The organism is Peptoniphilus lacydonensis (assembly GCF_900106515.1).
In the GTDB taxonomy this organism is placed as follows: Bacteria; Bacillota; Clostridia; order Tissierellales; family Peptoniphilaceae; genus Peptoniphilus_A; species Peptoniphilus_A lacydonensis.
Genome location: NZ_FNWF01000003.1, coordinates 1,207,875 through 1,438,560, shown reverse-complemented (window position 1 = coordinate 1,438,560; position 230,686 = coordinate 1,207,875). Strand labels below are relative to the sequence as shown.

Sequence of the window (230,686 nt, the reverse complement as noted above, 5' to 3'; positions counted from 1 at the left end):
AAAGATGCCCGCAAATTCATCATAATTTTAAAATAACCTAAATGACTTCGCCATTAGGTGAGAAGCGGACTTCTTCTTTAATAACAAACGATATGATAACACAAAGTTTATTAATTGTCAAACATTTTACACTAAAGATTTTATTTTTTGATATAAAAGATCTATTGCAACTTCATTGTCCCCACCTTCAGGAATAATAACATCTGCATACCTCTTTGAAGGTTCAACAAATTGAAGATGAGAAGGTCTAACAGTCTTCATATATTGATCAATAACTGAATCAAGTGACCTTTCTCTCTCTTTCATATCTCTTTTTATCCTTCTGATAATTCTAACATCAGAGTCTGTATCTACAAAAACTTTTATATCCATAATGTCAATTAAATTCACTTCACTAAAAATTAAAATGCCTTCTAAAATAATTATTGGCTTTGGAAAGACTATTTCTCTTTCTCTTTTTCTGTTATGAAGTGCAAAATCATAAATAGGTTTTTCAATTTCTCTTCCAGATTTTAAAAGTTTTAAATGATTATACAAAAGATCGTTGTCAAAGGCAAGTGGATGATCATAATTTGTATTTACTCTCTGTTCAAATTTCAAATTAGATTGATCTTTATAATAAGAATCTTGCTCAATTACAGAAACATTATCTCTCCCAATAAGTTCTATTAATTTTTTAGTAACAGTGCTCTTACCGCTGCCACTTCCTCCGCAAATCCCAATAATACAAGCTTTACTCGTCATTCTCTCTCCTCAAAATAAATCCCTTTTTGACAGGTTTATCTATTTTTATTTTAAAAATTTGCTTAGCTTTATTTGCAACTTCTATTTCTCTATCTTTATCATCATACATCTCTTGTATATTATAATTAAAATGTTTTATACCAGGGCCAAAAATTTCTATATCTTCTCCCTTAAAAATCCTATTTCTCTGTTCTATGGTTGCAACCTTTGTATCATTATTATAATCTAAAACAATCCCAACAAAATCATAACCTCTTATATAAGAATTATCTTCATAAACTTGAGAATTCTCATTAGCTTTTCCATAAAAGAAACCAGTTGTAAAATCTCTGTGACTTACTTTTTTAATTTCTTCTAAAAGATATGGATCATATTTATAATTTTCTGGGTCTTCATAATATGCATCAATTGCCATTCTATAAGATCTTATAACTGTTGCAAGATAGTACTCACTTTTAACTCTGCCTTCAATTTTTAAACTAGAAATTCCAGCACGAATCATATCGTCAATGTGTTCAATCATACACAAATCTTTAGAATTCATTATAAAAGTACCTTCATCATGCTCTTCTATTGGAAAATATTCTCCAGGTCTTTTCTCCTCAACAAGATGATATTTATATCTGCAAGGCTGTGCACAATCGCCCATGTTAGCATCTCTTCCAGTCATATAATTCGAAAGAAGACATCTTCCAGAATAAGACATACACATAGCACCATGAGCAAAAGTTTCAATTTCAATTTCATCTCCAACATTTTTTATAATATCAGAAACTTCCTCTAAACTTAGTTCTCTAGCCATTACAACTCTTTCTGCTCCAAGGTCTTTCCAAAACTTTACCGTTTCTACATTTGTAACAGAACCTTGTGTAGAAATGTGAATAGGAAAATTAGGTGCAACCTTTTTAACTTTCATAAACATACCAGGATCTGCAACAATTAATGCATCAACACCAATATCATTTAATTTTTCAATATATTCTTCAACTCCAACTATATCCTTGTCGTGAGGAATAATATTTAAAGTTACATGGATCTTTTTTCCTCTTTCGTGCAAATAATTTGTAGCCCACTTTATATCTTCCACGGAAAAATTCTTTGAAGCCTTTCTAAGCCCAAAGCTTTCTCCACCAAGATAAACAGCATCAGCTCCATACTCTACTGCAGTTTTTAATTTATTCATATCACCAGCTGGTGCTAAAAGTTCAATTTTCTTCATCTTTTCTCCTAACTAAAAGTATCCCATCTCCTATGGGGACAACAGAAGATATAAAATTATCATCTTCTGAAATATCACTTAAAAAATTCCTAAGTCTTTTAACAATAGTCTTCTTTCTCCTCACAATGAGCTTATCTTCTGCGACCATTCCTTTAAATAAAACATTGTCACAAATTATAATACCATCTCTATTTAAATTTTTTAAAGCAGAATCAAAATATTTTTTGTACTGCCCCTTTGCAGCATCTATAAAAATTAAATCGTATTTTTCTTCTAAATTTTCCAAAAAATCATAAGCGTCACTTTCATGGACACTTATAATTTCATCTAAACCTTCACTAGAAATATTTTTCCTAGAAATTTTTACCATTTCAGAATTTAACTCAACAGTATCAAATTTTTTTATACATTTATTTCTCTTCACAAAAGAAATTGATGAATAACCTATTGCAGTCCCAAGTTCTAAAATTTTTTTTGGTTCCTTCATTGAAATTAAAAAATTTATAAACTCTTCACTTTCCCTCTCTACAATTGGAACATGATTTTCTTCTGCATACTCAATCATTTCCAAAAGTTTTTCATCGTGAACTTCTTTTAAATTTCTTAAATAATTTTCTATATAATCATAATTTATATTTGGCATAATTCCTCTAAAAAAGGGAACCTTATAGATTCCCTAAATATCCTAAACCTCCATAATAATTGGCAAAATCATAGGATTTCTCTTTGTATTTTTCAAAATATATGATCTAAGATTATCTCTAATGTCAGACTTTAATCCATTCCAATCCTTTAAATTTTCATTAGATTCCTCTTTTAATATCTTTCTGACAACATTTTTTGCATCCTCAATCAAATCTTCAGACTCTCTAACATATACAAATCCTCTTGAAATAATATCTGGTCCAGAAACAACTTTGCCTTCTTTTGTTATAGTTATAACTACAATTATAAGTCCGTCTTCTGAAAGATGTTTTCTATCTCTAAGTACGATATTTCCAACATCTCCAACTCCAAGACCATCAACTAAAATATTGCCAGAAGGAACATCTCCTACAAGTTTTGCATCTTTTTGCGAAATTTCAAGACAATTTCCATTTTCCATTATAAAAATATTGTCTTCAGGTATTCCCATTTGTGCTGCAATTTTTGCATGTTTCATTAGATGTCTAACTTCTCCATGAGCTGGAATAAAATATTTTGGTTTAATTAAGCTCAAAATAAGTTTTAATTCTTCTTGACAAGCATGACCAGACACGTGAATTTCTGATAGAGTTTCATATATTACTTTTGCTCCTCTTTCGAGTAGTCTATTTATAACTTTCGTAACTGCATTTTCATTACCTGGTATTGGTGTTGCAGAAAGAATTATAGCATCATTTGGAGTAAGTTCTATTTTTCTGTGCTCACCATAAGCAATTCTAGTTAAAGCTGACATAGGTTCGCCCTGTGAACCTGTGGTTATTAAAACAATCTCACTGTCATCATATTTATACATGTCTTTTATATCTACAAATGTATCTTTCTTAACTCTAAACTGTCCAAGTTTTTTCGCAGTTTCTGTGACATTTATCATAGACCTACCTGATAGTACAACTTTTCTACCATATTTTTCTGCAGAATTTATTATTTGTTGAACTCTATGAACATTTGATGCAAAAGTTGCAATAATAATTCTGTTTTCTGAAAGATTTTGAAAAAGTCTATTAAATGTTTCCCCTACTTTTGACTCACTCATCGTGTAGCCTGGTCTAAGTACATTCGTACTTTCTCCAATCATTGCAAGTACACCTTTTTCACCAATTTCTGCAATTCTTGTAAGATCGATTGGCTTTCCACTAATCGGTGTAAAATCTACTTTAAAATCTCCAGAGTGATAAACATATCCAAGAGGAGTTTTTATTGCAAGTGCACAAGCATCTGGTATAGAATGATTTACATTTATCCATTCAACTTCCATTTTGCCAAGTTTTACTACGTTTCCTGCACTTACAACATGAAGTTTATCTCTTGAAAGTCTATGTTCTTTTAATTTATTTTCTAAAAGACCAATTGTAAGAGCAGTACCATAAATATCTAAATCTAATTTTCTAAGAACATAAGGAATTGCACCAATATGATCTTCATGACCATGTGTTAGCACAAGTCCTCTTATTTTATCCTTATTATTTTCCAAATAAGTTACATCTGGTATTACTACATCAATACCAAGCATTTCATCTTCTGGGAATGTCATACCACAATCGACAATAATAATATCATCTCTATATTCTATGACCGTTAGATTCTTTCCAATCTCGTGAAGTCCTCCCAGTGGAATAATCTTCACTTTATTTGTATTTCTCATTAATTTGCCTTCTCCTCAAATTTGTGGCGGCAGTCTTCGCAATAACCCATAAATTTTAGAGTGTGGTCAATAATCTTAAAATTCTTTTCTCTTTCTATTTCTTCTTCCAATTCATTTAAATCGTCGGCATCAAATTCTTCTACTTTGCCACAATTTAAGCACACAAGATGATGATGTCTATGTCCTTCTTGCTTTAATCTAAGTTCATATCTAAGAATATTATCATCAAAAGCAATTTGATCCAAAATTCCTAATTTGTGAAACAATTGAACAGTTCTATAAATAGTTGCAATTCCCATTTCAGGATCTTTCTCAGCCACTAAATTATAGACTTCTTCTGTGGTAAGATGTTTATCTTGATTTTTCAAAAAAACTTCATAGACCCTAGCTCTTTGTTTTGTATATTTATATCCTGCGTCCTTTAGAATCTTCTTTACAGGATCAGTATTTAAATCCATACAGTCAATCACCCATCTATTTCATCTAAAAGTTCTTCATAAACTTTTTTTGCTTCATTTAACTCATAATCATCTATACCGGCAAGAAGTTCATTTCCAAACTCATCTTCTACCACTTTTAATATATAGATTTCTGGCTCTTCTTCATCTGTATAGAGTGCTACATAATCTGTATCGTCAATTGAAAATTTTGCATCTACAAAAAATTCAACTTTCTCATTATTTTCATCATACAATTTTATCTTTTCCACTATTATCACCTATAAATTAATTCTATCCAGATAGCTTTGCAAAATGTATGTTGCTGCAATTTTATCTATATATTTTTTTCTATTTTCTCTTCGAACAGAACCTTCTATTAGAACTTTCTCTGCCATTAAAGTAGTCATTCTCTCATCTACATACTCAATATCAACTTTGTATTTATTTTTTAATTTTTCTGCAAATTTAATGACTTTTTCACTTTGAGGTCCAATAGTATTGTTCATATTCTTGGGAAGACCTACCACTACTTTTTCTACATTATTTTCTTTTATTATGTCATGAATTTTATCATAGGCTATTTTATTTGATTCCCTTTTTATAGTAGTAAGAGGTTGTGCAGTAATCATAAGAGGGTCGCTTATTGCAACTCCAATCCACACATCTCCTACATCTAAGCCTAAAACTTTATTCATTTAACCACAACCTTTACAGGTACATATATAATATGTAAAAGAGATGGTCTAGCCATCTCAAAATTTTTCCAAATAAACTTTTAGCATCTCTTGTAAAAGCTCGTCACGCTCTATTTCTTGTATCATGGATCTTGCATTATCATGACTTGTTATATAAGTTGGATCGCCTGATAATATATATCCAATAATTTGGTCAGAAGGATTGTATCCTTTTTCCTCTAGAGCATTGTAAACAACTTTTAAAATACTCTTAATTCTTTCTTGTTCCAAAATGTTTTTTTCAAAAATTTGTGTATTATTGTTTTGATCCATAATTGCCTCCAAATAGATTATATCATAAAATATCTATTTTGATAATATTATAATAATTCACTTATTTTATTTAGAGCTTCATCAATCTTGTTTAAATCTTTGGCACCGGCGGTTGCCATATCAGGTCTTCCACCTCCACCACCACCGGCTACTTTTGCAATTTCTTTTATGAGTTTACCTGCTACAATTTTCTTTTCAACAAGATCCTTTGAAACTGCACATACAAAATTTAATTTATCATCATTTACAGTTGCAAATAAAACTACAACTGATCCAAGTTTATTTCTCACTTCATCAGCTAAATCACGAAGAGTATTCACATCAACTCCTTCGAATTTCTTTGTTACGTATTTTATACCATTTTTTTCTCTAACTGAATCTAAAATTCCAGAAATCTGATCTTTTGCCATTTCATGTTCAAGCCTGTCTATTTCTTTAGCCATTTCTTTTAAACTTTTATTATTTGACTTTATCTTTGAAATAATTTCATCTTTATTAGATTTTAATTCCCTTGCTATTTCATCTTGTTCGCTTTTTAAGGAATTTAAATAATTATATACTGCAGGCCCAGTAATAGCTTCTATTCTTCTTATTCCATTGCTGACTCCATTTTCAGATAATATTTTAAACATCAAAATTTCAGAAGTGTTTTTTACATGAGTACCACCACAAAGTTCTCGTGAGTAATCTCCCATGGAAATAACTCTAACTTCATCATGATATTTGTCTTCAAAAAGACCTATTGCACCCATTTTTTTAGCGCATTCAAGATTTGTAACTTTGGTTTCAACTGGAAGTGATTCGAATATTTTTTCATTTACAATATTTTCTACTTTTTCAATTTCTTCTCTAGTCATTGCTTCAAAATGGGAAAAATCAAATCTCATTCTATCATCCATAACAAGAGAACCAGCTTGATTTACATGATTTCCAAGTACATCTTTTAAAGCTCTGTGAAGAAGATGTGTTACTGAGTGATTTCTTCTAATATTATTTCTTCTCTTTGAGTCAATTATAACTTCTGCACGATTTTTCTCTAATTTTCCTTCTACAACTTCAACAAAGTGAAGATGCAGTCCATCTTTAGTTTTCTTAGTATCTGTGACCTTCAATTTAAATTTATCAGAAATAATTTCTCCAGTATCTCCAACTTGACCACCACTTTCTCCATAAAAAGTAGTTTTATCTAAAATTACAATTCCCTTTTCACCTTTATCTAGAGAATCTACTATTCTATCATTTGAAATTATTCTTATAATATTTCCACTGCACTTATCTTTTTCATAGCCTAAAAATTCATTGTGAAGACCCTCAAAGAGATGTTTGTTATCTTGGTTTGACCAACCAACATTGGAGTCATCTCTTGCATCCCTAGCTCTTTTCTTTTGAAGATCCATTTCATTTTGAAAGCCTTCCATATCTACATCAAAGCCTTCCTCTTTTAAAATTTCTTCTGTCAAGTCCACTGGGAATCCATAAGTGTCATAAAGTTTAAATGCTTTTTCTCCATCTAAAAATTTTGAATTTGATTTTTTCATTTCTTCTATGTTTGCATTTAATCTTACAAGTCCACCATCAATTGTTTCTAAGAATTTTTCTTCTTCTCTCCTAATTATTTCTTTAATAGACTCTCTATTCTCTTTTAATTCTTCGTACTGATCTCCCCAAGAGTCAATCACCATATCTGCAATTTCAAATAGAAAAGCTTTTTTAATACCAAGCTTTCTACCATGTCTTGCAGCTCGTCTTATAAGTCTTCTAAGTACATAACCTCTTCCTTCATTAGAAGGCACAACAGTATCAGAAATCATAAAAGTCATGGCCCTTATGTGATCAGTTATAACTCTAAAAGAAATATCTAAATCTTTATCTTCTCCATATTTTTTCCCAGAAACTTTTGCAATTTCTTCTATAATATCTTTTATTGCATCAATTTCAAAAATATTTTCAGTTTTTTGCAAAACTGTCGCAATTCTCTCAAGCCCCATTCCAGTGTCAATATTTGGATGTGAAAGTGAATTGTAATTACCAGATTCATCTTTATCGAATTGTGTAAAAACTAAATTCCAAACTTCAATAAATCTATCACCTTCATCACCTGGTTTTTCCTCTTCAGATCCATATTCTAAACCTCTGTCCACATAAATTTCTGAACAAGGACCTGATGGGCCAACTTCAAGTTCCCAAAAATTATCTTCTTTTCCCAATCTAATTATTTTTTCTTCAGGAATTCCTATTACATCTCTCCAAATATTGTAAGCTTCATCGTCCTCAAAATAAACAGTAACCCACAAATCTTCTTTTGGAATTTCTAAATTCACTGTCAAGAATTCCCATGCCCAAGGGATTATTTCCTTTTTAAAATAATCTCCAAAGGAAAAATTTCCAAGCATTTCAAAAAATGTAGCATGTCTATCTGTAAGCCCTACATTATCTATGTCACCAGTTCTAATACATTTTTGACAAGTTGTAACTCTTTTTGCAGGTGGAACTTCTTCTCCAGTAAAAAATTTTTTCATTGGTGCCATTCCTGCTCCTATTAAAAGTAGTGATTTGTCATCTTTTGGAATTAGTGAAAAACTTGGAAGTATAAAATGATTTTTTGATTCAAAAAATTTTAAAAATTCTGTCCTTATATCGTGTAACCCTAAATATTTCATATACAACTCCTATTAAAAATCCTCCCAGTCCATGGGAGGATGTGCTATAAATATTATAATTATAAAGCTTATTATTGTCAATCAACGCTATATCTGTCATTGTATTTTATTTTAACAAAATCAACTAGTATAAATATTATTGAAGTTATAGGAACAGAAATAACCATTCCCCAAACTCCAAATAATCCTCCACCAATTATTATTGAAATTAAAACTATAAGTGGACTAAGGCCTGTGCTATTTCCAATTAATTTCGGTGCTAAGATATTATTTTCAACCCATTGAATTAAAACAAATAAAATAAGTACCCAAAGTGCTTTTATAGGAGAATCCATAAATGCGAATAAAACTGCAGGTGCACAACCTAAGAATGGACCAATGTATGGAATTATGTCTGCAACACAAGTTATAAGTCCAATTATAATTGCAAAATCCACTCTAAGAATTAGTAAATAAATCATCGTTAGAACTCCAACAAAAATTGCCATCAAAAGTCTTCCTCTAATAAATTGTTGAAGTGCTGTGTCAATTCTTGTCACTAGATATGTTACGTCTTTTCTGTGCTTATTTGGTATTGCTTTTTTTAATTTTAAAGTAAATTTTTCTTTGTCCACTGAAAAGTAAAAAGAAAAAATCAATACTAATAAAAGTCTAAAGGCACCAGTTACTAGGCCATATAATTTTGAAAGTAAATTTGATGCAGATTTCATAAGAGATTCTTGCATGTTTCCTACTAGTTTATTTACAGCTTTAGTTATGGAATCTAAAATACTTGATACAATTTCAGGCGTTTCTACATTACCTTCCACTTTTGGATTTGATTTTTTATATACATCTATAAAATTATCTGGAAGTTCAACGTTGAATTTGGCAAAAAATTCTGACATAGAGCCGTTAACATTCTTAGTAAGAGTGTCAACCATGTCTGGCAAACTTGTAAGTAAATTTGAAATTTCATTAATAGTTTTTGGTATCACTGAAATTATAAGTACTGCGAAAATTAAAATAACTGTTATATAAACTATTATTACGCCAAATTGCCTTTTAATCCCTTTTCTCTCGAGATAATTTACAAGTGGGTCTATAATATATGCAAAAATCACTGCTATAATCACGCAGGAAAGTGTGTATCCAAGTATTGAAAATTTTTTAAAAATAACAATTATGGAATAAAAAATTAAAATTCCAAAAAATATTTTTATTATTATGGGCAGATCTAAATTTATTCTCTTTTTACTTTCTATATGTTTATTTCCTATATTTATTAAATAATAAATAGCCAAAAAAACTAGGATAATAGAAAGTATTGCAATTGCATAAATCATAAATCTAGAAGCATTGCCAGAAATCTGTTCCAACATATTATCACCTGCTCTTGAACTTTTTCATTCCTTCCAAAATTTTTTCCACTACAAAATCACATTCTTTTTTTGTATTATCTCGATTAAGTGACAATCTAAGCATGGAAAGAGATTCTTCTTCACTTCTTCCAATTGCTCTTAGAACATAAGATGGATTTATACTTCCTGCTGCACAAGCAGATCCCGAAGAAACACATATATCATACATATCTAAAAACTGAACCATTGTTTGTGGTTTTACATTTTTTAGAGTTATATTAATATTGCCTGGAAGTCTATTTTCTCTGGAACCGTTTAAAATAATCCCATCTATGTTGAGAAGCTTTTCAATAGTATAATCTCTCAATTCTCTTGTATATTTTATATCCTCGTCAATATTTTCATAAGCATCTTCAATTGCTTTTCCTATTCCAACAATTGATGCCACATTTTCCGTAGACGCCCTCATTGATCTTTCTTGCTCCCCACCATTTATAAAAGGATTTATTTTTACATTATCTTTTTTATATAAAATTCCAATACCCTTTGGTGCACCAATCTTATGCCCTGATATAGAAAGCATATCAACGTCTAGATCTTTTAAATTAAAATTAATATTTCCCATTGCTTGCACTGCATCTGTGTGAAACAAAATATTTTTATCTCTTGCGATTTTTGAAATTTCAGCAATTGGTTCGATTGTTCCTATTTCATTATTTGCAAACATAATAGATATTAATTTTGTGTTCTCTCTTATACTTTCACTTAATTCATCTAATTTTACAAAGCCATCTTTATCAACTGAAATAAGAGAATACTCTGTTCCCTTTTTTTTAACTGATTTTAAAGAATTTAAGATAGCTGGATGTTCTATCTTTGATGATATTATATGATTTTTTTCTTTTTGATTCAATGTTTCTTTTATAACCCAATTGTCAGATTCAGATCCTGACGCCGTAAAATAAATTTCAGTTGGTTTTACTTTTAATATTTCTGCAATTTTTATTCTCGAATTTTCTATTGCTGCTTTTGATTTTTGTCCCAGAGAATAAATAGAAGATGCATTCCCATAATTTTCTCTGAGATATGGGAGCATCTCGTTAAAAACATTCTCTGTTATTTTTGTAGTAGCAGCATTGTCCATATAAATCATAAATACCTCACATATCTGCCAATGTCATTGATTCCATTACACCTTCAATTTTCCCTTGAAGCTTTGATAAAATATCTCTTGTTGCACAATCAGAAAGTTTTCCACAATTTTCATTTTTACCAAGATCGCAACAAGAAAGAGATATATCTCCTTCAAGTGCATTTATAATTTCTCCTATTGGAATATCTTTAGGATCTTTAGCAAGTACATATCCTCCTCCTGCTCCCCTTGTTGATTTTACAAGACCTGCTTTTTTTAAAAGGGAAAAAAGTTGTTCTAAATAAGATTCAGATAAATTTTCATCCTTTGCTATATCTTTTAATGATCTTGGCCCTTTGCCAATATTTTCTTTTAAATTATACATTGCCATAAGACCATAACGACCTTTTGTAGAAAGTTTCATCTAATCACCTCTTATGAAGGAATAAAAGATCCTTTTTCTTTATTATTTTCTAACATATCCTTTAGAGTATACCAAGATAGAACTGCACATTTTACTCTTGCAGGAAGACTTTTAATGGATTCAAAGGCAATTGCATCATCAAGTTCTTCAAGTTCATCTGGATCTGTAACTTCGCCCTTTACCATTCCAATAAATTTTTTCGCCCTGTCAATTGCTTCTTCAACAGAAACACCTTTGACATTGTCGCACATAATGGAAGTAGATGCTTGAGAAATCGCACAGCCATGACCTGTATAAGAAATATCTTCTATTATTCCATCTTTAACTTTAAGTTCAAGAGTAATTTCATCACCGCAGCTTGGATTATGTCCAAGTTCTTTGTGTGTATAATTTTCCAATTCTCTCCTATTATGTTTGTTTCTAGAGTGTTCCAAAATTAATTCTGTATAAATACTATCAAGATTCAATTCCTAAAATCCTCCTTACATCATCAAGATGTTCTACAAAATAGTCAATTTCTTCTGTGGTATTGTAAATTGCAAAACTTGCCCTACAAGAAAAATTTGATCCTAAAAATCTGTGAAGTGGTTGTGCACAGTGATGGCCTGACCTTATTGCAATTCCAAAAGTATCTAAAATTGATGCAACATCGTGTGGATGAGCTTCTTTAAAATTAAAAGAAATAACCGGAGCTCTATTTTTATCACTTGTAGTATAAACTTCAAGATAATCTAATTTTTTTAGTTTTTCATAAGCGTAATCAGTTAAATATCTTTCATACTCATCAATTTTTTTCATTCCATATTTATTTATAAAATCAATTGCTGCTGAAAGGTTTACTGCTCCTTCAACATTTGCAGTTCCTGCTTCAAATCTTTGTGGTGCATCTAAAAAAGTTGTGTGGTCTTCATAAACATATTCAATCATATCTCCACCAGATAAGAAAGGTTCCATTTCATTTAATAAACTTTCTTTTCCATAAAGCACACCAATTCCAAGTGCAGAATACATCTTATGACCAGAAAAGGCTAAAAAGTCAACATCAAGTTCACTGACATTTACTTTTCTATGAGGAACAAGTTGTGCCCCGTCTAAAATAATTTTTGCATCTGAATGTTTTCTTGTATAATCAACAATTTTTTTAATGTCTGGATTTGTACCAACAACATTTGATGCACCTGTTATTGATAAAATTTTTGTCTTTTCTGTAATTTTTTCTTCTATTTCTGAAAATGGAATTTGCTTATCTTCATCTATATAAAGATATTTTAATTTTGCACCAGTCTTCTTTGCAACTTGTTGCCATGGAACTAAATTAGAATGATGTTCCATAATTGAAATTAAAATTTCGTCGCCATCTTTTAAATTATTAAGCCCATAAGAATATGCCAATAAATTTATAGCTTCTGTTGCATTTCTCAAAAATACAATTTCACTAGCTTTTTTTGCACCAATAAACTCACGAACTTTTTCTCTAGAATTTTCATAAACTTCTGTTGACTTCATTGCTAGATAATGTGCACCTCTGTGAGGATTTCCATTTTCTTTTTCATAAAAGTTTTTTATGTTTTCCATAATTTCACGAGGTTTTTGAGTTGTTGCTCCATTGTCAAAATAGACAATATTTTTCCCATTTGGTTTTAATTCTAAAAAGGGAAACTCTTTTCTTATCTCTTCAATTTCTGTCTTTGTAAACATTTCAATTCCCTCTCTTTATAATTTTTCTAACAGAGTTCCAAACTTCTTCTATCAATTCTTCATTATTTAATGAATCAATTGCACGAGAAAATTTTGATTCAACTATTAGAGATTCCGCTTCTTCTAAACTAATTCCTCTACTCATTAGATAAAAAATTTGGTCCATATCAAGTTTTCCAGCACTAGACGCGTGGTTTCCTACTACATCATCTTCATGTGCAAGCATTAGCGGTACTGATACTGAACGAACTGTGTCATCAAGTAAAATAGAATATTCTTCTTCTGCACCAACTGCGCCCTTTGCTCCTTCAATAAATTGTAAATTGGATTTAAAATTCTTTGAAGAATTATCTTTAAGTGCTCCATTTACTAAAATATCAGATTCAGTTTTTTCTCCTCTGTGAATCATATCGTAGTTCATATTTAAATATTCGTCTTCTTTTCCAAAGTAAATTGAATCTACAATTGAAGAGGAGTTTTCTCCAATAAGTTCACATTTATAATTTGTGTATAGTTTTGATGCTCCAAGTTCATATTGGTGTACAGCTACCTTTGCACCGTCTTCTGTGTAAACCCCAATTGATTCAAGCACAAGCGATCTATTGTCATCCCTTGCTATTATAAAAAGCTCTACCTCTGAATTTTCCTTTGCAAGGACTCTAATTACAGAATTCCTAAATTTGTTATTTTCGCCATAAGAAGTGTAATCAATTATTACTTTTATTTTAGAATCTTTTTCTGCAATTATATCGTGAAGATCAAAAAGTTCATTGTAATTGTCGTCTAATTCTAAAAGCTTAAAATCTTCTTTCTCTTCCTCTAAAGAAGTTTTATATAAATTATAATAATTTAAATATTTTCTATTTAACTCTAGCACTTCATTTGAAATTCCATATTTTATATTTTCAAATTCAGAAATTTCATTTGGATTTTTTTCTCCAGCTTCTTTATATGATTTTCCCTTTATTTCTGGAATTTTTATTTCAGTTTCATTTACTTTTAAATAACTAAAAGTTTTAAAAGCAATTTCATTTCCAATAATATTTGTCATGTTTCACCTACCCAATTGATCCTACAAGTTCAAGATTAATTAAATTATTCATCTCAACTGCATATTCCATAGGAAGTTCCTTTGCAATTGGCTCTGCAAATCCTCTAACTACCATTTCTTTTGCCTCTTGTTCAGAAATTCCCCTTGACATCAAATAAAAAATTACAGAATCACTAATTCTTCCAATTTTTGCTTCGTGCCCAATATCTATGTCGTTGTTTTCAATCTTTATTGTAGGAATAGTATCTGACCTAGATATATTGTCAAGCATTAGGGACTCACAAGATGTTGAATTTTTTGCTCCCACTGCATTTTCTTTTATATCAACAAGTCCTCTATAAATTGCAATTCCTCCACTTTTTGAAATTGATTTTGTGTTTATAGTTGATTTTGTATTTGGAGCAGCGTGAATAACTTGTGCACCTGTGTCAAGATTTTGTCCTTCTCCTGCAAAGGAAATCCCTGTGAACTCACTGCTTGCATTTTCTCCAACAAGAATTGAACCAGGATAGAGCATTGAAACTTTTGATCCAAAAGATCCAGAAACCCATTCAATCTTTCCATCTTTTTCTACAATTGCTCTTTTAGTATTTAAGTTATACATATTTCTTGACCAGTTTTCTATTGTCGAATATCTTAGAGTTGCACCTTCTCCCACAAAAAGTTCAACAGCTCCTGCGTGTAAATTAATTACATTGTATTTTGGAGCAGAACAACCTTCTATAAAATGACAATATGCTCCATCTTCCACAATAATAAGAGTGTGTTCAAATTGACCTGCTCCTGGAGCATTTAATCTAAAATAAGATTGAAGAGGTATATCAACATTTACTCCTTTAGGAACATATACAAAAGATCCTCCACTCCAAACAGCATAATGAAGTGCTGCATATTTGTGAAGAGATGGCTTAATACATTTGCTAAAATATTTTTTTACAATTTCAGGATATTTTTTTAAACCAGTTTCAAAATCTGTATAAATTACTCCTTGATCTGAAAGATATTTTTGAACATTGTGATATACAATTTCTGAATCATATTGTGCACCAACACCAGATAGCATCGCTTCTTTTTCAGCTTCAGGTATTCCAAGTTTATCAAAAGTATCTCTTATATCATCAGGGACATTTTTCCAATCGTCTGACATTTCAGCATCAGGCCTAATATAAGTTGTAATTTCATTCATATCAACTTCAGAAATATCTGGACCCCATTTTGGATTTTCTTTTTCATTAAAAATTTTAAGAGCTTTTAACCTGCTCTCCAACATCCACGCTGGATCTTCTTTTTCCTTTGAAATTTGTCTTACAATATCTTCTGTAAGTCCCTTTTCAGTTTTTGATTTATAAGTGAATTTATTTTTGATGTCATAGACACCACGATCCATTTCTTCTAAATAAGTTTTTTCTTTTTTAGTCAATTATTTCACCTCTTCTCTTATCCAATTAAATCCTTCTTCTTCGATTTTATCTATTAGAGAAGCGTCCCCTTCTTTTACAATTTGTCCATCTAAAATTACATGAACAAAATCAGGTTTTATATTATCTATAAGCTCTTTGTGGTGAGTAATAATTAAAACTGCATTATCTTTATCTAAAAATCTTTCAATTCCATTTGATACTATTCTTGTAGCATCAACATCAAGTCCTGAATCAGTTTCATCTAAAATTGCAAGTTTTGGATCTAGCATGAGCATTTGAAGAATCTCATTCTTCTTCTTTTCTCCACCAGAAAATCCAACATTTAAATATCTCTCTGCGTAAGAAGAATCCATTTTTAATTCTTCCATCTCTTCTTTAATTTGCTTTTTAAATTTTAAAATTGAAATATTTTTATCTTCTTTTAAGGATTTAGCCGTTCTTATAAAATTTTCAACTGAAATCCCTGGCACTTCCTCTGGAGTTTGAAAAGACATAAAAAGTCCTTTATTAGCTCTCTTGTCCGTTGAAAGATCTGTTATATCTTCACCATCTAAAAATATTTTTCCACTTGTCACATTGTAAACGGGATTATCCATTATTACATTGGCAAGTGTGGATTTCCCAGACCCATTTGGACCCATAATTACATGAACTTCTCCATAATTAATTTTTAAATTTATATTTTTTAAAATCTCTTTATCTTCAACGCCTGCACTTAAATTCTCTACTCTTAATAACTCTGTCATACTTCCTCCATTTATAAAAAATAATTCATACAAAATTACTATGTTTTTTCTATTAACTATAATAACACAAGTTTTTTAATTTTCAAATAAATTTCCAAAAATAAAAAAACTAGGCTTAACCTAGTTTAAGAAAGTATAAATGCAGATTCTATGTGATTTATTTCTTTTTCATTAAAATAAATTTCTATAATGTCAAATCGAACCATTATATCGAAGAGAGATTTTTCCATAATATATGCAGTAGCAGTCTGTATTATATTTTTCATTTTAAATTCAGTCACTGCTTCATAAGCATCCCCATATTTTCTAGAATTTCTTGATTTAACTTCAACAAATACTATTTCATCTTTATCTCTTGCAATAATATCTATTTCAGTTCCAAGTGCTCTATAATTTCTCTCTAATATTATGTAACCTTTTTTCTCCAAAAATTTTGTGGCAATATCCTCTCCACGATTACCAAAATATAAATTGTGTCCTACCATAATTTTATATTTTTTAAAAAAGTTTTTCTGTGCATATCGCTTGGCCCATAAGTTTTTAAAGCTTCCCTGTGATATTTTGTAGCATAGCCTTTGTGTTTTTCAATTCCATAATTGGGATATTTTTCTGCCCATCTTTTACAAAGATTATCTCTATAAACTTTTGCAATAATAGATGCACAAGCAATGGAATAACAACTTTCATCTCCTTTAATAATTGCTTTTTGAAAAATACCAGTCTTAATAGTTTCTGCATCTATTAAAACACAATCAGCTTCCACTTTTTTCCCTTCACTATCTTTTAAATTTTCAAGAGCATTGATCATTGAAATATGTGTTGCCATTTTTATATTTACTTTGTCAATTATGTCTGCATCCGCCCTTCCAATTCCAACAGCAACACAACTTTCTAAAATTTTTGTATAGAGCTCTTCTCTCTTTTTTGGAGTCAACTTTTTAGAATCATTAACTCCTTCAATGTAATCACCCTTTGGCATAATTATTGCACAAGATACTACATCTCCAAAAAGGCACCCTCTTCCAACCTCATCTATTCCACAAATATTTTTATATCCCTTTTTATAATAATCATCTTCAAATTTTTCAAAATTCATTTGGCCCCTCCAATGTGACCTTTCCCATTAGACCCTTTCTAAACTCATCTAAAATAATTCCAGAAACTTTTTCGTAATCAATAAATCCACCTCGCATAAGAGCTCCTCTTCTCTTACCAATTTCGTCCATTATTTCTATTGAAGAAAGTTCTTTTATATTTTTTAAATTATATCTATTTTCTATTAAAGTTGAATCAATTTTTACAAGTTTCTCTATTAATTTAAGTGCAAGAGTTTCTCTATCCATAATTTCATCTTTAATTGCACCAGTAAAAGCAAGATTTAGGCCAACATTTTCTTCGAACTTTGGCCACAAAACTCCTGGAGTATCTAAAAGATGAAGTTTTGGATGAATTTTTATCCACTGATTAGTTTTTGTAACTCCTGGTCTATTTCCAGTTTTTGCAGATTTTGTGCCTGATATAGAATTAATAAAAGTAGATTTACCAGAATTTGGTATTCCCACAATCATAGCACGAAGTGGCCCCTTTTTTAGCCCTTTTTCTTCATATTTTTTTATTTCCTCGCTCATTAAATCTTCTGCCTTTTTTACAACAATATTTACATTGGGTTTTGTTGCATTATAAGAAATTGCAAAATTATTTTCATCAGTTAATTTTTTCATCCACTCTTCATTTAATTTAGGATCGGACAAATCTGATTTATTAAAAATTAAAAGTCTTTTTTTATTTTTTAAGAGTTCATCAAAGAGAGGATTTCTACTTGAATAAGGAATTCTCGAATCAATTATCTCAATAACAAAATCAACAAGTTTTAATTTCTTTTCTATGTCCTCTATGGTCTTTTTCATATGACCAGGGTACCAATTAATATTCATTTAACCACCAAATATAACCTTGTTCAAAATTTTTATTGCTCCATCATTATTGTTGTCAAAGTCAGAAATTACATCTGCTACATCTTTAAGAGAATCTACACTATTTTTCATAGCAATACCAAGACCAACATTTTTAATAAGCATAATGTCGTTAGAATCATCTCCAATTGCAGCCACTTTATCTAAATTAATATTTCTATTTTCCGCATATTTTTTTATCCCATAAAACTTGTCGCCATTTTTTTGAAGAACTTCGAGCATCCACTTTGGCTCTCTTCTTATTCTCATAATATGAAAATTGAATCTATCAGAAATTTCTTTTTTCATTCTATTTCTAAGTTCAACTAAATCATCGTGACTGCCTGCAAATACAATTGATAGAGGCTTTCCTTCTAATTTATTAAAATCGTCTAGAGCTAAATTTCTATTTCTAAAAGCGTCAATATAAGTTCCTTCAAAATTTTCAAAATTTTTTCTCTTATAAACTAAATCAATTTCGTTGTCAGTTGCAATGTGAAGAGATGTATAAATATTTTTATTGTCATCAAAAGCCATAACGCTTTTTAAATCTTCCTTATTAATTGGATTCACATATTCAACTTTTCCAGTTAAATTGTCTTTTATGACATTTCCATTGTTACAAATAAGATCAATATCTACATCTCCTACAAATTTATGAGCAGAATAATATTCTCTTCCCGTTGCAACCACAGGAATTATATTATTTGATTTTAATTTGTCGACAAAATTATAAAAACTTTTTGTCATAACTTTGTCTGAATTTAGAAGAGTTTCGTCTAAATCCATAGAAACTATTTTTATCACGAAATCACCTATACATTAAACTTAAAGACAATTACATCACCATCTTCAACAATATAATCTTTGCCTTCACTTCTTATAAGTCCTTTTTCCCTTGCCGCAGCCACTGAGCCAGAATCAACAAGATCTTTGTAACTTACAGTATCTGCTTTAATAAATCCTCTCTCCATATCTGTGTGAATTTTTCCAGCAGCAGTTGGAGCTTTAGATCCTCTTTTAATTGTCCAAGCTCTCGTTTCCATTTCGCCAGTTGTAAGAAAAGAAATAAGACCTAAAAGTTTGTAACTTGACTTAATCAATTTATCAAGACCAGATGAATCAAGACCAAGCTCCTCTAAGAAAAGTTCTTTCTCATCTTCATCTAAAGATGCAATTTCAGCTTCAATTTCTGCAGAAATTACGACAACTTCGTCGCCAGCATTTTCTGCATATTCCCTAACTTTTTTCACATATTCATTATCATCATTAGAAAGTTCTTCTTCAGCTACATTGCAGACATATATGACAGGCTTTGCACTTAAAAGAGCATAATTTTTTATGATTTTTTCTTCTTCCTCATCAATTTCAACTTCTCTTGCAGATTTTCCTTCTTCAAGAGCCGTTTTTATTTTCTCAAGTAAATCTCTTTCCTTAGCAAGAGATTTTTCTGCCCTAGATTTTTTTACAACTTTTCCATATCTATTTTCAATTTGCTCAAGGTCTGAAAAAATAAGCTCTAAATTTATATTTTCAATATCACGTATTGGATCAATAGAACCATCGACATGAATAATATTTTCGTCATCAAAACATCTAACAACATGAACTATTGCATCAACTTCACGGATATTAGAAAGAAATTGATTTCCAAGCCCTTCGCCCTTACTTGCTCCTTTAACAAGTCCTGCTATATCATAAAACTCTATATTAGTGTGAACAACTTTTTCTGAATTACTAAGTTTTGCCAAAACATCTAAACGCTCATCAGGCACATTTACAACGCCAACATTTGGCTCAATAGTTGCAAAAGGATAATTTGCAGCTTCTGCACCAGCACTTGTAAGAGCATTAAATAAAGTAGATTTCCCAACATTGGGAAGTCCAACAATTCCAAGTTTCATTAGAAAACCTCCATTTCAAAATAAAATTATATCACAAGAACTTCTAATAAGTCATTTATTTTCTGCCTTTAAAGTTTTTATAATTAATTTTATTTCGCCGAAAATTTTATTTTTATAAACGTGAAAAATAAACTATACACTTTTATAATTATTTAATTCTTAAATTTTGTCAAAAGAATAGGGAAAACTTCCAATTAAATATTTTTTATTGTATAATGAATTTACTAATTATATAAAGAGGTGAATGGGATGAGTGCCATCGTCATAAATGACCTGACAAAAGGCAAGGGAAAAGAAAAAGTTTTATCAAATTTAAATTTAGAAATTTTAGACGGAGAATTTTTCTCTCTACTTGGGACGGAAGATTCTGGGAAGACAACTCTTGCAAGAATTATTATGGGATACTTAAAACCTAGTAGTGGTACTATTAAGGTTTATGATATGGATTCATTTAAAGAATCAAAAGAAATAAAAGAAAGCGTGTCTTTTGTACCAGAAGAAATGATTTTTGACTCAAAAATAAAATCATATAATCTTCTCAAAAAAACGCTAAAAGTGCATAATCTAACAAACACAGAGGATATCGACGTACTAAGTGACTATTTTGAATTTAACAGTAATATTAGAGTTTGCGATTTAAGAGATAGAGAAAGAAAAATTTTAGCTATTTTAAATGCACTAATAACTAAGCCAAGACTTTTAGTTTTAGATAATCCTTCAAAATTCTTAGAAGAAAAGGATATAGACAGACTTTTTTCACATCTAAAAAAATTAAATGAAACTGAAAATTTAACTGTTCTTTTACTTTCAAACTCTCTTAGACAAGCTAAAAAATATTCCGCAAGAATTGCTTACCTATCTGATGGAAAAATTCAAGAGATTGAATATAATAATGTAAAAGTGGCCGGCGACAAAGTTTTAAAAATTGATTCCTTTAGAGGAAATTTAAATTATTTTACATCAATCGGTGCAAGAATTATTAAAGATGAAGAAGATGAAACTATTCTATACTTTGATGGGCCTCTCCCTGAACTTTCAAAAGTTATATACGAGGAAGCCTTGGAAAATTATGTACTTGAAGACGCACAACTAGATGATAAAGTCAATGCTTATTATAAAGGTGAAAATGCAAATATCCCTAGAAGGGAAAAAACTGTAGAAGAAGAAAATTTAATAAAAGAAAACAAAACAGAAATAATAAATCACTCTTCTAAAGATACAGTTGAAACTTCTACAATTAATGGTATGGATGAAAATACAATAAAAGCTTCAAAATCAGAAAATAATTTTAATGAAGTTGATGGTATAATACCATCCACATCTGAAAAAGACGAAATTCACAACACAAAGACCAATCTTTTTGTGGATGATGAACATAAAATAAAAGATAAAGATGTAGAAGAAAATAAAAATGAGGAAACTATTATTTTTAAAACTTCTGATAGTGGTGTCTTTAACGAAACAGAGGATACAGAGCTAAAGGAGGATGAAAATGATATTTAATATGGAATTTAAATCAAATTTTGGGAAGATGATTGCTTGGGCAATAGTCCTTATAATTTTACTTGGGCTAATGCTTGCCTTTTATCCTTTCCTTGCAGAATCACAAATGAACTCACTTTTTAATTCTGTGGTAGGATCTTTTAATGAACCCACAAGAAATATTTTAGGTTTTTATGACGGAATGGATATTGTAAATGTTGGCGACTACATCGCTCTTGTTTATCACTATCTTGCAGTGTTGATTTTTATTCTTGCAATGCAACTTGGTGCAAACTCTCTTGCAAAGGAACAAAATAGTGGAAACATTGAATATATTTACTCAAATCCAATTTCAAAGTCAGAAATTGTAACAGGAAAATTTGCAGCAAATATTGTAATTTATCTTTTATTCTTAATTATAATGGCTCTTGCAACAACTGGTCTTGTAATGGGTATTAATTCAATTGGCATTGGAAGCGGTGATGCTTTAAACATTACAAGCTTTGATATTTTCGAATCAGTTGTAAAAATTTTTGTTGGACTTCTTGGAAGTGGACTAGTATTTATGTCAATAGGATATTTCTTCTCTTCCATGTCCAAAAACTCCATACATCAAGATGCAGTATCTGTGCTTTTTGTATTGCTAATAATTTTAATAACAATAGTCGGAAAAGTAGTGGGCAATATGTTTGGCTATGTTGTCAACTTCTTCACTAACGAAGCCTTTAAACCTTTTAGCTTTATAAGCGGAAATATTAATTTAATTGCGATAGGAGTAAATATTTTTATCTTTGTTCTAATGATTGTGTTAACTTATTCAATTTATAACAACAAAGAACTTAAATACTAATTTTAAAAAGACCTAGCTCACAATATGAACTGACCTCCGTAAGTTGGTTTTTTAGTCCAACTCACGGAGGTCAGTTCAATTTAGTAGGCTTATTTTTTATTTTTATACTAAGCACTATTCCTAATATTAATTTATAGTTTCTTTCTAAATATTATACTTATAAGAAAACATATAAATATAAGAGATCCTAAAATTAAATTTAAATTTTGTTGCATTTCTAGTACTGCAATATATTTACTCATATTTCCAATTAATTTAAATCTGAAGGATATTAAATTATAAATAAACATTATAATATAAATCCCTATCATTTCACCACGTGCATATTTAAATATTTTGTACGACAAATTCTTTTCTGTGTAGGGATGCTTTATTTCTTTATATATTTCATCAAACATACTAAAAAACTACCTTTCGTGAACAGTTCCACTCTTATTTAATAAAGTACTTCCATCTTCCCCTATATAAACTATTTTATAATTAAACCATTTATTGACTACATGAGACTCACCTGTGATTTTTGAAGTTGCTATTTGTCTTTTTTCTCCAGTCCAAATTTTTAAAGTTCCAGGATTTCTATGTGAACCATCGAATGCATTATAAATTCCAATCATAGCTCCTATAGGCATTGTGTATCCATTACATACCAATCCTACGGTAAATGCATCAATCCATTTATCTCTATCATGTGCTTGAGCTTGATTAAAATGTTCTGAATGTGTCAATCTCATATCGTCATATTCATAAGAATAAGTAAATGGATTATTAAAAAGTCTTTCTCCATCAAAAGGTAATTTATTACCTTCACTAAAAAAATCACCTGCAAAAACACTTGTTATAAGTATTGATGATACTAATAAACTTAATATTACTTTAGAAACTTTTTCTTTAAACATAAATAGACCTACTTAATCGAAAAACATTTTCCCTACAATTTGATTATATCCCCTTTCATATAATATATCAAATTTTATCCCTTTATATTTTTTCATTGTAAATTCTATTTAATTCTTCTTCTGTGACTTCACTTGGTTTTATATCCAAAGCTACTTCGCCTTTATTTAGCATTATAATTCTGTCAGAATATTCTATGGCATTTTTTAAATTATGAGTGATCATAAGTGTTGTAATCTTTTCTTTTTTTATAAGGTCTTTTGTCTTATCCATTATAATATTTGACGTTTTTGGATCAAGTGCAGCTGTGTGCTCATCAAGCAACAAAATTTTTGGTTTTTTTACTGTAGCCATTAAAAGTGAAAGTGATTGTCTTTGTCCACCTGATAAAAACTTTACTTGTGTCTTTAATTTATTCTCAAGTCCAAGATCTATACTCTTTAATTTTTTTATTATATCTTCATTATTTTTCTTGTCAATTAATCTTCTGAAAGTAAATTCACTTCCCTTTTTTAAAGCCATTGACATATTTTCCAAGATGTTTAAACTTTGACAAACTCCCTTTGATGGATCTTGATTTACTTTTCCAATGTCAATAGCTCTTTCATCTTCAGATAATTTTGCAATATCCACATTGTCCAAGATAATTTCTCCTGAGTCTGGATTTAGTGAACCACTTATCATATTAAATAGTGTAGACTTGCCACAACCATTTGGTCCTAAAATTGCCACACATTTATTTTCTTCAATTTCAAGGGAAAAATTATCAAATACTTTATTTTCTTCTTCCATTCCCTTGTAAAATGTCTTTGATAAATTTTTAATTTTTAACATTTTCTTCTCTCTTTTCTTTTAATGTAGATAATCTTTTTAATGAAACATTGTTATAAACTATGAATGCTACAACTATAACTGCTGTTACTCCCTTTAAATCGCTTGGAGCAAGTCCCATGTAAAGGGCAATTCCATAAATTATTCTATAAATAATCGCTCCAATAATTGCCCTTGTCGTTCTGTTTAAAAATTTTGCATTTTTTAAAAAAGCATCTCCAATAATTATTGATGCAAGTGCAGAAACAATTATTGATTGTCCCATAGTTATATCTGCATATCCATTTGATTGTGCCATAAGTGCTCCTGCAAGTGCAGAAAGTCCATTTGAAATCACAAGACCAATTGCAATGTACTTGTCTGGATTCTTGCCAAGAGATTTTACAAGAGTTTCATTATCCCCTGTCGCAAGAAGCAAATATCCCTTTTCAGTTTTTAAAAACCAATCAAGTACAAATTTTATTATTAAAACAATTACAATTAAAATTAATATTTTTGGAACACTTTCAAAAAGTTGAAATACAGTTTTATAATCAAAAAATGTAATATTAGGCGTACCTGTAATCCTAAGATTAACTGAATATAAAAAAGTCATTGTTAAAATTCCCGCAAGAATCGACTCAATTTTAACTTTTCTAAACAAAATATAAGTTATATATCCACCTACACCACCTGCCAAAAATGAAAATACCATTGCAATTATAGGATTCATTTCAAGTGTAATCATCTTTGCAAAGGCAAAAGCACCAAGGGGAAATGTCCCCTCAACAGACATATCTGGAAAATCTAAAATTTTAAATGTTATTACTACTCCTATTGTCAAAACAGAAAATATAAGTCCCATTACAATAGATTCAATTATTACTGAATTCAACTTTCTTCCTCCTAAAACTAAAATTATCTACTCGACAACTTTTGCATCATCCATTAAATTATTGTCATCATCAAGTCCAAGAGCCTCAGCAGTTTTCTTGTTAACAACTTTTCTTGTATCTGTTGAAAATAAAACTGGAACTTCAGAAACTTTTTTCCCATCTATAACTTCACTTGCCATTTCTGCTGCCTTTTTTCCAAGATCTAAATAATCAACTCCAGCACTCATTAAAATTCCATTTTCTACTGGGCCTTCTTCTGATGCAAAGGATGGAATTTTTGCAGTTTTTAAACTTTCAGCGATAATTGTCGATGCAGATGAAACTGTGTTATCTGTAATCGCCATAAAAATATCCATTTTTGGTTCAAGTGCCTTTATTGCAGTCGAAACATCATTAATGTTATTTACTCCAACTTCAGCGACATCTAAATCAAATTCAATTGCAGCTTTTTTAAGTTCTTCAACTTGAAATTTTGAATTTGCCTCGTTAGTAGAAAACATAACTCCAACAGTTTTTATATCTGGAAAAATACTTATTATCTCTTCAAGTTGTGCCTTTATTGAAAAATAATCACTTACACCAGTTACATTTTCTTCTGGTTCTTCCAAATTTTTAACAAGATCTGCACTTTCTGGGTCAGTCACTGCGTTAAAAATAATTGGAATATCTTTTACACCATTTTTTGCACCTTGTGCAGCTGGCGTTGCAATTGCATAAATTAAATCAACATCTTTGTCTTTAAAAGATTTTATAATTGATGGAACAACAGAAAGATCTCCATTTGCATTTTTCGAAATAATTTCTACATCTGGACTTTTCTTTTTTATTTCATCTTCAAAACCTTTCCTTGCCCTTTCAAGTGCAATGTGGTCTGCAATTTGAATGACACCGATTTTTTTTGCCCTTTGAACTTTTTCTTCACTTCCATTTTCTTTCTTGACATCACTTCCACAAGATATTAAAAAAATTGACAATAAAACTAAAATAAAAGCTTTCCTAAATTTCATAAAAACCTCCATAAAATAAAAAAAGTCTTTCATCCACATTGGGACGAAAGACTGACTTCGCGGTACCACCCGATTTTATAATCAAAAAGATTACCTCACTTTAAGGTCCAACAACCTCTAGCCTTAGTTAACGGTGGCTTCCGTACTTGCCTACTAATTTCAACAAATAAGCTTTAGAGTGTATATTAAATTTTTGTGTATTGCCTCGCACCAAACGACAACTCTCTTAAATCATCAAAAATTCTTTTTTCTCTATCAACGCTTTTATTAAATTAAGATGATTATATTCTAGTATCAAAATAAAGTCAATACTTTTTTTAATTTCCCAAAAAATTTTTTAGGGAGGTTAATTGTAAAATGAAATTGAATTAAGAAAAATTTTATAATATTTCAAATTACTTGATGTCCTTGGACTATTAATTATTTTTACAATTGATTTCATCAACATTTATAATTCTAGAAAAATATTTATACAAACTACTATCATGTGTTACCATTATAATTGTTTTACCATGTCTATTTAGTTCTTTCAAATAATCCATTACAATATTTATATTCTTATCGTCCAAACCTGTAGTAGGTTCATCAGCTATAACTATATCGCTATTTTTTAAAAACAACTTAATAATAGATATCCTCTCCTGTTCTCCTCCAGATAGCTCAAATATCATTTTATTTAAAGACTCTTTCATGTTAAAACTTTCCAGATATCTTTCTATCTTCTCTTCTTTCTCCCTTCTAGAAAGTTTGCTATACTCTAAGGATAACATTAAGTTCCATTTAACATTTTCATCCTCTACTAAACCATAGTTTTGAAGTAAATATCCTATTTTGTATCTTCTTAATAGCATTGCATCTTTTGAATTTATTTTTACGCTTTTCTTATTTGCAATATTAACTTGACCACTAGTAGGCTTGCTAATTAGACCTATAATATTTAAAAGCGTAGTCTTGCCACTTCCACTGCGCCCTATAAGTCCAATAAATTCACCTTCTTCAATCTCTAAAGATAGATTTTTAAAAAGATAATTATCATTAAACTTTTTATTCATATTTACAATCTCAATTAATGCCATATTAAACTCCTTTTATAACGTCAACAATATTTTTAAAAACTACTTTTTTGTAAAATGATATATAAGTCAATAAATCAATCAAAAGATATGCGACTATTATAGGTAAGGAAATTTGTAATACAAAATATAAAGTTATAAGAATAATAAAACTAATCAACATTAAAAAAATTTCTTTTCTTAAGATTTTTATATGCGAAAAACCAAGAGTATACATAATTGCATATTTAATTTTATTTACTTCATTATCTACATAATTGCTAACAATTATAATAAATATCAAACTTATATTAAAAATAACAATAAACAATATCTCACTTTTAACTATCAACTGAAGATTATCTATATCATCTCTAAATAGATTTAGTGCATTTTGTGCAACTAATAAATTCTCTAATTTATATTTTGATAGCATCTGAATAAAATCTTCTAAATTATTTTCCTCAAAATAAATTCCTCGTCTTGAAAATAAATTAATATAATAACTTCCTGACAATTTCCCATCATCTATATAGATTATTGGAAGACTCGCATTCTTAATACCTGAAGAATTCAAAAATAATTTAATATTTCCATTTGGGATTTCTAAAGTTTCAATATTTCCAATTTTTTTATACTCATTTTTCAATTTCAAATCTAAAGCTTTATAATTTTTATTTGTTTCTATACTGTCGATTAAATTAGAAATCACCTGTTCTTTGTTTTCATAATTATTAGATTGAGGAATTAAAATTTTATTTTCTAAAGTTTTTTTATCATAATCTATTTCTCTATCTAACTTTACAAACTTTTTAAAATAATCATAATTGCACACCAGAAAACTAAATCTATTGTCCTTAGATTCTAAATAATTTTCATAATTAGAAGTGTCAATTAAATAATTCTTATTATTTTTTAATAATCTTTTAATGTTTTTATCGTATCCATCGTATATTTCTATGTTTCCCAATCTGTAATCATCAGCTTCTATATCAAGACCATAGGATGTGTAATAATCCCCTAATTCCTGATTTCTTAATAAATCTTTATTGCTTTCTTTTATCTCAGAAATACTATTTTTTAAATTATTTGTAAAAATCAAAACTAAAGACATGACTAATACTTTTAAAAACTTTAAAAATATACTGTATTTGCGTGTATATAGCTTGTTTTTTATCATATTTTCAATGTCTATAAATTTTATTATAAATGTACTATTATAAATTAAAATGGAATTAATCAATATTAATATTAATAAATATGTACTTAAAAACGCAAAATATTTAAAACTAAATTTAGAATTTATAGTTAAATACATTCCATATACAAAAAAAATCAGAAAGATATTAACTATAAATATTTTAATTACTTCTTCCCAAAACTCCTTGATTATTTTTCCTTTGGAAAAACCCATCATCATTTTTAATCCATTTCTTTTTAATGTATTAGAAAAATAAATTAAATAAACCAATTGAACATTTACCAATAATAATATAATATTAAACGCAAAATATTTAATAACAATTCTATAATCGATTAAATCCTTATCTACTTCTTTTATTTCAATCCCTTTCCCTTTCAAAATGGAATTGAGTTCATTTATACTTGAATTTGAATAAAAAGTATTAGTAGAATCCTGCCATCTATTGTAATTCAAAACTCCATAGCTATAAACTACACTTTGTGACAAAGGTTTCTTTTTATAGTTAATTTCCTTTAATGAAAATATTTTATATCTACTTTTATTGTCATATTCATAATTACTTTTTAGGGTGATTAAATTATAATTACTAGATCTTATAGTATTAAATAAAATTTTTCTATTTTCAACACTATTGTCAGCAATCTCATATTTATTATAATCATTAGGCAAAATATTATTTTTATCATACATATCCAAGAATGATATATTGAACAAATATATAGCCAAACAAATTTGTAAAAAAATAAATACTCTTATGAATTTTTTCATTTTATACCTTCTTACGAGAAAAAGAGTCATCAAAGATGACCCTTTTTCTAAAATAATCTTTCATAATCATAGGATGCAGTTTCATTTGCCCAAAAAGATCTCTCTTTAGTTATTCTTGCAAAATTCTTTTTCCAACCACTAGAATATCTATTTCTACCAACATGAACAATTGCCATTACATTATAATCATGCCCTAATTTTTTCCCTTGATATGTTTGTCCAATTTCTGAATAAACTATATCTTCAGTTTGACCTCCATCAAAATATAAATCACCATGTTCAATCGTAGAACTTCTTAATTCATTCTTTCTTTCTAAATCTTTAATTGAATTTTCTTCATTTTCAATTACGTATTCTTGTTGGGATGTTTTATTATCAAGCTACTCTTCTTCAGCAAAAATAAGCATTGGAAAACTAGAAAATAGAATAGTAATAACTGTTGTTAAAACCAAAATATTTTTTCTCTTCATAGCGTTTTCCTACTAAACTTTTAACTCTTTTACATTAAACCTTTTGTGTAATAATTATTACAATATACTAAGTTAACTTTATTTAAGTATATCATTTTCACGCTAAAAAACAATAATATTTTACTATTTATTATAACTTATACTTTAATTAATCTTTTTGAACAATTTTAAAGTCTATATCTATATCTCCACCTTGAGGACAACTAGCTGTAAACTTATAATCTTTACTAAATCTTCCAACTGAAGTTGATGTATAGCCTTGTCCTCCTGTTTTTACAGTAACAGCATTTCCTCCATTAATTTTTATAACAACAGGGTACCTGCCATTGTTTCTTATCCAAAAGTTTACTTTACTTCCATTCCCTTTCGTCAATTGACAATACTTTTCATACTCAATTCCTCTGTAAGAGCCTGTAGTAATAACCATACTATAAGGAGTGATTTCTTTATCTTCCTTATTAGTACATTCTATGATTTGTTCTCTATATTGATTATTAACTGTATCAGAATTTTTTGCAAATGCAGGAACTGTAAGTAAAACACAACCCAATACAATTGTTGGAACTATAAACTTTTTCATTTTATCCTCCTAAAACTATACCTGCTTTCAAATAAATTATATTAACAAATTCCTTAGCATCAATAAAAATATTATGATTCTTTTTAATCAAATTAATAAGTGTGACATTATTTTTAGAATTATCTACCTTTTAAATTTATATAAAAATAGTGAAAATATAACATATACTAACAGCATAAAAATATCCTGTTTCATTAGGCTTATATTCAAAAAACTATTTTTATAAAAATAATAAATATTAGATATTAGCATCAATAAAACTAAAAAGCTAAAGTTTTTAAATATTTTTCTCATTAACAATCACAATAATTTTTTACTCCTATTAATTCGTTTCTATTTGAATCTGAATAAAAATATTTTATACTTATATTTACCACCCGAAATCCAACTTGGATAGATAGGACTGCATGTATCTCTAAAATTAAATGTCCATAATTTTTGAGTCCAAGAAACTCTCGGCCAATATTCCATAACTATTCTTTCTGCATATCATTCTTATCAATTAATCAATATAATATTTAAGCAAAATCGCATTAAAATAGTAGTAATTTTTTTGTAAATTTTTTTATTTAAGCTCAAACCTTGGAGCCAATTTTCTCTTATGTTCTGAGTTTTTGTGCATCCTATCTATCTTTTCTTTTATTTCAGGCTCTGGAATTTTTTCTCCCCTGATGTAGGCATCAAGAATTTCATAAGTAAATCCCATTTCGTCTTCATCTGTTTGTCCAAGCCAAAGTCCTGCTGATGGTTTTTTATTTATTATAAATTCTGGGAGTCCAAGTTCTTTTGCTATTTTAAAAATGTCGGTCTTTAAAATATTTGCAATTGGCATTAAGTCTGCACCAGAATCTCCATATTTTGTAGAATAACCAAGATACATTTCGCTTCCATTTGATGGTCCAAGGACTAAGTAACCAAGGTCTTGTGCATAATAATAAAGTGTTGTCATTCTAAGTCTTGGTTTTATATTTGATTTTGCCATTCTATTTCCTGAAATAAAAGATGCTTTCATAAGTTCATCAAAAGTACTTGTTAAATCAATTGTCTTTGTTTCTAGGTTTATTTCTTTAGCAACTTTTAACGCATCCTCTCTATCTTCATTTATACTATCGCAAGGCATAATAAGTCCAAGAGAATTTTCTGGGAAAATCCTTTTTGAGATTGCAGCAATTACTGCTGAATCAATTCCACCAGAAAGTCCAAAGATAAATCCTTTTGCACCAATTTTTTTTGCATAATCTCCTACCCATTTTACTAAATCTTCTGTAACTTTTTTATAATCCATAATATCTCCTAAATATTTTAATAAATAATTTTTCCGTCAATTGTAGGAAGTTCAATTTCCTCTAAGTCTTCACTTTCAAAATTTGCACTTGTTAAATCTTTAATTTTATTTAAAATACTTTTGTCTTCGCCAATATCAATTGTAATTTCAACTTTATCTGTGTAATTTTCTTCGATAATTTTAAAATTTTCATTGGCAAGTAAATTTATAATCGCTCCATGAAAGGTGTAATCGTAAATAATTTTTGTTCTAGTGAAATTTTTCCTCACTACTCTTTTTGCATCGTCAATTGCCTTTACAACTGCATCTGTGTAAGCACGAACAAGCCCGCCTGCACCAAGTTTTGTTCCACCAAAGTAACGAGTTACAATCACAATGACATTTCTCATATCTTCCTTTTTTAAGACTTCAAGCATGGGAACTCCAGCTGTGCCACTTGGCTCACCGTCATCGGAATATCTCTGAGTTAGTCCATCTTCTCCAATAATATAGGCATGACAATTGTGCGTGGCAGAGTTCTCTTCTTCCTTTACATTTTTTAAAATTTCAAGAGTTTCTTCTTCACTTTTCACAAAAAAAGCTCGTCCAATGAAAATAGATTTTTTTATTTCTATTTCAGATTTCCCACTTTTTAAAATTGAATTATACATTTACTTCATAATCCTTTACTTTTTCATATTCCTTCTCGTGAAGTTTTAAATTTAAATAAATGCCATCATCTTCATAAATTGGAGCTTGTTCAAATTTATCAACTAGCTTGTAGAGAATCTCCGTGTCGTCATAAGGAAATTTTAATTTTACATCAAAATATCTTTCCTCTAAATTGTCTTCAATAATTTTAAGAAGACTGTCCATATTTTCATCGTTTTTCGCAGATATATAAACTTTTTTATCTGGCAAAACTTTTAGAGGAAGATTTATATCTTCAATATTTACCTTGTCCACTTTATTAAAAACTGTAATAATATTTTTGTCCAATACATCAATTTCTTTTAAAATTGACATAGTTGTCTTGTATTGAATTTCCAAATCTTCACTTGATGCATCAATTACGTGCAAAATTAAATCAGAATATTTTATCTCCTCAAGAGTTGACTTAAAAGCCTCCACAATTTTTGTAGGAAGTTTTGAAACAAAACCAACTGTATCAGAAATTATAAATTCACGACCAGACAAAAGCCTTGCCTTTCTAGAACTTGGATCAAGAGTTTCAAATAGCATATTTTTTACAGAAACTTCTCCAGACTCTTCTTCTTTTAATCTATTTAAAATCGTGGACTTACCTGCATTTGTGTATCCTACAAGGGATACAATTGGAATATTATTTTCAAGTCTTCTAGTTCTAGTTGTGTCCCTAGTTTTTTTTGCTTTTTCAAGTTTCTCTTTTATTTTGTCTATTTCTCTTTTAAGTCTTCTTCTATCAGTTTCAATTATTTGTTCACCAGGCCCTCTAGTCCCAATTCCACCACCAGTTCTAGACCAACCATCAATGCCAAGAAGTCTAGGCATTTGATATTCAAGCCTTGCAAGCTCAACTTGAAGTTTTGCTTCATAAGTAGTTGCACGAAGTCCAAAAATATCTAAGATTAAGTTTGTCCTATCAATTACTTTTTTCTTTATTCTCTTCTCTAAATTTCTAACTTGAATTCCTGAGAGTTCATCGTTAAAAACAATGGCATCAACTTCCAAAAGTTTTGCCATTTCTTTTATTTCATCAACTTTACCTGCTCCAATTAAATATTTTGGATTAAATTTTAAAATGTTTTGCGTGACTTCTCCCACAACCTCTGCTCCATCAGCATATACAAGATCAGATAACTCCTTCATAGAAGTTTCAAGGCTGTGATGGTAAGCACCAATATTTGTGCCAACAATTATAACCTTTTCTAACTTTTTATTTGAATTTAAATTCTCTAAATAAACATTATCCATAATTACATTATACTACATAAAAAATTTTTACTCTTTTATTTTTTATTCGTGTCCCATTTAATTTTACAACTTATCATTTAAAATTTTACAAAATTATTATTCTCAACTTTTAAAATAAATAGACTTTCTAATATAAGTTCCAATAATAGTAATTAGCGTATTAAAATGATATAATTAAAAAAAGGAGTCCTTATGAAAACTAATGCAAATAAAAAAATTAAAATAAATAAAACTAAAAAATTTAATTTTAAAAATTTAGATAAAAATCAAAAAATTAAAATTATCCTTTTAATTATACTTTCAGTTTTTGTTCTAATTGTTTCACTTTTTTCTGCAATAGTTGTTTCAATAATTTCAAAAACTCCTGCCACAGATTTAAATAATTTAAGTTCTTCCTTTAATCAAAGTTCTTATATTTATTCTAAAGATGGCAATTTAATTGAAAAAGTTGAATCACTTGAATACAGAACTTTAATAAATATTTATGACATACCTGATAATGTAAAAAATTCTTTTATTGCAATTGAAGACCACAGATTTTACAAGCACAAGGGACTAGACCCAATTGGCATAGCATCTTCTGTTGCTGCAAATATAAAATCACACTCTCTAATTCGTGGTGGATCTACTATAACTCAACAGCTTGTTCGATCAGTATATCTCACAAATCAAAAGACTTTTGGCAGAAAAATTCAAGAAGCCTATTTATCTCTTCGTGTAGAAGATGTTTTAAACAAAGATGAAATTTTGGAAGCTTATTTAAATAGAATTAATTTGGGACAAGGTGCTTATGGCATTGAGGCAGCAGCACAAACTTATTTTTCCAAAGATGCAGTTGATTTAAATATTGCAGAATCTGCACTCCTTGCAGGAATACCAAAATCTCCAGCAAATTATTCGCCCTTTAAATCTGTGCCTTGTGAGTATTTAAAAGATGATTTTAAAATAATTGGAACAAGAGAAATTGATGGAAAAGATTATTATATGGTCTTAAATAAAGACGCCTTTGATAGACAAAAAATAGTTTTGATGAGAATGCACGAGCTTGGTTATATTGACGACAAAGAATATGAACGTGCAAAAAATTATGACATTGTAAGTGCAATCAATCCTCGCAATTTTAAAAATCACACTATGAGTACCTACTCTACTGACTACATAAAAAAGGAAGCGTCAAAGTACTTAGCCGACTTTTATAAAACAACTCTCGAAGAAGGGGAACACAAATTATTTACAGGTGGATACAAAGTTTACTCCACAATTGACAAAGAAATCCAAAAAAATTTAGAAGATAAATATGAAAACTTTAAAAATTTTTTGATTACGAAATCTTCTGCTGGCGGAAGTAAAATGTTGAATTTAACTTTTGACGAAAGTGGCAATATTATATATAAAGACGAAATTTTATATTTTGCAAGAAATAATATTTTTGATGAAAACTTTAATCTAGTTATTCCAAAATCTTCTTACAATATATCTTCCCATGGAGATTTGAAAATAAAAAATAGTTTTTTTAAAGAAATAGGTCAAAAAATAGACATCATTGATGCTTTCACAATTGATGAGGATAAAATCTTAAATACCTACGAAATTGGCCCTTTAAAAATTGAAAAGGGTTCAGCAGAACTAAAAAATAATTATTTAATTATTGACGGTGCTTATTTAAAAAATGTCCCCGATTTCTATAAAATCGAAAATGAAAATTTAATTATTTCAAATAAATATTTCGACTTTAATCCAAATCCAGTGATGCAACCTCAATCTGCAATGATTGCTGTAAACAATGAAAGTGGATTTGTCGAAGGTATAATAGGTGGACTTGATGTTCGTACAAAAAATGCAAAGATTTTAAATCGTGCAACAGATTCTTATAGACAACCTGGCAGTGCAATCACTCCTTTTACAGTTTATCTTCCTGCACTTGAAAACGGAAAAACTCTCGGCGATGTCTACGATGACGTGCCAACCACCTACGATGGAATGTTTTGGCCACATAATTATTACGATTCCTTCAAGGGACTTATGACAATGAGGCTTGCAATGGAAAACTCTTCCAACGTAATTGCTGCAGAAGTCTTAAATGAGTTGGGAAAAAATAAAGCAATTGAAGTTTTAAAAACTTTTGGAATAATAGATAGCAATGATGAAAATAAAGATTATTTTATAAGAAGAAGTGAAAATAAAAAAAAGCATGATGAAAATTTAGAATCCTTAGCCCTTGGAAATATGCAAGTTGGTGTAACTCTATCCGATTTATCAAAGATGTATCAGACAATTGCAAATGATGGAGTCTATAAAGAGGAAACTGCAATCTTAAAAATTGAAGATCCAAGTGGAAATATTATAATTGACAACTCAAATAAAAACAAAAAACTTTTTGACGAAAAAAATTCTCATCTTTTAAAAGATGTATTTATTTCCAATGCCAATAGAGGAAATGCCAAGGGAATTAAAATTTCTTCTTCTGAAACTGGAGGGTATCTTGGAGAAAATAAAAATAATTCAGATTATTTTATAAATGCTTTTACAAAGAACCACAGCATCTCTATGTGGATTGGTGCAGATTCTCCAAAAATTTCTCTATCGTCTGACAAGTCATCTGCCATTGAACTTTTTAACAAAATGACAAAGGACACTTATGAAAATGAAAAATTTGACGTAGATCCATCTTATATAGTTGAAAGAAGTATATCTTCAAAAAGTGGAAAACTTGCGACAAAAATGAGCGACTATGCCAATGCAAGTTACAAAGAAAAATACATCTCTGGAACTGAACCAAAGGATCATGACGATTTATTTAAAAAATATTTAATTTGTTCAGAATCAAATAAAATTGCAACACAATTTTGTCCAAGTGAAACAGTCTTATACACTGTTCTTTTTGAAAGGCCAGAGGGATATGACCCCAAATCCCACTATGGAATTTATCCTGAAGATTACATGACCATACCTAAGTCTTATTGCGACGTGCACACAAGAGAATGGTACAAAGAAAATATGGATAACGAAGACAATAATTCAAAAGATAAAAATAGCAATACAAAAAATTCAACTAAAATAAAAGGTAGTAAATATAAAAAATAATAGGAGGAACAATATGAAAAACTTATCAAAATTCATTAAATTAATTGCATTTTTTAAACTTGTGAAACCAAAAAGAAAGATGAAAAGGCACATGACACGCAGAAAAAGAAGGCTTAGAATGTTAAATCTTTTAAATCCAAAACACAGTGGCAAAATCGCATATCATATAGGGAAAATTAAATTTAGAAATGATTTAAAAAAATTAGTTTAAACATTATTCAAAAAAGGGCCTGCATAGGTCCTTTTAAAATTTCATTTACTTTTCAATCCACTCTTTGTTTTTCTCTTTTAAAATTTTTAAAACTTCGTCATTAAGAACAGCAATAGTTACATCCAAATCATTTTTTTCTAAAAAATCATTTATCGTAAAAACTGCCACTTCTGCCGCTTCATCTAGTGGATACCCATAAATTCCAGATGACAAAAGTGGGAAGGCAATGCTCTTTATATTATTTTCTAATGCAATATCAAGTGCTGATTTATATGCCGCTTCAAGAGTTTTTCTTTCATTTTTATTTCCATCAAAATAAATTGGTCCCACGGTGTGAATTATGTACTTTGCTTTTAAATTATATCCCTTTGTAATAACAGATTTGCCAGGATTTATTGGTGCAAGACTCCTGCATTCTTCTTCCAAAGCTTTATCATTTGCCTCTTTAAAAATTTGACCGCAGACTCCACCTCCTCTTTCTAAGTTTACATTTGCTGCGTTTACAATAGCGTCCACTTCGCAGTTCAAAATACTTTCCTTTTCAATAAATAAACTCATATTACACCCCTTTACTTACTTTATTTAAAATATATACCACAAAAAACAAATTTTAAAGGGGTAAAATAAAAATTTTAAAAATAAAAAAGACTTAACAAAACTATTTTAAACTTCGTTAAGTCTTTTACTCTCTACCTTATTTAACTTCGTCCAATTTATAAATTGAAAATTGTCCCTTTATTTGCCCAGAATCTGTTATAAAATCAAGAGATTTTTTGTTTTTATTGCCTTCAGAAATAAAAATATACTTAGTTTCACCTCTTGGAATAAAAAACACAGATGAAGAAATTTTATTTTGAAGTGCTACTTTTAATTCTTCAGAACCTTCATTTTTAATTTCAATAAGTAAATCTTTATTGTCTGAAAAACTGTAACCACTTTCGTCAATTTTCTTATCTTTAACTATTTCTTTGTCCACTTTATACTTTTTATTACTGAACAAGATACTGTCTTCAACTTTTTCAACACTTGCATCTAAGTAATAACTTTCACTCTTTTTCGGTGCAAATAAAATAATTAATAAAATAACTATTACTGCACCTAAAATATAATTCTTCTTTTTCATACCTTCCTCCTTTACCAGTGATATATATATATATATCACAAAAAGTAAAATTTAACCACCAAAAAATATTTAAAACAAAAAGACTAACTTTTAAGTTCGCACTGTTAGTTAGTCTTTATTAGATTTAAATTTTTTCTACTTTTAAATATTTCTTAGATGTAGTTCTTTTTAAGAAAAAAGTTATTGTTGCAAGTATTATCAATCCTATTAAAAGTGTTAATTCTGGTCTTCCTATAACTCCTGAAATTAAAAATGCAAGTGCTGATGAAATCCCAACGCTAAGTGCATAAGGCAATTGACTTGATACATGGGCTATGTGATCGCAACCTGCTCCTGCTGATGCCAAAATTGTCGTATCAGATATTGGTGAGCAGTGATCTCCAAATACTGATCCAGAGAAAATTGCTGCTAATACAATTTCAAGATAGTGCATGTGATTTGTGTGTATTAATATTGGAACCATTATTGGAATTAAAATTCCAAAAGTTCCCCAAGCTGTCCCTGTTGAGAAAGATAAAAATGCTCCAACTACAAAAATTATTGCAGGCAAAAGCCACATTGGCATAGTTGAATTTGAAATAAGTGATGCAATATAAGAACCAGTATTTAAAAATTCATCGCTAGTTATTCCACCAATAGTCCAAGCAAGAGATAATATTACAATTGCAGAGATCATTGTCTTCATTCCTTCAACTATTCCCTTCATAAAGTCTTCAAATTTTAAAAGCTTTCTAGGAATATACATTATAAACGAAACAACTATTGCAAAAAATGCTCCTATTACGAGCGATAAATTTACATTTGCATCTCCAAATGCTGCACCTGCTTTTATATCTTCTGAGAAAAATCCTCCAGTTTTAAGCATCATCAAAATTGTTACAAAAATTAAAACCAATATTGGAACAATTAAATCAAAAACTTTACCATCTTTTGAATATTCATATCCCACATCTTCATTTTCAACAAGTCTAGATGTATCATTTAGTTCATATTTTTCCATTACACCAATTTCTACATCTGAAAAACTAAAATAAAGAATCATAATTAAAGTCAATATTGGATACACATTCATTGGTATTGTATTTAAAAATACGCTCATTGGATTTTTTACACCTGTGTCTCCAATTACCGCAACTACACTTGCTGCCCATGATGAAACTGGTGCCAATATACAGACTGGCGCAGCACATGAATCTATAATATGTGCAAGCTTTGCTCTCGATACTTTATTTTCATCTATTATTGGCTTCATAACTGCCCCAACTGTAAGACAGTTAAAATAATCGTCAATAAAAATTAAAATTCCTAAAAAAGCTGTGGCAAACTTTGCCATTTTCTTGCTCTTTATCTTTTGACTTGCCCACTTCCCATAGGCAAAAGATCCTCCTGCCATATTCATAATCATCACAAGAGATCCAAGCATTGTCAAGAATACTAACATAAGTGCATTGTCGCCAAGCTTCGTTCCCATAAGTTCAAAAACTGTTTCTAAAGCAGCTATGATATTTCCACCTGTAAAAATTAATCCCCCTGCCAAAATTCCAATTAAAAGAGAAGTTATTACTTCCTTTGTAATTAACGCCAAAGCAATGGCAACTATTGGAGGAACTATTGATAAAATTCCAAATTCCATTTTTTTCTCCCTTTCTTATTATTTTTATTCCGACTTCTTTTCCATATTAAGTCTATATTTTTCCATTACTTCTGAAAAAATTTCTGAACTTGACTTAGGTGTATAAGTTATTGCATTTGCACCTGCATCAATTGTTTCTAATATATGTTCGTCAGTGTGTCCACCTGTTGCAATTATTGGAAATTCCTCTCCAACAATTTTTCGTGTATATTTTACAAGTGAAGCTGTTTCTTTCCCACCAGCAATATTTAAAACCCTTGCACCTGCATCAACTTTTCCTTTAATGTCATCATACTTTGTAATTACTGATGCAATTACAGCCACATCAAGTGCCTTTGCCAAAAGTTCTATATTGTCATTTTCCATTGGTGCATTTACTACAACACCACTTGCTCCCAAAAGTTCTGCTTGAAGCCCAATATTTACTGCACGAAGTCCTGATGTTGTTCCGCCTCCTACTCCCACAAAAACTGGAACGGATGCAGCTTCAATTATTGAATTGATAATTTTTAATTGTGGCGTAAAGGGATAAACTGACATAATTGCCTGTGCATTGTTATTTACTATTACAGGAATATCATTTGTGAATATAAAAGATTTTATTCTTTTGCCCATAAAATTTATTCCACTTGCTCTATATGAAACTTCAGGAACAGAAACTTGCCTTCTTCTAAGTTCTGTTTCAATTGTGGGAACAAACTTCTTTTTTTTATCTATATTTTCTGTGTTTTCCATTATCTCTTCCTCCTCAATACAAAAAACCATGAGCAAAAGACTCATGGTTTAAAACTATCTCTTGCCCTCAGAATTTAGAGCACACAACAAAAAAATTGGGCATTTTTATGTGACAGTTATACAGATCTTTTCTGTATCCCCAGGTAATTACCTTCGGCGACTTTTCCTTTCGAAATCTACTCTTAAAAGTCGCAGCCTCTCTAAAAACTGGTTTCCTATTTAATTTAGACCACTATACCATATAAAAAATTAAATTGCAAGCATAAAAAAATTTATTTGTAACTTTTTAATTGTAAAATGAAATTGAACTAATTTAATTCTATGATATACTTTATTTGAAATATTTTTTAAAGGAGAATTATCGTGCTACCTGATCTAAAAAAATTTGGATTTGAATTTGAAGATTGCAAAAATAAAAAATTCTATTCTATATATCACAAAGAAAAGCCAATAGCATTAAATGCCGAGATGACAAAAACTCTGGAATATCTTTTGTGGTATGTTCCAAATATAAATTCAATTCAATCACCTCAAAATGAACTCACGTCTTCACTTGATTTTGAAGATTTTGTTTTTGGAATTATAAAGAATTATATGAATCTAAAAAATAAAGATATTGCCTTTTTAGACTATATTGACGATGAAATAGTAAAATTTTATGAGGACTCAATATGTACTGATAAACAAAAAATTCTTTTGACAAAACAAGACGAAGAATCCAAAACAGATTGTCTTCTTCGTCACATTAGAAATGCAATTGCACATGGTCACTTTAATATTGTTGATGGAATGTTAATTGGATTTGACACAAAAAATATGGAAAAAGATAAATCTATTTGTACAGGCATATTTAAGATTTTTCCTCAAAACCTATTAAGAGGACTATACAGTTTAAATGAAGAAGCTACTGCGGAAAAATTGGCTCAAATAGCACTACAAAGAACAGGATATGAAGTGGAGCGTTTCAAAAATAAAAAAGACGAAATTTATTTTGACTACTATGTCAAGAAAAATAACAAGAGATATGCTCTTGAAATAAAAAAATACAATGACACTCATATACTTTCCCAAGAAGAGGTAGACGCTCTTGTAAATAAATTTTCAGGCATTTATGAAGATATAACTCCTGTACTTTTTATAAACACATCCTTTTTAAAAGAAGAAACAAAACAAAAATTAAAAGATGAAAATGTAATAATTTTGGATATAAAAAATATTTTAAAGATGCTAGAGAAAAGGGATATACTAGCAGAAATAGACGAGTAAAAAGGGCGCAACACTGCGTCCTTAGTTTTTACATATTAAATAAATCGTTACAAATATTCCAACAATATTTGCAATATAAAATTTCTTTTTTTTAGTCTTGTGATGAAAAATTTTCATTCCCAATAGACCGCCAAATCCTGCAAAAATAGAAAAAGTCAAAAGAACTCTTTCACTTATTCTCCACGCGTTAAATTTTGCCTTAAACTTATCCAATCCATATAAAATAAAAGTAATTATATTTAACAAGACAACAAAATAAATCTGCACTGTATACACAACCTAATAAAGATATTTTATGATAATTATATTATTCTTCTAGTTTGAATTTTACATCTCCACTTTCAACTTTAAAATCTTTTAATTTCTTTTCTAGCTTTTTAAATTCTTTTTCATCGTTTTTATGATCTGCTATGCTTTTACTGTAAACTTTTGTCAGAATTTCATCTACAATTGCTCTATCAATAGAAAAATATTCTCCATTTTTATCAAAATAATTTATTTCATTTGCATCTGTAAGAATTAAAAGATAAATTCCATTTACAACTTGAGGCTTCAAATCCATTTCATAAAAATCTTTGGACTCACCTTTTGCATATATTTTATATTTTTATCCTCTACACTTACTTTCTTTATTTTTTCTTTTTCCCAATTGAGATTATTTACAATTTTTTCTACACCTTTTAAATCAGAAACATCCGTCTTCATGGAATATAAATTTCTATTGCCACAAGCTGTAAGTAATGAAAAAGCTATTAACAATAAAATAATTTTAGAACCTTTTATTTTTTCACAATATACACTTTCTTTCTATGCTTTATTAATTTACTTAATTATAACACAAAAATTGATTTATCATTTGGCTTTAATAAAAAAGAGATTTCTAATTATATTAATATTAATAACATTTTTTTAATCTTCATCTTCTACTACAAAAGATTTAAATTTATTCCCACTTATGTCTATAATTCGTCCGCCTCTTTTTAAATTTCCATAGGTATTATAACCGCCACATCTCCCATAATTTAAAATAATATTTCCGTATTTTGCCGTAAAATCATTTTCATGGTCATGTCCACAGTAAACTGCTCTAGTTTTTGTATTAAAATTAAGTCTTGCAAAGGCTCCTGTATTTATTTTCCCCGCACATACTTCTTCATCTTGATTACCTACTGCAAGATCTTTATTTTTTGCATCAAAATATTCTCTAAAGGGAATATGACAAAATACATATGAATCTTTATCTTTTGTAACATTCTCAAGATAATCTATTGAAGAAAAATCTAAAAACTCATAAAGTCCAAAACCATATTTGTCATAGCTTCCTGTATCTAAAAAAACTAATCTAATATTTTTTCTATCTACATAATAGTGAAATTTATCACAACTCCAAAATTCATTTTCTATCTTCACATGATTTTTTGATTTTTTTATTATGTTAAATAGTTCTTTTCTCCCATATTGTTTTAAATTTTTATAATTTTCTTTGTATTTTGTCAATTCCTTTGAATTTTTAAATTCATTTTTAACTTTTTCATCTTGTTCTTCAAAATTTTCAATTAAGTAATTTAAATTTTCTCTTTCTGAATCGTGATTGCCAAGAGTTATGGCAAACTCTACTTCCAAAGTGTCAAGGAATTTTATAAGTTCTTCAAAAATTTCAAGTGCATTTAAACTTGATGCCCATATTAAATCCCCAGTTATCGCTATAAAGTCTACTTTGTATTTCTTTACTAATTTTTCTATTAATTTTATAGTTTTTAGATCTGTGTCATCAAAGGGATAACTCCCAAAATGAAGATCTGTCAATTGTAATATTCTCAATTTATCACCTAATTTACCTCTATAATACTGTCATAAGGTATAAACAAATTTATTTCTTCATTTATTCCTCTAAAATTTGCTGACCTATTTAATCTGTCAACTGATATTCTACAACCATTATTAAGTTCAATATCAAATCTTAAAAGAGAACCTAACATGGAAATATTTATAATTTTTCCTTTTACATTTACAGAATCTTCTATTGGAACCAAACTTATGGTTTCTGGTCTTATAGCTACAAACTTAGATTTTATTTCTAAATTATTGTCTATTTCTTCAAACTTCTCTTTTTCATACACATTATACGAACCTATAAATCTTGCGACAAATTCATTTTGTGGATTTCTATATATGTCAGAAGGAGTTCCCTCTTGAATTATATCTCCATTATTCATTATATAAATATAATCACTCATTGTCATAGCTTCCTCTTGATCATGAGTCACAAAAATTATAGTTATTCCTAGTTCTCTTTGTAAATTTTTTATAAGTAATCTAAGCGTATTCCTTATTTGTGCATCAAGAGCTGATAAAGGTTCATCTAAAAGCAAAACTGAAGGCTCTGTAACAAGTGATCTTGCAAGTGCAACTCTTTGTTGTTGACCACCAGAAAGTGTTTTTGGAAATTCTTTTTCCTTTCCTGAAAGTCCAACTAAATCAATCATCTTTCTAGCTTTTTCGTCTTGCAATTTTTTGTCCATCTTTTTCATCTCAAGACCAAATTTAATATTTTCTTCAACTGTCATATTGGGGAAAAGTGCATAATTTTGAAACACCATTCCTATGTTTCTTTCTGATGGAATCTTGTCATCAACTCTAACTTTATTTATATAAATTTCTCCACTATCTATATCATTTAAACCTGCTATTGCCCTTAGAAGTGTAGATTTTCCACATCCAGAAGAACCTAATAAAGTGTTCAAACTTCCCTTTTTCATATCTAAATTCAAACCTTTTAAAACAAGATTTGAACCAAAACTTTTTTTGACGTCTTTTATCTCTATAAAACTCATTTTTTAAACCCTTTCTCTCTCTTGACAAGATTTAATGCAAAAATTGTAATTAACATAATTATTACAAAGTAAAATATTACAATCGCTGAGGATAAGTGTCCATTTACAACCATATTCTTTCTTAAAAAAATTTGTATAGTTTCAAATCTCGCCCCAAGCAAAAGATTTACTATTACAAATTCACCAAAAAGTGTTGAAAAGCTAAAAAGAGAAGAAGATAATACTCCTCTTGTAATATTTGGAAGAATAACTTTCTTAAATCCCTCAAATCTTGATGCTCCAAGAATTTCTGCCGATTCCATTAAAGATTTCGAATCAATTGCCATAAGACTATTTAATGTCCCTTGAGATATTAATGGAAAACTTGAAATTATATACGCTCCCAGTACAACTATTAACATTGGCACACCTAAATTTGCATACGCCGAAACAAGTGCTACTGAAAGTATCACTCCTGGCACTGTATAACAGGCAACAGTTATAATTCCTATTGATTTTTTTAACTTTGGATAATATAAATTTATTGCAAATATAGATGGTACAAGAAGTATTACTGATATAAATATTGAAATTCCTGCTAAAAAGAAAGATCTGCCAATAGACAATAAAAATCTAGGATCTGTTAACAATTTTATATACCACTTAAAGGTTATTCCCTTTGGCAAAATTGAATAAGACCAATCAGAGCAAATTGAAAATAAAAAAGTTGCTATTAATGGAATAAATAAATACAACAAAAGCAACACTATGGACAAAACTTTAAGAGCCTTTTTCATTATAAATCCCTCCTAAACTTTTTTGTCATCCACGATGAAATCAACATATTTACAAGTAAAATAATCGACAATACTAAAGACAGTGCCGCACCAATTTCAGGTCTTGCAAAAATATCTCCTGATACTGTATTTCCAATTCTTATCGCAAGTAAATTCACTGAAGATCCTGTAAGTGCTTCTGCAGAAGCATATGCCCCCAGTGCATTTGCAAACATAATTGAAAAAATTCCAATTAAACTAGGTGCAAGCACAGGAAGTCCAATCTTCTTCCAGTAGTAAAAACTATTTGCTCCCAAAAGTTCTGCGGCTTCTCTCCATTTCTTATCAAGCGCATCAAAAATTGGAACCATTAAAGTTATCCCCAGTGGAAGTTGAAAATAAATAAAAATTAGTAAAAGACCACTTACAGAATATAAATTAAAATCTTTTAATAAATTTATTCCAGTGAGTTTATCAAATAAAACTATTACTCCAGAATTGCCAAGAAGTATAATAAATGCAAAAGCTAAAGGAATTCCTGCAAAATTTGATGTCAAATTAGAAATAACTAAAAATTTTTCACGAGCCTTCGGGAAAAGACTAATTATGCTATATGTTGCAAGCCAAGTGAATATAACTCCAACAAGTGCTGAAAAAAATGATAAAATTATAGAATTTTTAAAAGAATCTACGTACATCTTTGCAGAAAATATTTCTTTGTAATTTTCTAAAGTAAAATCTCCGCTACTTGTCATAAAACTTGAAATTATCATTTTAACCAAGGGATACAATAAAATAGAAATAACAATGACACTAAAAAGTATCATCGTTATTTTAAAAGGTTTAAGTTGTTTTTTCATAAAGTCACCTTACTTTAGAAAAGAAATTACTTTTTCTTGCCACATTCCAGGCAATTTCTCTAAAACATTATCCCAAGCTTCTTCATCTTTCACTGGAACTACAGATTTGTAAAGTTCGTCTGGCAAAAGTTTTGCCTTCGCATCCTCATCAAGTTTTACATTTCTAATTGGTCTAGCATATCCACGAGCTAAATTATTTTGTCCTGCATCTGATAATATATATTCACGAGCAAGTGCAGCAGCGTAAGGATTCTTCGCATTTTTATTTATAATAGTTGTGTAACCTGTCATAACTGATCCATCACTTGGAATAGTTACATCAAATCTATCTTTATCTATTTGATCTCTATAATTAAGTGCATTAAAATCAAAGAGAAGAGCAACTTGATGTTCTCCAGATGATAAAGTTGCAATGTCTGCTTCTGTAACTTTTAATCTTCCTTCTTCTGCAAGTTCTTTATAAAAGTCCATTGCTGGTTCAAGATTATTTTCATCGCCGCCAAAAGCTATGGCTGCTGCAAGTACTGCAAATTGTGCTTGATTTGCTGTTTCAACATTTCCTATGGTTACTGTATAATCTCCATCTCTAAGTTCCTTCCAAGATTTCGGTGGATTTTTTACTGAATTTTTGTCACTTAAAAATGCCATTGAACCAGTATAAGCTATTACCCAATTTCCTACTCCTTCTTTGTCTTTTGCCCAGTCAGGTACTTCATCATAATAAGAAGTCTTGTATGGAAGAACAAGATTTTTTGAAACAGCTAAAGGACCAAAAGCTATACCTACATCTCCAATATCACCAGTTGCATCTTTTTTCTCTGCTTCAAATTTTGCCAATTCTTCTCCAGAAGACATATCTGTATCTAAGTGATCGATTCCATATACAGATTTTAAATCATTCCATGTTCCTACCCAGTTCGCCCAAGCATCTGGCATACCGAGAGAATTAACTCTTCCTTCTTCTTTTGCCTTTGCAGTTATTTCTTCAAGTGTCAAACTATTTAAATCTAAATCTGCATTAGGACTTTCTTTTGACCCACATGCTGTAAATAATGTTGCACATGCCAAAATAACAAACAATTTTTTTACAATTTTCAAAATTTTCCTCCCTCAAAAAATATTACTTCCAAATTTTATATAACTTATGTAAAAATAAACAATTTTTTTTGCAAAATTTTTGCAAAGTTTAATTTGATAATTTAAAAATTTATAAATATCTTTTTAATTAAGTTTTCACTAAAAAACCTCTTCACTTTTTCTCAGTAAAGAGGTCAAACATTTTTATTTCAAACTAATTATTTCTAGAATGCTGGTATTACTGCACCCTCAAATTTTTCTTCAATGAATTTTTTAGATTCTTCTGAATTTAAAACTTTAATAAATTTTTTAAACTTTTCTTTTTCTACATCTTCTTTTCTAACTGCGACTAAATTTGCATAAGGTGAATCCTTTGATTCTATTTTGATTGAATCTTTTACTGGGTCAAGGCCTTGTGCTATTGCAAAATTTGAATTGATTACAGCTGCACCTGAATCTTTGTAAACTTGTGCAATTGAAGGTGCATCCATTGCTGTGAATTTTAAATTTTTTGGATTTTCTTTTATATCTTTTTCTGTTGAGTTTAGATTCTTCTTATCTTCTAATTTTATAAGTCCTGCATCTTCAAGAAGTATTAATGCTCTTGCACCATTACTTGGATCATTGGGTATTATAATCTCTGACCCATCTTCTATTTCATCAACTGATTTATATTTTTCAGAATATAATGCCATTGGTTCTATGTGAACATATCCTAAAACTTCTAAATTTTCGATATTTCTTTCTTCTGTAAAACTATCAAGATATGGTTTGTGTTGAAAATAATTTGCGTCAAGATCTCCTGATTCTAATTGTAAATTTGGTTGAATATAATCATCGAAATTTACAACCTCTACATCAAGCCCCTCTTTTTCAAATTCATCTTTTAGCCCTTCTACAATTTCACCATGAGGCGTTGGTGAAACACCTACAACAATTTTGTTGTCATCATTTTTACTTTCTTCTGTCACTTTTTCATTTTTTTCTGCATTTACATTTCCATTTTTCGCTTCTCCACAAGCTGTAAGAGTTAACGCTAAAAATAGTGACAATGCTAAAATTATTTTTTTCATTTTTCCCTCCTATAATTTTATTAAAATATTCTATATAAATTCTAAAAAGAATAAATACCTATCTTTTATCAATTTTATCTGCTATTTTATTTCCTACAAATTGTACTATTTGTACAAATATTATTATTACTACTACTGCGGACCAAAGTATTAATGGTTCATTTCTTTGATATCCATATCTATTGGCAACATCTCCAAGTCCGCCACCTCCCATTACTCCAGCCATTGCAGAATAACCTATTACATTTATAATTGTCATTGTAATTGCTCCCACAATCATGGGCATTGCTTCTGGTATTAAAACTTTAAATATTATTTCTTTTTTTGTCGAACCCATGGACTCTGCTGCTTCAATTATTCCATGATCAACTTGCATAAAATATCCTTCCATTAATCTCGCAACAAAGGGTGCTGCCGAAATTGAAAGGGGAATTATCATGGCTGCAGTTCCGTAGGATTTCCCAACTATTAGTCTTGAAAGTGGAAATACAACTATCATCAAAATTACAAAGGGAAAGGAACGAAGTATATTTATAAGTCCATCTAAAAAAGAGTAAAATGAATTTGATTCACTAAGTCCTCCTGGCCTTGTAATTGTCAAAATTACTCCCAGTGGCATTCCTATTAAAAGAGCAATTGCTGTAGATGCAAACACCATTACTAGAGTTTGTGGTATTGCTGGCAAAATTATATCTAAAATTCTTTCCACTTATAACACCTCCACGTTTACATTGTTTTCTTGTAAAAATTTTATTGCTTTATTTCTATCCTTTTCTTCTCCCAGTATCTCCACTGTTAGATAACCCACACTTGAAATGTTTAATTTATTTATATTGCCTGATAGTATTGAAAAATCTATGCCACATCTTTTTACACATTCTGAAAGTATTGGCTTGTCATAATTTTCATCTGCATAAGAAAGCCTTAAAATATCTCCCTTATAATCATCAGAATTTAAATATCCCTCTTCAGTTTCATCTTGCAAATTTTTTATAAAAGATCTTGTAACAGAAGTTTTTGGATTTTTAAAAAGTTCCTTGGTTTCATTTTCTTCAATAATTTTTCCACTTTGCATCACAGCAATCCTGTCACAAATTTCTTTTGCAACTTCCATTTGATGAGTGATCATAATTATAGTAGTATTGTATTCTTCTACAACTTTTCTAAGAAGTTTTAAAACTGACTGTGTATTTGCTGGGTCAAGTGCTGATGTCCCTTCATCTGAAAGTAAAATGGATGGATTTGTTGCAATAGATCTTGCTATTGCAACTCTTTGCTTTTGTCCTCCAGAAAGTTCTTTTGGATATGAATTTTTCTTTTCCCTTAAATCTATAAAATCTAAAAGTTCATCAACTCTATCTTCTGTTTCTTTTTTTGATACACCAGAAATTTCAAGAGGATAAGCAATATTTTCTGCAACAGTCTTTTGCATAAATAAATTAAAGGACTGAAAAATCATACCAATGTCCTTCCTCTCATCTCTAAGTTCTTTTTCATTTAAATCTAAAATAGATTTTCCATGAATTAATATCTCTCCACTAGTTGGTTCTTCAAGTCTATTAATGCATCTTACAAGAGTGGATTTACCAGCTCCAGATAAACCTATGACGCCATAAATTTCTCCTCTATTCACTTTGAAAGAAACATCATCTAAAGCTTTAAAACTTTTTTCATCTGTCTTAAACTCTTTAACTAAGTTCTTTACTTCAATCATTTTTCCTCCACCAATAAAAAAAGAGCTCTCATCCAATAAGGACGAAAGCTCGTGTTACCACCTTAATTTGTCACTTCCTCACAAAAGCAACCTCTTCAAGTACTATCATACTCTACTTCTGTAACGGGAAGTCCCGTAAATATCTAATATCGATATTTCCTAGAAAAGGCCATGTTCCCCAAAAATCGATCCACTTCTTTCACCAAAACGAAGCTCTCTTAAGTCACAATTTAAAGGTACTCTTCTTCTCAAAAAGTTTATTTATAAATTGTTATTATTATACGTGGTTAATTTTTAAATGTCAACACTTTTTTTATTTTGTTATAAGATTTTTAATATCTTCATCAACATTCGTAATTCCAGAAATCCCAAAATTATCAACTAATACATTTACAACATTTGGAGATAAAAATGCAGGAAGAGTTGGTCCAAGGTGAATATTTTTTACACCAAGTGATAAAAGTGAAAGTAATACTATTACTGCTTTTTGTTCATACCATGCAATATTGTAAACTATTGGAAGATCATTTACACTTTCAACTCCAAAAGCATCGACTAATGCAAGTGCAATTTGAACTAAAGAATAAGAATCGTTACATTGCCCTGCGTCTAATACTCTTGGTATTCCATTTATATCGCCAAGATTTAGTTTATTGTATCTATATTTTGCACAACCCGCTGTCAAAATTACAGTTGAATCAGGAAGTTCTTCTGCAAATTCTTTATAATAATTTCTATCATTCATTCTTCCATCGCACCCTGCCATTACAACAAATTTTGTTATATCGCCATTTTTTACAGCTTCAATAACTTTATCAGATAGAGCCATAACTTGAGAATGAGCAAATCCACCGACAATTTCTCCCTTTTCAATTTCTTCTGGAGAATCACATTTCTTTGCAAGTTCAATTATCTTAGAAAAATCTTTGTGTCCCTTTTCGTCTTCTTTTATATAAGTGCAACCAGGGTAACCCGCTGCTCCTGTTGTAAACAATTTATCTTTATAAGAATCTTTTGGAGGAACGATACAATTTGTAGTCATAAGTATTGGACCATTAAATGACTCAAATTCATCTCTTTGTTTCCACCAGGCATTTCCATAATTACCAACAAAATTTTTATATTTTTTAAACTTAGGATAATAATTTGCAGGAAGCATTTCGCTGTGAGTATAAATATCTACTCCAGAACCTTTGGCTTGTTCTAGTAACATTTCAAAATCTTTTAAATCATGACCTGAAACTAAAATTCCTGGATTTTTTCCAACTCCAATATTTACATTAGAAACTTCAGGATTTCCGTAAGTTGTTGTGTTTGCTTTATCTAAAGTTGCCATTGCTTTATATCCCATTTCGCCAGTTTTAAGCGTAAGTGCAACTAATTCATCAACCGTTTTTTCTGTCAAAAGTTCTGCCATAGTTTTTAAAATAAAATTATTTACTTCTTCATTTTCATAGCCCAAAACTTTTGCATGTCTAGTATAAGCTGCCATGCCCTTTAGACCGTAAGTTATAAGTTCCTTTAAACTTCTAATGTCTTCATTATCTTCAGCTAAAATAGAAACTTCGCCAGAATTTATTTTATTCTCAATTTCAGAAAATTTTTCTGTACTCCAATTTGCAGCATCGCTATAATTTTTTTCTTCTCTCAAAGAATTCATAAGCTTAATTGTTTCTTCTATTCTATTTTTTATTGCAATATCGTCAAAATTTGCATTTGTAATAGTAGTAAACAAATTTAAGATGACTTTATCTGTTGCTTCTTTATTGTCTTTTCCACTTTTTATTACAATTTCAGAAAGGCCCTTTGATATCCAAATCAAAAAATCTTGTAAATTTGCAACTTTTGCACTTTTTCCACATACACCCTTTTTCACACAACCTGTGTTCTTAAATGTTTCTTGACATTGAAAACAAAACATATCCATATTTTCTCCTCCTATTATTTTTCACTCATTACATTTAATTTCTAAAAATATTTTAATAAAAATTTTTATACTTTTCTGTTGCATATGCAACAATTATTGTCTTGTCTATGTAAATTTTTGCAAAGAAAAAACTCATGGCAAAGCACGAGTTTTTTATAATATGAGGATTTATTAAATTTACTTTCTTAAAAATTATTTGTTTTCATTTTCTATTATTTCATCAATTTTCTTGTAAAGTTCATCAACTTTTTCTTGAGAACCAAGACTTATATTGTCAATTACTTTTCCATCTCTATCAATTAAAAGAGTTGTAGGAAAAGCTGTCAAATTTTTAAGATAAGCATCACTTTCTTCAGAAGGCTTTACAGCAATATTTGTGTAAGTAACTCCCTTAGTCTTCAAAATCTTTTGTGCATCTTCTTTAATATTTTTATTTTCATAAGTATCTAGACATATTGACATAACTTTTACATTTTTGTCTTTTAATTCTTCACTTATTTTTTGAAGAGTTTCCATTTCATCTATACAACCCTTGCAGCCAGTAAACCAAATACTCATAATTGTCACTGGACTATCCTTAAAAACTTCATTATTTATAGGATTTCCTTTAAAATCAACTCCTTCAAACTTTGGGAATGAATCTCCCGTAGAAAGTTGTGTGCCTTCTGGTGCCTTACTTGTGCAAGCTACAAGAGTAAAAACTAAAAATAAAATAATTGACAACTTACTTATCTTCGAATAAATATTTTTCATTTATATCTCCTTTATTAAAATTTTTATTTTTAAATGAGGTTGAAATTGCTGATGTAGGGCAAGCTTTTATACAATCACCACATCTAATACATTCCAAAGCTCTTTGATTTTTCGACATATCCACATCCATCTTGCAAACTTTTTTACACTTCCCACAAGAAATACAACTGTCATTAACATGGTATTGATAAAAAGAAAATTTATTAGTTAGTGCATAAAATGCCCCTAAGGGACAAAGGTATTTGCAAAAAGGTCTGTAAAAAAATATGGAAAGTACAATTATAAGAATAAGAATAACTGATTTCAACAAAAATAAATTACCAAGAGAAGCTCTAATACTTTTATTTGCAATAGATAGTGGTACTCCACCTTCCAATATTCCCTGTGGACATATATACTTGCAAAAATAAGGTGAAGCTATCCCCAGTTCATCTGTAAAAATCACACCAAAAATCCACACCACAAAAATTAAAATGAAATACTTAATATACTTTAAAAAAGAAAATTTTCTTGTGCTAAACTTTTTTGTTGGAATTTTATAAAGTAAATCTTGAAAAAATCCAAAAGGACATAAAAATCCACAAATCAATCGCCCGAACAAAGTTCCAAATAAAAGCATAAGTCCCGTCACATAATAAGAAAACTTAAATTTTGATGAGCCAACCACTGCTTGAAAGGAACCTATGGGACAAGACAAAGCCGCACCTGGACATGAATAGCAGTTGAGCCCTGGTACACAAGCACTTTTTAATTTGCCAGTATAAATTGTACCCTTAAAAAAATTTGTGATATGTAAGTTAGTAAAAATCGTAAAAAATCCTTGTACGAAATTTCTTTTATTTCTTAAATTATCCAATTCCAACGCACTCCAAGCAAATTTTTATAGCCTTTGAAAGCACAGTATCCACTTCAGATCTATAAGATCCATAAAAAATAAACGCAATAGATAAAATTAATATTGCATAAGAAAATTTTCTATCAACAAAATCTTTCATTTTTTCACCTCACAAATAGTATAACATTCGGAGTATAAAGATTGCGTTAAGATAAAATAAAAAATTTTTATAATTTAAAAATCTTAAATAAATAATAAAAAACTCCTACATATATTACAAATATAAGAGTTTCATAAATTTCTCCAAAAATTACATGATTTTTAATTTCATATACAAATAACTTTCATCATAAACATAGGTTATGATATTATTTATATAAGTTGTATAATATAATTACAATGCTGTAAAAAAGTTGATTTCTTATAATTTATAGCAAAGGATATATTTATTTTTAATAATTATATTTTCTAAAAAGGAGAAATTATGAAAAAATTATATTTTAAAGAAAAATTTTTTAAAATTACAGATCATTACCCTATACTAGATGAAAACGAAAATGAAGTTTACTACTTAGATCAAGATTTTACTTTCATCGGTTATAAATCCTCTGTCAAAGATTTTAATGGCAAAAATATATTTAATATAAACAGGGAAATTATATCTTTTTTCCCAAGATACAATGTTACATTTAACGACAATACAAATATGATTGTACAACAAAAATTCGAGTTTCTTAAACACAAAGTCGAAGTTTATTTAGACGATGAAACTTTAAATCTCTCAGGCAACTATTGGCATCTTGACTTTGATATAAAAAATGAAAATAAAAAAATGATAGGAAAAGTTACTAGGGAACTTTTTGCCCTTACAGACACCTATGAACTTACTATTTTAGATGAAAATTACACAGAAAAATTAATCGCACTTGTTATTTGTTTAAATAATATGATAGATTTAGAAAAATCTTCACGCTAGGAGGAGGAAAAATGGAAAAACAAATTTTAGAATATATTGAAAACTTATGCAATACACCATCACCAACAGGTTACACAAAAAGAGCCGAAAAATATCTAATAGATGAATTTACTTCCATGGGCTACAAACCTTACCAAAGCATAAAAGGCAATGTAATAGTTCCAATCAACAAATGTGAAGGTGAAGGGCTACTTTTGTCATCTCACATAGATACTTTGGGACTTATGGTAAGAAGTATAAAATCAAATGGAAGACTTCGCGTCACAACTCTCGGTGGATTTCCTCTTTCCTATGTGGAACAAGAAAATGTAACTATTATTACAAGAAATGGAAAAGAATTTACTGGCGTAATGAGAATAAATAACCCATCAGTCCATGGTTCAAGTGATCCAAAGGAAATTTCTCGTGACGATAAAAATATGGAAGTTGTCATAGATGAAATTACAAACTCCGCAGAAGAAACTGAAAAACTAGGAATTTCCTCTGGGGATTTTATTGCTCTTGATCCAAGATTTACCCTTTCAAATGGCTTTGTAAAATCTAGACACTTAGATGACAAGGCCAGTGCTGGAGTTCTAATGGCACTTGCAAAAGAAATAAAAGAAAAAAATATAAAAATAAATCGTCCACTTTATATGATGTTTACAATTTATGAAGAAGTTGGACATGGTGCTGCAAGTGGAAATCCATCTAATGTAACAGACATGATTGCAGTTGACATGGGAGTAGTTTATGATGATTTAAAAACAGATGAAACAAAAGTATCTATTTGTGCCAAAGATTCCTCTGGTCCCTACAATTATGATTTAACAAATGAATTAATAAATTTAGCTAAAGATAATAAAATAGATTATGCAATAGATATTTATCCATTCTACGGATCAGATGCCTCTGCTGCAATGTCTAGTTCAAATGACTTCCGCCACGCTTTAGTTGGGAGTGGCGTTGCTGCAAGCCATGGCTATGAAAGAACACACATTAGTGGTTTAAATGGTTTATATAAATTATTAAAAGCTTATATAACAAAATAAATTAAATAATTAAAATGATAAAAATTAAAATTAAATATTTCAATAACTATTTATGCCCTTATTTTTTAAAAGACGACAGATTTTCCCTTTCTGTCGCCTTTTAATTTATTATTTAATTTTAATAAAATACTTATATATTAATTAGATAAAATAAGTTAAGTAATAGCAAAGTAGATATTAGATACAAAGTAAAATATGTAATGTGAAGAGGAATATTAAATCTAACATATTCTTTAACTTCATTCATTTCTACTTTTTGTCCACTATTTACTAAATTCTCTACTTTTCCAAAACCTGTTAATACATGAAACATCAACATTATAATTGGAACAATTATATTAAAACATAATGGCATAAGTCCACTATTGCAATTAAGAATCAAAGATATAATTGATACTATGACTTGTCCAACTAGTATAACAAAATAATTTCTTTTGACTTTAGTATTTGAACGGAAGAAAGAATAATCTTGAAATCCACTTAATAAATTAATTTTTAAAATATAATTAAAATAACTTCCTAAAGTAATTATATACATCAGCATCATTCCTGACATAATAGCTGTGTATATAATTTGTATTTTCAAAATAACTAAATTCAAAAAATCACTTCTATCTTGTCTATCACATATCGTTGTAACAATAATGCTCTAATAAAATAAAAAGAAATAGTAGAGCCTAGTGCTCCTATAGAACTTATTTTTTCATCTCCCAATAGATATTTATAAACCCCAAATTTATCTCTCGCTTAAATTTCCTCCCTGAATATTATATTATTTTCGGGAGAATTTTATTTACTTATTAATTTCTTTTTCTAGTTCTTGAAGGACATTTATAATCTCTTCAAAGTTTGGATATTCTCCATATATCATTTCTGACATAGCCTTATAATCTTTTTCTATTTCAGAAAATCGGTACTCTCTTGGGACTAATCTTAATCTTCCATTTAATGCTTCTTCATACCTTGCCCACTTTCTAGGGTAGAATTTCATTTTAAATTCAGTCACTTTTTTTAATAAATCCTTATCCTCTAAGGCTCTGTTTTTATAATCTGAATTTACTATTTTATATAGGTCATAAAAGTGTCTTGCATACCTATGTGGCATAGGAGAAGATTCTGGTCTATTTGCTTCGTGGTGTAAAATTGTTGCTTTTTCCAAAAAGGTTCTCTCTGCTGATACTGTTCTTATATTAGTTTTTTCTTTAAATACATTCGGATAGGCTTCACTAATTATTGGCAAGATTTTAACATCAATTGCAGGTGTCCATGCTGCAAGACTTCCTATTTCAAGTCTTATATTTTGTGTCAAATAATTAGATTCAAAAATTTTAGGATATTTACACAGAATCGTTTGTGGATCAAGAGTATCAATCATAAATTCAAAGTCCATGTCCTTTAAATCTTCTTCTAAAGCTTTTATAAATTCATCTCTTAAAAATACTTCTGTGTTTTCATTAACTTCTTTGTTGAATTTATCTTGCTTGGTATTTGATCTTTCTAACCAAGGTTCTTTTTCTTCATAGCCTAATACTCGCCAATCTAAGATTAGATCTATATCTTCAGAAAATCTTTCAATGAGTCCAAAACACTTTGAAAGTGATGTGCCACCCTTAAAAGTAAAATATTCTTTCCATTTGTTTTCATTAAATAAATAATCTAAGATAAAAGTAACCCAATAGTCTTTTTCAATAACTGCCTCAGATATATTCTCCTTTCTGGCTGTATTTACTATTAAAATCCTTAACTCTTCTTTGTTTTCTATATAGAACTTATTCATTTTTGCCCTCACAAATTTCCCTTATTACTTCATATATCCATGATGGAACTGATTTTGACTCATTCATTAAGTCTTTTCTTTCTTTTTCACTTAAATTTTTTCTTATCTTTTGTATAACTTCGTTAGTTATATTTTCTTTTCCCAAAGACTTGATTGCCTGAATTACAGTCGCTGTCTTTAAGGACATATTAGCAATCTCTCCTGGATTTACTTTTTTAAATTCTAAAATGGTATCCCCTATTTTATATTTTTTGTATCTTCCACTAGATATATATTTATAGTGAGTTGGAACTTGTGTTGAAAGTCCTAATAAGTTTAAGGCTGTGCTATTATATGGTGCAATATTCCAATTGTATTTTCTTGCTATAGCAAGTGCTAACTCGTGAATTGATACTGCTTCGTACTCTCCAATTAATTCACTATATCTTGGATTGTAATAAAAGCCATCGATGACACGCTTAATTTTTCTTTCATTTACCATTCTATTCAATGCCTTTCTAGCAGTTTCATAAGAAGCAATATCTAAAAAGTCATTAGCAAAAAATACTTTATGTGAGTCAAAATCATTTATTTTATCTGATATTTTTTCTGTATATGAACTCATTACAATCCTCCTTCGTCCCAAATATCATATCATATCTGGGACAAAAGTTCAATTGCACTTAAATTTTATTCCTCTATAATAGTTCATCATCCTCATATAGTATCTCTTTTTCATCTTCATTATTTCCCACTTCATCTTCTGATTCAATCATATAGAGTAGGTCTTGTTCTTCTACTTCTTTTAAGAGCTTACATTATTTTAAATTTATAAGTAATCTGCTCTTAGTTTTAAATGTTAAAAATTGTCTTGTATCTACTGGATTTACTTTATCTTTTTTTAAATCTCCACTTGATATAATATATTTTCCATTCCTATCTAAATTTTCAATTACTAAACCACTTTTTTTATTTTCTTGTATTGCAAGATTATTTTTCGCCTTTATTTCACCACCTTTAATTAAAAAACGATAGAATTTTAATTTTCTATCGTCTTTATAATTTATTATTTAATTTTAGCGCATTCTTTTAATATAGTTTTGCTCCAGCTAGTATATTTTCATTTACCATTACTAAATTCAAAAGTTCTTCTCCATCATATTCGCATACTGCTGATAAAAGCATTCCACAGGATTCTTCTCCCATCATTTTTCTTGGTGGAAGGTTTGTTATCGCCACTAACTTTTTGCCCACAAGTTCCTCTGCACTGTAGAAATTTTTAATTCCTGACAGTATTATTCTTTCTTTTTCAGAACCATCATCTAATGTAAATTTCAATAGTTTTTTTGACTTTGGAACTTCTTCGCAGTTCTTAACTTTTACAACTCTAAAATCAGATTTTGAGAATGTATCAAAATCAACCATATCTTCAAATAGTGGTTCAACTTTTACTTTTGAAAAGTCGATTTTTTCTGTCGTAAGTTTGTCGTAAGTTTCGTAAGTTTCATTTGACGAATCTTTATTTTCTGCCTTTTCTAAGCCTATTGGCTTCATTGTTGGGAATAATAATACATCTCTAATGCTTGGTTGGTCAGTTAATAACACAATCATCCTGTCAACACCAATTCCAAGTCCTCCTGTTGGTGGAAGTCCAACTTCTATTGCATTAATAAAATCTGAATCCATTGGATGAGCTTCGTCATCCCCTGCTTCTTTTTCTCTAACTTGTGCTTCAAATCTTTCTCTTTGATCTATTGGGTCGTTAAGTTCTGAAAAAGCATTTGCAAACTCCCAAGTGTTGATAAAAGCTTCAAATCTTTGTGTAAGTCTTTTGTCTTCTGGATTCCTTTTTGCAAGTGGTGAAACTTCTACTGGATGACCAATTACAAAAGTTGGTTCAACAAGGTGTTCTTCACAGAACTCTTCAAACATTTCTGATAAAACTTTTCCCCATGTATCATGTTCAGATATTTCAAGTCCCTTTTCTCTTGCAACTTCTCTTGCATCTTCATCTGTGTCAATTTCGTTAAAATCAACATCAGCATATTTTTTAACAGCGTCAATCATTGTAATTCTCTTCCAAGGAGCTTTTAAACAAATTTCTGTGCCTTGATAATTTATTGTATCTGTTCCCAAAACTTCTTTTGCAACATATTCAAATAGATTTTCAGTTATTCTCATCATCTCTTCATAATCTGCATAAGCTTGATAAAGTTCAATATTTGTAAATTCAGGATTGTGTTTTGGATCCATTCCTTCATTTCTAAACATTTTTCCCATTTCATAAACTTTGTCAAATCCACCTACAATTAATCTCTTTAAGAAAAGTTCGTTGGCAATTCTAAGTTGCATATCAATATCAAGAGTGTTGTGATGAGTGTAAAAAGGTCTTGCATTTGCTCCACCTGCTACTGTTCCAAGTATTGGTGTTTCAACTTCTAAGAAGCCTTTATTATCTAAAAACTCTCTAATTTTTTTGATAATTTTATTTCTCTTTATAAATACATCTTTTACTTCTGGATTTACGATTAAATCTACATATCTTTGTCTATATCTAAGGTCTGGATCTTTAAGTCCATGAAATTTTTCTGGAAGAATTTGAAGTGATTTAGAAAGTAAAGTTAAATCAGTTGCACGAACTGTAATTTCACCTGCTTCTGTTTTAAATACAATTCCCTTAACACCAATAATATCTCCAATGTCAAGTCCCTTGACGTCTTCATATTTATCTTCTAAGACATCTTTTCTAGCAAAAACTTGGATAGTTCCAACTGAATCTCTCACATCTAAGAAACAAATCTTTCCATGACGTCTTTTGCTCATTACACGACCAGCAATGGAAACTTCTCTCTCTTCATCTTCATTAAATTCTTCTTTAATGTCCTTTGAGTGAGCAGTCACATCGTAAGTTTCATTTACAAAAGGATCTTTCCCTTCATTTTTTAACTCATCTAGCTTTCTTCTTTTTAACAAAAGCATTTCATTTAGTTTTGCATCTTCTGTCTTTTTCACAAACTGCCTCCTAAATAGTTATTCCACAAATTTCGTACTTTATAATTCCATCTGGAACTTCAACTTCAACTACATCGCCAACACGACTGCCAATTAATTTAGACCCAACAGGCGATTCATTGGAAATTTTACCTTCAAGGGGATCTGCTTCTGCAGAACCAACAATTGTGTATTCATCTTCTTCGTGAGATTCAACTTCTCTAACTTTTACATTTGAACCAATATTAACTACATCTGTATTTAAATCTTTTTCATCTATAATCTTAGCATTGCGAACCATCATTTCAAGTTTTGCAATTCTTTCTTCAACTTGCGCTTGTTCGTTTTTTGCTTCATCGTATTCAGAGTTTTCAGAAAGGTCGCCATAACCTAGGGCAACTTTAATTCTTTCAGAAACTTCCTTTCTTCTAACAGTTTTTAAATATTCAATTTCATTTTCAATTTTTTCTAAACCTTCTGGTGTAAAAAATATATCCTTTGCCAAAATTCTCTCTCCTCATATATAAAAAATAAGGCGTTATCCGCCCTTTAACAAACCTTTTAATCTAGGCTATTATAGTTTATAGTTCTCTAAATGTCAAGAATTTAAAGTATTTGAAAAAATTTTTCTATAAATAAAAACTCTGCAACTTTCATCACAGAGTTTTAAAATTATTTTAATTTATTTAACTTTATTTTCTTTTTCCATATTCTTTTTTTGATAAACATAAATTAAATTGTCTATGGTACAGGAAATTGCTATACAATTAAATAAATCATTACGATCTAGTCCATTATGAAAAATTTTATAAACAATAAGGTAAGTAATTCCTACTGTTATAATGATAATTGGTAGTAAAACTTTTAATCTCTTAAAAGAATTTCTTTTATGATTTATAAAATACACAATTAACCACATTATCGTTAAAGAAAAAGGCATACTTATCATCTCCAAAACCTATAATCAGCATCTACTAAATACCATTTTCCAAAACCTTCATATTCATCATATTGGTATCTTTCTGTAATATATAAATCAACTCCTGTATGAGATTTAGCTAGTGATGAAAAAATAGTTTCAGCAACCTTAACCATTATAAAAGCCCATCCTAATCCTGAGCTAGCTATTAAAGCCTTGGTAAATTGATCCTTTGTAACTTGATTAATAATAAATAATGCTGAAGATCCATTTCCTGCCCATCCACAATATCTTGCAATTTTATCAAAATTTATTGATATAGTTCTATGTCTAACGTCTCCATTATTAGCGTATAACATCATAGTCTTGGGACTTGTATTTTGTGAAACAACTTTACTAATATTTGTCTTATTTTGTAGTATTTCCGGAAGTTTAAAGTCTATTCCTGAATTATCAGCTTCTCTTTGATAAAGTTCGATTATTTCTTCATCACTAAAACCTACATCAACAAGAGTATTATATAATTCATTACTTTTATAGCTATTTTCATTTAAAAACCTATTTTCATCTCTAGTATCCATTGCATAAGATACAGTCACTATATTTGTTAAAAAAGCCAATCCCAACATAAAACATAAAAATCTTTTTTTCATAATATTCCTTCATAAATAATTCTAAATTGTATAACGTTTTTATCTTAAAATTATTTATACATTGGAATCACCTCAAAAAAATATTGCTATCGCTTTCAACACAATTATATCAAATTATGATTTAGTTGTCTAGTATGATAAATAAAGTGTATAATTTTTATAAATTGTATATTTAAATTAGCCACCTAAGAACATAAAAAAGCATCCCTCGGGTACAATGTAATAAAACAAAAAATACAAAGGAGTACCCATCAAGATGCAAGATAATAATAACACAAAAGGAAAGCATTTAACATACACTGAACGATTATTAATTGAACGTTGGAAAAATAAAGATAAAAAATCAAATAGAGAAATTGCTAAGCTACTTGGTAAGGCTCCTCAAACGATTAATAATGAAATAAATAGGGGTCTAGTTGATTTGTCTTTTAATGGTGGATTTGTAGAATATTCTGCCGATATGGCTCAAAACCATTATGATTGGAATCGAATGGCCGTTGGTAAGACTAGTGTTTGGTCTCCTGAAAAAGATGAAATTATAAGAGCAGGTATCTTGAATAAGTTATCTCCTGAAGTTATTTCTCAAAAGAAAGGTATGCATTGTTTTTCGACTATTTATTCCTGGATAGAAAAGGGATGGATTAAAGGTATTTGTAAAAAGGATTTAATCTATCCTAGGAAAAGGAAAAAGACTTTTCATAAAAAAACAAAGGATATTCGAAAAAGGGGTGGGCTCTCTATTGATTTGCGTCCAAAAGTTATTGAAAATCGTGAAGAAGTTGGTCATTTTGAAATTGACTTAGTGATTTTTAACAAAACCAAGGGAGAACAATTACTCACGTTAACAGACCGTAAGACTAGGTATGAAATTGTCCGTTTAATTAAAGATAAGAGAGCTGAAAGTGTTCATGAAGTATTAAAGAAATTATCAAAACAGTATAACTTTAAATCCATTACAGCAGATAATGGATCTGAATTTATGCATTTAGAAGAAGTTATGGATTGTCCTATTTATTATGCCCATCCTTATTCCTCTTATGAACGAGGAACAAATGAAAATGCAAATAGGATGATTCGTAGGTGGCTACCTAAAGGGACGCAATCAGCCACAGCTAAAGCTGTGGCTGATATAGAATCATGGATGAATCATTACCCTAGAAAGATGTTTAATTATAAATGTCCTTTAGATCTTCCTGAAGTGGCTAACTTATTCTTGTAATTTATATTTGAAAAAATTTTTCTATAAATAAAAACTCTGCAACTTTCATCACAGAGTTTTAAAATCTATTTAACTTTATTTTCTTTTTCCTTATTCTTATTTTGATAGAAAAAAATTAAATTGTCTATTGCACAGCCTATTACTAAATAGGAACAAAAATCGTAAAAAGTCATTTTGCTATAAATATTAAATTTTTTAAAAAAAATTGTAAATATTATATAAGATGCTACAGTTAATCCAATTAAGACTGGCAATCTCCTAATTGAATTTTTCTTGTGATTTAACAAGTATACAATGATTCCCAAAACCGCTAATGAATAAAACATATAGAGTCCTCCCTTTAAAACCTAAAACTAAATTTGAATTTTAAAAAATTATAAATCTAAATTAGATATATAATCTCTTATAACTTCTATTATCTCATCTTTGTCCTTTAGGGTGTTTAATTTATTTCTAACTTCCTTTGAGTCCTTCATTCCTTTAAAATAATCGGAATAAACTTTTCTCATCTCAAGAACACCAAGTTTTTCTCCTCTGTACTTTATCTTTCTCTCAAGCTCATCAATCATGAGTAGAAGTTTTTCTCTATCACTTGTTTTTTTGTAATCTCCAGTTTTTAATAATTCTTCAATTTGATTAAAGATGTATGGGTTACCCACAGCACCGCGACCTATTGCCACTCCGTCGACCTTTGAATAATTTATTTTTTCAATTGCATCTTCTGGTGTTTCAATGTCGCCATTTCCAATTACAGGAATTTTTACATTTTCTTTAACTTCTTTTATATAGTCCCAATCTGCTTTTCCTGTGTAATATTCTTCTCTCGTTCTACCATGGACTGTTACAAAACTTGCACCCGCTGCTTCAATATTTTTTATGGCTTTTATAGAAGACATTCCGCCAATTCCCTTTCTCACTTTTACAGATACTGGCTTTTTTGAATTTTCCACAACAGATTTTACAATGTCATATACAAGTGAAGGATCACTTAATAGATATGATCCAGACTTATTTTTTACAATTTTTGGAGCAGGACAGCCCATGTTTATATCAACATAAGAAAAATTGTAATCATTTAAAATAGAAGCTGCCTCACCCATAATTTTTGGATCACTTCCAAAAATTTGAACAGAAACTTTTTTCTCTCTTGGAGAAATATCTAATAAATCAATTGTCTTTTTATTTTGGTAAACAAGTGCCATTGCAGACACCATTTCAGTTACAGTTATATCTGCACCTTTTTCTGTTGCAACTTCTCTAAAAGCTATGTCAGTGTATCCTGCCATTGGTGCTAAAATTTTTAACAAAAAATCACTCTCAATCTATCTTTCTATTTTTCTCGTATATAATTTTAAGCCCCTCAAGTGTCAAGAACTTATTGATTATAAAATTATATTTAGAATCTTCTGTCAACATTGTGGAGAAACCACCAGTTGAAATAATTTTAGTTTCCTCTTCTTTCCAATTTAGTTCTTTTAAAAGTTTCGCAACTATTCCATCAATCATCTCAGTATACCCGTAGTAAAGTCCAGATTGCATTGCTCCAACTGTATTTGATTGAATAACTCTATCTGGTGCAATTATTTCAATTTTTGGAAGCTTTGAAGTCATCATAAAAAGAGCTTCAGCAGAAATCCCAATACCTGGCATAATCAAACCTCCAAGATAATTTTTTTCTTCATCAATTACACAAAAAGTCATAGCAGTTCCGATGTCAACTATAATTGATTTCTCTCCATAAAGTTCTAGTGCTCCAACTGCATTCACAATTCTATCTGCACCAACTTCTTTTGGATTGTCATATTTTATATTAAGTCCCAAGTTCAAATCTGCACTTACTATCATTGGATTTTTATTAAAATATTTTCTAATCATTGAAGGAAGTGTGTGCATAAGGTTTGGAACAACTGATGAAATAATTACATCTTCAATATCTTGTGGATCAATATTTGCATGAGTTAGAGTTTCTATAAAAATAAGTCCATATTCATCTGATGTCCTAGTCTTTACAGTGGAAGTTCTAAAATCATTTACAAGTTCATCACCCTTATAAACACCCCAAGTTATGGAAGTATTCCCAACATCTATTACTAATAACATTTTACACCTCATTTAACAAATTGTTTTCATTATATATTGTATAAAGCTCACTTTCAACTAAATTATTGTTAAAAATCTTTTCTGTTTACATTATTCTTCCTTTTATTATATTATGTGTAATTTTAAATTTGTTTAATCAAAATGTAGCCTTAAAATTATAAAATAGTTTATTAAATAAAATTTAGTTAACCTCATTGACTTTGTGGTAAACATTGTGTAATATAGACCCTGGAGGTTAAAATGAAAATAAAAACAAAAGACATAACAAAAATTGCACTTTTAGTTGCACTATTAGCAGTGGGAGCCTTTATAACTATACCAATTGGACCAGTTCCTTTCACTTTGCAAAACTTCTTTGTGTTTATGACAGGACTAATACTTACTCCCTCCTATGCTTTTTTAACAGTAATTATATATATACTATTAGGTTTAATTGGTCTTCCAATTTTCGCAGGATTTCACGGAGGTATTCAATCAATTTTTTCTCCAAGCTTTGGATTTTTAATTGCTTTTGCAATTGGAGCAGCATTTATTTCTAAATTTGCTCATGGAGAAAAAAACTTTAAAAAGATTATGCTTATCCTTATTCTTGCAGAAGTTATCTTTTATGCAATTGGTCTTCCTTATATGTATCACATTTTAAATAATGTAATGGGAAATCCTATGGATATATCAAAGGTCTTTACTATTGGTATGATTCCTTTTATAATTCCAGACCTAGCTAAGGCAGTTGTGGCAGCAATTATTACTCCAAGAATTTTAAAAGAGTTGAAATAATTTTATTAAAAACTGTTTTATAAAAAAATTTTTAAATATTTTTTAATTTTTATAATAATAGAATAATTTTTGAAAAATCTCATCCTTGTGATGGGATTTTTCTATATATATTTATTATAGTTATATGATTAAAATTCTGTTATAATAACTAAATAGGAGGTTATTATGAAAAATTCCAAAAAGAATAAACCTCGTGGAATGATAAAACTATCAGGCGTAATAAAAATAATATTACTTGTAATTTTAGCTACAATAATTATTTTAGGTTCTATGGTAACTGCTGTTGTGCTTGGTATTATTAAAAAAGCTCCTGTAATAGATCCTACTGAATACAGATCTCAACTTTCTGAAACTTCAAGGATTTATTCAAATGACGGAAAACTAATTGAATCATTAGTATCTGACGAGTTTAGTGAATTTGTTCCCTACGAGGAAATGCCAAAAGATTTAATAAATGCCATTGTAGCAATTGAAGACGAAAGATTCTTTGAACACAATGGAGTAGATTATAAAAGAGTTGCCGGTGCACTTGTTCACGACATAAAAACTAAATCCTTTGACCAAGGTGCTTCTACAATTACTATGCAACTTGCAAAGAATTTATACACATCTTTCTCCAAGAGCATCGTTAGAAAAATAACTGACATTTACTATTCATATCAGATTGAACAAAAACTTACTAAAGAACAAATTCTAGAAGCTTACTTAAATTCTGCAGGCTTTTCCAAAGGAACTGTTGGTGTACAAGCTGCAGCAAAAACTTTCTTTAACAAAGATGTTTCTGAACTCGACCTTGCAGAGTGTGCTCTTATAGCAGGGGTTACAAACTTACCTGAAAAATACACACCCTACAATACTCAAAACATCGAGGATTCAGATGATCTTGGAAATATAGAAGTCGTCCTTCTTCCCAAAAATGAAAACTCAAAGCCAAATTCTGATCGAATTATTGAAATTTCAAAAACTTTAAATGAACTTGGACAAATTGATAATTTTGAACTAATTCAAATAAAAAATGATATGCTAATGCCTGTTAAAGCTGTCTTCAACGAAACTTCTAGTGAAAGACAAAAGTTAGTCTTAAAGAAAATGGCTGAGAGAAACTTAATAACAAATGAAGACTATGAAAACGCCTTAAATGAAAAAATTGAAATTAAAATTGGCTCTCGTAGAGAAAGTGGTATTTCTTCCTTCTATACAGATGTAGTTCAAAAAAACACCATCAAAATCTTGATGAATTCTGGATATTCTAAAGAGGAAGCCACAAACAAATTATTTAAAGGCGGACTTAAAATTTATACTCCAATGGATATAAAGATGCAACGAACTCTTGAAGAAGTTGTGTCAAATCCAAAATACTATTATGGAGAATTTAGAGAAAAAAATGGAATAATTCAGCCACAAGTTGCATCAGTAATAATAGATCAACACACTCATGAAGTTAAAGCCCTTGTTGGGGGGAGAAATGTAAGTGGAGGAAGACTTTTAAATAGAGCTGTAGTCCCAAGGCAACCTGGATCATCTATTAAACCAATTTCTGTTTATTTAACTGCATTTAATAATGGAGCAACTGCTGGAGATATTTATCTTGACGCAAAGATGCCACAAAATTTATTTGGCAATCACTCTCCAAGAAATGCCGGAAATTATTACCAAGGTTGGACTACAATAAGAAACCTTTTACGCCAATCTTCAAATGTAGGTGCTTTCCAAGTTGCAAGAGATATATCTGCAGATAAAGACGCAAAGATTAATCAAAACTCAACTTACACAAAATCCTACGACGATGACGAATCAATTGCAAAAATGGTTGAAACATTAAAATCCATTGGTGTTACTTCAATTGTGGAAAAAGAAGATAATCCAACCTACAACGATTTGGCATACTCTCCATTAACTCTTGGTGGTATGACTTCTGGCATAAGTCCACTTGAAATGGCAGGAGCTTTTACAACATTATCTAATGAAGGAAAGTACGCAGATCCTTATGTAGTTTCAAAAATTGTTTCAAACACTGGAGAAACTATTTACGAAGTTAATCCTGAAGAAAAAGAAATTACTTCTCCAGAAAATGCGTATATCTTGACAGATATGTTAAAAGATGTAGTAAGTAGAGGTACTGGTAGAAATGCTTCCTTTGCTGGTCAAGAAATAGCAGGTAAAACTGGTACAACTAATGATAAAAAAGATGTTTGGTTTGTTGGCTACACTCCATACTACACTTGCTCAGTTTGGATTGGCAATGACAAACATCAAAAACTTTCTTTTGGTTCCACTCAATCTGCATATCTTTGGAAACAAATTATGAAAACTATGCACGAAGATTTAGACAAAAAAGAATTTGAAAAACCTGATGGAATTTACACTAAATATGTAAATGGTAGACGAGAAATTTTTGTAGATGGAACTAAACCACATTATACAAATAAACTGGGTTGGTACAGATCATCTAGTTCAACGAAAAAAGAATCCAACGATGATGACAATAACAATAACAACAAAAAATCATCAAAGTCAATACTTTCTTCTGAAAACAATGATAACAACAATAATAATTAAATAAAATTAAAACTGCTGAAGCTTTGAAAGTTTATCAGCAGTTTTTTTGTACAATATAAATGAATCTTTAAAAATCTCCTTTCATATATTTAGAACCTGTCTAACTTGAGTTTTATAATTATAAAATTCATTTAGATAAATTTCTAAATAAATTTAAATCACATTTGAATTTATTTTATACAAAACAAAAAGGCCTCTTTTCGCAGAGACCAATTTTAAATCCTTTATATTTTATTCTACTTATTTTCTTCAATATTTTCTTTCTTTTTTTCCTCATCTTTCTTATCCATTATATTGCGAGCTTCATCAGAAAGATCTGTTATTTTTATTGAATCGTCAATATCAATGGATTCTTCATCTAACTTTTCTCCATTAAAAATCTTTTCAAAATCTTTTGAATAAATAGTTTCTTTTTCTAAAAGTGCATCAGAAAGAGCAATTAGTTTATCTAAATTCTCACTTAAGAGTTCTTTACACTCTGAATAAGCTTCATTTACTATTCTTGAAACTTCTTCATCGATTTCAGCTGCTGTCCTTTCAGAATAATCCTTTGAACGTCCAAGATCACGTCCTATAAAGACTTCATTTTCTGAAGAATCATAATTTATCGTTCCAAGTCTTTCGCTCATACCATATTGTGTCACCATTGCTCTAGCAATTTTTGTTGCTCTCTCAATATCATTTGAAGCTCCTGTTGAAATATCATCTAGGACAAGGGATTCTGCAACCCTTCCACCCAAAAGAGAAATTATAGATGCCTCCATTTTCTTCTTAGTCATAAAGGATACATCATCTTCAGGAAGATATGCTGTAAACCCTCCAGCCATCCCCCTTGGAATTATTGTAATCATATGAACTGGATCTTCCTCTGGAAGAAGTCTTGAAACAATAGCATGTCCTGATTCGTGTACTGCTGTCAACTTTCTTTCTTTTTCAGAAACTACACGAGATTTTTTTGCAGGACCTGCTTGGACTTTTATTGAAGCTTCGTCTACATCTTCCATAGAAATTTCGCTATTGCCTTGTCTTGCAGCCAAAAGTGCTGATTCATTCATAAGATTCTCAAGATCAGCTGGAGTAAATCCAGGAGTTCTTTTTGCTATAACTTCTAAATCTACATCTTTTGAAAGCTTTTTGCCCCTTGAATGTATTTCTAAAATTGCTTTTCTTGCACGCACATCTGGCTTTCCTACATAAACTGTTCTATCAAATCTCCCTGGTCTAAGAATTGCCGGATCAAGTATGTCTGCTCTATTTGTCGCAGCCATTACTATTACTCCTTCATTAGTTCCAAATCCATCCATCTCTACTAAGAGTTGATTTAGAGTTTGTTCTCTTTCATCATGACCTCCGCCAAGACCTGCTCCTCTTCTTCTTCCCACTGCATCAATTTCATCTATAAAAATTATACAAGGTGCATTCTTTTTTGCATTTTCAAATAAATCTCTAACTCTTGAAGCTCCCACTCCAACAAACATTTCCACAAAGTCAGAACCACTCATTATAAAGAAGGGAACTCCTGCTTCTCCTGCCACAGATTTTGAAAGATAAGTTTTTCCAGTTCCTGGAGGCCCTACTAAAAGAACTCCTTTTGGAATTCTTGCTCCCATATTTATAAATTTCTTTGGATTTTTTAAGAAATCTACAATTTCTGAAAGTTCCTCTTTCTCTTCTTCAAGACCAGCAACGTCCTTAAACTTAACCAAATTTTTAGAATTTTCTTTATTTATAAGTTTGGCTTTACTCTTTCCAAAGGAATTCATCTTTCCGCCGCCAGCTCCAGCTTGTTGCATCATTCTATACCAAAAGAAAATCAAAACTCCAAACATGAGAAGTGTTGGAATCCATTCTGCAAAGACAGAAGTCTGTTTAGTAGGTGTAGATAAGACATCAATCTCTCCAGCATCATTTTTATCTTTTAAATAATCAGCATAAAAAGTATCTGATGCTTCCTGAGGTATTACAGTTTTAAATGAATCACCTTTTTTTAACTGTACACTTGCAATAGAATCTACTCCATTTTGAAGTTTTACACTTTTAACATTTCCCTTGTCAAGCTCACTTACAAATTCTGTAAAACTTTTTTCTTCAATAGTCGTTGCGGGGGGGCTAAAAAATTTAATTGTTGTCAAAAGTACAAGTATTAAGACAATATAAAACCCAGCTCCTCCAAATTTTTTATTCAAAAATATCACTCCTCATCATTTAAATACACAGACTCATCAAGTATTCCAATAAAAGGAAGAGCTCTGTATTTTTCATCATAATCCATTCCATATCCAATTACAAAATTATCTTCTATTTCATATCCATTATATTTTACAGGAAGTTCAACTTTTCTTCTACTAGGTTTTGAAAGCATAGTTACAATTTCAATAGAATTTGCCCCTCTTGATTTTAAAACCTTAGTCAGATAAGATAGTGTAATTCCAGTATCAATAATATCTTCAACAATTAATATGTCCTTTCCAACTATTGAAGTAGAAATATCCTTTAAAATTCTAACTTCTCCAAGGGATCGAGTTCCCTTATAACTAGACACATCCATAAAATCATATTCAAGATCCAAATCTATTCTTCTCATAATATCTGCCATAAAGGGAACTGCACCCTTTAATATTCCCAAAAGAAAAAGATTTTTTCCCTCATAATCCTCTGTAATTTTTTCTCCAAGTTCCTTAACTTTATTTTGAATTTCTTCTTCAGAATAAAGAACTTCTTTAATATCACAAGACATTTTTAACCTCCAAATTGAGTTTATTAAAAGTTTTTTTATCCACTTTGACATCTTCAGAAATATCCATGCCAATTACGCAGACTATTTTTTCATCATCACAAATAAGACCTATCTCATCTCTTGAAAGTCTATCTACTTTTCTATCAATGAAATAGTCCTTTAATTTCTTATTATTTTTCATTCCAAGGGGCTTAAATTTATCTCCCCTCTTTCTAGTTCTAACATAAAGCTTACCTTTAATTTTATCACAATCTATTACTTTTATAAAGTTATCACTACCAGTATATAACAGATCTTTTGAAATAAAAATATCCCCAAAATCTGTGCGATTTTCACCATATTCTAAATAGAATTTTTCCTTTTTAACCTTAGACTTCTTTTCTTCAATAATAACTTTGCCATAAGATTTTCTAGCCACCATATTTTTCCCAAGATCTATTTCTTTTCCACTCTCGCTATTAAATAAATCATAAATATTTAAAATATTATTTCTATTTAAAATATTTTTATCATAAAAATTTTCTTCCAAATATTTCTTTATAATTTCACAAGCTAAAAATTTGTGAATATTTAAAATTTCATCTGCGACAAAATAATTATCAATAACTATTTTTTCATAATTTTCCTTTACAACATCTTCAATAAAATCATTTGCATCACTTGCATTCTCAGAAAGTCTTATAACTGAATCTAAAATATTTGGATTCAACTCTTTTAACCTAGGAATTAAATTAAGTCTTATTTTATTTCTAGTATAAATATCTTCAAAATTAGTTTCATCATCAAAATACTTTAAATTATTCTTATGCAAATAATATTCTATGTCTTCCCTTTTAATATCTATTAACGGTCTAAAAATATTGCCTTTCTCCTTAGAAAAACCAACTAAACCCTTTAGCCCTGTTCCTCTAATAATATTAAATAAAACTGTTTCTACGAGATCATTGGCATTATGAGCAGTTAAAATTTTTCTATCCTTAGAATTTTCTCTAAAAAAAGAATATCTCAAAATTCTTCCCGCTTCTTCAGAAGATATTTTATTAGCTTTTGCAAAATCGTTCATATTCACTGTCTTTGCAACACATTTTACATTGTATTTTTCACAAATACTTTTGACAAAATCTTCATCCCTTTTGGCTGTACTTCTAACCCCATGATTTAAATGACACACAATTATATCGAGATCAAGTTCATCTTTTAAATCCATAAGATTATAAAAAAGATACATTGAATCAGCCCCACCTGAAACAGCAAGAGTGAGTTTATCCCCTTTATTAACAATCTTTAACTTTTTTAAATTTTCATAAAATAAAATATCCATAATAAAAAATAGTGGTATAACTATCAAAAGATAGCCAACCACTCACTAATTTCTAGAATTCCTTTTCTTTGTCTTTTGATTATACCTTGCTCTAGCTTCATCAAGCTTAGTATTACTTTCCTTCATAAACTTGCTTAACAAATCTTCAAATTTGGCATCTACTTTTTCTTCTTTAGGTTCTTCTTTTTTTTCTATGGCATCCTTAATAGAAAGAGCAATCTTTCCCTTCTCATCAATACTAAGAACTTTTACCTTTACTTCGTCACCCTCAGAAATATGATCTGATATATTCTTTACAAAAGTATCTGCAATTTCTGAAATATGTACTAAACCACTTTTACCTTCTCCTAAATCAACAAAAGCACCAAATTTAGTGACTTTAGTAACAACACCATCTACAATATCGCCTGGCGATAAATCCATAATTTCCTCCTAAATTTTATTTTAACCCTTCAGTTTTTGAAGTTTTATCCTTATTTTTATCAACATAAACTACTTCTCTTGGCTTCACCATTCCAAGTTCTTCTCTGGCAACTTTCTCAATAAAATCAGTTGAAGAAGAATTCTCAAGCTCAGAATTTAAATTATCTATTTCAAGTTTTAAATTAGAGATTTCTCTATTATTTTCTGAAATTATTTCAAGTTTCTGTTTTTTTAAAGAAATAGACTTTCCAATTTTTACAGAACCATATAAAGCAGAGATTAAAATAATAATAGCAAGTGCCAATGGAAATTTTTTTCTTTTAACATTCATAAAACCCGCTCCAATTTAAATCAAAAAATCCTTTAACTAATCCTATCATAAAGAGTCTGTGCATCACGCTTGCTATTAACATCAGAAATATCTTTGACTCTTACTTTTATTTCCTTATCACCAAGTTTTAGAGAAATAATATCATCAATATTTACATCTTCAGAAGGTTTTGCTACCTTTTCATTTATCTTAACAAGACCCTTTTCACAAGCTTCTTTTGCCACAGTCCTTCTCTTTATAAGTCTTGAGTTTTTCAAAAATTTATCTAATCTCATAATCCACTCCACTTATGAATATATCAAAAAAACAAGAAAATTTCAATACAAAGAAAAAAATTGCATAAAAAAAGAAGGCATTGCCTTCTTTTTTATTACTTATTAACAGCTTCTTTAAGAGCCTTACCTGATCTAAAAACTGGAGCTTTAGATGCAGGAATTTTAATAACTTCTTCTGGATTTCTAGGGTTTCTTCCTTCTCTAGCTTTTCTTTGTCTAACTTCGAAAGTACCAAATCCAACTAATTGAACTTTTTCTCCATCAGCAAGAGCTTCTTGAACTGAAGTTAAAAATCCATTTAAAGCTTGTTCAGCATCTTTTTTTGTAAGACCTGATTTTTCAGCAATGCTTGCTACTAATTCTGATTTGTTCATTTTATATCCTCCTTGAAGAATTTTTTTAATCTTTTCTTAGAATTGCAATATCAAAAAAATTACGCACTCGCAAGTGGGTACGCAAACCTAAGACTGTTACAATTATAACTCATGTTGACTTTATTTTCTACACTTATTTGAAAAAAATCGCTATTTTATCCAATTTTTTATCCATTTCTTCTAAAATATCTCGCAAATCAATTATACCTTCATTATATTTTAACAAAATCAAAATTAATGAGTAAATTAGAATATCTTCCTCATTTTCAAAATCCATAGAAAGGTTCTTTGATTTTTTTATAACTTCTGATTTCATTTTCTCAAAAATTTCTTCATCTAAAAAAATATCTTCATCACGCAACAAATTATTTATTTTAGAAAACAAAACATTAAAACTACTTCCACTAGTTCTAGGTATGTATACACAGGATTGATGATTATAATCTTCAATTCTTGGAAGCTTATAGATCTCTATTTCCCTTACAATTTCATCCTCAAGTCCAGCATTAGTAATTACATAAGCTAAATCATTTTCTCTATAAACTTCTTGCAATGAAAGAGAAACATCAGATGCAATCCTTTTGTTATAAATTTGAGTAATTAATGTGTCCCTTCTTAAATCAAAATCAAATCTATTTGCATAAGAATCTAAAAACAAAAGACCATCAACAGCGTCACGACCTACTGCTGCAAGTACAGGCTCAATAAAAGAAATACCACTAGTAATATTTATGTCAACATCACTATTTAATAAAAGTTTCACTGTTTTTTCTGCCACAAAGGGATTTCCCGGAACAAAATAATTTATATCACCTTTTTTTGATTTTTCAATTAAAAAATCTACAATTTTATTGTAAACATCCTCAAAACTTTCTGATTCTTCATATAGATAATCAAAAGACTCATAAGAAATTTTATTTTCTTTAAAAAATTTTACAGAATCATGATTATCTGTCCTTAAATAATTATTATTTCCATTCTTCATAATTTCTACTGCCTCAAGTGTCAAATCTTTTGAAGAAGTAGAACCAAGTCCAACAACATTTATCATATTATCACCAAATATATTATATTAAAACAATTAAAAAAAGGAAACCCCATTGGATTTCCTTATACTAATTCTATAATTGAAATTTCTGCACCGTCTCCACGTCTTGGACCAACTTTCAATACTCTAGTGTATCCACCATTTCTATCAGCATATTTTTCTGCATATTCATCAAATACTTTTGTTACAACATCTTCTGAATAAATATATGCTAAAGCTTGTCTTCTTGCATGAAGATCGCCTCTTTTTCCAAGCGTAATCATTCGATCTGCAATTCTTTGAACTTCCTTTGCTCTAGTGTGAGTAGTTTGAATTCTACCTTCACGTAAAAGAGAAGTAACAAGGTTTCTAAGCATTGCACGTCTATGACTTGAATTACGGCCAAGTTTTCTATTTTTTGCCATAATACCCTCCTTATTCTTCTTCAGATTTGAGACTAAGTCCTAATTCTTCAAGCTTCTCAGTAACTTCTTGCAAAGATTTCCTTCCAAGATTTCTTACTTTCATCATTTCGCTCTCAGTCTTATTAGTTAGTTCCTCAACGCTATTTATTCCAGCTCTTTTTAAACAGTTAAACGATCTAACAGATAAATCTAATTCTTCAACTGTCATTTCAAGAACCTTTTCTTTTTGATCTTCTTCTTTTTCAACCATCAAATTTATTTCACTGACATGTTCTTTAAGACCAATGAAAAGTTCAAGATGCTCTGTCAAGATTTTTGCCGCAAGAGATGTAGCTTCATCTGCTTTCATTGAACCATCTGTTGTGACTTCAAGGATCAATCTATCATAATCAGTTCTTTGGCCAACTCTTGTATTTTCGACTTTCCAGTTTACTTTTTCAACAGGCGTAAAGTTAGAATCCATTGGAATAACACCAATTTCAGTTATTTCATCTTTTTTAAGCTCAGAAGGTTCATAACCTCTTCCTTTTTCAACCATCATCTCAAGATAAAAATCAGCATCGTCATTTAAAGTAGCTATATGTTGATCTGGATTAATAACCGTTACATGAGGTGCAAGCTCAATATCTGAAGCTTTAATTTCTCCCTTGCCTTTTTTTTCTATTGTTAGTTTTACTGGCTCATCTTCAGTCATCTTTAAAACTATAGATTTAATATTTAAAACTATTTCAGGTACATCTTCCAATACACCAGGAATTGTATCAAATTCATGTTCAACGCCACGTATATTTATAAAAGATACCGCTGCGCCAGGTAAAGAGGAAAGTAACACTCTTCTTAAGGAATTTCCAATAGTGATACCAAATCCTGCTTCTAGTGGTTCGACAACAAACTTGCCATATAAACCTGACTCATCTAATTCTTCAATACTAATTCTAGGTTTTTCAATTTCTATCATGGGTACCCTCCTTTTCGACAAATAGTTTAGACTCTTCTACGTTTTGGTGGTCTACATCCATTGTGAGGAATTGGAGTAACATCTTTAATCATAGTTACTTCAAGACCTGATGCTTGGAGAGATCTAATTGCAGCTTCTCTTCCTGAACCAGGACCCTTAACATATACGTCAACACTCTTAAGTCCATGTTCCTTAGCTTTTTCAGCCGCTTCTTGTGCTGCTTCTTGTGCTGCAAAAGGAGTTGACTTTCTTGAACCTCTAAATCCAAGTTGTCCAGCACTTGCCCAAGAAATAACATTTCCATTAACATCAGTAAGAGTAACCATAGTGTTATTAAATGTTGAAGCTATATGAGCTTCTCCTTTTTCAATATTTTTACGTACACGTCTTCTTGAACGTGTAGTTTTTTGTTTTTTAGCCATCAAAGTCCTCCCTTACTTACCTTTACTAACAAGTTTCTTAGGACCTTTTCTTGTCCTAGCATTTGTCTTAGTCTTTTGTCCTCTAACAGGAAGACCTGCTTTATGTCTTCTTCCACGGTAGCAGTTGATTTCACGAAGTCTTTTAATATTCATTGCAACGTCACGACGCAAATCTCCTTCTACGTGATATTTATCTATTTCTTCTCTGATTTTAGCAAGTTCAGCTTCTGTCAAATCTTTAACACGAGTGTCGAAATCAACACCTGCAGCAGTTAAAATTGCTTGAGCTCTAGGTTTTCCTATACCGTAAATATAAGTGAGTCCAATTTCAACTCTCTTTTCTCTCGGTAAATCTACACCGGAAATTCTAGCCATAATTACCTCCCTTATCCCTGTCTTTGTTTATGTTTCGGATTTTCGCAAATTACCATTACTTTTCCGTTTCTCTTAATTATTTTGCACTTTTCGCACATCTTTTTTACAGATGGTCTTACCTTCATTTAAATGCCTCCTAACTTTAGGACTATTTTTTTCTCCAAGTTATTCTACCCCTTGTAAGATCATAAGGTGAAAGCTCAACTGTCACCTTATCACCAGGGAGAATTCTAATATAATTCATTCTCAATTTACCTGAAATATGAGCAAGTATGATATGTCCGTTTTCAAGTTCTACTTTGAACTGAGTATTGGGAAGAGCGTCCACAACAACGCCTTCGACTTCTATTACATCTTCTTTAGCCATATTATTAAGGATCCTCCTTTAGCTATAAGGTAATAGTTTCTTTCTAATATAACTGTCATTTAAATCTTTTATATCAAGATCAACAAAACTGTTATAAATATAAAGATGTTTTACCTTTTTTTTCTTTGGTCGATCTAGCTTTCTAAGTTTCCCATCAACTAGATAGAGAAAATTCTCATCTATAATCTCTGTGATTACAAATACTTTTCCCTCGTCTCTCCCTTTTTTGGATCTTACAACTTGTCCTCTCAAAAGACTAAATGTATTATCCATTATCTATTCTAAACCAGTCACTATATCTTCAAATACTTTGTCAATATCTTTTGCACCATCAATATCAATAAGAAGATTTTGTGCTCTGTAATAGTCAATAAGAGGTGCAGTTTGATCAAAGTAAACTGAAATTCTTGTCTTTACAGTTTCTTCAGTATCGTCATCTCTTTGAATAAGCTTAGTACCATCTTTATCACAAATTCCATCTTCTTTTGGAGGATTGAATTTTACATGATAAGTCATACCACAAGTTTTACATACACGTCTTCCAACAGCTCTTTCAATTAAAATCTCAGGATCAACTGAAATATTAATTACTTTAGTAAGCCTTTCATTATTCTTATCCAAAATTGAATCAAGACTTACTGCCTGAGCTACAGTCCTTGGAAAACCATCTAGCAAAAATCCATCTTTTGCATCATCCTTGTTAAGTCTATCTTCAACAAGTGCAATTACTAGTTCGTCTGGAACTAAAAGACCTTTGTCCATATATGACTTTGCTTTTTTTCCAAGTTCTGTATTATTTTTAATATTTTCTCTAAAGATATCTCCAGTTGAAATATGTGGAATATTGTATTTATCTACAATATATTCAGCTTGTGTGCCTTTGCCTGCTCCTGGAGGTCCCAATATAACTAATTTCATATAATGCCCCCTATTTATTCTTTAAGAAACCACGATAATTTCTCATAATCAATTGTTGTTCTAATATCCTATGAATTTCAAGCACAACACCAACTACGATAATGATTGAAGTTCCACCATAGTTAAATGGAAGTTTTGAAACCATTGTTAAAATTGTTGGAAGAATTGCAAGTATAGAAAGTGCAATTGCACCCGGCATAACTAATCTATTTAAAGTTCTTCCAAGATAATCACTTGTTGGTTTTCCTGCTCTAATGCCACTAATAAATCCGCCATTAGCTTGTAAATTTTTAGAATACTCAACAGTATTAAATTGAATTGTCGTATAGAAGAAAGTAAAGAATACAATCAAAATTACTGTGAAAATTATATAAATCACAGCTCCAGGTCCTCCTGCAGGAGTTAACCATTTTTGAATCCAATTTCTTGTTGATTCACTTGTAAACATTGCAATAGTAGCTGGAATTGCAAGAAGTGAATTGGCAAAGATAATTGGCATTACACCAGTCATCAAAACTTTAATAGGAATATGAGTAGATTGTCCACCATACATTTTTCTTCCTACAACTCTTTTTGCATATTGAACAGGAATTCTTCTTTCACCTTCAGTAAGTGTAACAACAAATACAACAATTGCAATTGAAATTATTACGAATAGCACTAAGAAAACAGGACTTGCTTGACCAGCTTTAACAAGTGCTATGGACTTAGCAATATCAATTGGAAATCTTGAAACAATACCTGCAAAAATTAATATTGAAATACCATTTCCAATTCCATGTTCAGTAATTTGTTCTCCTATCCAAACTAAAATTGCTGTACCTGCAACTATTGAGATAATAACAGTTATATATTCAATAGTAGTTGTAGCATTAATGGCAGTTCTAAAAAATCCAAAAGTATATCCAATAGCTTGTACAAGAGCTATTGCGATTGATAAATATCTAGTATATTTTGCAATTGCTTTTCTTCCAGTTTCTCCTTCTTTAGCCAAAGATTCAAGAGATGGAATTGCAATTGTCAAAAGTTGAAGAATAATTGATGCTGTTACATAGGGATATATGTTTGCAGCAAAAATTGTAAATCGTCTAAAGTTTCCTCCTGCCATTAAGTCAAGGAAGGAAAAGATTGATCCATCAGCCCCGCTCATAAGTTGTGAAATAACTTGTGAATTCATATATGGAACTGGAATATGAGATCCAAGTCTATAAATTAGAAGCATAAATAAAGTGAAAAGCATCTTCTTTCGAAGTGACTCTACTTTCCATGCTTCCTTAAAAGTGGATAACATTAGATCACCTCGGCCTTTCCTCCGCAAGCCTCAATTTTTTCTTTAGCAGATTTTGAGAAATGCTGAGCTCTAACAGTTAATTTAACATTTAATTCACCATCTCCCAAAATTCTAATTCCGTCTTTAGCTTTTGCAGCTTTTACATAATTATTTTCTATTAAGAATTCAGGAGTGATTTCAGTTCCTTCTTCAAATACATTAAGATCTGCTACATTTAATACTGCATATTCTTTCTTAAAGTTATTTGTAAATCCTCTTTTTGGAAGACGTCTAAATAGTGGCATTTGTCCACCTTCAAAACCAGGTCTAACTCCTCCGCCACTTCTTGCATTTTGTCCTTTGTGACCTCTGCCAGAAGTTTTGCCAGTACCGGAACCAATTCCACGACCTACTCTTTTTCTAGCTTTAACTCCGCCGCCTTCATTTGGTCTTAAGTCATGTAACTTCATTAGGTACACCTCCTTATTCTTCTACTTCGATCATATAATCGACTTGTTTTAACATACCTCTAATTTGAGGTGTATCATTTTTTTCAACAACTTGGTTAATCTTTTTAAGGCCAAGAGCCTTTATTGTCTTTCTGTGTTTAGGTATTTTGCCGATAGGACTTTTTACAAGTTTAATTTTTATTGTACTCATCTAATTTCCTCCTATCCTAAAATTTCATCCACTGATTTATTTCTAAGTTTTGCAACTGATTCAACTGTTTTTAATTGTTTTAAACCTTCCATAGTTGCATTAACAATATTTCTCGGATTGTTAGTTCCAATATTTTTTGTACGAATATCAGTTATACCTGCAAGCTCACAAACAGCACGAACTGCTCCACCTGCAATAACCCCTGTACCTTCTCTTGCTGGTTTTAAGAAAACTCTACCTGCACCATAAATTCCAGTTACTTGATGAGGAATAGAAGTGTTTAATAGGTTTACTTTTATAATATGCTTTCTAGCATCTTGTGTTGCTTTTCTTATTGCTTCAGGAACTTCTAGAGCTTTACCTGTACCTACACCAACATGTCCATTTCTGTCGCCAACAACAACTAGAGCAGAGAATCTAAAATTTCTACCACCCTTAACTACTTTAGCAACTCTATTTATAGATACAACTCTTTCTTCAAGATCAAGTTCTGCCGCATTTATTAATGAACGCTCCATTACTTCCTCCTTCTTAGAATTTTAGACCGGCTTCTCTAGCTGCTTCTGCAAGTGCTTTGACTTTTCCATGGTACACATAACCACTTCTGTCAAAAACAACTTCTTTGATGCCTTTTTCTTTTGCTTTATTAGCAATAGACTCTCCAACAGCTTTTGCCGCATCAATATTTCCAGTATTTTCTAAATTTAATGACTTATCAAGAGTTGACGCACTTGTTAAAGTATTGCCTGCTTCATCATCAATAATTTGAGCATAGATATGTTGTGATGATCTGTAAACTGAAAGTCTAGGTTTTATAGAATTACCGGAGATATTATTTCTATGTCTAGCGTGTCTTTTTTTTCTGTTTTCATTTTTATTAATCTTTTTTAACACTTAAATTCTCCTCTCTTACTTACCTGTCTTACCAACTTTACGTCTTACATATTCGTCAGTATATCTAATTCCTTTACCTTTATAAGGTTCAGGTTCTCTAAAGCTTCTGATGTAAGCTGCATAAGCTCCAACCTTTTGCTTATCATTTCCCTTTACAATAATGGAATTAGCTGAAGGAACTTCAACTTCAATTCCTTCTGGATCTTCAAGTTCAAGAGGATGTGAAAATCCTAAATTAAGAGAAAGAACCTTTCCCTTTTTAGCTGCTCTATATCCAGTACCGATTATTTCAAGTGATTTTGAATAACCTTCTGTAACGCCAATTATCATATTATAAATTAGAGTTCTAGTTAAACCGTGAAGTGCCTTTATTCTTTTTATTTCATTTGGTCTTTCTACAGTGAGAACTCCGTCATTTAATTCTATTTTTAAATCTTTATCAAAAGATTGTGTTAGTTCACCCTTTGGTCCCTTAACAGTAACTGTTTGACCATCAACTTTAATGTCAACGCCCTTTGGGATTTCAATAGGTTTTTTACCAATTCTTGACATTTTTCACCTCCAAATTACCAAACGTAGCAGATTACCTCTCCGCCAACTTTTTCTTTTCTTGCCATTTTATCTGTAATTATTCCCTTAGATGTAGAGATAATTGCTATTCCAAGTCCTCCAAGAACTTTTGGAACATCTTCGCACTTAACATAAACTCTAAGTCCCGGTTTAGATATTCTCTTAAGTCCAGAGATAACTTTCTCTCCGTCTTCTGAATATTTAAGATCAACTTTGATAATACCTTGTTTATCATCTTCAACAACATCAAATCCATTAATGTAACCTTCATCTAATAAAATTTGAGCTATTTCTTTCTTGATGTTTGAGCAAGGAATATCAACAGATTTATGTCTTGCATTATTTGCATTTCTAATTCTTGATAGCATATCTGCAATTGGGTCTGTCATCATATCAGTTTGCCTCCTTTCATCTAAGGCTTTTACCAGCTAGCTTTTCTTACACCAGGAATTTCTCCCTTGTAAGCAAGTTCTCTAAAGCATATTCTACATATTCCATATTTTTGTAAAACACCATGTGGTCTTCCACATATTTTACATCTTGTATATTCACGAGAAGAATACTTTTGTTTTCTCTTTTGTTTTGCAATCATTGATTTTTTAGCCACAATGTACCTCCTTAAGCCTTTGCAAAAGGCATTCCCATCTTTTCGAGGAATACTTTAGCTTCTTCATCAGTTTTGGCAGTAGTTACTATATTGATGTCCATTCCTCTAATAGCATCGACTTTATCGTATTCTATTTCAGGGAAAATAAGTTGTTCTTTGATACCAAGTGCATAATTTCCTCTACCATCAAATGCAGTAGGTTTAACACCTCTAAAGTCTCTTACTCTTGGAAGAGCAACATTCATTAATTTATCTAAGAATTCATACATTCTTTGTCCTCTTAAAGTAACCTTTACACCAACATTTTGACCTTCACGAAGTTTGAAATTTGCAATTGATTTTCTAGCTTTAGTTACAACTGCTTTTTGTCCAGCAATAGTTGTAAGTTCTTCAACTGCTGATTCAAGTGCCTTATGATTATCTTTAGCTTCGCCAAGACCAATGTTAATAGTAATCTTTTCAAGCTTTGGTACTTCCATAACATTATTATAATTGAAATGTTCCATTAGGTGGCCCACAACTTCTGTTTTATATTTCTCTTGTAATCTTGAAGTCATTACCTTACCCCCTACTTAATTGTCTTATTGCTAGATTTTACAAATCTAACTTTTTTTCCGTCTTCAAATCTATATCCAATTCTTGAAGCTTTTCCAGCTGAACTATCAAAATACATTACATTTGATACATGAATTGGTGCTTCCATTTTTTCTATTCCACCTGGATTTTGTGGTCCTCTTGGTTTTACATGTTTAGTAACAACATTTACCTTTTCAACAACAACTAAATCTTTCTTAGGAATTGTTCTTAGGACTTTACCAGTTTTGCCTTTATCTTTTCCGGCTATAACTTTTACGATGTCATCTTTTTTAATTTTCATATTACACCTCCAAATTATAGTACTTCCGGAGCTAGAGAAATAATTTTCATAAAGTTTCCAGCTCTAAGTTCTCTAGTTACAGGTCCAAAAATACGAGTGCCAACAGGGCTTCTATCATCTTTAATTACAACAGCAGCATTGTCGTCAAATCTTATATAAGATCCATCTTTTCTGCTGATACCCTTGTTTGTTCTAACTATAACTGCCTTTACAACAGCGCCTTTTTTGACAACGCCACCGGGTGTTGCATGTTTTACGGAACACACTACAATATCCCCGATATTAGCTGTTTTTCTATTAGTTCCACCAAGGACTTTAACTACAGATAGTTCTCTTGCACCTGAATTGTCAGCAACACGCAATCTTGTTTCTTGTTGAATCATGTTTTTCTCCTTTCAAGTTAAAATTATTGAGCTTTTTCAATAATTTCTACAAGTCTCCATCTTTTATCTTTGCTTAGTGGTCTAGTTTCCATAAGTCTTACGCGATCACCTATACCACATTCGTTGTTTTCATCATGAGCCTTGAATTTAGTAGTCTTCTTAAATCTCTTTTTATAAACTGGATGAGTTTTTAAAGTCTCAGTTTGAACAACAATAGTTTTATCCATTTTATCGCTTACTACAATACCAGTTAAAGTCTTTCTTGAATTTCTTTCCATGAGATTAAGCCTCCTTTCCAACTTCAAGTTCACGTTCTCTAATGATCGTTTTTACTCTCGCTATATCTCTTTTAACATTTTTAATGCTTGATGGATTGTCAAGTTGGCCAGTTGCCAATCTGAATCTCAAATTAAAAAGTTCATTTTTAAGTTCATTAACTTTATTATTTAAATCTTCGCTAGACATTTTGCGAATTTCATTAGCCTTCATTTGAGTCACCATCCTTATCTTTCATTACGAATTTTGTTCTAACAGGAAGTTTCATAGACGCAAGTCTCATAGCCTCTCTTGCCACTTCTTCTGAAACACCGCCCATTTCAAATAAAACTCTTCCTGGTTTTACAACTGCAACCCAATATTCTGGAGCACCTTTACCTGAACCCATACGAGTTTCAGCAGGTTTTTCAGTAACAGGTTTGTCAGGGAAAATCTTAATCCAGATATTTCCACCTCTACGAATATATCTTGTCATTGCACGACGTGCTGCTTCTATTTGATTTGAAGTTATCCAACAAGGTTCTAAAGCTTTTATGCCATATTCTCCATATGCAAGCTCATTACCACGCATAGCCTTGCCCTTCATTCTGCCTCTGTGAACTTTACGATACTTTACTCTCTTAGGCATCAACATGACTATTCCTCCCTTCTTTAAGACTCTTTATTCTTATTGTCTTTTCTATTATTTCTATTGAAATTATTATTTCTGTTATCGCGTCTTTTACGGTTTCTATTATCTCTAGGTTTTCTTCTAAAATCTTCTTTTAATTCCGGAAGAACTTCACCTTTATAAAGCCATACTTTTACACCTATTTTACCATAAGTAGTATCAGCTTCTGCAAAACCATAATCTATATCAGCTCTTAATGTTTGAAGAGGAATAGTTCCTTCAGAGTAGCCTTCTGTTCTAGCCATATCAGCCCCACCAAGACGTCCTGACACAGAAGTCTTAATACCAAGAGCTCCTTGACGCATTGTTCTTTGAATAGCTTGTTTCATTGCACGTCTAAAAGCAACTCTTCTTTCAAGAGCTTCTGCTATACCTTCAGCAACAATTTGTGCATCTAAGTCTTGATTTTTAATTTCTTCAACATTTATAACAACAGATTTTCCTGTAAGTTTTTCAATTTCATTTCTAAGTTCTTCAACGCCAGCACCGCCACGTCCAATTACCATACCTGGTTTAGCTGTGTATAGTGAAATCTTAACTCTATTAGCAGCTCTTTCAATTTCAATTTTAGAAATTCCTGCAGCATAAAGTTTCTTCTTAACATATTTTCTAATATTGTTGTCTTCAACTAAAAGATCGGAAAAGTTCTTTTTATCTGCATACCATTTTGAATCCCAATCTTTGATTACTCCAACACGAAGTCCATGTGGGTTTACTTTTTGACCCATTCTCTACCTCCTCACTCTCTTTCTGCTACTACAACGCCAATGTGACTTGATCTTTTAAGGATTGGATAAGCCATACCTTTAGCCTTAGGATGAAATCTTTTCATTGTAGGTCCATCATTAGCGTATGCCTTTTTCACATAAAGATCATCTCTGTCCAAATTAAGGTTGTTTTCAGCATTTGCTACTGCTGAGTTTAATACCTTATAGAGTTCATGAGCTCCTCTCTTGTTAGTAAACTTTAAAATAGAGAGGGCCTCATCAACGCTTTTACCGCGTATTTCTGCGCAAATATAATTCACCTTAAGAGGTGAAATTCTTACATATTTTGCAATTGCTTGTGCTTGCATTATAACCCTCCTTATTTAAGTGTTGTGCTCTTTTCGCTCTTAGCACCGTGGCCTCTATATGTTCTTGTTGGAACAAATTCACCTAATTTATGTCCTACCATGTCTTCAGTTATATATACTGGCACATGTTTTCTGCCGTCATGAACAGCAATTGTATGTGAAACAAATTCAGGGAAAATAGTTGAGCGACGAGACCAAGTTTTTATTACTTTCTTTTCGTTCTTTTCGTTTAACTCGTCAACCTTCTTTAGAAGGTGTTCATCAGCAAATGGTCCTTTTTTTATTGATCTACTCATTATACCCTCCGATTACTTAGTTCTTCTTCTTACTATATACATATCAGATTTTTTAGATTTCTTTCTAGTCTTAAGTCCTAGAGCTTTCTTGCCCCAAGGAGTCATTGGTGAAGGTCTACCTACTGGAGTTCTACCTTCCCCACCACCATGAGGGTGATCAACAGGGTTCATTGCAGATCCTCTAACATGAGGTCTATTTCCAAGATATCTGCTCTTACCTGCCTTACCTAAAGTGATAAGTTCGTGAGAAATATTTCCAACTTGTCCAATAGTTGCTTTGCATCTTTGATTGATTAATCTAAATTCACCTGAAGGAAGTCTAAGTTGAGCATACTTTCCTTCTTTAGCCATAAGCTGTGCTGATGATCCAGCAGATCTTGCAATTTGTCCTCCACGTCCTGGAGTCATTTCAACATTGTGAACAGTAGTACCTACAGGAATGTCTGCAAGCATTAAAGCATTTCCAACTTTTATATCTGCATCAGAACCAGATTCAACTACATCTCCTACTTTTAACCCATTTGGTTGAATAATGTATCTTTTTTCACCATCTGCATAGGATAAAAGTGCAATGTAAGCAGTTCTAAATGGATCATACTCAATAGCTGTAACTTTTGCTGGAATATTGTCTTTATCTCTCTTTAAATCTATAATTCTATATTTTCTTTTAACTCCGCCGCCTCTATGTCTACTAGTAATTCTACCTTGTGAGTTTCTACCGGCAGTTTTGCTCATGCTAACTAAAAGAGATTTTTCAGGTGATTTTTTAGTAATCTCTTCGAAAGTAGCAACAGTCATCTTTCTACGGGCAGGAGTTGTAGGTTTAAATCCTTTTATCGCCATTTTAATACCTCCTACTATCAGATAGAATCAAAAAATTCTATCGGTTCTGAGTCATCAGTAAGCTTTACTATTGCCTTTTTCCATGAAGGGCGTCTTCCTTGATGAACTCCTTGTCTTTTTAATTTACCACGCATATTCATAGTATATACTTTTTCAACCTTAACGCCGAAGACTTCTTCAACAGCTTTTCTGATTTCAGGTTTTGTGGCATCTTTTTCAACTACAAAAGAGTATTTATTGTCTGCCATCATATCCATACTTTGTTCAGTAATTAAAGGTCTTTTGATAATGTCATATCTATTCATCAGTTAAAAACCTCCTCAACTACATCAAGTGCAGATTTGCTGATAACTAGATTATCATATTTTAATAAATCATATACATTTATATCAGTAGCTCTTGATGTCTTTACGCCAGCGATGTTTCTCGCTGCCCTTTGCACATCCCTTTCATCATCATTTAAAACTACAAGAGTCTTTCCTTGTGCATTAATATCTTTTAAAATATTTGCAAAAATCTTTGTCTTAGCTTCTTTCATTTCAAATTTGTCAACAAGAATCATTTCACCATCTTGGAATTTGCTTGTAAGAACTGACTTAAGAGCAACTCTTCTAGTTTTCTTTGGAGTTGTATAAGAATAATCTCTTGGTTTTTTAGCAAAAACAACTCCACCACCTCTCCATTGAGGTGATCTAATAGAACCTTGTCTTGCACGACCAGTTCCCTTTTGTCTCCAAGGTTTTCTTCCGCCTCCACGAACTTCAGCACGTGTCTTCGCAGAGTGAGTGCCTTGTCTTTGGTTTGCCAAAATATTTTTAACAACTAAATAAACAGCATGAGTGCTTACAGGAGCATCAAATAGCCCTTCACTTAGTTCGACTTCTTCAACAGGATTTCCCTTAATGTCAATCATTTGAATTTTAGGCATTTCTTTACCTCCCTATCTTATTTAGTTAGTTTTACAGTGCTTTTAATTCTAACAGTTCCCTTCTTAGGTCCTGGAATTGCACCCTTTACTAAAATTAAATTTTTATCTGTATCTATTCTAACAATTTCAAGGTTTTGAACTGTAACTCTTTCATTACCCATTTTCCCAGCCATTCTATGGTTTTTGAATACTTTTCCTGGATAAGAAGCAGCACCCATACCACCTGGCATTCTGTGGAATTTAGAACCGTGAGTTTCTCTACCACGTCCAAAATTATGACGTTTAATAACCCCAGCAGTTCCTTTACCCTTTGAAGTTCCTACAACATCAACATGTTCTGCAACTTCAAAGATATCTACCTTTATTTCATCTCCAAGATTATAAGAATCAACATCATTAGTTCTAAATTCTGAAAGATGTTTTTTATAACCTACTCCTGCTTTATCAAGATGTCCCTTTTGTGGTTTGTTAAGTTTCTTTTCTTTAACTTCTTGTGTTGCAACTTGGATGGCATTATATCCATCACTTTCAATAGTTTTCTTTTGCACAACAACATTTGGTTCTACTTCAATAACTGAGACAGGAGTGACAGTACCCTCTTCATCAAAAATTTGGGTCATGCCAATTTTTTTACCTACTAAATATTTCATGTTGCACCTCCTAATATTTACAGCGGACTTTTAAATAAAAGTCATATAAAGCAAAGTTTTAAAGTTTAATTTCTATATCCACACCAGCTGGTAGATTTAATTTCATAAGTGAATCTACAGTTTTTTGTGTAGGATTTAAAATATCAATTAGTCTTTTGTGAGTTCTTTGCTCAAATTGTTCTCTTGAATCCTTGTATTTGTGTACAGCTCTTATAATTGTAATAATTTCCTTTTCTGTTGGAAGAGGAATTGGACCAGAAACTTCTGCACCGCTCTTCTTAGCAGCTTCTACAATTCTTAGTGCTGAATTATCAAGTAATTCATGATCGTAAGCTTTAAGTTTAATTCTAATTTTTTGTTTGCCTTTGTTAGACATATTTACCTCCTATTCGCTAAAGCCTTACTTGCGAATGGGGCTATCGATAAACGGAGCCTAGTGTATCAAAAGACCCGTCTGAAAAAAATAACCCTCGCCCAAGTCCAGCTTGAACTTCTCTATCATAATTACCTTGAAACCTCTTTTTTTCAACAAAATTTCAAGCAACTTATGACTTCATCGCAACATTCTTTTTTAAACGCTTAAGCATTATACAATAAAAAACATCAATTGTAAAGACAATCTAGCCAATTTTTTTATGATTTTTTACTTTTCAATAAAATTTTTGCTTAATTAATTTTTTGTTTAATTTTTTCTCATCTTATTTAAAAATAAAATTTCTAATTTTCTTAGATACTTTTATTAATACATATTATTACAGTTTGTTAAATTATATATGTAACAACTTAGAAAAATATCTCTTACAAACAAATTAAAAGGTTTAAAATTAATTTTTTGATTTCCTTTTAACTTTTTTAAATACTTTATTTTTTTTAGGGTATGATAAATATATAAGTATAATTAATTTTTTAAGGAGGAAGTATGAAAATTTTAGTTTGCATTAAAACTATTCCAGATACTAGCAATGCAAAAATAGATCCAAAAACTAACAACCTTATTCGTGAAGGTATTAAAACAATTATAAATCCGTCTGATTTATGTGGTCTTAAATTTGCGTTAAATATCAAAAAACAAGTTGAAGAAGACGTTGAAATTTCTGTTTTAACTATGGGACCACCTAGTGCAGAAACTTTTTTACGTGATTGTATCCAAATGGGTGCTGATGAAGCATATCTTTTAGAAGGTATTGAATTTAAAGGTTCTGATACTTTGGCAACATCCTATGCTCTTGCTGAGGCTGCAAAAAGCATAGCTGACTTTGATATTGTTTTTACAGGTGATCAAACAATGGATGGCGACACTGGACAAGTTGGCCCACAAATTGCTGAAAATTTAAAAATGAATCAAGTTACTTATGTTTCCGATATTAAATATGCAGATGGCGAATATGAAGTTAAAAGAAATTACGGCGCTGGAGTTGAAACTGTTAGATTAAATACTCCATTTTTAGTTACTTCTTTAAAGGATTCTGTAAATAAGCCTTCTAAGTTTGCTCTTGGACGCGAAGAAATTGCTAAAGAAAAGGAAATCCACGACTTGACTTGTAAAAGTCTTGGCCTAGATTTGGATAAGGTTGGACAAAAAGGTTCTAAAACAATTGTTAAAAATGTTGAGGCTCCTCATTCAATGGAAAAGGGTATAGAGATTAATGAAGGCTCTGCTGAAAAAAATGTTGAAAAGATAATTGAAATTCTTAAAGAAAATAAAGCATTAGTGTAGGTGATATTATGAAAAATGGAAATATATGGATATTAAATGAAGCTTTAGACAATACACTTTCACCTATTTCAACAGAAATTATGTCTAAAGGAAGAGAATTGGCTGATGCTCTAGAAAAAGAGCTTGTAGTTATAGAACTTGGTTATGAAAATGATGAAATTGTTAAAGAAATAGGTTATTATGGGGCAGATAAAGTAATTCAAGTTAATGACAAACTTTTAAAGCATTATAATACTCTTGGCTATGTAAAAGTTTTTGATAATCTTATGGACAAGTACGATCCTTCTATTATTATGATACCTGCAACATATAATAGACGTGATTTAGCAGGTAGAATCTGTGCAAAAAGAGGAATTGGTCTAGTTGCTGACTGCTCAAAGGTAGAACTTACAGATGATAAAAAAGATATAAAATGGATAAGACCCACTTTCGATGGAAAATTGTTCTGCGATGTTAGAATAACTTCAGAAACTATGATTGCTACAATTGGCAAGGGATCTTTTGTTGCTGCAAATAGAAATGAAGACAATAAATTTGAAATTATAAAAGAGGATTCTCAATTGACAGAAGAGGATATTAAAACAAAATTTGTTGATTTTAAAAAATCTGACATAAACCCTCTAATAGAAAAATTATTAAATTCAAAAGTTGTTGTAGCTGGTGGTAAAGGTCTTGGTGACCCAGAAAATTGGCACTTAGTAGAAGAGCTCGCAAATGAACTTGGAGGAGCTGTGGGTGCAACAAAAGTTGTATGTGACCTTGGCTGGTGCGACAAGAATCTTCAAGTAGGTGTTACAGGGATAAATGTAAAACCTGATGTTTACATCGCTCTTGGTATTTCTGGTGCAATTCAACACACAAAGGGCATGGAAAATTCTAAGGTCATAATTGCAATAAATAATGATCCTAATGCTGAAATCTTTAAAATTTCTAATTATAAAATAGTTGGAGATCTTTTTGATATTGTTCCTCTTTTAATAGAAGAAATTAAAAAAAGAAAATGATTTATAAATTTGCATTATAGTTTAAAATTTAATCTATGATCAAATTATTTAAGAGGCTTTATATAAAGTCTCTTTTTAATTTTAAATTTTTATTTTAATTCATTTTTAAGAGCCAAATAAAATGGATGCCACCTAATTTTATAGGTTAACATCCATAAAGAAAATTTAAATATTTACATCACTAGTTTTATTTACACATTACATTAAACTTCTAACTTCTTTATTATTTTTCAATCATCTCAATTGCTTTTTTTAGTTGAGTATCTGTGTCCTTATAGTCCACGCCAATACCTTTTATATCTTCCGGCAATTCTACTTCAACATCAGGTTTTACACCTTTTTTATTTATAGATTTTCCACTTGGTGTAAAATATTCTGATATAGTGAGTTTAAGTCCATCTCCATCAGGAAGCCCTATTACATTTTGGACTACTCCCTTTCCATAAGTTGTCTTTCCCACAATTTTTGCACGATGAAGATCACTTATTGCTCCTGCTAAAATTTCTGATGCAGATGCTGATCCTTCGTTGACAAGTACAACCATTTTTATATTATTATAATTTTCATCTAATTTATACTCGTCGATTATTTCGTTTTTATTGTTTTTCAAAGTTACAAAAGTTCCTTTTGGAAGAATTGCATCTCCAATTTCAACTGCTGAGTCCACAACTCCGCCAGGATTACCCCTCATATCTAAAATAATTCCCTTGACATTTTCTTTTGTAAGCTCGTCTAAAACTTTTACAAAGTCCTTGCCAGTATCCTCATCAAACATTGTTATTCCAATGTATCCTATATCTCCAATTTTATTTTTGATTACAGAATCAATTTTTATTTCATCTCTTTTTATTGAAACTTCTTCTGTCTTAAGACTCTTCTTTTTTAAAACAAGAAGATCAACTGTGCTTCCGGCTTCTCCTCGCATTTCCTTTGATGCTTCTTCAATTTTTTCTGCATTAAAATCTTTTCCATTTATTTTCAAGATCTTATCACCAGACTCAAGCCCAGCTCCATCTGCTGGAGAACCTTTTATTGGAGAAATTACTGTTACAGTGCCATCTTCTGCTGGAGAAATTATAACTCCAATCCCTTGGAATTTACCAGTAGTCTGTTCTTGCAATTTTTTCATTTCATCTTTAGTTAAATATTGGGAATAAGGATCTTCCAAACCTGCAACAAGTCCTTTTAAAATTCCTGTTTCTAAATTTTCTTCTTTTATCTCCTTATTATATAGATAATTTTCTTTTAAATAATCCTCCATGAGTATTACTTTTCCAAAATCTCTATTATTTCCCAAAATTTCTTTTACAGTATACATTCTTGTAATAAAAGCAGTTGTAACAATTAAAAGTACAACTGCTGCTATTTTTAAAATTTTATTTTTTTTCATCAAATATAACCTAATGGATTTACAGTAGAACCATTTACTCTCACTTCAAAATGTAGGTGAGGTCCTGTTGAAAGTCCTGTCGTTCCTACAAAAGATATGACATCTCCTTCTTTTACACTTTCTCCTACTGAAACATTTACTGCAGAACAATGAGCGTAAACTGTAACAGTATCACCATGATCTATCATAACAACATTTCCATATCCACTCATTAGTTTTGACATAATAACTGTTCCAGATTTAGCTGCAACTATTGGAGTTCCACTTGGTGCAGGTATGTCTACACCTGAATGGAATTTTGCATAACCAAGTATTGGATGAATTCTATAACCATAAGGTGAGGAAATAGAATAGTGTCCTGGCACAGGCCAACTATATTTTTGACCATTTCTAGGCCCAGAAGAAACTGACATGTCTACATTTACTCTAGTTGCATTTCTTTGTTGAGCAAGCCTTGCTGCCTCTTGTTCTTTTTTCTTTTGTTCAGTTATTTCTTTTTGAAGTCTTGAAATTTCAGAATCTAAGCTATTCCAATTTGACTCAGCTTTTTCATATTCTTGTCTGTACAAATCTAAATTTGACTCCAAAACTCTCATGTATTCATTTTTCGCATCTACAGCATACTGATAAGTTTCTCTTTCATTTTCAACAGCTGCTTTATTTGCTGTTACCTTTGCCCTATCTATTTCAAGCCTTTGTTCTGCTTCTTCTATCGTGTCAATTTGTTCTTTTATATATTCAATTAAATCTCTATCAGCTTCGGCAATAGATGAAATAATTTCATTATTTCTAAGTAATTCTTCAATGTCTTTTGAATTTAATATAACTTCAATATAATTGACATTGCCTCTTTTGTACATTTCTCTAAGTCTTTTTCTAAGTATGTCTGTGTTTTTAGAAAGATTTGCCTGTGCTTCTTCCAACTTCCTTTGATTTTCTTCAATATCCTTATTTAAACTTGATATCTCATTTTCAAGAGAAGAAATTCTTGAAGATGCAACTTCTATTTTTGCATCTAAATCTTCAATCTCACTAGAAACCGATTTTTTCTCTGTTTCAGTATTTGAAATATTATTTTTTTGTTCATTTATCTTTTTATTTATTTGTCTTTGTTCTTGTTGTTTTTTATTCTTTTCAATAGTCAGATTCTTAGAGCTCTTTGCAATAGCTCCAGTTGGAATAGCCATAAGAGCTACTAGACAAAGTGAAAGAATCTTTTTTTTACTATCCATTTTTTCACCTACACATCCAAAAATTTCTTAGTTGAAAATAAACTTCCAAAAAAGCCTATTCCAACGCCGATACACAAAAATATTATATACAATTCCCTTTGAATAGACAAGCATGATATTAAATCCAAATTAGTTATATCATAAAGTTGAGGGTTTAACTTGTCATATAAAAGTTCATAAAGCTTCATACTTAAAAACCCCGCAAGCATTGCACCCAAAACTCCAAAAATGATTCCATTTATAAGAAAAGGCCCTCTTATATAAGTATCTGTCGCACCCACATATTTCATAATATTTATTTCTTTTCTTCTATTTGAAACAGCTATTTTAATAGTATTATGAATAATTAAAACAGAAACTAAAACTAAAACTAATACAATACCTGTTCCAACATATTTCACTCCATTTTGCACCTTCATCATTTGAGTTACAAAATCATAATAATAATTGTGGTCTTCAACTATATCAATATCTTTATATTTCTCTTCAATTTCTTTTCCATATGAAAGTTCTTCCATTTCAACAGTAATAGATGCAGGAAGTGGATTCCCTCCAGGAATATTTTCTAATATAGTTGAGTTTTCTCCAAATCCTTTTTTGAATTCTTCAAGTGCTTCTTCTCTTGAAACATAGGAAACTTTTTTTACTTTGTCATTTTTATTTAATTCAGAAATAAAAGCATTTACCTCCTTGGAATCTGCCTCATCTTTCAAAAAAAATACAACCTTGTCAAGTTTCTCACCTGTCTGATAAACTATGCCATTTAAATTTAAAATCATAAGCATAACTATTCCAAAAAGAGTTAACATTGCCGCTATAGAAATCACTGAAGTAAAAGACATTGTTTTATTTCTCCAAAAGCTTGCAAAGGACTCTTTCAAAACATTAAAGAATTGTCTTATTATTTTCATAATATCCCCCTTCCCTAACGTCTGATATGATTTTCCCTTTATTTAAAGTGACTACTCTTTTATTAAATTTATTTACAATATTTACTGCGTGCGTTGCCATAATGACAGTCTTTCCATCATCATTTATATTTTTTAAAGCTTTCATTATATCCCATGCAGTGTTTTCATCTAAGTTTCCAGTGGGCTCATCGCACACAAGATAAGGTGCCCTATTGACAATCGCCCTAGCAATGGAAACTCTTTGTGACTCTCCCCCAGAAAGTTCTGAAGGATAGTCTTTTTTCTTTTCACTTAAATTTACAAGCTCAAGAGCATAATCAACATTTTTATTTATCTCTTTTTTTGAAGCTCCCAAAATTTCAAGTGCAAAAGCAACATTTTCAAAAACTGTCTTTTTCTCCAATAATCTGTAGTCTTGGAATACAACTGAAATATTTCTTCTAAGTTTGGGTATCATATATTTTGAGATTTTAGTTATTTCATCGCCGCCAATAAAAATTTTGCCACGATTTACTTTTTCCTCTCTAATTAAGAGTTTTATCATAGTAGATTTGCCTGCGCCCGATGGCCCAACTAAAAAAACAAAATCACCGCGAGGTATTTCAATATTAATATTTGAAAGTGCAGCAACACCATTGTTGTATTCCTTAAATACATTTTCAAATTTTATCATAGATACTACCTTTCTTTATTCTCTATAAGATTATATTACAAAGTGGTTACAAATGTATAGTCTATTTACTAAATTTCTCATAAATATATAATAATTCTTAATATATTTAAATTTGCCATTAATATTTTTAAATCTGGGGAAATTTTTTAAATTTCTTTAAAAAAAAATTTTACATTTTTAATAACATCGTGTATAATTTTGAAGTAAAAACGTAATTTATGTAAATGTAGGAGGAATTATGCAAAGATACATTGGAACAGTTGTACGTGGAATCCGTACTCCGATTGTAAAAAGTGGAGACAATCTAGTTGATATTGTCGTAGATTCCCTAGATAAGGCTATTGAATCAGAAAATATTTCTATGCACGATAAGGATGTTGTCGCTGTAACAGAATCATTAGTTGCTAGAGCTCAAAATAATTATGTAACTACTTCTGATATAGCAGAAGATATAAATAAAAAATATGATGGAGAAATTGGGATAGTATTTCCTATCTTGAGTAGAAATAGATTTTCAACAATCTTAAGAGGAATTGCAAAATCAGGAAAAAAAGTTCATTTCCTATTTTCTTATCCTTCTGACGAAGTTGGAAATTCACTAATGGATCCAAACCTTCTATATGAAACTAAAATAAATCCTTTCATGGATGTTCTAGAAGAAAAAGATTACAGAAAAATTTTTGGTGAAGTTGTAAAACATGAATTTACTGGAATTGATTATGTTACTCTTTATAAAGAAATTTGTAATGGCAACTGTGAAATACACTTTTCAAATGACCCAAAGACAATTTTAAATTATACTGACGAAATTTTAATTGGATCTACTCATACAAGATTTGATATAAAAAGAATTTTAAAAGATCAAGGTGCAAAAACTGTTCTAGGTCTTGACGATCTACTAAATGAATCAATTAATGACAGTGGTTACAATAAAGAATTTGGTCTACTTGGATCAAACTTCGCATCTGAAACAAAATTAAAACTTTTCCCACGAGATGGAGAAACTTTTGTAAATGAAGTTCAAAAAAAATTAAACGAAAAATACAACAAAGAAATTGAAGTTATGATTTATGGCGACGGAGCTTTTAAAGATCCCGTTGGTAAAATATGGGAACTTGCAGATCCCGTAGTGTCCCCTGCTCACACTAAAGGCCTTAGCGGAACTCCAAGTGAACTTAAAATAAAATACATTGCAGATACTGATTTAAAAGATATGGACACAGAAACTGCAACTGCTGCAATGAAAGAAAAAATTTCCCACAAAAATAAAGATTTAGTTGGTAAAGACGAAACCCTAGGCACAACTCCTAGAAGAATAACTGATTTACTAGGAAGTTTGTGTGACCTCACAAGTGGATCTGGCGACAAGGGAACTCCTGTAGTTTTAATACAAGGTTACTTCGACAACTTCGCCACAGAATAGTATTTTAAAATTAAATAATTTTTATTAAAGCGTTGTTTTTTCAACGCTTTTTTTGTTCTATTTTAAGTTTAGGACTAAATGCGTATAAGTGCAAATTTTTTATATAAAAATATCTGTTAGAGATTTACTCCCCAACAGATATCATAGAACCTTATAGAAATAAGAGCAGGTACTCCAAGGAGTTACTTGCTCTTTCTATTTTTCTTATTTTTTACTTTTTTAAGTCTAAAGAAATCTTCTCTTTCTTTTTCTGCCAAAATTTCTTCTATCTCTCTAATTATATCTTTATATTTTGGAATTTGAATTTTATCTAGAGCATTTGCCCTTTTTGCAGTCTTTTTTATTTCATTTGCAAGCCTAAAAACCGAAGTTTCTATCTCTGCAAGTTCATAAATAACAGGAAGAATTTCCTCAATATTTATCTTTGCCCTGTCAAAGGCAGCATTTGATTTGTGAAGCGAATACTCAGCTTTCACATCTCTTTTTTCATATTTTACTTTTGGAAGTTCAAGACCCATTACTGATCGAGATAGAATATTATATTCATCCTCAAGAGGTGCAAACTCTCCCATTTCTTTTAAAGAAAGAGCACCCATTGAAATTGTTGCTTCAACTAATTCAGAATAAGAATTTCCAAATTTTTCTTCTATTTCATCTTGAAGCTTTTTTGCATTTTTATTTAAATCCATCATTTCTTTTATGAGGACTGTTCTTTTTTTGTCGAGAAGATCATATCCCTTTTCTGCCAACATAAGAGCATTTTTTGACGCTATTAAATTTGCTTTTGTCGGTGTGACCTTAATTGCCATTATCATCACCTAAATATTTTTCTTTTAACTTAGGATCAATTCTATCAATCATTTCAGGTGGAAGTATTTTTAAAAGTTCCCATCCTAAATTTAATGTTTCTTCTATATCTCTATTTTCATTTTGGTCTTGAGTCAAAAATCTTTTTTCAAATTCATTCCCAAATTTTAAAACTAATTTTTCATCATCAGATATGTCATCTTCACCAATAATTTGAGCTAGAGCCCTTGTTTCTTGTACCTTTGAATAAGATGCAAATAATTGTGAAGATAAATCTGGATGATCTTCTCTAGTGTATCCTTCTCCAATTCCATCTTTCATAAGTCTTGATAGTGAAGGCAGTACATCTATTGGAGGATAAACTCCCTTTGAAAATAAATCACGACTTACAACGATTTGTCCTTCAGTAATATAACCTGTAAGGTCTGGTATTGGGTGTGTGATATCATCATTTGGCATTGTTAATATTGGAATTAATGTGACTGAACCATTGCTATCTTTTGTCATCCCAGCTCTTTCGTAAAGTGATGCAAGATCTGAATACAAGTGTCCAGGGTAGCCCTTTCTTGAAGGAACTTCTTCCCTTGAAGATGAAACTTCTCTTAAAGCTTCTGCATAAGAAGTTATATCAGTCATTATAACTAAAACTTGCATATTTTTTTCAAAAGCCAAATATTCTGCCGCTGTAAGAGCACATTTAGGCGCAATCAATCTTTCCATAATTGGATCATCAGCATAATTTATATACATTACTACCTTGTCAATTACTCCAGAATTTTTAAAACTTTCTCTAAAGAAATCTGCTTCATCATGTTTTACACCAATTGCAGCAAAGACTATAGCAAAATTATTTTCTCCATCTTCATCTGCAATTTTTGCTTGTCTTACAATTTGTGCGGCAATTTCATTGTGTGGAAGTCCTGATCCAGAAAATATTGGAAGTTTTTGTCCTCTAATAAGAGTCATAAGTCCATCAATTGAAGATATCCCTGTTTGAATAAAATTTCTTGGGTATTCTCTTGCAGATGGATTTATTGGACGACCATTGATATTATAAACATCACTTGAATAAATCGCACCGCCCTTGTCTATCGGCTCTGCTGTCCCATTAAAGACTCTTCCCAAAATTTCTGATGAAAGAGGTACTTCAAAGGGATGTGCTGAAAATTCTACTTTAGTATTATTTGTAGAAACACCTAAGTTGTTTCCAAAAACTTGCACAACAGCTTTGTCTTCGTCAACTTTTATTACTTGACCAATTTCTGATCTCTTTCCATCCTTTGATTTAATTCTTACAACTTCACCATAGCTAACTCTGTGAAGATTTGAAAGTTCTAATAAGGATCCTTCAATTCTATCAAGTGTTAAATATTCTTTTTTCATTCTTCATCACCATAAGTTGTACTAAGATTTAAATAAAAATCATTTATTTCATTATTTAAGCTTACAAATTTTCTCAAATCTTCATTTTCTATATCATACTTCATATTTATAACTTTCCCATAAAGTGCATCATTTTTTATAACTGAAATTGGGATTTTATATTTAAGTGCTTGCTTTCCCTTTTCGTAAAGATTATCTATTGTTTTTAACATTTCAAATTGTTTTTCAAGGGGAACAAAAGTGTCAATTGGATTGAACGCATTTTGTTGCAAAAATCCAACTTTTACCACACGACAGATTTCAAGAACAAGTCTTTCTTCATCTGGCAAAACATCTTCTCCAACTAACATTACAATTTCATTTAACTTTGCTTCTTTGTGCAAAAGATCTAAATATTTTATCCTCAAATCAGGAAGATCACCATCAAGCCTCATATCGTAATAATTTTTAAGAAGGGGAATGTAACCTGAATATGAGTTCATCCAATTTATTGCAGGATAGTGCCTTGAGTAAGCAAGTTCTTTATCAAGTGCCAAAAATACATTTACAAATCTCTTTGTATTTTCAGTAACTGGTTCAGAAAAATCTCCACCGGCTGGTGAAACTGCACCGATAAGAGTAACTGATCCTTCAGTTTCAGAAAGAGTTTTTACATATCCAGCTCTTTCATAAAAACCTGCAATTCTTGAAGGAAGATAAGCAGGATAACCTTCTTCTGCTGGCATCTCTTCAAGACGACCAGAAATTTCACGAAGTGCTTCTGCCCAACGAGATGTGGAATCGCCCATTAATGCAACGTGATAACCCATATCTCTAAAATATTCTGCCATAGTTACACCAGTATAAATAGAAGCTTCACGAGCTGCTACTGGCATATTTGATGTGTTTGCAATAAGAATTGTACGATCCATAAGTGCCTTACCTGTATTTGGATCTATTAGTTTTGGAAAATCTTCCAAAACTTCTGTCATTTCATTTCCACGTTCTCCACATCCAATATATATAATAATATCTGCATCGCAATATTTTGCAATTTGATGTTGAGTCATTGTCTTTCCAGTACCAAATCCTCCAGGTATTGCAGTAGTTCCTCCCTTTGCAATTGGGAAAAATACATCAAAAACTCTTTGACCTGTTACAAGAAGTTTGTCAATGGGAAGTCTTTCTTTAACTGGTCTAGGAATTCTTACTGGCCAATTTTGGTACATTTTAACTTCATTTATTTTTCCAAATTCATCTTTTACTTTTAGGAGAACTGTTTCAATATTGTACTTTCCATCTTCCAAAATTTCTACAATCTCTCCATCCACTTCTGGTGGAATCATAACCTTGTGAGTTATAATATCAGTTTCAGGCACTTCAGCAAAAATTTGACCTCCATAAACTTTATCATGCAACTTAACTTTAAATTTTACATCCCAAAGTTTTTCTTCATCTAAAGAAATAAGACCAATACCTTCAGGCATAAAAGATCCATGTTTTTCTTTAATAGTTTCAAGAGGTCTTTCAATCCCATCAAAAATCCCTCTTATCATTCCTGGCCCAAGTTTTACAGAAAGTGGTGCACCAGTGGATATAATATCTTCATCACGTTTTAGCCCTTCAGTTTCTTCATAAACTTGAACTGTTCCTAGGTCTCCATCAATTGAAATAACTTCGCCAATTAATTTTTTCTCGCCCACAAGAACCATTTCTCTAATTTTGTAATCGGCCATATTCTTGCCAATTACAACTGGTCCGTCAACTGATTTAATTAATGCCTTTTCCAATGACTTCACCTCTTTCTTTTAATTTTTCATGTAGCATAGAGCCTATTTCATATCTCATATCGTCTAACTTATTTTTAAGAGATAAATTTATATTATAAGTTTTATCCACATCAGATATTATAAAACCACCAATATGATAATCAAAAAGCTCATCAATTTCTAATTCCATGCCCTTTTCTTTTGCTATCTCTTTGAATTTTTCAACGAGCTCTTTATTTTCATCATTTTTTATATATAGATAAATTTTTTTCTCATCAATTTCATCTAATATTTCTCTAAAATTTTTTATTTCTAGATTTACATATTCTTCTGTCTTTGTAAAAGCCAAAAGTTTTTGTGAAAGAGTTTCGAGAAGTTCTCTTAATAATTTTTCATCTTCTTCTAGGAAAAGAACTCTTTTTTGTTCTTCAACTGATGCAATAAGTTCATAACCCCTTCTCTTTGCAAGAGCTACTCTCCTATCCACATAGGATTTTTCATCCTCTTTTAATTTTTCTACTTTGTCAGCTAAAACTTTTTCTGCTTTTTCCTTTTCTTCTCTTATTTTATTTTCGCACTCTTCTTTTTGCTTTAAATAGACAATCTTATTGAATATGGCAATTTTGTTTTCAAGTAAAATCATTTAATCACCTACAGCTTTCACACCGACAGATTCTCTTACATATTTTAAAATAAAATCATCTTCCATCTTTCCATCTAAATCGGGAATAGTTACAACTAAAGGAAGCTTTCCAGTTAATTTAAATTCCAATACTTCATCTTTTATTTCATTAAAAGATGAATAAGTTAAAATTATTATCCCAATTTCTTCATCATTTTTATAAGCTTTAAAATTTTTTAAAAGTTCAGATCTGTCTTTACATTTAACAGACCTTACACCTGCAAGGCGAAGGCCGTTAATTATATCGTCATTTGATGTTAAAAGAATTGATCTCATTATATTCTTCCAAGAATCATAATTGAAATAATAAGACCATAAATTGCAATACCTTCTGCAAGTCCTAAATAAATCATTGATTTACCAAGAATCTTAGGATCTTCTGATACAGCTCCAATTGCTGCAGAACCTACATTTGATACAGCAACTCCGGCACCTAGTGATGCAAGACCTGTTGAAAGACCTGCTGCCAAAAATCCAAGGCCATTACCTGATGCTGGTGCTGCTGTTGCTGCAGATGCCATTTGTGGTACAAATGTAATTAGACCAAATACAAAAACTGGTGCGAAAACAAATAAATTTAATTTTAAAAGTGCACGAGCAAATTTTTTATTTGAATTCGTTCCCTTTTGAATAAAATAAAAACCTGTAACTACCATTGAAAATACTGTCAAAACTGCTAAAATAATAATCTTTTCCATCTTTAAACTCCTCTTTAATAAATTCTGTCGGGTTCAAAAAGAACTCCGTCACCACTATAATACTTGCTAAACATTTCATAATATTCAAGTCTAAGTGATTGAATAAATACAATTAAACCTTCAAGACCCAATATCAAAATATTGCCAAAAATTAAAACTGCAATATTTCCTCCACTTGAGCCAACCATTTCTCCAAGAGTTTTAAATGCTAAGAATAAACCCACGTGGTTTATCGCAAAGGCACCCACTCTTATAAATGAGATAATTGAACTCATTGTTGAAAGAAGTGCTTCCAATAGTCCAAAAGAGGACTCAATATAATAATCAGATGCACTGCCCTCAGGTTTTTTCTTAAATAAAACTTTAAGTATTGGTCTTTTAAATAACATTAAAAGTAGACTTACTACTAAAATTCCAACAGATATTTTCTTTGGAAGAGGTGCATTTCCACCCATTACAGCTATTCCAATATTTATCATAGCTATAAAAATTAAAACTCCAAGCACACCTTCTTTTGAAAAGAAGGCTTCATCTGCTTTGTTATTTTTTAATCTATTGTAAATACCAATACCATAGGAGATGGCAAGTAAAATAATGCCAAAATAAATCGCAATTATAAGCGTATCATCTATATTATCAAAAGGTCTAAACCAAATTGCAGGAATAATTTCTTCACTGCCAAATACTGACCCATACATCACTCCGAAAAACATTGAAGATGCTCCCATTCTTATTAAGAGTCCTCCAAAGTCTTTGTTCTTTTTTGTCAATAAAAGTCCGGCAATTACAAACACAGCCCCTTGACCCAAATCGCCAAACATCGCACCAAACAAAATCATGTATGTTATCCCAAAAATGACAGTGGGATCAAACTCTTCATAATTTGGAGTTCCATACATATTTATCAGTAGCTCAAAGGGCTTGAAAAAATTTGCATTTTTAAGCTTTGTAGGTGTCTTCATTTCCTCATCTTTAGGATCTACATATTCTATATCTATATTTTTATATTTAGAAAGTTTATCTTCCAACTTCTTCTTGTCTGAATCTCCAATCCAACCAGATAAATAAAAATATTTATTTGACTTAAGCATATGCTTTTTTGCCTTTTCAATTTCTTCATAACTAAGCATATGGGCAAGAGTAGTCTTTAGTTCCTCACTTCTATTTTCCAATAAATTCTTATTGTACTCTTCAATTTCAAACATTTTTCTCTTTACTTTTTCTTCTTCTTCTTCAAGATTTTTGTAAATAAGATTTGCTGTCCCCTCTACATTTTCTCCAAGAAGTTCAACTTCTGTAAAGTTTAAACTATTTAAAACTCTATTTATATCTTTCTCAGTTTCCTTAGGATAAATTACAAGAAAAAGTTCCCTATTATCCACAGTCCCTGTGTGATAAATCATAGCGAGAATATTCCCATAGTTCTTTTTAAGTCTATATCTTGCATCTTGATCTAAAAAACCAAATCTAGTGTTAAAATACTTTAAATCAGCAATATCCTTTAAATCAATATCTACATTCTTAAAAAGTTCATAATTCTCTTTCAAAGTATCTAAAATTTTTAGATTTTCCTTAGTCTTTTCATATTCATCAATTTTTTCACTTATATTTGCCACAAAGGAATCTACATCCTCATCTACATTTACCTTTTCAAAATAAGACTCATCAATTTCTTCAATTCCCAAGAATTTCATTATCTCTTCTGCCTTTTTAGCAGAAGTCTTGTGAGATTCATCTTCTTCAACAGGAGAAATATAATTTAATTCTAGATTTCTCTCCAAGTTTTCTTCATTGTCAAGACTAAACATAAATTTGTTATCAGCAACATTAGCTTCAGCCGACATAAATTGCATACAATTTAAATTTAAAATGTCCAGCACAACTGAATCCATATCATCAATCTTTCCAATGATATTAGCGACCTTCATTTTTTCAACGGCCAATTTTTTCACTTCCCTCTCTATCTACAATCATATATTTTAATTTTTCGTCTTTATCAAGACCAAATCTAGTACCCTCTAAAATTCTTTCAATATTTGCAATCTCAAAATCTAAAAGCACCAAAAAGCTCATAAACTTTCCAATTCCATCAGTCTTTCTAAAGTTTTTTCTTGCAATTCCATACATGGTCTTCTTTGCAGTTCTTCCAGTCCTAATAACTCTTCCTCCAGAAAACAAAACAGAGTATCTAGAATTTTTGATTTCTTCCTCAAATTCTTCTTCATCTAAATATGAAAGATGTAGCAATTTTTCAGAAGTATAATTCCCACCAAAAATTGTAAAATTAAAAATTTCTTCAGGTGAAATATTGTAATATTTTTTTGCCCTATAAATCCAAATAATATTTAAAAGATCAATATTCACACCAAAAATCTTTTTGAATTCTTCTCTGTCCTCTTTAGATAGAGATTTCACCGCCTCAGTTAGATTCATATAATAAAACTTATCTAAATTCATCTCAATGGAAAAAAGTGCATCTTCATCCTTAGAAGACTTATAATTTTTTATGGAGTCATAATAATGAGTTCCCTTTAAATTATCTATAAAAGACTCAAAGGTTTCATCTATAAAATTTATCTTTTTTCCACCTATTATAAGTTCATCCACTTTTGGACTTTTTCCCATTTTAAGAGCTCTTAAAATTTTAGAAATTTTTTCTACATTGCTTCTTTCCAAATAAGCCTTCAAAAAATCTCTATATCTTAAAGGAAGAAATCCACGAAGCTTTAAAACTTGTCTTCTCCTATAATCTTCTAAAAATTCTTCAACTTCATAAATATCCGAAAAAGAATCTATGTCAGGAAATTTCTTCTCTTTTAAATAAGAAAGCACCTCTCTTGCGGAATCTTTTTCAGCCATTATTACAAAATCATCATAATCCAAAAAATCTGAATACATTTTTGAAATCTTTGCATTTAATGCCTTTAGACCATCAAACATCTCTTTTACTTCCAATCACCATATTAAAAGCACTTTCAATAAGACTATCAGAGTTCTCATTGTAAAATTTTTCAATCTCTTTTAAATTTCTTGCATTGTCATTTCGCAAATTTTGAGCTTTTTCTTCAAACTCAGATAAAATTTCATCACTTTTTTCTTTGCCAAGTAATTTAGACTTTTCAATAGATTCATTCTCAAGGTCTGTAAGTTTTTCTCTCAGATCTTTTTTTATCTTTTCAATCTCTTCATCAGTATCTTGAACAAGTTCTCTGGTTTTTTTATCTATTGTTAAAATACTATCTATGCTTTCTTTCAAAAATATCACCACTCTTTTTATTTCTTCACACGTTCTTCATTATAGACCTTTTAACTTCGATTTCAAGAGCTTTTTATAAATTTGCATAATTTCATTTAATTTTCACATTTCACATAGTGAATATTTTTTTGCAAAATGAAGACAAATATTTATTAGCTTTTTCTAATGTTTATATAAAATATTTTTTACCAAAAAAACTATTTATTTTGCAGTTTTTTTACTTTTAATTCTGTAAAACTGTTTTTATCGAATTCAAAATAGCTATTTTAAATCCTTTAGCAATTTTTTTCTATGTAATTTACTTATTGAAATATTCTCTCATGCCTGAACAAAAAAAGAACTTAAACCAAAGTGATCTAAGTTCTAAAGTACGATTTTTATATTTATATTTTAAATTTTATTTTAATATAATACAGTTATTAGTTTCATAGCTATTGGCATTAAAACTACAGTAACAAGTCCTGCTACTGCAATTGAAAGACCGCTCATAGCCCCTTGGATTTCGCCAAGTTTTCTTGCTTCAGATGTACCAACTGCGTGAGATGATGTTCCTATACCAACACCTTGTGCCGTTGGATCTGTTATGTTAAATATTTTCATTATTATTGGTGCAATCACAGCTCCAGTAACTCCTCTGAGAACTACAAGTACTGCTGTTATTGCAGAATTTCCACCATACTCCGCTGATAAAGATATTGCTATTGCCGTTGTAATAGATTGTGGAGTTGATGAAACTACTAAATTTTCATCTAATCCAACAAACTTTGATGCAATTATTACAAAAGCGAGAGATATAATAGAACCTAAAATTGTACCTGTTAAAATAGGCATTAAATTCTTTTTCAATTCCTCTAAGTTTTCATAGAGATCTACTACCATGGCAACTGTAGCAGGTGCGATAAAGAACATAATAAAATCTCCGCCTTGCTTATAGGACTCATAAGGAATGCCAGTAAGTTTTAAAAACAATATACATATAGCAATTGAAATTAAAAGTGGATTGGCAATTGGAGATTTTAATTTATTGTTAATCATCTTTCCTATTTCGAAAGTTGCAAAAGTTAAAATAATCCCAAAATATTTATTATCTAGCATTTTTCCTCCTTTGCAATATTTCTATTACCTTACCAGTTAATCCCATAGTAATACCTGTCCCTACTATTACTATAAGAGCAAGTGTTAAAGTCTTACCTTTTATCTCGTCATAACTATTCATTATTCCAACACCTGCTGGTACAAATAATATTGCCAAATTTTGAAGAATACCATTTGATGTCTTTTTAACATCGTCAGGTTCTAAAATTTTAAGGGCAAAAGCTATGAATAGATAAATCATCCCATATACTGCTTCTGGAATAGGAAAATTAATAAGATGTCTTGTAATTATTCCTAAAAATAAACATACACATAGGATTACAAACTCCTTTAAATAATTCATAGTTAACTCCTATTTTAATTAATTTTCTTTTATTTTTTTAATTTCTTCAGTGAATAGGGGAAGAATAACCTTACAATCACCAACAATACCAATGTCAGCTATATTAAATATTGGAGCATCTTCATCTTTATTAATAGCTACTATAAAATCTGAATTCTCAATTCCAGATATATGTTGCACTGCTCCACTAACTCCGCATCCAATGTAAAGTTTTGGAGAAACAATTTTGCCAGATTGACCTATTTGTGAAGCCTTTGGCAAAACTCCATCGTCAATTACTGGTCTAGTTCCAGAAATAGGTGCATCAAGAACATCAGCTAATTCTTTAACAAGGGGATAAATTTCTTCTGAACTTGCGCCTCTTCCACAAGTTACAATAATTTGTGCATCTTCAAGATTTATTACTTCTTCTGTTGAAGTAACAACATCTCTTATAACTGCTTTCAAATCTTTTAATTCATCAACTTCTTCTTTTATGATTTCTCCTTTTCCAGCTAAATCATCTCTCTTATCAAAAGATCCACTTCTTATAGCAATAATTCTAGTCCCTTTTTTTACCTTTGATACAGTTAAAACTGTTGCACCATAAGATGGAGTAACATAGTGAACTTCGTCCCCTTCAAATTTAATATCCATTACATTAGTAACAGAAACTGTATCAAGAATAGCTGCAACATTAGCTGCTAAATCTTTTCCATCAAGACTTCCAGGGATAAATATATCTTCTGCATCATATTTTTCAGCAACTTTAACAATAGTATTGGAAAAATCTTCCATATTGTAAGCATCTCTTTTAACAATTATAATTTTATCAGCACCTGCTGCTTTTAGCTTTTCTACTTCTTCATCAACAATATCATCAAAAATTAGAGCAATAGATTCAGTTGATTTTTCCTTTGCAATTTCACTTGCCTTAGATAATGACTCCAAGCTTAGCTTTATAGGAGCCCTATCTTTTATTTCTATATAAGTTAATATATTTTTCATCTTGACCTCCTATATAACCTTTTTTTCTTTCATTAATTCAATTGCTTTTTGAACACTTACTTCGGCATCTTCTTCGTTGATCTTAACTCCTGCTTGTCTTTTTTCAGGTTCAAAGTCTTTTAATTCTTCAAGAATCAATTCTGAGATGCTCTCAACTTCTATATCGTCAATTTTTTGTCTTCTTGCAGCCATTTTACTCTTTATAGTAGGATATCTAGGTTCATAATTTGGCTTAGCAATTGTTAGCACAGATGGCATCTTTGTTTCAACTTCTCTATATCCACCATCAATTTCTTGTTTAGAAATTAGAGAATCCCCATCCTTTGTAATTTCAATTACAGATGTAACAACACCTTGACCTACTTTATTTGCAAAATAAACTCCAACTTGTGAAGCTTCTTTATCAGTAGTTTCTTTACCAAAACAAACTAAATCAAAAACGCCACATTCTTCTTCTAATTTTTTCTTTGCATCTATTAAAATATTTGTAATTGAATTTGTGTCTAAATTTTTATAATCATCGCACTTAATTAAATATGCTTTGTCAGCACCAACTGCTAAACAGTTTTTAAGTGAATTTTTGACACCTTCATCTCCAATAGAAACTACTACAACTTGCCCCTCTTCTTTTTCCTTTAATCTTACTGCCATTTCCAAGGAGTAAGTATCAAAAGCATTTACAATTGGCGTGATGTCTTCAGTAACAGCTCTGTCATTACTGACAGAAACTGATACTGAATCATCAGGCACTTCTTTAATACACACTAAAATATTCATCTATTAACCTCTCAATAAATTATTTGCAACAACAATTCTCAAAATCTCATTAGTACCTTCAAAAATTTGGAAAATTTTCGCATCTCTTAAAAGTTTTTCAACAGGATATTCTCTACTGTAACCATATCCACCAAAAAGTTGAATAGAATTTTCAGCGACTCTCATAGCAATATCTGATGCAAAGCATTTTGCAATTGCAGACTCTCTGTTGTAAGTTAATCCCATATCCATTCTTGTAAGAGCATTGCCAACCATTTGTCTTGCTACTTCTGTTTGAATATCCATATCTGCAAGTTTAAATTGTATTGCTTGATTTTCGTTTATTGATTTTCCAAATTGAACTCTCTCACTTGTATATTTTTTAGCTTCATCTATGCCCCTTTGAGCAATACCAACTGCAATACAACCCATCCAAGCCCTAGCTTGGTCAAGAGTTTTCATAGCAATTGAAAATCCCTTACCTTCTTCACCAATAAGGTTTTTAGCAGGAATCCTACAATCTTCAAGAACAACATCAGTAGTATTAGAAGTTCTAATACCCATCTTGTCTTCTTCTTTTCCTGCACTTAAACCCTTAGTTCCAGCTGGCACTAAGAACATAGACATTCCTTTAACGCCCTTTGATTTGTCAGTAAGAGCAGTTATGCAATAATATGATGCAACAGCTCCATTAGTAATAAAACACTTTCTTCCGTTTAATACATATTCGTCGCCATCTTTTACAGCAGTAGTTGTTCCTGAACTTGCGTCAGAACCTGCACCTGGCTCAGTAAGGCAAAATGCTCCAAGTCCACCTTCCATAGTAATGTCAGCAATGTATTCCTTTTGTTCTTCAGTTCCTGCAATAAGAACAGGTTTCATTCCTAGTCCTGACGCTGAAATAGTAGTTGCAAAACCAGCATCAGCCTTTGCCATTTCTTCAAATAAAGCAGCAATGTCAATTCTAGAAAGACCAGGTCCTCCCAATTCTTCAGGAACTTCTAGAGCAAAATATCCTTGCTCTTTTGCTTTTTCATAAAGCTCTTCTGGCCATTCACCAGTACGATCAGCTTCCTTTGCAACTTCTACTACTTCTTTTTCACAAAAATTCTTAACATCTAATAATAAATCTTGTGCCTCTTCTGAAATTAAATATGACATTTATATCCCCTTTTATTAAATAACTTTGTTTGGATTTAATATTAAGTTTGGATCAAATACTTTTTTAATACCTCTCATTAAATCAGTATTTACATCCCCTTCAAAAATCTTCAAAAATTCTTTTTTACCAAAACCAATACCATGTTCACCAGAAATTTGTCCACCAAATTCATAAGCTTTTCCATAAATATCTTTCATGAATTCTTCAACTTGTTTCATGAATTCATCTTTTTCCATATCATTTGAACAAGTGTAAATGTGTAAATTTCCATCACCTGCGTGACCAAAGCTCTTAACTTCAAATGAATAATTCTTTGCTTTTTCATTAACATATTGAACGTATTTAGCAATCATATTAATTGGAACAACAACGTCACATTCGTCAAGAAGCTTAGTTTGAGATTCAATTGCTTCAAGAAAAGATGATCTAGCAGCCCACGCTTCTTTAATCTTTTTTGGAGTATCAGCTACAAGAATGTCAATTGCTCCAGCTTCCATTAATACTTCAGCGGCTTCTTCAATAATATCATTAAGTTCATCTTCGTCATTACCATCAAAAGTTATTAATAAGTAAGCACCAATTTCAATTCCATCTAATTCTTTAGGAAAAGTAGATTTTCCAATGTAGATTTCAGACATATCAACAATTTCTTTTTCCATAAATTCGATAGCTTGTGGATTTAAGTGAGCTTTAAATAATTGTGGAACAGTTGAAATACAAGTGTCTAAATCTTCATATGGAACAATTAATGAAATAGTTTCTTTTGGAGCAGGAATAATTTTAAGCGTTAGTTCAGTAATAATTCCAAGAGTACCTTCAGACCCGATAATAAGATCCTTTAATGAATAACCTGTTGAAGTCTTAGAAACTGTTGCACCAAAATTAGTTATTTCTCCAGTAGGAAGAACAACTTCCATTGAACGCACATAATTTCTTGTAGTACCATATTTAACAGCTCTCATACCACCTGCATTAGTAGCAACATTTCCGCCAAGAGTAGCAAATTTTTCACCTGGATCTGGTGGATACATATATCCTTTTGCTAGACAGTCTTCAGCCAAATCATTAAGTAATACGCCTGGTTCTACCTTAACTACCATGTTTTCTTCATCATATTCTAGAATATTATTCATTGATTGCATATTAATCATAACGCCACCAAATCTAGAAACTCCAGCACCAGTAAGTCCTGTTCCTGCACCTCTTGGCACTACAGGAATCTTATTTTCATTACAAATTTTAACAATTTTGGAAATTTCTTTTGCATTTACTGCATCAACAACAAGTTCAGGTTGACCTTCGCCATATATAGGCATTTCATCGTGGAAAAAATCAATATTAATTTCTTCTCCAACATATACATTGCCACTGACAGAACTTTTGATTTCTTCAATAACTTTATCAGTTACAGTATTATAGTTTACCATTTTCTCCTCCAAATAATTTTTTATATATTAAAAATATACTCATATTTATTTTATTATATAATGGCATAGGCTTAATTTAATATTTTACTTCTTGAAACATGTTGCACTTTTAAGACATTATTTGACTTTTAGTCAATAAAACAATATAATGTACTTCATACTATATAAGAGGTGCTTCATATGTGGTCTTACAGACAAGTTTTTAAAACACTAACAGATATGACAAATACAAAACTCTCTACTATTGCCTATATTTTAGATTACGACATATCCTATATAAGCAAGTGGAATAGTGGCAAAAAACTTCCCTCTTATAAAAATATTTATATAATTAACGGAAAATTGGCCACTCTCTTCTCTAAAGCTTTAATAGAAGAAAATAAAATAAATGAATTCTTGCTTTTCTTTAACTTAAAGAGCTCTGAAATATTGAAAACAAACGAAGAAAGGGGTCTTGAGTTTTTAATTTATAAACTATTAAATGATTCTTACAATTACACAAATTCCGATGTTCCAGCAAAATATAGATCCAATACAAACTTTATTTTTAGGAATCATAACGCTGATGATGATATAAAGAAAATTTTCAAAAAAATAATATTTGAAAATAATGAATTAGACATTTGGGCAACCTTTGACATATATAGTCAATATGCAAATTTACTATTTAATATTACAAAAAAGACAAAAAACAAAAAAATAAAATTGCATCTTCTCTGTGATAAAAAAAATTTACAAGATAAGAATATATTGAAAAGTATAACAGATAACTCCAATGTTGATATAGAGCTATATGAGAATAGTAATGTAAATTACAATTATTTATTAGTAAAAGATAAAATGTATATAGTATTTAACAACGATGCCCAAAACTTAAATACAATAACTTACGGCAACGAATTAGACACCCTACTTGAATTTTCATCTTATATCGACAATCTATTTAATGAGTTAAATAAAATTATAACAATATCATCACCAGAAGAAATTGCAAAGACAAATTACAGAAAATATTTTTATTCAGATAATGAATTTCTATTTCTGTCAAATTATGGCTTCGAATTTTTACTGCCAAATTATATAATAGATAAAATCCTTAATTCTATCAGTGATAAATTTGAATACAAAAAATCTGAAATATTAAACATAAAGCTTATTTGGGATGAGTTATTTGCAGACTCAAATATAAACTTTCTGACAACAAAGACAAGCCTATTAAATTATTTCGAAACGGGTGATATGCTTTACTGTTCCACAAAAGCAAAGTTAAGTTACAAAGACCGAGAAGCACACTTTAAAAATATAATTAATGTAATGAAAAATAATAAAAAAATAAATTTTTACATTATAAATGACAATAGGTTTATTTCTTCTCTTGGTCTAGATCAATTTAATTTTTTTATAAGTGAAAATAATATGTTTTTCAAAAAAATATTATCAGAAGACTCAAACACCCCTACATCCATAGTATCAGATACAAAAATACACAACAATATGTGCCAAGCATTAGAAGAAATAATGAGAAGTCCATATAGTAAAAAATATAGTGTAGAAGAATTGGAAAAGACTTTCTCAAAATATGCGGAAGTTTTTAAAAAAATATCAAATAATTCAAATTAACAGATGGTGATTATTTTTAGTTGTCATCTGTTTTTTATGGTTTTATTTCCATCACTTGCATAACTTCTTATTTAATCTAAATTAAAATAAAAAAGGAATACCTTAAAAAAAGCATTCCTAAAAATTTAATTTATTTTTCTATATTATGTGCAGCACATGAGCTATGACATGACTCACAACCACAACCGCAACTACCTTTTTTCTTTACTACTTTTCTTGTTGCAAAGAAAATTACAGTAATTATCACAAGAGCAACCACTATATTAATTGGACTCATATTTTATCACCTCATCTTTTTTGTTGTGATCAAAATCTTTATTTTTAAGTTTTGATCTATCTTTTCTAAATAAAAAGTATCCATAGATGAATAAAACTACTATTGCAATGGCTGTGCCTACATTAAATGCTCCACCTTCTATAACTCTTCCAAATTGATAAATCATAAATGCAATTGTATAAGAGAATAGAATTTGATATCCAATGGCAAATAAATACCACTTTCTTGATCCCATTTCTTCTTTTATCGCTCCTGTTGCTGCAAAACAAGGAACTGTAAGTTGATTAAAGAATACAAAGGCAAAAGCTGATGCCACTGTAAATTGTGAAGAAACTAATGCAACCATTGGTGCGTCTTCTGCTCCAACTTCTCCTATACCTGCAAGAACTCCATAAGTTCCTACTACAACTTCTTTTGCAACAAGTCCAAGTATCGTTGATACACTTGCAATCCAATTTCCAAATCCAAGAGGTTTAAAGATTGGAGCAATCACTTTTCCTGCTGCAGCAAGAACAGAATCAGATGGATCTCTATCAAAGTCCATAAATTCTCCTGTCACTGAAATATTTTTCAAGAACCAAATTGCAACAGTTGCGAGTAAAATTATCGTTCCCGCTTTTACAACGAAGGCTTTACATCTATGCCATGTTGCTTTTAAAACATTGTGTGCACTTGGCATGTGATATTCTGGAAGTTCCATTACAAATGGAGCAGGATCTCCTGAAAAATATTTTGTCTTTTTCAAAATAATTCCAGAAATTATTACTGCCATTATTCCACCAAAATACCAAATAGGAGCATACCACCAGCTTCCTCCCAAAAATGCCGCAAACATTGCAATTATATCAAGTTTTGCACCGCATGGCATAAAAGACGTAGTCATAATAGTCATTCTTCTGTCGTTGTCAGACTCAATTGTCCTCGTCGCCATTATAGCTGGGACTGAACAACCTGTACCCATTAAAATTGGAATAAAACTTTTCCCAGAAAGACCAAACCTCCTAAAAATTCTGTCGAGGATAAACGCAATTCTTGACATATAACCAACATCTTCCAAGATTGAAATAAATAAAAATAATACAGCAATTACTGGAAGAAAACCAAGAACTGCCCCCACACCACCAATAATTCCATCAACTAAAAGTGACGTCAAAAATTCTGATGTTCCAGCATTTTCTAGAAACCCTCTAAAATTTTCTCCAATAATTTCGCCAAAGAAAACATCATTTACCCAATCTGTTACAGGTCCTCCAACAACATTTATTGCAAGCATATATACCAAAGTAATTATTCCTACAAAAATTGGAATTGCCAAAAATCTATTTGTTACAAACCTATCTATTTTGTCAGACTTTGTCATTCCCTTTCTGCCCTTTTTGACAGCATCCTTTGTTATCTTTGATACAAAATTATATCTTCCATCAGTAATAATTCCTTCGCCATCATCATCAAACTTTTCTTCAGCTTCTTCAACAATTTCATCAAGCCTTTTAGTTTCATTTCCATAAAGGGGAAATTCATTTATTATTTTTTCATCTTGTTCAAAAAGTTTAACTGCAAGCCATCTCTTTGCAGGATTGTCTTTAATTACACTAAAATTTTCTATTTCTTCAATGTATTTTTCAATATCATCATCAAATTTTTGATAATGTGTTTCTTTTGACATAGCTACACTTTTTGCTACATCTATTAATTTATCAATATTTTCATTTTTAAGTGCAGAAATCTCTACAATCTTGCAACCCAAACTTTTTTCTAATTTTTTTATATCTATATAGTCATTATTCTTTTTGACTACATCCATCATATTAAGTGCAATTACAACAGGTATTCCCAATTCAACAAGTTGTGTTGCCAAAAATAAATTTCTTTCAATATTTGTCGCATCTACAACATCAATAATTGCATCTGGTTTTTCATTTACAAGATAATCTCTCGATACAACTTCTTCCAAAGTGTAAGGTGAAAGAGAATAAATTCCCGGCAAATCTGTGAAGTGAACTTCCTTATCTTTTTTATACTTGCCAGTTTTTTTCTCAACAGTTACGCCAGGCCAATTGCCCACATATTGATTTGAACCAGTTAGTCCATTAAATAGTGTGGACTTTCCGCTGTTGGGATTGCCAGCAAGTGCGATAGTAATAGCCATTTAGCCCTCCTTTTTTTCTACTTCTTCAATTTCAATTAACTCTGCATCTTCACGTCTAATGCTTAATTCATAATTTCTAATATTTATTTGTACAGGATCACCAAGAGGTGCTACCTTTCTTATGTATATTTCAGAATTTTTCGTAATTCCCATATCCATTATTCTTCTCTTCAGTGGCCCTGAACCTTTAATTTTTTTGACAATGTAGTATTTTCCTACAACTGCATCTCTTAAAGTTTGCAATTTTACATCTCCTCAACCATTATTTTTTTTGCAATGTCTTTTCCAATTGCAACTCTTGCACCTTTTATTGATACAATTAAATTCCCATCATTTTCATTTAAAACTTTTACTATTGCTCCTCTTACAAAACCAAGATTTGCAAGATGTGATTCTGTAACATTGCTATTTTTAAGACTTTTAACTCTTACAATTCTAAAGTCTACATTTAAAGGAGCCATCACCAAGCTTAACATTTTTACACCAACTTCTAACTTTTTATAGAAAACTAAATTCAAAGAAATCTTACAATACTTGAATTCGATTATCAATTTCGTATTTAATTATAACATATATAAATGAAAATTAAAATCAATTTGGTGAATTTTTTTATCTTCGTCTTTAATTTTCATAAAAACTAATTGTAAAATTAAATAGTGCACAAATAAAAAATCTGCCCAAAGGACAGATCAAATACAGTTATTGAATTTTTACAAAAACTTCTCAAAAATTAAAAAATATATTTAAATAAAATAGAAAACAAAATTATCCCAATCACAACAAACCCAAAAACGACTCCTTTTTCTCTCACAGAAAGAGAATTGTCTTCAAAAGAATTATTTTCAATTATCCTTTTGTCGTCTTCAGTATATTCTTCTTCAGCACTTGAAAGAGAAGGATATTCAAAATTTTTATTTTTATTATTTTCTCTTGTCATTTTTCTTCCCCTTTATCTTTTTATTTTCTCTCTCCATTAAATTTCTCTTCAAGATCCTAAGGGCTTCTATGTCACTTTCTTGAAAGGCAGAAACTTTTTCTTCCTTTAATTTTTTAGCAACTTTAGAAATTTTTTCCTTAGAATTTTCTACTTCAGCTTCAAGTTCTCTTGCAGAAATTCTAGTACCACCACGAGATAAAATAATTTGCTGTTCAACATTGTCGCTTGTTGCAACTCTCACATTTGTGAGCTTTCCTATTTCATCAAGTTGCCTTTCAATATAGTGGTCAGCCGTTTCAAATTCCTTTGTAAAAACTATATCAATCCCATCTTTGATATAAATTTTTCCACCAGATTTTTTCACCAAATAGGCATCAAAGACAAGTATTATATGCTCCCTCGTGCTGTGTGAAAACTCAATCATAATATCAATTAATTCATTTCTAGCATCTTCAAGAGATATATTTTTTAGATCTATTAAGTTTTGCCACGAATTTATAATATTGTATCCATCGACAAAGAGATAGTTTTCATCTCTTCTATACCTACTAATGTATTTCTTCATTTTATTTTTTATCTAAAAATTTCATACATTATAATTGCAGCAGCAACTGAAGCATTTAGAGAGTCAAAATCTGAAAAATTTGGAATAGTAATAATTTTATCAGAATTCTTCAAGAGATTTTTAGAAACTCCCTTACCTTCATTTCCAATAATTATCCCAGCTTTTCCAGAAAAATCACAATTCCTTATGTCTTCTCCATTAAGATCTGCGGCATAAATCCAAAATCCAGCATCCTTTAATCTTTCCAAAGTTTGAGAAATATTGGTAACTTTACAAACATCAATATCATAAATCGCCCCAGCAGATGATTTCACTACTGTGTCATTGACAGTTGAAGCCCTTCTATTTGGAAAAATAATTGCATCTACACCAAAAAAGTTAGAACTTCTTGCAATTGCCCCAAAATTGTGAGGATCTTCAATTTTATCTAAGATAAAAATTTTAGCATCAGATTTATTTTCTAATTTGTTTATTAAATCTTCAAGTTCAATATATTTAAAATCACTTACAAGAGCCACAACTGCTTGATGATTTTTCGTCCCAGCAAGTTCTTCCAATTTTTCTATATCACTTGTAACTGTGGGAACCTTCAAATCCCTTGCCATTCCAATTATTTTTTTTATTGAACCTGTTGCATTTTTCCCAACATAAATTTTTTCTACTTCTTCATTTTTTAGAGCCTCAATAACTGGCCCTCTTCCATATATATATTTCATTTTAAATTCTTAAACTTCTCTCTAATTTCTTTTGCTTTGCCGCAAGTCATATTGCCTTCTGGACATAGACCTGTAACACAAGCTGGGCCTTCATCTCTAAATAAAAGTGGGGCAACCTCTTTTACTTCTCTTAACATTTCTGTTGCAAGCTCTCTAATCTCCCACTGTGCTCTCTCGCAACATCTCACTGTAAAGAAATGTTGTAGAGTCCTAACATTCATTGTAACAACAATTTTTGTTTCACAAGCATTTGGAAAAACATATCTTGCATCTTCAATGGACATTTTTTCAACAGATTTTTTTGCCTTTTTTTCATCCATTCCATTTTCAATAAGGGGTTTTGCATTCTCATTTACAAGAATTTCTACTAATTTATCGTAATCCTCTTGATCCCTTTTCATTGCCTCTATAAAAACTTTCTTTGCCTCTTCATTTTTTTCTATTTGAGGCGGAATAATGTACTCAAAACTATCAAGCTTTACATATCTCTGTGACTGTTGCGAATATGATGCAATTCTATGCCTTACAAGCTGATGTGTAAGTGTCCTAGACACCCCTTCTATTGCAAAGGTAAAACTGACATGTTCCAATGGAGATACATGCGAAAAAGACATAAGTCTATTTAAAAATTTTTCCGTAGATTCCTCTGTCAAATTTTCAGTGATTTCCTCCACTCCAACTCTTGAATAGCAAAGTTTTGCAGCAGATGCAATGGTCTTCTCTGGTTCCATTGTATGTGAAATAATTTTTACCTTCATTTAATCATCTCCCTAAATAACTCTCGTATTCTATCATATCTTTTTAAAAGATAGAGATAACCAAAAAGTGCTTCTACTCCTGTGGCTATTCTGTAATCAATTGGATCTGCATTTTTAGGAACAGTGTGCGATTTGGCATTCCTTCCTCTTTTGAAAATTCTCATCTCATCTTCTGTAAGCATATCCTCTATCTTTTCAAAAAGATCCCTTTGTCCTTTTGCACGCACAAACTTTATGCTCTCTCTGTGAAGTTTATTTGGATTTTTCCTCAAATCCAAAATTTTACTTCTAACCAAAATTTCATAACAAGCATCACCAATATATGCCAGTGCTAAAGGACTAAGTTCTCTTATTTCGCTCTCTTTATAATTTTTAACTTCTAAAAAGTTTAGATTCTCTTCCAAGTTGTCCCACTTCTCGTATCTTCTATTTCAATTCCCATTTCTTTTAAATTATCTCTAATTTCATCAGCTCTCGCAAAATCCTTATTCTTTCTTGCATCATTTCTCTCTTTGATAAGCTTGTCAATATCATGAGAAAGCTCTTCTCTGTCATTTTCCATTATCCCAAGAACTCTCGTAAGCTTCTTTAAAAGTTCTAAAGTATTATTTAACATTTCCTTTGAATTATTTTCATCAAGATTTAAATTAATATCCTTTATTAAATCAAAAATTGCAGTTATAGCATCGGCAGTATTCAAATCATCTTCCATGGCATTTTCAAATTTTTCTATATGCTTGTCAAAAGAATTGTATAAATTTTTTTCTTCATCAGAAATTTTTTCCACACTTGATTTTTCTATTGCATCTTCAAGTTTATACTTTGCATTGTAAAGTCTTTTGCTAGCATTTTTTGTCTGCTCCATGACTTCTCTTGAAAAATTAATTGGAGAACGATATTGAGTTGTTAAAAGGAAAAATCTCAACACTTCTAGATCAAACTCATCTGCAATTTCTCTTACAGTAAAGAAATTCCCCTTAGATTTACTCATCTTTTCGTTATCTACAGTTATCATGCCATTGTGTAGCCAATAATTTGCAAAAGGAACTCCATTGCAAGTTTCAGATTGAGCAATTTCATTTTCATGATGAGGAAACTGCAAATCTTCTCCACCAGTATGAATGTCAATATTATCTCCAATAAGTGTCTTTGCCATTACAGAACATTCTATGTGCCATCCAGGTCTGCCTTCGCCCCAAGGTGCACTCCAGAAAGGTTCTCCTTCTTTTTTATTTTTCCAAAGAGCAAAGTCTTGGGGATTCTTCTTGTTGTCATTTATGTCAACTCTGTGTCCGGAAATTAAATCTTCTAAATTTTTCTTGGAGAGCTTGCCATAATCCTTTGCATAACTTATATCAAAATAAACATCTCCATTTGAAACATAAGCCGCTCCCTTATCTATTAAAGTTCCTACAAAAGAAATTATTTCACCAATATGTTCTGTTGCCCTTGGGTTCAAAGTTTCATAATCATATAGATGAAGTCCATTTGCATCTTTTTTAAATTCTTTAATATATCTTTCTGCAATATCAGAAACCTTAACACCTTCATCATTTGCCTTGTTAATCATTTTGTCATCAATATCAGTAAAATTAACAACAAATTTTACTTTTATGCCTTTATATTCAAAATATCTTCTGAGAGTGTCAAATACAATAAGAGGTCTGGCATTTCCCACATGGATAAAATTGTATACAGTTGGCCCACAGTTGTAAATTCCAACCTCTCCCTCTTTAATTGGAACAAATTCTTCCTTCTTTCTACTTAGAGTATTGTATAATTTCATAAATCCTCCTATAAAAAAACGCCTCACTCGAGACGATTATTTAAAAATACTTTCGAAAAATTTTTCGTAGTAATCAAGTCCTATAAAAGTTTTGTCCTCCACCATTTTCTTTATCTTTTCTGGATCTGCAAGTGCCACATCCATAACTTCCTCTTCCTGCATAATTATATCCTTTAGAGAAATATTTTTTCGCACTAAAAAAATGTAAAATATTGTATTATTTTCAGTTATAATTCTTTTAAGAGAGAGTTCATCTTCTATTATATTAACACCAAGTTCCTCTCCAAATTCCCGAATCATACCTTCCTTTGGTGTTTCTCTTGATATTACAGACCCGCCAGCAGAACAATACCACATACCTGCAAAAGACTTTTTATTGAGAGATCTTTTTTGAATAATAAAATTTCCATCATCTCTTAAAATCCATCCTTCAACAATGATGTGATAGTCACTTTTTTTAAGACGCTCTCCTTTTCTTATAACGCGTCTTTTCCACTTTCCTTTTTTATTATATACATCCCAATATTCCACGACAAAACTCCTCATCACTATTTTACACTATTTATAGAATTTTTAAAAGATTAAGACACTTTAAAAATAAAAAATGCTGCGAATAATATTTATTTTACATAAGTCTAAAAAAGAATACTTATACAAAGAAATTATTTTAAGAAATATTTTGTTAACTACTTTAATTATATCCCTAGTGATAGATAAAACATACTTGACTATATTTTGCATGTTGTTAGGCATATTATTTTTTCTATATGATGAGAATGTAAATAAGAAAGGAACTGAATATTTATATCTATTGTCTTTAATTATATTAACACCCTTGATATCCTTAATTCTTGATTCATATTATCCTGAAACTGCAAATTTATTTTCTCCTAGGATTTCTCTATATTTAATACTTTTAATTAGTATTCTAATTTTTATACTAAATATATATTATTTTAAAAAAACAGAATTTTGTTCCAAAAATAAATTGTATTTGTTCATACTTTTACAATTAATTGTATATGTAGAATATTTTTACTTAATCTACTTTTTTATATTAAAATAAAGCTTAAAAAAGAAGTTGCCACAAATGACAACTTCTTTTTTATAATTCTTTTAAATATTTATTTAATAATTCGTAGGAAGCTTTTTCGTCAACAGTACTTATAAGACCTGCCGATGATAAAATATATTTCTCGTCCAAATAATATTTTATATCTTCATTTATTAAATATTTATCATCTAAATCTCCTATCGCAGATAGAATTTTTTTAGGATCATCTGAATTTATTAGTGACCCACCTGTTCCGATAAACATTTCTGCTGGCCTCAAATCTTTTCCATACTGCTTATAAATAGTTCTTGTAGGTGTTTCAATTTTTTTTATATGACCGATGTGCCTCTCAAGAGATGTCTTTGTTGCAATATAACAAAGTGCATTGTCAAAAAATAAATCTTCATCATTGTCTGGAACATAATCTGTATGGAAAAATCTATATTCCACCTTTTCTTTTGCATCATTTATTCCAAATTTCAGGAAAGGTTCATCTCCCACTGATTCATAAAGAGCCGTTGCAGAATATCTCATTCCCATATCACCTTCCACAGTTCTCTTTTCAAAGGGTTCATCAATTGGTGGCGATATTACATTTTCTTCTCCATAATAAGTTTTTCCAATTGAATGAATGTCAGTAGTCGCTCCTCCAATATCAACGGATAAAATTACTTTACCTAAATATTTTGCATAGACTGACATTGCCTTTTGAACAGCAATAGGTGTTGGAAGAAGTACTTCAAAATTCTCGCTCAATAAATCAATACCCTTGGCATGGGCAATTGTCTTTATAAAAATATTACCAATTGCATTTCTAAGTGGCTTATAATTTATTGTATTTGTAGTTGGCATTACATTTTCTGTAAATTCACATGGCACTCCTTTTTTATAAAAAATTTCTTTTATATATTTTTGAGTGTCAATATTTCCAGCAACAACTATGGGAATTTTTATACTTTCCTGTGCAAGTTTTTTGGCATTAAAGATTATATTTTCTCGATTTCCATGATCTGTTCCACCGCACAAAACAATAATGTCAGCACCAGAATTTTTTATTTCTTCTACGTCTTCTAAAGAAAGTTCATAAGAATAAACCTTTAAAATTCTGGCACCGCTAGACAGTGAAGCAAGTCTTGCGGCATTAGTTGTAAGATTTTTTGAAAAACCAATTGCCACAACTTTTAGTCCTCCTGATGCTGAAGAGCAACCTAAAATTTTATCATATTTGACATCAGTCTTTTTTGATAATTTTTCGTAAGCTTTGTTGAAGCCTTCTCTGACGTCAGTTTCCACAGTAGTGTAACTTGACGCACTGCCCAAAATTTCATTTTTTTCTGTATCCACTAAATTTAATTTTGTATAGGTTGATCCAACATCGACTAAAAGATATATCATACTAATTTTTCATCTACTATTTTCATTATTTCTTCGTGATTTTTATCTACAATTTTTCTTACAGAATCCATTTTTTCTTCAAGTTCACGTCTATAATCTTGATTTTTAAGAGAATTTAAGTTGATGATTACATTTAAGAATGCTCCTTCAACTGCAGCTTTAATATTTAATAGAGCTACTGCAACATCAGTGATTGCATTAGAATTTCCTTTTTCTGCAAGTTCTCTTGCATAGTCGTAAAGTTCTGTAACTTTAGTTCCAAGTCCAAGAGGTACTTCGATTGCAGCTTTGTATCCTTCTTGAATCTTTTCTGATCTAAGTTCTTTTTCTTCGTCAGTTTCCTTAGGAAGTTTCATTGCATCCATAACTCCATTAAAAGAGTTTGCATCTCTATCTATTCCTTCAACAAATTCATCTTTGTATTTATTAAGTTCTGTTTGAAGTTCTTCCATTCTTTCAGAAACGTCCATATACTTTTTCTTTCCAACAGTTAATCCTGCAACCATTGCAAGAAGTGAAGCAGCCATTGATGCATTAAGTGCAGCAATGGATCCACCTCCTGGTGCTGGTGAATTTGATGCAGTTTCGTCTGCGAATTCAACTATATTTAAATCTTTAAGCATTTTTCCTCCTAGAATAATCCAGTGATAACTCCATCATTGTCAATATCCATCTTGTTGGCAGCTGGTACTTTTGGAAGTCCTGGCATTACCATGATATTAGATGTTTGAACAACGATAAAACCTGCTCCTGCAGAAACTCTTACATCTTGAATTTCAATGTCAAAATCAGTTGGTGCTCCCATTATATTCTTATCATCTGTAAATGAGAATTGAGTTTTTGCTACACAAATTGGAAGTTTGTCAAGTCCAAGCTCTTCAAGTTTTTTAACTTGTTTTTTAGCAGCAGTAGTAAATTTTGCTTGTCTACCTCTATAAATTTCAGTAACAATCTTATTTACTTTATCTGTTATGCTGTCATTTTCATCATAAAGATATTTAAAGTCTTTATTTCCTTCGTCGATTAGTTCAACAACTTGTTTAGCTAGGTCTTCTGCACCTTCGCCACCTTTTGCGAAACATTCACAAAGGGAAATTCTTACTCCAAGTTCTTTGCAAAGTTCTTTTAATTTTTCGATTTCAGCTTCAGAGTCTGTGTCAAATCTATTTATTGCAATAATAGGAGATACGCCGAACTTTTTAACATTTTCAACGTGACGTCTTAAATTTGCAAATCCTTTTTCAAGAGCTTCAATGTTTTCGCCTTTTAATTCTTTTTTGTCAACTCCACCATGCATTTTTAATGCTCTAATTGTTGCTACAATTACAACAGCATCTGGAGAAATTCCAGCTTTTCTACACTTGATATCCATGAATTTTTCTGCACCAAGGTCTGCACCGAAACCAGCTTCTGTAACAGCATAATCACTAGTCTTAAGTGCAAGTTTAGTAGCTAAAACTGAGTTACATCCATGAGCAATATTTGCGAAAGGTCCACCATGAATAAATGCTGGTGTATTTTCTAGAGTTTGTACCATATTTGGTTTTAACGCATCTTTAAGAAGCATTGCAACTGCACCTTGGATTTCAAGATCTGCAACAGTTACAGGTTCTCCATCAAGATTGTATGCAACAATCATCTTAGCAAGTCTATTTTTTAAGTCTTCGATATTTTCTGAAAGACAAAGAACTGCCATAATTTCTGATGCAACTGTAATCATAAAGTGGTCTTCTCTAGGGAATCCATCTGCTTTTTTACCAAGAGATATAACAACATTTCTAAGAGATCTGTCATTCATATCAATTACTCTTTTCCAAGTAATTTGTCTTGAATCAATTCTAAGAGCATTACCTTGGTGAATGTGATTGTCAATACAAGCTGAAATTAAGTTATTTGCAGCTGTCATTGCGTGTAAATCTCCCGTGAAGTGAAGATTGATATCTTCCATAGGAACTACTTGTGAGTATCCGCCACCTGCAGCTCCACCTTTAACACCAAAAACTGGTCCAAGAGATGGTTCACGAAGTGCTACTGCAGATTTTTTACCAATTCTATTAAGTGCTTGAGAAAGTCCAATAGATACAGTTGATTTACCTTCTCCTGCTGGTGTTGGGCTGATTGCAGAAACTAAAATTAGTTTACCATTTTCATTATTTTCATCTATTTTTTTAATAGCTTCCCAAGAAATTTTTGTTTTATATTTACCGTATTGTTCAAGATCGTCTTTTTCAATTCCAATTTTAGCAGCAACTTCTTCAATAGGAAACATTGTGGCTTCGTCAGCTATTTGTATATCTGTTTTAAATGCCATTTATATCACTCCTCAATTAATAATGTTTCAAGAACTTGTTCTTGTTTTAAACCATCAATTTGCATATAGTAAGCTGCTGAATCAACTAAAGCTTGTAATGGAAGAAGTCCAATAAGTTCAGTGTTAACAACAGTTACTCCATATCTCTTGGCTTCTGATTTTACCATTTCAAGAGCTTGATAAATTGCAGTTTTTTCGAAGTTAACAAGGTTCATAGATACTTGAGTTTGTCCTTTTTCTTCAAGTTCAAGTCCAATAGCCTTAACAAATCTTAATCCTCCACCAATGTGACGAACTGTTTTTGCAATTTTATCAGCAATTTCAAGATTTGGTGTATCTAAGTTTACATTAAATGCAACTAAGTGGAATCTTGCTGCAACAGCAGTAGCTCCAGATTTTTCATTCATTTCTTGTGGACCAAAGTCAGGTTTCCATTCATCTTCTTTAATTTTGTCAAAGAATCCTTCGTATTGTCCTTTTCTAACTTTTGCTAAGTTCTTTCTAGCAGGAGTTGAAGCTGCATCTTCATATAGATATACAGGTATTCCCATATCACCTATTGCTTTACCAACTCTTTTTGCATATTCAACACATTCTTCAGTAGTACATTCAGTTACTGGAACGAAAGGTACAACATCTACTGCTCCCATTCTTGGGTGAGCACCTTTGTGTTTAGACATATCAATTACTTCAGTTGCAACTTTTACAGATTCAAGAACTGCATCAATTACAGCTTCAGGTTCGCCAATTACTTCAACAACAAGTCTGTTGTGATCAGCATCTGGTTGATAGTCAATTAATTTAATATTTTCTTTTGCTCTAAAACATTCAGTGATCTTTTCAACTTTCTTTAGGTCTCTACCTTCAGAATAGTTAGGAATACACATTACTCTTTTCAATTTATTTCCTCCCGTCGAATATTTAATACTTTTTACTAATTCTTACAATTATATTATAACCAATTTATTAAAGTTCTACCACTTTTTCAACTTCTTCTAGAAGTTTTCCAGAATTAATTAATTCTTGAGCTTTTTCAAGTTCTTCATAAATTTCAATTTTTGAATCATCTTCTATGAAAGCAACTTGATTTCTAATTATATCGTGAGCAACTTTTGTACCTTTACCAAGTTCGAATTTGTTTTCTTCCATTTCCATTCTAAAGTCAAGAGCTTGTGCTGCTATCATAAGTTCAGTAGTTAAAATTCTTGCAGTGTTTTTAACAACTTCTCTAACTTTTCTAGAAGCCCAGTTACCCATTGATACAAAGTCTTCTTGGTTTTCGCAAGATGTTATTGAGTCAACACTTGCTGGGTGAGATAAAGTTTTATTTTCAGATGCTAAAGCTGCTGCTGCATATTGAGTAATCATAAATCCTGAATTAAGTCCTGGGTGTTTAACTAGGAAAGAAGGCATTCCTGAAAGTGTAGTGTTAACCATTCTTTCAATTCTTCTTTCAGAAACATTTCCAAGTTCAGAAACTGCAATTGCTAAGAAGTCAAATGGTTGAGCCATTAATTCTCCATGGAAGTTACCACCAGAAATTACTTTTCCATCATGAGTGATAATTGGGTTATCAGTTGCAGAGTTAAGTTCGATTTCAACTTTTTCTTTAACATATTCAAGAGTATCTTTAGAAGCTCCGTGAATTTGTGGCATACATCTGAAAGTATAAGCATCTTGAACTCTAAGTTCAGCAGTGTGAGTTACATAAGTTGATCCTTCAAGAATATTTCTTAAATTTTCAGCAGTCTTAAGTGATCCTGCGTGAGGTCTAATTGTGTGAAGTTCTTCCCAGAATGCGTCAATAATTCCTCTAGAAGATTCACATGCCATTGCTCCAGCGATATCTGCAATTTTAGAAAGCTTAAGTGCATCATAAAGAGCAAGTGCGCCAGTTGCAGTAAGAACAGTAGTACCATTTATTAGTGCAAGACCTTCTTTTGCTGCAAGTTCAATTGGTTCAAGACCTGCTTTTTGCATAGCTTCTTTTCCTGGAAGAAGTTCTCCATCATAATAAGCTTTACCAAGTCCAAGCATTGGAAGAACCATGTGTGCAAGTGGTGCTAAGTCACCAGAAGCTCCAAGAGATCCTTTTTCAGGAATAAATGGAACAACATTCTTGTTTAACATTTCAAGAAGTAATTCAATTGTAGAAAGTCTAATACCAGAAACTCCCTTTAATAATGAATTAATTCTAATAAGCATAACTGCTCTTACTTCATCTTCAGGAAGTGGATTGCCAAAACCAGAAGCGTGAGTTCTAATAATATTTTCTTGAAGTTGAGCTGAATCTTCTTTAGAAATACTTACTCTTGAAAGTGAACCAAATCCAGTGTTGATTCCGTAAACAACTCTTTCTTCTTCAACAATTTCTTCAACATATTCTCTTGATTTGTTTACATCAGCAATTGCCTTTTCGTCAATTTCTACTTCAACATGATTTCTTGTAACAGCTACTAGTTGCTCAAGATCTAGATCATTACCTGTTAATACTACTTTGTTCATAATTGTACTTCCTTTCTTTTTAATAAATTCATTAACTGTTTAAGTTAAAATTAATATATTTTAACAAGCAGTTCTTGACAAATTTAATATTCTAACAAGTGCAAAAATTTTTATATATTTTGCAAATGTTTTCTAACTTGATTTTATTCTAAATATATATCAATGTCAATAATTTTATCAGAAATAAAACTATATTATACAAAAAAATACAATATTTTAACTGTTTTTTTTGTTAATTTATTCTTTTATATTTTGCCTTAAAACTAATTTTATTATGCTTTGATAATAAAATTGTACTATATTTTGATAAACAAATGAATTTTTACAATGTATTTTAATCATTTACTTTTTTCTATATATTCTCAAAAATTTATTTCACATTAATAATTTAAAATCTTCCAAATAAAAAATGACTTAGTTTCCCAAGTCATTAGTTTAAATTTATTTTTTAAAGTACTTTTGCCAAGAAATTTTGGGTTCTTTCATTTTTTGGATTTCCAAAAACTTCTTCTGGAGTTCCCTCTTCAATAATATATCCTCCGTCCATAAAAAGTATTCTATCTCCAACTTCTTTAGCAAAACCCATCTCGTGAGTTACAACTACCATTGTCATTCCTTCTTTTGCAAGATCTTTCATAATATCTAAAACTTCACCAACCATTTCTGGATCAAGGGCTGATGTTGGTTCGTCAAATAGCATAACCTTTGGATTCATGGCAAGAGCTCTTGCAATTGCAATTCTTTGCTTTTGCCCTCCTGATAGCGAACTTGGATAAACATCTCTTTTATCTGGGAGCCCTACTCTTTCTAAAAGTTCCATCGCTTTTTTTTCTGATTCACTTTTATCCATATTTTTTACAAGAGTAGGTGCAAGTGTTATGTTATCAATAATATTTAAATTGTTAAAAAGATTAAAGGATTGAAATACCATTCCCATATCTTCTCGAACTTTATTTATGTCAGTTCCTCTTGACGTAATCTCTTCATCATCCACAAAAATTTTTCCATTAGTAGGTTCTTCCAAAAGATTTAAGCAGCGAAGGAAAGTCGATTTTCCAGAACCAGATGGTCCAATTACTACTACAACTTCTCCATCTTTTATAATTTCATCTATTCCCTTTAAAACTTCTAATTCTCCAAAGGATTTCGTCAAATTTTCTACCTTAATCATTTGCAAGTCTCCTTTCCAAACGTCCCATCGCCTTTGAAAGACTAAATGTCATTATAAAGTAAACAAGAGCTGTATATATAAAAGGTCTCACTGGTTCGTATATTCCAGAAGATATACTTTTTCCTGCATACATAAGCTCACCAACTCCAACTGTGTATGTGATTGAAGATTCTTTTATAAGCGTTATAAATTCATTTACAAGTGCTGGCAAAATATTTTTTATTGCTTGTGGAAGTATTACTTTCTTCATAGCTTGTTTGTGATTGAGTCCAAGAGATCTTGCTGCTTCCATTTGCCCTTTGTCTATTGAACTTATTCCTGATCTAATAATTTCTGCAATATATGCCGCAGAGTTTAAACTTATTGACAAAGAACACAAAAACATTGGAGCAGTTAAAATTGTAAACTGTTCTGGTATTACTTTTTTTAGTCCAAAATAAACTATCATTATTTGGACAAGCATTGGCGTGCCTCTGACTATTTCTATATAAATACTTGCTATAATATTTAAAATTTTTGACTTTGATATTTTCATTAGAGCAAGTAAAACTCCAAGAGTAAAACCAAGTAGAACTCCGACAATAGAAAGCTCAATCGTAGTTATCGCTCCATTTATATATGCGGGAAAATATCTCTGTAAAAAATTAATTTGCGATGTTAAAAAACTCATTTTATTCTCCTCTAAAATAAAAAATTCCCCACATCATGTAGGGAATATTTAATTAATTTATTTCGCTGCTTCTTTATTAGACAATTCAATATACTCATCAAGCCACTTTTCTACCTGACCCGAATCTTTTAATCCTTTAACTACTTCTGATATTGCATCAGTTAAATCATCATTTCCTTTCTTAACAGCTGCTGAAAAACCTTTTTCCTTAGGCACTCCAATATCTTCTATAATTACTAGTCCGTCAGTAATTGATGCAAATTGTTTTGCAGGAAGTTCTGATAAAAATGCTACATCAATTGACTTGTTTTTTAGTTGTTCGATAATTACATTATTTAAGTCAAATCCCTTGCAATTATCTCCAAATTTTTCTGTTGCAAATTTATGTTGAACAGTTCCAAGTTGTGTCCCTACAATTTTTCCCTCAAGATCATCAATACTTTTGTATTTATCTTTATTTTCTTCTGTCACAAGTAAAACTTGTTCTCCTGAATAATAAGGTTCTGCAAAGTTAACTTGTTCTTTTCTTTCTTCATCAGCTTCCATTCCTGCAAGTACGAAATCAACATCACCTGCATTAAGTGAAGAAATAAGTCCTTCAAATGCCATATTCTTTACTTCAAGATCAACTCCAAGTGAATCGGCAACAGCTTCGGCAAGTGCAATGTCCACTCCTGCATATTCTTCCTTACCACTTTGGAAAGAAACCCATTCCATTGGTGGAAAATCTGCTGACGTTCCAAGAACTATCTTTCCCTTTTCTTTTATTGCATCAATTGTTGGTCCAGTAGTTTTTATTTCAATTTTTACTGCTTCCTTATTTTCATTTTTAGTGTCTTCTTTTTTGCCACAGCCAAATAAAAACAAAGCTGCCATTGCTACAATTGCAATATTAAAAAATTTCTTTTTCATATTTTTCTCCTCTTTCTCTTTGATAAATATTTTAAAGTCGCACTTAATTTTAAAAATTATTATACCTTAAAATATTGTAATTTTCAATCTTTCCTTTAACCTATTTAGCTAAAATTCCAAAAGATCTTCTGAAGGAGTATTTTCTATAATTTCATTTGGACTTTTTTCTACTGGTTTTTGATTTTGTATTTGTTCTTTTTTATCCACTTTCTTTTCTCTAGAATACTGATACACTCCCCAGCTTTCAAGTTCAGCATCTGTTCCAAGCCAAACTGGTGCGCCCACAGGAATATTTGGAAAAACATGATTTTCAATATCATAATTAAACATTCTTATACATCCATTTGAATAATAACCTCCAATCTGATGAGGTTTAATATTTCCATGAATTCCATATCCATTTGATCCTATTATACTTAATCCCATCCACCTTTCTCCAAGGGGATTGTTGGGATCATCAGCTGCGATTGGAGTATATTTTCCATTCATTCCTCCCCAAGCTGGATTCTTGCGTTTATTTTGAATTTTACCCTTTGCTGATGGAGTTGGTGTTTCACTTGTACCAAGTGTTACAGGATATTTGCCAATTGAATTTTCTCCTTTATACATCGTAAGGGTTCTTCTCGATTTATTTATCACAATCCATTTTCCCTTTGTTGGAGGATTAACAACCATGTCATAAGCTTCATAATTTTCTGTATATAAAGCCTTCTTGGTTTTGTCATTTAAATTTCCAGTGACAGGCAAATTCATTTGTGCCTGCCATCTCTTTAGTTCATCTCTTTTCTCTGTACCAGTTTTATTCATAAAATTATTTTCTCTCACAAAGCCCTCTGCAAAAACAAAATTTGACAAAAGGCTTAAAGACAAAATAAAAATACTTAACTTTTTTATTTTATTCAAATCAATCCTCCAATTTATCCTTTAAAAATTCACCTGTGTATGAACTTTTGCACTTTACAATCTCTTCAGGTGTTCCAGTGAAAAGAACTTCTCCTCCACCTTCTCCACCTTCAGGTCCAAGATCTATTATGTGATCAGCACATTTTATCACATCTAAATTATGTTCAATCGTGATTACAGTGTTTCCACGATCTACAAGTTCTTGCAGAACTTTTATAAGTTTATTCACATCTTCAGAGTGAAGACCTGTTGTTGGTTCATCTAAAATATATAGAGTTCTACCTGTCGCTCTTTTCGAAAGTTCTGTGGCAAGTTTAATTCTCTGTGCCTCTCCTCCTGACAAAAGAGTAGAGCTTTGTCCAAGTTTAATATAAGATAAACCTACGTCCCTTAAAGTTTCAAGTTTTCTTAAGACTCTCTCGTGATTTTCAAAAAATTGAATTGCCTCTTCAACTGTCATATCAAGCACATCGTAAATATTTTTGCCCTTGTATTTCACTTCAAGAGTTTCACGATTGTACCTCTTCCCATGGCAAACTTCGCATGGTACATAAACATCAGATAGAAAGTGCATCTCAACTTTTAAAATTCCATCGCCCTTGCAAGCTTCGCATCTTCCACCTTTTACGTTAAAAGAAAATCTTCCCTTTTTATATCCACGCATTTTTGCCTCATTTGTATTTGCAAAAATATCTCTTATTATATCAAAAGCTCCAGTGTATGTTGCTGGATTTGACCTTGGCGTCCTGCCTATTGGCGACTGATCTATATCAACTACTTTGTCAATATTTTCAAGTCCTTCAACTTTTTTGTGCTTTCCCGGTTTTATTCTCGATTTATTTATCTTTTGCGCCAAACTCTTGTACAAAATTTCATTTACAAGAGATGACTTGCCAGAACCAGAAACTCCAGTTACACAAATAAATTCTCCCAAAGGGAATTCCACATCAATATTTTTCAAATTATGTTCACTTGCACCAATAACTTTTATCGAGTTCCCGTTGGATTTTCTTCTCTCTTTGGGAACTTCAATTTTTTTCCTGCCACTCAAATAAGCTCCAGTTATGGATTCTCCTATTTCCATAATTTCTTCAGCAGTACCTTGTGCAACAATTCTTCCGCCATTAACTCCTGCAAGTGGTCCAATATCAACAATTTCATCAGCAGCAAACATTGTGTCTTCATCGTGTTCAACTACAATTAAAGTATTTCCTATATCTGTTAAATTTCTTAAAGACTCTAAAAGTTTTGCATTGTCCCTTTGGTGAAGTCCAATGCTTGGTTCATCTAATACATAAATTACACCTACAAGTTGTGATCCTATTTGAGTTGCAAGCCTAATTCTCTGTGCTTCTCCGCCAGATAAAGTCCCTGCCATCCTGGAAAGAGAAAGATATTCAAGGCCAACATTTACTAAAAATTCTAATCTTGACTTTATTTCTTTTAAAAGTTCTTCTGCTATAATCATTTCATTTTTAGTAAATTTTAAATTTTGAAAAAATTCTAAACATTTGTCAATTGAAAGTTCTGTCAGTTCAAAAATATTTAGTCCTCCAACTCTTATAGCAAGTGAAGAATCTTTTAATCTACTTCCATGACATTTTGGACATGGAACTTCTTCCATAAACTCATCAATCTTATCCAACATTCTATCTGAACTCGATTCAGTGTATCTTCTCTTCAAGTTTTTTAAAATCCCTTCGAACCCACCAGAATATTTTTTTTCTCCAGAAAAATAAGAGTTAAAAGAAAAAGATAAATTTCCCTTGTAACCATTAAAAATCGCATCCATAAATTCCTTTGGTGCATTTTTTATTGGCTCTTTCGTACTAAACTTAAACTTTTTCGCAATTTCAGAAATTATTTCATAATAATAAGTTCCCTTTGAGTTTGAATAGCAGGCAATAGCACCTTCATCAATAGAAAGTTCTTTATTAGGAATAACTAAATCCTTTGAAACTTCTTTAGAAAATCCAAGACCTTTACATTCTTCACAAGCACCCATAGGAGAGTTAAATGAAAAAGATCTTGGCGTAACTTCTTCTATTATAATATTGCAATGGGGGCAGGCAAACTTCGTTGAAAAAATTAAATCTTCACCATCAATTACATTTATCTTAGCAATTCCATCACTTAAATTAGTTGCAATTTCAAGAGAATCTGCAAGTCTAGATTCAATCTTTTCCTTTACAATAATTCTATCAACTACAACATCTATATCGTGATTTTTATTTTTATCCAGCTCTATTTCATCGGAAATGTCGTGCATTTCTCCATCAACAATTACCCTCAAAAATCCTTCTTTTTTTACCTTCTCAAAAACTTTTTTGTGTTGACCTTTTCTATGTCTTACAATTGGGGATAAAATTTGGATTTTAGTCCTCTCTTCTAATTTCATAATTTCATCCACCATTTGATCAATTGTATATGACGAGATTTCCCTTCCACACTCAGGGCAATAAGCATGACCCACTCTTGCATACAAAAGCCTTAGATAATCGTAAATTTCTGTAACTGTCCCCACAGTTGACCTTGGATTTTTTGATGTGGTCTTTTGATCAATAGATATAGATGGGCTCATGCCTTCAATATAATCAACTTCAGGTTTATCCATCTGCCCCAAAAATTGTCTTGCATAAGAGGAAAGACTCTCTACATATCTTCTTTGGCCTTCAGCATAAATTGTGTCAAAGGCAAGAGATGACTTCCCAGATCCAGAAAGTCCAGTGAAAACTACAAATTTATTTCGTGGAATATTTAAGTCAACATTTTTTAAATTGTTGACTCTTGCTCCCTTTACTATTATTTCATCTTTCAATAATAACACCTCTTAAAGGATGGCGTCCTTTTTCTTCTCTTTTAATTCTTTGATTTTATCTCTAATTTCAGCAGCCTTTTCAAAATCAAGTTCCTCTGCCGCCCTATACATTTCAGGTTTTAAAGCATCAATCATTTCCATAATTTCATCTCTTGTAAATTCAGTTTCTTCATCTTTTGCACTCTCAAATAATGTTTCATCTTCTGCTGCAATTGCAGTATTTATAACATCACGCACACTTTTCACAATAGTTTTCGGTGTGATGTTATTTTCTTTATTGTAATCTTCTTGAATTTTTCTCCTTCTAGAAGTTTCATCAATTGTCACTCGCATAGAAGGTGTAATTGTATCTGCATACATTATAACCTTTCCATCAGCATTTCTTGCAGCACGCCCTGCCGTCTGAATAAGAGATGTAACTGAACGCAAAAAACCTTCCTTATCCGCATCGAGTATACAAACTCGTGAAACTTCTGGCAAGTCCAATCCTTCTCTCAAAAGATTTATCCCAACTAACACGTCAACTTTTCCAAGACGCAAATCTCTTATTATTTGCATTCTCTCAAGTGTATCGACATCAGAGTGCATGTAGGTTACTTTATACCCAATTTCTTTTAAATGTCTTGACAAATCTTCTGACATTTTTTTTGTTAAAGTCGTTATTAAAACTCTTTCACTTCTTTCAATTGCACTGTCAATCTCATTCACAATATCATCAATTTGATTTTTTATTGGTCGAACTTCAATAATTGGATCAAGAAGACCTGTTGGTCTAATAATTTGTTCAACTTCTTGTTCAGTATGTTCAAGTTCATAAGGTCCAGGAGTTGCAGAAACATAGACACATTGATTCATCATATTTTCAAATTCATTAAATCTAAGTGGTCTGTTATCAAGAGCAGAAGGAAGTCTAAAACCATAATCCACTAAAGTTTGTTTACGAGATCTATCTCCATTAAACATTCCTCTAATTTGTGGAATTGTTTGATGAGATTCATCTATAATAGTGAGAAAATCCTTTGGAAAATAATCTATCAAAGTATAAGGTCTTGAGCCAGGTTCCCTTCCTGATAAATGTCTAGAATAATTTTCAATTCCAGAACAAAATCCCATTTCAGAAAGCATCTCCAAATCATATCTTGTTCTCTGTTCAAGTCTTTGTGCTTCTAAAAGTTTTTCTTGATCCTTTAAAACTTTTAGTCTTTCTTCTAGTTCTTCCTCTATTGTAACAATTGCTCTTTTTACTTTTTCCTCTGATGTTGCAAAGTGAGATGCAGGAGTTATAAAGGCGTGATTCAAATAGGCTACCACTTCTCCTGTGAGAGCATTTACTTCGCTAATTCTATCTATTTCATCTCCAAAAAATTCAACACGAATGGAATTTTCAGAAGAAGATGCAGGGAAAATTTCCAAAATATCTCCACGAACTCTAAAAGTTCCACGTTTAAACTCATAATCATTTCTAACATATTGTATGTCGACAAGTTTTGTCATTACATCATTTCTATCTTTTATCATTCCCGGTCTAAGTGATATGGCAAGACTTTCATAATCAATTGGATCTCCCAACCCATATATGCAAGAAACTGATGCAACAATTATTACATCTTTTCTCTCAAAAAGAGACATTGTTGCAGAGTGACGAAGTTTATCTATCTCATCATTAATAGAAGAATCCTTCTCTATAAATGTATCTGTCCCTGGCACATAAGCCTCTGGTTGATAATAATCATAGTAAGACACAAAAAATTCAACTGCATTTTCTGGGAAAAATTCCTTTAACTCTGAGCAAAGTTGATAAGCAAGAGTTTTATTGTGTGCAATTACAAGAGTTGGCTTTTGCACCTTCTCTATTACATTTGCCATTGTGAAAGTCTTTCCCGAACCAGTAACACCCAAAAGATTTTGGTGTTTGTAGCCTTTTTTTATTCCCTCAGTCAATTTATCAATAGCCTGTGGCTGATCTCCTGTTGGTTTATAATCTGAATGAATTTTAAATTTCATTAACTCACCTTTTAATAAGCAAAAATATTGGAGTCCGTTCTCTTCTCAGTCCCTCCAATGTAAACATCATCTTTCTTCAAAATAATTTGACCACGGCCCATATTCTTAAAATCACTTACAACATTTACATCATGTCCATGACTTTTAAGTCCTTCAATTATTTCACTATAAAAATCACACTCCACATCAATTTTCTTGTCACCAGTCCACATAATTCTAGGTGCATCAAGAGCAGCTTGTGGATTTAAATTAAAATCAATCATATTTGTCAAAACTTCAACATGAGCTTGTGGCTGCATAAAAGCTCCCATTATCCCAAAAGCTCCAAGAGCTTCTTCATCTCTTGTCATAAAACCAGGAATAATTGTGTGGTAAGGAAGTTTACCCCCCTCCAAAGAATTTGCAAGTCCAGCTTTAAAGTAAAAATTTTCTACTCTATTGTTAAGGGCAATACCTGTACTTGGCACAACAATACCAGAACCAAATCCAGAATAATTTGACTGAATCATGGACACCATATTTCCATATTTATCTGCTGTTGCAAAATAAACTGTATCAGATGATTTTATTGCGTATTCTTCTGGAATAATTGCATTGTCTTTTATTTCACCTCTTCTTTTTCTTGCATAATTATCTGACAAAAGTTCTTCAATTTTTATCTTCATATCTTTTGGGTCTGCTACATAAGCTTTCGCATCAGTAAGGGATAATTTTATAGCTTCAATAATATTATGAATTGTATTAGGATCTCTTCTGTCTTTAAGTTCCATTTCACTTAAAATATTTAAAGCCATTAAAACAGAAATCCCATGACCATTGGGAGGTATTTCCCAAATATCAATACCTCTGTAATTTGTAGAAATAGGATTTACATAACTTGGATTAAAGCTCTTTAAATCATTAAAATCTAAAAAGCCATCTAGCCTTTCCACTTCATCAGAAATTTTTTCTGCAAGCCTTCCATTATAAAAGGACTTGCCACTAGTGTCTGCAATTTCTATTAAAGTGTTTGCCATATCCTTTGATCTAAAAATCTCTCCAGCTTTTGGTGCATTTCCGTCAACTGTAAAAGTTTTAAAAAATTCAGAAAACTCATCTCTATTTAATCTTTTATACTTTTCACAATTTTCTTTCCAAAGTTTCGCAATTTGTGGCGTCACTGCAAATCCCTCTTCTGCATAAGAAATAGCAGGTTCAAAAACTTTATCAATGCTCATCGTAGAAAAATCTTTGTGAAGTTTCATAAATCCACCAATTAATCCAGGAGTGTTTATAACATTTATACCACAACTTGGCATACTATCATAACCCCTTTTCTTTAAAGCATCAATAGAAATATTTTTAGGACTTCTTCCACTTGCATTTATACCATAAAGTTTTCCATTATAAAAAATAATTGCAAACATATCGGAACCAAGTCCGTTTCCTGTAGGTTCAACGACAGGAAGTGTCATTGAAACAGCAAGAGCAGCATCAATAGCATTTCCACCATCCAAAAGAATTTTTGCCCCTGCACTTGTTGCATAAGGTGAAGAAGTCGCCACCATTCCATTCTTCCCAAAAATTACCCTCCTAGTAGAATGATAGGGATACTTATTGTAATCAAAATCTTTATAAAAATCATAATCAAAATTCATTTAATCATCCTCGTTTTATATAGTAAAAAACTTAAATAACTAAACTTAATTCTATAATTAAATGGTAAATAATTCAACTTTTTAAGTTTATTTTATTATCACGAATTTCATCTTTATAATTAAAACTTTTTATAGCATGTGTTTTTAAAAATTTACAAAAAAAGAAACTCCTTAAATATGAAAGAAGTTTCTTCTCAATTTGTTATTTAATTATTTACGCCATTTTCTTTTTGTCTTTTTTAGTTCTTTTTTAAATCTTTTTAAATCTTGTTTGTATTCATAGGCATCATACACTTTTATTTTTCTATTGTATTTATGAGCCAAATCAAAAACTCTTTCTTTATCTCTCTCATCAAAGAAAAATCTTTTTGTAACATCTCCCTTTGTGAAATATAAAAGTATTAATTTTGGTTCTTCTGGCTTTTTTTCATAAGTTATGGCATCAATTTCTGACCAGTCCCAAATATGATATGTGTGAGTTATCTTCATATCAGTATACATCTCAAGTCCCTTTGGAGTTGCCGCAACATACCTTTTTGTCAAAAGAGAAAGTAAAAGTAAAAGTGCCAATACAAGAGTCAATTTGTACTCTGTGAATATCCCCAACAAAATTAAAATAGAAGTGATTACGTAGGCATATTTTTCAGAAAAGCTTTTTCTAGGGTTCACATATACGTATTTTATTGCTTCGCTGTCATTATCCCAAGGTAGTTTTTTTTCTGACACATAATCACTTCTTTCTAAAAATTTTTAATATTTATTGTTCTTAATTAATTCTAATTAAGCTGTAACTTTAGGAGCTTTACCTTCAGCTCTTAATTTTTCAAGTTGAGAAACTGCATATTTATGTGCTTCTTCAGGAGCAGCTGCAGCTTTCTTCATTTTAGTTTTACCGAATAGATTTGTATAAGCACCATCTGCCCAGAAAATATTTCTTCCTGCAAATGCTGTTACACAAGCATAAATTGGGTTTAGTAAGTTAACAAATGCAAATGGGAAATATGTGAATGGACTCATTCCCAAAACTCCACTTTGATAAGCTCCACAAGCTGTCCATGGGAACATACATGCCCAAAGTGTACCTGCATCTTCAAGTGTTCTTGACAACATATTTCTTGCAAGTCCAAGTTCATCATATTTATCATCATATAGTGGAGCAGGAACTCCAATTCCTAAGAATTGGTCACACATTGCTGCATCACAGAATAATGATGTAAGCATTGTTGCAAATACAAGTCCTCCAACAGAGTTGATTCTATTTTTAACATTTCCAAATATTCTTTCAACTGATCCACATCTTTCAAGAGCTCCACCAAAGGATACTGCAAGTATAATTAAGTTGATTGTCCACATTTGGTTATCCATACCACCCTTGGCAAGAGCAGCGTCTACAAATTCATTTCCTGTTTCAATTGATGGACCATAGTGAAGAACTGAGAATAATTCCGCAAGATTGTTTCCACCTTGGAAAATTACTGAGAATAAAACACCAGTTGCTACTGAAATAAGAACACCTGGAAGTCCAGGAACTCTTAATATACATACTACAACAATTACTACAATTGGAAGAAGCACTGCTGGATTTAAATTAAAGTTTGCTGCTAATGCATCTTGTATTCCTTCTGCAATTGTAGGGTCATAATTGCTAGCATTAATTCTTGATCCAAGGATTGCGTAAATAATAAGTGAAATTAGGAAAACAGGTCCTGTTGTTGAAACCATTGCATTTACGTGATCAAATAATCCTGTATTTGAAACACCAGCTGCAAGGTTTGTTGTATCAGATAGTGGAGAAAATTTATCTCCAACATAAGCTCCTGAAATTACCATACCAGCAGTAAGTGCAGGGTTAATTCCAAGACCAACACCTATTGTCATAAAGGCAATACCTATTGTACCAGTTGCTGTCCAAGATGAACCACAAGCAAGTCCAACTATTGCTATAAGAATACATCCTACAGGTAAAAATGATTGCGGTGTAAGTAATTTTAAACCATAATAAATAACTGCAGGAATTGTTCCTGAAATCATGAAAGAAGAAATCAATAAACCTACTGTAAGTAAAATTAAAATTGCTTCAAGTGTAGCTGTAAGTCTTTCAACCATACCTTCCAACATTTCAGAAAAATTATGTCCACAAGCTGCTCCAACTGCACATGCAACAACTATCGCTATAATTAGCGGCATATGTGCTGCATCATAAACTTCATCACTGAAGTTGAAAACATATACCATTAGTGCAACCATAGTAACGATTGGCAAAATCGCTTCAATCATATTAGGTAGTCTAACGGATTTTTGACCTTCATTTTTCATATAATTACCTCCTTAACACGTCATTAGACATATTAATCTTGTATAAAAATTTTTAATATGTCTGCAATACAATTTCTTATAATTTAGTATTGCTGAAAATGTTTTCTAAGTAAATTTTAACCTAGATAACAATACAAGTCAATCAATTAATTTAAAAAATGACATTATTACTATAAAAAATACAATACATCATTATCTTTTTATGATAACTTATTAGCATAGAAGTAATTCTTTTCATGTAAAATTGTTCTGTAAAAGTCCACCAACTCTCTAATTAACAGTAATAAAAAATTGATTTTCTTTTAAAGTTTAATTTTATGTTAGAGAAAAAAATAAATTTTAATAAATTTAAGGCAATTTATTTTATTAGGTTTCTAAGATAAAATTCATCCTAATTTCTTTGAAAATTTTTGAAATAAAAAGACCTCTCTAATGTTTTCCACTAGAGAGGAATCTAAAATTATTATTTAACAAGTTTTCTATCTTCTACAACAAGTTCTCCATCTACATAAACTTGTTTACATAAGTTTGTAGCAAAGAAGTAAAGTGTATAATCAATATTTTTTGCGTCAAATACTGTAATATTTGCTCTCTTGCCCTTGTCAAAGGATCCAATAGTTTCTGCTCTATCAACAGAATAAGCCGCATTAATAGTAACAGCATTATATACTTCAACTGGAGTAAGTTTCATTTCAAGACAACCAAGTTGCATTATAAATTGAAGATTTGCAGTTGGACAAGATCCTGGGTTTGAGTCTGTACAAAGTGTAATCGCCATTCCCTTTTCAAGCATCTTTCTTGCAGGTGCATAAGTGTCTAGCATAAGTGAAAATGTTGTTCCTGGAAGAAGATTTCCAATTACATTAGCCTTAGATAAAGTTTCAATTTCTTCATCATCAACAACCATCAAGTGTTCTGCAGAAACCGCTCCAACCTTAGCAGCAACATCTACACCGCCAACATTTTCAATTTCATCAGAGTGAATTCTTGCTTTAAAACCATGTTCTTTTGCAGCTTCAAGAATTCTTTCAGATTGTTCTGCTGTGAATACTCCCTTTTCACAAAATACATCACAAAATTCTGCCAAATTTCTCTTTGCGACTTCTGGCATCATGTCAATTACAATGTCAACATATTCATCGGAGTTATCCTTATATTTTTCATGGATTACATGAGCTGCCATAAATGTTCTTACAAGTTCTGTTGGAAAATCTTCATTTAACTTTTCAAGAACTTCAAGTTCTTTAAGTTCAGTTTCAAGATTTATTCCATATCCGCTTTTTGCTTCAACTGTAGTTACACCATGAACTAGCATATGTTCTAGAAGGTCTCTTGTCTTATTATATAATTCATCAAAGCTTGCTTCTTCAGTTGCCTTAAGTGTAGAAAGAATTCCACCGCCTGCTTCAAGAATTTCAAGATATTCCATTCCATTAAGCTTCATTGCAAATTCATTTTCACGACTTCCACCATATACCAAATGAGTGTGTGCATCAATAAGACCTGGAGTTGCAACTTTTCCTGTAAGGTCTACTATTTCAGTATTGTCATCTTTTAAACTTTCGTATCCATTTCCTTCGCCAACTTCTAAAATCTTTCCATCCTTAATTGCGATGTATGCATTTTCTAAAATATCGGCTTCATTCATTTCTTCACCTCTCAAAGGTCTACCTATATCCTTAGGTGAAAAAACTTGTTCTAGATTAATTAATACTTTATCCGCTTTCATATTTCCTCCTCTTTCTGTCACTTTAATATTTATTTTATACCCACTAAATATATTGTAAACTAATTTTTCTATTTTTGATACACTAAATAAATTTTCCATATAATAAATTTATTCGAAAAATAATCTATTTAATTCTTACATTATACTTATGTACGGATACTCAAACATTATATAAATACCTTTTAAATTTTTACTAAATCTTTACAAAAAATACTTTTTTATAATTTTTAGGAAATTAATTTCCTTAATTTAATTCTCTTTTTTATTTACATTTTTAAAAATATAATCTATAATGTCTATTATAAATGGAGGTTGATAAAAGTGATAAATAATCATAATGAAGATGTTCAAAAGATTATGAAGGTACAAATTAAAAACTTGCCAGAAAAAAAATCTTTTGAACAAGGAATCAGAAGAGCTCCTGATAGAGGATTTAGACTTTCAAAAGATCAAACTAAAATTGCTCTTAGAAATGCTCTAAGATATATCCCAGAAGAGTTCCACGAAGAATTAATTCCTGAATTTTTAGAAGAACTTACTACTAGGGGAAGAATCTATGGTTATAGATTTAGACCTGAAGGAAGAATTTACGGAAAACCTATTGACGAGTACAAAGGAAATTGTCTAGCTGGAAAAGCTTTCCAAGTAATGATTGACAATAACTTAGACTTTGATGTTGCTTTATATCCATATGAACTTGTTACTTACGGAGAAACTGGTTCAGTTTGTCACGACTGGATGCAATACAACTTAATCAAACAATATCTTGAAATTATGCACGATGACGAAACACTTGTAATGGAATCTGGTCATCCACTTGGACTATTTAAATCAAGAAAAAATGCTCCAAGAGTTATAATTACTAATGGTCTTATGGTTGGTCTTTATGACAATCTTGACGATTGGGAAGTTGCAGAAGAAATGGGCGTAGCTAACTACGGACAAATGACTGCTGGTGGTTGGATGTACATTGGACCACAAGGTATTGTACACGGAACTTACAACACTATTCTAAATGCTGGTAGATTAAAACTTGGTCTTAGCGAAAAAGACAACTTAGCTGGCAAATTATTTGTTTCATCTGGACTTGGTGGAATGAGTGGTGCTCAAGGTAAAGCTGGAGATATCGCTGGTGCTGTTTCTATCATTGCTGAAGTTGATATTTCAAGAATTGAAACTAGACTTGAACAAGGCTGGATTCAAAAACTTGCTGAAACTCCTGAAGAAGCTTGCGAACTTGCTAAGGGTGCTCTTGAAAAGAAAGAAGCTCTTTCTATTGCATTCCACGGAAATATCGTTGATCTTCTTCACTATATGGACGAAAATGACTTCCACATTGACCTACTTTCTGACCAAACTTCTTGTCACAATGCGTACAATGGTGGATACTGTCCAGTTGGAATTTCTTTTGAAGAAAGAACTGAACTTTTAAGAACTGATATTAAAAAATTCCGTGAACTTGTTGATGAAACTCTTAAACAACACTTTGAAGTTATTAAAAACCTTACTGATAAGGGAACTTACTTCTTTGATTACGGTAACTCTTTCTTAAAGGCTATCTATGATGCAGGAGTTAAAGAAATTTCTAAAAACGGTAAAGACGACAAGGACGGATTCATTTGGCCTTCTTATGTAGAAGACATTATGGGACCACTTCTATTTGACTATGGATATGGACCATTCAGATGGGTTTGCCTAAGTGGTAAACACGAAGATTTAATTGCAACTGACCACGCTGCAATGGAATGTATAGATAAAGACAGAAGATACCAAGATATGGATAACTATATCTGGATCAGAGATGCTGAAAAGAACCAATTAGTTGTTGGAACTCAAGCAAGAATTCTTTACCAAGATGCTAAAGGTAGAGTTGAAATAGCTCTTAAATTTAACGAACTTGTTAGAGAAGGAAAAATTGGTCCTGTTATGATGGGTCGTGACCATCACGATGTATCTGGTACAGACTCTCCATTTAGAGAAACTTCTAACATCAAAGACGGTTCTAATGTAATGGCTGATATGGCTACTCAATGCTTTGCAGGTAACTGTGCAAGAGGTATGAGTTTAGTTGCTCTTCACAATGGTGGTGGAGTTGGTATTGGTAAATCAATCAATGGTGGATTTGGTCTTGTACTTGATGGATCTGAAATGGTTGATGAAATCATTAAACTTTCACTTACTTGGGATGTTATGAGTGGTGTAGCTAGACGTAACTGGGCTAGAAATGATCATGCCATCGAAGTAACTAAAGAATTTAACGAAGACAATGAATTCGGACACATTACTCTTCCTTATCTTGTAAAAGATGAACTAATTGATAATGCTGTTGACGAACTAAACATTGACTGAGTTTAATTAAATATAAAATTTGCCCTGCTTTTTTGGCAGGGCTTTTTACATATTTGAAAAATTTTTCTATATTTTTAATTTGTTTATTATTTCTCTCACATTTTCTTCTACTTCATTTTCCTTTAAAGAAAATATTCCCTTAGACATACATATACCTGGTATGTCTACGCCACTAAAAAAATCTAGGTTTTCTCTTTTTACCCCTCCTATTGGAAATACTGGAATTAATACTGAATCTCTTATATCTTTATAATTTTCTAAAGAAATCATAGACGCATCTTTTTTAGTTTCTGTTTTAAAGAAAGCTCCCGTTCCAATATAAGACGCACCCATATTTTCTGCTTCAATGGCAAGCTCAGGCGTCTTTGCTGTTGCCCCTATCACTTTATCTCTTCCCAAAACTTTTCTTGCAGTTGACACTCTTTCGTCATCTTGACCAAGATGAAGGGCAACATTATATTTTTTTGCAAGTTTTAAATTATCATTTAATATAAATAGACATTCTTCTCCAATTTCTTTTTTTATATTTATAATTTTTTCTCCAAGTTTATATTCATCTGCAAATTTATCTCTAAGCTGATAAATTCTCATCCCACCTTTAACCGCATTTTTTATTTTTAATACTTTATCTCCTTCTGAGATTCCATACAAAGTAGGCTCCTTAAATTTATAAGTTGGGACTAAAACATCAACTTCACCTTTTATTTCATCTATAATTTGCATATTTCTTATAATGTCCAAGGCAGTTATACTATTGTTCCTTATATTTTTTTTCGCAATTTGCCTTAAAAATATCGAAGAAAGAACACAAGCTTTTAAATTAGACATTGGACTAGCTAAAAGAGATCCTATCATTGCAGATTCCATATCCCCTAGACCAGTTATCTTCTTTAAATTTTCATCTCCACCACATATAGAGATGACCATGTGAGAATTTGCAATTATTTCATATTTTCCACTTACTAAAATTGTTGCACCAGTTTTTTCATTTAACTTTATTGCAAGATTTATAAAATCATTTTGTGTAAAATCTGCATCTTTGGAATCTACACCTGTAAAAGTTTTTCCATTAACCAAGTAATTGATTTCATTAAAGTTTCCTCTAATTACATTAAATTTAAAATTTTTAATGAGATATTTTGCCAAATCACGTCTTAGCTTGCTAGAAGAAACTCCAACTGGATCTAAAACAATGGGGATTTTATTTTCATTTGCAATTTTTGCAGATATTTTAATAGCTTCAACTTTATCATCGTTTAACATCCCCATATTTAATACAAGAGCAGAGGACTTTTCTGTAATTTCAGCTACTTCTTTTGAATAGTCTGTCATCATTGGGCTTGATCCTATTAAAAGAGATAGGTCAGCCACCCTATCGCTTGTAACACTATTTGAAATTATGTGAACCAAAGGAGCTTTTTCCCTTAGATCTTTTAAATTATAACTTATTTTCATTTTTATCACGCAAATTATACATATGATATAGTGAACCTCTTCCCTTTCCTATATCAAAACCAAAAGCAATTGCTCCTGTTAAATATTTTTTTGCAGAAAATACTGCATCATAAAGGCTCTTACCACTTGCTAACTCACAAGTTATGGCACTTGAAAGAGTACAACCTGTGCCATGTGTATTTTCATTATCAATATTTTCTCCTTTTATAACAGAAAGACCAGCCTTGTCAAAAAGCACATCATCCTTAGATTCTTTAAGATGTCCACCTTTTATAAGCACTGCTGTATTATATCTTTCGTATAAAATTTTTGCCGCTTCTTTCATTTCTTCAAGCTTTTCAATCTTCTTCCCATAAATTATTCCTGCTTCAATTATATTTGGTGTGATTAATGTTATTTTGTCAAATAAAATTTCTTCCATCTTCTCCACAGTAGCATTGGGCGTAAGGTTAAATCCACTTGTAGATGTTATAACTGGATCTAATACAATGGGAATATCTCTTAAATATTTATCAATAATCTCTGATATAACTTCTACTTGTTGGTGATTTGCCACCATTCCAATTTTTACAGCATCTGGCAATACATCTTCGCAAATTGATATAAGTTGATCCCTTAACATTCCTTTTTCTATATCAAGAGAGGATTGAACACCCATAGTATTTTGTGCAGTAATTGCTGTAATCGCACTCATCCCATAATATTTATAGCTAGTTATAGTCTTCAAATCTGCTTGAATACCTGCACCTCCAATGGAGTCCGAACCAGCTATTGTAAGAATATTTTTAATGTCCATTTAAATTCCTCTCAAATTTAAAATATTTTCCAAGCGATGTGTTCTTAATACTTAAAATAATTATAATCGCTATTATAGAACCGCCAAGAGTACTCACTGAAAAAGGAATTACCAAACCAAATATCGCCATCTCTTTTCCAAGTATAAATTTAGCAACAGGATATGCAATTAATGCACCAATTACACCTGTACCAATTACTTCTCCTAAAAAAGCAAAGGAAAGCTTTCTCGTCTTATAATATAATATTCCCGCGAATAAAGCTCCAACCATTGAGCCAGGAAAAGCCATTGGAGAACCTGTTCCTGAAATATTTCTAATAAGTGAAATACAAAAAGCAACAAGAACAGAGTAAACTGGTCCCAAAAATACAGCAGATAAAACATTTACCATATGCTGTATTGGATAACATTTTGCCAAGCCCACTGGAATATTTACAAAGGAAAAAACAACACCAATAGCAACAAAAAGAGCTGCTATTGTCAATTTCTTAGTATTAGATTTCATATTAAACCTCCCTTAGAGCATGTTGACAAAGCAGCTACATTTAGCCTTATAAATCCCTACGTTGGCATTATCCAAATCAGGTAAACGGTCGAAACTACTAGTTTCCTCTCAGCCTGTCAACAAGCTCCCTTTTATTTTTATTTAATTATATCACTAAAATATTATTTTTAAAAATAATTGACATTCACCTATAAATAACTTATAAATTTAAATCTTTACAATAAATCAAAATTTTATTTTTATATCTTTACCTTCAAGAATTAAATTCATGTTCCTTGCAGAACACATAGAACCACACATAGTGCAGGTGTTCTCTTCTTCTGGAATTGATGAATCTCTGTACTCCCTTGGTTTTTCTTTGTCAAGAGCAATATCAAACATACCTTGCCAATCTAATTTTTGACGTCTTTTACTCATCTCAAGATCCCACTCTCTTGCTTCTTTTATTTTATTAATATCTCCTGCATGAGCTGCAATCTTGCAAGCAACAATCCCCTCACGAACATCGTCTACATCTGGAAGTCTCAAATGTTCAGCAGGAGTTACATAACATAAAAAATCTGCCCCATAAGATGCTGCAATCGCCCCACCAATGGCTGATGTAATATGATCATAACCAGGAGCTACATCTGTAACAAGTGGCCCCAACACATAAAAAGGTGCGTTGTGACAAAGTTTCTTTTGAAGTTTAACATTAGTTTCAATATCACCTATTGGCACATGCCCAGGACCTTCTATAATCACTTGAACATCTTTTTCCCACGCCCTCTTCGTGAGCTCTCCTAATGTTATAAGTTCCGAAATTTGAGAAGGATCTGTCGCATCGTGAATACCACCCGGCCTAAGTGAATCTCCAAGAGAAAGTGTAACGTCATATTCACGACATATATCTAATAATTCATCATAATATTCATAAAATGGATTTTCTCTGTCATTCATCTTCATCCAACCGAAAAGAAGTGAACCACCACGTGAAACAATTTCATTTACGCGTCTATTCCTCATAAATATTTCTGCATTTGCTCTATTTATACCAGCATGAATTGTAACAAAATCGACACCATTTTCAGCATGATTTCTAACAACTTCCAAGAATTCCTTTGGCTTTATATAAGAAAGTCCTTTGTCCAAAAAACCAACTGCATCATACATTGGTACAGTTCCTATCATTGCAGTAGATCTCTCAATTAGTCTTTTTCTAAATTCTTGAGTCTTTCCATAATTGGAAAGATCCATAATAGATTCTGCACCCATTGATAGCGCCATATCTACTTTTTTCATTTCCATATCAATATCATTTAGGTCTTTAGAAATGCCTAGATTTACGTTAATTTTCGTTCTAAGTCCAGTTCCAATACCTTCTGGCGAAATTGATTTGTGATTTTTGTTTTTTGGAATTACAATTTCTCCACAAGCAATTTTCTCTAATAAATAGTCACAAGATACATTTTCCTTTTCTGCAACAATCTTCATCTCTTCAGTGACAAAACCATGCTTTGCCGCTTCCATTTGAGTAGAATATTTCATAAATAAAAAAACCTCCTAAAAATATTATAGGAGTGGCATTACTTTTCCCCATCAAGGCATTATCCTAACAGGTAAAATGGTCGAGTGTTAACTCCTCTCAGCAATTTGCTCCCATAAGTTTATTTATTATATTATTTGTAAATTTTAAAATCAATTTTATAATCTTAAATCATATTTTTTAATATTTTATAACTGAATATACTTTCTCTCCATCTAAAACTTCTCTTCCTTTTAGTTCTGGAAGTTCTACCAAAAACACTAAAGAAGAAACTTCTCCTTCTAACTTCTTTACAAGATCCACACAAGCTTTTGCTGTACCACCTGTTGCCAAAAGGTCATCTACTATTACAACTTTTTCTCCAGGTTCTATTGCATCTTCATGTATTTCTATTGAATCTCGTCCATACTCAAGTTCATAAAATTCTTTTATCTTACTCGCAGGAAGCTTTCCTGGTTTTCTCACAGGAATAAATCCCTTGCCAAGTTTATAAGCTAATGCAGACCCAAATATAAATCCTCTCGCTTCAATTCCAATGATCTTATCTACATCTTTATCTATTTTTTCTGCCATTTCGTCCACTGAAAGTTTAAAAGCATAATTATCTTTTAAAAGAGTCGTGATATCTCTAAAAATTACGCCAGGCTTTGGATAATTTTCTATTGCACGAATTGTATCTTTTAATTCCATAACATCCTCCATTCCTTTATAGTATAACATCATTTTTTACCATTTATCCAAAAACTTTTAATATTTAAGCTTTATATGGTATAATTATTTAAATTTTTAATCTTAAGTTAAACTTGCATTTAGAGGTGTAATATGAACAAAAATATTCACAATAAAAATTACAATATTAGAAAGGCAACCTTTGGCGAAGCTGTATTTACATTTGCCTTCCTTGTTATAATAATGTTTATAAGCATAATTAAATACAAAGAATCTCCACATATCCCTATGTTAATTGGAGTACTTATCGCTTCCATAGTAGGTCTTAAAATTGGATACAGTTGGAAGTTTATAGAAAATTCAATGATAAAGGGAATCTCCCAAGCAATGCAATCTATTATAATACTTGCGATAATAGGAGTTTTAATTGGTATATGGATACTTTGCGGTGTTGTCCCAACTATGATTTATTATGGTCTTTTAATATTAAAACCATCATTCTTTTTAGTAGCCACAGTTTTAATTGCATCCATAACTTCCCTAGCTACAGGTACAAGTTGGGGGACTGCCGGAACGATGGGCATTGCTCTTATGGGTATTGCAAAAGGCCTTGGCATTCCTGCACCTATTACAGCAGGTGCAATTCTATCTGGTGCATATTTTGGTGACAAAATGAGTCCCCTATCTGACACTACAAACCTTGCACCTGCCATGGCAGGTACCGATGTTTTTACTCACATAAAGGCAATGTTAAAGCCTACCCTCATAACTTACGCTATAACTCTTATTATTTTTGGATTTTTATCTACAAAGTACAAAAATACTTCTGCGGATTTATCTAGTATAAACATTATAACTAATGGTCTAAAAAATAATTTTAACATTAGCCCCATACTATTAATTCCACCAATTGTAGTTGTTGTTTCCATTGCAGCAAAAGTACCTGCACTTCCTGGAATTAGCCTTGGCATTATTGTCGCTGCATTCTTAGGTCCAATTTATCAAAAAGTTAACTTTGGCGATATATTATCTGCTGCATTAAATGGTTTTGTTTCAAATACAAATGTGGAATCTGTTGACAAACTTTTAACAACAGGTGGACTAAACAATATGATGTCCTCTATATCCCTTACTATAATTGCAATGATGTTTGGTGGAATTGCAGAAGAAACAGGAATACTTGAAGCCATAGTAAAAAAATTCTTGCACAAAATAAAATCAACAGTGGGAATTGTCACAGCAACAATATTAACTTGTATATTCACAAATGCATCAATGCCAGAGCAATATATATCTATTGTTGTGCCAGGAAGAATGTTTAAAAATGAATATAGAGATAGAAACCTTCATCCAAAACTACTATCCTCCACATTGGAATCGGGAGGTACTGTAACATCTGCAATGATACCATGGAATACTTGCGGAGTTTATATGTCTTCTGTTCTGGGAGTTGCTACAAAGGCATATATTCCTTTTTTATTCTTCAATCTATTAATGCCAATAGTCCAAATAATAGTTGCAGGAATTGACTCTAAAAAATTCACTTTAGATAGTGATAAAAATACTATCATAGATTGAAAAGAAAACTCTTTTTGATATAATTAATGAGGAAATTAATTATTCAAGAGGTGTAATATGTACAAAGATATAATAACTGGACTAACTAATTCTGCTTGCACAAAGAAAAATCTGCTTGACGATTCACTCTTCAAGTATATGGTTGCTTCTGTTCTTGCAGGATTTTTTATTGGAATGGGACTTTTAATTATGACACTTTCAGCAAGCGTCTTTTCTTCTCTATCTATTCCAATTGTAAAATTTATCAATGGATTTGTATTCTCCCTTGCTCTTTCTTTTGTTATATTTGCAGGTGGGGAACTTTTTACGGGAAATGTTCTTGTGACAAATATTGGAAAAATGAACAAAAAAATTGATACATCAATGCTTTTAAAAATCTTATTTTTTTCTTACATTGGAAATCTTTTGGGCTCAATTTTAATATCACTTTTATTTTCAATGACTGGTGTTTCAGATGAATTTAATCGTGCACTTTTAAAACTTGCAACAGGCAAAACTAGCTTTAATTTTTCTATACTTTTATTTAAGGGAATTATGTGCAATATTTTAGTTTGTCTTGCAGTTTTAATTTGTTCTAGAAAAATTTCTGATACTTCTAAATTAATTATGATTTTTTGGTGTATATTTGCCTTTGTAAGTCTTGGTTTTGAACATAGTATTGCAAATATGACTTGTTTTGCACTCACAAAAATTTTAAATCCAGAATTTGGATTCGGATTAATTTTAAAAAATTTAATACCAGTCACAATAGGAAATATTATTGGAGGATTTTTAGTTGCTTTAACTTATAATGTTTTGGGAAGCACAAACCAAAAATAAAATTTAATTTTAGTCAACTTGCGAGAAGAAATCCTCGCTTTTTTATGTGATTTTACAATACAAAATATATTCCAAAATAATTGGACATTTTAAAAAAATTAATCTATAATACCCTTTAAACATAAAATAGTTTTATTTTTATACATTATTTTAATGTTTTATAAAACATGGAAAGGATGATTAAAATGGATATTATTAAACTCGCTAAAGAAAATGAAGCTTTGTGTATCGAAATGAGAAGAGAACTTCACAAAATTCCTGAACTTGAACTTAACCTCCCAAAGACAGTTAAATATGTAAAAGAAAAATTAGATGAATTTGGAATTTCTTATAAGGAATTTGTGAATGGAAATGGTATTGTGGCAACTATTTATGGAAAAGAAGATGGAAAATGCCTCGCTATAAGAGCTGACATGGATGCCCTTCCTATAAAAGAAGAAACTGGACTAAGTTTTATGTCTACTCACGAAGGTAATATGCACGCCTGCGGTCATGATTCACACACTGCAATTGCCCTTACCGCTGCTAAAATAATAAATGAAAATAAAGATAAATTTAAAGGTGCTGTTAAATTTATCTTTCAACCAGGCGAAGAAGTTCCCGGCGGTGCAGAACCTATGATAAGAGAAGGCTGTTTAGAAAATCCAAAGGTAGATCACATAATTGGAATGCATGGCGGAAAACTTTCTGATATGCCACAAGGTTCTATTGGATTTAAAGAAAAGGAACTTATGGCTTCTATGGATATTTTTTCTATAAAAGTTAAGGGCAAGGGTGGTCACGGAGCTAATCCTCAAATGACTGTAGACCCAATTATTATATCTGGAGAAATTCTAATGGGTCTTCAAAAAATAGTTTCAAGAGAAATCGCTCCAATTGAAAGGGCACTAATTTCTGTTTGTAAAATAAATGGCGGCACAACTCAAAATATTATTCCAGATGAAGTCAATATGCTAGGTACTGCAAGAGCCTTAGACGAAAATACTAGAGATTTAATTGAAAATAGAATTGGTGAAATTGCAGATGGCATTGCAAAAACTTATGGTGGATCTGCCGAAACAAAATACACTAGATTTTATCCAGTTTTAAATAATGATCCAGCTTTTACAAATTATGTAAAAAAAATTACTGCTGAACTTTTTCCAGAAGACATATTTGATCTTTCTGCTCCAACAATGGGTGGAGAAGATATGGCATTTTATTTAAAAGAAGTTCCTGGAACATTTCTATTTTTATCAAATTTAGCTCCTGCTAAAGACGGAAAATATTATCCCAATCACAACTCTAAATTTGATTTAGACGAAAAAGAATTTTACAAGGGTGTTTCAATCTTTGTTGCCACTGCTTTTGACTTTTTAAAATAGGTGAAATTATGAATAAAACAAATTTAAAAAAAGATTATAAACTTCATATTTCAGTTCTTATTCTAGCAATATTGGCTGAAATAATTGGAGCAAAGACTCTTAAAATAGGTAGCATAAACATTGTATTTTCTCCTCTTATTTGGTCAATGCTTATGATGTTCGCCTTTTATATGTCTCCTTTAAAAATTGTAAAGAAAGAAAGTTCTGAGAATGCAAACTTGATGATGGGAATAGGACTTGCGCTCTTAATTGCAAAACTTGGAGTTGCCAGCGGCTCTCAGCTAGAAGAAATTAAAAAAGCTGGGCTTGCACTTGTACTTCAAAATTTTGGAAACCTTGGAACTATAATCATTTCCCTTCCGATAGCTCTTGCACTAGGCCTTAAAAGAGAATCCGTTGGAATGTGTCACGCTCTTAGTAGAGAAGCAAATGTAGGACTAATTCAAGATACTTATGGTGCAGAATCTGCTGAATTTAGAGGCGTAATGGCAGTATACATTATTGGAACAATTTTGGGTCCAATAGTTATGAGTATTATTTCTTCAATTGCAATAAGCCTTGGAATTATTTCTCCTATTGCTGCAGCAATGGGCACAGGTGCTGGTTCTGCTTCAATGATGACAGCTGGCCTTTCTGCTCTTATCGCAAATTATCCAGAACTTGAATCACAAATGACTGCTTTTGCGGGACTTTCCAATTTAATATCAAGTGTAATTGCACTTCCTCTTGGAATATTCTTGGGACTTCCTATAACAGAATTTTTATATTCTAAACTTAAAAGAAAAAAAGGAGAAGATAAATAATGGAAAAATTAAAAACACAAATTCCAAATATCATTATAGCATTAGTATTAACAATAATAATGACTTGTGCCTGCAATATAATTGGATACGATTTTTCACTAGAAGAATCCTTACCAGGTCTTCTTATTTTGGCAACTATATGTATTTTGGGCTATACATTATCCTTTTTAGTTCCCCTAGAAAAAATTTCAGCAGTCCTTTGGATTTCAATTATTGCAATTTTAGTTGCATCACCAATATCACCTTTTTCAGAAAATGTAGTCTTCTATGTCAATAATATTAATCTAAATGCAATTATAACTCCAATACTTGCCTATGCAGGAGTTATAATTGGGAAAGACTGGGGTGCCTTTAAAAAAGTTGGCTTAAAAGGCATCATAGTTTCAATTTTTGTGATCATAGGCACATTTTTAATATCAAGTTTAATGGGCGATTTCTTCATGAAGTTATTTAATTAAAATTTTGGGACAGGCTATCTTACCTGTCCCATTTTTTAATAAATTAATTATTCAAAAATTCATTTCCAGAAATTTTCATCTCATCAACAACAAAAAGAGTAAAACTTCCCTTTGCTAATAATTTTTTGTTAGTATGGGCTTCTACTTCAACCACTGCTGTACTTCTACCCAAGTGAATAATTTTTGTTTTAGAAAAAACTTCTTCACCCAAAACAGAACTTGCAATAAAATTTATGCTTGAATCTAATGTTACAGCTTTTTTACCATTAATTATACAAAGACATCCTGCTGCGGTGTCCATTAGCGAAAACATCTGTGCACCATGTAAGATATTGTAAGCATTCATTTGATTTTTATTTGGATTCATCTTTAAAACTAAATTATCACCTTCTAATTTTACAAACTCCATGTTGCTACTCTTTACATAATTATCTTTTTCAAATAATTCCTTTAAATTCATTTTTTCCATTTATTCTTCCCCTTTAAAAAAACTAAGTTGTCGTATACTTAAATCAGCTAAATTAGAAATTGTTATTCCAATTAGCCTCAACTTCTCGCCACCATAGGCTTCGTCAAAAATTTCAAGACTCTTTTTATAAATATCATCTTCTGCATAAATTGCTTTTTCATAAGTCTTCGACCTCGTCTTTACCTTAAAATCTTCATTTTTCATTTTTAGAGTGAGAGTATAACCTGAAATTTCCTTTACAATTAAGTCTTCAGAGATTTCATGAGAAAATTCTTTTAAATATCCTATTAATTCATCTCTTTTGCTTGTAACTTCAAAAGTCGTCTCAGTCCCAAGACTTTTCCTAACAGTATTTGGCGTAACTTTTCTATTATCAATTCCCCTTATTCTATTGTAAATTTCTTCGCCACTTTTCTTAAACATACTGACCAAAAAATCATAGGATAGAGAGTAAAGCTCTTCCACAGTATTTATCCCAATATTTCTAAGTTTTTTCTCAGACTTCTTTCCAATCCCATGAACTTTTCTAATGTCTAGAGGAAATAAAATCTCTGGGATATCTCTTTTTTTAATAATCATTATTCCCTTAGGCTTGTTCCAGTCACTTGCAAGTTTAGCCAAAAACTTATTATAACTCATGCCAATACTGACATTTAGACCTGTCCTATTATAGACATCTTTTTGAATTTCATAGACAATATTTTCATCATAACCAAGACCTTCTATATCTAGATAGCTTTCATCAATAGAAACTTTTTCTATCACCTTTGTATATGTTTTTAAAACATCAAAAACTTCACGAGACTTCTCAAGATACCTATCCCTTCTCATGGGCATTATAATCAAATGATCACAAAGATTTTTCGCCATATACATTGGCATAGCCGAATGAATTCCATACTTTCTCGCAACATAATTAGCCGTAGTTACAATGCCATGATTGCTCTTGCCACCTACGACTACTGGTTTACCTATTAAACTTTTATCATCTAATTCCTCAACAGAAGCATAAAAAGCATCTATATCTACATGAATAATATTTTCCATAAACATCACAACTAGTATATCACATACTTTTTATAATGAATACAATTTGGTATAATTCTATTGAGGTGAGAATTTGAAAAGAAAAGTTGTATTATACGATTTTGACAAAACAGTAGTGGACTGCGAATCAATTTTTAAACTTTATAAATACGCTCTTATTCATAAAAAAATAAATCTTTTTACAACAATTTTAAAATTTATATATTCTTTTATACTTTCAAAAATAAAAAGAAATTTTAAAATAATGAAAAATGAAATGGTTTCTGTCATAAAATATTTTTCAGAAGATGAACTTAAAGCTTTTGTAACAGAATATCTCTATCCAAAATACTTCTTTGAAGAATTTTACGAAGAATTTAATGCCCACAGCGATGCGATAAGAGTTTTATGCTCCGCATCAGCCACAAATTATTTAAAATACGTAGCAGAAATCTTTCCCTTCGATTATATAATTGGAACTGACTTAGACGAAAACTTTAAAATCTTAAAAGAAAATAATAAAAAAAATATAAAAGTCAAAAACATAAAAGAAATTTTTGAAAAAGAAAATATAGAAATCGACTATGAAAATTCTCGTGGATACTCCGATTCCTACAAAGATGACAAATATATGTTAAGCCTTGTAGAAAAGAAATTTTTAATAAATTCAAAAGTAAACAAAAAAGGCTACAAAAATCTTAAATGGAAAAGAAAAAACTGAGGAAACACCCCAGTTTTTCTATTCATCCACTTCAAGTAAATATTTTTCTATTAAGCCTGCAATTTCATCATAGGACTTTTCTCCCATAAACTCGTAAACTTTTTCTCCATCACTATAAAAAGAAACTCTTGGAAGTTGAAAAATTTCATATTTTTCTGCAAAGTCTTTGTTTTTATCGAGATCCATATAGTAGCAGTTTACTTCCTTAAATTCTTCTTCCAAAAGAACTTCCATAACTTCTATTAATGATTCGCAGTGTGAACATCTCTGTGCTCCATAAATTATTATTGCAGCTTTTTCCTTATTTATAGTTTCGTCAAAATAGTTTTGATTTACATATTTTATTTGCGATTCATTTCTTTTTATTATTTTCTTATTTTCTACAAGATCTTTTACTGATTCCGATTCTTGTGAAAGTGGATCTATATCGTTTGTAAGTTCACTTCTTGCTACATTTGTAACTTCCACAGATTTGAAAGATCCTGCTCCCTTTAATTTATAATAAGATGCATCTTCTATCTCTTCTATTTCATTTTCAAAATCATCTACATCTAAATATTCATAAGGGTAACGATAAACTCTGTAAATCATATTATTTTTCAAAAGATTTTCTGTCGTAGTTCTGTAAGGACAAGTCCACTGCCAAACTATTTCTTTTGAATTTGTAATTTCAATTACCATTCCCTCTGTGGCTAGAGTTATGAGAGTATTTCCATTGGGAAGTCTTTGTAAATTTCCTCCATAGGGTGAATAAAATTTATATCCATTAATTGGAATTGAAAATCCAAAATCTCTTGGATCCACAGACCAATTTACTGAAAGTGTAACTGGATTTATCTCAAGAATTCTAGAATAATTTCTAACAAAGGGAAGTAATCCTGACTGTGAAGTGAGAGTTGGAGATCCATAACCACATCTCCCACCATTGTCAAAAATTAAAAGGTTTCCTTCTCCAGGAAGTCCCTTAGGCACAATACTTGCAAAGGCAGAACCCACTACTGGATCAACTTTTTTAAAGTCTGAAAACTTTGGTCCCAATTTGTAACAAATTCTCGATCTTTTTTTATCGACTATTCCAATAATATTTGCTGCCCTTGCAGTAAATAAAATATTGTCTGGATGAAAGCGTGGATCACCTTGGTCGAACCATTTATTTTCTCCAATTGTAGAAATTGATGTAACATCCAAATAATTTCCAAGAGGTTTCTCTGTAATTCTAAGATTTGGATTTCTATAAATTACATTTTTAGCTTCTTCGGAAAAACCAAGTTCGTCAAAATGCTCACTAAAGGAAAATTTCCAAAGAATGTTTCCTTCGTCATCAATTTCCAAAATTACATCATCTAAAAGAGTTTTGTCAGAAATTTTACTGTCAACAATTTCATCGTGAACTAATAAAAGCGTCTTTCCATTTTCCACAATTTTTTCGCCTGGATAATAATATCCAAGGCTATTTCCCTCTCTTTGAAAGTCCGAATGTGCTCTTGCCATCCACTTTGAAGTGTATCCTCTGTCTTCTGTATATTTAAACTTATCAAAATCAAATACAATTTTTCCGTTTTTATCAAATTCCAAAAGTTTTATACCATCACTAACTCCAAAATCAGAAGATCTAAAAGAAGATACACTCATTATATTCTTATTTGGAATCATCTTTGCAGGCATTGGATTTACAGCATATCTCTTTAACTCTGTGCCATCCATTTTTGTAATAAGCGCTCCGTCCTTTGCTGTTGAAATTAAATTTATTCCACTGTATGCTTTTTCTCTATTGTAGAGCACAGTTCCCCTTGGATATACTCTCACTTCGCACCTCTATCTCTAATATATTTTTCTGCATAAACTGTAGCAACTGCTCCGTCATTTGCTGCTGTCACAATTTGTCTAAGTGACTTTTTTCTTATATCTCCCGCCGCAAAAACTCCCTCAACAGAAGTTTTCATATAATCATCAGTTTTTATAAATCCAAACTCATCAACATCAACTAAATCTTTTACAAAATCAGAATTTGGGCTCATACCAGCAAAAATAAAAATTCCATCAGAAGACACTCTCATGGATTCATTGTCAACTAAATTTAAAATTTCCAAAGAATCCACTCTGTCATTTCCATAAATTCCACTTAATTTAGAATTCCAAGTGTAAGAAATTTTTGGATTTTTTAAATTCCTTTTAACTTCCAATTCATTTCCATCAAAATTTCCCTCTTCATGAATAATTATCATATTAATTGAATTTGCAAAATTAGAAAGATAATCCGCCTCTTCAAGTGCCAAGTCACCAGATCCCAAAATGTGTATATCCTTGTCTTTAAAATAATCTGCATCGCAAGTAGAACAATAAGACACGCCTCGTCCTGCAAATTCTTTTTCACCAGGAACATTTATCATCTTTGCATAAGTTCCAGTTGCAATAATAATTGCCTTAGCACTAAATTCTTTTCTCCTTGCCGTTTTCACTTTAAACCCATCATCTATCTTTTCAATTTTAGAAACTGTGCCATAAATAAATTCATTGGTATCAAAATTTTCTGCTTGTTTCCTAAATTCATTTATAAGATCTCTTCCTGAAATTTCTCTAAACCCCGGATAATTAATAATTTTTGGAGTATCGTTTACTCTTCCCCCAAAGGAAAATTTCTCTATAACAAGAGTTTTTAAAATGGATCTGCCAGCATAAATAGCTGCACTAAGTCCAGATGCACCGGCACCTACTATAATTAAATCATAACTTTTCATATAATCATCCTCAAATTGAATCCACAGGATTTTGTGGAGCTTTCTTTACAATTTTAAACTTCCCAGCGTGATAGTCTGCTATATTAAACTCACCATTTCTTCTGACTTTATTATCCCAAAAATTTTCCATAGGTACTTCTTCCATAATAGAATACATGGCAACAATGGTAACACCGTGAGCCACAACTAAAATAGTTTCATCTAGCTCAGGATAAACTGCATACTCAAAAAATTTTTCCACACGACTTCTCAAATCATACAAACTTTCTCCATCTACACGATTATACTTGTTCGGATTATCAAAATAAAGCCTGTGAAGCCTACTATCGTCTTTTTTAACTTCATTTATATTTTTTCCAGACCAATATCCCACATCTATTTCACGAAGAAGAGAAGTCTTGACAATATGACTGTTGGGACAAATTAATTTTGCAGTATCATACGCTCTACCAAGGTCTGAAGAGTAAACTTCATCAAAGTGAACGTCTTTTGATTTTTCATGAAGAATCTTTCCCATTCTTATTCCATTTTCCGTCAAAGGGGAATCCATTTGCCCTTGAATAGTCCCCTCTTTATTCCACTCAGTTTCACCATGTCTTGTAAAATATATCCTCATACTTCACTTCACCGCCCTGTTTTAAATTTATATTATAATTACATTATATATTATTACAAAAAGCAATTAAAGTAATAAAATTTTATCCTAAGCCTATACAAAAATAATCGAGCGTTACACTCGATTACCTCATCATTTTATTCAAAATTTTTAACAAGCTCTTTTGCATTTTTTATTATTTCCTCTGGATAATTTAAATTGTCTAAAATTGCAATTGCATTTCTAGTTGTAGCTGGTCCATCCTTTAGTAAATAATCAAATTTTATATCTCCATTGACAATTTTCTCTTCAAAATGTTTATTGTTAAAATAATTTTTTAATAAAACTGTTAACTCTATATCATGAGTTGCCGCAACTACATGATTGCCACTCGCCAAATATTTTAGAGTTGCCGCCCCAGATGCAATTCTATCTACTGTATTAGTTCCTCTAAAAATTTCATCAAGTAAAATTAATTTTTCCTCACCATCTTCTATCATCTCTCCTATTGCCTTTGACTCTGCCATAAAATAGGAAAGATTTTCCATTATTGAATCGCTAATATCTATCGCAGAAGTTACTTTAACTGGCTTTATCTCAAAATACTTCCCAAAGAAAATCCCAAAGCTCAGTGCAAAAACTGAATTTATTCCAATTGTCCTAAGATATGTTGACTTCCCAGAAGCATTAGAACCTGTAAGTAATATTGATTTTTCTAAATTCAAATCATTTGGAACCGCTCCTTTTAATAAAGGATTGTATAATTTTTCTCCAAATATTTCTTCTCCGTAAACTGCATCCCTTGTGTCGTAAGCTTTGGCTATAGATATAATTCCTATCTCACAATCAATTTTTCCAACTAAATAATAAAGTCTAAAGATTTTATCTCTGTACTTTTTGAAATATTTTTGCGACTTCGAAAATCTCCTAGCTTCTGATAAAAACAAAACATTTTTATAAGTTTCCGCAAAATCCATTTCTGCATTGCCTGTCAAAAATCCAAAGGATTTTAAAGTTCTCTTTAATGGCAATATTTCTTTTAAAATATTTTGGATTTCTTCCAACTCTTCTGTAAATATATCATCCTTTAATTTTGTCATGTTCTCTGCTACAAATAAAATACTTTTAATTCTAACAAGTGCTTCAAGTTTTCCCAATGTCAAAATATTAAATTTTTTATATATTAGAATATTAATTGTAATTAAAAGAAATATAAAAAGTGCTGCCATGCTTTTAAAAAAAATAAAAAGAATAATTATATAAACAATTGTGAAAGAAAAAATTCTTGCAAAAATTTCCAGTTCCTTATCTATTTCAACTTCGTCTTCAATTAATTCAAGAACATCCTCCTTAAAAAATCCAATATTTCCAAGTTGAAACTCAATATCCAATAATGAGTCTAATTTATCTTTATATTTATTCCTATTGTCTTGAACTTTTCTCAAAGTATCTTTATTCAAAATTAAATTTCTTATGCTATAATAAAAATATTCCAATCCGATTTTGGACATGTTGTGATTCATTTTTTCCAAAATTTTATCAAAATTTAGATCATTATATGTAATTTCTGTTAAATTCCCGCCAAGTCTTTTATATATACCGTCAACTTTACATTTAAAACCATTTGAATGGACTTTACCAAATTTTTCTCTTATTTCTTTCCTTAAAATTCTCTCATTTTTCTTTTTTACATAGTACTCGTATATAAAAATAATTGCTGTAAATACAAATAGTAGAGTAATTAAAGTTTTTAAATCCTTCATTTTTACCTCCCTTTTTACTATATTATAAAAAAACTTTTATTACAATGAGTAAATTTTACATAAAAAACTGCCTCATAACTAATGTTACAAGGCAGATTAAAATTTAATTTTTATTTATTAGTTTCCAAAAAGTTCATCAAAGTTCTTTAGGATTACATTTCCAATATCATCTTGAGCATCAATTGTAGATCCACCAATATGTGGAGTTACATAAAGTCTATCAAGTTCAAATAATTTATTTTCAACTGGAACGTCTTGAGTGTCAAGTCCTCCAGATCCAAGTTCGTTTGAAAGTGTATCTAAGTTTGCTCCACCTAACTTGCCATTTTTGATGTATTCGTAAAGATCTTCTTCATTTACAATTCCACCACGTGCAGCATTGATAATGCAAGCTCCGTCCTTCATTTTTTCAAATTCTTTTGCTGAGAATAAATTCTTAGTATCAGGAGTTAGTGGCATATGAAGAGTAATAATGTCAGAATCTGATACGATTTTATCAAAATCAACAAGTTCTACATAGTCAACTTTAATATCTTCTGGTTTTAAGAATGGATCATAAGCAATAACATTCATATGGAATACATTAGCAATTTCTGCAACTCTTCTACCAATTGCACCAAAACCACAAATTCCTAGAGTCTTATTTCTAAGTTCTCTACCAATCCATCTATATTTATTCCAAATTCCACCTTTAACTTCATTTTGAGCTTGTACAGAATTCCTATAAAGGTCTAACATTTTTGCAAAAACAAGTTCAGCAACTGCATTTGCATTTTGTCCTGGAGAGTTTTTAACTGGAATATTTTTTTCTTTTGCATAGTCAAGATCAATATGGTTTGTTCCAGTTGAACCAACAAAAATTGCCTTTAAGTTTTTAGCAGCATCAAGAACTTCCTTGTTGATGAATGGGTCAACTCTCATGAATAGAAAATCATAAGGTTCAATAATTTCTGCTAACTTTTCTGAAGTTGGAAGCATTACCTTGTCAAGTTCAATACCTCTTTCTTCAAGTCCTTTGTCAATTACATCTGACATATAGTCTACCATTAACGCTTTCATTTACATCCTCCTTAAAATTTTTATGTACTTCGTTACACTTCTATTTTAGTTTAAATCACAATCTTTTTCAAGCTTCTTTAGTATCTAAATTTAATTAATACTTTTCTTTAAAAAAGGAAGCGGAAAACCATTTTATATTTACTTAAAGTTAATAACTTATTCTCAAAATAATTTTTATATAATCTTCAAAAAATTATTACTTAAAATAAGTTTAAATTAATTTTCTATATATTTTAAATTTTTTTAATATCAGATATGATACCAAATACGAAATCAATCCTATAAATAAAACTAATAATCTATTAAAAATAAATCCTTCTTCGGAAAACTTTCTGAAAGTAAATCCATATATTGTGAACAGATTTAAAAATGAACCCCCTGTAAAGTAATCAAAGAGAATATATATTACTAAAAATCCTATAGAAAAATAAAACTCTTTAAATATAATTAAAATAAATAAAGTATATGAGCACAATATAAAAAGATTCTCTAAAACATATAGGTATAATCCGCCCTTTGGTAAATAACTTTTTCCAAAATTATTAACTATATAAAAGTTTATCCTATAAATGCCAGGAGTAAATAATATAAAAAACATTATAATGAAAATAATGTTTTTTAAGATAAGTGACTTTTCTATAGAAATTGGCAAAGTATAAAAATATTCAATATTATCTTTAGAAAAGAAATCAGAATTTGCAGAAATAATAAAATACATTGGTATAAGTGGCATAAGTAGCTCATACCATTTATATAATCCTGTATTAAATAAATCGAGATTTTTTTGTATATCAGTTTCAAAAATTATAATATTACTTATAACAATTAAAATCAATGTCACTATAAAACTAACCCTATTATTTTTTATATTAGTCTTTATTAAATTAATCATATTTTATTACTTTACCATTTTTAACTTCATATATAAAATTTACGTCATCATAAATATCTTCGTCCAGATGTGATGAGAATATAATAATTTTTTCGGGAAATTTCTCATTTATTATCGAAAAAAGTTTTCTTAATTTTATCCTACCATTTTTATCTAAACCAGATGTAGGCTCATCTGCAAGTATAACCTTAGGATTTAAACTTAAAGCTGCTGCTACAAGTACTCTTTTTTGCATTCCTTCAGATAACTCTCTCATATATTTATCTTTAAAATTATCTATTTCTAGTAAAGTTAAATCAATATTCCCATGGTCATTAAAACTACTAATGAAAGACAAATATTCCTCTACCTTAATATTCTGAAATGAATTAAACTTCTGAGGAACATACCCTATGTTCTTCTTTATCTCCAATTCATCTTTATAAGATATATCATTTAAATAAATTTCCCCTGATGAAGCTTTATAAATTCCTCCTAGGATTTTCATAAGAGTTGACTTCCCTGATCCATTTTCTCCTAATAATAAATTTATTCCACTTGTAATTTCAAAACTTGCTCCATTTATTATATCCCCTTTTTTATAAGAAAAATAAATATCTTTCGCCTTTAAAATATTAGTCATATATTATCCTCTCTAATTACTAAATAATCTTTATCTTCTCTATAATAATTATCAGACGGAGCTATAATAATTTTTTTAAATTTTTTCCCTAACTTATCCTCAAAATACTCTATCTCGTTCATGTATCTATATTCGTTATTATATGTTTCTTCAGATAAAATAAACTCTCTATTTAATATATTGTGCTCTCTAAAATATCCAGTAGATATATATAAATATTTCTCTCTTCCATTTATATAGTTAATCCCTTTATCTAAAAGTTTAAAATCATTTAAATTTGTTATTAATTTATTTTTATGACTTACTTTTATATGGTAATCAATATCGTTATCTATTTTTAAAACAGGATACCAATTTAAATACATTAAGAAATTCGAGGAATTTTTACTTGAAAAGTTTAATAGAATACCTGGATTTATAATCTCTTCAATATTTCCAGAGTAATCAATTTCTATATCTTTTTTCTCATTTTTTCCGATATTTATGTTCTTTAATATTAATACATCATTTTTTCTAATGTAATCAACTTTTAAACCATCTAACTTGACGCTATCTATATTAAAAATAGAATCAAGATTAAAACTTATGGTGTCTTTTAATGAATCCTTGTTTAAAACTTCTATTTTGCATTTATTCTTTAATGTATTATCTATTTTTAGATCCATATCATATCTAGAAATTTCTAAATCTTCTTCTAAAATAGCCTTATCATTTAAATTATCATAATTATGGTAACTATAAAAATTATCGATATAATTATTTACACTACAAAAAATTAAAGTTAAAGATAAAAAAATAGAAAATATGATCTTTTTATCCTTTGACTCTATGTATAAAAATACATTCAAAACCAATAATGATAGGAATGTTATAAATAGTTTATCAAGAATATAACATTTATCATAAACAATTCCAATAGAACTAAAGTTATAAATATTCACATTATCTCTAAAAACGCTCATTAAATTTTTTAATACAATAGTACTTTCTCTAGAAAAAAATTTATATAAAAAAGCCTTGTCAAAAATGGGACTGAAAATATATACAAAAACTACAATCATTATATAACAATATTTTGATCTAAACAAACTTGCTGCAGTAAGTCCTAAAATTATCCCCAAATTTATAAAACAAAAATCTATAATTATTAGATCCAAAACTATATTAAGTAAATATGACATATCATATTTTAAAATATATCCAGAAAGTAAAACAAATGCTATATCTATAATTATATAAAACACCGAAAAGCAAAGTATAGATACATACTTTGCTAATCTCATTTTAACAGTAGAAATTGGATAAGATAACTCAACCTCTTCACTTTTTAAAAATTCACCGGCCCCTATAAAAAAGCAAATTACGAAACAAACTATCTGCCTAAATAGAGTTGTATTCATGAAATTTACTAAGTTTGAATTATTAAAAAAATCTAAAATTACTATATAAAAAACAAAGGTAAAGATACTAATTCCATAAAAGAATAAAAACCATTTTGATCTTATTAAATTTTTATAATTTAAATCAATTAGTTTTTTCATTTTATCCTCTATTTATATAAAATATGCTATTATCTAAATTAAAAACAAGTACTTGTTAATCAATTAATACATTTTAATTATACCAAAAAACAATCGTTTTATTTAACAATGTATACTGGAAATTTACTACTAATCATAATTATAGAAACAACAAAAAAACTGACCATTACAAGCCAGCCTTTTTTTATTATTCTTTTTCAATTTTATCTCTATTTTTCTTCAAAATTATTTTAAAACTAGTTCCCATTCCAAGTTTAGAACTTATTTCTAACTTGCCATCAATTGACTGCAAGACATGTTTTACAATTGAAAGTCCAAGTCCAGTTCCCCCAATCTTTCGTGATCTAGACTTGTCAACACGATAAAATCTTTCAAAAATCCTTGAAAGATCTTCTGAAGGAATCCCTATTCCTGTATCTGTTATCAACACTTCATAATTTTCTTCACTTTCATCTATTTTTACATCTAATTTCCCATTGTCTTTATTATACTTGAGTCCATTGTTGATAATATTTGCAAAAAGTTCCCACATCATGGTTTTATTTTCAAAGACTTTTCCATTTCCTGTTACTTTTGTAGAAATGTTTTTTTCTTCAATTAAGTTTCTTTGTGCTTTTAAAATATCTGAAATAAGTTCCCTTAAATCAATTTCTTCTCTTGAGAAAGCTTCGTCACTTTCTAATCCAGAAATTTTCATTATGTCTTCAATTAAATTTAAAAGTCTTTTTGAATCGTCATAAATCAATTTGTAAAATTCATTTTTATTTTCTTCATCAACCATTCCATTTACTAAAAGTTCAGAAAATCCACAAATTGAAGTAAGTGGAGTTTTAAGCTCGTGACTAACATTTGAAGAAAATTCTTCACGAAGTCTTAATGCTCTAATTTCTTCAGTTTCGTCAATAAGTAAAATCACTACGCCACGAACTTTTTTATCTTCGAAAACTGGATTTACATAGAATTTAAATTCTCTATTTCCAATATTTGTAATGGACTCTACGCTTTTTCCCATAAGAGCATCGTCTATTAATTTTAAAAGTTCGTCATCTCTTATTAAATTTAAAATATTTTCTCCAATTAATTCTCTTTTTGAATTAAAAAGTTCTTTTGCAGAATTATTTACAGAGAGTAAATTTTTATTTTCGTCGATTATTATAAGTGACTCTTTCATATTTTTTAAAATGGTATCAATTGTATCCCTTTCTCTTCTAATCTCTTTATAATTATCCTTTATTGTTTTATTCTGTTTGTTTATTTTATTTATAAAGGGACTAATTTCTGGAAATTTTTCAGTATTTATATTCGTCAAATCTTCTTTAAGATTGTTAAGAGGTTCAAAAGTTTTTTTAGTGAGTCTTTTTGACACTAATGCTGCAACTATAAAAACTAAAATGGACATAATTACATCTATTGGAAGAACTTTAGTAAATGCTCCCAAAAGATTATCCATTTCTCTTGAAACTCTTATTATATTTCCATCATCAAGTTTCAAGCTGACATAATAAAGGTCTTTTGAAAGAGTATTAGAGTATCTTTCAACTGATGCAAATCCACTTTTCTTTGCCTTAATAACTTCTGGTCTATCGCTATGAGTTGGCAAAAGCTTGGGATCTTTTGAAGAATCAAAAATGACATCTCCGTCTTCTTTTATAAGAGTAATTCTAAAATCCCTCTTTTTCTTTGCCAAGTCCTTTAAATAATCTTCATCATCATCAATTCTGTTTAAAGTTTCTCCAATTGACATTACAATATTTGAAAGATCTTTATTGGATCTATCTACATAAACAGAATAATAAATAAACATTGAAGCTATTGTAGAGAGGAAAAGTGTTAAAAGAGAAATTCCAAGAAGATATTTAAAAAATCTTTTTTTCATTTCTAATCCTTTGCTGAAAGCATGTATCCCACGCCTCTAATCGTCTTTATATAATTTCTCTTTTCCTTTAATTTATCTCTTAAAAGTTTTATGTGCATATCCACAGTGCGAGTTTCGCCTTCATAATCATATCCCCAAATATAATTCAAAAGTTTTTCACGAGATATTACAATGTTTTTATTTAAAATTAAATATTTTAAAAGTTCATACTCTTTAAAAGTAAACTCAACTTCTTTGCCATCTATTGTAACAACTCTCTTTAAATTGTTCATGACAATTCCATTAAATTCTAAGATGTTTTTATCTTTTTCACTAGTACTTGCTCGTCTTGCAATTGCCCCAACTCTCGACAAAAGTTCCATTACTGAAAAAGGCTTTTTAATATAATCATCAGCACCACTATCAAGTGCAGATATAATATCATACTCAGAAGTCTTCGCAGTGATCATAACTACCCAGATATCTTCATTATCATCTTTTTCTTTTAATCTCTTTAAAATCTCAATTCCATCAATGTCTGGAAGCATTATATCAAGAAGTACAATATCTGGCTTTTTCTCGTTTAATTTTTCAAAAAAGTCATTTCCATTTTCAAAACAATTCACTTCATAACCCTTACTTCTAAGAGAATATTCTATTAGTTTTAAAATGGAAGTATCATCTTCAACAACATAAATAAGCATTAAATCATCCTTCTATAGAAAATATTACCCACTGAGCAATATTGACAGCGTGATCTGCAATTCTTTCCAAATATTTTGCAATCATTATAAAGTCAATAGCAGCTGCAGGGTCAAAATCTGATTTAATTATATCAATTAATTCATCTCTTATCATCACAAAATAATTATCTACTTCGTCATCTTCTTCATTTATTTTATTTGCAGAATCAATATCTAAATTTACAAAGGAATCAATAGAATTATTTACAATGTTAATAGTCGCCTCTGCCATCTGTTTTACAAGAGGAAACCTATTTGTATCATAATCATCTGGAAGAACCATGCAAATTTCTGCAATATCTCTTGCATTATCGCCAATTCTTTCCATATCTGTAATCATCTTTAGAGCAGCTGAAACTCTTCTAAGATCTCCTGCTGCTGGTTGTTGTTCAACAAAAAGTCTTAAACATTGCTTTTGAATGATTCCTTCATAGACATCTATTCTTTCTTCATAATCTGAAACTTCTTCTGCAACTTTTTCATCCTTTTCATCTAACAAAGATATTGCTTTTTTTATAGAACTTTCTATTAACATGGACATTTCTAAAAGTAAATTATTTAAATGTCTAAGTTCTTCGTCAAATTTTTTTCTCATTAGCCAAACCTTCCTGTAACATATAATTCTGTCTTCTCTTCCTTTGGATTTGTAAATACATCTATTGTGTTTCCATACTCTACAATAATACCATGAAGGAAAAAGGCAGTTTTGTCAGAAATTCTTGATGCTTGTTGCATATTATGAGTTACCATTACAATTGTGTAATCTTCTTTCAATTCCTGTGCCAAATCCTCAATCTTTCCTGTAGAAATCGGATCAAGGGCAGAAGTTGGCTCATCCATTAAGATGACTTCTGGATTTACTGCAATTGCTCTTGCTATGCAAAGTCTTTGTTGTTGTCCACCTGAAAGAGAAAGTGCAGATTTATTTAATTCGTCTTTTACTTCTTCCCAAATGGCAGCTTGTTTAAGAGATGATTCTACTATTTCATCTAATTCTGATTTGTTTTTTATTCCATGAGTTTTTGGTCCATAAGCAATATTTTCATAAATACTCATTGGAAATGGATTTGGTTGTTGAAAAACCATCCCCACTCTTTTTCTAAGTTTATTTACATCATAGTTTTTTCTATAAATATCTTCACCATCTAGAGTTATCTTGCCGTCTATTTTACAACCTACAACCAAGTCATTCATTCTATTTAAACATTTTAATAAAGTTGACTTTCCACATCCAGAAGGCCCTATAAAAGATAATATTTCATTTTCTCTTATATCAAGATTTATATTGTGAAGAGCTTGAAAATCTCCATAATATAAATCTAAATCTTCTACTTTCATTTTTGAGTTCAATTTATTCTACCTCACTTAATTTATTTGCAAGCTTTGTTGATGACCAGTTAATAATAAGAACAAGTATTAAAAGTACCATTCCTGTTGCATATGCTTCTCCAACATGCTTACCTTCAGATGAAAGTACATACATATGAAGCGCAAGAGTTCTTGATGATACATTTAAAGATGTTGGCATTGATGTCGAAGTTCCCAAAGTGTACATTAGCGCAGCCGTTTCTCCTACTACACGTCCCACTGACAAAATTATTCCAGATAAAATTCCTGGAATTGCAATTGGAAGTACAACTTTAAAAATTGTCCTTAACTTTCCTGCTCCCAGTGCAAAGGAACCTTGTCTAACTGATGGATGAACAGATTTTAAAGCCTCTTCTGTTGCTCTCATTATTATTGGTAGTATCATTATTGACACTGTCAAAACACCTGAAATTACTGAAAATCCAAGTTTAAGTTTAAGTCCAAAAAATAGCATTCCAAAAAGTCCATATACAATTGAAGGAATTCCCGCAAGAGTTTCTGTGGCAAGTCTAATTGCTTTTACAAGTTTATTTTCAACATCCGTATATTCAACTAGGAATATAGCTGTAAAAATACCAATTGGAGATGCAAATAAAATTGCAAGCAAAACTGTCAAAAGTGTAGTTACAATAGCAGGACCCATCGAAACATTCTCCGTAGTATATTTAAAAGAAAGCATTTCTGGTCTAAAGGACATTGCACCCTTTAGTACAACAAAAAGAACTATAAACACAAGAACTGCAAAAGTCATACCAGAAAAAAGCCTTGTAAAAATTCTATAAAAAGACAATCCCTTTGCATGATGAAGAAAACTAACTGCAGCAATTATTATTAATAAAATAGCAATAGTAACATATTTAACCATTGTTTTCACTCCTATTCTTTAAGATAAAAAATCCAAGATTTATAATAAGAATAAATATAAATAGAACCGCTGCTGTTGCTATAAGAGCTTGTCTATGTTCGCCTGCTGCATAAGCCATTTCCATTACTATATTAGTAGTCATAGTTCTTACTCCTTTTAGTGGATTAAACGTAAGTCTAGTTTGATTTCCTGCAACTAAAATAACCGCCATTGTTTCGCCAATTGCACGTCCAACTCCAAGAATAATACCTGCAAAAATACCTGATTTGGCCGCAGGCACCATTACCCTTGTTATAGTTTCATCGTGAGTTGCTCCAAGTGAAAGTGATCCTTGATAAAAAGATTTTGGAACAGTTCTAAGAGATGATTCTGCCATAGAAATAATTGTTGGCAAGATCATAATGAGAAGTAAAATCGCTGCAGAAAGCATATTCATACCAGTTCCACCAAAAATCGATCTATTGATTGGCACTATAATTGTTAGAGCAAAAAAACCATAAACAATTGATGGAATTCCTGTCATTAAATTTAGTGCAGGCTTTAAAATTCTATAAATTTTATTTGGACAGTCAAATGCCAAGTAACAAGCAACCATAATTGAAATAGGAACAGCTGCCACACATGACAAGAAAGTTATCATAACCGATCCTATAATCATTGGGAGTATTCCATAACTTGGTGGCACATTCATAGGTGCCCAACTGTCATTTAGTAAAAAGTTTTTTCCTCCAATTTTTGCAATAAAACCAAAAGAATCTTTAAAAATAAATACACATATCAATAGTAAGAAAAAAATTGACAGTATAGAACAAATTAGGAAGAAATATTTAAATACTTCTTCCTTTGTAAATGATTTTCTTTGATTTTCTTTATGGAGAACTTTTTTATTAGTATCTTCCATTCTTTTCATTCCTTATAAATTACTTTCCTGCTTCAGACCATTCAGTTAATTTTCCAGTGAAGATGTCTTTTAATTGATCCATACTTAAATCTTCAACGTCATTGTCTTTATTTACAATTACTGCAATACCATCTCTTGCTATAACTGTGAATTCAAGTTCTTTCTTTTCTTCATCTTTAAGTTCTCTTGAAGCCATTCCAAGTTCAGCAGTTCCTTCCATTGCAGCAGTCATACCAGCAGAAGAACCATTAGATTGAATATCAATTTTAGCATTTGGATTTTTAACTTTGTAAGCTTCAGCAAGCTTTTCCATTAGAGGTGTAACTGAAGTAGATCCTGCTATTGTAATGTGAGCATCGCTGTCAATTGGTTCATAAGCTTTTCCAGCTTTTTCTCCAACATAACCTTCTTCTTCACAAATTTTTTGACCTTCGTCTGACATAATAAATGTAATTAAATCTTTTGCTTTTTCATCTACATCAGCTTTGTAAGCAACATTAAATGGTCTTGCAAGTTTGTAATCTCCAGATTTAATATTTTCTGGAGTAGCTTCAACTCCTTCGACTTTAACAGCCTTTACATCGTCATTAAGTGATCCAAGAGAAATATACCCAATAGATCCTTTGTCATTTTGTACAGTCGTAAGAACTGCATCAGTAGAAGATTCAACTGCAGCTTCTTCATAAGTGTTGTCAACTTCTTTATCACCATCTTTTACAAGCACGCCAGTAAGTTCAGTAAAAGCAGATCTAGTACCAGAACCTTGTTCTCTTGAAATTACATTAATAGTTCCAAGATCAGCTGCGTTCTTTCCAGATTCTTCTTGTTTTGCATTTTCCTTAGTAGAATTTGCTGTTTCTTCCTTTTTGTTATTTCCTCCACAAGCTACAAGAGAAGCTGCAAGTGTAAGAATAACTCCAACTTTACCAATCTTTTTTAATTCCATTACCTTCATCCTTTCAATAATTTTAAAATAATTTCTTAATTTCAACGTTATTATAGGAATAATTTGTAAATTGAAAAGATAACAATTGTAAATTCTGTGTAAAATATTTTACAATGTGTGAAATACTGGTGAAATTTTGTAAAATTTATAAAATAAAATGCCCTCCTTACTGTTTGCCAGTAAAGAAGGCACATCTCATAACTAAACTTTTAGTTTTTCTTCTGCTACATTATATTTTTGAGTTTTAACATACTTCACTTCTTCTTTTGGTTGAGTTGCTAGTCGAATATAATTTGTACTACTAGTCTTATAATTTACTCCACCATATTTAAAGACTCCGCTAGCTCTATATTCAGAAAAGTCTTTATAAACAACATTAATAACTTCTCTCATCTCTTATCTCTGCTGGTACATCTAAAAAGACTTTATTTCCATATGTTTCACATCAAAGACATTTACTATGACATTCGATAAGTCTATTAATCCTCTATTAAAAATCCAAGTTCTTTTAAAACAATTTCTATTTCTTCAATTATTTCTTCATTTTCTGCGACAACTGTGTGGAAGTGAACTCCACCAGTCAAAACATCCAAGGGCTTTGACTTTTCTTCATTCATCTTTTCTAAGAATAATTTTACATCTCTCCTAGATGAACAGTTTAAGTCTTTTTTTATCTCACCATAAACTTTGTGGTGGACTATTACATCTTTTACTCTTCCACCAAGGTCTACAATTGCATTTAATTCTTTATTTATTTCTCTATCGTTATGTTTAACTTTGAAAACTTTTTGAGTTCTCTCTTCGTTTAGATAATAACCCCTATTAGTTGAAACAATATTATTTCCGCTAGCTCTAATTATTGCTATATCTTGAACTATTACTTGCCTAGTAACTTCAAATTTTTCTGCCAATTTTTCTCCCGATATTGGTCTTTGGTTTTCAAATAGATATTTTAATAGTTCATCTCTTCGTATTTCTGGTTCCTTCATATTTCCCTCAATAAATTTTTAAATTCTTCATAGATAAGTCCAGTACTCCAGCCTTGTACGTTATGGCACCAGATGAAATATAATCAATGTCTAAGTTCTTATAATTGTTAATATTTTCAAGGCTAATATTACCAGAACACTCGATTATCGCCCTCTTATTAATAATCTTGCAAGCTTCTTTTATTTCTGATATCTTCATGTTGTCTAACATAATTATATCAGCCTTTGCTTCTAGTGCTTCTTTTAGTTCATCAAAATTTTCAACTTCAACTTCTATTTTTTTGACAAAGGGATTTACTCTTCTTACTTTTTCAACTGCATTTTTTATTCCGCCAGTTGCATCTATGTGATTGTCCTTTACCATTATTCCATCAGACAAATTATATCTGTGATTATAAGCACCCCCAAGAGTTACTGCATATTTTTCAAAAATTCTCATGCCTGGTGTAGTCTTTCTCGTGTCTAAAATCTTTACAGAATCACTATCAAGAGTATCTACAATTTTTCTAGTATAAGTAGCAATCCCACTCATCCTCTGCAAATAATTTAAAGCAGTTCTTTCCCCTTCTAAGATTGCCCTAGCTTTTGCCTTTATTTTTCCTATTAATTCAAATTTATTAACTTCATCGCCATCAGAAAAATTAAATTCAAAACTTGCATCTTCGTCTAATATTTCAAATACACGCTTAAATACATCAAGACCCGCAATAATTCCTCTATCTTTTGAAAATAAACTTACTTCTGCCATTTCATCTTTTAAAATTGCATCTGTAGTAATATCACCATTAGTCATGTCTTCCCTTAGAGCACAAATAATAAACTTGTCAATTACTATTGGCTTTAGCTCTCTCATCTTCTCTTATCCTTTCAAAAATAATCTTAGAATATTTTTCTCCATCAATTTTTTCCTTATCTATTTGAAAATCTATTTCCCTATCTTCAAGTTTATTTACATTTAAATAATTTGCCAAAAGTCTTCCAAAAACTACGCACTCTAAAAGTGAGTTGCAAGCAAGTCTATTTGAGCCATGAATACCGACATTGCCAGCTTCTCCAACCGCAAAGAGCCCCTCTATATTAGTCCTTCCATTCATGTCACATTCAATACCGCCCATAGTGTAATGCTGACATGGGACAATAGGAACATTTTCATATCTTGCATCTACTCCCCTATTTTTTAATTCATTGAATATCATCGGAAACCTCATTGTAATTTTATCCTCACCTAGTGATTTCATTGACAAATATTCAAAGTCCACATTTTCTTTTTCCATTTCCCTTAATATTGCCTTTGACACAATATCCCTAGGTTTCATTTCATCAGTGAATCTCTCATCCTTGTGGTTTAATAAGAGAGCACCTTCGCCTCTTACAGATTCAGAAATTAAAAACTGTCTCTCTGCCCCTTTTTCGTAGAGAGAAGTAGGATGAAACTGAATATAGGAAATATCCTTTAATTTGACAGCATTTTTTATAGCCATGGCATATCCATCGCCACATATATGAGAAAAATTTGTGCTCCTATCAAAAATCCCACCTAGTCCACCAGTTGCAAGAATTACATTTGTAGAAATAAAAATTTTATCGCAAGATTTTACGCCATAACATTTACCCTCCTTTACAATTAAGTCCACGATTGGTGTATCTTCAAATATATCTATATTAGTTCTTTCTCTAAGCCTTTTGTAGAGAACATCTAAAATTCCCTTACCTATTTCATCATCTATATGAAGACCTCTCGCGACAGAATGGCCTCCTTCTCTTGCATAATCAAAGTCTCCATTTTTCATAGTAAATTTAACCCCAAGGTCAACTAAAAAATTTATTGCATCTTTGGACATATCTACCATTTTTTCAACAGCTTGCAAATTATTTTTGTAGTGACCTGCCTTCATTGTATCTTCAATAAAAGCTTTTCTGTCAGATTCATCTTTTAACACATTTATACCACCTTGAGCGAGATATGAATTTGAATCTTCTAACTTTTTCTTGGTCACAATGGCAATTTTATAGTTTTTGCTTAATTCTAAGGCTGTGCTAACCCCTGCCAATCCTGATCCAACTATTAAAATGTCATATTTTTTCATCTTATGCACCTAGCTCCAACATTCTTTTTAGCGGTATTAAAGCTCTCTTACTAATTTCCTTATCTACTTCGACTTGATTTTCATTATTTTTAATTGCTCTAATAACCTTATCAACAGTTAGCTTTTTCATATCGTTACAAATTGCTTCTTTTTTCAATTTTCTTAAATTAATATTTGGATATTTTTTCTTCAACTCAGTAAAAATTCCTTCCTCTGTAACAACTAATACATCATCATACTTACCTGATTCCTTTATAATAGCCTTTGTAGATCCTATAAAGTCAGCTAAGTCTAAAATTTCTTTTCTACATTCAGGATGAGCTAAAATTTTAACCTTTCCCTTATAAGCTCTCACATCATTAACATCTATCTCATCGTGAACAGGACAACAACCATCATTTAAAATAACATTTTTATTTGGCAAAGATTTTTTTATGTAGTTGCCAAGATTTTTATCTGGTACAAAAAATATATTTTTTTCCTTTAATTTATTTACAATTTTTGCAGCATTTGAAGATGTCACACAAATATCTGAATAAGCTTTAATTTCAGCAGTAGAATTTATATAGGTTACAACTGCCAAATCCTCATACTTTTCTCTCATCTCTTTAATTTTTTCGACACTTATCATGTGTGCCATGGGGCAATCTGCTCCGATATCTGGCATCAATACAGTTTTACTTGGATTTAAAATTTTTACACTCTCGCCCATGAAGTAAACTCCTGCCATAACTATTGTCCTTTTCTTGAGCTCAGTTGCCTTTTGAGCTAGAAAAAAAGAATCTCCTATGTAATCAGCTATGGCTTGTATGTCTTCATTTACATAATAATGTGCAAGTATAACTGCGTCCCCTTCTTCCTTTAATTTTTTTAATTTTTCTAATTTTTCATCAAAATTTAACTTTTCTAAATCTTTCAATTTTATCCTATCTCCTAATAAATTTTGAATAAAATTATATTACAAAAGCTAAGATTAGACAAGTCAAGTGTATATACAGTTAAATTTATAAATAAAAATCCATAGCGTAGATGGTAGTTTTGACTTTGCGGTCCGAATAACCTTTTTTACTAGCTACTCCTCAAAGTTGCTTTTTGTTTACCGCTTGCAATTTTTACTCGCTAACTCTTAAATGGGGCTGTGTTATCCATTGTTATCTGAGCACTCAATTCATCTTCCTTGAGCTGATTCTAAATATACTCTTTTATTGCTTTTGTGTTCCTGTATTCTGTGTCTATATAATATCCTCGACACCAAAATTTTCTTCCTATTGTATTTATATTTTAAGCTGTCCCATTTTTCATATATCATTATGCTACTTTTCCCTTTTAAAAATCCAATAAAACTCAATATGCTTAACTTTGGTGGTATTTCTAGTAATATGTGTCCATAATTGGCGTATATAAATCAATGTTGGCGAGATTAATATCGCCATTTTACTAAATTTATGTATGATAAATCAAAAATGGCGACATTAAAACACTATCAACCCTCTATCGTCATAAACCGATTCACTTGTATCATTCCCACATTTTATCGCCTATCAAAAGCCATAATTGTAGCGATAACTCCGACTATCTTTTCTGTGGTTTTTTCTTTGTCTGTCTTTATATTTCCAGCAGGATCAGTTCGTATAAAGATATTATTCATCATCCACCTTAGAACTGGATGACCTCAATGGCAATTTTTCTTTCAAGTATAAGTTTCATTAATTCTTTTGTCGGTGATAAGTCAAGACCTCCATAGCAAACTCTACCTTTGATAATTTTAGATTGAGAATTTTTTTATGTTTTTACTATAAAAAATATATGGTTTAAGCTGTAAGACATAACCCATATATCATTAATTTTGGCTCTATAATATCTGTTGGGGAGCAAATCTCTAACAGACATTTTTATGTAAAAAATTTGCAAAAAAAATAGGCCTAAGCCCTATGTACAATAATTTAAATTATTAATAATAAAATTTGATTTAAATCAATTATTTTGATGGCTATTTGCCAAATCTCTCAAGAGCATTTTTCAGCTCGACAATTGCTTCATTTAACTCTTCCATCTTTTTCTCTAGCCTCACCAAGAGATAACAAGAAATTGCAATGGGAAATCCTATATTTGAAATAGTTGAGATTAATTCCTCCATAATCATATTTCCTTTTCAGTTGTAGTGATCATAGTTGCACCACTATAAGATTTTAAAGGACCAGCTTTTCCCATAACTAATCCGTTGTCTACAATGTCACTTCCAACGAGATCAGTTTGTGCCTTGGACACATTTTCGCTGGGATCTGAAATATTCAGATTGTATTTGTTCCCATCATTGTCTGCAAGTTTTAGTCTTAAATTTCTTTTAATATCCATAAATTCTCCTTCCTTCAATAACAAATTTACAACTTACACAAAATAATTAAGCTTCTTCAGCTAGAGATTCTTCAACAACTTTTACAGTGCCAGCAAGATCTCCTTCTACTAATTTTTTAAGATCAATAGAAAGTTTTAAAAGATTTTCATTATTAGCATTAGGACTTATATCTCTAACAGTAATACTTCTTCTCTTAACTTTGCCAGTAGAATCATCTGATACAACAGTTCTAAGTTTGCACTTAGTTTCTAAAGTTTTAACAGCCATTATTTTCACCTCCTATTATGTATATAGAAAAAAAGGTGAAAAGTTACTATCCTAATTTTAAAAAAGTTCAAAAATTTTTTAATTACAAACTTTCTTTGAACTTCCACCACTTTTCCCAATTATTTGCACTCATAGAACGAGGACAAATCTTGTGTGACGCATCAAAATGACGCACAACTTTACTTAGGGGAATATTGTAAAAATCCATAAGAAATCTAATTACCTTTCTAGCATTTTCAAGTGCCTTCTCATAATCACCATCACTATTTACACAAATCTCAACACCAATAGAATTATTATTTGTAATTCCATACTTTCCATGCCCATCTCCACAGTGCCAAGAAACATTAGTAGTTTCAACAGTTTCAACTATCCTTTTGTCATCTACAAAATAATGAGCAGAAGCATTTCTATTTCCACCATTAAAATACTTATAATGATTAATAGCATCTGCCCCAAAATTAGTATTTCCTGTGTCATGCACAACAATAAAAACAGGCTTCACCATGCCACGTCTTGGCACAAAATTAAACTTAATAAGTTTCTTTTCAACTAACATAAAAACCTCCTAAATTAATCATAATAAACACCTACAAACTTCTTCATATTTTCTATGGCCTTTGACTTTAGATTTACCACAGTCCTCACAGAAATACCAAGAAAATCTGCAATCTCAGAAAGACTCATCCTCTCATAATAAAATAATCTCACAACAAGACCTTGCCTTGGACTAAGATAATTCATCGCATCTCTTAAAATCCCCTCCCTCTCCCTATAAATATAATCTCCTTCAATGTCTATGCCACTGTCTAGAGTATCAAATACAGTAATTTCACCTTCCTCACTATTATCATTTTTTACCTCGCTCTCTCTTATGTCATTTTCCACATTTAAAAGATACTTATATGTATCAAGATAAAAATATTTGAGATTTAACTTTACAAAATGCAAAAAATTGCTCTTGTGGTTAAAAGTTTCAATAGAAAAAAGTATCATTGCTCTTCCGTCAGAATAGAGATCCTCATATTCCCTTTTAATAGGGCAATATTTTTTTATTGACGATTTAATTAGTGGATCTAGCATGTTTACAAGTTTCACCTTTGATCTCTCTTCCCCAACAAGAGCAGAATTTAGCACTCTGTTAAAATCTTCATAACTATTATTCTTCATTTAATGCCTCCTTATTGTTAATGTAATTTTATTATAAAACTTTTGTTTTACTTTGTCAAACATATATTTAAACTTATTTTTAATAAATTACATATAAGTTAACTTACAATTATCCCCTATAAGAATTTGATTATATGTCTAGAGTCAATTTAACAATAAGTGCGAAAGAAAAAGATAAGTATTTATTTAATAAAGGAGTTAACGAATTAGATTAAATACATCTGTAACAATTAATATGTTTATAAAAAAAAAGTTTATAAGAAAATGTGTCAAATCTTATAAACTTTATTATATATTTTAATTATGTAAAAAAAAGAAAAACCCAAGGTTTCCCTCAGGTTTTATCTTTGATTTAAAAAATCATTAAGCTTCTTCAGTTACTATAACTTCTGATGTTTGAGCATCAGCTGGAGCTTTTTCAAAAGTAACTTTAATTTTTACTTGTTTTTGTACATTATCAAAGCTTTCTACTTCATATTTTGCAGTTACTCCATCTTTAAGTTCTTTATCAACTATAGCCTTTACTTCAGCTTTTGCCTTATCTTGAGTTAAAGTATCTTTTGCAACCTTAACATCTGTTAGTTTTGCATCAGCTGCATCTTTAACTGCTTTGATTTGTTCTGTATATTCTTTTTTAACAGCTTCTTCCTTTGTATCAACAAATCCTTTAACTCTATCTAAAGCTTCTTTATAAGATTTATCAACGCCTTCCCATTCAGTCTTATCTTCAAATTTAAGATCATCAATCATTTTTTGAATTTTTTCTACTGATTTCTTTGCATTATCAAAATCTTTGTTAACTGATTCTTGATCTGGATATTTTGCATCAAGTTTCTTGATTGCATCTTTAATATCTTGAACATTTCCAGCTTTTGACTTAGGTTTGATTGGAGTTTCTTTTTCATCATTTAATCTAAAGTCATAAGCTCTAACATTGTCATCATGTTTTTTGTTTTCAGCTTTAAAGATAACTTCCTTGCCTACATAGTCTTTTAATACAGTAGCAAGTTCTTTGTCAACTTTGTAAGTCTTAGTAGTCTTGTTAAGATCTTTATCCCAATTGTCAGATTCAACCTTAATTTCTACTTCTTTTTCTCCAACCCATTTGATTGTTCCTACAACAGTGTGTCCTTCAATTCCATTAACAACATTAAGAACTGATCCAGATTCATCAAATTTGTCTTCGATATATTTAGATGGTTCGAAAATAGATACTGCATCTATATCTCTTGCATTCTTATCGTTAGCTGCAAATTGTAGATAATCTCCTTTTTCAAGGTCTTTATATTGTTTTGCATTGAAGATGTCAGCGTCTCCTACATAAAGAAGAGTTTCGTTGTCAAATCTATCAATTACTTTGATTTCATCATTGTCAAATACTTTTTCTACTTTAACTACTGGATAGTCTTTAGTTTCGCTGTGATCGATTATTTTTTCAATAGCATCACCACGAAGTTCTATAACGTCATACTTGTCACCATAGTTTAGTGGGAAGTGTGCTTTGTTAAGAACATTATCTCTGTCATAAAGTTTACCGTCTACGTCTTCAAGTGTATTTGAGTATTTAGAAGAAGAATCTTGAACTACTCTGTAACGATCTCCATCATTATCTTTAGATACTACGTTAAATACGATAACTCTAGCTGTGTTTCTTTCAGAATCATATCCTTTTACAGCTGATTTGTGATCATCTGTGTCGAATCCAGCGTATACGTTAGCGATTTTGTAATCGTCTTTGTAGTTGTGGAAACCAATTAATGAAAGTGCTTCGTTAATGTCTTTAACTTCTCTCATAATGTTGTTATAAGGGTTAGCTACATAAACTTCAGTTTTGTCATTAATTTTTAATTCTCTTATTAACTTTTCTTTAGCATCAAAGAATTTGATGTATTTACCTTTTGTTGCACTTGAGTTTAATTTGATTGTAGCGTAAGCTTTGTTGATGTCTTTTTGTTTAACATCTTTCATTGTTACGATGTCTTTGTAATAATCAGTTTTTACAGTTGCATCTGCTACGCCTTCCCAGATGTTATTGTCTTCATCTAAAAGACCGTTGTGGTTACTTTTAGCTAAGTCTTCTGGGTTACCAAGTTCAAGGATGTGAGTTACTTCGTTTTTATCATTAGTAAGAATTCTTACTAGAGATCCTTTGTAAAGATCAAGATTGTCAACAGTATTTACTTTAACGATTTGTTTTCTACCATTGTCGCCATCTACGATAACTGTATCGCTTGTGATTTTGTATTCTTTGTCTTTATCTTGGTTAAGAGTAAGTTTGCTATTAGTTAGGTTAGAAACAATACCTCTAGTTTCGTTAGAAGGTGTTCTCTTGAATTCTTGCATTTTGTAAAGAGCATTGTAAATCATAGTGAATGCATCTGCTCTGTTAGCTGCTTTGTTAGAATCTGCAATTGTTACATCGTCAAGAATTCCAAGTTGTGCTGCCCAAGTCATCCAAGAAGATGCCCAAGTAGCGTTTTTAACCATATCAGCTGTTAAATCTTCTTTTGCAAGAACTACTAACATTTTAGCAAGTTCAGCGTAAGTTACATCATTTTCTGGTTTGAATGATCCATCAGGGTATCCTGCTAGCATTGCAATTCCGTTAGCATCAGATGGTACTGTTGTACCTACTGTGATAACTCCGTTAGCCCAGTGTTCTGGTTTAACGTCATTGTATACTTGCATTGATCCTTGTAATTGTTTTGATAATTCTTCATTACCATTAGCTAGTACAAGTAATCTTGTGATTTCGGATCTCTTGATGTTTTTATCAAGTCCGTAGTTTCCATCTTCGTAGCCTTCAACAAGTTTTTTGTCGATAATGTATTGGATTTTGTTATCTTTTCCAACTACTTTTTCAACTTTTTCTTTAGATTCTGCTTTAGCATCATCTTTTTTTGTTTCAGCGGCGAAGACACTTGTGAATGATCCTAGTACCATTACTAGTGCTAGTACTAGAGAAATAATTTTCTTGTTCATTTGTCTTTCGACCTCCTTAAAAATTTTGTAGATTCTACAAAAGTCTTAAACTTTTGTCGCCGAGACTGAACTATCTCGACTCAGAGGTGACAAATAAATATCGCCTTATTTCGGTTTTATTTAGTTGTCATGTTCCTCTTATGTTTCTATTATACACTAGAAAGTTCTTTTGTAAAATTACAATTACATTACATAAACGAAGTTCGTGAAATTCTTTTGAAATATTATGTAGCAATTGTTTTTACTGAAACATCTTCTAGCCCCAATAGAAAGGTCTTGCGACCGTATGTAAAATTATAACAAAGGGGTTACATTTTTGCAATAAATTTTATTTTTCACTTTTATCTTATTTTTATATCTATTGTATTTATCTTTTTATCCATATTATTTTTTGCTTTATAAGATTTTTTTCTATTTCTATTAAGCTGAATACAATTTTAGTACTTTGGGCATAAAAAATAACCTCGCCACTGCAAGGTTATCTTCTCTTATTATTTTTCTTTCTACTTTTTTTTCTTCTTTTTCTCGACTCCAATATATTTTTACTCTTAGAAATAGTGTAAGTGTTTGAGATTAAGTTAAGCACATTGCAGAATATTATAATCTTTATCATAAACACATTTGGTATAAAAAATCTCGTCATAATGGTGAAACTCATTATGGTAAACAAATCTACAAAGTACTCCAAATACATTATTTTTGAAAATATTGTGTTCTCTGAAAATCTCAAGTTAAAGCGAAGTACATTTATAAAAAATAAAAACATGACAAAGGTGTATGTCATTTCTGAAATGTCAATACTCGCTGTTATTATATAGATTTGGAGCATAAAGTACATAGAAAAGTTTAAAATTAAAAATCCCATTTGATACTTTTCAAATTTTAATTCAACTGATTCATATAAGTTATCTATGTCCCAATCTTCTACTAACGCTTTTAAAATTTTTGTTGCTTTTATTTTTTCACATATCCACGATGGTAAAAGGCTAAGTGCAAATATATTTACTACTATTTTCTTTAGAAGTTCAAAGACATCTGTCTTTATAAATCTGTTGAAGTAATTTAGGATAAATAATATTATTCCTATTGCAGCTGAAATTGTGAGCATCTTCAAAAAAGACCTAAAGAGTTCATAATTTTTGCCACTTAAAAGAAATTTGCCACCTTCTGTGTATGTGTCTGCAAATTCGTAGGGATTTCCCATTTTATTTAGTTCTTTTTTTATGTCATCTTCTGTGTAAATTTGCGGAAGTCTTTCTCTTAATATTTCTAAAAAGTCATCCTCTGCCATTTTTTGTTTGTCATAGGGAATGTATCTCTTGAGATAATAAATATATCTATCGACAAGTTCATGTTCTTCTAATTTCATAAAATCATCCTCAAATATATTATAAATTAAATAAAGGTTCTTTTAAATGAAGAAGTTATTTATTTTCAACTTTATATTCTATATTTTCTTATCTTATTTCAAAAGATAAAAATTTCAAAATAAAAAAGCCCTGTTTCCAGAGCCTTTGATTTTATTAATTAATCAAGCACATATACTTTTACATTTCTTCTTCCAAAATTATTTGCTTCTCTATTGGAGCCATAGAATAAATCAATTCTATTTCCTTTTATTGCTCCGCCAGTATCTTCTGCCGTTGCATAGCCATAACTTTGGAATCCATCCATAGATTCAATGTATAATTTTGATCCAAGAGGAATTACTTTTGGATCTACTGCTACTGATCCAACTCTTGCACGAGTTCCCGTTGCAGTTGTTGATCCTGCTGTTGGATCGTAAGCTGTCGCTTGCATCACTATTACTTTTTTTGCAGATTTACCATTAGGTGCTGCTGGTGCTTTTCTTGTTCCTACTTCAGCTACTTCTTTTACAGGTTCTTTTGTAATTTCACTTTTCAAAACTTCTGATGATTCTAAAGCTCCATTTACATAAGTATTTTTTACAGTTTCAGTTTTTTCTCCAGCTTTTCCCTCTGTTATTATATTTTTTTCTCCTTCTAACATTTCATTGTTTTCACGAGTTTCTGTTTCAAAAGGAATTTCTACTTTGTTTTCTACATTTTCTTCTTCAACTCTATCAATTTTTATTTCCATTCCTTCTGTTGCTATTTCGTCAAGAGAAACGGAAACTCTGTCAAGTTTATTTAATTTTATATTTAAATTTTCAAGTACATCTGAAACTGTGTATCCACTTGTTTCTGCAATGAGTGTCTTGTTTCCATCTTTTATATGATAAGATTTTGGTGAAGTTATAACTATTTTAGTATCCTTTGTAATCTCTTCGTCAACTGCTGGACTAACTGAATCTTTATTTGTCACAACTATTCCTTCTTTTTTCAAAAAGTCGCCCACTGTCTTTTCATATGTAAACACTGTTTTAGTATTTCCATTGATATCTAGTTCTACGTCACTACCTAGAGCTGTATTAAAACCCATTGTCAAGACTGATACAAGCACTAGGGCAATTAAAATAAATTTCGCATTTTTAAAAATGTTCTTTCTATTCAAAAAATAACCTCCATAATCGTTACAATTTTGTAAATTTTGTTACTTTTTTGTAACCTCTTTCAACCTCATAAAAGTATATTAGAAAATCCTTCTTTTGTCAATTTTTTGTTACTTTTTTGTAATTCTTCTACAAAATCGCTAAATTAAGCTATTCTTTTTATCTGAATTTTTATAAATATTTCAAAATAAAAATATAAAAAACTCTAAACGTTGAAATTTAGAGTTTTTGTATCCTGTATTACATTTATATTACAATTTTAATTTTTTATATTGTCTTTATTTTAATTTTTATTTTATAGAGTTTATTTTTTTAATTTTTCAACAAATCGTCTTGCAACTTTTGCCGTAAATCCCCAGATTACTTCGCCATTATATTCATAGAAGAGAACTTCTTCTCTTCCTCTTTTAAATTTGTAATTTTCTCCATTTGGTATCAAGTGATAGGGGAAGTCTTCACTTCTATTTACATTTAAATTTAAATGATAGGACTTTGGCTCATTCTCTATGAAAAATTTCAGTGGGACTGTAAAAACTTTATCAACTTCATCCTTTGAGGGATTTATTTCATAGAAATCTCTTTTTATTTCACCTGAAAAAGTATATATAATTGCAGAATATGGATTTACAAGAAAATCCCCCTCTGAGTAAACTTCTACTTCATTTTCTTCTATTAATAGTTCCTCGCAAGTTTCTCTTATAGCAGCTTTTTCTGGAGTTTCTCCTTTTTCAATGCGGCCTCCTGGAAAAGAAATTTCTCCAGGCTGATTTCTAAGAGTTAAGGCTCTTTTTTCAAATAGAAGGTGCACATCGCCCTTTCTCTTTATTAAAAGAATCATGACGGAAAAGGAATTTTCAATATCTATGGGAGATGGTTTTTGGTTTTTTAGTTTTGATTTTATTTTCATAAGTTTAAAATCAATGTCAAAAGCCATTCTCTAACTCCTTCATAAAGTCTTCTACTGAATAAATTTTAAATCTATCTAGATTTTTCCTCTCTCCTTCTCTTTCCAAGAGTCTATATAAAAGTTCATCGTATTTAAAATTGTCTGGAAGGTCAAATTCTTCTGCTACTTTGGGAGCATGTTCTTCAAAAATTTTTCTCACAACTTCACTTTCAGAACTTTCAAATCTGTCTTTTAACATCCTGTAAATATATTTTAAACTGTCTTCTTCCGATACTGGTTTTATATAATAATATTCTCCCTTCAAGCCTTTTACCTCTCTAAAGGCATCAAAATATCCAATTTTTATAAGCTCATCAGATTTTTCTTTATTAAAATCCATGCTTGAGCCAAGTTTTTTACTTGGTTTTATTATATATTTTGCCTTAATTTCATTTCTAGGCGGACTATTGTGAAGTCTTATTACAACGGCATCCATTTTGGATTTGTCAATCATATCAACTGGAGCTTGTGAGGCAAATCCTCCGTCCAAAAAATATTTTCCATGAAGTGGTTTCATCTTAAATAAGGGAAGATAACAAGATGCAATTATATAGTCCTTTAAAAGTCCTTCTTCAATATCTTCTTTAAATAGTTTTTCAACTTTAAAATCAGATACATTCACAGTGCAAAGTCCAAAATCTATACTAGAATTTCTAAGCTTATCTTCATCTATATATTTATCCACTAACCTAAAAAGTGGATAGGGTGACTTTTTAATTTCAGGAATTTTTATATCGTGATCTTTTAACTTTTGAACTATTTTATCTAGAAGGGCCTCATTTTCTTCTGCTTCTTTCACTTCGTCTTCAAAGGATTCAAAATCGAGGTTCTTCCAAAGATTAAAGCATCTAAAGGCATCTCCTTGAGAAAACATTGCACCATTAAAAGCACCAATGCTTGTTCCCACAATTTTGGAAAAGTTAAATCCCATTTCCATAAGGGCAAAATAAGCTCCCACTTGGTATGCTCCCTTTGCCCCTCCACCTTCTAATACTAAACCCCATTCTTTCATTTTGCACTTCCAAGTTCAGATGTACAATGTGGACATCTTGTTGCATCAATTGCGATTTTAGATTTACAAAATGGACAAGTTTTTTCTGTTGGCTCTTCTGTTTCTTCTTCTTTAAACATATTAGTCACTTTAGTGATTTGTTTTACCATTATAAATATGACAAGTGCAATAATTAAAAAGTCAAATACAGATTGCAAAAATATTCCATATTTTACTTCTGCTGTGCCAACTTTTACACTTAGATCAGAAAAATTGACTCCTCCAATTAAAATTCCAATAAGTGGCATCAAAATATTCTCAACAAGACTTGAAACTATTTTTCCAAAAGCACCACCTATTATAACTCCAACTGCCATGTCCATTACATTTCCTTTTGCAATGAACTCCTTAAATTCTTCAGCAAATCCTTTCATCTTTTCCTCCAATCTTGTTCTAAATTTGTTTTAGTTTTATATTATTTTTTTTGATTAATTCTAAAGCATAGTCATCAACTCTATAAGCTTCTTTGTAGATTATTTCTGAAATTCCTGCTTGTATAAGTGCCTTTGTGCAATTTAAGCATGGAAAATGTGTCACATAAGCTTTTGCCCCTTTAACAGAAATCCCTTCTTTTGCACAATACAAAAGTGCATTCATCTCTGCGTGTATAGTTGCAATGCAGTGTCCGTCACGCATAGTGTGCCCCACTTCATCGCAATGAGGATTTCCTGTGACAGATCCATTATATCCTGTTGAAATAATTCTATTGTCAGAATTTACGAGAACACAACCTACAAAGGCACGATCACAAGTAGACCTTGTAGCTACCATTTTAGTTATCTCCATAAAATATTCATCCCAAGATTTTCTCATTTTGCCTCCTTTGCAAGTTTGTCCACAAGTTCATTGTACTTAACTCCTGTGTGTGCTTCTACTTTTATAAATTTTACTTCTAATTTATCTTTTATTTCGTCATAAAATTTTTTATAAAAAATAGTTCCTTCTTTGTTTGCCTTCCAATATCCAAGAGCCCACGACCTTATGCCTTCATAATCATAATGAAGATAAATCTTTCTCTTTCCAATTGATTCTGCAAATTCCATGGCACGCATTGCACCTTTTATCTCTCCAGATACATTTCTCATTTTTGAATCCTCAAAAAATCTTTTGGAAAAAGAATATTCTTCCTCATCATTGTACATATATACCCCATAAGAGTGGCTTTTATCAGAATTTCTATAAGAACCATCTACATAGGCAATTAGCTCGTCATCTTTTGCTATTTCTCTTTTTGCCTCTTCTTTTTCATTTATAAAGCTTCTTGCATCTTCTAATTTAGAAAACTTTTTAAAACTTGCACCTTTAAAACCTGCAACTTCTTTCTTACACTCATCCCAAGTTTTGTAAATTCCAGGATTTCTTCCAATTCTTACTGCGTAATAATTCATATTCACCTCAAAAACTTTGTCATTTGTCAACTTTGTCTACATATTATATAATTAGAAGTAATTATAAGTCTAGAGTTTTGGAGGTAAAAATGAATAAAGAACAATTTGACAGAATGAAAAATGGAAAGGGATTTATAGCAGCGCTTGATCAATCAGGTGGTTCTACACCAAAAGCACTTTTAAATTATGGGGTAAAAGAAGATGCTTATTCTAATGAAGAAGAAATGTTTGAATGCGTACATGAAATGAGAAAGAGAATTATAACAAATGAATCTTTCACATCCGATAGAATTTTAGCTGCAATTTTATTTAAAGTCACTATGAATTCAAAAGTTTCTGACAAATACACTGGAGATTATCTTTGGGAAGAAAAACATATAGTTCCAATTCTAAAAATCGATGAAGGGCTTGATGAATTAAAAGATGGCGTTCAACTTATGAAACCTTTTAAACACATTGACGAACTTCTAGAAAATGCAAAAGAAAGAAATATTTTTGGAACAAAGATGCGTTCTGTTATAAAGGAATTAAATGAAGAGTCTATTAAACGAGTTGTAGAACAACAATTTGAATATGCCATTAAGATTTCCAACGCAGGCTTTGTGCCTATAATTGAACCAGAAGTTGATATACACGCAGAAAAGAAAGCTGAAATAGAAGAAATACTTAAAAAATATTTAATTGAAGGTCTTAAAAAACTTGACAAAGAAAATTATGTAATGTTTAAATTAACCCTTCCTGAAAAAGAAAATCTTTATGAAGATTTATATAATTATGGCCAAACAGTTAGAGTTGTAGCACTTTCTGGTGGATACTCAAGAGATTTTGCAAATGAAAAACTTAGAAAAAATAAAAATGTAATTGCATCTTACTCAAGGGCTTTGACAGAAGGACTAAATGTAAATCAAAATGACGAAGAATTTACAAAAACTCTTGATGATTCAATTGAAAAAAACTATTCTGCATCTGTTGAAAAATAATTAATAAATTATTAATAGTAAAATAAAAAACTTATTTTTAATCTCCATTTTTTTGGAGATTTTTTACTATCCAAAAACAGTTTTACTTTTTTAAAATTCTAATTCCTGCAATATAGATTATTATTGACTTTGGTTATTCATTGTTATAAACTATTGCATAGATAATGTTCTTTATCTATGAGTGCTGACCGCTCATCAAATGTTTTATTTTTGCTAGTGGAATTTTAATAATTTTCGCTAATTTACAATCAACTTTTTGATAACCGGGGTTCTCAATTTGGATACTGTCCGCTAGTTGACTTTTGTCAATGACCGGGGTTCCTCTGTAAATTTATCATTTTTTATTTATATGGAGGTTATTTTATGAAAAAGTACCAATTAGATGTACCTACGCCACATTCTTATACTTATGTGACAAAAAATATTCCCAATGTAACAGTTGAGCAAAGAGAAAGAGCTCTTAAAGCTACTCACTACAATGAATTTGCCTTCCCTGCCGGAATGCTAACTATTGATATGCTTTCTGACTCTGGCACAACTGCCATGACAGATTCTCAATGGTCTGCTATGTTTTTGGGCGATGAATCTTATGGAAGAAATAAAGGTTATTATGTTTTATTAGACACTTTTAGAGATGTCTTTGAAAGAGGCGATGATCAAAAGAGAATTATCGACCTTATAAGAACTGATTGCACTGATGTGGAAAAACTAATGAACGAAGTCTACCTTTGTGAATATGAAGGCGGCCTTTTTAACGGTGGTTCTGCTCAAATGGAAAGACCTAATACTTTTATTATTCAACAAGGTCGTGCTGCTGAATCAGTTTTATTTGAACTTGTAAAAAAGATTTTAAATAGTAGAGAACCTGGAAAAACTTATACTATTCCTTCAAATGGTCACTTTGACACTACTGAGGGAAATATTAAACAAATGGGCTCTATTCCAAGAAATCTTTACAACAAAGAACTTTTGTGGGAAGTTCCTGAAAATGGTCACTATGAAAAAAATCCATTTAAGGGCAACATGGACACAAAAAAATTAGAAGAACTAATCGAAAATTTAGGGCCTGAAAATATTCCTCTAATTTATACAACTATTACAAATAACACTGTATGTGGTCAACCAGTTTCTATGGCAAATCTTAGAGAATGTTCAAGAATTGCTCATAAATATGACATTCCTTATATGTTTGATGCCGCAAGATGGGCAGAAAACGCTTACTTTATCAAGGTAAATGAAGAAGGTTATGCTGACAAATCTATCCCAGAAATTGCAAAAGAAATGTTCTCTTATTGCGATGGATTCACTGCTTCTCTTAAAAAAGATGGACACGCAAATATGGGTGGAGTTTTGGCTTTTAGAGATAAGGGTTTATTCTGGAAAAAATTCTCTGACTTCAACGAAGATGGATCTGTTAAGACAGATGTTGGAATTCTTTTAAAGGTTAAACAAATTTCTTCATATGGAAATGATTCCTATGGCGGAATGAGTGGTAGAGATATTATGGCTCTTGCCGCTGGTCTTTATGAAGCATCTAAATTCGACTATCTTGATGCTCGTGTTAAACAATGTGAATATCTTGCTCAAGGTTTTTATAAAGCCGGAGTCAAAGGAGTTGTGCTTCCTGCTGGTGGTCACGGAGTTTATATAAACATGGATGAATTCTTCGACAACAAGAGATCTCCAGAAACTTTTGCTGGTCAAGGTTTTTCTGTTGAGTTAATTAGACGTTATGGAATTAGAACTGCAGAACTTGGCAATTATTCTATGGAATACGATCTAAAAACTCCAGAACAACAAGCAGAAGTTGCAAATGTTGTTAGATTTGCAGTAAATAGAAGTCAACTTTCTAAGGAACATATGGATTATGTAATTGCCGCTGTCAAAGCTCTTTACGAAGACAGATCTACTATTCCTAATATTAGAATAGTTAAGGGAAAAGATCTCCCTATGCGTCACTTCCACGCATTCTTAGAAACTTACGAGCCTTCTGAAGATGAAAAATAATTAGCATAAAATTTAATCAAAAATAATTTCATTGTAAAAATTAAAATATTGTAAAGTTTAAAACTTATGCCCCTTCCAACAAAGGTGGGGGCATCACTATACTACCCAAAAGGAGAAAATTTATGGAAAGCAATTTAAAAACTCGTGATGGTTTTCAAAGTAAATGGGGTTTTATACTTGCGTGTATAGGCTCTGCTGTAGGAATGGGCAATATTTGGAGATTTCCTATAATGGTTTCGACCTATGGCGGGATGACTTTTTTAATACCATATTTTATTTTTGTAATACTTATAGGATCTACTGGCGTAATTTCTGAAATGGCACTTGGAAGATCAGCAGAAGCTGGCCCAGTTGGTGCCTTTGGAAAATGCACCAAGCTTAAATGGAATAATAAAAAAATTGGCGAAATAATTGGACTTATCCCTGTCCTTGGTTCTCTCGCTCTTTCAATAGGTTACACTTGTGTAATGGGTTGGATTTTTAAATACACATACTTATCCCTATCAGGTAAACTTTATAAAATGGGACAAGATATGGACTTGATAGGTTCTACTTTTGGTGAAACTGCTTCAGCAGGCGGTGCAAATCTTTGGATTGTAATAGCTATAATAGCAAGTTTTGCAATTATGGTTATGGGAGTTTCTAATGGAATTGAAAAGGCAAACAAATTTATGATGCCACTATTATTTATTTTATTTGTCGGACTTGCAATTTACATAATAACTCTCGAAGGTGCAAATGATGGATATAAATATATTTTTACAGTTGACCCCAAAGGATTAAAAAATCCAAAAGTTTGGATATTTGCTTTTGGACAAGCTTTCTTCTCTCTTTCAGTTGCAGGAAGTGGAACCGTTATATATGGGTCTTATCTCAGCAAAAAAGAAAATATACCATCATCAGCTAGAAATGTAGCTGTTTTTGATACAATTGCAGCTCTACTAGCAGCTTTTGTAATTATCCCAGCTATGGCAACAGCCAATGCTCCTCTTGATACAGGCGGTCCAGGACTTATGTTTATTTTTTTAGTAAATGTATTCAATGGAATGCCCTTTGGAAGAATTATTGGGATAATATTTTACATTTGCGTATTATTTGCAGGAATAAGTTCTCTTATTAATCTTTATGAAACTTCAGTGGCATGTTTGCAAGAACAATTTAATTTATCAAGAGCAAATTCTACAATTATAATTCACGTAATAGGATGTATTGTAGCAATACTTATCCAAGCAATAGTAAGTGGTTGGATGGATTTCATTTCAATCTATATTTGTCCACTTGGAGCTGCTCTTGCTGGAATAATGTTCTTATGGGTTGCAGGAAAAAATTATGCCCTTGACGCAGTAAATGAAGGTTCTGGCAAAAAAATTGGCAGTTGGTATTATCCTCTAGCTAAATATGTATATGTAACAGCCGCTCTTGTGGCTCTTATTGCAGGAGCAATCCTAGGGGGAATTGGCTAATATAATTTTATGCAATATAAAGAAGTGTTGGTTTGTCGCCAACACTTTTATACTTTTAACTTATCTTTTAATTTAAAAATTATCCTTTTTATTTCTAAAATCTATAAATTCATCTAAATCCTTTGCTATGAAGAAAGGATTTATTTTTTTCTCTATTCCAATTGTTGAAGGAAGTGTAATTTTATCCTCTTTTCTCAAATTTTTTACTTCTTCATATTCTTTATCCAAGTCTTCATTAGAAATCACAGATTTTGCAAATTTTAAATTATCAAGAGAGTACTCATGAGCAGCATAAACTTTTGTATTATCATCAAGCTTTTTTAATCTCCTTAGTCCATCGTAGGATGCTTTATAATTTTTTGTAAAAACTCTACCACAACCCGCAAGAAAAAGTGCATCTCCACAAAATAAATTATCTCCCATCAAATAAGAAATGTGTTCTTTCGTGTGTCCACCTGTTAAAATCACTTTAAAATTTTCGCCCAAGAGTTCAAATTCATCGTCATCTTTTAAATTAACATCATTGTACTCTTTAGTTTCAATGGGTCCATAAACTTTTGATCCATATTTATTTTTAAGTTCAGCCACTCCACCCACATGATCACTGTGCTTGTGAGTTAAAAGAATATAATCAAGATTTTTATCTTTCAAATAATTTATTACAGGACTTGCTTCGCCAGGGTCAACTACAATAATTTTATCGTCCTTTTCAATTGTCCAAATATAATTGTCATCAAAAGCTTTTATATAATTAATAAACATATAACACCTCTTAATATAAGTACTCTTCTTTACTAGATTTAAACACTACTTAAAATAATTTAAAAGACAGTGATTTTTCATAGCTTATTTGTTTAAGTTTTTGTTTCTTAATATCTCATTTCTCTAAATAAACTCCATTTCAGTCGTTTTTTGCAGTCGCCCTCTCAGTATGAATATAAAAAAGTAGCCTTATTTTTAAGACTACTTCCTACTCTTATTTAGTTAACTTCTTTATATCCAAATCACTCAAAAATGTTTCCTACTTGGTCACATTTTTGACTAAGACTTGATCCGATTTCTCAGAAATCGTGATAAGTCTTTCCATAGATTTTTGCTCGCCAAAAATCTATGTTCCTTTATTTTTCTGAATAAGGTTCTTCATAGCTTTAGGCTCCCTTCTGTCGCCTTCAGCTTAAAAACCGTTTCAATCGTGACCAGTCACGATTGAAACTACCATTAATTACATCATTCCCATGCCTGGATTCATTGCTGGCATTTCTGGTTCGTCTTCTTTTATATTTGCTACTGCTGCTTCTGTTGTTAATATCATTGATGCTACGCTTGCTGCATTTTGGAGTGCTGATCTTGTTACTTTTGTTGGATCAACTATTCCTTCTTTTTTCATATCTACATATTCTTTTTTATATGCGTCAAATCCAATTCCATTTTCTTTTGTTTTTACTTGTTCTACTACTACTGAGCCTTCTAACCCTGCGTTTTCTGCTATTTGTCTTAGTGGTTCTTCTAATGCCTTCAAGATAATATTTGCACCAGTTTTTTCGTCATCTTCCAATTCGTCAACTACCTTTGATACTGCATCTATTGAATCAATTAATACAGTTCCGCCGCCTGCAACAATTCCTTCTTCTACTGCTGCTCTTGTTGCTGCAAGTGCATCTTCGATTCTAAGTTTTCTTTCTTTAAGTTCAACTTCTGTTGCTGCACCTACTTGAATTACTGCAACTCCACCAGATAATTTTGCAAGTCTTTCTTGTAATTTTTCTGTGTCAAATTCTGAATCAGATTCTTCAATTTGATTTTTAATGTGGCTGATTCTGTTGTCAAGCTCAGATTTTTCGCCATTTCCATTTACTATAACTGTAAGTTCTTTTTCAACTCTAACTTTTGCTGCTGACCCTAGCATATCAATTGTTGCATCTTTAAGATCTTGACCTAGGTCAGAAGAAATAACTTGTCCACCAGTTAAGATTGCTATATCTTGTAACATATCTTTTCTTCTGTCGCCATATCCTGGAGCTTTAACTCCAACAACATTTAATGTTCCTCTAAGTGAGTTTACAACAAGTGTAGCAAGTGCTTCACCTTCAATGTCGTCAGCTACAATTAAAAGTGGTTTTGATTCTTGTAAAACTTGTTCAAGAAGTGGCAAAATTTCTTGAATATTTGAAATCTTTTTATCCGTAATTAAAATATATGGGTCTTCTAATTCTGCAACCATTTTATCAGAATCTGTAACCATATATGGAGATAGATACCCTCTGTCAAATTGCATACCTTCAACTACGTCAAGGCTTGTTCCCATTGATTTTGATTCTTCAACAGTGATTACACCATCATTTCCAACTTTTTCCATTGCTTCTGAAATAAGTTTTCCAACTTGTTCATTAGCAGCAGATATAGATGCTACTTGTTCAATAGCTTCTTTTGAAGAAACTTCTGTTGAAAAGTTTTTGATTTCTTCAACTGCCTTATCAACTGCTTTTTCAATTCCTTTTTGAAGAACCATTGGATTTGCACCTGCAGCAAGGTTTCTCATTCCTTCTCTTATAATTGCTTGTGCAAGAAGAGTTGCTGTTGTAGTACCATCACCGGCTACATCATTTGTTTTAGTGGCAACTTCTTTTAAAAGTTGAGCTCCCATGTTTTCAAATTTATCTTCGCATTCAATTTCTCTTGCAATAGTTACACCATCATTAGTAATAAGTGGCGTTCCATATTCTTTGTCCAAAATTACATTTCTACCCTTAGGTCCAAGAGTAACTTTAACTGTATCTGCAAGAGTATTTATTCCTTTAATTAATCCTTTTCTAGCATCTTCTGAAAATTTAATTTCCTTAGCCATTTTATCTCTCCTTATTCAATTACTGCCAAGATATCTTGGAATTTAATAATTGTGTATTTTTCCTTATCAAGTTCAATGTCATTTCCTGCATATTTTGAAAAAATAACTTTGTCGCCCACTTTTACAAGGCCCTTCATATCTTCATCTGTATCTAGTTTATTTCCTGTTGCAACAACTTCTGCTATATTTGATTCCTCTTTTGCTGAAGAAGGAAGTACAATTCCTGAAGTAGTTGTTTCTTCTTTTTCAATTTTTTTAATGACGATCTTATCATCAAGTGGTCTAAGTTTCATCTATTTCAACCTCCAATAAATAATTAGCACTCATTGTTCTATTCTGCTAACACTATTATAATAACTCAAATAAAAAATTTTTTCAAGTATAAAAACAAAATTAAAATTTAAAATTTTCCACTTCTATTTAGGCAAAAAGAAATTTTCTATGTCAATCTTTTCCAATTCGAGAAGTTTAATTTTTCTATCTATTCCTCCAGCATATCCTGTTAAATTGCCATCTTTTCCAACAACTCTGTGGCAGGGGATTATTATAGAAATTGGATTGTGTGATACTGCACCACCAACTGCTTGAGAAGACATTTTCTTATAATCTTTTTCCTCAACAAGTTTTTGTGCAATACTTTTATAATTTGTAGTCTTTCCATAAGGTATATCAAGTAAAATTTTCCAAACATCTCTTCTAAAGTCTGTACCCATCATGTGAACTTTTGGCGTAAAACTTGGATTTCTCCCAGAAAAATAAATATCAAGATAGTCCTTAGTATCTTTTATAAAATTATTTTCCTTAAAAATAACATCTTCTTTTAAATTTTCTTTAAAATATTTTTGATTCTCAAACCAAAGGCCTGTCAAACCGCATTTATCTGATGCTATTAAAATATTTCCTAATGGAGATTTATAATTATCTAAATATATCATTTTGTCCTCTAAACTTTTTAACTCTTAATCTAATTACTTTATATACTATATAAGATTTAAATTTATAACCATTTTTTGCAGAAAAAATCTGCAGACTTCCCTGCAGATTTTAAGGAGATGGTTTTATGAAAAATATCACCAGTTAATTTATTCACTTTTATTTAGTCTTAGTGTTGTTGTTTGACTTTTTCAAAGCTTCTATTTCTTTTTTAAGAACTTCTACTTCTTTAACTTCTTTTCTTAATGTTTCTATTTCTTTTAATTCTTTCTTAAGATCTTCGATTTCTTTATTAACTTCTAAATTTTGTCCAGCTTTAACCTTAGCATTTTCATCTTTTAATTTTCTAACTTCTTCTCTAAGTTCTCTAATTTCCTTTTCGGAATCGATCTTATTTTGTGTAACAATATTTTCTAGACTTGACTTAGCAAGCTTTTCATTTTCAAATTCCCTTGCAAGATCTTCAACTTCACCTAAGAACTTTTCAGCATCTTTTGCTGTTGCAACTGGAATGTCTTTTAGCTTTTCTGCCAATCTTTCTCTGTAAGCATCCTTATTTTTTTCAACTATATCTATAATTTCTTGAGCCTTTTCTTTGTATTCACTAGAATTTACAAGATCCTTATAAGCTCTTTCAAAATTTCTCATATAGAATCTGAAGAAATCAGAAAAATCTTCTAATGATGCTTCAGTTTCAAGACCATCAATATAATTCCTTTGAGCCTTTAGTGCTGTTTCTTGATTTTTCTTTTCCAAGAATAAATTAAATTCAAGAAGCTTTAATTCAAGTTCAAGATAATTTTCAAGTTCTTTTTTAGACTTTATCTTTTCTCCATCACTTACACCAATAGTTGGCATTTCAAAAATTTTATCCAGAATTCCTTGATAAAAATCTCTTACATCTTTAACTAATAGTTCAGGTCTATTTTTAATAGCTTCTTCATAAAAGTCAATTGATTTCTTAGAATTTTGAACCACTGGTCTTACAAACTTTTCTAAATTGAAGTTTTCCACAATTCTGTAATAACTATCTGGTATCAACTTGTAGAAATACTTTTTAGACATATCAACTAACTCGTCGCTATAAATTTCAAATAATTCAATTAATTTATTTTGTGCTGAAACAATGTCTAAATCTTTATAAAAGTCGCCATAAGCAAGATATAGTCTGTTTAAAAATTCAACATTCTTGTTGTAGTTTTCCATTGATTCCTTATATCCAGGCACTTGATTGAAAAAGTCTTTGAAATTATCTTCAAACTTTTGATTCATTTGTTTATAATCAGTGAAAAATTCCATTGGATTTTTAAAACTATTTACAAACATATCTGGTCCAAAGGATTTGAAATTTCCAAAATTGAAAGATTCCATAAACTTACTATAAGCTTCCTTTTGATTGTCAAAAATATTCTTTTGCATTTCTAACATATCTTCAAAAAAATTTTTATTATCCATTACTTCCTCCTATTTTTAGTTCTTGCATTTAACCATTCCACTTTAAAGTCTTTATTTTTGTTTTGCTTTAGTAGATTATAATATCAAAATAAAATAAGGTCAACTCAAGATTACCTTTTCCTGCGGATTTTACGAAAATTTTACTACTTATTTAATTTTTCTTTATTTTTATTCCTATTTTATTCTTCTTTCATTTCTCTTATTATATTGTTACCCAACTAAATAGATATTATTTATATTTAGTAAGATATTTTAATTAATTCAAACTTTTAGTAAATAAGTTTTCTTTATTAATAAAAAATGTTCATCTTTGTCTGTTTTACAAGCTTCCTTTATAATTTGTGCACACTATGTTATAATGTAAATAAGAAAAATTTTATGTAGGGGAGGACATACATACTATGGAAAAACCTTGGGAGTTTGACGATTTTATATTTGATGGCGATGTTCTAAAAGGAATGACAAGAAAAGGCAAAGACAAAATAAAAGAAAATGGATACTTTGACATGGTAGTGCCTACTGAAGGGCCTGATGGAACAAAAATTAGAGTTATTGGAGAACAATGTTTCTTTAGAAGAAAGCTTAATTCAGTTGTAATTCCAGAAACTGTTGAAGAGATTAAGTATGAAGCTTTTGGCGTAAATAACTTAACTGAAGTTATTATCCCTGATGCTGTTAAAAAGATTGACTCTTATGCATTTTACAGAAATAAATTAACTGATGTTAAAATGCCTAAAGAAGTAGAATACATTGGCGATAATGCTTTTTCTCTAAATCAAATTGGCGAAATTAATATTCCAGACACTGTTGAATTTATTGGAGTTAGTGCTTTCTATAAAAATAATTTAACTGAAGTTAAATTGCCAGAAAACATTAAAAAAATTGACATGTATGCTTTCAGAAAAAATAACATTATGGAAGTAAATGTGCCAGCTGGAATTGAAAAATTTGACGATAGAGCTTTCGAAGAAAATACTGTTGTAAAAAAAGGCTGAAGATTTAAAAAACTTTAACAAAAAACTGTTGCTTTTTTTGGCAACAGTTTTTTTATCTACAAGAACATAGTTAAATAAATAGGAAGATATGTCACATTATTTTCTATCTTTAAATCTTTTGTGTATATTACTATTTTTTCTTTTATTCTATTGGAATATTTGACAGAAAAATTATCCAAAGACTTATGCGCCTTGTATCCAGATGATTTTACTTCTATGGGAGATATTTTTGATTCTTTTGGAATAATAAAGTCGATTTCATAATTTCTCTTTTTTATTTTATCAAGATATGTGTGATAATAAAGTTTGTGACCTTTTGACACTAAAATTTGTGCAACTGCATTTTCATACAAAATACCTAATTTTGATTGTAATTTATCACTTAAAAGTTTTTTATAAATTATATTTTCTGTAAACTCTCGATCTTTAAACATAAGTGACACTAAAAGACCTGTGTCGCTTAAATAAAGCCTAAATTTATTTCTATTTGCCATGCTTGAAAGTCCTACATTGGGATCTAGAACATTGTAAGAAGTTAAAACTGTTTTTGATGATTTCAATTCTGATATTTTCGACATTATACTTTCTTTGTTGCCATTTTTTATGACACTTGTTATTTGATAAGCTGATGAATGCTTGTTAAGTTCGGAAGGTATACTGTCGTATAATTCTGAAATCTGTCCTGTATAATCTATTTTGTAAAAATCTTTTTCGTAAAGTTCTATTATTTCATTTTTTACTCGATCAACCATTTCCAAATTATTTGAACTTATATACTCTTGTACAGCTTGAGGCATTCCTCCTACAAGCATATAAAGTCTAAATTTTCTCATCATATTTCTATTTTGTTCTTGTCCAATAGAAATTTTATTTTTATAAATTTTTTCTAACAATTGTGGAGTTTCTATATCTCCTGTTGCCCATAAAAATTCTTCGAAGTCCATTGGATACATATTAATTTTATGTTCTTCACTTGGTATCAAAATGTTTTCTACATTCTTTTTAATTGATATTAGAGATCCTGTTTCAATATAGTCATATCTTCCGTCTGCTACCAATAACTTTATTGCCTGTCTAGCTTTTGGATTGAATTGAACTTCATCAAAAATTATAAGAGAGTTCTTTTCAACGAGATTAACTCCATACTGCAATTGAAGTTGCAAGAAAAATAATCCAAATCTGATAAATCATTAAATAAATCTCTCACCGAATCTGTAGCATAAGCAAAATCAATCAAAATGTATTTTTCATATTCATTTTTTGCAAACTCTTCTGCGACTGTAGACTTCCCTACGCGTCTTGCTCTTTCTATAAGGAGTGCTGTTTTCGACTTTGAAGAATTTTTCCATTCTAAAAGTTCTCTATATATTTTTCTTCTAAACATAAATCCTCCTTATAAGCCTTATTTTGTAATTCCGCACTTTTTTTAAGTGCAAAACATTACAATCCCGCACTTTTTATATCTTAATAATATCATAATCCCGCACTTTTTTTAAGTGTAAAATATTACAATCCCGCACTTTTTATTTTTTGCAAAATAAAAGACCTCAACTACTTTCGCAATTGAGATCTCTATCTAAATTAAATTTTATTTAATCAGTTTCTATTAAGTTCTACCATTTCACTAAATGTTTCAAGTTGAGTTTTAACTTGACCAAAGTCAGTCATTTGTTGATCGTAACCCATTTTGATTAGTGGAATACCAGCTTTTTCGTAAGCTTTTTTAAGTGATGGATATTCCATTTCTTCTGTGTCATTAAAAGTCATCATAAACAATAGACATCCATCTGCATCGTTATTTACTGCTAAGTCAACAACATATTTTGGTCTTTTCCAAATATCTGGATCGTAAAGAATTGGATCTTCGTCCATTCTTGCAAATTGATCTGCAAGAGCCATATATGGATCTTCAATTGAAGTATCAACATCAACTTTTAGTCCTCTTGATTCACTTGCAACATCATCTGCAACTACGCAAATGTTAAATTTGTCAAGAACTTCAAGAAGTGCTGGGTTATCTGTAATTATACCAGATGTAACAACTCTTGGTCCCTTGCATTCTTCTTTTGGCATAGCTTTTAGAGCTTCAATTAGTTCTTTAAGCATCTTGTTGTGTTCATCTTTTAGCATATAATATGAAGATTTTAATACATAACATCTGTCAGATGCTTTTATGGTTTCTGAATAATCTCCGCATAATTTAATGAACTCTCTCTTTAAAGCTCTGTTTTCATTGTAAACTTCGAAAGCTTTCTTTAAATTTTCATCAGTAATTTCTACACCACAAATTTCTTCAAGCCTTTCTGCTGCTTGTTTAAAGATTTTTGCATTGTAAGTTTTACCAAAGTCTTCTTTTCTGTGTTGTGCATGGTTCAAGAATACCATTGGAATTTTTCTTCCCACAGAAACTTTGTAGTTTTGAGAAAGTGGTCTTAATGTGTCATCAAGTGTAGTTAACATTGACGCACTAAGTCCGTCAAGACTTCCATCAAGTCCCATTTCTAAACATCTTAGTGCTAGTGAATAATAAAATGTTGGGAAATATTCTTTAGCTTTATCTATTGGACCTTGTCCTCCCCATATTCCTATTGGAACAAGTCCACCTGCATAAATAATTTCTTCAGGTGCATAATAAGGGAATACTCCAACTGCTTTTTTACCTTCTGCAAGATATTTGTCAAGTTGTTCTCTTGGACTTTCTGCTATATTTTTAAATTCTTTTAATAAATTTTGTATATCAGTCATTTTGCACCTCTATTAAATTGTAGTCTTAGACCAGTCTGTTTCTTTAGTGTTTTCGAAATTAGTGTAAACTTCTTCGCCTTTAGCGATTCTATCTGCTTTTCTTTCGTTCATAATTTCTACTAAACCTTGGACTCTAGTCTTGTATTGTTCTTCAGAGAAGTTTCTTTCATCAGCTTGGTCACCGTCAAAGTGAACTACTGGGATGTCAAGATCTTCTCTCCATCTTCTTTCGATTTCAGGCATTGCCCCTGACCATGGTTTACATGATCTATTGTAGTTAACAAGTGCTCCAGAAACACCATTTTCTTTTGCCATTGTTTCTCTCCATTCAACACCATCTTCAATACATACTGAACAAGGAGCTTTGCAATAAGCTGCTGCCATTTCTCTTACAGTTGTATATTGGAATCCGAAAGCAGGTGCATATACTACTGCTGTTACGTTTACTCCATTTTGTTTTAATGGTTCGAACAAGTGTCTTAGACCTGGCCAGCAAGGAATTCCTTCAAATAGAATTCTATGTTCTTCTGGATATTCCCAAGTAGAAGTACCTTCTCTAACAGATTGTTCATACTCTGCTGCTAAAAGTTCAAATCCTTCTGCTGCATCAATTTCACACCTTGCAGCTACAATATCTGCCATGTGGTTAAATAGGTCAAATCCAGAAAGTGGAGATGGTTCATAAGCCATGTAAGAACAAGCTTTAAGCCATGCTGCTGCAGTTCTGTTTGCAATCTTACAAGCTTCTTCAAATTTAGATTCATCAAATTTCTTTCCAGTTAATTTTTCAAGTTGGTGAATAGCATATTCGAATTGTCCCATTAAGTAATCAACTTTTTCTTCAGGTACATCAACAGTATTTTGGAATGGAATATCTATCATGATCATTGGAATGTCATGCATTCTTGCAATATTTTCATACCATTTTGTCATCATGTTACAGATGTTGTTACAACAAAGTACAAAGTCTGGTTGTGGCATCTTTCTTGAGTCAGTAGGTTCCCCTGCTGCATAAGCAAGTGAAATTCTTGCATAACCACAGATATCATTGTCATATCCCATGTCTTCAGCTGTTTGACAAAGTCTAAGTCCGTCTTTTTTAGCTGCTGTTGTTGCTGCATGATTTTCTGGATATACTGCGTGAAGTCCAAAAGCTTTAGCTAACTCAATTGGGAACTTAGATGATGACCATCCAACTAATTCTCCTCTTTTTTTTGCATCCCATGCTGCTCCATAAACTCTATCTACTACATTTCTTAGAGCTTGAGCTGCAGGAATATTTCCTTCGATTGGTCTTGGTTTTTTACCTGGTATTTTTTGAATTTTATCAGCCATAGTTTACCTCCTAAAATAAATTATGCATTAGCCTTTTTATCTTTTAATTTTTCCAATTTACATTTTTGATATCCAAATAGTGCTGCTCCAAGAGCACCATTTAGTTGACATAAAGGTGAAGTGTGGATCTTGTGTCCAGTATTTTCTTCAAGAGCTCTTATCATGCCCTTGTTTAAGGCAACTCCACCTGTAAATACAATATCATCATTTAATCCCACTCTTTTTGCAAGAGAGCCAACTCTTGCAGCAATGGAGTCATGAATGCCCTTTACTATATCTTCTATTTTTGCTCCACTTGCAAGCTGTGAAATAACTTCTGATTCAGCAAAAACTGTACAAGTAGAAGAAATATTTACATCTTTTGTAGATTTCGCATCTAATTCTTCAAGTTCAGAGATGTCAACTTCAAGTACTCTAGCAATAACATCTAAGAATCTTCCAGTACCAGCAGCACATTTGTCATTCATTACGAAATTTTCAAGCATGCCATTATCTCCTATTTTAAGAGCCTTTGCATCCTGTCCACCAATATCAATTATTGTGCTAACATTTGGAAATAAGAAATAAGCACCTTTGGCGTGACAGGAAAGTTCAGACATTTGAAAATCTGCTCCAGGGAGTGCATTTCTCCCATATCCTGTTGCCATTACATAGGAAATATCTTCTCTTTTCATGTTTGCCTTTTCAAGTGTTTTAGTAATTGTCCTAGAAGGACCACTCGTCCCTGCACCAACATCAATAACAGAAGTAGAAATAATTTCCTTGCCATCTTTTAAAATAATACTTTTTGAGGCAGTTGAACCAATATCAACCCCCATTGTATAAATAGCTTCTGCCATACAATCTCCTCTTTATTTTAATATTAATATCTTACTGTATTTAATTCTACTATAATTATGTACCTTTGTCAAAAGACATAACCCTTAAAACAAGAATATACAAGGCTTCAAGAGATTTTAGGCTTTACTATTTATATATATTTGTTGTTATTTTTTACTTATGGTAACCTCAGAGTACATATACAAAAATATTGGATAATCCTTGTAAGATTATCCAATAAATTGTCATATATTTAATATTATTTAATATTATTTAATCTGTCGTAATCTCTAATTATTCTTGGTGTAAGCATTTGATGAACTGGACAAATTGACTTTGGATCTTGATATGCACTTTCTGTAAAAGCAATAATATAGTTTCTCCATAAGTTCATGTTTATTATTTCATCTACAAGTCCATACTTAGCACAAGAGAATGGTTTTGATTTTTCTGCATAATCTTGAATCAAATCGTTCATCTTGTCAATAGTAGGTTGAAGATCTTTGCCAGCCTTTTTATCTTTTGCAAGTCTTCTAGAGTACATTGCAGTAGCTGCTGTTTCTCCGTTCATTACGTTGATTTCAGTTGCTGCAGTTCCAAGTGAGAATGCGTTAGTGTCATTACCTTGAGGTCCACCAAGTACATAGTGAGCTGCTGCAGTACCTTTTCTCATTGTAATTTCCATTTGTGGAAGATCAGAGTTTTGGATTGAATAAATAAGTGATTGACCAAGTCCTAGTAATTCTGCCTTTTCAGCATCGTCACCAACGTCGATACCAGTAGTATCTTGTAACCATACTATAGGAAGTCTATCTCTAGCACAAAGTGTTACGAATTCATTCATCTTTATAAGACCTTGTCTATAAAGTTTACCACCAATTGAGATGTGTTTTGGATCATTGTAGTATTCTGGATAGCCCATTAATAGACCTTGAACGTTAGCTACAACACCAACTAAAAGTCCGTTAACTTTAGCAAGACCAGTTACCATTTCTCTACCATAACCCTTTTTGTATTCCATAAATTCTGAACCGTCAAAAAGTCTTGCAATTACGTCATAAACATCGTAAGCTTTTTTACCATTAAGTGGAATTAAAGAATACATGTCGTTAGGATCATATAGTGGATTCTTTGGATCGTCTACTCTAAAGAATTCTCTATCAAATTTTGGAAGCATAGAAAGATATTTTCTAATACCTTCAAGTACGCCTTCTTCTTCAACATAACATTCTCTCATGAAACCAGTTTGAGCAAAGTGAACTCCAACTGATCCTGGAGGAGTAGTTTTCTTAGCGTTAGCAGTTTGATCTGCTATTTGATTTGCTCCTTCTTCATCTATATATCCCTTAGGATTCATACCGCCAAGGATTCCAGCTCCACCAACAGCCATGTTTGCATCTTTATGTGCAATTATAATTGTAGGTGAAATTGAGTGGTATCCACCACCAGCTGGGTTAGTACCATAGATTCCAACAATTACAGGAACTCCACATTGGTTAAGTCTTGAGTTTCTGTAGAATGGAGTACCGCCACCACGTCTGTTTGGATATACTTTTTCTTGTTCATCAAGTTTTACACCTGAACAGTTTAGTATATAAACTAGTGGAATTCTAAGTCTTTCAGCTGTATCTGATGCTCTTAGAAGGTCATCAGCTTGTCCTGCAATCCATGCACCTGCAAGTTTCTTGTTATCTGATGCAACGATGTAAACCCATCTGTCGTCAACTTTTGCAAGTCCCTTAACAACACCAGTTGTTCCGTGATCATTGTCACCAGGGTTATAAATTGTATTTAGTGGGCACCAAGTACCTTCGTCGATAAGTTCAGCAATTCTTTGAAGAGCTGTCATTTCTCCACGTTCATTTACTTTTTCATCTGGTTTGCCGGCAGCAAGAGCTTTCTCAGCAAATTCTCTTATTTCTTCTTCAACTTCTCTTAATTCATTAAAGTTATTTTCGTCAACTGCTTTTAATGGATTTCCAATTGTCTTCATATTTTGAAAATATGAAGCAAGTGAGTATTGGCCCATAAATCCTCCTCTTATTCTTCAACAGGTCTTTTAATGAAAGCTTCGCCTGGATCTATTTCTTCTCTTATTAATTTGATTACATCTTCATCTGGTTCTTCAAGTTCAACTGCACGAGATACATCAATGTCAAATCCTGTGTTTTCTATTACATCTTCTGGAGATGAAGAAGGATAATATCCTGCAAGATACATTCTCTTAGTTTCTTCATCAAACTTTAATATACCCTTGTCAGTTACAACCATTTGTGGTCCAACATTTTCAGGAATACCAACTCTAGTTCTTCCACCAGGACCATCAATCCAACCTGGAGAAGTTACATAGTCAATTTTGTCCATAAATCTTCTCTTTTCATGTTGCATCATAATAATTGTATTTACATAAGTTGCAATACCATTAGCTCCACCTGATCCCGTAAATCTAGTTTTAGGATGGTGATAATCACCAATTACAGTTGAGTTAACATTTCCATAAGGGTCAATTTGAGCTCCACCGATAAATGCAATCATTCTCTTCTTGTCATGTTTCCATTCATTTGCTTGGAATCCAACATAAGTTGCGTTTGTCCAGTGAACTCCACAGTGTGCCATAAATCTGTTGTCACCAACTGATCTTGGAACTTCTATTGGATCACAATCCATAAGTCCTGATTCAACGATTAGGTAACAATTAGGAGCATAAACTGCTTTTGCAAGAGAAGCACCAATTAGTGGTAATCCTGTTCCTACAATTGCTATTTGACCATCTTTAATTTGTCTAGCAATTGTAACTGCTTGCATTTCTTTATTTGTATAATTATCATATCTAGCCATTATTTATCTTCTCCCTTCTTTAGTGCATCTGTTGAATAACCAAATCCTGGAACATTCTTAAGACCAATTAATCTTGTTGCACCAAGTTTGTTAAGATATTCTTCATGATCTTTAACTCCGTATACCCATTCGTCTAAGAATGCATTAAAGTTTTCTTCTGTTTTAGATTCTACATTATACATTTTGTAGAAGTCTGCATCATAATCATAATAATCATAACATTGTGAAGGGTGAGCTCCAAATGGTGCATGAACTACTGCGTCAACACAAAAACCAGGAATTTTATTGTCAGCTGCATCGTAGTTTTTAATGTATTCATCACTTACAAGTTCTTCGCAAGTAACGATAACTTTTTTAGCTGCTATGGCAATGTCAACATCGTGGAATGTGTTTCCAAGAATTCTTGTAGTTCCATCTGGAGAAGCCATTTGTACGTGAATAATTGCAGTATCAATTTCAGGAACTGGTGCTGCAACAAGTTTTTCTCCTTCTTTGAATGGGTTTTCTACATATATAAATTTATCATTTGGAAGTTTATCAATTTTTTGTCTATCTTCTTTAGATATTCCCCATTCGTCCACTAAACTTGAACCCATCATTAGTCTAACAGGTAAATATGGAAGTCCTAGTGCAGCTGCATGAATTCTTTGCATTTCAACATCTTGAGAGTAGTCTTCCATAAGAAGTTCTCCCTTTTCAACTGCTGCTCTAAATCTTCTTGAAACATTTGTATATCCTGAATTAGCAGTATAACAGTTAATATATGCTTTTACTCTGCCAGCTCCTATTAATGTATCCCAGTCGCCTCCTGCAGGGCCTGCTTCAACGATAAAATCTTTTTGTCCTTGACGCAAAATTTCATTTACTGCTGCGTAAGGCTTTCTGTTAGTTGTAAATCCACCTAGTGAAATCACATCGCCATCTTCTACATATTTTGCTATGGCGTCTTTAAGTTCCATTACTTTACTCAAGTTAAAACCTCCTTTATAAACATATAACTTGAATTACATAAATATTCAGCCCACAATGGAGCTGAATATATTAATGACCAAATAGTATTAAGAATACACCTGCTGCTACGGCTGATCCAATAACTCCCGCAACATTAGGGCCCATTGCGTGCATTAGTAAGAAGTTAGTAGAGTTATATTTTCTACCTTCAACTTGTGATACACGTGCTGCCATTGGTACTGCTGAAACACCAGCTGAACCAATAAGTGGATTTATCTTTCCACCTGTTGCTGCGTATAAAATTTTTCCAAAAAGTACACCTGCTGCTGTTGCGAAACAAAATGCAATTAAACCAAGAGCAATAATCTTAAGTGTTGATAATTGTAGAAAAGTTGTTCCATCAGCTGTGGCTCCTACTGTTGTTCCTAGCATAATTGTTACAATATTCATTAACGCATTTTGTGCAGTGTCTGACAATCTATTAACTACTCCTGATTCTTTAAATAAATTTCCAAGCATTAGCATACCAAGAAGTGGTGCTACATCTGGAAGAAGTAGTGATGTAAAAGTTACTACAACAATTGGGAAAATAACTTTTTCTAATTTAGATACTTTTCTCAAAGAACTCATAACTGTAGTTCTTTCTTTTTCAGTAGTAAGCGCCTTCATAATTGGCGGTTGAATCATTGGAATAAGTGCCATATATGAATAAGCTGCTACTGCTATTGGTGCTAGTAAATGTGGTGCAAGTTGTGATGTTGTAAATATAGCTGTTGGCCCATCCGCCCCACCAATAATACCAATTGATGCAGCTTCTGATCCTGTGAAGCCCAATTTTATCGCAACTAAAAATGCAACATATATACCAAATTGAGCTGCTGATCCAAGTATCAATGAAATTGGATTTGCAATAAGTGGTCCAAAGTCAGTCATTGTACCAACGCCCATAAAAATTAAACATGGAAATAAGTTTGACTTAACCCCATTATACATAATGGCAAGAACACCTGAACTTTGCCAAGGATCTGCCACGTCCATTAAGCCTGTTAATGGTAGATTTCTAAGAAGCATACCAAATGCAATAGGAAGAAGTAATAGTGGTTCGTATTCTTTCTTTATTGCTAAATAAATTAGAATAAAGGATACGATAAACATTACGACATTTTGCCATTGCAAGGCTGCAAACCCTGATTCGGCGAGTATCCCCTGTAATGTTTCTTTTAACATGTTTCGACCTCCTAATTATTCTACACTTGCAAGTAATGCGTCAGTATCTACTGTTTCTCCCGCTTTTACATTAAGTGTAACTTTACCTGCACATGGAGCTACGATTTCGTTTTCCATCTTCATAGCTTCAAGAATAAGAATTACATCCCCTGATGCTACTGTATCTCCACTATTGACATTAACTTTTAAAACAGTTCCTGGCATTGGTGCAACTACATCTCCACTTCCACCTGATGCGGCTGGTGCTGCTGCTGGAGCTACAGGTGCTGGTGCTGGTTCTGCAGGAGCCGCTGGTGCTGGTGCAGGTGCTGCTGCTTGAGGAACTGGCGCTGCTGGTGCTGCAGGTGCTGCTGTTAATGATGCTGGTGTAAGTGATTGATATCCTCCACCAACTTTTTCAACTTCTACTTCAAAAACTTTTCCATCTACTTTAACTTGATATTTCATTAATTTCTCCTTTGTATAAATAATAGAATAATTTCAAATTTTAATTTTACTTCTTTTCAGTTATAGAAACAATTCTAAAACTTTCAACTCTTGATTTTTCTTGCATGCTGATTGCTCCAACTATCGCCGCTAAAAGTGCGGGATCCATAGAATTATCAACTGGAGCAGCTTTTTTTGCTACTGGTGCAGGTGCCTTTTTATCGTTAGACTTTCCTGATGCGGATTTCCCTTCAATAGCATTAACTATTTTACTAATTAAAATTATTGCAATTAGTAAAGCTATCAAAGCTAAGAAAACTACACAAAAACCAGTCAAGGCTACCCCTAAGGCTTCTCCCATGGTAAGATTTACATCTCCTAGCATTATCACACCTCCCAATGTGGTTTCATATTGCGGAATCCATTCCAACTTTTAAGAACATTATAACAAAGACCTAAAATTAATTCAATTAAAATCTATATGTATGATTAATTAATCTAAATCTTTTGCAAATTAATTATACATGAAAATTACAGTAAAATAAAGGAAAGCCTTTTTGTTTTATTTGTATAAAAATACAAATAGTGAAAATTCTTAACTAAAAATTACATTTGTTAAAAGAAGATAGTATTATTATTAATTTTTCAAAAAAAATATATTTTTGAGGCAAAATCTTTGACTAAATGAAAGTAAAATTTTTTCATATTCTTAAAATTAATTTTTTCTAAATTTATATTTTTGGAATATGTTTTTCGACTCGATTTGCGCTTTTATCCTTATATATAATGAATGAGTTCACTTGTAATAATAATTTAGATTTTAAAATTTTTCCAATTTTATTTTAGTAACTTTTAGAAAAGACTCTCCAAATTATATATAAGCTCTTTACTATACAAACAGCAAAAGATTATATATAATCTGGAGAGTTCTAAATTTTATATAATTTTTTAAATAGCTAAAAGACCGAGATGCTCAACTAATATTTTTGTCCCAAGAAAAATTAAAATTAATCCACCAACTATTTCTGCTTTATCCTTTAAGGCAACGCCAAAAACTCTACCTACTCTTACTCCAATAAATGAAATTAAAAAAGTTGTAATTCCTATTATAAAAACTGCTGTTCCAATATTTATATTTAAAAAAGCAAATGAAATTCCAACAGCAAGGGCATCAATTGATGTTGCAATAGAAAGCATTAATAAGTTTTTTATATCTAATTTATCATCTTCTATTTCACAAGTTTTGTCTTTTGATTCTCTTATCATATTAGATCCTATTATAAATAAGAGAACAAAAGCTATCCAATGATCTATTGCTTGCAACTTTTCTGCAAATAGAGAACCCAAAAGATAACCAATATAAGGCATTAATCCTTGAAATATTCCAAAAAATAGCGCTATTATAAAAGATTTTTCCAAAAAATTTTTTTTAATTGAAAGACCTTTGCAAATAGCAGCTGCAAAGGCATCCATGGACAATCCAACTCCAATTAAAATTACTGATACCAAATCCACATCTTCACTTCCAAAAAAATAGATGCTCAAGGCATCTATTCTAAAATTTAAATTATTTTAATAATTCATCTAATCTATTTTTATCAAAGCCAACAATTTGTTCGTCATCTACACAGATTACTGGAACTCCTGTGTAACCCATTGCCATAAGTTCGTTTCTAGCTTCTTTGTCTGTTTGCACATTTTTTTCTTCAAAGTCTACTTCTTTTTCCTTTAAATAATCCTTTGCCATTGTGCAATATGGGCAAGTGTTGCTTGTATAAACTGTTACTTTACTCATTCTTATTCCTCCTTATATTAACTTATTATACTCTAATATTTGAATTTAAATCAAATAATTTAATATTTTTATTATATTTTATGTTCTGCATGTTCCAATCCATCTTTAAATATGGAAAGAACATGTTCATCGTCAAGAGAATAATATGCACGTCTTCCCCTTCTCTTGACCTTTATTAAGCTTTGGCTTCTAAGTAATGCAAGTTGATGCGATATTGAAGATTGACTCATATCAAGCAAAACTGAAATGTCGGAAACGCAAAGTGGTCCCTTCATCAACGCATAGATTATTTTTATCCTAGTTGGATCTGATAATGCTTTAAATATTTGTGAAATCAAATCTATTAACTTTTCTTTTTCGTTAAAACTTAATATGTCTTCTTCAACATCCTTCGAAACTTCGTCTATATATTTTTCCTTCATTTTTTATTTACCCCACGCTTTTAAAATTTACACTCAAGACAATAAATTCCCTGAGATCAAGCGTTTCTGCCCTTCTTCTCTCATCTACGCCGCTTAGTTCAAGTGCTTTTTTTATTTCGTCTTTTGTGTAATTTAATTTTGAATTGGAAAGAGAATTTAAAATTGTCTTTCTCCTTGTTGTAAAAGCTGCACGAACTACTTTAAATAAAAAATCCGTATCAACTTCTTCTCTATATTTCATTTTTAAACTTAAAACTGCCGAATCTACATTGGGCTTTGGCATAAATACAGATCTTGGAACTTGAAATCTATATTTGCAATCTGTGTAATAATTTATAAAAACAGATAAAGATCCATAATCTTTACCACCAGGCCCTGCTGAAAGTCTTTTTGCAACTTCTTTTTGAACCATAACTGTTATTGAAATTAAGTTTGTATTAGATAAAACTAGCTTTTCAATAATAGGTGTAGTGACATAATAAGGGAGGTTAGCTACAACTTTAAAGCTTTCATCCCCAAATTCTTTTTCAGTAAGTACTTTTAAATCTATATCTAGAAAATCCCCATAAATAACTTTTACGTTTTCTAGTGCTAAAGTTTCTTTATGCAGTTCCCTTAATTTTTCATCAATTTCAATTGCCACAACTTTTTTGGCACGAAGAGCAAGTTCTTCTGTTAGAGTCCCCACTCCTGGCCCAATCTCTATGACATTGTCCTCTTCATCTATTTCGGCAGCATCTGCAATTTTCCTAACTATGTTCCCATCTATTAAAAAATTTTGTCCCAATGACTTTGTAAATCTAAATCCATATTTAGATAAAACTTCTGAAAGCTTTTTTGGTTTATATAATCTATCTATTAGAATTCACTTCCTTCATGGCTTTTTCAAATTCCTCCCTAGTAATCCCAAAGGAGTTTAATTTGTGAAGAGTTTTTTTACCATTTCCATATCCTATTTTTAAAATATCTGAAAGTTTTTCTCTCCTATATTTTGATTCAGGAGAATTAATTAAATTATTTTCTATTAAATCTTTCATTGTGTATTCTTGGTTCATATTAGTACTTGTAGCTCTTGCCGATTCCAATGCTTTTAAAATTTCTTCTGGGCTTGCATTCTCTACACCAATATCTCCATTTTTTGTCGACACACTTTGGGAGAGATAAGCGTGTTTTGCACTTGGGATTTCTTTTGCAATTCTCTTTCTTATTTGTGAACCCATATAGTCAGAATCTGTGAAAATTATTATTCCTCTTTTTTCATTAATCTCCTTTAACAAATTAATTAATTTGTTCCCAAAACCAAATCCATGAGTCGTGATGACCTCTGCATCAACAGCTTTTTTTATTTGAATTTCATCATCACGACCCTCTGCTACAATAACCTCTTTAATTACTTTTTTCATATCCCAAAGAACCTCTTAGTATTCGCCGCCGTAATTTTTTCTAACTCAGAACTTTCTATCTGTCTTAGGTCTGCTATATAGTTGCAAGTGAATTTCACATATTTAGGTTCATTTCTCTTGCCCCTATATGGAACTGGCGTCATATAAGGACAGTCAGTTTCTAAAAGAAGTCTTTCAAGGTCCACCTTTTTTGCCACTTCTTTTGGAGTTTTTGAATTTTTAAAAGTAACAGCCCCTCCAAGGGCAATATAATCGCCCATCTTTAAATACTTCTCCATCATCTCCACAGATTGGGAAAAGCAATGGATAAGTGCTACGAATTCATATTTTTCATGAGCTTCTTTTAAAATCTCGAAAGTTTCTTCTGAAGCATCACGAGAGTGAATCACAATATTTTTTTTGAGTTTCGCTGCAAGAGCAATTTGTTTTTTAAAAACTTCTCTTTGAATATCTCTGGGAGAATTATCGTAGTAATAATCTAGACCAATCTCTCCTATTGCCACAACTTTTTTATTTTTTGAAAGTTCAATAAGTTTTTTTTCCACATCGTCATTATAGCTTTCCGCTTCATGAGGATGCACTCCAATAGAAGCATAAATATTTTCATACTTATTGGCAAGTTTTACAGAATTTTCTGAAGAACTAAGATCTGAAGAATTATTTACTACAATTTCTATTCCATTTTCATTTAAATTTTTTATAAGTTCATCTCTATCTTCATCAAAAGCTTCGTCATCGAGATGTACATGAGAATCTATCATATTATCTCCTAACTAATTTTTGCACCTGAATTAATATCAGATAAAGTTGATGCAAGGGATATATCTCCTTTATCATCTATGGCAGCAAGGAGCATTCCATTGGATTCAACTCCTCTTAAATTAATTGGTTTTAAATTTACAATAATTAAAACTCTTCTTCCAATTAATTCATCTTTATTGTAATACTCTTTTATTCCAGATACAATTTGTCTATTTATATCGCCAACTTTTAATTTTAAAACATAAAGTTTATCTGCATTTGGATGATCCTCTACGTCAATTATTTCTGCAACTCTAATATCAAGTTTTGCAAAATCTTCAATGTCTACTTCTTTTTTTATGTCTTCTTCTGTATCTTTTTTGGCATTTATATTTGTTCTAGATTTTATAAGAGCAGTATTTTCTTCATTAAACTTTTCAATTTCCTTTTCTATGTCAAGTCTTGGGAAAATAACTTCGCCTTTGTTTACCTTAGTTCCATCTTCTATAAGACCAAAAACTCTTGCATCATCTAAGTTTATTTCTGAATTTATGCCAAGTTGTTCTCTTATTTTAAGTGAAGTATCTTTGATAAAAGGATGGATTAAAACAGATACAATTCTAAGACTTTCGCTCAAATTATATAAAACCGTATTAAGTCTATCCTTTTTATCTTCTTCTTTAGCAAGCTTCCAAGGTTCAGTTTCATCAACATATTTATTTGTCCTTCTTATCAATCTCCAAATTGATTCAAGAGCTACAGAAAATTCGTAATGTTCCATAGCAGATTCAACTTCATCTATTAAAGAAACTGCAAGATTTTCTAAATCATCATCTACTTCTTCTCTGACACCTTTATCTTCAATTATTCCATCATTGTATTTTCCAATCATGGAAACTGTTCTTGAAAGTAAATTCCCAAGGTCATTTGCAAGGTCAGAATTTAATCTCTGCATGAATTTTTCTATATTAAAAGAACCATCTGAACCAAAAGAAAATTCACGAAGTAGAAAATATTTTAAAGCATCTACTCCATAAAGTTTTATAATTGGCTCTGGATAAACTACATTTCCCTTTGATTTACTCATCTTGTCATTATCAAATAAAATCCAACCATGTCCAAAAATTTTATCAGGAAGAGGAAGATCTAGTGCCATCAGAATTGCAGGCCAAATAATTACATGAAATCTAATAATTTCTTTTCCTACGAAGTGAACATTTGCTGGCCAAAATTCATTAAAATGTTCTTCGTCCTTTCCATATCCAATTGCAGTTAAGTAACAGGATAATGCATCTATCCAAACATATATAACATGTTTTTCATCAAAGGGAACTTTTACTCCCCAATCAAAACTTGATCTAGAAACAGAAAGGTCACTTAATCCATCTTTATCTTCAAAAAAGCTTTTTATCATTTCATTTTTTCTAAAGGCAGGTTCAATAAACTCTGGATGATCTTCGTAATATTTTAAAAGTCTATCTTTGTACTTTGATAATCTAAAGAAATAAGATTCTTCGTGAGTAATTTCTGTTTTTCTTCCACAATCAGGACAAGTGTGTCCCTCTCCTAGTTGTGCTTCTGTCCAAAAAGATTCACAAGGAGTACAATAATAACCCTCATACTCTCCTTTATAAATGTCACCTTTATCGTATAGTTTTTGAAAAATATCTGCAACATTTTTTTCGTGATCCTCATCAGTTGATCTGATAAAAGCATCATAGTCTATGTCCATAATTTTCCAAAGTTTTTTTATATTCTTAACTATGCCATCAACATATTCTTTTGGCTCCATACCAAATTCTTTTGCTTTTTCTTCTATTTTTTGACCGTGTTCATCAGTTCCTGTTGTGAAAAACACATCATATCCTTGCATTTTTTTAAATCTTTTTACGCAATCTACTGCAACAGTGCAGTAAGTATGACCAATATGAAGATTATCACTTGGATAATATATTGGCGTCGTAATATAAAACTTCTTATTCATAAAACCTCCATAAAAAACCTAATCCATTTGGATAAGGCCTTGGCAGAATCTGTCAATATTCTGATAAGTTTCTACTATTATTTATTAAAATAATTATAACTGAATTACTCTATAAAATCAATTTCATGAAATGTCTGTAACGCCTTTTGCAATAATCAATTGATTTTTGACATATCCATTATACATTTAATTATCTAAATAAAATATCATAGTATTGTATTAATTGTTTTTTATAGCTGTTTTCTTATTCTCTTTTAACATTTTATTAAAAAAAGTGCAGGCAGAAATTTTTCTACTTGCACTTTTTATTTATATTTTTAAATTTTTGTCAAAAATCTTTTATTTATTTTTCTACCCAAACATCAACTTCAGAATTTGAATTTGCTCTTTCTCTATTGTGCGCATTTGATGCGTCAAGGATATTGTAATAAGCCCAAAAATCTTCTTTTACATCGCTAAATTTTGTCAAAGATGAAACATTAATATCTTTAAGTGAATCCTTATTTGTATTTCTGTCAAATACAGAGTTCAAAATTGTAACAGCTTCTGCTCTTGTGATTTTTTCATTTGGTTTAAATGTTCCGTCTGGGTAACCACTAACATTTTTGTTTCCATTTAATTTGTCAATTGCATCCTTTGCCCAGTGATCTTTTACGTCATTAAAATCAGATTTATTTGTCTTTTCTGTTTTAATATATCCAGAAATCATTTGTGCAAACTCTGCTCTTGTAATGCTTTCATTTGGCTTAAATGTTCCATTAGGATAGCCACTTATAAGTTTCTTTTCAACAACATAATTTACTGCAGCGGAATACCATTCATCATTTGCATCAGAGAATTTTGTCTTGTCCCCAAATCCAAATCCGCTTCCACCATTTATAAGTGTAGCAAACATTTGAGCCGCTTCTGCTCTAGTTACATTATTTTGTGGTTTAAATGTTTCATCTGGGTAGCCTTCGATATATGAAATTACTCTTTCATCTTGAATAGCTTTTTTTGTAACTTTGTAGTCAAGTTTTTCTACATCGTCATCATCTGTCTTTGCTTCAACTTTTATAGTTTCTCCTGCAATTAATTCTCTATCTAAGAATACTGTAAATACTCCAGAGTTATTTACTTCAATGCTACCTAATTTTCTATTACTTGCATCATAAACAGTAATTGTATCTTTTGCATTTGCTTTACCTTTTACAAGTTTTTGTCCTTCTTTAGCTTCAGTAATAGTCAATTTATCATTTTCTGCTGTCTTTTTATCTTTGTAGAATTTTAAATCGTCAAAATCACTTTTTGAAATATCATCTCTCAATTTAACTGAAAAATATGAATTTTTATCAGTTCTAAAAGTTCCATAAAGTTCTCCATCATAATAAACTTTTATATTTTCATAAGGATGGTTTCGAATAAATCCTGTCAAAGTTTTTCCCATTATACTAAGGCCATTTGCTTCAACTTCAGATCCTTTAATATAATCGTCTTCTTCTCCAGCAATTTTTACTCTTTTAGATTTATCTCCATCTTTTTCTGCATAAACATAAACAATCTCATCTTTTGAAATATCATATTTTATTGAAAAACGTCCATTTCTATCTGCTTCACCAATATGTCTGTCATCTTTTCTACTTCTTTCGATATAAATATCTGCATAAGGTTCTGTCTTACCTGTGATTTCTCTTCCATTGTATTTTACATTTGAGATGTCAACATCATCGTAACGACCACTTTTCTTTTCTACATCAAAAGTGAGTTTTATTTCTTTTTTAGAACCATCTTTAAATTTTACTGTAACATATTCTGTTTGTTTTCCAGTTTCATTGTATTTAAATGATGTTTCTCCTTCAACTACTCTAGCTCCACTAGGAAGGTCTATTATATCTTCAATGTCATATCTCTTACCTTTTTCAAGAGTTTTTCTTGTATCTCTTACTCTACTTCTATTTCTATCGGCTTCAGTAGTTTTTTCGTCATCATCGTCTTTATCATTTTTTGAATTATAGTACTTTTCATTTTGTGCCTCTTTTAATAAATCTCCACTTGATGCAAAAATAGAAGCTGGCATTGACGTCACAAGCACACCTGCAAGTGCAAGTGCTAAATATTTCTTACTATATGGTTTCATTTAAATTCCCCCTAATAAAATTAATTATTAATTTATACTATGATTGAGTTTAAAGCCCTTTTGTGATAATAAAGTGATAACTAGAATAACTTTTTTCTTTTTAACATTTTTTTAATATTTTGTAACAATATAGAAACAAAAAGAACTCACTAAAATAAATTTAGCAAGTTCCAAAATAAAATTATTTTACTTTTATAGATAAATCATCCGCATACACATCTACTAAAATAGTATCTCCATCCATAACATCACCCTTAATTATTAATTTTGAAATTTTTGTTTCAAGAGCGTGCTCAATATATCTCTTAACTGGCCTTGCTCCATATTGAGGGCTAAAGGATGCATTTAAAATAAATTCAAGAGCAGAATCTGTGACTTCAATTTTTATATCTCTGTCCTCTAATTTATTTTCAACTTCTCTTATACTTTGTTTTATAATGTCGTAAATTTCTTCTCTTTGAAGTGGTTTGAATAAAACTATTTCATCAACTCTATTTAAAAATTCTGGTCTAAAAGACGCCCTAAGATCTCCCATTACAGATTCTCTTGCATCTTCTGTTATTTGACCATCTTCTCCGATTCCATCAATTAAGAAGTGTGATCCAATATTTGAAGTCATAATTATAACTGTATTTTTAAAATCAACAGTCCTTCCTTGATTATCAGTAAGTCTTCCATCATCTAGCACTTGAAGTAAAATATTAAAAACATCTGGATGAGCCTTTTCGATTTCGTCAAACAAAATTACAGAATAAGGCTTCCTTCTAACTGCTTCTGTAAGTTGTCCTCCTTCATCGTAACCAACATATCCCGGAGGAGATCCCACAAGTCTTGACACAGAATGCTTTTCCATATACTCTGACATATCAATCCTTATTAAATTCCTTTCATCATCGAAAAGCGTTTCTGTAAGTGCCTTTGCTGTTTCAGTTTTACCAACTCCTGTTGGCCCCAAGAATATAAAAGATCCAATTGGTTTATTTCTATCTTTTAGTCCAGCTCTTGCTCTTAAAACTGCATCAGATACAACTTCAATTGCATTATCTTGCCCTATTACTCTCTTGTGCAAAATATCTTCAAGATTTAAAAGTTTTTCTCTTTCAGTTTTATTTAATTTTTCAACTGGTATTCCCGTCCACCTGCTGACAACATAAGCAATTTCATCTTCTGTAACTTGTTCCTTTACCATTGATGTAGATTCATCTTTTGTTTCCGATTCTTTTTTAGCAAGTTCTTCCTTTAATTTTGGAAGAGTTCCGTATTTTAATTCAGAAAGTTTTTCAAGATCATAATTTCTTTCGGCCTCTTCAATTGAGTGATTTGTTTCTTCAATTTGTTTTTTTATATCTTTTGTGGAATCAAGGGCCTTTTTTTCAGATTCCCATTTAGATTTCAATCTGTCAAAAAGATCTTTTTCTTCAGAAAGCTCAACTTGCAATTTTTTTAGTCTTTCTACACTCGCTTCATCAGTTTCTTTTTTTAGTGCTTGATTTTCTATTTCAAGTTGCAAAATTTTTCTTCTAACTTCGTCAATTTCTGTTGGCATTGAGTCAATTTCTGTCCTAAGCATTGCGCAGGATTCGTCCATCAAATCAATGGCTTTATCTGGCAAAAATCTATCAGTAATATACCTATCAGAAAGAGTTGCAGCAGCAATAACAGCTGAGTCTGCAATTCTTATCCCATGATAAATTTCGTATTTATCTTTAAGACCACGAAGAATTGCAATTGTATCTTCCACTGTCGGCTCTTTAACCAAAACCTTTTGAAATCTTCTTTCGAGAGCAGGATCTTTTTCAATATATTTTCTATATTCATCAAGAGTTGTTGCGCCAATTGCGTGAAGTTCTCCACGAGCAAGCATTGGCTTTAACAAATTTGATGCGTCCATTGCCCCATCAGTCTTTCCTGCACCAACAATGTTGTGAATTTCATCTATAAATAAAATAATATTTCCTTCAGATTTTTTCACTTCATTTAAAACAGCCTTTAATCTTTCTTCAAATTCTCCACGATATTTTGCGCCTGCAATAAGTGCCCCCATATCAAGTGAAAATACTGTTTTATTTTTTAATCCTTCAGGCACATCCTCAGACACAATTCTTTGTGCAAGTCCACCTGCTATTGCAGTTTTGCCAACTCCAGGAGGCCCAATTAAAACAGGATTGTTTTTAGTTCTTCTAGATAAAATTCTAATTACATTTCTAACTTCTTCGTCACGACCAATAACGGGATCTAACTTTCCATCTCTTGCAAGTTCAGTTAAATCTTGACCATACTTTTTGAGAGCATCATAAGTTCCTTCTGGATTGTCAGTTGTTACATGTTGATTTCCTCTAATTTTTTTTAGAGAATTTAGAAAACTATCTGCATCAATTTTATATTTGTTAAAAATAGATGAGGAACCAGTTCCCTTCATATTTAAAAGTGCAAGATAAATATGTTCAACAGAAAGATATTCATCTCCCATCTTCTTCATAAAATCTTCAGCCTTTGTAAATAATTCTCTATAAGAATTATCTGCATAAACTTCTGAACCTGATTGTTTTGGAAGTCTTTCAATAATTTTTAAGACATCCGCTTTAATCATCTCAGGATTTTTTTCCATATATGTCAAGACCCTTGGTATAAGTCCTTCTTTGTCATCTAAAAGTGCGTAATTAATGTGAATTTCTTTTACCTCAGGATTGCCATATTCCTTAGCGATATTATATGCTCCTTGAACAGCTTCAAGGGACTTTTGAGTAAATTTTTCAAAATTCATTTAAACACCTCATTTACTAATTTTTTCAAGTTCTTTATATAATTTTAATTGCTTTTCTGATAAATCTTTAGGATTTACAATATTAAAAGAAATATAAAGATCTCCCTTATTTCCCTTTAAATCTTTAAATCCCTTTGAAGGAATTCTCATCTTATTTCCTCCAACAAAATTTTCGGGTATTTTTAATTTTAACTTCCCATTTAAAGTTTCAACAGTTTTGCTACTTCCAAAGGCTGCTTCCCATGGATAAATGTCTTCTTTTTTTGTAATATCAAGTCCATCTAAAGACATATCCTTTTCATCGCGAATATTTATTTTAAAAAGAATATCTCCAGGAAGTCCAAATTTTTCTCCCTTTACCTTAACTTTTTTCCCACGAGTTATTCCCTTTGGAACTTTAACAACAATATCATATTCCTTTTGTTTGTAAGTTAAATTTACATTTTTTGTAGTTCCTTCATAGGCTTCTCTAATAGAAATAGAAAGCTCGGACTCAAATTTATTTCTGGTCTTGTTTGCAGTCCTTCCATTTCCTCTTCCAGATAAATCTCCAAAAATATCATTTATATTAAAACCACCGGAGAAATTTCCTCCTGACCTACTAGAACCAAAAATAGTTTCAAAAAAGTCTGAGAAATCTGCTCCACTTCCCCCCGTAGTGTATGTGTAACCATATTGAGAAGGGTCAAAATCATATCCAGAACTAAAATCATAATTAGAACCAAAAGTATCATATTTTTTTCTCTTACTCTTATCAGATAAAACTTCATAAGCTTCAGAAATTTCCTTAAATTTTTCTGCTGCAGCATCATCTCCTTGATGAAGATCTGGGTGATACTTCTTTGCAAGCTTTCTGTAAGCACTTTTTATTTCCTTTTCGTCTGCGTTTTTAGAAACTCCAAGGATTTCATAATAATCTTTATATTTCAACTAATAACCTCCTCACGTGGACTGTCAAAAATTCTAAAATATTTTATTTTTCCATCAAAAATTATTTAATCTCTATAAATAAAATTAACTAATTATATTATATATTTTAATTAGTTTTTTAGTATAAATAATTCAAATATTTAATAAAATTCTAAATTCTAAAAATATCATTTGACTATCTTTGACTATTAAATTATACAATATTTTTAGCACTCTTGCAAGTTATCTGCTAATTATTTTATAATTTTTCACCATAATTATTGCGAGATTTTTTTGAAAACGATATACTATCTTTGTAGAACTAGAAAATAATATTTAAAAAGGAGCTTAATATGAGAAAAACTAACACAAAAAATATTATTATGTCTATTCTCTTCTTATTAATTGCAATATTAACGTTTACAGCTTGCTCTAATAAAGAAGACAAAAATGCACCAACTATTGGCGTTTCTTGGTCAACAGATAAAGTTGATAAAAATTCTAAGGACAAAGTTGATGAAGATACACAAATGTATGCTGATGCTTTAAGAAAAGCTGGAGCTAAAGTTGTATTTCTAAAAGAAATGACATCTCTTGACGAAGCAAAAGAAGAGATAAAAAAAGTTGATGGAGTCGTAGTAACTGGAGGAGATGATTTAAATCCCGCACTTTACAACGAAGAACCAATTCCAACTTTAGAAGATATAAACCCTAGACGTGATAAATCTGATGAATTTCTACTTAAAGCTTTATTGGAAGAAGATAAGCCTACAATAGCAACTTGTAGAGGAATGCAATTTACAAATATCTTATCAGGTGGTACTTTATATCAAGATATAATAGCACAAAGACCTACTGATATTATTCATAGAGATCCTGAAAGAAAAGTTTTTGTGAAACACGATATAGATGTTTTGCCAGATAATATTTTAGCTGATGGTTTTGGAAAAACAGGTACTATCGAAGTAAACTCTTGGCACCATCAAGCAATAAAAGATTTGGGGAATAATTTAAAAGTTGTAGCAACAGCTTCCGATGGAACTATTGAAGCAATAGTTAGAACTGACAAATCCTATTTCTTGGGATTACAATTTCATCCCGAAGAATTAATTATGGACGATAACAATGAAGACGCTCTAAATCTTTATAAATCCTTTATCGCAAAGGCAGAAGAATTATCTCAACAAAAATAATAAAATATTCTAGTTTTACATAGGGAGGACAAAAAGTTCCTCCTTTTTTAATTTTTTTATAATTTTTAAATTTTTCCTTGTATTTATAAATTTATTATGCTAAACTTATAACAGATTATTTAATACACTTTTTAATTAATTTCCTTTTACACGCCGAGTTATCTCGGCAATTTTTTTGTCCTTTATTATCAATACATTATCTTTTATTAAATTGTATTTTTAAATTACTAAGATACTTGGTAAAAATCCTTATAAAAAATTAAATGAGATTTTCTTCAAAAATTATTATAGATGATTTCAAAGCCATTTATTTTTTTAATTTCTATCTTCTCTTCTTCTAACAGATTGTCCAATTTATTATCTATTCCAAAAACAATTTTTACCTCATCTTTTAGAACAAGGTCATAGGACTTTATATAATCAATTATTCTTTCTTTTTCATCTAACTCTTCTTCTCTTTCTACTAGATTTAGATTTTCTAATAAAAATTCTTCAACTCTACTAAAATCCATTATATTTTGCAAAACTCTATTATTTTCTGTAACCAAAAATCCCGGCAACTTTTTTATTCTGTAATCAAAGGATTCCATCCTATTTTCTAGAAAAATTTCGTGGCTATTTTCATAATTAAATATAAATTCTTCAAAATTAATATTAAAATTCTCTAAAATTTCTCTTTGAACATTTAGTTTATAAATATTCTTATTAAAAATAATTGCTTCTTCTAAAATTTTTCTTATATAGTCCCTAGAAATATTCTCATCAATTTCTTTAACAGATAAAAAATACTTATCTAAGGGATAAGAAGATTTATATTCTTCTGTAAAAAGATCTAGATTTTCTTTGAAACCTGGCATTTTTGTAATCGTAGATGTGGCTCTATACATATCGTATAAAATTTTATTTCCAAGTTTTACGGAATTTTTTTCCCTAAAATTTTTGGGAAGAAACTCTTCATAATTTCCAATCAACCCACTCATTACAAATTCATAATTAAAATTATTGTATTTTCTTTCAAATTTTCTAAGAATTGGAAAAAGTCCCCACAAAAAAGGATCTAATACATCTGTAAATATTTTTAACATAATTACCCCTCTTTTATTTTATAAATTCATTATAACATTAAACCTTATTCAATATTAGAATTATAACAAATCTAGCACTTTTTAAAATTTATATACTACTATATATAGTGTTTTCTTCTATTTTTTGTATTTACATTGTACAAAATATCTTGTATAATTTATTTATAATTATCTTATATAGAAAGGGTGAGTGAAATTGTCACAAGTTATAAAAAGAAATGGAAAAAAAGTTGATTTTGATAGAGATAAAATTGTAATAGCAATTGAGAAGGCTATGCATTCTAGTTCTGGATTATACATAGAAAATCAGGCTCTTGAAATTGCAAGTGAAATTGAAAAACTTGCGAAAGAAAGAGAACTTCCCCTTTCTATATACGACATAGAAAGCGAAGTTTACTATCGCTTGATTCAAAATAATAATCCAGCAACTGCAAGAGCGTACGAATCTTATAAATCTGTTCAACAATATAAGCGTGAACAAAATACTACTGATGAAGATATATTAGGTCTTTTAAATGAAACTAATGAAGACTTAATGGACGAAAATTCAAATAAAAATGCAATCATAGCATCAACTCAAAGAGATTTAATCGCAGGTGAAGTTTCAAAGGATATTGCAAAGAGAAAAATGATTCCTGCCGACTTAGTAGAAGCACATGAATCTGGTGCTATTCACATTCACGACATGGATTATTTTATCCAACCTATTTTTAATTGCTGCCTTGTAAACATGAAGGATATGCTCGACAATGGCACTGTCGTAAATGGAAAAATGATCGAAACTCCAAAGTCTTTCCAAGTTGCTTGTAATGTAATGACGCAAATTATTGCACAAATCGCATCAAATCAATATGGTGGACAAAGTATAAATATTTCTTGCCTTGGAAAATATCTTAGAAGATCCTATGAAAAAAATTTGAGCCTCGCTCTTGATACTCTAGGTGACATTGAACTTGCTGAAAAAATGGCAAATAGAATGACAAAAAAAGATCTCGAAAGTGGAATTCAAACTATTCAATATCAAATAAACACACTTATGACTTCAAATGGTCAAGCTCCTTTTGTAACGTTATTTATGTGGCTTGAAGATGATGACCAATACGTTGACGAAGTTGCAATGATTATAGAAGAAATTTTAAAGCAAAGAATACAAGGAATAAAGAATGACGCAGGAGTATATGTGACTCCAGCCTTCCCTAAATTAATTTATGTTTTAGACGAAAATAACATTAACAAAGATTCAAAATATTACTATTTAACGTCCCTTGCCGTCAGATGCACTGCAAAGAGAATGTACCCTGATTACATTTCTGCCAAAAAAATGCGTGCAAACTACGAAGGCAATGTATTTTCTCCAATGGGTTGTCGTGCTTTTCTTCCTCCATATAAAGACGAAAAGGGCAATTACAAATTTGAAGGAAGATTTAACATGGGTGCGTGCTCCATTAATTTACCTCAAATAGGAATACTTGCCGGAGGCGACGAAGAAAAATTCTTTGAAATCTTAGAAAAAAGACTAGACTTGGTAAAAAGAGTGGGGCTACTTCGATACGAACATCTAAAAAAAGTTACAAGTGATTCATCTCCAATTCACTGGCAACATGGTGCCATTGCAAGACTTGGAAAACATGAATCTATTGCACCACTTTTATTAAATGGTTACTCCACAGTTTCTCTAGGATACATTGGAATATATGAAGCAACTGTTTTAACTAAAGGTGTAAGTCACACAACTAAAAAGGGATACGACTTTGCCATGAGAATAATGGACGCATTAAACGATGCAGTAAAGAAATGGACAAAAGAATATGGAATTAAATTTACTCTCTATGCAACGCCAGCAGAATCACTGACTCAAAGATTTTGCAATATTGACAAAAAAAGATTTGGAATAATAGAAAATGTAACAGATAAGGGTTACTACATCAACTCCTTCCACGTTGATGTTCGTGAAGAAATATCTGCCTTTGAAAAATTTACTTTTGAATCAAAATTTCAAGACAAATCAACAGGTGGTTGCATTTCCTATGTAGAAATACCTAATATGGGTCACAACCTAGAAGCACTTGAAACAATTGTAAGATTTATCTATGACAACATTCAATACGCAGAATTTAACACAAAATCAGATTACTGTTCTGAATGTGGATTTGACGGTGAAATTAAATTGAACGAAGAAGGCGATTGGGAATGTCCACAATGTCACAACAAAGATAGATCAACTTTATCAGTTGTAAGAAGAACTTGTGGCTATCTTGGAGAAAACTTCTGGAATGAAGGCAGAACAAAAGAAATTAACGCAAGGGTTCTTCACATATAATGAATTATGCACAAATAAGAAAATACGATGTGGCAAATGGCCCTGGTATAAGAAGCACAATTTTTGTAACGGGATGCACTCACAATTGCTACAACTGTTTTAACAAAGAATATCAAGACTTCAATTTTGGAAAAACTTGGACAGATAAAGAAACAAAAGAAGTAATAGAATATCTAGAACTTCCTGAAGTAAAAGGTCTGACAGTTTTAGGTGGCGAACCCTTTCAAAATGAAGTAGATCTTTTAATGACTATAAAGGACATAAAGAAAGAAGTTCAAAAAGATATTTGGATTTTCTCTGGTTATACCTTTGAAGAAATAATAAAAGATGAGAACAAAAAAAATCTTTTAGAAGAATGCGACGTATTAGTTGATGGGAGATTTGTTGAAAACTTAAAAGACTTGACACTTAGATTTCGTGGTTCTTCAAATCAAAGGATAATAGATGTAAAAAGATCTCTAGATGAAAATAAAGTAATTGAATTAAATTTTTAAAGAGCTACTCTCGTTTTAAGTAGCTCTTTTTTGTTAAGTATAATTACCATGAACTTTTAATATATTTTATTTATTAAGACGCTAAAATATTATATCCAATAAACGTAGCTGCTAGCCCTGACAAAATAACCATAATTATACCTATTTTTATAATTAATTTAGAATCAGAATTTTCATCGGCATGAAGCATTGCTATTGGAGCAAATGATGATGGCAGTACATATGCTAGTGAGCCACACATTGTCGTTGTAACACAAAGTGCAATAGGACTAATATTGTAAGAAACCATAGAAACACTTGCTGCAACTCCTGTCATTATTGTAATTGTTGATACATTTGAAGAGAAATTTGTAAGTGCACAAGTTCCCAGTGCAAATAAAAACACAACTAATGTAATTGATGATTTTTCAATAATTGGTCTTAAATTTAAAATAACAAAATCATTTAATCCTACACCTTCTGCTGAAACTGCACTGCCCAATAAAACACCAATAGAAATAAAAAATATTGTCGCCCAAGGAATTTTCATATTCATTGTTTCTTTTAAGTCAATTAATGGCGTATCATTTATCCTGACAAAGGCAAGTAAAATAACTGCTAAGAAAGCCCAAAAAGTAATGGTAAGATTCTTGAACATTAAAATTACGCTATTATCTTTAGGTAAAAATATTTGTAAAACTCCTGGAAGAATCCATAATATTACAGTAGCAAAAAATATTGTCGCTATTGACTTTTCTCTAAGTTCCATAGGTTTTAAATCTTCTGAAAATTTATTCATGTCAAGATTACTAACTTTTGAAACATCAGGTTTTATAAAATATCTTATTATTATAAAAAGAACTAAGAATAGTATAAACGTCGTAGGCACTGCATATGCCATATAATCAATAAGAGTTATCTCCATTCCAGTTGTCTGTTCAAATATTCCAATTCCCAAAATTGCAAGTGGATGTGAAATTGGCGTAGCTGCCCCACCAAGATTAACTGAGAAAATAGCACCTAGTGACAAAGTATTAGAAAATTTACTATCTTTTTCATATCCAGTCTTTTTTATTATCTCATTTGTAAAAGCTAAAAAGAAAGCTGTCGCTGGAACTTGATCCATAAATGCTCCAACCAAATAGCAAATAAAGAAATACACAAACATAAAAGACCAAGGACTTTTCTTAGAAATTTTCATCGTGAGCATTTTTGTAGTAAGTCTAGCCGTAAAACCCGATTCATTTAGAGCATTTGTCAGTATCATACTTGCCACTACAAAAGCAAAAATCCAATTTCCAATTGAACCTTTTATAACATCATTTAAGCTCATAACACCTGTCAATGTCAAAAGTAAAAAACTAAAAAATACAGGCCATATAGTGTCGACAATAGATAACATAAGTACCGTTCCAATAAAAACTCCTATTACTTTTGTCCCCATAGATGTAATTGGATCTATTGGAGGTAATATCCAAAATAAAAATATTACAAATAAACATAACAAAGTTTTCAGAATATATTTCTTATTCCAATAGAACTTTTGTTGCAATCCTTTCATAGAATCACCTATTTCTTATAATATCCATTTTCAAGTAATAATGCTATGCCTTGTCCGCCTCCAATGCACGCACTTACAACAGCATATTTCAAATTATGATTTTCTTTAAATTCATATAAAGCAGTAGTTATAATTCTTGCACCCGTCATTCCAAGAGGATGCCCTAGTGCCACTGCACCACCATGAATATTAAAGTTTTCCTCATAATACTTACTTCCTAAATAAATATCAAGTTCTTTTAAACAGCCCAAAGTTTGACCAGCAAAAGCCTCATTTATTTCAAGCATTCCTATATCTTTTTTTAAATCAAGTTCATTTCTTTTGAGCAGATTATTTATAGCAGGGACTGGCCCCATTCCCATATAAGCTGGATCTACGCCTGCTATTTCATAATCCACTAATTTTGCCATAACTTCCAAATTTTTTTCCTTTGCGTAAGAAAGAGTTGTAATTATTTCAAAGGCCGCACCATCATTAAGACCAGAAGCATTACCTGCCGTAACAGTGCCTCCTTTTTCAAATACGGGCTTTAAAGTACTTAACTTTTCAAGAGTTGTGTCCTTCTTTGGATGTCCATCAGTATCAACAATTGTACTTCCTTTTCTTGATTTTACTTCAACAGGAACTATTTCTTTTGCAAATCTACCTGAATTTATAGCTTCTCTTGCTTTCATTTGACTGTCGTATGCAAATTTATCTTGATCCTCTCTCGAAATATTATATTTTCTAACAACATTTTCAGCAGTATTTCCCATGTGGTTTATACCTGAATTTGCACCCGAAGCTGTTCTATGTCCCTCATCATTTGCATCTATTAATATAGAATCCCCCATTCTAAATCCCTTAAATCTAGCTTCTTCTGGCAACATATAAGGTGCTCTAGATAAAGATTCTGCTCCACCAACTGCAATAACTTTTTTATTTCCTCTTAAAAGTTCAAGAGCACCAGAAACAGCAGACTGCATTCCAGAACCACAAATTCTATTGACTGTCATTCCAGTTGCTTCGTGCTTTAAACCAGTATCTATTCCAATAATATTGCCCAAATTATTCGTTGTTTGAGAGCCAGTAACATGACCTACAATAACTTCATCAATATCATTTTTATCAATTCCAGATCTCTTAATAGCTTCATTTAAAGCAATTACTCCTAATTCCTGAACCTTAAGTCTTTAAATCGCCCAAATAAGCTCCTACAGGAGTTCTAGCTGCTCCTACAAAAACAACTTCGTCATTTAAAAAATTTAACATTTATTTTCCCCTTTCATTCCATTATCATTTTTTCTAAATCTTCAGAAATTTCAACATCTGGCTCAACTCCACTAATAATTTCATCAATACTAAAGTTAGGATTGTAAGCTGACAAAATTAACTTTTCATTTACAATATCAAAAACTGCCTTTTCAGTAACTATCATAGTCGCAGCTTTCTGTGCAGTAAGAGGTAATTTACAATTTTTTAAAATTTTAGGTTTTCCATTATTTGTGTGATATGTAGCAATTATCACGTTCTTAGCACCTACACATAAATCCATAGCTCCGCCCATTCCAACAACTAATTTGCCTGGAATAGTATAATTAGCAATGTTACCATGCTCATCAACTTCCATAGTTCCAAGAACAGAAGCACTTAAATGTCCTCCTCTTATAATTCCAAAAGAAATAGATGAATCAAAAAAAGAAGCTCCTTTCTTAAATCTTGTCGGAAATCCAGATGAACTTATTACACCAGGAATATAATTAGGATCATCATAATCAATATCTCCAATGGCACCTATCATTCCATTTTCTGAGTGAATATTAATATTTTGTTCATCTGTAACAAACTTAGAAACTAAAGTAGGTACACCTACTCCTAAATTGACATAAGTATTAGGCTCTAACCTCACAGCAATATTTTTCGCAATAATTTCTTTCATTTCATTTTTATTAAGTTCCATTATTCAATACTCCCCTTAACAATATAATCAACAAAAATACCTGGCATAGTTACATCATTTGGAGCTATTTCTCCATTCTCAACTATTTCATCTGCTTGTACTATCGTTATATCACTAGCAGTAATCATCATAGCTGAATGAGCAGTAGCAGATCCAAAAAATACAACATTTCCCATCTTATCAGCTTTTCGTGCCCTAACTATACACACATCTGCTCTAAGAGGTTTTTCTAATAAATACTCTTTACCATCAACACTTATAATTTCCTTCCCCTTTGCTATATCAGTCCCTATCCCTGTTGGTGTTAAAACTCCTCCAAGACCATAACCACCTGCTCGAATCCTTTCAACTAAAGTTCCTTGAGGTACAAACTCTACTTCAATCTCTCCTTTATTAAATTGATCAACTGTAAATTTATTCATTCCTATATGGGAAACGATTGCTTTTTTAATACAATGATTAGGAGTCAAAATCCCAACATGTTCGCCAGGAATATTTAAATCACCTGTATCATTACAAATCAAAGTTAACTCTTTTGTGTTTCTTTTAACAATTCCTTGAATGATTTCATTAGGTGCTTCAGACCCTGCGAATCCACCAATCATAATAGTGCATCCACTATGAATCATATCAAGGGCATCATCCATTGAAATAATTTTTTTCTCATCCATTTGAAAAATCTCCTTTTTAATCTAAAAACATATTCTTTATGGTATAATTAAATATACTATTTAGTTTATCTTGATACCACGATATAATTATTATGAAAACCATAACTTTTTTTTATATATAAATGAGGGCTACATGGAAATTAATCAAATGAAATACATAGTGTGCATAGCTAATAATAATTTTAATATTAGCAAAGCAGCAGAAAAACTTTACATAACTCAGCCAGCTCTTAGCAAAACTATTAAAAATATAGAATTAATGACAGGAATTGAAATATTCACTAGAAAAAAAGGAAGATTAACTGGCTTTACTCCTATTGGAAAAATCATTTATGATAATTCAATACAAATAATAAACATTGAAAATCAAATTCAAAAAAATATTATCGACTATAAAAAGAAAGAATCAAATTACATTTCTATTGGAATTTTGTCAGTCTTTATGCCTATACTTTATGAAAAAATAAATACTCTATCACATAAGTGCAAAGAAAATAAAAATATAATAATAGACATAGTAGAATATAATTATTGGGATCTAATGAAGAAATTTGAAGATGAACAAATAGACATAATAATAACCGTTGGCTATAACGAAAATAACAACGAAACAATAAATCATACTATATTAGACAGTTCTTACGTTGCAATCTACGATAAAAATAATCATCATTTTGAAAACAACTCTATTAAATACTCTGATTTAAATAAAAAAACTCTAATTTATCCTTCGACCCTAAGTAAATCAAAGACTTTAATAGATGGAATTCTTGATAATAATAAAGTGGAATGCAAAAGAAAAATTCACCTAATGAATCCTGAATCAGTTTTACAAACAATTGTTAACACAGACTACTTAGCAATACTACCTCAAATCTTTTATGACATTAACTCAATTAAATACAATAACTATTTAAACATTGCTGAATTTAAAGTTCCAATTCCTTGGCATATGGACATAGTAATTAATAAAAAAAATTACAATAAAAGTAAAATTGTATTTGAAGAATTATATAATACCCTAAAAATAATAAACTTATTTCTCCTTAAAATTTAAAAAAGG

The 230,686-nt window shown here is 30.8% G+C and carries 246 protein-coding genes, 1 pseudogene, 2 riboswitches and 1 other annotated feature (1 of these 250 running past the window's edge); of the genes and pseudogenes, 29 read left to right on the top strand and 218 right to left on the bottom strand.

Translation table 11 applies throughout. The features are described 5' to 3' along the window. The 23 genes from infC to ychF all read right to left on the bottom strand — a co-directional run. A protein-coding gene (gene infC / locus BQ5450_RS08625) for a translation initiation factor IF-3 (protein ID WP_234347010.1) crosses the window boundary here: on the bottom strand, positions 1 to 23 show its 5' end (the start). Its footprint begins 565 nt before the window's first position; 23 of the gene's 588 nt are visible here — the first part of the coding sequence; it begins with the start codon at positions 21 to 23; its stop codon lies off the left edge, out of view. A 103-nt stretch (positions 24 to 126) separates the two neighbouring features. Continuing rightward, positions 127 to 744, bottom strand: coding sequence for a uridine kinase (gene udk / locus BQ5450_RS08620; protein WP_071126560.1), 618 nt, complete (start codon positions 742 to 744; stop codon positions 127 to 129). Next, on the bottom strand, positions 734 to 1,963 hold the full coding sequence (locus BQ5450_RS08615) for a peptidase U32 family protein (protein ID WP_071126559.1): 1,230 nt from the start codon (positions 1,961 to 1,963) through the stop codon (positions 734 to 736). Before BQ5450_RS08615 ends, udk begins: the two co-directional genes overlap by 11 nt. Continuing rightward, positions 1,950 to 2,606, bottom strand: coding sequence for an O-methyltransferase (locus tag BQ5450_RS08610; RefSeq protein ID WP_071126558.1), 657 nt, complete (start codon positions 2,604 to 2,606; stop codon positions 1,950 to 1,952). Before BQ5450_RS08610 ends, BQ5450_RS08615 begins: the two co-directional genes overlap by 14 nt. Positions 2,607 to 2,648: 42 nt before the next feature. After that, positions 2,649 to 4,310 (bottom strand): ribonuclease J, encoded by a 1,662-nt coding sequence (locus tag BQ5450_RS08605; RefSeq protein ID WP_010244174.1) that lies wholly within the window; start codon positions 4,308 to 4,310, stop codon positions 2,649 to 2,651. Beyond that, positions 4,310 to 4,768: a Fur family transcriptional regulator gene (locus tag BQ5450_RS08600; RefSeq protein ID WP_010244177.1), complete on the bottom strand. Its 459-nt coding sequence runs from the start codon at positions 4,766 to 4,768 to the stop codon at positions 4,310 to 4,312. Before BQ5450_RS08600 ends, BQ5450_RS08605 begins: the two co-directional genes overlap by 1 nt. Positions 4,769 to 4,776: 8 nt before the next feature. Continuing rightward, the gene (locus BQ5450_RS08595) at positions 4,777 to 5,019 is read right to left on the bottom strand and encodes a DUF1292 domain-containing protein (protein WP_071126557.1); all 243 of its coding nucleotides are present in this window, start codon (positions 5,017 to 5,019) and stop codon (positions 4,777 to 4,779) included. A 9-nt stretch (positions 5,020 to 5,028) separates the two neighbouring features. Then, positions 5,029 to 5,445: a Holliday junction resolvase RuvX gene (gene ruvX / locus BQ5450_RS08590; RefSeq protein WP_010244183.1), complete on the bottom strand. Its 417-nt coding sequence runs from the start codon at positions 5,443 to 5,445 to the stop codon at positions 5,029 to 5,031. Between the two features lie 57 nt (positions 5,446 to 5,502). After that, positions 5,503 to 5,757, bottom strand: coding sequence for an IreB family regulatory phosphoprotein (locus BQ5450_RS08585; RefSeq protein WP_010244186.1), 255 nt, complete (start codon positions 5,755 to 5,757; stop codon positions 5,503 to 5,505). Between the two features lie 47 nt (positions 5,758 to 5,804). Further along, positions 5,805 to 8,417: an alanine--tRNA ligase gene (gene alaS, locus BQ5450_RS08580; protein WP_010244188.1), complete on the bottom strand. Its 2,613-nt coding sequence runs from the start codon at positions 8,415 to 8,417 to the stop codon at positions 5,805 to 5,807. A 77-nt stretch (positions 8,418 to 8,494) separates the two neighbouring features. Further along, positions 8,495 to 9,778: an AI-2E family transporter gene (locus tag BQ5450_RS08575; RefSeq protein ID WP_071126556.1), complete on the bottom strand. Its 1,284-nt coding sequence runs from the start codon at positions 9,776 to 9,778 to the stop codon at positions 8,495 to 8,497. A 4-nt stretch (positions 9,779 to 9,782) separates the two neighbouring features. Next, positions 9,783 to 10,910, bottom strand: a complete 1,128-nt coding sequence (locus BQ5450_RS08570) for a cysteine desulfurase family protein (RefSeq protein WP_199820678.1) — start codon at positions 10,908 to 10,910, stop codon at positions 9,783 to 9,785. 7 nt (positions 10,911 to 10,917) lie between these two features. Next, a complete protein-coding gene (locus BQ5450_RS08565) occupies positions 10,918 to 11,313 on the bottom strand; it encodes an RrF2 family transcriptional regulator (protein ID WP_071126555.1) in 396 nt (131 codons plus the stop codon). A gap of 11 nt (positions 11,314 to 11,324) precedes the next feature. Beyond that, positions 11,325 to 11,780: a Fe-S cluster assembly sulfur transfer protein SufU gene (gene sufU / locus BQ5450_RS08560; protein ID WP_010244197.1), complete on the bottom strand. Its 456-nt coding sequence runs from the start codon at positions 11,778 to 11,780 to the stop codon at positions 11,325 to 11,327. Then, positions 11,770 to 13,011 (bottom strand): aminotransferase class V-fold PLP-dependent enzyme, encoded by a 1,242-nt coding sequence (locus tag BQ5450_RS08555; RefSeq protein ID WP_010244199.1) that lies wholly within the window; start codon positions 13,009 to 13,011, stop codon positions 11,770 to 11,772. The genes sufU and BQ5450_RS08555 overlap by 11 nt, the downstream gene beginning before the upstream one ends. Position 13,012: 1 nt before the next feature. Next, positions 13,013 to 14,062, bottom strand: coding sequence for a SufB/SufD family protein (locus tag BQ5450_RS08550; protein WP_071126554.1), 1,050 nt, complete (start codon positions 14,060 to 14,062; stop codon positions 13,013 to 13,015). A 7-nt stretch (positions 14,063 to 14,069) separates the two neighbouring features. Continuing rightward, the gene (sufB, locus tag BQ5450_RS08545) at positions 14,070 to 15,482 is read right to left on the bottom strand and encodes a Fe-S cluster assembly protein SufB (protein WP_108720828.1); all 1,413 of its coding nucleotides are present in this window, start codon (positions 15,480 to 15,482) and stop codon (positions 14,070 to 14,072) included. Continuing rightward, positions 15,483 to 16,229 carry a Fe-S cluster assembly ATPase SufC gene (gene sufC, locus BQ5450_RS08540; RefSeq protein ID WP_010244205.1) on the bottom strand — a complete coding sequence of 249 codons (747 nt, stop codon included), beginning with the start codon at positions 16,227 to 16,229 and terminating at the stop codon, positions 15,483 to 15,485. A 125-nt stretch (positions 16,230 to 16,354) separates the two neighbouring features. Continuing rightward, a complete protein-coding gene (locus BQ5450_RS08535; protein ID WP_010244208.1) occupies positions 16,355 to 16,714 on the bottom strand; it encodes a YraN family protein in 360 nt (119 codons plus the stop codon). Continuing rightward, a complete protein-coding gene (locus BQ5450_RS08530) occupies positions 16,708 to 17,325 on the bottom strand; it encodes a ribonuclease HII (protein WP_071126553.1) in 618 nt (205 codons plus the stop codon). Before BQ5450_RS08530 ends, BQ5450_RS08535 begins: the two co-directional genes overlap by 7 nt. Continuing rightward, positions 17,315 to 18,163 carry a ribosome biogenesis GTPase YlqF gene (ylqF, locus tag BQ5450_RS08525; RefSeq protein WP_071126552.1) on the bottom strand — a complete coding sequence of 283 codons (849 nt, stop codon included), beginning with the start codon at positions 18,161 to 18,163 and terminating at the stop codon, positions 17,315 to 17,317. The genes BQ5450_RS08530 and ylqF overlap by 11 nt, the downstream gene beginning before the upstream one ends. Then, positions 18,164 to 18,988 (bottom strand): HAD-IIB family hydrolase, encoded by an 825-nt coding sequence (locus tag BQ5450_RS08520; protein WP_010244215.1) that lies wholly within the window; start codon positions 18,986 to 18,988, stop codon positions 18,164 to 18,166. It lies immediately after the preceding gene. A gap of 8 nt (positions 18,989 to 18,996) precedes the next feature. After that, positions 18,997 to 20,085, bottom strand: coding sequence for a redox-regulated ATPase YchF (ychF, locus tag BQ5450_RS08515; RefSeq protein ID WP_071126551.1), 1,089 nt, complete (start codon positions 20,083 to 20,085; stop codon positions 18,997 to 18,999). A 249-nt stretch (positions 20,086 to 20,334) separates the two neighbouring features. On the opposite strand from ychF, the gene BQ5450_RS08510 reads away from it, so the two are divergent. Together BQ5450_RS08510 and BQ5450_RS08505 are read left to right on the top strand one after the other, a co-directional pair. Continuing rightward, entirely contained in the window at positions 20,335 to 21,588 is a 1,254-nt protein-coding gene (locus BQ5450_RS08510; RefSeq protein ID WP_071126550.1) for an ATP-binding cassette domain-containing protein, read from the top strand. Further along, positions 21,578 to 22,417: an ABC transporter permease subunit gene (locus BQ5450_RS08505; protein WP_010244222.1), complete on the top strand. Its 840-nt coding sequence runs from the start codon at positions 21,578 to 21,580 to the stop codon at positions 22,415 to 22,417. The genes BQ5450_RS08510 and BQ5450_RS08505 overlap by 11 nt, the downstream gene beginning before the upstream one ends. Before the next feature lie 131 nt (positions 22,418 to 22,548). Here BQ5450_RS08505 and BQ5450_RS08500 read toward each other — a convergent pair whose 3' ends face one another. The 12 genes from BQ5450_RS08500 to hflX all read right to left on the bottom strand — a co-directional run bounded on the left by BQ5450_RS08500 (position 22,549) and on the right by hflX (position 33,315). After that, positions 22,549 to 22,815 (bottom strand): hypothetical protein, encoded by a 267-nt coding sequence (locus tag BQ5450_RS08500; protein ID WP_071126549.1) that lies wholly within the window; start codon positions 22,813 to 22,815, stop codon positions 22,549 to 22,551. Positions 22,816 to 22,824: 9 nt separating this feature from the next. Then, entirely contained in the window at positions 22,825 to 23,313 is a 489-nt protein-coding gene (locus BQ5450_RS08495) for a hypothetical protein (protein ID WP_071126548.1), read from the bottom strand. An 82-nt stretch (positions 23,314 to 23,395) separates the two neighbouring features. After that, positions 23,396 to 24,145: an ABC transporter ATP-binding protein gene (locus tag BQ5450_RS08490; protein WP_071126547.1), complete on the bottom strand. Its 750-nt coding sequence runs from the start codon at positions 24,143 to 24,145 to the stop codon at positions 23,396 to 23,398. Next, complete coding sequence (locus BQ5450_RS08485; protein ID WP_071126546.1) at positions 24,132 to 25,016, bottom strand: ABC transporter permease; 885 nt, start codon at positions 25,014 to 25,016, stop codon at positions 24,132 to 24,134. The genes BQ5450_RS08490 and BQ5450_RS08485 overlap by 14 nt, the downstream gene beginning before the upstream one ends. A gap of 27 nt (positions 25,017 to 25,043) precedes the next feature. Continuing rightward, on the bottom strand, positions 25,044 to 26,024 hold the full coding sequence (locus BQ5450_RS08480) for an ABC transporter substrate-binding protein (RefSeq protein WP_071126545.1): 981 nt from the start codon (positions 26,022 to 26,024) through the stop codon (positions 25,044 to 25,046). A 36-nt stretch (positions 26,025 to 26,060) separates the two neighbouring features. After that, positions 26,061 to 26,292: a binding site (T-box leader), on the bottom strand. A 148-nt stretch (positions 26,293 to 26,440) separates the two neighbouring features. Beyond that, a complete protein-coding gene (locus tag BQ5450_RS08475) occupies positions 26,441 to 27,100 on the bottom strand; it encodes an ATP-binding cassette domain-containing protein (RefSeq protein WP_071126544.1) in 660 nt (219 codons plus the stop codon). 1 nt (position 27,101) lies between these two features. Continuing rightward, positions 27,102 to 29,048 carry a bacteriocin-associated integral membrane family protein gene (locus BQ5450_RS08470; protein ID WP_010244242.1) on the bottom strand — a complete coding sequence of 649 codons (1,947 nt, stop codon included), beginning with the start codon at positions 29,046 to 29,048 and terminating at the stop codon, positions 27,102 to 27,104. 47 nt (positions 29,049 to 29,095) lie between these two features. Further along, positions 29,096 to 29,224, bottom strand: coding sequence for a hypothetical protein (locus tag BQ5450_RS09365; protein ID WP_267888186.1), 129 nt, complete (start codon positions 29,222 to 29,224; stop codon positions 29,096 to 29,098). 442 nt (positions 29,225 to 29,666) lie between these two features. Beyond that, the gene (locus BQ5450_RS08465) at positions 29,667 to 30,098 is read right to left on the bottom strand and encodes a hypothetical protein (RefSeq protein WP_010244245.1); all 432 of its coding nucleotides are present in this window, start codon (positions 30,096 to 30,098) and stop codon (positions 29,667 to 29,669) included. Positions 30,099 to 30,663: 565 nt separating this feature from the next. Next, positions 30,664 to 31,383 (bottom strand): NAD(+) synthase, encoded by a 720-nt coding sequence (gene nadE, locus BQ5450_RS08460; RefSeq protein ID WP_071126543.1) that lies wholly within the window; start codon positions 31,381 to 31,383, stop codon positions 30,664 to 30,666. Between the two features lie 17 nt (positions 31,384 to 31,400). Beyond that, the gene (locus BQ5450_RS08455) at positions 31,401 to 32,033 is read right to left on the bottom strand and encodes a YigZ family protein (RefSeq protein ID WP_071126542.1); all 633 of its coding nucleotides are present in this window, start codon (positions 32,031 to 32,033) and stop codon (positions 31,401 to 31,403) included. Then, positions 32,026 to 33,315 (bottom strand): GTPase HflX, encoded by a 1,290-nt coding sequence (gene hflX / locus BQ5450_RS08450; RefSeq protein ID WP_071126541.1) that lies wholly within the window; start codon positions 33,313 to 33,315, stop codon positions 32,026 to 32,028. Before hflX ends, BQ5450_RS08455 begins: the two co-directional genes overlap by 8 nt. Before the next feature lie 192 nt (positions 33,316 to 33,507). Between hflX and BQ5450_RS08445 the strand changes: the two genes are divergently transcribed. Together BQ5450_RS08445 and BQ5450_RS08440 are read left to right on the top strand one after the other, a co-directional pair. After that, positions 33,508 to 36,399 (top strand): transglycosylase domain-containing protein, encoded by a 2,892-nt coding sequence (locus BQ5450_RS08445; RefSeq protein ID WP_071126540.1) that lies wholly within the window; start codon positions 33,508 to 33,510, stop codon positions 36,397 to 36,399. 13 nt (positions 36,400 to 36,412) lie between these two features. Beyond that, positions 36,413 to 36,610 (top strand): hypothetical protein, encoded by a 198-nt coding sequence (locus tag BQ5450_RS08440; RefSeq protein ID WP_010244259.1) that lies wholly within the window; start codon positions 36,413 to 36,415, stop codon positions 36,608 to 36,610. A gap of 45 nt (positions 36,611 to 36,655) precedes the next feature. On the opposite strand, the gene BQ5450_RS08435 is transcribed toward BQ5450_RS08440, so the two are convergent. The 4 genes from BQ5450_RS08435 to BQ5450_RS08420 form a co-directional block, all read right to left on the bottom strand. Then, positions 36,656 to 37,168: a macro domain-containing protein gene (locus BQ5450_RS08435; RefSeq protein WP_010244262.1), complete on the bottom strand. Its 513-nt coding sequence runs from the start codon at positions 37,166 to 37,168 to the stop codon at positions 36,656 to 36,658. Positions 37,169 to 37,304: 136 nt separating this feature from the next. Further along, entirely contained in the window at positions 37,305 to 37,733 is a 429-nt protein-coding gene (locus tag BQ5450_RS08430) for a hypothetical protein (protein ID WP_010244265.1), read from the bottom strand. A 124-nt stretch (positions 37,734 to 37,857) separates the two neighbouring features. After that, a complete protein-coding gene (locus tag BQ5450_RS08425) occupies positions 37,858 to 39,366 on the bottom strand; it encodes a Na+/H+ antiporter NhaC family protein (RefSeq protein ID WP_071126539.1) in 1,509 nt (502 codons plus the stop codon). Positions 39,367 to 39,390: 24 nt separating this feature from the next. Further along, on the bottom strand, positions 39,391 to 40,101 hold the full coding sequence (locus BQ5450_RS08420) for a beta/alpha barrel domain-containing protein (RefSeq protein ID WP_010244271.1): 711 nt from the start codon (positions 40,099 to 40,101) through the stop codon (positions 39,391 to 39,393). Positions 40,102 to 40,170: 69 nt separating this feature from the next. Beyond that, positions 40,171 to 40,310, bottom strand: a riboswitch (Lysine riboswitch). A 154-nt stretch (positions 40,311 to 40,464) separates the two neighbouring features. Between BQ5450_RS08420 and BQ5450_RS08415 the strand changes: the two genes are divergently transcribed. Then, entirely contained in the window at positions 40,465 to 41,367 is a 903-nt protein-coding gene (locus BQ5450_RS08415) for a HEPN family nuclease (RefSeq protein WP_071126538.1), read from the top strand. Positions 41,368 to 41,388: 21 nt separating this feature from the next. Here the strand turns inward: BQ5450_RS08415 and BQ5450_RS08410 are convergent, their stop codons facing one another. The 15 genes from BQ5450_RS08410 to BQ5450_RS09175 form a co-directional block, all read right to left on the bottom strand. Then, entirely contained in the window at positions 41,389 to 41,634 is a 246-nt protein-coding gene (locus BQ5450_RS08410; protein ID WP_071126537.1) for a DUF1294 domain-containing protein, read from the bottom strand. Positions 41,635 to 41,674: 40 nt separating this feature from the next. Next, positions 41,675 to 41,929: a hypothetical protein gene (locus tag BQ5450_RS08405; RefSeq protein WP_071126536.1), complete on the bottom strand. Its 255-nt coding sequence runs from the start codon at positions 41,927 to 41,929 to the stop codon at positions 41,675 to 41,677. After that, complete coding sequence (locus BQ5450_RS09070) at positions 41,920 to 42,126, bottom strand: hypothetical protein (RefSeq protein WP_159052475.1); 207 nt, start codon at positions 42,124 to 42,126, stop codon at positions 41,920 to 41,922. The genes BQ5450_RS08405 and BQ5450_RS09070 overlap by 10 nt, the downstream gene beginning before the upstream one ends. A gap of 150 nt (positions 42,127 to 42,276) precedes the next feature. Beyond that, the gene (locus tag BQ5450_RS08400; protein WP_071126535.1) at positions 42,277 to 43,188 is read right to left on the bottom strand and encodes a metallophosphoesterase; all 912 of its coding nucleotides are present in this window, start codon (positions 43,186 to 43,188) and stop codon (positions 42,277 to 42,279) included. Between the two features lie 8 nt (positions 43,189 to 43,196). Continuing rightward, positions 43,197 to 44,201, bottom strand: a complete 1,005-nt coding sequence (locus tag BQ5450_RS08395) for an ABC transporter ATP-binding protein (RefSeq protein WP_071126534.1) — start codon at positions 44,199 to 44,201, stop codon at positions 43,197 to 43,199. Then, positions 44,198 to 44,977, bottom strand: coding sequence for an ABC transporter permease (locus BQ5450_RS08390; RefSeq protein ID WP_010244285.1), 780 nt, complete (start codon positions 44,975 to 44,977; stop codon positions 44,198 to 44,200). The genes BQ5450_RS08395 and BQ5450_RS08390 overlap by 4 nt, the downstream gene beginning before the upstream one ends. Further along, positions 44,977 to 45,816 carry an ABC transporter permease gene (locus BQ5450_RS08385; protein WP_010244287.1) on the bottom strand — a complete coding sequence of 280 codons (840 nt, stop codon included), beginning with the start codon at positions 45,814 to 45,816 and terminating at the stop codon, positions 44,977 to 44,979. The genes BQ5450_RS08390 and BQ5450_RS08385 overlap by 1 nt, the downstream gene beginning before the upstream one ends. Positions 45,817 to 45,825: 9 nt before the next feature. Continuing rightward, positions 45,826 to 46,914, bottom strand: coding sequence for an ABC transporter substrate-binding protein (locus tag BQ5450_RS08380; RefSeq protein ID WP_010244289.1), 1,089 nt, complete (start codon positions 46,912 to 46,914; stop codon positions 45,826 to 45,828). Positions 46,915 to 47,117: 203 nt separating this feature from the next. Beyond that, entirely contained in the window at positions 47,118 to 47,966 is an 849-nt protein-coding gene (locus tag BQ5450_RS08375; protein ID WP_071126533.1) for a MetQ/NlpA family ABC transporter substrate-binding protein, read from the bottom strand. 58 nt (positions 47,967 to 48,024) lie between these two features. Beyond that, positions 48,025 to 48,675 (bottom strand): methionine ABC transporter permease, encoded by a 651-nt coding sequence (locus BQ5450_RS08370; RefSeq protein ID WP_010244292.1) that lies wholly within the window; start codon positions 48,673 to 48,675, stop codon positions 48,025 to 48,027. Further along, positions 48,676 to 49,680, bottom strand: coding sequence for a methionine ABC transporter ATP-binding protein (locus BQ5450_RS08365; RefSeq protein WP_071126532.1), 1,005 nt, complete (start codon positions 49,678 to 49,680; stop codon positions 48,676 to 48,678). Positions 49,681 to 49,993: 313 nt separating this feature from the next. Next, a complete protein-coding gene (gene hcp / locus BQ5450_RS08360) occupies positions 49,994 to 51,601 on the bottom strand; it encodes a hydroxylamine reductase (protein ID WP_010244296.1) in 1,608 nt (535 codons plus the stop codon). Positions 51,602 to 51,799: 198 nt separating this feature from the next. Then, positions 51,800 to 52,360 (bottom strand): TlpA family protein disulfide reductase, encoded by a 561-nt coding sequence (locus BQ5450_RS08355; protein ID WP_071126531.1) that lies wholly within the window; start codon positions 52,358 to 52,360, stop codon positions 51,800 to 51,802. Then, the gene (locus tag BQ5450_RS08350) at positions 52,332 to 53,216 is read right to left on the bottom strand and encodes a 4Fe-4S binding protein (RefSeq protein ID WP_071126607.1); all 885 of its coding nucleotides are present in this window, start codon (positions 53,214 to 53,216) and stop codon (positions 52,332 to 52,334) included. Before BQ5450_RS08350 ends, BQ5450_RS08355 begins: the two co-directional genes overlap by 29 nt. Next, positions 53,209 to 53,355 carry a CD1871A family CXXC motif-containing protein gene (locus tag BQ5450_RS09175; protein ID WP_010244302.1) on the bottom strand — a complete coding sequence of 49 codons (147 nt, stop codon included), beginning with the start codon at positions 53,353 to 53,355 and terminating at the stop codon, positions 53,209 to 53,211. Before BQ5450_RS09175 ends, BQ5450_RS08350 begins: the two co-directional genes overlap by 8 nt. A gap of 324 nt (positions 53,356 to 53,679) precedes the next feature. Here BQ5450_RS09175 and BQ5450_RS08345 point away from each other — a divergent pair, with 324 nt between their 5' ends. After that, positions 53,680 to 54,171: an LURP-one-related/scramblase family protein gene (locus BQ5450_RS08345; RefSeq protein ID WP_071126530.1), complete on the top strand. Its 492-nt coding sequence runs from the start codon at positions 53,680 to 53,682 to the stop codon at positions 54,169 to 54,171. A gap of 11 nt (positions 54,172 to 54,182) precedes the next feature. Next, positions 54,183 to 55,202 (top strand): M42 family metallopeptidase, encoded by a 1,020-nt coding sequence (locus BQ5450_RS08340; RefSeq protein WP_071126529.1) that lies wholly within the window; start codon positions 54,183 to 54,185, stop codon positions 55,200 to 55,202. Between the two features lie 130 nt (positions 55,203 to 55,332). On the opposite strand, the gene BQ5450_RS08335 is transcribed toward BQ5450_RS08340, so the two are convergent. The 6 genes from BQ5450_RS08335 to BQ5450_RS08305 form a co-directional block, all read right to left on the bottom strand. After that, entirely contained in the window at positions 55,333 to 55,803 is a 471-nt protein-coding gene (locus BQ5450_RS08335; RefSeq protein ID WP_071126528.1) for a hypothetical protein, read from the bottom strand. A gap of 192 nt (positions 55,804 to 55,995) precedes the next feature. Continuing rightward, a complete protein-coding gene (locus tag BQ5450_RS08330) occupies positions 55,996 to 56,979 on the bottom strand; it encodes a nucleotidyl transferase AbiEii/AbiGii toxin family protein (protein WP_071126527.1) in 984 nt (327 codons plus the stop codon). Continuing rightward, positions 56,972 to 57,583 carry a DUF6088 family protein gene (locus BQ5450_RS08325; protein WP_071126526.1) on the bottom strand — a complete coding sequence of 204 codons (612 nt, stop codon included), beginning with the start codon at positions 57,581 to 57,583 and terminating at the stop codon, positions 56,972 to 56,974. The genes BQ5450_RS08330 and BQ5450_RS08325 overlap by 8 nt, the downstream gene beginning before the upstream one ends. Before the next feature lie 464 nt (positions 57,584 to 58,047). After that, a complete protein-coding gene (gene lysS / locus BQ5450_RS08320; RefSeq protein ID WP_071126606.1) occupies positions 58,048 to 59,937 on the bottom strand; it encodes a lysine--tRNA ligase in 1,890 nt (629 codons plus the stop codon). Between the two features lie 43 nt (positions 59,938 to 59,980). Next, positions 59,981 to 60,454 carry a transcription elongation factor GreA gene (greA, locus tag BQ5450_RS08315; RefSeq protein ID WP_010244316.1) on the bottom strand — a complete coding sequence of 158 codons (474 nt, stop codon included), beginning with the start codon at positions 60,452 to 60,454 and terminating at the stop codon, positions 59,981 to 59,983. Positions 60,455 to 60,894: 440 nt separating this feature from the next. Further along, positions 60,895 to 61,521, bottom strand: a complete 627-nt coding sequence (locus BQ5450_RS08305; RefSeq protein WP_071126524.1) for a hypothetical protein — start codon at positions 61,519 to 61,521, stop codon at positions 60,895 to 60,897. Between the two features lie 256 nt (positions 61,522 to 61,777). On the opposite strand from BQ5450_RS08305, the gene BQ5450_RS08300 reads away from it, so the two are divergent. Next, positions 61,778 to 62,740, top strand: coding sequence for an IS30 family transposase (locus tag BQ5450_RS08300; RefSeq protein WP_071126523.1), 963 nt, complete (start codon positions 61,778 to 61,780; stop codon positions 62,738 to 62,740). A 65-nt stretch (positions 62,741 to 62,805) separates the two neighbouring features. Here the strand turns inward: BQ5450_RS08300 and BQ5450_RS08295 are convergent, their stop codons facing one another. Genes BQ5450_RS08295 through BQ5450_RS08285 form a run of 3 tightly spaced genes read right to left on the bottom strand, consistent with a single transcriptional unit; the run spans position 62,806 to position 64,840 of the window. Beyond that, positions 62,806 to 63,066 (bottom strand): hypothetical protein, encoded by a 261-nt coding sequence (locus BQ5450_RS08295; RefSeq protein ID WP_010244318.1) that lies wholly within the window; start codon positions 63,064 to 63,066, stop codon positions 62,806 to 62,808. 48 nt (positions 63,067 to 63,114) lie between these two features. After that, positions 63,115 to 64,047: a tRNA dihydrouridine synthase DusB gene (gene dusB / locus BQ5450_RS08290; protein ID WP_083379760.1), complete on the bottom strand. Its 933-nt coding sequence runs from the start codon at positions 64,045 to 64,047 to the stop codon at positions 63,115 to 63,117. Between the two features lie 10 nt (positions 64,048 to 64,057). After that, positions 64,058 to 64,840: a type III pantothenate kinase gene (locus BQ5450_RS08285; protein ID WP_010244322.1), complete on the bottom strand. Its 783-nt coding sequence runs from the start codon at positions 64,838 to 64,840 to the stop codon at positions 64,058 to 64,060. Between the two features lie 240 nt (positions 64,841 to 65,080). Between BQ5450_RS08285 and BQ5450_RS08280 the strand changes: the two genes are divergently transcribed. Both BQ5450_RS08280 and BQ5450_RS08275 read left to right on the top strand, forming a co-directional pair. Then, positions 65,081 to 65,617, top strand: coding sequence for a biotin transporter BioY (locus BQ5450_RS08280; RefSeq protein WP_071126522.1), 537 nt, complete (start codon positions 65,081 to 65,083; stop codon positions 65,615 to 65,617). 165 nt (positions 65,618 to 65,782) lie between these two features. Further along, a complete protein-coding gene (locus BQ5450_RS08275; RefSeq protein ID WP_071126521.1) occupies positions 65,783 to 68,176 on the top strand; it encodes a transglycosylase domain-containing protein in 2,394 nt (797 codons plus the stop codon). 236 nt (positions 68,177 to 68,412) lie between these two features. Here the strand turns inward: BQ5450_RS08275 and ftsH are convergent, their stop codons facing one another. The 38 genes from ftsH to rpsJ form a co-directional block, all read right to left on the bottom strand. Then, entirely contained in the window at positions 68,413 to 70,362 is a 1,950-nt protein-coding gene (gene ftsH / locus BQ5450_RS08270) for an ATP-dependent zinc metalloprotease FtsH (RefSeq protein ID WP_010244326.1), read from the bottom strand. A gap of 5 nt (positions 70,363 to 70,367) precedes the next feature. Beyond that, entirely contained in the window at positions 70,368 to 70,913 is a 546-nt protein-coding gene (gene hpt / locus BQ5450_RS08265; RefSeq protein ID WP_010244328.1) for a hypoxanthine phosphoribosyltransferase, read from the bottom strand. Next, complete coding sequence (gene tilS, locus BQ5450_RS08260) at positions 70,903 to 72,261, bottom strand: tRNA lysidine(34) synthetase TilS (protein WP_010244330.1); 1,359 nt, start codon at positions 72,259 to 72,261, stop codon at positions 70,903 to 70,905. Before tilS ends, hpt begins: the two co-directional genes overlap by 11 nt. An 18-nt stretch (positions 72,262 to 72,279) precedes the next feature. Beyond that, positions 72,280 to 72,657 (bottom strand): S1 RNA-binding domain-containing protein, encoded by a 378-nt coding sequence (locus BQ5450_RS08255; RefSeq protein ID WP_010244332.1) that lies wholly within the window; start codon positions 72,655 to 72,657, stop codon positions 72,280 to 72,282. Positions 72,658 to 72,673: 16 nt separating this feature from the next. Continuing rightward, the gene (locus tag BQ5450_RS08250; protein WP_071126520.1) at positions 72,674 to 72,988 is read right to left on the bottom strand and encodes an FtsB family cell division protein; all 315 of its coding nucleotides are present in this window, start codon (positions 72,986 to 72,988) and stop codon (positions 72,674 to 72,676) included. 32 nt (positions 72,989 to 73,020) lie between these two features. Beyond that, positions 73,021 to 73,263: an RNA-binding S4 domain-containing protein gene (locus BQ5450_RS08245; protein ID WP_010244336.1), complete on the bottom strand. Its 243-nt coding sequence runs from the start codon at positions 73,261 to 73,263 to the stop codon at positions 73,021 to 73,023. 95 nt (positions 73,264 to 73,358) lie between these two features. After that, positions 73,359 to 73,637: a non-specific DNA-binding protein Hbs gene (locus BQ5450_RS08240; protein ID WP_010244339.1), complete on the bottom strand. Its 279-nt coding sequence runs from the start codon at positions 73,635 to 73,637 to the stop codon at positions 73,359 to 73,361. 133 nt (positions 73,638 to 73,770) lie between these two features. Continuing rightward, the gene (locus BQ5450_RS08235) at positions 73,771 to 74,688 is read right to left on the bottom strand and encodes an SAM-dependent methyltransferase (RefSeq protein ID WP_071126519.1); all 918 of its coding nucleotides are present in this window, start codon (positions 74,686 to 74,688) and stop codon (positions 73,771 to 73,773) included. A 59-nt stretch (positions 74,689 to 74,747) separates the two neighbouring features. Beyond that, positions 74,748 to 75,089 carry a 50S ribosomal protein L17 gene (gene rplQ / locus BQ5450_RS08230; RefSeq protein ID WP_010244344.1) on the bottom strand — a complete coding sequence of 114 codons (342 nt, stop codon included), beginning with the start codon at positions 75,087 to 75,089 and terminating at the stop codon, positions 74,748 to 74,750. A gap of 10 nt (positions 75,090 to 75,099) precedes the next feature. Further along, on the bottom strand, positions 75,100 to 76,047 hold the full coding sequence (locus BQ5450_RS08225) for a DNA-directed RNA polymerase subunit alpha (RefSeq protein ID WP_010244347.1): 948 nt from the start codon (positions 76,045 to 76,047) through the stop codon (positions 75,100 to 75,102). A gap of 26 nt (positions 76,048 to 76,073) precedes the next feature. Further along, positions 76,074 to 76,469 carry a 30S ribosomal protein S11 gene (rpsK, locus tag BQ5450_RS08220; protein WP_010244349.1) on the bottom strand — a complete coding sequence of 132 codons (396 nt, stop codon included), beginning with the start codon at positions 76,467 to 76,469 and terminating at the stop codon, positions 76,074 to 76,076. Positions 76,470 to 76,481: 12 nt separating this feature from the next. Continuing rightward, the gene (gene rpsM / locus BQ5450_RS08215) at positions 76,482 to 76,844 is read right to left on the bottom strand and encodes a 30S ribosomal protein S13 (RefSeq protein WP_010244351.1); all 363 of its coding nucleotides are present in this window, start codon (positions 76,842 to 76,844) and stop codon (positions 76,482 to 76,484) included. 11 nt (positions 76,845 to 76,855) lie between these two features. Continuing rightward, positions 76,856 to 76,969 (bottom strand): 50S ribosomal protein L36, encoded by a 114-nt coding sequence (rpmJ, locus tag BQ5450_RS08210; RefSeq protein WP_010244353.1) that lies wholly within the window; start codon positions 76,967 to 76,969, stop codon positions 76,856 to 76,858. A gap of 23 nt (positions 76,970 to 76,992) precedes the next feature. Continuing rightward, on the bottom strand, positions 76,993 to 77,211 hold the full coding sequence (infA, locus tag BQ5450_RS08205) for a translation initiation factor IF-1 (protein WP_010244355.1): 219 nt from the start codon (positions 77,209 to 77,211) through the stop codon (positions 76,993 to 76,995). A gap of 18 nt (positions 77,212 to 77,229) precedes the next feature. Then, a complete protein-coding gene (locus BQ5450_RS08200; RefSeq protein WP_010244358.1) occupies positions 77,230 to 77,484 on the bottom strand; it encodes a KOW domain-containing RNA-binding protein in 255 nt (84 codons plus the stop codon). A 3-nt stretch (positions 77,485 to 77,487) separates the two neighbouring features. Further along, entirely contained in the window at positions 77,488 to 78,129 is a 642-nt protein-coding gene (locus tag BQ5450_RS08195) for an adenylate kinase (RefSeq protein WP_071126518.1), read from the bottom strand. A gap of 10 nt (positions 78,130 to 78,139) precedes the next feature. Next, positions 78,140 to 79,420 (bottom strand): preprotein translocase subunit SecY, encoded by a 1,281-nt coding sequence (secY, locus tag BQ5450_RS08190; protein ID WP_010244363.1) that lies wholly within the window; start codon positions 79,418 to 79,420, stop codon positions 78,140 to 78,142. Further along, entirely contained in the window at positions 79,420 to 79,869 is a 450-nt protein-coding gene (rplO, locus tag BQ5450_RS08185; RefSeq protein WP_010244366.1) for a 50S ribosomal protein L15, read from the bottom strand. Before rplO ends, secY begins: the two co-directional genes overlap by 1 nt. Positions 79,870 to 79,882: 13 nt before the next feature. After that, complete coding sequence (rpmD, locus tag BQ5450_RS08180) at positions 79,883 to 80,059, bottom strand: 50S ribosomal protein L30 (protein ID WP_010244369.1); 177 nt, start codon at positions 80,057 to 80,059, stop codon at positions 79,883 to 79,885. Between the two features lie 11 nt (positions 80,060 to 80,070). Then, positions 80,071 to 80,577, bottom strand: a complete 507-nt coding sequence (gene rpsE, locus BQ5450_RS08175) for a 30S ribosomal protein S5 (protein ID WP_010244371.1) — start codon at positions 80,575 to 80,577, stop codon at positions 80,071 to 80,073. A gap of 13 nt (positions 80,578 to 80,590) precedes the next feature. Next, the gene (gene rplR, locus BQ5450_RS08170; protein ID WP_010244374.1) at positions 80,591 to 80,953 is read right to left on the bottom strand and encodes a 50S ribosomal protein L18; all 363 of its coding nucleotides are present in this window, start codon (positions 80,951 to 80,953) and stop codon (positions 80,591 to 80,593) included. A 15-nt stretch (positions 80,954 to 80,968) separates the two neighbouring features. Further along, a complete protein-coding gene (gene rplF / locus BQ5450_RS08165) occupies positions 80,969 to 81,505 on the bottom strand; it encodes a 50S ribosomal protein L6 (RefSeq protein ID WP_010244377.1) in 537 nt (178 codons plus the stop codon). Between the two features lie 14 nt (positions 81,506 to 81,519). Continuing rightward, positions 81,520 to 81,915 (bottom strand): 30S ribosomal protein S8, encoded by a 396-nt coding sequence (gene rpsH, locus BQ5450_RS08160; protein ID WP_026038582.1) that lies wholly within the window; start codon positions 81,913 to 81,915, stop codon positions 81,520 to 81,522. A gap of 29 nt (positions 81,916 to 81,944) precedes the next feature. Beyond that, on the bottom strand, positions 81,945 to 82,130 hold the full coding sequence (locus BQ5450_RS08155) for a type Z 30S ribosomal protein S14 (protein ID WP_010244383.1): 186 nt from the start codon (positions 82,128 to 82,130) through the stop codon (positions 81,945 to 81,947). An 11-nt stretch (positions 82,131 to 82,141) separates the two neighbouring features. Continuing rightward, complete coding sequence (gene rplE / locus BQ5450_RS08150; protein WP_010244385.1) at positions 82,142 to 82,687, bottom strand: 50S ribosomal protein L5; 546 nt, start codon at positions 82,685 to 82,687, stop codon at positions 82,142 to 82,144. 11 nt (positions 82,688 to 82,698) lie between these two features. Beyond that, entirely contained in the window at positions 82,699 to 83,007 is a 309-nt protein-coding gene (gene rplX, locus BQ5450_RS08145) for a 50S ribosomal protein L24 (protein ID WP_010244387.1), read from the bottom strand. 14 nt (positions 83,008 to 83,021) lie between these two features. Next, positions 83,022 to 83,390, bottom strand: coding sequence for a 50S ribosomal protein L14 (gene rplN, locus BQ5450_RS08140; protein ID WP_010244391.1), 369 nt, complete (start codon positions 83,388 to 83,390; stop codon positions 83,022 to 83,024). Between the two features lie 23 nt (positions 83,391 to 83,413). Beyond that, a complete protein-coding gene (rpsQ, locus tag BQ5450_RS08135; protein ID WP_010244393.1) occupies positions 83,414 to 83,668 on the bottom strand; it encodes a 30S ribosomal protein S17 in 255 nt (84 codons plus the stop codon). 4 nt (positions 83,669 to 83,672) lie between these two features. Continuing rightward, complete coding sequence (rpmC, locus tag BQ5450_RS08130) at positions 83,673 to 83,879, bottom strand: 50S ribosomal protein L29 (protein WP_005957439.1); 207 nt, start codon at positions 83,877 to 83,879, stop codon at positions 83,673 to 83,675. Then, positions 83,869 to 84,300: a 50S ribosomal protein L16 gene (rplP, locus tag BQ5450_RS08125; protein ID WP_010244405.1), complete on the bottom strand. Its 432-nt coding sequence runs from the start codon at positions 84,298 to 84,300 to the stop codon at positions 83,869 to 83,871. Before rplP ends, rpmC begins: the two co-directional genes overlap by 11 nt. Before the next feature lie 17 nt (positions 84,301 to 84,317). Beyond that, complete coding sequence (gene rpsC, locus BQ5450_RS08120; RefSeq protein ID WP_010244408.1) at positions 84,318 to 85,064, bottom strand: 30S ribosomal protein S3; 747 nt, start codon at positions 85,062 to 85,064, stop codon at positions 84,318 to 84,320. A gap of 11 nt (positions 85,065 to 85,075) precedes the next feature. Further along, the gene (rplV, locus tag BQ5450_RS08115; protein WP_010244411.1) at positions 85,076 to 85,411 is read right to left on the bottom strand and encodes a 50S ribosomal protein L22; all 336 of its coding nucleotides are present in this window, start codon (positions 85,409 to 85,411) and stop codon (positions 85,076 to 85,078) included. A gap of 11 nt (positions 85,412 to 85,422) precedes the next feature. Next, positions 85,423 to 85,707, bottom strand: a complete 285-nt coding sequence (rpsS, locus tag BQ5450_RS08110) for a 30S ribosomal protein S19 (RefSeq protein ID WP_010244414.1) — start codon at positions 85,705 to 85,707, stop codon at positions 85,423 to 85,425. A gap of 12 nt (positions 85,708 to 85,719) precedes the next feature. Continuing rightward, the gene (gene rplB / locus BQ5450_RS08105) at positions 85,720 to 86,550 is read right to left on the bottom strand and encodes a 50S ribosomal protein L2 (RefSeq protein WP_010244417.1); all 831 of its coding nucleotides are present in this window, start codon (positions 86,548 to 86,550) and stop codon (positions 85,720 to 85,722) included. A gap of 17 nt (positions 86,551 to 86,567) precedes the next feature. Next, positions 86,568 to 86,855 carry a 50S ribosomal protein L23 gene (gene rplW, locus BQ5450_RS08100; protein WP_010244419.1) on the bottom strand — a complete coding sequence of 96 codons (288 nt, stop codon included), beginning with the start codon at positions 86,853 to 86,855 and terminating at the stop codon, positions 86,568 to 86,570. Beyond that, a complete protein-coding gene (rplD, locus tag BQ5450_RS08095) occupies positions 86,855 to 87,478 on the bottom strand; it encodes a 50S ribosomal protein L4 (RefSeq protein ID WP_071126517.1) in 624 nt (207 codons plus the stop codon). The genes rplW and rplD overlap by 1 nt, the downstream gene beginning before the upstream one ends. Positions 87,479 to 87,495: 17 nt before the next feature. Next, positions 87,496 to 88,128, bottom strand: coding sequence for a 50S ribosomal protein L3 (gene rplC / locus BQ5450_RS08090; RefSeq protein ID WP_010244425.1), 633 nt, complete (start codon positions 88,126 to 88,128; stop codon positions 87,496 to 87,498). A 58-nt stretch (positions 88,129 to 88,186) separates the two neighbouring features. Further along, a complete protein-coding gene (gene rpsJ / locus BQ5450_RS08085; protein WP_010244428.1) occupies positions 88,187 to 88,504 on the bottom strand; it encodes a 30S ribosomal protein S10 in 318 nt (105 codons plus the stop codon). A gap of 543 nt (positions 88,505 to 89,047) precedes the next feature. On the opposite strand from rpsJ, the gene BQ5450_RS08080 reads away from it, so the two are divergent. Together BQ5450_RS08080 and BQ5450_RS08075 are read left to right on the top strand one after the other, a co-directional pair. Beyond that, the gene (locus BQ5450_RS08080; protein WP_071126516.1) at positions 89,048 to 89,845 is read left to right on the top strand and encodes an electron transfer flavoprotein subunit beta/FixA family protein; all 798 of its coding nucleotides are present in this window, start codon (positions 89,048 to 89,050) and stop codon (positions 89,843 to 89,845) included. 8 nt (positions 89,846 to 89,853) lie between these two features. Further along, positions 89,854 to 90,849 (top strand): electron transfer flavoprotein subunit alpha/FixB family protein, encoded by a 996-nt coding sequence (locus tag BQ5450_RS08075; RefSeq protein ID WP_071126515.1) that lies wholly within the window; start codon positions 89,854 to 89,856, stop codon positions 90,847 to 90,849. Between the two features lie 223 nt (positions 90,850 to 91,072). On the opposite strand, the gene BQ5450_RS08070 is transcribed toward BQ5450_RS08075, so the two are convergent. The 4 genes from BQ5450_RS08070 to ftsE are packed head-to-tail and all read right to left on the bottom strand — an operon-like array spanning position 91,073 to position 95,055. Further along, positions 91,073 to 92,239 (bottom strand): S41 family peptidase, encoded by a 1,167-nt coding sequence (locus tag BQ5450_RS08070; RefSeq protein ID WP_071126514.1) that lies wholly within the window; start codon positions 92,237 to 92,239, stop codon positions 91,073 to 91,075. Further along, positions 92,239 to 93,471: a murein hydrolase activator EnvC family protein gene (locus tag BQ5450_RS08065; RefSeq protein WP_010244442.1), complete on the bottom strand. Its 1,233-nt coding sequence runs from the start codon at positions 93,469 to 93,471 to the stop codon at positions 92,239 to 92,241. The genes BQ5450_RS08070 and BQ5450_RS08065 overlap by 1 nt, the downstream gene beginning before the upstream one ends. 8 nt (positions 93,472 to 93,479) lie before the next feature. Beyond that, positions 93,480 to 94,382, bottom strand: a complete 903-nt coding sequence (ftsX, locus tag BQ5450_RS08060; RefSeq protein ID WP_010244445.1) for a permease-like cell division protein FtsX — start codon at positions 94,380 to 94,382, stop codon at positions 93,480 to 93,482. Beyond that, positions 94,357 to 95,055, bottom strand: coding sequence for a cell division ATP-binding protein FtsE (gene ftsE, locus BQ5450_RS08055; RefSeq protein WP_010244448.1), 699 nt, complete (start codon positions 95,053 to 95,055; stop codon positions 94,357 to 94,359). The genes ftsX and ftsE overlap by 26 nt, the downstream gene beginning before the upstream one ends. Before the next feature lie 238 nt (positions 95,056 to 95,293). On the opposite strand from ftsE, the gene BQ5450_RS08050 reads away from it, so the two are divergent. After that, positions 95,294 to 96,478: a coenzyme F420-0:L-glutamate ligase gene (locus BQ5450_RS08050; RefSeq protein ID WP_071126513.1), complete on the top strand. Its 1,185-nt coding sequence runs from the start codon at positions 95,294 to 95,296 to the stop codon at positions 96,476 to 96,478. Positions 96,479 to 96,660: 182 nt separating this feature from the next. Here the strand turns inward: BQ5450_RS08050 and BQ5450_RS08045 are convergent, their stop codons facing one another. From BQ5450_RS08045 to BQ5450_RS07975, 15 genes are all read right to left on the bottom strand, one after another. Further along, the gene (locus tag BQ5450_RS08045) at positions 96,661 to 97,287 is read right to left on the bottom strand and encodes a V-type ATP synthase subunit D (RefSeq protein WP_071126512.1); all 627 of its coding nucleotides are present in this window, start codon (positions 97,285 to 97,287) and stop codon (positions 96,661 to 96,663) included. Continuing rightward, entirely contained in the window at positions 97,277 to 98,668 is a 1,392-nt protein-coding gene (locus BQ5450_RS08040) for a V-type ATP synthase subunit B (protein WP_071126511.1), read from the bottom strand. Before BQ5450_RS08040 ends, BQ5450_RS08045 begins: the two co-directional genes overlap by 11 nt. Then, a complete protein-coding gene (locus BQ5450_RS08035; RefSeq protein WP_010244458.1) occupies positions 98,665 to 100,437 on the bottom strand; it encodes a V-type ATP synthase subunit A in 1,773 nt (590 codons plus the stop codon). Before BQ5450_RS08035 ends, BQ5450_RS08040 begins: the two co-directional genes overlap by 4 nt. Beyond that, positions 100,418 to 101,059, bottom strand: coding sequence for a hypothetical protein (locus tag BQ5450_RS08030; RefSeq protein WP_010244461.1), 642 nt, complete (start codon positions 101,057 to 101,059; stop codon positions 100,418 to 100,420). Before BQ5450_RS08030 ends, BQ5450_RS08035 begins: the two co-directional genes overlap by 20 nt. Continuing rightward, a complete protein-coding gene (locus BQ5450_RS08025) occupies positions 101,060 to 101,374 on the bottom strand; it encodes a V-type ATP synthase subunit F (protein WP_010244464.1) in 315 nt (104 codons plus the stop codon). Then, a complete protein-coding gene (locus BQ5450_RS08020) occupies positions 101,374 to 101,796 on the bottom strand; it encodes an ATP synthase subunit C (RefSeq protein WP_010244467.1) in 423 nt (140 codons plus the stop codon). The genes BQ5450_RS08025 and BQ5450_RS08020 overlap by 1 nt, the downstream gene beginning before the upstream one ends. 14 nt (positions 101,797 to 101,810) lie before the next feature. Then, positions 101,811 to 103,748, bottom strand: a complete 1,938-nt coding sequence (locus BQ5450_RS08015; protein ID WP_010244471.1) for a V-type ATP synthase subunit I — start codon at positions 103,746 to 103,748, stop codon at positions 101,811 to 101,813. Next, positions 103,729 to 104,736 carry a V-type ATPase subunit gene (locus BQ5450_RS08010; protein WP_071126510.1) on the bottom strand — a complete coding sequence of 336 codons (1,008 nt, stop codon included), beginning with the start codon at positions 104,734 to 104,736 and terminating at the stop codon, positions 103,729 to 103,731. Before BQ5450_RS08010 ends, BQ5450_RS08015 begins: the two co-directional genes overlap by 20 nt. After that, on the bottom strand, positions 104,729 to 105,061 hold the full coding sequence (locus BQ5450_RS08005; RefSeq protein WP_234347009.1) for a hypothetical protein: 333 nt from the start codon (positions 105,059 to 105,061) through the stop codon (positions 104,729 to 104,731). Before BQ5450_RS08005 ends, BQ5450_RS08010 begins: the two co-directional genes overlap by 8 nt. A gap of 393 nt (positions 105,062 to 105,454) precedes the next feature. Continuing rightward, complete coding sequence (locus tag BQ5450_RS08000) at positions 105,455 to 106,147, bottom strand: LrgB family protein (RefSeq protein WP_010244480.1); 693 nt, start codon at positions 106,145 to 106,147, stop codon at positions 105,455 to 105,457. Continuing rightward, complete coding sequence (locus BQ5450_RS07995; RefSeq protein ID WP_071126509.1) at positions 106,137 to 106,490, bottom strand: CidA/LrgA family protein; 354 nt, start codon at positions 106,488 to 106,490, stop codon at positions 106,137 to 106,139. Before BQ5450_RS07995 ends, BQ5450_RS08000 begins: the two co-directional genes overlap by 11 nt. A gap of 18 nt (positions 106,491 to 106,508) precedes the next feature. Further along, positions 106,509 to 107,477: an electron transfer flavoprotein subunit alpha/FixB family protein gene (locus BQ5450_RS07990; RefSeq protein ID WP_010244486.1), complete on the bottom strand. Its 969-nt coding sequence runs from the start codon at positions 107,475 to 107,477 to the stop codon at positions 106,509 to 106,511. A gap of 9 nt (positions 107,478 to 107,486) precedes the next feature. Beyond that, positions 107,487 to 108,254, bottom strand: a complete 768-nt coding sequence (locus BQ5450_RS07985; RefSeq protein ID WP_071126508.1) for an electron transfer flavoprotein subunit beta/FixA family protein — start codon at positions 108,252 to 108,254, stop codon at positions 107,487 to 107,489. Between the two features lie 3 nt (positions 108,255 to 108,257). Then, positions 108,258 to 109,394 carry an acyl-CoA dehydrogenase family protein gene (locus BQ5450_RS07980; protein ID WP_010244491.1) on the bottom strand — a complete coding sequence of 379 codons (1,137 nt, stop codon included), beginning with the start codon at positions 109,392 to 109,394 and terminating at the stop codon, positions 108,258 to 108,260. Between the two features lie 15 nt (positions 109,395 to 109,409). Continuing rightward, entirely contained in the window at positions 109,410 to 110,822 is a 1,413-nt protein-coding gene (locus tag BQ5450_RS07975) for a D-lactate dehydrogenase (RefSeq protein ID WP_010244494.1), read from the bottom strand. A 180-nt stretch (positions 110,823 to 111,002) separates the two neighbouring features. On the opposite strand from BQ5450_RS07975, the gene BQ5450_RS07970 reads away from it, so the two are divergent. Further along, positions 111,003 to 112,442 carry a hypothetical protein gene (locus tag BQ5450_RS07970; RefSeq protein ID WP_071126507.1) on the top strand — a complete coding sequence of 480 codons (1,440 nt, stop codon included), beginning with the start codon at positions 111,003 to 111,005 and terminating at the stop codon, positions 112,440 to 112,442. A 130-nt stretch (positions 112,443 to 112,572) separates the two neighbouring features. Here the strand turns inward: BQ5450_RS07970 and BQ5450_RS08920 are convergent, their stop codons facing one another. The 26 genes from BQ5450_RS08920 to hutI form a co-directional block, all read right to left on the bottom strand. Next, positions 112,573 to 112,719 (bottom strand): FeoB-associated Cys-rich membrane protein, encoded by a 147-nt coding sequence (locus tag BQ5450_RS08920; protein WP_081497997.1) that lies wholly within the window; start codon positions 112,717 to 112,719, stop codon positions 112,573 to 112,575. After that, positions 112,706 to 114,868, bottom strand: a complete 2,163-nt coding sequence (feoB, locus tag BQ5450_RS07965; RefSeq protein WP_010244499.1) for a ferrous iron transport protein B — start codon at positions 114,866 to 114,868, stop codon at positions 112,706 to 112,708. Before feoB ends, BQ5450_RS08920 begins: the two co-directional genes overlap by 14 nt. Beyond that, on the bottom strand, positions 114,869 to 115,111 hold the full coding sequence (locus BQ5450_RS07960; RefSeq protein WP_071126506.1) for a FeoA family protein: 243 nt from the start codon (positions 115,109 to 115,111) through the stop codon (positions 114,869 to 114,871). A gap of 2 nt (positions 115,112 to 115,113) precedes the next feature. After that, complete coding sequence (locus BQ5450_RS07955; RefSeq protein ID WP_010244502.1) at positions 115,114 to 115,344, bottom strand: FeoA family protein; 231 nt, start codon at positions 115,342 to 115,344, stop codon at positions 115,114 to 115,116. Between the two features lie 254 nt (positions 115,345 to 115,598). Next, complete coding sequence (locus tag BQ5450_RS07950) at positions 115,599 to 115,805, bottom strand: hypothetical protein (protein ID WP_071126505.1); 207 nt, start codon at positions 115,803 to 115,805, stop codon at positions 115,599 to 115,601. Then, positions 115,789 to 116,370 carry an NYN domain-containing protein gene (locus BQ5450_RS07945; protein WP_071126504.1) on the bottom strand — a complete coding sequence of 194 codons (582 nt, stop codon included), beginning with the start codon at positions 116,368 to 116,370 and terminating at the stop codon, positions 115,789 to 115,791. The genes BQ5450_RS07950 and BQ5450_RS07945 overlap by 17 nt, the downstream gene beginning before the upstream one ends. 8 nt (positions 116,371 to 116,378) lie before the next feature. Then, positions 116,379 to 117,086, bottom strand: a complete 708-nt coding sequence (gene rlmB, locus BQ5450_RS07940; protein WP_010244510.1) for a 23S rRNA (guanosine(2251)-2'-O)-methyltransferase RlmB — start codon at positions 117,084 to 117,086, stop codon at positions 116,379 to 116,381. Further along, positions 117,083 to 117,844, bottom strand: a complete 762-nt coding sequence (thyX, locus tag BQ5450_RS07935; protein WP_071126503.1) for an FAD-dependent thymidylate synthase — start codon at positions 117,842 to 117,844, stop codon at positions 117,083 to 117,085. Before thyX ends, rlmB begins: the two co-directional genes overlap by 4 nt. Continuing rightward, positions 117,841 to 118,248, bottom strand: a complete 408-nt coding sequence (locus BQ5450_RS07930) for a Mini-ribonuclease 3 (RefSeq protein ID WP_010244514.1) — start codon at positions 118,246 to 118,248, stop codon at positions 117,841 to 117,843. Before BQ5450_RS07930 ends, thyX begins: the two co-directional genes overlap by 4 nt. After that, positions 118,233 to 119,630: a cysteine--tRNA ligase gene (gene cysS / locus BQ5450_RS07925; RefSeq protein ID WP_010244516.1), complete on the bottom strand. Its 1,398-nt coding sequence runs from the start codon at positions 119,628 to 119,630 to the stop codon at positions 118,233 to 118,235. Before cysS ends, BQ5450_RS07930 begins: the two co-directional genes overlap by 16 nt. A 36-nt stretch (positions 119,631 to 119,666) precedes the next feature. Beyond that, positions 119,667 to 120,161 (bottom strand): NUDIX hydrolase, encoded by a 495-nt coding sequence (locus BQ5450_RS07920; RefSeq protein WP_010244519.1) that lies wholly within the window; start codon positions 120,159 to 120,161, stop codon positions 119,667 to 119,669. Between the two features lie 574 nt (positions 120,162 to 120,735). Next, complete coding sequence (gene glmL, locus BQ5450_RS07915; RefSeq protein ID WP_010244522.1) at positions 120,736 to 122,079, bottom strand: methylaspartate mutase accessory protein GlmL; 1,344 nt, start codon at positions 122,077 to 122,079, stop codon at positions 120,736 to 120,738. After that, the gene (locus tag BQ5450_RS07910; protein WP_071126502.1) at positions 122,076 to 122,702 is read right to left on the bottom strand and encodes a cyclodeaminase/cyclohydrolase family protein; all 627 of its coding nucleotides are present in this window, start codon (positions 122,700 to 122,702) and stop codon (positions 122,076 to 122,078) included. Before BQ5450_RS07910 ends, glmL begins: the two co-directional genes overlap by 4 nt. A gap of 8 nt (positions 122,703 to 122,710) precedes the next feature. Next, a complete protein-coding gene (locus tag BQ5450_RS07905) occupies positions 122,711 to 124,390 on the bottom strand; it encodes a formate--tetrahydrofolate ligase (RefSeq protein WP_071126501.1) in 1,680 nt (559 codons plus the stop codon). A 5-nt stretch (positions 124,391 to 124,395) separates the two neighbouring features. Then, complete coding sequence (ftcD, locus tag BQ5450_RS07900; protein WP_010244531.1) at positions 124,396 to 125,289, bottom strand: glutamate formimidoyltransferase; 894 nt, start codon at positions 125,287 to 125,289, stop codon at positions 124,396 to 124,398. Positions 125,290 to 125,356: 67 nt separating this feature from the next. Continuing rightward, positions 125,357 to 126,895, bottom strand: coding sequence for a histidine ammonia-lyase (gene hutH / locus BQ5450_RS07895; RefSeq protein WP_010244534.1), 1,539 nt, complete (start codon positions 126,893 to 126,895; stop codon positions 125,357 to 125,359). A 448-nt stretch (positions 126,896 to 127,343) separates the two neighbouring features. After that, complete coding sequence (locus BQ5450_RS07890) at positions 127,344 to 128,066, bottom strand: amino acid ABC transporter ATP-binding protein (RefSeq protein WP_071126500.1); 723 nt, start codon at positions 128,064 to 128,066, stop codon at positions 127,344 to 127,346. Beyond that, a complete protein-coding gene (locus BQ5450_RS07885; RefSeq protein ID WP_010244540.1) occupies positions 128,059 to 128,736 on the bottom strand; it encodes an amino acid ABC transporter permease in 678 nt (225 codons plus the stop codon). Before BQ5450_RS07885 ends, BQ5450_RS07890 begins: the two co-directional genes overlap by 8 nt. A gap of 57 nt (positions 128,737 to 128,793) precedes the next feature. Then, complete coding sequence (locus BQ5450_RS07880; RefSeq protein WP_010244542.1) at positions 128,794 to 129,648, bottom strand: transporter substrate-binding domain-containing protein; 855 nt, start codon at positions 129,646 to 129,648, stop codon at positions 128,794 to 128,796. A 108-nt stretch (positions 129,649 to 129,756) separates the two neighbouring features. Then, complete coding sequence (locus tag BQ5450_RS07875) at positions 129,757 to 130,551, bottom strand: L,D-transpeptidase family protein (RefSeq protein WP_071126499.1); 795 nt, start codon at positions 130,549 to 130,551, stop codon at positions 129,757 to 129,759. A gap of 1 nt (position 130,552) precedes the next feature. Continuing rightward, on the bottom strand, positions 130,553 to 133,369 hold the full coding sequence (uvrA, locus tag BQ5450_RS07870; RefSeq protein ID WP_071126498.1) for an excinuclease ABC subunit UvrA: 2,817 nt from the start codon (positions 133,367 to 133,369) through the stop codon (positions 130,553 to 130,555). A 12-nt stretch (positions 133,370 to 133,381) separates the two neighbouring features. Then, complete coding sequence (uvrB, locus tag BQ5450_RS07865) at positions 133,382 to 135,373, bottom strand: excinuclease ABC subunit UvrB (RefSeq protein ID WP_010244551.1); 1,992 nt, start codon at positions 135,371 to 135,373, stop codon at positions 133,382 to 133,384. A gap of 11 nt (positions 135,374 to 135,384) precedes the next feature. Beyond that, positions 135,385 to 137,010: a gamma-glutamyltransferase family protein gene (locus BQ5450_RS07860; RefSeq protein ID WP_071126497.1), complete on the bottom strand. Its 1,626-nt coding sequence runs from the start codon at positions 137,008 to 137,010 to the stop codon at positions 135,385 to 135,387. A gap of 210 nt (positions 137,011 to 137,220) precedes the next feature. After that, a complete protein-coding gene (locus BQ5450_RS07855) occupies positions 137,221 to 137,736 on the bottom strand; it encodes a PH domain-containing protein (protein WP_010244557.1) in 516 nt (171 codons plus the stop codon). A 54-nt stretch (positions 137,737 to 137,790) separates the two neighbouring features. Then, on the bottom strand, positions 137,791 to 139,326 hold the full coding sequence (gene nhaC / locus BQ5450_RS07850; RefSeq protein WP_071126496.1) for a Na+/H+ antiporter NhaC: 1,536 nt from the start codon (positions 139,324 to 139,326) through the stop codon (positions 137,791 to 137,793). 463 nt (positions 139,327 to 139,789) lie between these two features. Next, a complete protein-coding gene (hutI, locus tag BQ5450_RS07845) occupies positions 139,790 to 141,055 on the bottom strand; it encodes an imidazolonepropionase (RefSeq protein ID WP_071126495.1) in 1,266 nt (421 codons plus the stop codon). A 321-nt stretch (positions 141,056 to 141,376) separates the two neighbouring features. On the opposite strand from hutI, the gene BQ5450_RS07840 reads away from it, so the two are divergent. Then, a complete protein-coding gene (locus tag BQ5450_RS07840) occupies positions 141,377 to 143,404 on the top strand; it encodes a urocanate hydratase (protein ID WP_010244577.1) in 2,028 nt (675 codons plus the stop codon). A gap of 66 nt (positions 143,405 to 143,470) precedes the next feature. Here the strand turns inward: BQ5450_RS07840 and BQ5450_RS07835 are convergent, their stop codons facing one another. The 5 genes from BQ5450_RS07835 to BQ5450_RS07815 all read right to left on the bottom strand — a co-directional run bounded on the left by BQ5450_RS07835 (position 143,471) and on the right by BQ5450_RS07815 (position 148,375). Beyond that, positions 143,471 to 144,859, bottom strand: coding sequence for a hydroxyethylthiazole kinase (locus BQ5450_RS07835; RefSeq protein WP_071126604.1), 1,389 nt, complete (start codon positions 144,857 to 144,859; stop codon positions 143,471 to 143,473). After that, positions 144,843 to 145,655 (bottom strand): bifunctional hydroxymethylpyrimidine kinase/phosphomethylpyrimidine kinase, encoded by an 813-nt coding sequence (thiD, locus tag BQ5450_RS07830; protein WP_010244583.1) that lies wholly within the window; start codon positions 145,653 to 145,655, stop codon positions 144,843 to 144,845. Before thiD ends, BQ5450_RS07835 begins: the two co-directional genes overlap by 17 nt. Then, positions 145,645 to 146,160, bottom strand: coding sequence for an energy coupling factor transporter S component ThiW (gene thiW / locus BQ5450_RS07825; RefSeq protein ID WP_010244586.1), 516 nt, complete (start codon positions 146,158 to 146,160; stop codon positions 145,645 to 145,647). The genes thiD and thiW overlap by 11 nt, the downstream gene beginning before the upstream one ends. A gap of 35 nt (positions 146,161 to 146,195) precedes the next feature. Next, a riboswitch (TPP riboswitch) is annotated at positions 146,196 to 146,301 on the bottom strand. Between the two features lie 84 nt (positions 146,302 to 146,385). Beyond that, entirely contained in the window at positions 146,386 to 147,687 is a 1,302-nt protein-coding gene (thiC, locus tag BQ5450_RS07820; RefSeq protein ID WP_071126494.1) for a phosphomethylpyrimidine synthase ThiC, read from the bottom strand. A 178-nt stretch (positions 147,688 to 147,865) separates the two neighbouring features. Next, entirely contained in the window at positions 147,866 to 148,375 is a 510-nt protein-coding gene (locus BQ5450_RS07815) for an adenine phosphoribosyltransferase (RefSeq protein ID WP_071126493.1), read from the bottom strand. Between the two features lie 132 nt (positions 148,376 to 148,507). On the opposite strand from BQ5450_RS07815, the gene nhaC (BQ5450_RS07810) reads away from it, so the two are divergent. The 5 genes from nhaC (BQ5450_RS07810) (at position 148,508) to BQ5450_RS07790 (ending at position 153,376) form a co-directional block, all read left to right on the top strand. Further along, complete coding sequence (nhaC, locus tag BQ5450_RS07810; protein WP_071126492.1) at positions 148,508 to 149,932, top strand: Na+/H+ antiporter NhaC; 1,425 nt, start codon at positions 148,508 to 148,510, stop codon at positions 149,930 to 149,932. Positions 149,933 to 149,989: 57 nt separating this feature from the next. Further along, positions 149,990 to 150,751, top strand: a complete 762-nt coding sequence (locus BQ5450_RS07805) for a formate/nitrite transporter family protein (protein WP_010244597.1) — start codon at positions 149,990 to 149,992, stop codon at positions 150,749 to 150,751. A gap of 185 nt (positions 150,752 to 150,936) precedes the next feature. Beyond that, positions 150,937 to 152,115, top strand: a complete 1,179-nt coding sequence (locus BQ5450_RS07800; RefSeq protein WP_010244600.1) for a M20 metallopeptidase family protein — start codon at positions 150,937 to 150,939, stop codon at positions 152,113 to 152,115. 8 nt (positions 152,116 to 152,123) lie between these two features. Next, complete coding sequence (locus BQ5450_RS07795) at positions 152,124 to 152,918, top strand: DUF3100 domain-containing protein (protein WP_010244603.1); 795 nt, start codon at positions 152,124 to 152,126, stop codon at positions 152,916 to 152,918. Continuing rightward, positions 152,918 to 153,376, top strand: a complete 459-nt coding sequence (locus tag BQ5450_RS07790; RefSeq protein ID WP_010244606.1) for a hypothetical protein — start codon at positions 152,918 to 152,920, stop codon at positions 153,374 to 153,376. Before BQ5450_RS07795 ends, BQ5450_RS07790 begins: the two co-directional genes overlap by 1 nt. A gap of 43 nt (positions 153,377 to 153,419) precedes the next feature. Here BQ5450_RS07790 and BQ5450_RS07785 read toward each other — a convergent pair whose 3' ends face one another. Then, a complete protein-coding gene (locus tag BQ5450_RS07785) occupies positions 153,420 to 153,845 on the bottom strand; it encodes a PaaI family thioesterase (protein ID WP_010244609.1) in 426 nt (141 codons plus the stop codon). After that, positions 153,846 to 154,892 carry a DNA polymerase IV gene (locus BQ5450_RS07780; protein WP_010244612.1) on the bottom strand — a complete coding sequence of 349 codons (1,047 nt, stop codon included), beginning with the start codon at positions 154,890 to 154,892 and terminating at the stop codon, positions 153,846 to 153,848. Between the two features lie 73 nt (positions 154,893 to 154,965). Here BQ5450_RS07780 and BQ5450_RS07775 point away from each other — a divergent pair, with 73 nt between their 5' ends. Beyond that, the gene (locus tag BQ5450_RS07775; protein WP_010244615.1) at positions 154,966 to 155,592 is read left to right on the top strand and encodes a haloacid dehalogenase-like hydrolase; all 627 of its coding nucleotides are present in this window, start codon (positions 154,966 to 154,968) and stop codon (positions 155,590 to 155,592) included. Positions 155,593 to 155,610: 18 nt separating this feature from the next. On the opposite strand, the gene BQ5450_RS07770 is transcribed toward BQ5450_RS07775, so the two are convergent. From BQ5450_RS07770 to BQ5450_RS07615, 34 genes and pseudogenes are all read right to left on the bottom strand, one after another. Beyond that, positions 155,611 to 157,398, bottom strand: a complete 1,788-nt coding sequence (locus BQ5450_RS07770) for a thioredoxin domain-containing protein (protein WP_071126491.1) — start codon at positions 157,396 to 157,398, stop codon at positions 155,611 to 155,613. After that, complete coding sequence (locus BQ5450_RS07765; RefSeq protein WP_071126490.1) at positions 157,395 to 158,330, bottom strand: NAD(P)/FAD-dependent oxidoreductase; 936 nt, start codon at positions 158,328 to 158,330, stop codon at positions 157,395 to 157,397. The genes BQ5450_RS07770 and BQ5450_RS07765 overlap by 4 nt, the downstream gene beginning before the upstream one ends. A gap of 10 nt (positions 158,331 to 158,340) precedes the next feature. Further along, positions 158,341 to 158,946, bottom strand: coding sequence for a histidine phosphatase family protein (locus tag BQ5450_RS07760; protein WP_010244625.1), 606 nt, complete (start codon positions 158,944 to 158,946; stop codon positions 158,341 to 158,343). Positions 158,947 to 159,083: 137 nt separating this feature from the next. After that, positions 159,084 to 160,688, bottom strand: coding sequence for a MutS-related protein (locus tag BQ5450_RS07755; protein WP_071126489.1), 1,605 nt, complete (start codon positions 160,686 to 160,688; stop codon positions 159,084 to 159,086). A 117-nt stretch (positions 160,689 to 160,805) separates the two neighbouring features. After that, positions 160,806 to 161,747 carry a D-2-hydroxyacid dehydrogenase gene (locus BQ5450_RS07750; RefSeq protein WP_010244631.1) on the bottom strand — a complete coding sequence of 314 codons (942 nt, stop codon included), beginning with the start codon at positions 161,745 to 161,747 and terminating at the stop codon, positions 160,806 to 160,808. Positions 161,748 to 162,631: 884 nt separating this feature from the next. Further along, a complete protein-coding gene (locus BQ5450_RS07740; RefSeq protein WP_010248825.1) occupies positions 162,632 to 163,261 on the bottom strand; it encodes an ATP-binding cassette domain-containing protein in 630 nt (209 codons plus the stop codon). Continuing rightward, the gene (locus BQ5450_RS07735; protein ID WP_071126487.1) at positions 163,258 to 164,802 is read right to left on the bottom strand and encodes an ABC transporter permease; all 1,545 of its coding nucleotides are present in this window, start codon (positions 164,800 to 164,802) and stop codon (positions 163,258 to 163,260) included. Before BQ5450_RS07735 ends, BQ5450_RS07740 begins: the two co-directional genes overlap by 4 nt. 187 nt (positions 164,803 to 164,989) lie before the next feature. Continuing rightward, entirely contained in the window at positions 164,990 to 166,678 is a 1,689-nt protein-coding gene (locus BQ5450_RS07730; protein ID WP_010245964.1) for a sensor histidine kinase, read from the bottom strand. A 2-nt stretch (positions 166,679 to 166,680) separates the two neighbouring features. After that, entirely contained in the window at positions 166,681 to 167,361 is a 681-nt protein-coding gene (locus tag BQ5450_RS07725; protein ID WP_010245966.1) for a response regulator transcription factor, read from the bottom strand. Positions 167,362 to 167,365: 4 nt separating this feature from the next. Then, a complete protein-coding gene (gene phoU, locus BQ5450_RS07720) occupies positions 167,366 to 167,995 on the bottom strand; it encodes a phosphate signaling complex protein PhoU (RefSeq protein WP_010245969.1) in 630 nt (209 codons plus the stop codon). Beyond that, positions 167,995 to 168,750, bottom strand: a complete 756-nt coding sequence (pstB, locus tag BQ5450_RS07715; RefSeq protein WP_010245972.1) for a phosphate ABC transporter ATP-binding protein PstB — start codon at positions 168,748 to 168,750, stop codon at positions 167,995 to 167,997. Before pstB ends, phoU begins: the two co-directional genes overlap by 1 nt. Before the next feature lies 1 nt (position 168,751). Then, positions 168,752 to 169,633 (bottom strand): phosphate ABC transporter permease PstA, encoded by an 882-nt coding sequence (gene pstA / locus BQ5450_RS07710; RefSeq protein ID WP_010245974.1) that lies wholly within the window; start codon positions 169,631 to 169,633, stop codon positions 168,752 to 168,754. Beyond that, on the bottom strand, positions 169,626 to 170,543 hold the full coding sequence (pstC, locus tag BQ5450_RS07705) for a phosphate ABC transporter permease subunit PstC (protein WP_010245977.1): 918 nt from the start codon (positions 170,541 to 170,543) through the stop codon (positions 169,626 to 169,628). The genes pstA and pstC overlap by 8 nt, the downstream gene beginning before the upstream one ends. A gap of 10 nt (positions 170,544 to 170,553) precedes the next feature. Then, positions 170,554 to 171,480, bottom strand: coding sequence for a substrate-binding domain-containing protein (locus tag BQ5450_RS07700; protein ID WP_010245980.1), 927 nt, complete (start codon positions 171,478 to 171,480; stop codon positions 170,554 to 170,556). Between the two features lie 201 nt (positions 171,481 to 171,681). Then, positions 171,682 to 171,873 (bottom strand): hypothetical protein, encoded by a 192-nt coding sequence (locus tag BQ5450_RS07695; protein WP_010245983.1) that lies wholly within the window; start codon positions 171,871 to 171,873, stop codon positions 171,682 to 171,684. Between the two features lie 86 nt (positions 171,874 to 171,959). Then, the gene (locus BQ5450_RS07690; RefSeq protein ID WP_010245986.1) at positions 171,960 to 172,469 is read right to left on the bottom strand and encodes a transcription repressor NadR; all 510 of its coding nucleotides are present in this window, start codon (positions 172,467 to 172,469) and stop codon (positions 171,960 to 171,962) included. A 7-nt stretch (positions 172,470 to 172,476) separates the two neighbouring features. Further along, complete coding sequence (gene nadC, locus BQ5450_RS07685) at positions 172,477 to 173,322, bottom strand: carboxylating nicotinate-nucleotide diphosphorylase (RefSeq protein WP_071126486.1); 846 nt, start codon at positions 173,320 to 173,322, stop codon at positions 172,477 to 172,479. Next, positions 173,294 to 174,556, bottom strand: a complete 1,263-nt coding sequence (locus BQ5450_RS07680) for an L-aspartate oxidase (RefSeq protein WP_071126485.1) — start codon at positions 174,554 to 174,556, stop codon at positions 173,294 to 173,296. The genes nadC and BQ5450_RS07680 overlap by 29 nt, the downstream gene beginning before the upstream one ends. A gap of 1 nt (position 174,557) precedes the next feature. Further along, positions 174,558 to 175,475, bottom strand: a complete 918-nt coding sequence (gene nadA, locus BQ5450_RS07675) for a quinolinate synthase NadA (protein ID WP_010245994.1) — start codon at positions 175,473 to 175,475, stop codon at positions 174,558 to 174,560. 200 nt (positions 175,476 to 175,675) lie between these two features. Continuing rightward, a pseudogene (tnpA, locus tag BQ5450_RS08915) lies at positions 175,676 to 175,940 on the bottom strand (IS200/IS605 family transposase); the annotation flags it as partial. Between the two features lie 147 nt (positions 175,941 to 176,087). Further along, on the bottom strand, positions 176,088 to 176,204 hold the full coding sequence (locus BQ5450_RS09515) for a hypothetical protein (protein ID WP_456107060.1): 117 nt from the start codon (positions 176,202 to 176,204) through the stop codon (positions 176,088 to 176,090). 342 nt (positions 176,205 to 176,546) lie between these two features. Next, entirely contained in the window at positions 176,547 to 176,693 is a 147-nt protein-coding gene (locus BQ5450_RS08910) for a YvrJ family protein (protein WP_010246000.1), read from the bottom strand. Positions 176,694 to 176,695: 2 nt separating this feature from the next. Then, positions 176,696 to 176,911 carry a DUF2922 domain-containing protein gene (locus BQ5450_RS07670; RefSeq protein WP_010246003.1) on the bottom strand — a complete coding sequence of 72 codons (216 nt, stop codon included), beginning with the start codon at positions 176,909 to 176,911 and terminating at the stop codon, positions 176,696 to 176,698. Between the two features lie 46 nt (positions 176,912 to 176,957). Further along, positions 176,958 to 177,179: a DUF1659 domain-containing protein gene (locus tag BQ5450_RS07665; RefSeq protein WP_010246006.1), complete on the bottom strand. Its 222-nt coding sequence runs from the start codon at positions 177,177 to 177,179 to the stop codon at positions 176,958 to 176,960. Positions 177,180 to 177,261: 82 nt separating this feature from the next. Further along, positions 177,262 to 177,738, bottom strand: coding sequence for a peptidoglycan recognition protein family protein (locus BQ5450_RS07660; protein WP_071126484.1), 477 nt, complete (start codon positions 177,736 to 177,738; stop codon positions 177,262 to 177,264). Between the two features lie 14 nt (positions 177,739 to 177,752). After that, the gene (locus tag BQ5450_RS07655) at positions 177,753 to 178,349 is read right to left on the bottom strand and encodes a sigma-70 family RNA polymerase sigma factor (RefSeq protein WP_010246012.1); all 597 of its coding nucleotides are present in this window, start codon (positions 178,347 to 178,349) and stop codon (positions 177,753 to 177,755) included. A gap of 363 nt (positions 178,350 to 178,712) precedes the next feature. Next, the gene (locus BQ5450_RS07650) at positions 178,713 to 181,331 is read right to left on the bottom strand and encodes an S-layer homology domain-containing protein (protein ID WP_083379759.1); all 2,619 of its coding nucleotides are present in this window, start codon (positions 181,329 to 181,331) and stop codon (positions 178,713 to 178,715) included. A 478-nt stretch (positions 181,332 to 181,809) separates the two neighbouring features. Next, positions 181,810 to 182,700 carry a hypothetical protein gene (locus BQ5450_RS07645; protein ID WP_071126483.1) on the bottom strand — a complete coding sequence of 297 codons (891 nt, stop codon included), beginning with the start codon at positions 182,698 to 182,700 and terminating at the stop codon, positions 181,810 to 181,812. Positions 182,701 to 182,858: 158 nt separating this feature from the next. Then, positions 182,859 to 183,845 carry a resuscitation-promoting factor gene (locus tag BQ5450_RS07640; protein WP_010246021.1) on the bottom strand — a complete coding sequence of 329 codons (987 nt, stop codon included), beginning with the start codon at positions 183,843 to 183,845 and terminating at the stop codon, positions 182,859 to 182,861. Positions 183,846 to 184,147: 302 nt separating this feature from the next. Further along, on the bottom strand, positions 184,148 to 184,777 hold the full coding sequence (locus BQ5450_RS07635) for an NUDIX hydrolase (protein WP_083379757.1): 630 nt from the start codon (positions 184,775 to 184,777) through the stop codon (positions 184,148 to 184,150). Beyond that, on the bottom strand, positions 184,767 to 185,801 hold the full coding sequence (locus BQ5450_RS07630) for a patatin-like phospholipase family protein (RefSeq protein ID WP_071126482.1): 1,035 nt from the start codon (positions 185,799 to 185,801) through the stop codon (positions 184,767 to 184,769). Before BQ5450_RS07630 ends, BQ5450_RS07635 begins: the two co-directional genes overlap by 11 nt. Continuing rightward, positions 185,798 to 186,214 carry a large conductance mechanosensitive channel protein MscL gene (mscL, locus tag BQ5450_RS07625; RefSeq protein ID WP_010246031.1) on the bottom strand — a complete coding sequence of 139 codons (417 nt, stop codon included), beginning with the start codon at positions 186,212 to 186,214 and terminating at the stop codon, positions 185,798 to 185,800. The genes BQ5450_RS07630 and mscL overlap by 4 nt, the downstream gene beginning before the upstream one ends. A 19-nt stretch (positions 186,215 to 186,233) precedes the next feature. Beyond that, entirely contained in the window at positions 186,234 to 186,653 is a 420-nt protein-coding gene (locus BQ5450_RS07620) for a deoxycytidylate deaminase (RefSeq protein ID WP_010246034.1), read from the bottom strand. After that, positions 186,650 to 187,228, bottom strand: a complete 579-nt coding sequence (locus tag BQ5450_RS07615) for a ribonuclease H1 domain-containing protein (RefSeq protein ID WP_010246036.1) — start codon at positions 187,226 to 187,228, stop codon at positions 186,650 to 186,652. The genes BQ5450_RS07620 and BQ5450_RS07615 overlap by 4 nt, the downstream gene beginning before the upstream one ends. A gap of 89 nt (positions 187,229 to 187,317) precedes the next feature. On the opposite strand from BQ5450_RS07615, the gene BQ5450_RS07610 reads away from it, so the two are divergent. From BQ5450_RS07610 to BQ5450_RS07600, 3 genes are all read left to right on the top strand, one after another. Next, positions 187,318 to 188,208 (top strand): fructose bisphosphate aldolase, encoded by an 891-nt coding sequence (locus tag BQ5450_RS07610; RefSeq protein ID WP_010246039.1) that lies wholly within the window; start codon positions 187,318 to 187,320, stop codon positions 188,206 to 188,208. A 363-nt stretch (positions 188,209 to 188,571) separates the two neighbouring features. Continuing rightward, on the top strand, positions 188,572 to 190,215 hold the full coding sequence (locus tag BQ5450_RS07605) for a tryptophanase (RefSeq protein ID WP_010246042.1): 1,644 nt from the start codon (positions 188,572 to 188,574) through the stop codon (positions 190,213 to 190,215). A 122-nt stretch (positions 190,216 to 190,337) separates the two neighbouring features. Beyond that, entirely contained in the window at positions 190,338 to 191,678 is a 1,341-nt protein-coding gene (locus BQ5450_RS07600; protein ID WP_071126481.1) for a sodium-dependent transporter, read from the top strand. A gap of 72 nt (positions 191,679 to 191,750) precedes the next feature. On the opposite strand, the gene gloB is transcribed toward BQ5450_RS07600, so the two are convergent. The 5 genes from gloB to BQ5450_RS07575 all read right to left on the bottom strand — a co-directional run bounded on the left by gloB (position 191,751) and on the right by BQ5450_RS07575 (position 196,911). Then, on the bottom strand, positions 191,751 to 192,440 hold the full coding sequence (gene gloB / locus BQ5450_RS07595) for a hydroxyacylglutathione hydrolase (protein WP_071126480.1): 690 nt from the start codon (positions 192,438 to 192,440) through the stop codon (positions 191,751 to 191,753). 460 nt (positions 192,441 to 192,900) lie between these two features. Next, complete coding sequence (gene groL, locus BQ5450_RS07590) at positions 192,901 to 194,523, bottom strand: chaperonin GroEL (protein WP_010246050.1); 1,623 nt, start codon at positions 194,521 to 194,523, stop codon at positions 192,901 to 192,903. 11 nt (positions 194,524 to 194,534) lie between these two features. Then, on the bottom strand, positions 194,535 to 194,816 hold the full coding sequence (locus BQ5450_RS07585) for a co-chaperone GroES (protein WP_010246055.1): 282 nt from the start codon (positions 194,814 to 194,816) through the stop codon (positions 194,535 to 194,537). Between the two features lie 123 nt (positions 194,817 to 194,939). Then, a complete protein-coding gene (locus tag BQ5450_RS07580; RefSeq protein ID WP_010246058.1) occupies positions 194,940 to 195,458 on the bottom strand; it encodes a methylated-DNA--[protein]-cysteine S-methyltransferase in 519 nt (172 codons plus the stop codon). A gap of 157 nt (positions 195,459 to 195,615) precedes the next feature. Continuing rightward, the gene (locus BQ5450_RS07575) at positions 195,616 to 196,911 is read right to left on the bottom strand and encodes a hypothetical protein (protein WP_010246061.1); all 1,296 of its coding nucleotides are present in this window, start codon (positions 196,909 to 196,911) and stop codon (positions 195,616 to 195,618) included. Positions 196,912 to 197,312: 401 nt separating this feature from the next. Here BQ5450_RS07575 and BQ5450_RS07570 point away from each other — a divergent pair, with 401 nt between their 5' ends. Next, positions 197,313 to 197,906: a leucine-rich repeat domain-containing protein gene (locus BQ5450_RS07570; protein WP_010246064.1), complete on the top strand. Its 594-nt coding sequence runs from the start codon at positions 197,313 to 197,315 to the stop codon at positions 197,904 to 197,906. Between the two features lie 56 nt (positions 197,907 to 197,962). Here the strand turns inward: BQ5450_RS07570 and BQ5450_RS07565 are convergent, their stop codons facing one another. From BQ5450_RS07565 to BQ5450_RS07470, 21 genes are all read right to left on the bottom strand, one after another. Further along, positions 197,963 to 199,069, bottom strand: coding sequence for an ATP-binding protein (locus BQ5450_RS07565; RefSeq protein ID WP_199820677.1), 1,107 nt, complete (start codon positions 199,067 to 199,069; stop codon positions 197,963 to 197,965). Then, a complete protein-coding gene (locus BQ5450_RS09170) occupies positions 199,015 to 199,290 on the bottom strand; it encodes a hypothetical protein (RefSeq protein ID WP_199820676.1) in 276 nt (91 codons plus the stop codon). The genes BQ5450_RS07565 and BQ5450_RS09170 overlap by 55 nt, the downstream gene beginning before the upstream one ends. A 212-nt stretch (positions 199,291 to 199,502) precedes the next feature. Continuing rightward, positions 199,503 to 200,651 (bottom strand): 2-hydroxyacyl-CoA dehydratase subunit D, encoded by a 1,149-nt coding sequence (locus BQ5450_RS07560; protein ID WP_010246070.1) that lies wholly within the window; start codon positions 200,649 to 200,651, stop codon positions 199,503 to 199,505. Between the two features lie 12 nt (positions 200,652 to 200,663). Continuing rightward, on the bottom strand, positions 200,664 to 201,986 hold the full coding sequence (locus tag BQ5450_RS07555) for a 2-hydroxyacyl-CoA dehydratase subunit D (RefSeq protein WP_010246073.1): 1,323 nt from the start codon (positions 201,984 to 201,986) through the stop codon (positions 200,664 to 200,666). Positions 201,987 to 202,006: 20 nt separating this feature from the next. Next, positions 202,007 to 202,825 (bottom strand): acyl-CoA dehydratase activase, encoded by an 819-nt coding sequence (locus tag BQ5450_RS07550; RefSeq protein ID WP_010246076.1) that lies wholly within the window; start codon positions 202,823 to 202,825, stop codon positions 202,007 to 202,009. Between the two features lie 239 nt (positions 202,826 to 203,064). Next, entirely contained in the window at positions 203,065 to 204,834 is a 1,770-nt protein-coding gene (locus BQ5450_RS07545) for an acyl-CoA carboxylase subunit beta (protein WP_010246079.1), read from the bottom strand. Positions 204,835 to 204,845: 11 nt separating this feature from the next. Further along, a complete protein-coding gene (gene gctB, locus BQ5450_RS07540) occupies positions 204,846 to 205,643 on the bottom strand; it encodes a glutaconate CoA-transferase subunit B (RefSeq protein WP_010246082.1) in 798 nt (265 codons plus the stop codon). Beyond that, a complete protein-coding gene (gene gctA / locus BQ5450_RS07535; protein WP_071126479.1) occupies positions 205,643 to 206,614 on the bottom strand; it encodes a glutaconate CoA-transferase subunit A in 972 nt (323 codons plus the stop codon). Before gctA ends, gctB begins: the two co-directional genes overlap by 1 nt. 70 nt (positions 206,615 to 206,684) lie before the next feature. Continuing rightward, complete coding sequence (locus tag BQ5450_RS07530) at positions 206,685 to 207,821, bottom strand: sodium ion-translocating decarboxylase subunit beta (protein WP_010246087.1); 1,137 nt, start codon at positions 207,819 to 207,821, stop codon at positions 206,685 to 206,687. Positions 207,822 to 207,836: 15 nt separating this feature from the next. Then, positions 207,837 to 208,268: a biotin/lipoyl-containing protein gene (locus BQ5450_RS07525; protein ID WP_071126478.1), complete on the bottom strand. Its 432-nt coding sequence runs from the start codon at positions 208,266 to 208,268 to the stop codon at positions 207,837 to 207,839. 46 nt (positions 208,269 to 208,314) lie between these two features. After that, positions 208,315 to 208,632 (bottom strand): OadG family transporter subunit, encoded by a 318-nt coding sequence (locus BQ5450_RS07520; RefSeq protein ID WP_010246093.1) that lies wholly within the window; start codon positions 208,630 to 208,632, stop codon positions 208,315 to 208,317. Positions 208,633 to 209,195: 563 nt separating this feature from the next. Then, on the bottom strand, positions 209,196 to 209,762 hold the full coding sequence (locus BQ5450_RS07515) for a manganese efflux pump MntP (RefSeq protein ID WP_071126477.1): 567 nt from the start codon (positions 209,760 to 209,762) through the stop codon (positions 209,196 to 209,198). 52 nt (positions 209,763 to 209,814) lie between these two features. Next, positions 209,815 to 210,042, bottom strand: a complete 228-nt coding sequence (locus BQ5450_RS07510; RefSeq protein WP_010246102.1) for a glutaredoxin family protein — start codon at positions 210,040 to 210,042, stop codon at positions 209,815 to 209,817. 71 nt (positions 210,043 to 210,113) lie between these two features. Beyond that, on the bottom strand, positions 210,114 to 210,464 hold the full coding sequence (locus BQ5450_RS07505) for an ArsR/SmtB family transcription factor (protein WP_071126476.1): 351 nt from the start codon (positions 210,462 to 210,464) through the stop codon (positions 210,114 to 210,116). A gap of 7 nt (positions 210,465 to 210,471) precedes the next feature. Beyond that, on the bottom strand, positions 210,472 to 211,323 hold the full coding sequence (rsmA, locus tag BQ5450_RS07500) for a 16S rRNA (adenine(1518)-N(6)/adenine(1519)-N(6))-dimethyltransferase RsmA (protein ID WP_071126475.1): 852 nt from the start codon (positions 211,321 to 211,323) through the stop codon (positions 210,472 to 210,474). Further along, a complete protein-coding gene (gene rnmV, locus BQ5450_RS07495; RefSeq protein WP_071126474.1) occupies positions 211,316 to 211,867 on the bottom strand; it encodes a ribonuclease M5 in 552 nt (183 codons plus the stop codon). Before rnmV ends, rsmA begins: the two co-directional genes overlap by 8 nt. Then, entirely contained in the window at positions 211,864 to 212,628 is a 765-nt protein-coding gene (locus BQ5450_RS07490; protein ID WP_010246115.1) for a TatD family hydrolase, read from the bottom strand. Before BQ5450_RS07490 ends, rnmV begins: the two co-directional genes overlap by 4 nt. 8 nt (positions 212,629 to 212,636) lie before the next feature. Beyond that, positions 212,637 to 214,592, bottom strand: a complete 1,956-nt coding sequence (gene metG, locus BQ5450_RS07485; RefSeq protein ID WP_071126473.1) for a methionine--tRNA ligase — start codon at positions 214,590 to 214,592, stop codon at positions 212,637 to 212,639. A gap of 343 nt (positions 214,593 to 214,935) precedes the next feature. Further along, the gene (locus BQ5450_RS07480; RefSeq protein WP_071126472.1) at positions 214,936 to 216,708 is read right to left on the bottom strand and encodes an S-layer homology domain-containing protein; all 1,773 of its coding nucleotides are present in this window, start codon (positions 216,706 to 216,708) and stop codon (positions 214,936 to 214,938) included. A 181-nt stretch (positions 216,709 to 216,889) separates the two neighbouring features. Next, positions 216,890 to 219,472: an ATP-dependent chaperone ClpB gene (clpB, locus tag BQ5450_RS07475; RefSeq protein ID WP_071126471.1), complete on the bottom strand. Its 2,583-nt coding sequence runs from the start codon at positions 219,470 to 219,472 to the stop codon at positions 216,890 to 216,892. Positions 219,473 to 219,481: 9 nt separating this feature from the next. Beyond that, the gene (locus tag BQ5450_RS07470; RefSeq protein WP_010246126.1) at positions 219,482 to 220,402 is read right to left on the bottom strand and encodes a DnaJ C-terminal domain-containing protein; all 921 of its coding nucleotides are present in this window, start codon (positions 220,400 to 220,402) and stop codon (positions 219,482 to 219,484) included. Between the two features lie 332 nt (positions 220,403 to 220,734). Between BQ5450_RS07470 and BQ5450_RS07465 the strand changes: the two genes are divergently transcribed. Further along, complete coding sequence (locus BQ5450_RS07465; protein ID WP_010246129.1) at positions 220,735 to 221,574, top strand: gamma-glutamyl-gamma-aminobutyrate hydrolase family protein; 840 nt, start codon at positions 220,735 to 220,737, stop codon at positions 221,572 to 221,574. A gap of 275 nt (positions 221,575 to 221,849) precedes the next feature. Here BQ5450_RS07465 and BQ5450_RS07460 read toward each other — a convergent pair whose 3' ends face one another. Beyond that, positions 221,850 to 222,659, bottom strand: coding sequence for a thioredoxin domain-containing protein (locus BQ5450_RS07460; protein ID WP_083379754.1), 810 nt, complete (start codon positions 222,657 to 222,659; stop codon positions 221,850 to 221,852). Positions 222,660 to 222,855: 196 nt separating this feature from the next. On the opposite strand from BQ5450_RS07460, the gene nrdD reads away from it, so the two are divergent. Both nrdD and nrdG read left to right on the top strand, forming a co-directional pair. Further along, positions 222,856 to 224,979, top strand: a complete 2,124-nt coding sequence (gene nrdD / locus BQ5450_RS07455) for an anaerobic ribonucleoside-triphosphate reductase (protein ID WP_071126469.1) — start codon at positions 222,856 to 222,858, stop codon at positions 224,977 to 224,979. After that, positions 224,979 to 225,473, top strand: a complete 495-nt coding sequence (nrdG, locus tag BQ5450_RS07450) for an anaerobic ribonucleoside-triphosphate reductase activating protein (protein ID WP_010246136.1) — start codon at positions 224,979 to 224,981, stop codon at positions 225,471 to 225,473. Before nrdD ends, nrdG begins: the two co-directional genes overlap by 1 nt. 73 nt (positions 225,474 to 225,546) lie before the next feature. On the opposite strand, the gene BQ5450_RS07445 is transcribed toward nrdG, so the two are convergent. From BQ5450_RS07445 to BQ5450_RS07430, 4 genes are all read right to left on the bottom strand, one after another. Further along, complete coding sequence (locus BQ5450_RS07445) at positions 225,547 to 227,013, bottom strand: SLC13 family permease (RefSeq protein ID WP_071126468.1); 1,467 nt, start codon at positions 227,011 to 227,013, stop codon at positions 225,547 to 225,549. 8 nt (positions 227,014 to 227,021) lie between these two features. Continuing rightward, complete coding sequence (locus BQ5450_RS07440; RefSeq protein ID WP_234347019.1) at positions 227,022 to 228,125, bottom strand: thiolase family protein; 1,104 nt, start codon at positions 228,123 to 228,125, stop codon at positions 227,022 to 227,024. A gap of 152 nt (positions 228,126 to 228,277) precedes the next feature. After that, a complete protein-coding gene (locus BQ5450_RS07435; RefSeq protein ID WP_010246146.1) occupies positions 228,278 to 228,952 on the bottom strand; it encodes a succinyl-CoA--3-ketoacid-CoA transferase in 675 nt (224 codons plus the stop codon). Then, entirely contained in the window at positions 228,952 to 229,623 is a 672-nt protein-coding gene (locus tag BQ5450_RS07430; RefSeq protein WP_010246149.1) for a CoA transferase subunit A, read from the bottom strand. The genes BQ5450_RS07435 and BQ5450_RS07430 overlap by 1 nt, the downstream gene beginning before the upstream one ends. A 133-nt stretch (positions 229,624 to 229,756) precedes the next feature. Between BQ5450_RS07430 and BQ5450_RS07425 the strand changes: the two genes are divergently transcribed. Then, positions 229,757 to 230,680 carry a LysR family transcriptional regulator gene (locus BQ5450_RS07425; RefSeq protein WP_071126467.1) on the top strand — a complete coding sequence of 308 codons (924 nt, stop codon included), beginning with the start codon at positions 229,757 to 229,759 and terminating at the stop codon, positions 230,678 to 230,680. Positions 230,681 to 230,686: the final 6 nt, after the last annotated feature.

Coding starts and splice junctions, on each gene's coding strand:
- udk (WP_071126560.1), bottom strand. CDS start 744: ATGACGAGTAAAGCTTGTATTATTGGGATTTGCGGAGGAAGTGGCAGC.
- BQ5450_RS08615 (WP_071126559.1), bottom strand. CDS start 1,963: ATGAAGAAAATTGAACTTTTAGCACCAGCTGGTGATATGAATAAATTA.
- BQ5450_RS08610 (WP_071126558.1), bottom strand. CDS start 2,606: ATGCCAAATATAAATTATGATTATATAGAAAATTATTTAAGAAATTTA.
- BQ5450_RS08605 (WP_010244174.1), bottom strand. CDS start 4,310: ATGAGAAATACAAATAAAGTGAAGATTATTCCACTGGGAGGACTTCAC.
- BQ5450_RS08600 (WP_010244177.1), bottom strand. CDS start 4,768: ATGGATTTAAATACTGATCCTGTAAAGAAGATTCTAAAGGACGCAGGA.
- ruvX (WP_010244183.1), bottom strand. CDS start 5,445: ATGAATAAAGTTTTAGGCTTAGATGTAGGAGATGTGTGGATTGGAGTT.
- BQ5450_RS08585 (WP_010244186.1), bottom strand. CDS start 5,757: ATGGATCAAAACAATAATACACAAATTTTTGAAAAAAACATTTTGGAA.
- alaS (WP_010244188.1), bottom strand. CDS start 8,417: ATGAAATATTTAGGGTTACACGATATAAGGACAGAATTTTTAAAATTT.
- BQ5450_RS08575 (WP_071126556.1), bottom strand. CDS start 9,778: ATGTTGGAACAGATTTCTGGCAATGCTTCTAGATTTATGATTTATGCA.
- BQ5450_RS08570 (WP_199820678.1), bottom strand. CDS start 10,910: ATGATTTATATGGACAATGCTGCTACTACAAAAATAACAGAGAATGTT.
- BQ5450_RS08565 (WP_071126555.1), bottom strand. CDS start 11,313: ATGAAACTTTCTACAAAAGGTCGTTATGGTCTTATGGCAATGTATAAT.
- BQ5450_RS08555 (WP_010244199.1), bottom strand. CDS start 13,011: ATGTTTACAAAGACAGAAATTGAAGAGATAAGAAAAGAGTTTCCCTTT.
- BQ5450_RS08550 (WP_071126554.1), bottom strand. CDS start 14,062: ATGACAAATATTATTGGAAATGAAATTGCTTTTAAAACTTTTAGTTAT.
- sufC (WP_010244205.1), bottom strand. CDS start 16,229: ATGACAGAGTTATTAAGAGTAGAGAATTTAAGTGCAGGCGTTGAAGAT.
- BQ5450_RS08535 (WP_010244208.1), bottom strand. CDS start 16,714: ATGGTAGGACACAATTTATATTTTGGTAATCGTGGAGAGGATATTGCC.
- BQ5450_RS08530 (WP_071126553.1), bottom strand. CDS start 17,325: ATGAATTTTGAAAAATTTGAAGATGATTATTATAAAAAGGGATATAAA.
- ylqF (WP_071126552.1), bottom strand. CDS start 18,163: ATGAATATTAATTGGTACCCTGGTCATATGAAAAAGACCATAGAGGAC.
- ychF (WP_071126551.1), bottom strand. CDS start 20,085: ATGAAACTTGGAATTGTTGGACTTCCCAATGTTGGGAAATCTACTTTA.
- BQ5450_RS08510 (WP_071126550.1), top strand. CDS start 20,335: ATGAGTGCCATCGTCATAAATGACCTGACAAAAGGCAAGGGAAAAGAA.
- BQ5450_RS08505 (WP_010244222.1), top strand. CDS start 21,578: ATGATATTTAATATGGAATTTAAATCAAATTTTGGGAAGATGATTGCT.
- BQ5450_RS08500 (WP_071126549.1), bottom strand. CDS start 22,815: ATGTTTGATGAAATATATAAAGAAATAAAGCATCCCTACACAGAAAAG.
- BQ5450_RS08495 (WP_071126548.1), bottom strand. CDS start 23,313: ATGTTTAAAGAAAAAGTTTCTAAAGTAATATTAAGTTTATTAGTATCA.
- BQ5450_RS08490 (WP_071126547.1), bottom strand. CDS start 24,145: ATGTTAAAAATTAAAAATTTATCAAAGACATTTTACAAGGGAATGGAA.
- BQ5450_RS08480 (WP_071126545.1), bottom strand. CDS start 26,024: ATGAAATTTAGGAAAGCTTTTATTTTAGTTTTATTGTCAATTTTTTTA.
- BQ5450_RS08475 (WP_071126544.1), bottom strand. CDS start 27,100: ATGGCATTAATTGAGATTGTAAATATGAATAAAAAGTTTAATGATAAT.
- BQ5450_RS08470 (WP_010244242.1), bottom strand. CDS start 29,048: ATGAAAAAATTCATAAGAGTATTTATTTTTTTACAAATTTGTTTGGCT.
- BQ5450_RS09365 (WP_267888186.1), bottom strand. CDS start 29,224: ATGGCAATTGTTCATGTTGGTAGAAATAGATATTCTAGTGGTTGGAAA.
- BQ5450_RS08465 (WP_010244245.1), bottom strand. CDS start 30,098: ATGAAAAAGTTTATAGTTCCAACAATTGTATTGGGTTGTGTTTTACTT.
- nadE (WP_071126543.1), bottom strand. CDS start 31,383: ATGGATTATAAAAAAGTTACAGAAGATTTAGTAAAATGGGTAGGAGAT.
- BQ5450_RS08455 (WP_071126542.1), bottom strand. CDS start 32,033: ATGTATAATTCAATTTTAAAAAGTGGGAAATCTGAAATAGAAATAAAA.
- hflX (WP_071126541.1), bottom strand. CDS start 33,315: ATGGATAATGTTTATTTAGAGAATTTAAATTCAAATAAAAAGTTAGAA.
- BQ5450_RS08445 (WP_071126540.1), top strand. CDS start 33,508: ATGAAAACTAATGCAAATAAAAAAATTAAAATAAATAAAACTAAAAAA.
- BQ5450_RS08440 (WP_010244259.1), top strand. CDS start 36,413: ATGAAAAACTTATCAAAATTCATTAAATTAATTGCATTTTTTAAACTT.
- BQ5450_RS08435 (WP_010244262.1), bottom strand. CDS start 37,168: ATGAGTTTATTTATTGAAAAGGAAAGTATTTTGAACTGCGAAGTGGAC.
- BQ5450_RS08430 (WP_010244265.1), bottom strand. CDS start 37,733: ATGAAAAAGAAGAATTATATTTTAGGTGCAGTAATAGTTATTTTATTA.
- BQ5450_RS08425 (WP_071126539.1), bottom strand. CDS start 39,366: ATGGAATTTGGAATTTTATCAATAGTTCCTCCAATAGTTGCCATTGCT.
- BQ5450_RS08420 (WP_010244271.1), bottom strand. CDS start 40,101: ATGGAAAACACAGAAAATATAGATAAAAAAAAGAAGTTTGTTCCCACA.
- BQ5450_RS08405 (WP_071126536.1), bottom strand. CDS start 41,929: ATGGATTTGAAGCCTCAAGTTGTAAATGGAATTTATCTTTTAATTCTT.
- BQ5450_RS08395 (WP_071126534.1), bottom strand. CDS start 44,201: ATGAGTTTTATAGAGATAAAAGACGTCAAAAAAAGTTTTGGTTCAAAT.
- BQ5450_RS08390 (WP_010244285.1), bottom strand. CDS start 44,977: ATGAAAAAGGCTCTTAAAGTTTTGTCCATAGTGTTGCTTTTGTTGTAT.
- BQ5450_RS08385 (WP_010244287.1), bottom strand. CDS start 45,816: ATGAAAAAACAACTTAAACCTTTTAAAATAACGATGATACTTTTTAGT.
- BQ5450_RS08375 (WP_071126533.1), bottom strand. CDS start 47,966: ATGAAAAAAATAATTTTAGCATTGTCACTATTTTTAGCGTTAACTCTT.
- BQ5450_RS08365 (WP_071126532.1), bottom strand. CDS start 49,680: ATGATTGAAGTAAAGAACTTAGTTAAAGAGTTTAAGACAGATGAAAAA.
- hcp (WP_010244296.1), bottom strand. CDS start 51,601: ATGTTTTGTTTTCAATGTCAAGAAACATTTAAGAACACAGGTTGTGTG.
- BQ5450_RS08355 (WP_071126531.1), bottom strand. CDS start 52,360: ATGAAAAATATTTATTCGAAGATAAGTAAGTTGTCAATTATTTTATTT.
- BQ5450_RS09175 (WP_010244302.1), bottom strand. CDS start 53,355: ATGAAAGATTTTGTTGATAGAAAATTTTCTTATGCAATATTAATTTTA.
- BQ5450_RS08345 (WP_071126530.1), top strand. CDS start 53,680: ATGAAAAAATTATATTTTAAAGAAAAATTTTTTAAAATTACAGATCAT.
- BQ5450_RS08340 (WP_071126529.1), top strand. CDS start 54,183: ATGGAAAAACAAATTTTAGAATATATTGAAAACTTATGCAATACACCA.
- BQ5450_RS08330 (WP_071126527.1), bottom strand. CDS start 56,979: ATGAATAAGTTCTATATAGAAAACAAAGAAGAGTTAAGGATTTTAATA.
- BQ5450_RS08325 (WP_071126526.1), bottom strand. CDS start 57,583: ATGAGTTCATATACAGAAAAAATATCAGATAAAATAAATGATTTTGAC.
- lysS (WP_071126606.1), bottom strand. CDS start 59,937: ATGCTTTTGTTAAAAAGAAGAAAGCTAGATGAGTTAAAAAATGAAGGG.
- BQ5450_RS08305 (WP_071126524.1), bottom strand. CDS start 61,521: ATGAAAAAAAGATTTTTATGTTTTATGTTGGGATTGGCTTTTTTAACA.
- BQ5450_RS08300 (WP_071126523.1), top strand. CDS start 61,778: ATGCAAGATAATAATAACACAAAAGGAAAGCATTTAACATACACTGAA.
- BQ5450_RS08295 (WP_010244318.1), bottom strand. CDS start 63,066: ATGTTTTATTCATTAGCGGTTTTGGGAATCATTGTATACTTGTTAAAT.
- BQ5450_RS08285 (WP_010244322.1), bottom strand. CDS start 64,840: ATGTTATTAGTAATAGATGTTGGGAATACTTCCATAACTTGGGGTGTT.
- BQ5450_RS08280 (WP_071126522.1), top strand. CDS start 65,081: ATGAAAATAAAAACAAAAGACATAACAAAAATTGCACTTTTAGTTGCA.
- BQ5450_RS08275 (WP_071126521.1), top strand. CDS start 65,783: ATGAAAAATTCCAAAAAGAATAAACCTCGTGGAATGATAAAACTATCA.
- hpt (WP_010244328.1), bottom strand. CDS start 70,913: ATGTCTTGTGATATTAAAGAAGTTCTTTATTCTGAAGAAGAAATTCAA.
- BQ5450_RS08255 (WP_010244332.1), bottom strand. CDS start 72,657: ATGGATTTATCGCCAGGCGATATTGTAGATGGTGTTGTTACTAAAGTC.
- BQ5450_RS08250 (WP_071126520.1), bottom strand. CDS start 72,988: ATGAATGTTAAAAGAAAAAAATTTCCATTGGCACTTGCTATTATTATT.
- BQ5450_RS08245 (WP_010244336.1), bottom strand. CDS start 73,263: ATGAGATTAGATAAATTTTTGAAAAACTCAAGACTTATAAAGAGAAGG.
- BQ5450_RS08240 (WP_010244339.1), bottom strand. CDS start 73,637: ATGAACAAATCAGAATTAGTAGCAAGCATTGCTGAAAAATCAGGTCTT.
- BQ5450_RS08235 (WP_071126519.1), bottom strand. CDS start 74,688: ATGATAAATGTTGTTGGACTTGGTTCTACTTCTTCAAAAGATTTGACA.
- rplQ (WP_010244344.1), bottom strand. CDS start 75,089: ATGGCAAAAAATAGAAAACTTGGCCGTAATTCAAGTCATAGACGTGCA.
- BQ5450_RS08225 (WP_010244347.1), bottom strand. CDS start 76,047: ATGATAGAAATTGAAAAACCTAGAATTAGTATTGAAGAATTAGATGAG.
- rpsK (WP_010244349.1), bottom strand. CDS start 76,469: ATGGCTAAAAAACAAAAAACTACACGTTCAAGAAGACGTGTACGTAAA.
- rpsM (WP_010244351.1), bottom strand. CDS start 76,844: ATGGCTAGAATTTCCGGTGTAGATTTACCGAGAGAAAAGAGAGTTGAA.
- rpmJ (WP_010244353.1), bottom strand. CDS start 76,969: ATGAAGGTAAGACCATCTGTAAAAAAGATGTGCGAAAAGTGCAAAATA.
- infA (WP_010244355.1), bottom strand. CDS start 77,211: ATGGCTAAAGAAGATGTAATAGAAGTCGAAGGCGTTGTTGTGGACGCT.
- BQ5450_RS08200 (WP_010244358.1), bottom strand. CDS start 77,484: ATGGATAATACATTTAGTCTTTTGAGAGGACAAGTTGTAAGATCCAAA.
- BQ5450_RS08195 (WP_071126518.1), bottom strand. CDS start 78,129: ATGAAATTAGTTATATTGGGACCTCCAGGAGCAGGCAAAGGCACACAA.
- secY (WP_010244363.1), bottom strand. CDS start 79,420: ATGTTATCCACTTTTAAGGAAGCATGGAAAGTAGAGTCACTTCGAAAG.
- rplO (WP_010244366.1), bottom strand. CDS start 79,869: ATGAAGTTACATGACTTAAGACCAAATGAAGGCGGCGGAGTTAAAGCT.
- rpmD (WP_010244369.1), bottom strand. CDS start 80,059: ATGAGTACAATAAAAATTAAACTTGTAAAAAGTCCTATCGGCAAAATA.
- rpsE (WP_010244371.1), bottom strand. CDS start 80,577: ATGGAGCGTTCATTAATAAATGCGGCAGAACTTGATCTTGAAGAAAGA.
- rplF (WP_010244377.1), bottom strand. CDS start 81,505: ATGTCAAGAATTGGTAAAAAACCTATTGAAATCCCAAAGGGCGTTGAC.
- rpsH (WP_026038582.1), bottom strand. CDS start 81,915: ATGATGACAGACCCAATTGCAGATATGCTATCAAGAATTAGAAATGCA.
- rplE (WP_010244385.1), bottom strand. CDS start 82,687: ATGACTTCAAGATTACAAGAGAAATATAAAACAGAAGTTGTGGGCCAC.
- rplX (WP_010244387.1), bottom strand. CDS start 83,007: ATGAAAATTAAAAAAGATGACATCGTAAAAGTTATAGCCGGAAAAGAT.
- rplN (WP_010244391.1), bottom strand. CDS start 83,390: ATGATTCAACAAGAAACAAGATTGCGTGTTGCTGACAATTCAGGTGCA.
- rpsQ (WP_010244393.1), bottom strand. CDS start 83,668: ATGGAAAGAAATTCAAGAAAGACTTTAACTGGTATTGTAGTAAGCGAT.
- rpmC (WP_005957439.1), bottom strand. CDS start 83,879: ATGAAGGCTAATGAAATTCGCAAAATGTCTAGCGAAGATTTAAATAAT.
- rplP (WP_010244405.1), bottom strand. CDS start 84,300: ATGTTGATGCCTAAGAGAGTAAAGTATCGTAAAGTTCACAGAGGCAGA.
- rpsC (WP_010244408.1), bottom strand. CDS start 85,064: ATGGGTCAAAAAGTAAACCCACATGGACTTCGTGTTGGAGTAATCAAA.
- rplV (WP_010244411.1), bottom strand. CDS start 85,411: ATGCAAGCACAAGCAATTGCAAAATATGTAAGAATTTCACCTCTTAAG.
- rpsS (WP_010244414.1), bottom strand. CDS start 85,707: ATGAGTAGATCAATAAAAAAAGGACCATTTGCTGATGAACACCTTCTA.
- rplB (WP_010244417.1), bottom strand. CDS start 86,550: ATGGCGATAAAAGGATTTAAACCTACAACTCCTGCCCGTAGAAAGATG.
- rplW (WP_010244419.1), bottom strand. CDS start 86,855: ATGAATAGATATGACATTATCAAAAGACCTTTAATTACTGAACAAAGT.
- rplD (WP_071126517.1), bottom strand. CDS start 87,478: ATGCCTAAAATTCAAATGATTGACATTAAGGGAAATCCTGTTGAAGAA.
- rplC (WP_010244425.1), bottom strand. CDS start 88,128: ATGAAATATTTAGTAGGTAAAAAAATTGGCATGACCCAAATTTTTGAT.
- rpsJ (WP_010244428.1), bottom strand. CDS start 88,504: ATGTCTAACAAAGGCAAACAAAAAATTAGAATTAAACTTAAAGCTTAC.
- BQ5450_RS08080 (WP_071126516.1), top strand. CDS start 89,048: ATGAAAATTTTAGTTTGCATTAAAACTATTCCAGATACTAGCAATGCA.
- BQ5450_RS08075 (WP_071126515.1), top strand. CDS start 89,854: ATGAAAAATGGAAATATATGGATATTAAATGAAGCTTTAGACAATACA.
- BQ5450_RS08070 (WP_071126514.1), bottom strand. CDS start 92,239: ATGAAAAAAAATAAAATTTTAAAAATAGCAGCAGTTGTACTTTTAATT.
- BQ5450_RS08065 (WP_010244442.1), bottom strand. CDS start 93,471: ATGGATAGTAAAAAAAAGATTCTTTCACTTTGTCTAGTAGCTCTTATG.
- ftsX (WP_010244445.1), bottom strand. CDS start 94,382: ATGAAAATAATAAGACAATTCTTTAATGTTTTGAAAGAGTCCTTTGCA.
- ftsE (WP_010244448.1), bottom strand. CDS start 95,055: ATGATAAAATTTGAAAATGTATTTAAGGAATACAACAATGGTGTTGCT.
- BQ5450_RS08050 (WP_071126513.1), top strand. CDS start 95,294: ATGCAAAGATACATTGGAACAGTTGTACGTGGAATCCGTACTCCGATT.
- BQ5450_RS08045 (WP_071126512.1), bottom strand. CDS start 97,287: ATGGCAATTAAGGTCACACCGACAAAAGCAAATTTAATAGCGTCAAAA.
- BQ5450_RS08040 (WP_071126511.1), bottom strand. CDS start 98,668: ATGAAAAAAGAATATTTAACACTTGATAGAATTGAAGGATCCTTATTA.
- BQ5450_RS08030 (WP_010244461.1), bottom strand. CDS start 101,059: ATGATTTTACTTGAAAACAAAATTGCCATATTCAATAAGATTGTCTAT.
- BQ5450_RS08025 (WP_010244464.1), bottom strand. CDS start 101,374: ATGAGATCAATTCTTTTAACATCAAATGACGATATAATTAACGGCCTT.
- BQ5450_RS08020 (WP_010244467.1), bottom strand. CDS start 101,796: ATGGAAAAGATTATTATTTTAGCAGTTTTGACAGTATTTTCAATGGTA.
- BQ5450_RS08010 (WP_071126510.1), bottom strand. CDS start 104,736: ATGTTTGATGGTCTAAAGGCATTAAATGCAAAGATTTCAAAAATGTAT.
- BQ5450_RS08000 (WP_010244480.1), bottom strand. CDS start 106,147: ATGCTAGATAATAAATATTTTGGGATTATTTTAACTTTTGCAACTTTC.
- BQ5450_RS07995 (WP_071126509.1), bottom strand. CDS start 106,490: ATGAATTATTTAAAGGAGTTTGTAATCCTATGTGTATGTTTATTTTTA.
- BQ5450_RS07990 (WP_010244486.1), bottom strand. CDS start 107,477: ATGAAAAATATATTAACTTATATAGAAATAAAAGATAGGGCTCCTATA.
- BQ5450_RS07985 (WP_071126508.1), bottom strand. CDS start 108,254: ATGAATATTTTAGTGTGTATTAAAGAAGTGCCTGATGATTCAGTATCA.
- BQ5450_RS07980 (WP_010244491.1), bottom strand. CDS start 109,394: ATGTCATATTTAATTTCAGAAGAGGCACAAGATTTATTATTAGATGTT.
- BQ5450_RS07975 (WP_010244494.1), bottom strand. CDS start 110,822: ATGGTAAACTATAATACTGTAACTGATAAAGTTATTGAAGAAATCAAA.
- BQ5450_RS07970 (WP_071126507.1), top strand. CDS start 111,003: ATGTGGTCTTACAGACAAGTTTTTAAAACACTAACAGATATGACAAAT.
- BQ5450_RS08920 (WP_081497997.1), bottom strand. CDS start 112,719: ATGAGTCCAATTAATATAGTGGTTGCTCTTGTGATAATTACTGTAATT.
- feoB (WP_010244499.1), bottom strand. CDS start 114,868: ATGGCTATTACTATCGCACTTGCTGGCAATCCCAACAGCGGAAAGTCC.
- BQ5450_RS07955 (WP_010244502.1), bottom strand. CDS start 115,344: ATGTTAAGCTTGGTGATGGCTCCTTTAAATGTAGACTTTAGAATTGTA.
- BQ5450_RS07950 (WP_071126505.1), bottom strand. CDS start 115,805: ATGACAAGAGAAAATAATAAAAATAAAAATTTTGAATATCCTTCTCTT.
- BQ5450_RS07945 (WP_071126504.1), bottom strand. CDS start 116,370: ATGAAGAAATACATTAGTAGGTATAGAAGAGATGAAAACTATCTCTTT.
- rlmB (WP_010244510.1), bottom strand. CDS start 117,086: ATGAAATATATATATGGAAGAGGGCCAGTTATTGAGGCTCTAAAAAAT.
- thyX (WP_071126503.1), bottom strand. CDS start 117,844: ATGAAGGTAAAAATTATTTCACATACAATGGAACCAGAGAAGACCATT.
- cysS (WP_010244516.1), bottom strand. CDS start 119,630: ATGAAATTATACAATACTCTAAGTAGAAAGAAGGAAGAATTTGTTCCA.
- glmL (WP_010244522.1), bottom strand. CDS start 122,079: ATGATATATCTTTTAGTCGATGTTGGATCAACCTATACAAAATTAAAT.
- BQ5450_RS07910 (WP_071126502.1), bottom strand. CDS start 122,702: ATGCTTAAAGATTTAAATATAGTTGAATTCGCAGACGAAACTGCATCA.
- BQ5450_RS07905 (WP_071126501.1), bottom strand. CDS start 124,390: ATGGCATTTAAAACAGATATACAAATAGCTGACGAAGCCACAATGTTT.
- hutH (WP_010244534.1), bottom strand. CDS start 126,895: ATGAACAAAGTAGTATTAACAGGTAATGATCTAGATCTTGAGCAACTA.
- BQ5450_RS07890 (WP_071126500.1), bottom strand. CDS start 128,066: ATGATTAAGGTAGAAAATTTGACGAAATCCTTTGGAGAATTAGAAGTT.
- BQ5450_RS07885 (WP_010244540.1), bottom strand. CDS start 128,736: ATGAGTTTTTTAACATCGCAAATTAATTTTTTACAGAGATATTTTCCC.
- BQ5450_RS07880 (WP_010244542.1), bottom strand. CDS start 129,648: ATGAAAAAGAAATTTTTTAATATTGCAATTGTAGCAATGGCAGCTTTG.
- uvrB (WP_010244551.1), bottom strand. CDS start 135,373: ATGAAATTTAAAATTCATTCAGATTATAAACCAACAGGAGATCAGCCA.
- BQ5450_RS07860 (WP_071126497.1), bottom strand. CDS start 137,010: ATGAATTTTGATTATGATTTTTATAAAGATTTTGATTACAATAAGTAT.
- nhaC (WP_071126496.1), bottom strand. CDS start 139,326: ATGAAAAATGAAGGTCAAAAATCCGTTAGACTACCTAATATGATTGAA.
- hutI (WP_071126495.1), bottom strand. CDS start 141,055: ATGAAAGCGGATAAAGTATTAATTAATCTAGAACAAGTTTTTTCACCT.
- BQ5450_RS07835 (WP_071126604.1), bottom strand. CDS start 144,859: ATGAAAATAAGTTATAATTTAAAAGATCTAAGGGAAAAAGCTCCTTTG.
- thiD (WP_010244583.1), bottom strand. CDS start 145,655: ATGGACATTAAAAATATTCTTACAATAGCTGGTTCGGACTCCATTGGA.
- thiW (WP_010244586.1), bottom strand. CDS start 146,160: ATGAAATCTAATACTAAGAAATTGACAATAGCAGCTCTTTTTGTTGCT.
- thiC (WP_071126494.1), bottom strand. CDS start 147,687: ATGAAATATTCTACTCAAATGGAAGCGGCAAAGCATGGTTTTGTCACT.
- BQ5450_RS07815 (WP_071126493.1), bottom strand. CDS start 148,375: ATGGAATTAAAAGATACAATTCGTGCAATAGAAAATTATCCAAAGCCT.
- nhaC (WP_071126492.1), top strand. CDS start 148,508: ATGAACAAAAATATTCACAATAAAAATTACAATATTAGAAAGGCAACC.
- BQ5450_RS07805 (WP_010244597.1), top strand. CDS start 149,990: ATGTACAAAGATATAATAACTGGACTAACTAATTCTGCTTGCACAAAG.
- BQ5450_RS07800 (WP_010244600.1), top strand. CDS start 150,937: ATGGATATTATTAAACTCGCTAAAGAAAATGAAGCTTTGTGTATCGAA.
- BQ5450_RS07795 (WP_010244603.1), top strand. CDS start 152,124: ATGAATAAAACAAATTTAAAAAAAGATTATAAACTTCATATTTCAGTT.
- BQ5450_RS07790 (WP_010244606.1), top strand. CDS start 152,918: ATGGAAAAATTAAAAACACAAATTCCAAATATCATTATAGCATTAGTA.
- BQ5450_RS07785 (WP_010244609.1), bottom strand. CDS start 153,845: ATGGAAAAAATGAATTTAAAGGAATTATTTGAAAAAGATAATTATGTA.
- BQ5450_RS07780 (WP_010244612.1), bottom strand. CDS start 154,892: ATGGAAAATATTATTCATGTAGATATAGATGCTTTTTATGCTTCTGTT.
- BQ5450_RS07765 (WP_071126490.1), bottom strand. CDS start 158,330: ATGAAAAGTTATGATTTAATTATAGTAGGTGCCGGTGCATCTGGACTT.
- BQ5450_RS07760 (WP_010244625.1), bottom strand. CDS start 158,946: ATGAGGATATATTTTACAAGACATGGTGAAACTGAGTGGAATAAAGAG.
- BQ5450_RS07755 (WP_071126489.1), bottom strand. CDS start 160,688: ATGAAGGATTTAAAAACTTTAATTACTCTACTATTTGTATTTACAGCA.
- BQ5450_RS07750 (WP_010244631.1), bottom strand. CDS start 161,747: ATGAAAGCGTTAATGGTAGACTATATGTCAGATGTAATTGACAAAGGA.
- BQ5450_RS07740 (WP_010248825.1), bottom strand. CDS start 163,261: ATGACTAATATTTTAAAGGCGAAAGATATTTATTTTTCTTATAAAAAA.
- BQ5450_RS07735 (WP_071126487.1), bottom strand. CDS start 164,802: ATGAAAAAACTAATTGATTTAAATTATAAAAATTTAATAAGATCAAAA.
- BQ5450_RS07730 (WP_010245964.1), bottom strand. CDS start 166,678: ATGAAAAAAAGATTTTTTAAATATCTTCTTGGAATTTCTCTTTTAACA.
- BQ5450_RS07725 (WP_010245966.1), bottom strand. CDS start 167,361: ATGCTTATTTATGTTGTTGAAGATGATACTTCCATTTTAAAACTAATA.
- phoU (WP_010245969.1), bottom strand. CDS start 167,995: ATGAGAAAAAAATTTGACGAAGAACTTAGACATTTAAATAATTTACTT.
- pstA (WP_010245974.1), bottom strand. CDS start 169,633: ATGGTTAAATATGTTACTATTGCTATTTTATTAATAATAATTGCTGCA.
- pstC (WP_010245977.1), bottom strand. CDS start 170,543: ATGAAAAGAATGGAAGATACTAATAAAAAAGTTCTCCATAAAGAAAAT.
- BQ5450_RS07700 (WP_010245980.1), bottom strand. CDS start 171,480: ATGGAATTAAAAAAGATTGGTAAAGTTGGAGTTATTCTTACACTTGCA.
- BQ5450_RS07695 (WP_010245983.1), bottom strand. CDS start 171,873: ATGAGAGAAGTTATTAATGTTGTTTATAAAGACTTTTCTGAATATAGA.
- BQ5450_RS07690 (WP_010245986.1), bottom strand. CDS start 172,469: ATGAAGGAACCAGAAATACGAAGAGATGAACTATTAAAATATCTATTT.
- nadC (WP_071126486.1), bottom strand. CDS start 173,322: ATGAGAGAGCTAAAGCCAATAGTAATTGACAAGTTTATTATTTGTGCT.
- BQ5450_RS07680 (WP_071126485.1), bottom strand. CDS start 174,556: ATGAAAAAATATGACATTTTAATAGTTGGATCAGGATTGGCAGGGGTT.
- BQ5450_RS09515 (WP_456107060.1), bottom strand. CDS start 176,204: ATGAATAATATCTTTATACGAACTGATCCTGCTGGAAATATAAAGACA.
- BQ5450_RS08910 (WP_010246000.1), bottom strand. CDS start 176,693: ATGGAGGAATTAATCTCAACTATTTCAAATATAGGATTTCCCATTGCA.
- BQ5450_RS07670 (WP_010246003.1), bottom strand. CDS start 176,911: ATGGATATTAAAAGAAATTTAAGACTAAAACTTGCAGACAATGATGGG.
- BQ5450_RS07665 (WP_010246006.1), bottom strand. CDS start 177,179: ATGGCTGTTAAAACTTTAGAAACTAAGTGCAAACTTAGAACTGTTGTA.
- BQ5450_RS07660 (WP_071126484.1), bottom strand. CDS start 177,738: ATGTTAGTTGAAAAGAAACTTATTAAGTTTAATTTTGTGCCAAGACGT.
- BQ5450_RS07655 (WP_010246012.1), bottom strand. CDS start 178,349: ATGAAGAATAATAGTTATGAAGATTTTAACAGAGTGCTAAATTCTGCT.
- BQ5450_RS07650 (WP_083379759.1), bottom strand. CDS start 181,331: ATGAACAAGAAAATTATTTCTCTAGTACTAGCACTAGTAATGGTACTA.
- BQ5450_RS07645 (WP_071126483.1), bottom strand. CDS start 182,700: ATGAAATTAGAAGAACATGAACTTGTCGATAGATATATTTATTATCTC.
- BQ5450_RS07635 (WP_083379757.1), bottom strand. CDS start 184,777: ATGGCTTTTGACATTGATTTTAAACTTATGAAAATAAAATCAAAACTA.
- BQ5450_RS07630 (WP_071126482.1), bottom strand. CDS start 185,801: ATGAAAGAATGGGGTTTAGTATTAGAAGGTGGAGGGGCAAAGGGAGCA.
- mscL (WP_010246031.1), bottom strand. CDS start 186,214: ATGAAAGGATTTGCTGAAGAATTTAAGGAGTTCATTGCAAAAGGAAAT.
- BQ5450_RS07620 (WP_010246034.1), bottom strand. CDS start 186,653: ATGAGAAAATCTTGGGATGAATATTTTATGGAGATAACTAAAATGGTA.
- BQ5450_RS07615 (WP_010246036.1), bottom strand. CDS start 187,228: ATGAATTATTACGCAGTAAGAATTGGAAGAAATCCTGGAATTTACAAA.
- BQ5450_RS07610 (WP_010246039.1), top strand. CDS start 187,318: ATGAATAAAGAACAATTTGACAGAATGAAAAATGGAAAGGGATTTATA.
- BQ5450_RS07605 (WP_010246042.1), top strand. CDS start 188,572: ATGAAAAAGTACCAATTAGATGTACCTACGCCACATTCTTATACTTAT.
- BQ5450_RS07600 (WP_071126481.1), top strand. CDS start 190,338: ATGGAAAGCAATTTAAAAACTCGTGATGGTTTTCAAAGTAAATGGGGT.
- gloB (WP_071126480.1), bottom strand. CDS start 192,440: ATGTTTATTAATTATATAAAAGCTTTTGATGACAATTATATTTGGACA.
- groL (WP_010246050.1), bottom strand. CDS start 194,523: ATGGCTAAGGAAATTAAATTTTCAGAAGATGCTAGAAAAGGATTAATT.
- BQ5450_RS07585 (WP_010246055.1), bottom strand. CDS start 194,816: ATGAAACTTAGACCACTTGATGATAAGATCGTCATTAAAAAAATTGAA.
- BQ5450_RS07580 (WP_010246058.1), bottom strand. CDS start 195,458: ATGATATATTTAGATAATTATAAATCTCCATTAGGAAATATTTTAATA.
- BQ5450_RS07575 (WP_010246061.1), bottom strand. CDS start 196,911: ATGGATAATAAAAATTTTTTTGAAGATATGTTAGAAATGCAAAAGAAT.
- BQ5450_RS07570 (WP_010246064.1), top strand. CDS start 197,313: ATGGAAAAACCTTGGGAGTTTGACGATTTTATATTTGATGGCGATGTT.
- BQ5450_RS09170 (WP_199820676.1), bottom strand. CDS start 199,290: ATGTTTAGAAGAAAAATATATAGAGAACTTTTAGAATGGAAAAATTCT.
- BQ5450_RS07560 (WP_010246070.1), bottom strand. CDS start 200,651: ATGACTGATATACAAAATTTATTAAAAGAATTTAAAAATATAGCAGAA.
- BQ5450_RS07555 (WP_010246073.1), bottom strand. CDS start 201,986: ATGGCTGATAAAATTCAAAAAATACCAGGTAAAAAACCAAGACCAATC.
- BQ5450_RS07550 (WP_010246076.1), bottom strand. CDS start 202,825: ATGGCAGAAGCTATTTATACAATGGGGGTTGATATTGGTTCAACTGCC.
- BQ5450_RS07545 (WP_010246079.1), bottom strand. CDS start 204,834: ATGGGCCAATACTCACTTGCTTCATATTTTCAAAATATGAAGACAATT.
- gctB (WP_010246082.1), bottom strand. CDS start 205,643: ATGGCTAGATATGATAATTATACAAATAAAGAAATGCAAGCAGTTACA.
- BQ5450_RS07530 (WP_010246087.1), bottom strand. CDS start 207,821: ATGTTAAAAGAAACATTACAGGGGATACTCGCCGAATCAGGGTTTGCA.
- BQ5450_RS07525 (WP_071126478.1), bottom strand. CDS start 208,268: ATGAAATATCAAGTTAAAGTAGATGGAAAAGTTTTTGAAGTAGAAGTT.
- BQ5450_RS07520 (WP_010246093.1), bottom strand. CDS start 208,632: ATGCTAGGAGATGTAAATCTTACCATGGGAGAAGCCTTAGGGGTAGCC.
- BQ5450_RS07510 (WP_010246102.1), bottom strand. CDS start 210,042: ATGAGTAAAGTAACAGTTTATACAAGCAACACTTGCCCATATTGCACA.
- BQ5450_RS07505 (WP_071126476.1), bottom strand. CDS start 210,464: ATGAAGGAAAAATATATAGACGAAGTTTCGAAGGATGTTGAAGAAGAC.
- rnmV (WP_071126474.1), bottom strand. CDS start 211,867: ATGAAAAAAGTAATTAAAGAGGTTATTGTAGCAGAGGGTCGTGATGAT.
- BQ5450_RS07490 (WP_010246115.1), bottom strand. CDS start 212,628: ATGATAGATTCTCATGTACATCTCGATGACGAAGCTTTTGATGAAGAT.
- metG (WP_071126473.1), bottom strand. CDS start 214,592: ATGAATAAGAAGTTTTATATTACGACGCCAATATATTATCCAAGTGAT.
- BQ5450_RS07480 (WP_071126472.1), bottom strand. CDS start 216,708: ATGAAACCATATAGTAAGAAATATTTAGCACTTGCACTTGCAGGTGTG.
- clpB (WP_071126471.1), bottom strand. CDS start 219,472: ATGAATTTTGAAAAATTTACTCAAAAGTCCCTTGAAGCTGTTCAAGGA.
- BQ5450_RS07465 (WP_010246129.1), top strand. CDS start 220,735: ATGAGAAAAACTAACACAAAAAATATTATTATGTCTATTCTCTTCTTA.
- BQ5450_RS07460 (WP_083379754.1), bottom strand. CDS start 222,659: ATGTTAAAAATATTTACAGATGTATTAGATCCTTTTTTGTGGGGACTT.
- nrdG (WP_010246136.1), top strand. CDS start 224,979: ATGAATTATGCACAAATAAGAAAATACGATGTGGCAAATGGCCCTGGT.
- BQ5450_RS07445 (WP_071126468.1), bottom strand. CDS start 227,013: ATGAAAGGATTGCAACAAAAGTTCTATTGGAATAAGAAATATATTCTG.
- BQ5450_RS07435 (WP_010246146.1), bottom strand. CDS start 228,952: ATGGAACTTAATAAAAATGAAATGAAAGAAATTATTGCGAAAAATATT.
- BQ5450_RS07430 (WP_010246149.1), bottom strand. CDS start 229,623: ATGGATGAGAAAAAAATTATTTCAATGGATGATGCCCTTGATATGATT.
- BQ5450_RS07425 (WP_071126467.1), top strand. CDS start 229,757: ATGGAAATTAATCAAATGAAATACATAGTGTGCATAGCTAATAATAAT.